Origin of the sequence: Janthinobacterium breve (genome assembly GCF_051380895.1) — a bacterium.
Classification (GTDB): Bacteria; Pseudomonadota; Gammaproteobacteria; order Burkholderiales; family Burkholderiaceae_D; genus Janthinobacterium.
The window spans coordinates 1-230,686 of sequence record NZ_JBNYXY010000003.1; the positions used below are offsets into that span (position 1 = coordinate 1).

A 230,686-nucleotide genomic window follows, 5' to 3' on the forward strand; every position below is an offset into this window, starting at 1 on the left:
CAGGCGTTCCCAATTAGGCGCCTCTTGGTGTTCTGTCAAAAAATGCATCGCGTCATCAAGCATGTATCGCAGGTTAACAGGCTCTTCTGACGTTTACAAGCCGGAAAATAAAAATGCCGTTCAGTCTTAACTGAACGGCATTAGGCCTGCGGGCCGCCCTTTTTATTGGCGCTCGCCATCTCCAGCCACGCACCGGCATGGTGCAAAAACACCTTGTATCGACCTTGCAAGCTTGTAAATTCGGGCATGAAAATTGCTCATAAGAAAACACAAACTTGGCTGACGAGAAGGTAGTGCACGCATGGTGGGCAGAATCTCGCGCATGATCGGAAAATTGACGGTGGGGCGCAAACTGGCGCTGATCTACTTGCTCGATCTTTCTGCCGTCATCTTCATTTCCGGCATCCTCATCAACGAAAAATACATCGCCATCGACTTTTCCCGCAAGGAGATGGCGGGCAATGCCTACATCGCCGCCATCCGCGATACGCTGCTGCCGCTGACGCGGACTACGCTGCAGCCCGGCGCGCAAGCGGCGGCCGTGGAGCAGGCCGAACACCGATTTGGTGCGGACATGCGCAGCGGTGAACTGAGTGCGCAATTTGCTGCCCTGCTGCGCCAGGGAGAAGCCGATGCCGGCATGCCGGGCGACAGCACTGCCCCCTCGCCCGCCTTCGTTGCCGGGCGCGAACTGCTCACGCGCGTGGGCAACCAGTCCAACCTGATCCTCGACCCTGACCTGGACAGCTACTACACCATGTCGCTGGTGATCTTGCGCTTTCCCGAGCTGCTGGAGGTGATCAACAGCACGCGCGACCTGGCCTTGCAGCTGGCGACGGCGGAAGGCATGCAGCGCCAACGCTTGCAAACCCAGTTCCTGATCCTGGAAGGCCGCATGGACGCCACCATGGGCGGCATCGGCAGCGACTACACGGAGGCGTTCGCGGCCAGCACGCCGCTGCTGCGCAAACACCTGGATGGCTCGCGCGCGGCCCTGCAGCAAGCCGTGGCGCAGTTTCGCGCCAGCACCCAGGCGCTGGCCGGCGCGCCTGCCCATGCGGCCGGCAGCGCGGCGCTGGCAAGGCATGATGCGGCGGCCGTCGCTGCCCTGCAGCGTGCCTGGCGCGCGGCGGAAGACGAATTGCACCGTTTGATCCAGCTGCGCGTGGACGGCTTTTTCACACGCATGTGGCTGCATCTGGGCACGGCCGTGCTGCTGCTGGTGATGATATTGGGCCTGGTGTTTTTCGTCGCGCGGCAGATCGCCCTGCCCATCCGCCGCCTGGCGCGCGTGGCGCAGGAAGTGCGCGAAACGGGCGACCATAGCCTGCGCGCCGTCTGGGACAGCGAGGACGAAACGGGGCGCCTGGTCAGCGCCTTCAATACCATGCTGCAGCAGCTCGACTTCCAGCGCATGGCGCAGCAGGAACTGGTGGCGCGCGCCAGCGCCGCCGACGCACAGCGCCAGCTGGTCGACGCCATTCCCATCCCGCTGATGGTCACCTCGATCCCGCATCACCAGGTGCTGCACGCGAACCAGGCCGCGCACGCGTGGCAGGGCGGCCTGGAACTGGACCCGTGGGTGAGCGGCATGAGTCCGCAAGCCCGTTCGCGCTTCTTCCAGCGCTTGAGCGACCTGGGCGCCGTCGATGAATTCGAGGTGAGCTGGAGCGGCGGTGGCACGCCCACCTGGGCCCTGATTTCCGCGCGTCTGATCGACTACCAGGGCCAGCGCGCCGTGCTGTCCACCTTCACGCCGATCAACAAGATGAAGCTGATGGAATCGCGCCTGGAACTATGGGCCAAGGTTTTCGAGGCATCGGCCGAAAGCCTGATCGTGATGGATGCCGGCATGCGCATCATCACCGTCAACCAGGCTTTCCGCCGCCATTCGCTGTACGACATGGTGGAGCTGATCGGCAAGCGCCCGGCCTTCCTTCTCGCGCCCGACAACAGCCCCGAGCAGCTCGACAGCCTGCGCCGGACCCTGGCGCGGCGCGGCTACTGGCAGGGCGAGATCTGGGTGCAGCGCAAGTCGCTCGAAGCCTATCCCGCCTGGCTGGTGATGAACGCCGTGCGCGACCTCGATGGCGTCACCACGCATTTCATCGCCAGCTCGCTAGATATCAGCGAACGCAAGGCCAGCGAACGGCAGATCGAGCACATGGCCCATCACGATGCGCTGACGGGCCTGGCGAACCGCCACGTATCGAAGCTGCGCCTGGCGGCCGCCATCGCGCAGGCGCGCCGCAGCGGCGAAAAGGTGGGCGTGCTGTTCGTCGACCTGGACCGCTTCAAGCACGTCAACGACGCGCTGGGCCACCATGTGGGTGACGCGCTGCTGCAATCGGTGTCGGCGCGCCTGCTGCAGCTGGTGCGCGAAGGCGATACCGTCAGCCGCCTGGGTGGCGATGAATTCGTCGTCATCCTCAACGGCATCGGCGATGCCGCATCCATCGGCGCCCTGCTCGACACGCGATTGATACCGGCCATGCGCCAGCCGCATCAGGTGGAAGGCAACGAGCTGTATGTCTCGTGCAGCGTGGGCGTGGCCATTTACCCGGACCACGGCGACGACATGGATACCCTGATGCGCCACGCCGACGCGGCCATGTACCAGGCCAAGAGCGGCGGGCGCGATCATGCGCGCATGTTCACGCCGCAGATGCAGGAGCAGCAGTTGCAGCAGCTGCACCTGGAAAGCGATCTGCGCCACGCCATCGAGCGGCAGGAACTGGTGCTGTATTACCAGCCGCGCATCGATGCGAAGAGCAGCCGCCTGAATGGCGTGGAAAGCCTGATCCGCTGGCAGCATCCACAGCACGGCCTAATCGCGCCCGACAACTTCATTCCCGCCGCCGAAGAGTCGGGCCTGATCGTCTCCATCGGCGCGTGGGTCATCCGCGAAGCATGCCGCCAGCAGCTGGCCTGGCGCGAGGCGGGCACGGGCGACATCGCCGTATCGATCAACCTGTCGGCCATCCAGCTGAAAAGCGGCGGCCTGGTGGCCACCTTGCGCGAGGTGCTGCGCGAGTTTCCCGTCACGCCGGGACAGATCGAATTCGAACTGACCGAATCGATCCTGATGGACAATGTGGACGACACCATCGCCACCCTGCGCGCCATCAAGACACTGGGGTTTGCACTGTCGATCGACGATTTCGGCACCGGCTATTCGAGCCTGAACTACCTGTGCCGCTTCCCGCTCGACAAGCTGAAAATCGACATGAGCTTCGTGCAGAATATCCACGGTTCGCCGCAAAACCTGGCGGTGACGAAAACCATCATCGGCCTTGGCCATACCCTGGGCTTGACGGTCACCGCCGAGGGCGTGGAAAGCGCGGCCGATGCCGACGTGCTGCGCCACGCCGGCTGCGATGAATTGCAGGGCTACTATTTTGCCCGGCCCATGCCGCAGGCGCAATTCATGGCATGGCTGGCGCAAAGCGCCGCGCCTTGCGCCGCCTGACACTTCCCGTGGAGCGCCTGCAACGCGCGCGCTGGATTTGAGAACGCGCGGTGCGCCGCCAGGGCGCATGAATGCAGCAGGGATACCGGAATTGGTATTGACATCGCAAAAGAAGTCATTTGTGGGGCAAAGTCATTCCAACCTACCATGTTTCTGAGCAAGTTCCAGCTCTGGCGGCGACTGCCGCAGCGTTCTCAACATAACTAAAATACAGGTGGAGACAAGATGAACCAATGGATGGCAACGGGCACCCGCACGCCCAGGCAAAACACACGATTGACCTTGAAGGCCACGGTGGCCGCCCTGGCCGGCGCCGGCCTACTGAGCAGTGCTTCCGTCTGGGCACAACAGGCGCCCGCCGTGGAGACACCGGCGGCAGAAGCGGTAGAGACGGCACCCGCGCAGGCCGCAACGCCAGCCGACAATGCCGGCATCGCCGTGGTGGCCGTCACGGGCGTACGCAGGGCAGCACAGAGCGCACAGACGATCAAGAAAAACAACGACCAGGTGGTCGACTCTATCGTCGCCGATGAAATCGGCAAATTCCCCGACAAGAACGTGGCCGAGATCCTCGGCCGCGTGACGGGCGTGCAGATCCGCCGCGAAGGCGGCGAAGCGGGTTCCGTCATCATCCGCGGCCTGCCCGGCGTGGTGACCTTGCTCAACGGCCGCGAAATGTTCACGTCCGTAGGCCGCAGCCTGTACCTGGCCGACATCCCGACGGCCATGCTGCAGCGCGTGGACGTGTACAAATCGCAGGGCGCCGACATGGTCGAAGGCGGCACCGCCGGCGTGGTCGACGTGCGCACCAACCGCCCGTTCGATTTCAAGGGCTTTACAGCATCGGGCAACGTGCGCGCCGAGCACCGCGACAAGTCCGGCTCGACGGACCCGAACGTCAGCGGCATGGTCTCGAACCGCTGGAAGACCCAATACGGCGAATTCGGCGCCCTGCTCGGCCTGTCCTACCAGCGCAGCAAATATTATGACGAGACGATCTGGAACGCCGAACCCGTCAAGCGCCCGGAAGCGGGCAACATCACAGGGCCCGATTCCGTCGGCATGATCCCGACCGTGGGCGACCGCAAGCGCTACGCGGCGAATGCCGCCTTCCAGTGGCGCCCGAACTCGCAGGTGGAAGTGTATGCAGAAGGCATGTCAACCCTGATCAAGCACGCCTTCGACAGCCAGTTTTTCGTCGGTTCGCTGCCCTGGGGGCAGAATCCGGACATCACCCTGATCCCCGGCACCAATCAGGCGGCCACGGTGGGCAAGATCAACGGCTCGTCGTCACCGTTCACGCTCGGATCGACCCAGGCGCGGCGCGACCGCTCGATCGGCTCCCAGGGCGCCATCGGCGCGCGCTGGGATATCACACCGCAGCTGCGCGCCACAACGGAACTGGCGCGCACGGTCAGCAACTTCGAGCGCGAATTCCCCATCCTCGACTTCCTCGCCCATCCGACCAGCATCATCGGCAGCACGAATGTCAACGGCGGCGCACAGATCAGCTACCCCGGCTACAACATGACCGATCCGAAGAACTACACCCTGCTCGGCTTCTACGATAACCACAGCCACGACGAAGGCAGCTCGACCGACTGGCGCGGCGACGTCACCTACGACATGGACAGCACGGGCTTTTTCCGCGAATTCTCGGGCGGCGTGCGCCTGGCCAAGCGCAAGGCCGAATCGATCCGCGAAAAAAATGGCCAGGGCGGGCTGACGTCGATCATGACTGCGGACGCGATTCCCGGCCTGGCGTGCACCTCACACGACAACACGGGCAACTTCGGCCTGCAAAGCTGGCTCACGCCGTGCCGCGACTTCATGCTCAACAACACGGGCGTGCTGCGCCAGCTGTTTACGGGCAGCAGCGAACGCAGCCCCGACGATCCGATGACCCACTACAAGGACGTGGAAAAAACCAATGCTGTCTACGGCAAGGCGCGCATCGGCTTTGACCTGGCGCAAGTACCGGTCGATGGCACCTTGGGCGTGCGCGTGGTGCAGACCAAGCAGGACTTGCAAGGCAATTCCTCGCAAAACGGCATCGTCACGCCAGTGCGCGTGACGACCTCGGACACGGACGTGCTGCCCAGCATGACTCTGAAAGCCATGCTGCGCCAGGACCTGATCGCCCGCATGACCGCCGGCAAGGCCGTGCAGCGCCCCAACTTCGCCGACTTCAACCCCGGCGTGAGCCTGGGCCAGAGCCTGGAGATGGTGCGCCCGGCAGGCAGCGGCGGCAATCCCGACCTCAAACCGGTGGAAGGCAAGAACTTCGACGTGGCGCTGGAATGGTATTTCGCGCAGACGGGCTCCGTCACGGCCACCGTGTTCCGCCACAACTTCAAGAATTACATCCTGTCTGGTTCGGCCAAGGAAACGTATGGCGGCATCGTGTACGACATCACGCGTCCGCGCAACACCTCGAAGGGCCATCTGCAAGGCCTGGAAATGGCCTACCAGCAGTTCTACGACAAGCTGCCCGGCTGGATGAGCGGCCTGGGCCTGCAGGCCAACGCCACCTACATGACGGGCGAGCTGGAAGAAGTCGATGGCGGCGTGCACCCGTTCACGGGCATGTCGAAGTGGTCGGCCAATATCGTCGGTCTGTACGAACAGGGACCGTGGTCGGCGCGCCTGGCCTACAGCTGGCGCGATAAATATGTCGACGACTACAACTACCGCGGCAAGGGCATCCACCTGACCGTGGCGCCGACGAAAACCCTGGACGCGTCGGTGTCGTACAAGCTCACCCCGCACACCACGGTGACCCTGGACGCCAACAACCTGCTCGACTCGACCTACCGCGACTACCACGACACGCCGGACTATGTGCGCGATGTGCGGCGCTATGACAAGGTCGTCGGTCTGTCCGTCCGCTGGAGCTACTAGTGGCCACCTGAGCAAACCGGCTGCGCGGCGCGCTTTGCGCCCGGCGATGCTCACGGCACTAAAGTGCCGCTGCGCTTCTCGGCCACAAATCACTGCCGCTCGCGCTGGTTTTGCCAGGCGTCGAAACGTCGTTGAAATTCATAATTTTTTCTTCCTTGCGAGGGTTTCAGCGCCAGCCGGCAACGGTTGGCGCTTTTTTTTGCATTGAGGAATCTATCGGATATTGGAATTGATCTGGCGCAAGGTACCGCCGCCGGAGCGCTTTTATGCTGGCAGCTTGACTAGCGAACCCGGCGGGGACAGCATGCGCGATGCACGGCACGTCGAACCACAGTTGTTTCAACCCGACATCCCGGTGCGGCTCGACATGCGCACTGCGGCGCTGGTCGAGCATGCGCTGGCCTTGCAGGAAATGGCCGGCACGGGCGCCGCCGCCCTGTTCCTGCATTGCCACGACGTGCCGCTGCCCACCGCCTTGCGCGTGCTGACGAAGGGACCGCGCCGCACACCGGCCGGGCCGCACCTGTTTACCCGCCTGCGTCCGCGTACGGCTGCCCAGGCGCAAGGCTTGCCGCTACCGGCGCGCTGACGAATCCTGTACCATCGCCGCAAGCTATTAATCTGAGGCACAGCGATGCAGGCAGCGACACCCCACGACTCCTATGCGGCACTGATGGCCCTGATCAAGGCGCGCCATGCGGAACTGAGCCCGCAATTCCAGGCCGGTGCCCGCTACCTGGCCGATCATCCGGACGAGGTGGCCGTGTCCTCGATGCGCAGCATTGCCGCGCGCGCGCAGGTGCAATCGGCCGCCCTGGTGCGCCTGGCGCAGCAACTGGGCTTTGCCGGCTGGCCGGAACTCAAAGCCATCTTCGTCGAACGCTTGCGCGCGGGGCCAAGCGGCTACGCGGCAAAAGCCGGTGCGCTGGCCGGCAAAGAAGGGAAAGAGCGCGACTTGGTCACCGAAGTATTCGCGGTGCAGCAGCACAACCTGGCCGCCACGGAAAGCGCCAACCACGCCGCCCTGGACGCGGCCGCCAATCTGCTGCAGGCGGCGCCCCGCGTGCACGTGGCGGGCTTTCGCGCCGCCCACCCCATCGCCTACACCTTGCACTACCTGTACCGGCTGCTGCGCCCCAGCGTGCAGCTGTTGAGCGGCCAGGGCGGCACCCTGGAAATGGACTTGCGCGCCCTGCAGGCGGGCGAAGCCGTCGTCGTCGTCAGCTTCGCGCCGTATTCCAGCGAGGCGCTGCTGGTGGCGCAGGCGGCGCGCCAGGCCGGCTGCCAGCTGGTCGCCATCAGCGACAGCGCCATGTCGCCGCTGGCCCTGCAGGCTGACGCCAGCATCGTCATCGCCGTCGACAGCCCCTCGTTCTTCCCCTCCATCGTGGCCGGCGTCGCCGCCGTGGAAAGTCTGGTGGAATTGCTGGTGGCGCGCGCGGGGCCGGACGCCGTGCAAGCCATCGGCGCAGCGGAAAAGCAATTGCGGGCGCTGGGCGCCTATGCAAAAACATCAAATGATGTAAATTAAAAACAAATACATCATTCGTTGCAATGCAGTGCGCAGCATCCTATAATCGGCCATCCCCCCTTGCCGATAAGAAAGCGATGCCATGAGCCATGTCTTCCACCGCAGCCTGACCGCCAGTTATCCCGTCGCCGCAGGCGGCGATGGCCCTTACCTGATCGATGCCAATGGCAAGCGCTACCTGGATGCCTGCGGCGGCGCGGCAGTCTCGTGCCTCGGCCATGCGGATGCGGCCGTGATCGCCGCCGTGCAGCAGCAGATTGCCACAATGGCTTACGCGCATAGCTCATTTTTCACTACCGAACCGATGGAACAGCTGGCCGATTTCCTCGTCGCCCGGGCACCAGACGGCATCGACAGCGTGTATTTCGTCTCGGGTGGCTCGGAAGCGGTGGAAAGCGCGCTCAAGCTGGCGCGCCAGTATTTCGTGGAGCGGGGCCAGCCGCAGCGCCGCCATGTCATCGCGCGCCGCCAGAGCTATCACGGCAACACCCTGGGCGCGCTGGCCACGGGCGGCAACGCCTGGCGCCGCCAGCAATTCGAGCCGTTGCTGGTCAAAGTGACCCATGTGTCTCCCTGTTACGCCTGGCGCGACCAGCCAGCCTATGAAACGGATGGCGACTACGTGGCGCGCCTGGGCCAGGAGCTGGAAGACAATATCGCCGAACTGGGCGCGGACAAGGTCATGGCCTTCATCGCCGAACCCGTCGTCGGCGCCACGGCCGGCGCCCTGCCCGCCGTCACCGGCTACTTCCAGCGCATGCGCGACATCTGCCAGCGCCACGGCATCCTGCTGATCCTCGACGAAGTCATGTGCGGCATGGGCCGCACGGGCAGCCTGTTCGCCTGCGAGCAGGAAGGCATCACAGCCGACCTGATCTGCATCGCCAAAGGCCTGGGCGCCGGCTACCAGCCCATCGGCGCAGTCATGGTCTCCAAGGACATCCGCGACACCCTACGCGCCGGCACGGGCTTCTTCCAGCATGGCCACACGTATATTGGCCACGCCACCGCCTGCGCCGCCGCCCTGGCCGTGCAACAGCAGATCGAGGAGCGCGATTTATTAAGCAATGTACGCGCCATGGGCGGCTTGCTGAAAGAGCGGCTGCATGCGCGTTTCGATGGCCATGCGCACTTGGGCGACATCCGCGGCCGCGGCCTGTTCCTGGGGCTGGAACTGGTGCAGGAGCGCGCCAGCAAGCAGCCGTTCGACCCGGCGCGCCGTCTGCACGCGCGCATCAAGACGCTCGCCATGCAAAACGGACTGATGTGCTACCCCATGGGCGGCACCATCGACGGCCTGCACGGCGACCACATCCTGCTGGCGCCGCCCTACATCATCGACGCCAGCCACGTCGATGAAATCGTCGACAAGCTGGGCATGGCTATCGACGCCAGCCTGCGCTAACCGCGCCCGCTGTTGCCCACCGTAGACATCAGGCTGGCGCCGCAACTGGTCTTGTGCCCGTCAAAGGCCACGGGCACGCCATCGATCAGTACCTGCGGATCGCCCTCGGCGATCACGCAGCGCACGTGGCCTTTTATCGGGCACATGCAAGGATCGCCCTTGCGCGCCACGGCCACGCCCAGCACCGTACTGTTCGGCGCAGCCCCCACCACCTTGCCGCCATGGCTGGTGGGGTCGTTCAAACGGATCACACCGCGCATGGTTTTCTCCCTGGATAGCTAAGGCGCTTCATTGCGAAAACCCCTGGTAATACTCGCGCGCATCGTGGCGCAAGCCCCACCAGGGCAGATACGCATGGTTGCCGCTGCGCGCTCGGAACCACGGTTTGTCGGGCTGGATCGGCCGCACGACGGCGGGCGGCGCCACCACCAGCGCCACGGGGGCAAGCAGGTCGCTGGTGCCGGCCACCAGCACCGGTTTACCGAAATGGTGCGCGTAGGCGATGCCCAGCGCCACGTTCGTCAGGGCCGTACCCGCGCCTGTCTCGCCCAGCACGGCGGTCAAATTGAAGCTTTGCTTGAGGAAATCGAATTCCGGCAATTGCAGGGTGAGCGTCTGCGCCAGCGCACCCAACCGTGCGGACGAATCCTTATGTGTATTGCCCGCGTCGTGGATGAGATAGCCGACCTCGCTATCACGCCTGTTCGCCTTCGCGGCGGCATCTTCGATGGCCGCCGTCCACGCCTGCACCAGGCGCGGTGGTTCGCCTTTTTTGACTTCAAAATCGGCAACCTGTTTGGTACTCGGATAGCCGAGCCACGCCAGCGGCGCGCGCTCCGTCTTGTAATCGGGACCGGCCAGCACCAGCAGCACCAGGTTCTCGTTGATCTGCCGGTCCAGAGGCCGGCTGGGCGCATCCCAGTTCATGGCCCAGACGGTTTCCTTGGGATGGGCTTGCAAATAGTCGAGCGCCGCAGCCAAGGAGGTAAAACCGGCGTTGGGGCCGCCCATGGTGACGCGGACGTCGGGTGGGGTGGAGCGGGTCCAGAGGGTGGGAGAGTGAACGTTGCCGATGCTAAAAGTTCTTGCAACTCTTTTGCGCACAAATGCTATCGTTTCTACCGGATCGAGCTTACCTTCTGGCAGGGCATATTCGATATGGATACCAGCCAACTCTCGCCAGCGTGATTTGTCCTCAGCTGAGTGAACATTGTAGAAATATTCTGGATCAGAGTAATACACATCATGGTACAAGTTCATTAACTCATTAATGTATTTTTCATGGTATCCATCGAAAGTTTCAGAGCCTTCATTGCCTATGGCAATGGGGGCGATACTTTGCAACTTAGAATATTTTTCAGGTTTTTCTTTTACCATGTCATCGTTCGAATTCGGTCGTACCAGGCCGAGGGTCCAAAGTAGCTGCCACTCAGTTGGATAGTCTCTACGGTGTAAAGGGTTTAACCATTGCAACCCGACAACCTGAGCTAGAAATGGTCGCTGCGCTAAAGATCCATTAATAGGAACGACAGGAATCACTATGTTTGTCGATGTACATAAACGGGCGCAAGCTGACAAAACTAAAACAATCAGAAATGCACCTAGTATAGATAACAATATAGATCTAGCCATGACATTATCTCCAACAAGATAAAATAGTTATTTAATATTTATGTATTTATATAAAATTTAATTTCCCTTCATAAAAATGCTCGTTCACCGGAATTAGGATGAGAATCAAGAGCAGGGTTCTCTCTCACGTCAACTATGGATACAGGAAGACTACCTTCTCCAGCAGTCTGCTGAGACCATTGAGTGATGGTCAAACCATGCAATTTCCCGTCATTAAAATATTCTTCGAACAATTTAGCGGATTCAGTATTATTTAGCGCTCTCAACAACCGCCAATCCGCCGCCACCCTCAACTTGCGCAGCTGGTCCGGCTTGATGCGGCACACGCCCACCGCCACGTCATACGCCAGCGCCCGCTCTGCGTGCATGGGGTTGGTCAGGATCGTGGAATGGTCGGTGGCGTAGGCGCCGGCCTGGCTGGCCATCATTTCCCCTATCCGCGTGCTGCGCCATTGCAGGAAGTCGGCGTCGGGCGTGGCGTTGGGCATTTCCTGCTGCACTTTTTGGCCTGCGGGACTTTTCCCTTCCCGTACGGCTTGCGCGCGTATCACCGCGCGCTGCTCGAATCGCAGGCGCGCCTCGTCATCGGCCGTGCCCTTGGCGATGTCCATGCGTTTGGCTTCGCTTTTCCCCGCCTGCCCCTGCAGGCCGCCGGGAGGAATCTCATGATCGGCAAGGTAATCGTCGCCGGGCGCGCGCTGCTTGCCGGCCTGGCGCGATTCGCCGAGCGGCTCGTAGCCTTCGTCGAATTCCTCGCTTGTCTGGCCAAAGCGCAAGGACTGCGGCTTGAAGGGCGGCAGCAAGTCGGGCGCACTCAGTTCGATTTTCCAATCTTTGTGGGGCGAGGCATTGCAAGGGCTTTGAGCCAGGCCCGTTGCCACGATAAACAAGGGCGAAAAACCGACCGTCAGGATGGTGGAAAAGGAGCCCTGGCTGGCCTCGACACCCTGCTTGATGGAATACAACGCATATTTCTGCGCCGGAAACCAGAAGTCCTTGCCGCCCGGCGTGGGCTTGCGCCAGTGATCGGTCCAGTAGTGATAGCTGCCCTGCTTGCCCACCTCAAACCCCTGGGCAAACACGCGCTGCACGCAGACGCCTGCGGCCCCGGTGGCAGCCAGTTCGCCGCCGTCCTTGCTGTCCTTGGCCAGCGAACCCGACAGGCCACGCCAGCCGATGCCCTCGATGGCGACGGACGACACCACCACGTCGTGCGGATTGCAATAGATGGTCACCCTGCCATACGATGATTTCTTGCCGCCCCGGGCGGCGCCGGCAATCCCGTACTGCTCGCGGTCCGCCGCAGCGGAAAAACCGTGCTGCGCATTGGCCATGCAGCGGTCGATTTCCTCGTCTGTCTGCGCCTCGCCCAGGCTGGCGCGCCGGCCGATGATGGCAAAGAAGTTTTTCAAGGTGGCGATGCGCGCCTGCACCGTCACCCTGCCCGTGCTGCCGTCCGCCGCACGCAGATTGCTGGCCACCCAGTTCTCGGCGCTATTGCGTTTCGCCAGGCTGTACGGTGAATTGCAGATGACATAGTTATCGGCCACGCAAGGAACGCCATCGGCCTTGGGCAGGCGGGCGCCGAGAAAGGCGGCCGCCATCGCTACCATCGTGCCCTGGCTGTGGCACACGATGGTGACGGGCACGTCGGCCTGCTGCTGGCGGATGGCTTCGACCAGCTTGGCCAAACGATAGGCAGCCAGCACGAAATACGGGCGCGGCGGGCAGCTGAACACTTGCCGTTCCGGGAAGGGATTCATGTGCTGGATGGTGTTCCACAAGAATAAACCCTCGCTCAGCCCGTCCTTCCACAAGTCCGCCAGCGCACTGCATCCATTGGCAAACGGCCCGCCGCCCCAGTAGTCTTCTTCATTCAGGTAGATGCCCTTGCCGTATTTCTGCAGTTCCTCGCCGGAAGCCTTGTAGCCCCAGCGAAAACGGATCACGGGAGAAAAAGTGCCGGCATCGTGGATCAAGGTGTCGGCCGACATCTCGGGATGGAGAAAGCCTTCGGCCGTGATCTCGGCGCCATAATTGACCGCCTTCAGTTCGCCGCCCTCCACGCCACGGTGCTGCAGGTGATGGCAGGAACGCTTGAGGCGCTCGTTGAGGCCGTTGCACAGGCCTTCTTCCGCCGCCGCGTACCACTCGCCATCGGAATTGACGCCGTGCACGAAGATAATGACGCCGGGCAGCGGCAGCTGCTGCAGCGTGTCCCAGTCGCTGCTCTGGAAATTGGCGCTACAGGAAAACTGACCGAGGATATCGATTTTGGGGTCGTCGCACAGCGGCGGGTGAGGATCGAACAGCATGGTGTGTTCTCCGATGTCGGGTTTCAGGAACGGCGGCGGAAGAAGAAGCCCTTCAGCCGCTGCAGATGATCGGTCGCCACCGTCGGCCCGCGCCCGTCCGCGCCGCTGACACCTGTCATGGGACTGCCGCCTTCGCGCTCGATGTGCACTTCCACGCCTTCGACGGGCAAGCCATCGGTGGGACGCAGCAAGCGCGGCACGCGGCCCAGCTCGCCTTCGCCGAAGGTGGGCAGTTCCGCCTTCATGCTGCCGGGGCCGTTCCAGTGGTGACCATCGGTCTTCACCGTCAGCGCGCCGGGACCGCCCAGTTCCACCGTGCCGCCCGACAGTTTCAGATAGGCGCCGCCCGCCGTCATGAAGGTGATTTCATCCTGCGCCATGCCGACCAGGCGGGTGCCCGCTGTCAGGCGGATGTCCTTGGCGGCATCCGCCTGCAGCAAGTCGTGCTGGCTTTGCAGCAAAAACTTGCCGAAGTGGGCCACCTGCACGATGCCATCCTTGTGCGCGAACAGGGAAATGCCCTTGCCCGCGTTGACGTTGCAGCGCTGGGCCGCGCTCAGTTGTAAGTGCTGCTGAGCCACCAGGTCGATATTCGTGCCCGCATTGCCGGCGATGGTCCTGGGCGTGCTCAGCGCCACGCCCTCGGGCGCCGTGATGCTGACGGCGGGCTGGTCGGCGGCAATGGCCGCCCCCAGCGCCTTGCTACCGGCCGCGTCCAGCGCCAGCGCCTGGTGCTGCGCGGCAAACTCGCCCAGGGAAGTAAACAAATCCAGGCACTCCTGCATCACGGCAACATGCTCGCTGCTATCGAGCTGCTTGCCGCTGGCGCCCAGCTGTTTCCAGGCCGAAATCAACAGCGAACGGGCCGTGCGCACGCTGCCACTGGCGTCGCTGCGCAATTCAAAGCCGTCACCGCGCTGCCGCCCTGCACCGTCGCTGCGCGGTTCGGTCAGATAGCCGAGGTTCAATTGCGTGGCCGCCTGATCGCTGGCAAGCTGCGCGCTGATCTGCAACGGCGTGTCGTCAAAGCACAGCTGGTTGCCCCGTCCGCCCCGCACTTCGCGGCTGCGCATGCCGGACAGATAGCGGTTGCCAGGCAAGCTGCCACGCCCGCTCAAGCCCGGCGGTGCGCCCACGGCGTTGTACAGCTGGCCGACGATGATGGGGCGATCCGGGTCGCCACCGAGGAAATCGATCAGCACTTCCGCGCCGATGCGCGGCAAGGTCACGGTGCCGCATTGTTTGCCGCTGCCCGGGCCATTGCCGCTCCAGCTGGACGCCACGCGCACCCAGGCCGAATCGCGCTCCGTATCGGAAGCACCGGAGCCGTTGGCATGCGCGTGGTCCGGCGCGCGCGTGGCGCCAAAACGCACCTTGACACGCCCCAGCGCATCGCAATGCACCTCTTCGCCGGCCGGCCCCACGACCAGCGAACTTTGCAGGCGGACGACGGGGAAATCGCTGCGCGGATCAAAAGCAGGCACGACGGCGATGCCGCGCCGCACGCAAGTAAAACGGTTGCGGTAGCGCAAGGCCGGCTGGCCATCTGTGTCTGTGCCTTGCACCAGACCAGCATCGCACTGCCAGCCGCTCTGTGCAAACAGGCGTCCGACCCGGGCATCGAGTCCTGTCGGCAAGTTATTGCTGGCCGATACGCTCAAGGCCGTGATGACGAAACTGCGCTCGGCCACCGGGTGGCTGTCGATGTCGGCATGGCCTTCCAGGCTGAACCATTGGCCCGCGCAAAAGTCGCGCACGCAGCCTTCTCCTTGGAAACACTTGCTGTCCATATCGTGACGCGCCATCGCCAGCTGGCCCAGTTGCCACAATTCGTCATTGCTGCCGGCGGCCAGCGGCGGCTCCACGATATAGTCGTCGAGACTGGCTGCCAGGCGATTGCCATGGCTGCCCTGATCCACGCCGCCGTGTGACTGCGTGGCCATGAACTGCGGGCTGTGCGGGTGAGCATCGTCCCAGCTGTAGCGTTCGGACTTTCCCGCTTGCAAGCGGCGCACGGCGCTCCAGGCCGTCACGGTATCCCTTTCCTCTGTGGCGTCATCGCGGTGATAGCGCACCGTGCCGGCCGCGTTTTGCGCCAGGCGGCCGGCGTCGTCGAACAGCAACAGAGTATGCACGGGCATGTCCGCGGCGTTCGCGCTGGCGGGCGCTCCCGCCTGGAAACACCAGGCGATGCCGCGGCGCTTGAGCAGGCGGCGGATAAAGGCGGCATCAGATTCATTGTGCTGCATCGTGAATTCGCGCGCGGGCAAGCTGCGCGCCGCCAGCGCCGCATCGATGGCACAATCCAGGCTGGCGGCGAGTACGCTATTGCCCTGCCGCCATTCGTCAAACAGGAGCTGGACGATCTGCAATTCATTTTTATTGCGAAACACGCGCGTGTTGACGCGCTTGTCCATCAAGGCCAGACCGTCGCGCAGCACCAGCTGATAGGTGGCCAGGCCGCCATCGCTTTGCCCCGCGCTCGCTTCGGCGACGATGCCGCAGATCCTGCGCAGCTGCCCGCGGTCGGTAACGATCTGCAATTCGGCGGGCACGGCGATGAACTGTTTCAGCGCCAGTTGCGCCTCGGTGGCCACGCACAGGATGCGGTACTCAATCCCGCTGCAGATGGCCTCGCTGCCGCTGATGCGCTGCGGCAGCAAGACATCCTCATTGATGCCTTCCGGATAAGCGAGGCGCAGCCGCAAGGCACGGTTGCCGGCGGTCAAGGCCTTGTCCACGGCCAGCCATTGCGCGAAGTCTTCCATGATTTTCTTCCTTCCAGCATTCATCGGGGCACAGCACTCACGGCGGTCTCAGGCGGAGCCATCGAATCGCATGTCGTAATGCATGTCGTCACGCTCACGGGCAGGCAACTTGCCGGCCAGGAAGGCATCCTCCGCCAGGCGGGCGCCCATGCCCAGGACGCAGGTGCGCACGTCTTCCCGGCGCAGCACCAGGCGTATTTCAAAACTCATGCCAGGCAAACCAAACAGGCCCAGCATCTGACGCAGGGCCAGCGCACCAGGCCGGCCGGGCAAGAAATCCTCGTAGGCGCGACGCGCCAGCGGCCCCAGTACCAGGCGCACGCGCAAGTCGGCGCGCCGGCAGCGCTCGCCCAGCATGGCGCCCTGCCCTAGCCGGGCATGCGCGGTGGCCAGCAAGGTACGCTCTCGCGGCGCGCGCCGGAACCAGGCGCCAACAAAACGCTGCAAGCGCACGGGCACGCCGAAATATCCGGCCAGCAGCGCCTGCATCACATCGGCCGCCACGGGCCGATGCCGCAGCAAGGCCGCATAATGGGCCAGCACATGCGCTGGCAAGCCATCCGTCAGCTTGGCCACCTCGGCAGGCCAGGCGCCCGCGAGGGCCAGTTGCAAGGGCAGGAAATCGCCGCCGTCGGCGTCCTGCTGGCACTCGATGCGGTAGCGGGCCCAGGCTTGATAAAACAAGGCCAGCGCGCGGTGCGAGAGCGTATCGAGCCAGGCACGGGGACCGCCATCGCCCGTCTGCCGCTCGTGGCCGGCGAGCGTTACCGTGTAATGCAGCGGCAAGCTGCCATGCACGCCTAAAAAACCCAGCACGGCCGCCTGCACATGCACCTGCATATCGCCATCTGCTTCCTGCTCCAGCCACAGCTGTTCGATTTCGCCCGGCGCAAACGACAGCGACGCGCTGCCATGCAGGCGCAGGCAATCCTCAAACACCTGCTCCTGCGAAATGCCCTGCTGCATCAGCCAGGCAGACAACAGGCGCACCGCCTGAAAGAAGCCTGTGCCGGACGGATCGGCCAGCAGGCGCGCGACTACACCAGCGTCTGGTTTCCATTGCGTGGCAGGCAGCACAGCAACTCCTTTCCAGTCTTCTGCGACAAGACGATCAGGCGGGTAAACGAGGCCAGGTGCACGTACAGCCCGAGAAAGCGTTCGATCACTTGGGCAAAGGCATGCAAGCCGCTGCCGACAAAGGCTTCCTCATCGACGGACAGCAGGACGTCGATGCCGAAGACCAGGCTGCCGCCCGCCTCATCGTGCAGCCAGGTACTGGCGGCGCGCTGGCGCAATCCGGTCACGCCCGCGATCTGGCGCGCGACGCTGGCCGAACCGGCCAAGTTGTACAACTCGAGTATTTGCTTGAAGAGCGGCAAGCCCTGTTCATTCAGCGACTGATGGTTCAAGGACAAGTGCGCGATCAACCGCCAGTGCGACGCCGCACCCGCAGGGAAGCGGCACGGCGCACTGGGTTTGCGCAGCAGGCGCACCGGCAAGGCGCTGGCCACGCCGTCATGGTGCAGGTCGCCCACGGCATTGCCAAACACCAGGCGGCTTGGCAAGTCGCGGTTGCTGCAGGTCAGCATGATGGACACCGTCTGCGTCGCGTCGTGCAGCGGCTGCATGGTGCCGTCGACAAAGGCGATGCGCATGTCGTAGCCGGGATTGCTCAGCGCCATGTCTTCGTCGCGCCGCGTCACCCAGTAGCGCCCCTGGCGCCCGCCAGCTTCGCCATGGCGCATCGAATAGAACGGGTGAAACGCATCGAGTGCGCCACCGCTCTGCGTTTCACTGAGGACATGCACGCTATCGACGTTGTAAATATCGTAGCAATGCGCCTGCCGCACCGATGGCAGCAGCACATGCTCGGCGCTCGCGTGCGTCAGGCGAATGGGATTGGCCGCCTGGCGAAACAGGTTGACGACGGGCGTGCATCCCGGCACCAGATGCCTTGCGGACAGGGGCCGCAAAATGCGCGCGATATCCGCATCGGCCTGCACGTCGGCCAGCAGCAGGTGTATGGTGCAGCGCCGGCAGGCCGGAGGCAGGCGCCGTTGCAGCGCGGCCAGGTCCAGGTCGACGAAATTGAATTTATCCGGAAAGGCAAACCATTCGCCCAGCAGGCGGTAAGCGGGATGCGAGGCGGCCATGGCCGGCATCAATGCATCCTCGGCGGCAAAGCCGACCGGATGCAAGGGCACTGCGTCCAAGGCATGCCATATGCCATCGACTTCCACATAGGCACTACGCGTACGCAGGAACAGGCTGTCGCGCAAGGTGGCGCAAAAGGAAGGCTCGCCGTCCAGGAACAGGCGCAGCGCCGGCAACGGGAGCCCGTCCAGCGTGGACGTGGCGCCCGTCGCTTCGAGCGTGATGCTGATCGCCGCCCCCAGATCCGGCGGCAGGCGCACTGCGGGCGGCGCCGCCAAGATGGACTGGAAGCGCACATCAGACAGGCGCAGCGGCGCCACGGCGACATCGTAGGCGGTGGTGAACTTGCAGGCAACGCCCTGATGTTCCGCAGCATACATGAGCGTGCCGCGCGCAATGGTGGCCAGCTCGTTCACCGTAGCAGCATCGTTATCGATGCGGGCAATGGCGCAGGCAGGAAACGGGCGCAAATAATGGGGAAAATTGACTTCCAGCAAAGTTTCGCTGAAAGTGCCGAAGCCATCGGCCAGCCGCTTGGCCGTGCGCGCATTGAACATGGCAAACGCCTGCAGCATGCGCGCCAGGTGCGGATCGTGGGTGGTCCCCAGGTCACCGCCCACGATGCCCAACGCGCCGGCGATGGCAGGATAGCGCCGGGCAAACGCCTGATTGTGCGCATGCAAGGTGCCCAGTTCGCGCTCGTAATATTGCAGCAACTCATCCATGCCCGCTCCCATCGCCTGATCGGCACATGCCGGTATAGCCCCATCTGCATTATTGAGGAAGCGGGAAGGAAGAAAATTGAGTTTGAACAAGATTGCATGCATCAGCAAGGAATGCCATTCCGGCGCTGGCATGGCAACTTTTGTTCACTCCTTGCCAATATTAATTGACTTATTCGAAACAATCGTTTTAAATCAGGAAGTTACTCAAAATCAATCATCTTGGACATTCAAACATCGCATTGACCCTTTCGATGCTGGACGTCCACGCTGATGTACTCTGAAGCCAAGGTATATGGAACTGCTCGACTCCCTGCGTCAGACCCCGTCGCAAGACGACACTATCAGCGGGCACTACGAAGTGCGCCGCTTGCTGGGCGAAGGCGGTTTCGGCCATGTATTCGAAGCCTGGGATGCCAAGCTGTGCCGCAGCGTGGCGCTGAAGCGGCTGAAACCGCAAGCCGACGTGCTGCATCCCGAAAAACTCATCAATGAAGCGCGCCTGGCCGCCTCGCTCAAGCATGCGGCCTTCGTGCGCATCTTCGCCATCGAGGGCCAAGGTACGGGCCAGTCCATCGTCATGGAACTGGTCGAAGGCCAGACCTTGGGCCAGTTCATGCACAGCGGCAAGGCTGACCTGCAGGCCGCGCTCGACATCGCCTACCAGATCGCCGACGCCATGGACGAGGCGCACGCCATGGACCTCGTCCACGGCGACCTGAAACCGTCGAACCTGATGCTGGAGGCAAGCGGCAAGGTGCGCATCCTCGACTTCGGCCTGGCGCGCCACATCGACCCGCAAGCGACGCAAACGACCACCCTGTGCGACTTGCAGGGCACCATCGCCTACATGGCGCCCGAGCGCCTGATGGGCCGCCTGCCCGACACGCGCGGCGACGTGTATGCCTTGGGTGCCATGCTGTACGAAATGCTGGCCGGCCAGCGCCACTTCGCCCACCTGAACGGCCTGGCCCTGGCCGCCGCCCACATGCAGGCGACGGAGCCATGGCCCGACCTGCCTGAAACGGTGCCGCCCACCATCAACGCCCTCGTGCGCGCAATGACGGCGCACGACCCGGCCGAACGGCCACGCACCATGCGCGACGTGCGCGAGGCGATAGGGACGCAGCGCGGCGAACCGCTCACCTTGGCCACGCCCCTTGCTGACGAGACGCCCGCGAAGGAAGAACCACCCGCCAGCGTCTCCATCCGCCTGCCCCTGCCTAGAAAACGCACATTAAAACTGGCCGCCGGGGCTATGCTGCTGGCACTTGCGGCATGGCAACTACCCAGGTCGCTATCCACGGAACCTCGGGATGCCGCATATTCAGAAATCCAGGCCATGCAGAATGGCATGGAAAAACTGCGTCTATTCGATCACCAGGCCAGTCAACAACAGGCGATTGACCTGTTCAACAAAGTGCTAGAACACAATCCACGCAATGCGGCGGCTGCGGCCGGACTATCGTTGGCTTACAGCCTACGTTATGTCGGTGATGGCCGGGATCCGACTTGGTTGCAACGCGCCGACGCTAGTGCACAGCAAGCCTTAGCTGTGGATGGCCAACTAGCCTTGGCGCATGTGGCCCAGGCATGGGTCTTGGAATTCCAAGGCAAACGCGTTACGGCATTACAGGCCGCGACGACGGCATTGAATCTGGATCCGCAAAACTTGCTGGGACTGTACGGCAAGATACGCAATTTAATTTATATGAAGCAGTTCGAACAAGCACTTCCACTGCTCGACAACGCTACTAGTATTTATCCTCGGGAAAGATTATTCAGTTTGCAGCGAGGCATCATGCAGTTCCAGCAGGGTAACTACAAAAAAGCTGAACAGTCGTTCCGATACAGCATTCAACTAGATCCGCAGGCGGCAAATTCGTATGCCTACCTAAATGCGGCCTTGCTCCGCCAGGATCGCGGCGATGAGGCGCTGCGTGTATTGCAGCAGGGTTTGCAAATCCAACCGCACTGGGAGCTTTACACCAACTTGGGCACTTCGCTGTTTGCCCGTGGGGACTATATCGGAGCCGCCAATGCGTTTGAAGATGCCGTTTCCAGCAGCAAAGGCAGCCCTGGAAATTATCTGCTCTGGGCTAACTTGGCAGATGCACAAAGGTGGATTCCAGCCCAAAAGGAAAAATCGCGGCGCTCCTATCAACGTGCAATTGATTTGCTAGCACCTCTATTAGAGGCAGCCCCGGACGAAATCACCTATAACTCGCGCATGGCGCTATACAGCGCGTATACCGGAGCACGTGAACAAGCACTGGCGATCATGCGAAAGGCGATCGCGTTGGCTCCTGATACAGCCGATGTGCAGTTTCGTGCCGCCATGACACACGAACTCCTTGGAAACCGTGAACAGGCCTTAGCTGCGCTACGTCTTGCCGACAAGCGAGGCTATCCACTCAATCTGATTGAATCAGAACCGGAACTATTAAACCTGCGACGAGATCCTCAGTACTTCAACTTCCTAACTGAAAGAGATAGTAAAAAATGACGCCTGTAAGCCCTTGGATGAAGTTATCCGTGCATTTTGATGCAGACCAGATCACCAATCAGCTCGACTACAGTTTCACATCCTGTGACGGCACAGCAGACCCACGCCACGGCCCTTACATGGGCGGCGTGCACTTCCAGAAAGGCCAGCATGTGTACCTGGATGTCACTTGCTGCGGCTCCAGCGAGAGCGGCTTCACCTCATTCCAAATTGTCGACTGCTGCATTATCACCGTACCGCAACTGACGCAGATCGGCCCGAAAGTACCAACCATTTATTCGCCACCATCGCCATTTTTGCAAGCTATAGGCGCTACTTATCATTTGCCGCTGGACTTCGAGATCCAGCAATTGTTGGGCGAACCCGATCAGACACCTCTGCACCGCATCCGCCAGGAGTGGAAACACAATTTGGACGTAGGCTATGCAGCAGGCCGTTGGGAATTGTCGTTCGTCATGACGGTACGCATCATGCGCGGCGAGGACGTCCAACCGGAACTACGCGTCTTCTCCTTCGATCCAGAAAGCTCGGTCGGCGGCTCTTCTGGCATGTAAGAACATTGGTGCGCAAATCCGGCGCGCACTTCCTCCTTCCATTGCCGCTGCGTGCTTCCTAAGACAGGCAATGGAAGGTACTCTACCGTCCCGGCACAATGCCCGCACCACAGTCCCTTTGTTGATCATGAGCAGCTGCACCATGGCAGATATTGCTCCAAGCCCTCACCCATTGCCCTATCGCTTGCGCCAACACCAGCACTCTAGATAGGAAGCAGTGTACTTCCGGTCAGCGCGGCTTTTTCACATCCGCACGCAATACGCCGCCCCGCCTGCCGAAAGCGGTAAAATGACGGCCTTGGACTCAAGCCTCGCCTAGCAGCGCGGCCTTGAACGCACCCAGCACCACCCACAGCCCGGCAGGCATGCGTTTTCCTGCCGCCGGACCAACGACAAAGAACACATGACCACCGTCCCAAAAGAAATCAACGCCGCCGCGGCAAAGAAAAATTCGGCTGAAAAGCTTACTCCCATGATGCAGCAATATTTAGGCATCAAGGAAAATCACCCGACGATGTTGGTCTTCTACCGCATGGGCGATTTCTACGAGCTGTTTTTCGAGGATGCGGAAAAAGCCTCGCGCCTGCTGGGCATTACCCTGACGGCGCGCGGCGTGGCCAGCGGCAACCCGATCAAGATGTGCGGCGTGCCGTTTCATTCGCTCGATGGCTATCTGGCCAAGCTGGTCAAGCTGGGCGAGTCGGTGGCCATTTGCGAACAGATCGGCGACCCGGCCACCAGCAAAGGTCCCGTCGAGCGCAAGGTCATGCGCGTGGTCACGCCCGGCACCCTGACGGATGCGGACTTGCTGCCAGAGAAGGCCGAGCGCCCGCTGCTGGCTATGTGCAGCATCACGCAGCGCAAGACGGTGACGACGGGCCTGGCCTGGCTGTCGCTGGCCAGCGGTGCCTTGAAACTGATGGAGTTTTCCGGTGACAGCAGCACCGTGGCGGCGCGCTTGCAGCAGGAGCTGGAGCGCATCGTGCCGGCTGAAATCTTGAGCGGCGACAATGGCAACTTGTTTGACGACTACGCGGGCACGCACATCAACCGCGTGCCGGACTGGCATTTCGATGTAGTGGGCGGACACAAGGCCCTGCTCGACCAATTGGGCGTAGCGACACTCACCGGTTTTGGCGCCGATGGCCTCGGCGCCGCGTTTGGCGCGGCCGGCGCGCTGCTGCGCTATGCGCAATCGACGCAGGGACGGGGCTTGCAGCACGTGCGCTCCCTGACGACGGAAACGGAAAGCGAATTCATCGGCCTGGACGCAGCCACGCGGCGCAACCTGGAATTGACGGAAACTATCCGCGGCCAGGAATCGCCAACCTTGTTTTCCCTGCTCGATCATTGCCGCACGGCCATGGGTTCGCGCATGCTGCGCCACTGGCTGCACCATGCGCGGCGCGACCAGAACGTGGCGCGCGCGCGCCATGAAGCCATCGCCGCGCTGGCGCAAAGCGAAGCGGCCGGTCCGCTCGCCTCCACTCTGGCGCAAGTGCCCGACATCGAACGCATCACCACGCGCATAGCCCTGCTGTCGGCGCGTCCGCGCGACCTGGCCGCACTGCGCGACGGCTTGCTGCAACTGCCGGCCCTGCGCAGCGACGTGGTCCGCTGTTATGGTCCTGGCCAGGGTGGCGAAAAAGGTTTGCTGGCCGCCATCCACGCGGCACTGGCGACACCGACCTCCTGCCTGGACTTGCTGGTACGCGCCGTAGCGCAGGAACCGGCTGCGATGGTGCGCGACGGCGGCGTGTTTGCCATCGGCTTCGACGCCGAACTCGACGAATTGCGCGCCCTGTCGGAAAACGCGGGCCAGTTCCTGCTCGACCTGGAAACGCGCGAACGCGCCCGCACGGGCATCGCCAACCTGCGCGTCGAATACAACAAGGTGCACGGCTTCTATATTGAAGTCACGCACGGCCAGACGGACAAGGTGCCGGACGACTACCGCCGCCGCCAAACCCTGAAAAACGCCGAACGCTATATCACGCCCGAACTCAAAGTGTTCGAAGACAAGGCCCTGTCGGCGCAGGGCAAGGCCCTGGTGCGCGAAAAAATGCTGTACGACCTGCTGCTGGCCGAACTGGCGCCGCACATTGGGACTTTGCAGACCATTTCGCAGGGCCTGGCCCAGCTCGACACCCTGAACGCGCTGACGGAACATGCGCAGCAGCACAACTGGGCCGCGCCGCGACTGGTCGACGAGCCGTGCATCAACATCATCGAAGGCCGCCACCCCGTGGTGGAAAAGCAAATCGAACGCTTCATCGCCAACGATTGCCGCCTCGTCAACGAACGCCGTTTGCTGCTGATTACCGGTCCGAACATGGGCGGTAAATCGACCTTCATGCGCCAGGTGGCCCTGATCACCCTGCTGGCTTACGTGGGCAGCTACGTGCCGGCCGCTTCCGCCACCATCGGCCCCATCGACCGCATCTTCACGCGCATCGGCGCCACCGACGACCTGGCGGGCGGACGCTCGACCTTCATGGTGGAAATGACGGAATCGGCCGCCATTTTGAACGGCGCCACCGAGCATTCGCTGGTGTTGATGGATGAAGTGGGCCGCGGCACCTCAACCTTCGACGGCCTGGCCCTGGCGTGGGCCATCGCGCGCCATCTGATCGATACCAGCCGTAGTTTCACCCTGTTTGCCACGCACTACTTTGAGCTGACGCAACTGCCGGACAGTCACCCGAGCGCCGCCAACGTACACTTGTCGGCCGTCGAACACAAGGACAGCATCGTCTTCCTGCACGCCGTGCAGGCCGGTCCCGCCTCGCAAAGCTACGGCTTGCAGGTGGCGCAACTGGCCGGCGTGCCGCAGCCGGTGATCAAGGCCGCGCGCAAGCACCTGGCGCGCCTGGAAGCGCAGGCGCTGGACGCCACGCCGCAGCGCGACCTGTTCGCCGCGCCGGCAGCCGATCCGTATGCGCAAGAGGAAGAAGAGGACGCAGCGCCGCTGGCCGCGCTGAACGCGGCGCAGCAAGCCCTGCTCGACGCCATCGCCGACCTCGATCCCGATGCGCTCACGCCGCGCGACGCGCTGGAACAGTTGTATCAGTTGAAACGGCTGGCCGCCGCATGACCATACGGCGCAGCATCGCCAGCCTGCGCCTGCTGGCTGCCGGCCTGCTGGTCGCCAGCCTGCCATGGCAAGTGGCGCTGGCCGCCCCGGGCGACCAGGCCGGCTTCGAGTTTGCCGTGCTGGGCCATTCCTTCAACGCAGGGCCGGACGATGGCCCCCTGAAAAAGGCCATCGCCGATACCAGCGCCTTCAATGCCTCCTTCGTGGTGGCCACCGGCATCAAGGCCGCCAGCGAGTCCTGCAGCGACAAGCTGTACAGCCAGCGCAAGGACGTGCTGGACGCCAGCGGGCCGCCGCTGATCGTCTCGCTGTCGGCCAGCGACTGGGCCAACTGCCGCAATTCGCGCGGCAGGGGCAACGCCATCGAGCGCCTGAACCGCCTGCGCGATGTGTATTTCGCCGACGACCAGAGCCTGGGCCAGCGCAAGCTGACCCTGTCGAGGCTGTCATCGACGGCGAAGTTCCGCAGCTATGCGGAAAATGCCCACTGGGAATACGGCGGCGTGCTGTTCGCCACCATCAACCTGCCCGCGAATAACAACCATTTCCTGCCAGAAGCGGGACGCAACAGCGAATTCGAAGACCGGCTGGTCGCCAACCGCTCCTGGCTGCAGCGCCTGTTCGCCATGGCGCAGCGCAAGCAGCTCGACGGCATCGTGCTGTTTTCCGATGGCGACGTGGGCGTGCTGGACGAAGACGACAATTCGCTGCTGCCCAGCTTCAGCTCGAAACAGGATGGTTTTGCCGGACCACGCAAGCAGATCCGCACCCTGGCGAAGAAATTCAGCGGCAAGGTCTTATTGGTCGATACGCAGCGCGATGGCGACGCGGACGGCAAGGAAGGCAAGAATAGAAAGGCCGCAGCAAGGTCAGGCGGGCCGAAAATCAGCTGGAAAGGCAACCTGGGCCATGTCAGCATCGACAACGACTGGTCCGCCATCGCCGTACGACCAGGCAAGACGCCATTCTTTGAGGTACGTCAACGGGCCACGCGGCCATCGGCGCAAGCGCGGGCCAAGGCGTCGACCGTGCGCAGATAAACGTGCGCCGCAATAGATAAAGGCCGACGCAAAGCCAGCCTTTATCTCTCCAACAACAGACGTCACGACCAACAAACGTCACGACGCCTGACAAAACCGTCGCGAGCAGCTGCGCGGCGTGGCCGAGAAGCGCAACCGTACTGAAGTACGGTGAGCATCGCCGGCCGCGCCCCGCTGCGCGCAGTAGGTTTGGTCAGGCGTCTCCAGATTAGTGGATAGGGTGGGTGCGGAAGTGATCGCCCTCGTCGCCTTCATCATCATCTTCATCGCCATGGTCATGGCCGTGTGCGCCATGCACGTGGCCATGGGCGATTTCTTCGTCGGTGGCTTCGCGTACGTCAGCGACGGTCAGCGAGAAGCGCAGCGCGATGCCGGCCAATGGGTGATTGCCGTCCAGCACGACTTTGTCGTCGGCGATATCGGTCACCGTGAAGATCATCGCTTCTTCGTCCGGCGAATCGCTTTCCGGCATGCCTTCGAACTGCATGCCCACTTCCAGCGGCTCAGGCAGGCGATTGCGCGGCTCGACCTTCACCAGAGCTGGATCGTATTCACCGAAAGCATCATCCGGTTCGATCTGGATCGTGTTGGAATAGCCCACTTCCTTGCCGTCGAGCTCTTCTTCGATCTTCGGCAGGGTGTTTTCATAATCACCGTGCAGGTAGACCATCGGCTGACGGCCGTCTTCGATCAGATTGTCTTGCGCGTCTGACAGTTTGTAGTTGACAGTCACGACCGTATTTTTGGCAATCTTCATTATGCTTCCTTTCATTGTATAAGCTGGCAAATTATACCTTCACGCCGCCAACGGCAGGCGCATTCCTGCATTTCCGGTTGTTATAATGGGCGCATGAAAAAATTAACTCTCCTCGGCGATATCACGCCGGCGCAATTCCTGCGCGACTACTGGCATAAAAAACCCTTGTTGATCCGTCAAGCCGTGCCTGGCTTCAAGGCACTGTTCGATATCAAGGCCCTGGCCGAACTGGCCACCCTTGACCACGTCGAATCGCGCCTGGTCAGCCATGCGGATGGCCACTGGAACATGCAGCAAGGCCCACTGACCAGCCTGCCTTCGCTGAAACAGAAGGAATGGACCCTGCTGGTGCAGGGCGCCAACCTGCAAAGCGCCAAGGCCGATGCCCTGCTGCGCCAGTTCCGCTTTCTGCCGGATGCGCGCCTGGACGACCTGATGGTCAGCTTCGCCACCGATGGCGGCGGCGTGGGCCCGCATTTCGATTCCTACGACGTGTTCCTGCTGCAAGGCCAGGGCAAGCGCCACTGGCGCATCGGCGCGCAGAAGGATCTGAGCCTGATCGACGGCTTGCCGCTGAAAATCCTCAGCAACTTCACGCCCAACGAAGAATTCACGTTGGAACCGGGCGACATGCTGTACCTGCCGCCCCACTACGCGCACGACGGCGTGGCCATCGGCGACTGCCAGACGTATTCGATCGGCTTCCGCTCACCCACGTTCCAGGAACTGGGCGAAGCCTTCCTGCAATTCATGGCCGACTCGATCGACTTGCCGGGCATCTACAACGATCCCGATTTGAAAGCGTCAGGCAAACCGGCGGAAATCCCCCGTGAAATGCTCAGCACCATCACGGAAGAAATCAACAAGGTGCGCTTCACGGAAGAAGACGTGACCATCTTCCTGGGCGAACACCTGTCGGAACCGAAGCACAATGTGTTTTTCACGCCGCTGTCCAAGCCGCTGACGGTGGGCCGCTTCGCGGATGCTGCACAGAAAAAGGGCGTTGTGTTGTCGCGCAAGACGCTGATGCTGTATCGTGGCAAGAATGTCTTCATCAATGGCGAATCGTTTGCCATTGGCAAGGCCGATAAAACGGCCCTGGAAACCCTGGCCAACGAACGCGCGCTCGATGGCGCCGCCGTGGCCCAGGCTTCCGATGACGTGATGGATGCGTTATATACTTGGTATCAGGATGGCTGGATCGAACTGACCTGAATGATCGTGGCGTAGCAAAGTGGTATTACAGTAGATGAAATAACAGCATCTGCGTTAGCGCAATGAAACATATTATTTTTATATCGTTTTGTCGCGCTTTCGCAAATCGCTTACACTTGCTTGCAATTTGCTTCGGCAAATATTGCGATATCACAAAATAGTTGCGAATTTGCCTCTTGCTCCTATTGCGACGCACCAAAAATCGCTATAATATTCGGTTAGGAAGTTTCCGTTGTCTGGCAGGCACCACCTGGTACGAAAAGCCTTCGAAGACGACCTAACGAGCGATAATTACCGGTAATTATTCATCGCAACAATATTGATTTATTTTTTGAAATAATTAAGGAAAACAAATGAAAAAATCCCTGCTGATCGCCTCCCTGATGGTTGTTGCTCTGGCTGCTTGCAGCAAAAAAGAAGAAGCTCCTGCACCAGCACCAGTAGTTGAAACCCCAGCAGCAGCACCAGTTGTTGAAGCTGCTCCAGCTGCTGCTGCTGACGCTGCTGCTTCGGCCGCTACCGACGCTGCTGCTGCTGCTTCGGCTGCCGCTTCGGCCGCTACCGACGCTGCTTCGGCTGCTTCGGCTGCTGCATCGGCTGCTAAGTAATTTAGCACCCTGCACTAGAGAAAGCCGGCCCTTGGGCCGGCTTTTTTGCGTCCGCAGTTTTATCCGCAGGATATAACTGTGGACGCAGGCAATAAAAAAGCTGACCCGGTTTCCCGGGCCAGCTTTTTTATTGCACGGCAAGTTTTGAAACCTGCCGCTGACTTGCTGCTTATTTCAACTGCTCGTTCAGCAGACCCAGAATTTTCTCGGCCACGGGCGATGTATCGGGCTGGCCTTCGTTGCTGAGGATGCTGACCAGGCTGCTCGATCCATTGCCGGCCTTGACCAGGACGCGGTAGCGCTGCGCTTCCTTGTCCTTGTCGGACGACGAACCCCAGCTGAACAGCTTCGAGAAGAAACCATCTTTCTTGACAGCATCTGGATCGACGTAACGCACGAAATACGTGCCTTGCGTGCGGTCGCGGTCTTCCACCGTAAAGCCGACGCGGTCCAGCGCCAGGCCGACACGGCGCCAGGCGCGGTCAAAGCCTTCATCGACTTCGATGCCGCGCGTCGGCGTGGCGGCGTCGCCCACCAGCTTGGCGTGCAGCGGCTGCACGATGGCGGCGTCGACAGCCGTCTTCGCTTGCGCATCGTCGCTGGCCGCGCCCAGGCGCGTCATCAACTTGGCCAGGAATTGCGCTTCCAGGCCCGGATCGTTGGGACGCGCGGTCCAGGTGGTGGTTTCCTTGTCGCGGCCCGTGACGACCTCTTCCACGCCACGGTGGCTGATGTAGATCTCGGTCGAACCGTCGGCCAGGCGCTCCACGCGGGTGCGGAACTTGTCTTTTTCACCCGTCGAGTACAGCGAATCGAAGGCCTTGCCGATGGTGTTGCGGATAAAGTCCTGCGGCAGCTTGGCGCGGTTTTCGTTCCACTCGGTTTCCATGATGCCAGCCGTCGGCTGGTCGATGGCGACGGTAAAGCCGGAATCTTCCCAGAACTGCTTGAGTTGCGGCCACAGCACCTCAGGCGACTGCTTGACGACCAGCCAGCGCTGGTTGCCCGCGCGCTCGACCTTCACGCCACCGGCCGTGACAGGCACGACACCCACCACGCCATCGGCGCCCATGACGACTGGCGTACCAGCCGTGGCATTGCGCTGTGCGTTGTAGCCGGAAGCCGTGGCCACGCCGTTTTTCGCATCCGGCAGGGAGTAGCGGTTGTCCTGCTGCAATTGCGTCAGGTCAGGCGGCACGTCCAGGGTGCCGGCTTTCTTGACCGACTTGTAGTCGACCTTGTCGCCGCCGACTACCGAACTGATCATGCCGCAGCCCGCGAGGCTGGCTGCGATGGCGCCGATGACGATGCCGCGGACGGCGATGGTGGCAGGCGCCGATTGGTTTTTCTTGCAATTAGTCATGTCGTAACTGGATAAGAAGCTAAGTAGCAGCTGGAGTCAGGGAAGTTCCGGACTGGTCAAGTCCGGGCTTGAAGTTCGGCCTTAAGACAGGATGCCGGCGTCACGCAAGGCATCGCGCACGGTAGCATGGCAATTTTCAGCCAATGGTACCAGTGGCAAGCGTATGCCAGCCGGCATCAGGCCCATTTCGGCCAGCGCCCATTTGACGGGCACCGGGTTGGGCTCGACAAACAATTTCTGGTGCAGAGGAAAAACTTTGTTATTGATGGCGATGGCCGTGGCACGTTCGCCCGCCATGGCCGCGACGCACAGTTCATGCATGGCGCGCGGCGCCACGTTGGCCGTCACGGAGATGTTGCCGTGGCCGCCGCAGAACATCAGCGCCATGGCGGTCGGATCGTCGCCCGAGTACACGGCAAAGTCGGCCGGCACGAGGCGCAGCAGGTCGATGCCGCGGCCGATATTGCCGGTCGCATCTTTCACGCCGACGATATTCGGGATGGCGGACAGGCGCACGATGGTCTCGTTGCTCATGTCGGCAACCGTGCGGCCCGGCACGTTGTACAGGATGACGGGAATGTCGACGGCTTCGGCAATGGCCTTGAAGTGCTGGTACATGCCTTCCTGCGTAGGACGGTTGTAGTACGGCACCACTTGCAAGACAGCATCGGCGCCCGCTTCTTTCGCGTAGCGCGTCAGTTTGATGGCTTCGGCCGTGGAGTTGCCACCGGCGCCGGCGATGATAGGAATGCGTCCCTTGGCATGTTCGACGGTCAACTGGATCAGTTCGCAGTGTTCTTCCACGCTGACTGTTGCCGATTCGCCCGTCGTGCCAACGATGACGATGCCGTCCGTACCCTCGGCGATATGCCAGTCGATCAGCTTGCGCAGACCTGGAAAGTCCAGACTGCCGTCTGCGTGCATCGGGGTGACGATTGCTACAATGCTGCCCTTGATCATAGTAAGTTTATAGCGCCGATAAATAAAACAACGATTGTAGCGGATAGCCCGCGCCTGTGGTGCATTCTGACATAGTATGGCCGCTCAAAACGTCGGCAGCAGGGCTGCCAACCGTGGAAAATCCGGCCGGACGGCACAAATTCGTTGCACCAGAGCAGCTTTTGGCTGCTCCACGCGCCCATCCTCGTACGCTACCACACGCAAGCCCTGCTGCACCGCCCAGCTCAGCATTTCGCCTTCCTTCAGCAGGAATTTCGGATTCGACGGCTTGCCGAACTGCTCATTGCCTTCCGCAAACGTTTCATACAGCAGCACGCCATCGGGCGCCAGGCTGGCCACCATGGCTTCCAGCAAAGGCCGGTGCAGATAATTGGTGACGACGATGCCGGCAAAGCGGCCGGGGGCGAAGGGCCACACGGCGCCTGGCGCTTCCAGGTCCACCAGCGAGGTGGTGATGCCCGTGCCGGCCGCCTTTTCCAGCATTTCCGGATCATGGTCGAGCGCGATGACGGGGTGACCCAGGCTCACCATGTGACGCGCATGGCGGCCGCTACCGCAGGCCAGGTCCAGCACTTCGCCGCCCGGGATCAGGGGCGCCCAGCGGCGTACCCAGCCCGAAATCGCTTCAGTTTCTATTGTTGGTTCAATTACTTGCATCGGTACTTCCATCAATTATTTGCGACCATTCAGTTGCGTGCATCAAGTCAATATCGCCGTCAGGGGCGTGACCAGGGTGACAAAAATGCCAATGACAAATTCGATCGCCGCCAGCAAGGCGCGGTTCAATATGCCCGTGTACATCAGCAGCACCAGGGCGCCGAACACATACAGGCTGTAGCGCTCGATGCTGGCGTAAGGACGCGCCAGCTGCATCGGCAGCAAGCCAGTCATGATGCGTCCGCCGTCGAGGGGCGGCACGGGAATCAGGTTAAAGACAAACATGGCCGCGTTGACGCTGACGCCGGCACCGGCCATCTTGCGGAAAAACATGCCCATTTCCGTCGGCGGCAAGATGCTGAGCACGACAAAGGCGATCATCCAGCCCAGGCCCATGACGAAATTGGCGCCAGGCCCTGCAAACGCCACCCAGGCCATCTGCTTCTTCGGATTGCGCAGGCGGCTGAAGTCGACGGGCACCGGCTTGGCATAGCCAAACGGCACCTGGATCGTGAAATACAGTATCAAGGGCAGCAATATCGTGCCAAAAGGATCGATATGCCGGATGGGATTGAGGCTCAGCCGGCCCTCGTTCGAGGCCGTGGGGTCGCCGAAATAGCGGGCGGCGTAGCCGTGCGCCGCCTCATGCAGGGAAATGGCAAACAGCACCGGCACCAGGTACACCGCAACGGTCTGGACTATCGTATTGAAATCGCTCATGACCGCGATTCTACCAGAGGCGTCCCAGGCACTTTCTTATGTTGCCATTAAAGATAGGTAAATCCCGCGCCCTGCGCCAACCTCTACAAGCCCAGCACGGCCGGGTCGCCGCGTCCCACGCGCACCACTTCCGGCTCCGCACCCGTCAGGTCGATCACGGTACTGGGGCCATGCGCGCAAACGCCGCCATCGATGATCAGGTCGACCAGTTTTTCCAGGCGTTCGCGGATGGTGTCGGCATCCGTCAGGCTGTCTTCATCGCCGGGCAGGGTCAGGGTGGCGCCCAGCAGCGGCTGGCCCAGCTCTTCCAGCAGGCTTTGCACGATGCGGTGCTGCGGCACGCGCAGGCCGATGGTCTTGCGCGAAGGATGGCTGAGGCGGCGCGGCACTTCCTTGGTCGCTTCGAGGATGAAGGTGTAAGCGCCCGGCGTGGCCGCCTTGAGCAGGCGGAACTGGCGGTTGTCGACGCGGGCATACACGCCCAGCTCGCTCAAGTCGCGGCACAGCAAGGTCAAGTGGTGCTTTTCATCCACGCCACGGATGCGACGCAGGCGCTCGACGGCGCCCTTGTCGTCGAGCTGGCACACCAGCGCGTAGCAGGAATCGGTGGGCAAGGCCACGACGCCACCGGACTGGATGATTTGCGCCGCCTGCTTGATCAGGCGCAATTGCGGGTTTTCAGGGTGAATATGAAAAAATTGACTCATGTTTAAGCGTTCTGGCGAACCAGCTTGTTAAGTTAGCATTATTGTACGCCGCGCAGCGCCGCAATACGTTGTTCGAGCGGCGGATGGGTGGCAAACAGCGCGCCCCAGCCGCCATTGCCGCCGCTGATGCCCAGCGCCTGCATCGATTGGGGCAGTTCGCCCGGCGGTACGCCGCCCAGGCGGGCCAGCGCATGCATCATCGGCGTGGGGCTGCCGAGGAGCTTGGCAGAACCCGCATCGGCGCGGAATTCGCGCTGGCGCGAAAACCAGGCCACGATGATGGAAGCGAGCAAGCCGAAGATCACTTCGCACACCATGACGGTGACGAAATAGCCGATGCCGCGTCCGCCGCCTTCGCGGTTGTTATTTTTCAACAGTACATTGTCGACAAAGAAACCCACCACGCGGGCCATGAAGACGACAAAAGTATTCACCACGCCCTGGATCAGGGTGAGCGTCACCATGTCGCCATTGGCGACGTGGGCGATCTCGTGGCCCAGCACGGCTTCGACTTCATCGCGATTCATGCTTTGCAGCAGCCCCGTCGAGACAGCCACCAACGCCGAATTTTTGAAGGCGCCCGTGGCAAACGCATTTGCATCGCCTTCATACACGGCCACTTCCGGCATGCCGATGCCGGCCCGCTCGGACAGGGCACGCACGGTATTGACCAGCCACAATTCGGTCGACGAAGTCGGGTTGTCGATCACGCGCGCGCCCGTGCTCCACTTGGCCATGGGTTTACTGATCAACAAGGAAAAGATCGAGCCCGTGAAGCCCACCACCAGCGAAAACACCAGCAGGCTGCCCAGGTTCAGGGTGCTGCCCCGCGCCGGATTGCCCACGCCCAGCAAGCTGAGAACGAGCGACAGCACCAGCATCACGGCCAGGTTGGTTGCAATGAAAAGGACGATACGTTTCATGGGCAATGGCTCCGAAAAACAATAATAACTAAAAGATAAGTATGCGGTCGCGACTTTTCAAGCCCACGCACATCCTGCACTTAATGCCTAAGAAAATCGTCGCGAGCGGCAGTGAATTGTGGCCGAGAAGCGCAACTGTGCTTGAGCACAGTGAGCATCGCCGGCCGCAAGTCGCGCCGCGCAGTAGATTTTCGACGGCATTAAAACCAGTCGTGCCAGATGGGCGTGACGTTGGCAGGCAGCGGCGGCAGCTTGGCAAAATCCACGCGCGATTCGCCCGGCGCATGGAAATCCGTGCCGCGCGAAGCAAGGAAGCCGTAGGCGTTGGCCAGTTGCGCGTATTCCGGATACTGGTCCGGACTGTGGCTGCCCGTGACGACTTCGATGGCCACGCCGCCGAGCTGCTTGAATTCATCGAACAGCACGCCTTGCGCCATGTCGCTGAAGCGGTAGCGGCCCGGATGGGCGATGACGGCCACGCCGCCCGCGCCGCGTATCCAGCCCACCGCCTCGGCCAGGGTGGCCCAGCGGTGCTCGACATAACCCGGCTTGCCTTCCGACAGATATTTCTTGAACACGTCGGGAATATTCGCGCATTTCCCCGTTTCCACGATGTAGCGGGCAAAGTGCGTGCGCGACATCAGGTCCGGGTTGCCGACAAATTTCAAGGCCCCTTCATAGGCATCGGGGATGCCGGCCAGGTCCAACTGCCGGGCAATTTCGCGGCCCCGCGCGTCGCGCCCCGAACGTGTCTGGTGCAAGCCCTGCACGAGGCCCGGGTTGTTTTCATCGACTTGCAAGCCCACGATGTGCACGGTCTGGCCGGCCCAGGTGATGGATATTTCCACGCCGGCCACGAAGCGCATGCCCAGGTCCAGCGCAGCCGTGCGCGCGGCGGCGACGCCGGACACTTCATCGTGGTCCGTCAGCGCCCACACATCGACGCCCGCGCGGCAAGCGTACGCGGCCACGGCAGCGGGCGCGAGCACGCCGTCGGAAATATTCGAATGACAATGCAGGTCGACTTTAAGCATGTGAAAACAATACCCTGCACGGGCTCAGCATGAAAGAAGTTTTCATTGTACGCTGCTTGCCCGATAAGGAAGTCGCGTTAGCGACACAGTTGTGCCAGCGCATTACTGCGCCAGGAAGGTTTCCACCAGGCGCGCCAGCTCCGCCGGCTGGTCATGGTGCAGCATGTGGCCCGCGTCCGCCATCATCTCGCAGCGCACATCCTTGATGCAGGCCAAACGCCGGTCGATTTCGATGCGCGCCTCGTCCTTTGGTCCCATCCATTGCCACATATTCGTCTCCATCGCCTCCACCCACAGCACGGGCGCCGTGATGCGGCGCCAGCACGCCATCACTTCTTCCACCTGGTACAGGATGGGATTGACGCGCTTGTGCCGCGGGTCGCCCATGATATCCCACTCGCCCGCCTCGTTCTGCGCCGACCAGTGTTCGGCCAAAAACGCCGCGCGCTCATCCGGCAGGCGCGGATTGGTCTTTTGCAGGCGTTCGGCCACGGCCTGTTGACTCGGATAGCTGCGCATGACGGGCGGCTCGCGCAATTCGTCCAGCCACTTGGCATAGCGGCCCGGCGCCTGCTCCGGCTTCGTCGCCATCATGCCGAAGCCTTCCAGGTTGATGAAGCGGCTGATGCGCTCGGGCCGCACGCCCGCGTACAGGCCGGCCACGTTGGCGCCCATGCTGTGACCGAGCAACTTGACGGGTGCGTCCGGCGAATAGTGCAGCAGCATGGCATCCAGGTCGGCCAGGTAGTCGGGGAACCAGTAAGTATCGGACTGCGTGTAGTCGCTGAGGCCAAAACCGCGCCAGTCGGGCGCGATCACATGCCAGTCGCCTTGCAACTCGTCGACGACGAACTGGAACGAGGCGGCCACGTCCATCCAGCCATGCACCATGAACAGGATGGGCGCGCCTTCGCGGCCCCAATGACGCACATGCGTGCGGGCGCCACGGATGTTGATGAATTCGGAACGGGAAAGTTTCATGGGTTTCATCTGATTGCCTGCCTTGAAAGTGGCGCGGATGGCGCCACATGCTGTGTCTGTAGGATAGTGCGGATATAAAAGTACGACCGTTCGATAATTATACCGGATTGGTGGTCGGCGCCAGGACTTGCCCTGCAACAGCGTAAAATAGCGTACATAGCAGGTAAGCCAAGCAACATTTCCGCGTCCGGCCCAGCCCGGCGCTTCCACCACCGCCATAGGCTAACGATGACACTCTACCAATTGGGCGCCGATGCGCCACAGATTGACGCTTCCGCTTTTGTTGCCGACACGGCCAACGTGATCGGCAAAGTGACCCTGGAAGCGAATACGTCCGTATGGTTCGGCGCAACCATCCGCGGCGACAATGAACGCATCACCGTGGGCGCCAACAGCAATGTGCAGGAAGGCGCCGTGCTGCACACGGACCCGGGCTACCCGCTCGACATCGGCCAGAACGTGACCATCGGCCACCAGGCGATGTTGCATGGATGCACGATTGGCGATGGCGCCCTGATCGGCATCCAGGCCGTGATCCTGAATGGCGCGAAGATCGGCAAGGGCTGTCTGGTCGGTGCAGGCGCGCTGGTCACGGAAGGCAAGGAATTTCCCGACAATATGTTGATCATCGGCTCACCGGCGAAAGCCGTGCGGGCCCTGACGGCAGACGATATCACCAGGCTACAAGGCAACGCCGTGAACTATGTGCAACGCGGCCAGCTATTTAATACGCAACTCAAGAAGATTGGATAAGAGAATGACGACTGAAACCACGGGCGCCGTCAGCGCAGCCCTTACCGGCCAGGATACCCTGCAAAAATTTATTTTCGACAACGCCGCCGTGCGCGGCCAGTTCATCGACGTCTCCGGCACCTGGCAGGAAGTGCTGTCGCGCCACGCCTACCCGACGGCCGTGAAAAAAGTGCTGGGTGAAATGGTCGCCGCCGCCGCCCTGCTGTCGGCCAACCTGAAATTCAACGGTTCCATCATCATGCAAATCCATGGTGACGGTCCCGTGCGCCTGATGGTGGTCGAGTGCGATTCGGACCTGCGCCTGCGCGCCACGGCCAAGCTGGACCCGGACGCCATCGTTCCCGAGGTTGCCACCGTGCCGCAATTGCTCAACGCCACGGGCAAGGGCCGCTTCATCATCACCCTGGACCCGGCCGACAAGGTGCCAGGCCAGCAACCGTACCAGGGCATCGTGCCGCTGGACGGTGACGACATGTCCACCGTAATCGAAAACTACATGTTGCGTTCGGAACAACTCGACACGCGCTTGTGGCTGGCCACGGACGACAGCGTCTCGCGCGGCCTGTTGCTGCAAAAGCTGCCGCACCATGGCGGCAAGGCCGAAGCGACGCCCGTGTCGGAAGAGGACGCACTGGACACGTGGCACCGCGCCGTGATGCTGGCGTCGACCCTGAAAGAGGAAGAAATCCTCGCCACCGACATCGAGACCCTGATGCAACGCTTGTTCTGGGAAGAAACGATCCGCGTCTTCGACCCGCTGCATCCGAGCTTCCATTGCAGCTGCACGCGCGAAAAAGTGGGCAATATGCTCAAGATGCTGGGCGAGGAAGAAGTCAACGGCACGCTCGACGAAGTGGGGCAAGTGGGCGTGAACTGCGATTTCTGCGGCCAGCACTATGAATTCGACAAGGTCGATTGCGCGCAGCTGTTCATCACGGATGCGCCGGCCGAAGTCTTGATTCCGCCTGCAGCGAGCATTAACTAAGCATTACAGTTTCGCCATAATCCCCGCGCCGCCCCTCAGGCGGCGCAATTGTTTCCACTGTCATCATCCCGTCATCAGTTCGTCATCAGCCCGTCACGCGCCGCCGTTACGCTGCGCAGCTTGTATTACTTCCCACTTTCCACAGGCTGATGATGAACTCCCACTTGACGCTGGCCCTGCGCCGCCATTCCTTTCATGTTTTGCTGGGCGCGTGCGCCGCGGGCCTCTCCCTGCCGGCGCTGGCGCAAACGGCCGTGGCCGCCGCCGTGGCATCCGCCGCCACCGACATGGCCGCCGCTGCTGCCCCGGCTGCCGACGACAATACCCCGATGACCACCGTGGAGATTTCCTCGCGCAAGACGCGTTCTTCGGTCGCCCTGAGCAAGAATGAAATCCAGAAAATCCTGCCCGGCACGAATCCCCTGAAAGCCCTGCAAACCCTGCCCGGCGTCAGCTTCCAGACGGCCGATCCATGGGGCAACAACGAGCAAAACCTGTCGCTGTTCGTGCATGGTTTTTCCGGTCAGCAACTCGGCTACACCATGGATGGCGTGCCGCTGGGCGACCAGCAGTACGGCAACTACAACGGCCTGTCGCCGCAGCGCGCCGTGATCAGCGAAAACGTGCGCAGCGTCGTGCTGTCCTCGGGCGCCGGGGACCTGGCGACAGCCTCGACCAGCAACCTGGGCGGCACCATCGAAACCTATTCCAGCGACCCGCTGGCCACGCAAGGCGCCAGCGTGCAGCAAACGGTGGGCAGCCACCGCACTTCGCGCACGTTTGCCCGCTACGACACGGGCGCCTTCGGCGACGGCAGCAGCGCCTATTTTTCCATCCTGCACCATGAAGCGCGCGCCTGGGATTTCGATGCGCGCCAGGGCGGCGACCAGTTCAACGCCAAGTACGTCAACCGCAGCGAAGCGGGCAAGCTGACCCTGTTCTTCAATTACTCGGACAAGATCGAGCCGAACGAAGACAGCACCGTGCATGTGGCCGGCGAGACGAACGCACCGTACACGCGCCCCTTCCTGTACCCGGACTTCAAGGCGACCCTGAATTATTTGTCGCCCACGGGCGCCACGCCTGCCGCAGACGGCAACAATTACCGCAATTACTACAGCGATGCGCAGCGCACCGATTACCTGGCCTACGCCAAGTTCGACGCCAACCTGGGCGAAGGCACGACCTGGTCCAACCAGGTGTATTACCACAAGGATGACGGCGCGGGCGTGGTGGCCGGCCCCATCGGCGTGGCCGGCTTGCCGGGCCTGTTCAGCGTGTACTACCCGAAACAGAACCTGAAACAGGTGTTTGGCAACTCGGGCTACGCCGTGCGCACCACGGAATACGACATCAAGCGGGGCGGCTTCATTTCCACGCTGCGCAAGGAAATCGGCGAGCATCAGCTGGAAGCGGGCCTGTGGCTGGAACAGAACCGCTCGTCCGCCTACCGCCGCTGGTATGCGCTGGACGTCAACAACCCCACCTCGCCGTATGACCGCCCCAGCAATCCTTTGATCACGCAATATGGCAGCGAGATCGACAACAAGGTAGTGCAGCTGCACTTGCAGGATGAATGGCGCATCCGTCCCGATATCGCCCTGCAGGCCGGCTTCAAGTCCAGCCTGCAGTTTGCCGATGGCCAATTCCCCGTGCAGCCGGCCAAGGGCGCCATTGCCGGCGGCTCGACGGCCTTGCCGGTCGGCACCATCAACACGAAAAAATGGTTCTTGCCGCAAGTGGGCGCGCGCTGGGACTTCACGCCGCAAGACCAGCTGTACTTCAATATCCAGAAAAACATGCGCCAGTTCGTCACCTACGGCGGCGGCGGCGCTTCGCCATGGAGCTTGTCGAGCCAGGCTGCGTTCGACCTGTTCAAGCGCGACGCCAAGCCGGAAACGGCCCTCACGTATGAAGTGGGCGTGCGCGGCAGTCACCCCTTGAATCTGGGCGCCATCACGGCCATCGATGGACAAGTCAATGTCTACCACGTCGATTTCAGCAACCGTTTGCTGCAGATCAGCCCGACGCCCGTGATTTCCTCCATCATCGGTGGCAACCCCGTGCTGGCCAACGTGGGCAGCGTGCGCACGGATGGCATCGACATCGCCGGCACTGTGCACTTCGGCAACAATTTTTCGTTCTACAATGCCCTGTCGTACAACCGCTCGCAGTATGCGGACAATTACAACAATGGCGCCGCGCTGGTGTTGACGGCCGGGAAGAACGTGCCCGGTTCGCCGGAATGGCTGAACAAGTTCGTGGCCTCGGCCACCTTTGGCGATATCGAAGTGCAACTGACGGGTGACTATGTGGGCAAGCGCTACGCGACGTACACCAACGATTTGTCCGTGCCCAGCTATTTCCTGATGGGCCTGGGCGTGTCGGGCAAGCTGCCGGCCATGGCCAGCTGGCTGAAAAACCCCCGCTGGCGCTTGAACGTCAGCAACCTGGCCAACCGCGAAGGTTCGCTGAACGTGGTGGTGGGCGCGGCCGACAAGACCTACAACACCTTCCCGATCGCCCCGCGCCAGGGCTTCCTGACCCTGACGGCGGATTTCTGATGCGCGAGCCTATCCTCCCGCAACGGCATTTTTCGCGCCGCAGCTTCGTCCAGGCGGCCGTGGGCGGCCTGGCCCTGGCCAGCGCGCCCGGCTTTGCCGCCGGCCTGCTGGCCCCGCCTCCCGCGCGTCCGCTGGTGTTCGCCCACCGCGGCGCCAGCGCCCTGCGCCCCGAGCACACCTTGGCGTCGTATGCCAAGGCCATCCTCGACGGCGCCGACTACGTGGAGCCCGACCTGGTCGCCACGCGCGACGGCATCCTCGTGGCGCGCCACGAAAGCAATCTGATCGACACCACCGACGTGGCGCGCCGGCCTGAATTTGCCAGCCGGCGCGGCAAGAAGATGGTCGACGGCGAATGGCACGAAGGCTGGTTCGTCGACGACTTCACCCTGGCGGAACTGAAAACCCTGCGCGCCATCGAACGGTTGCCGAAAGTACGCGCCGGCAACACCTTGTACGATGGACAATTCCAGATACCGACCTGGGAAGAAATCATCGATTTTGTTGCAGCGCAATCTGCCGCCAGCGGACGCATCATCGGCCTCGTGCCGGAGCTGAAAAGCTCCACGTATTTCCGCGATGCGGGCCTGGCGCTGGAAGACCGCTTCCTGTCGACCATGTTGGCGCACGAGTACACGCGCCGCGCGCCCATCGAGATCCAGTCCTTCGAAGTGGCGAATTTGAAGTACGTGCGCGAGAAGCTGGGACGGCGCGCCAACGTGCGCCTGATGCAACTGGTGGTGGGCGGCGATGTGCGCCCGATGGATGTGGCCAAGGCGGGCGGCAAGCTGACCTTCGGACAAATGACGACGCCGGCCGGCTTGCGCGACATCGCCGCCTACGCAGACGTGGTGGCGCCGCCCACGCGTGGCGTCATCCCGCTGGGCGCCGACCAGCGCCTGGCCAAGCCCACGACCATCGTCGACGATGCGCACCAGGCGGGCTTGCTGTTGCATACCTGGACCTTCCGCCCGGAAAACCGTTTCCTGGCAGCTGACTTCCGCGATGGCAATGGCGAAAATGCGCGCAACGAAGCCGGCTCCGTGGCGGAAATGCGGCGCTATATCGAAACGGGACTGGACGGCTTTTTCAGCGACGATCCGGGCCTGGGACGCATCGCCGCCGGATAAACATTTCGTAACAAATTCATTTTCAGGGCGTGGCCGGCGGCTACGCCCTTATTATTCGTTTCTTGAATTACTGAAATTGGAATTTGAAATTAGACATATATCGCCAACTCCATTATTGTGCAATGCAACAACAGACCATTCATGGAGGGCATATGTCCACTTTTACCAACACCTACAGCAATGACGACAACTATTTCAGCAACCTGGGCCGCGCCACGCGCGCCTTCCTGGGCGCCCTGCTCGCTTCCAAGCCGTACAGCGAACTGGCACAGAAGAATGTCATCGTCACGAACACCAGCGCCAGCAGCGCCGAAGAACAGCGCTATGTGCGCCCAAGCAAGCGCGACATCGCCCTGCTGAACTCGGAAGCGGCCCGTTATGAAAACCTGATGCCGAATCTGGCCTCAGAACTGCGCTTCCTGGCGTCGCGCGGCTAAAAAACGTTCATGGCGGCATTGCCTGCGCCTCGCCCTGGATGTTTTTTAAGCTATCCAGGCACTACTAATTAAAAAGGAAATTTTATGATGTTTCTCGAAACCGTACTGGTCGCTGTAGCCGTCGTGGTCACCGGCATCCATTTTTACCTGATCTCGACCGGCAAAGCCCGTTTCTGATCCAGCAGCAATCAGCATCCACCAGCCGCGCCATGCGGTAGTCGTGTGTAGCAGTACAAGGTAGCAACAAAGGCAATATATGATATGTCAGCCTGGCAATCGGTCCAGGCTGACAAGCGGGAAGTCGTCAGTACTCAGTGTGGCGCAGCAGCGTCCACCGGCGTTTCCAGCAGCGGCGGGGTCTGGCCCTTGCGCACGATCTGCACGAAAATCTCATTCTGTTTGACCATGCCCAGCTCATAGCGGGCACGCTCCTCGACGGCGCCCGTACCATCTTTCAGGTCGCGCACTTCGGATTCGAGCTTGGCGTTGCGCGCCTTCAATTCCACATTCTTCTTGTTGGCCAGCGCCACTTGGGCTTCCATGTCGGCAACACGCAGCCAGCCGCCTTTACCCAGCCAGAGGGGAAATTGGATCAACAGCAGCAGAGCTGCCAGGGCGAGCGTAATCAGGCGCATGGGGCATTCAGTTAACAAACCGGCCGGATATCTCCGGCCGGCCAGTGGGTTTTACATCAGCTTACTTCAGATTATAGAACGCATCGCGGCCAGGGTAGCTGGCGATGTCGCCCAGGTCTTCTTCGATACGCAGCAGCTGGTTGTACTTGGCCATGCGGTCCGAACGCGACATCGAGCCGGTCTTGATCTGCAGGGCGTTCGTGGCAACGGCGATATCGGCGATGGTCGAATCTTCCGTTTCGCCCGAGCGGTGCGAAATGACGGCCGTGTAACCGGCGCGCTTGGCCATTTCGATGGCGGCGAAGGTTTCCGTCAGGGTGCCGATCTGGTTGATCTTGATCAGGATCGAATTGGCGATGCCCTTCTGGATGCCTTCTTTCAGGATCTTGGTGTTGGTGACATACAGATCGTCGCCGACCAGTTGCACTTTCTTGCCCAGTTCCGCCGTCAGGATCGCCCAGCCGTCCCAGTCGCCTTCATGCATCGCGTCTTCGATCGAGATGATCGGGTACTTGTCGCACCAGGTCGCCAGCAGGTTGGTGAACTCGGTAGCCGTCAGGCTCAGGCCTTCGCCTTCCATTTCGTATTTGCCGTTCTTGTAGAACTCGGACGCGGCGCAATCGAGGCCGATGGCGATCTGCGTGCCTGGCTCGTAACCGGCTTCTTCGATGGCCTGGATGATCAGCTTGATGGCTTCTTCATGGTTGGCCAGCGATGGCGCGAAACCGCCTTCGTCGCCCACGTTGGTGTTCAGGCCCTTCTTGTGCAGGATCTTTTTCAGCGTGTGGAACACTTCCGCGCCGTAGCGGACGGCTTCCTTGAACGACGGGGCGCCCACGGGAATGATCATGAATTCCTGGATGTCCAGGTTGTTGTCGGCGTGTGCGCCGCCATTGATGACGTTCATCATCGGCACTGGCATCTGCATGGCGCCCGAACCGCCGAAATAGCGGTACAGCGGCAAGCCCGCTTCTTCAGCGGCAGCCTTGGCGACAGCCATGGAGACGGCCAGGATGGCGTTGGCGCCCAGGCGCGATTTGTTTTCCGTGCCGTCCAGGTCGATCAGGGTACGGTCCAGGAACGCCTGTTCATTGGCGTCCAGGCCCATGATGGCTTCGGAGATTTCGGTATTGATGTTTTCGCATGCTTGCAGCACGCCCTTGCCGAAGTAGCGCTTGGCGTCGCCATCGCGCAATTCCACGGCTTCGCGCGAACCGGTCGAGGCACCCGACGGCACGGCGGCACGGCCCATCACGCCCGATTCCAGCAACACATCGCATTCGACGGTCGGATTGCCGCGCGAGTCCAGGATCTCGCGACCGATAATATCAACAATAGCACTCATGTCATTCTCCAAAGTTAAGCGTAACAGGGGCTGCACACTGCGTTCTGATGCGCAATTGCACAAAGGGGGCAAAGAAACTCCCGGCGGTAACCATCTGGCCGGGAGCTGTCTTACGGGTAATACTGTCGCAATCGACCGCGTTATTGCGCAGCGGCGTTGGCTTCTTTGTGCGCCAGCGCTGCCTTGATGAACGAGGTAAACAAGGGATGGCCGGTGCGTGGCGTCGACTTGAACTCGGGATGGTATTGCACGCCCATATACCATGGGTGGGAATTTTCACCCGTGCGTGGCAATTCCATGATTTCGCACAAATCTTCGCTCGGCGTGCGGGCCGAGACGATCAGGCCAGCCGCTTCGACACGGGCCAGGTAGTGATTGTTGGCTTCGTAGCGATGGCGGTGACGCTCGGTCACCACGCTGCCGTAGATCTCGGCGGCGAGGGTGCCCGGATTGACGGCGCAGGTTTGCGCGCCCAGGCGCATGGTACCGCCCAGGTCCGAGTTTTCATCGCGCAACTCGACTTTACCATCGTGGTTTTGCCACTCATTGATCAGTGCAACGACAGGTTGATCCGTATCAAGGTCGAACTCGGTCGAATTCGCGTTCGGCATGCCTGCCTTGTTGCGCGCGTATTCGATCAGGGCCACTTGCATGCCCAGGCAGATGCCCAGGTAAGGGATCTTGTGCTCACGGGCGAACTGGGCCGCCATGATCTTGCCTTCCACGCCGCGCTTGCCGAAGCCGCCCGGCACCAGGATGGCATCGTACTTGGCCAGGTTCTCGCAGCCCGTCGTTTCGATTTCTTCCGAATCGATGTACTCGATGTTGACGCGGCTTTCCGTGTGGATGCCGGCGTGGCGCAGCGCTTCGATCAGCGACTTGTACGACTCGGTCAGCTCGACATACTTGCCAACCATGCCGACGGTCACTTCCGCCTTCGGGTGTTCCATCGTGTAGATCAGCTTGCTCCAGATCGACAGGTCGGCCGGCGCAGGATCGAGGTCCAGCGCTTCGCAGATGATGGCGTCGAGGCCCTGGTCGTGCAGCATTTGCGGCACTTTATAGATGGTGTCGACATCCCACACGGAAATGACGGCGTGCTCTTCGATGTTCGAGAACAGCGAGATTTTCGCGCGCTCGTCTTCCGGAATGGCGCGGTCGGCACGGCACAGCAACGCGTTCGGCATGATGCCGATTTCGCGCAGCTTTTGCACCGAGTGCTGCGTCGGCTTGGTTTTCAGTTCACCGGCCGAGGCGATGTAAGGCACCAGGGTCAGGTGGATGAACGCCGTGTTCTTGCGGCCGGCGCGCAGGCTCAGCTGGCGTGCCGCTTCCAGGAATGGCAACGATTCGATATCGCCGACGGTGCCGCCGATTTCGCACAGGGCCACGTCGTAACCTTCGGCGCCACGGCGGATGTAATCCTGGATTTCATTGGTGATATGCGGAATCACCTGCACGGTCTTGCCCAGATATTCGCCCCGGCGTTCCTTGCGGATCACCGATTCATAGATCTGGCCAGTGGTGAAGTTATTCACCTTTTTCATGCGGGTGGAGATGAAGCGCTCGTAGTGACCGAGGTCGAGGTCGGTTTCGGCCCCGTCATCGGTGACAAATACTTCACCGTGTTGCATAGGGCTCATCGTGCCAGGATCGACGTTGATATACGGGTCGAGCTTGAGCATGGTGACTTTAAGGCCGCGCGATTCGAGGATCGCGGCGAGGGAGGCGGCGGCAATCCCTTTTCCAAGGGAAGACACAACGCCACCAGTGACGAAGACAAATTTGGTCATTGCAGATGGTGCCGAACGGCACGTGCGGGAAATTGAAATTATACACTAAAGCCCGCCTGCGGCGCTCTCCACACGTGGAAATTTGCGCCAAATGTCGACGATCGCCCCCGCTCCTGCGGTCTACACACAACAAAATTACTCAATAGTAATAATTGCAATATTTTTAATTCCTTAATTTGTGTGGGCGAGCGAACAGACCCTGCCGCGTCCTGGCGGCAGACTGGAATTTTTCAACGGAGGTCCATCATGAGCTACGAAGAACGCGACGCCTACGGCATGTATGTCAACCGCGGCCACAAAGGTCCCGGCCCTGAACTGATGGGTGCCGATACCCTGATCGGCGACCATGTGCACAACGCCAAGGATGAACACCTGGGCGAAATCAAGGAAATCATGATCGACATGCGCAGCGGCAAGATTGCCTATGCCGTCATGTCGCACGGCGGTGTCTTCACCATCGGCGAAAAGCTGTTCGCCGTGCCCTGGGAAGCGCTGCTGCTCGACACCGTCAACAAACGCTTCACGCTCAACGTCGACAAGGAGCGCATCGAAAACGCCCCCGGCTTCGACACGGATAACTGGCCGGACATGGCGGACAGCGCCTGGGCGACGTCGATCCACAGCTATTATGGAACGACGCCGCGCGAGTATTAATTCGCCCCAAGCGCAGGGCTGGGGTTTGACTAGAACCGGTACTCCAGCCCCGCCACATACGTCCTGCCCCGTGCCGTGCTCAGCGGCGTATTCTCTTGCGACTGCGACGGCATCGAGTTCAGGCGGTTCAGCGCTTCCGAAAAATCCTTGTTCATGGCGTTCTGTACGGACAGGCGCAGGAACAGATTCTTGCTGACCTGGTAGCTGGCATACAGGTCGATCACGGCGGGGATCTTCGGATTGTCGGCTTTGAGCACTTCGCCCGTCGCCTCATCGGCTTCATTCTCCGGCGACAGGCGGCGGTTCGAACCCGTGTGCTTGAGGATGGCACCCACTTCCAGTTTATTGTCCAGCAAGCGCGTGCCCACGTCGAGGTTGTAGTACACGCTGGGCAGCTCGCTGATGTCGGCGGCGCCAAACCAGGCGCTGGCGATCGAGGTGGGCTGGCGCGTCGTCTCACGCGTGTACGACAGGCGCGCATAGGCCGGCCCCAGCTGATATTGCGCTTCCAGCTCCCATCCCCGCGAGTACACGGGCGTGGCCGAGTTGATGTAGATATACATATTGGTCACGTACTCATCCACATTCTGCCAATCCTTGGCGATCACTTCCGCGATATTGCACTTGCGGCCGCTGTCGCACACGAGGAAGGACTGGCTGGTGATATAGCCGTCGATCTTGCTCTTGAAATACAGGGCCTTGAAGTTCAGCGCGTCACTCGCGCTCAGCAAGCCATGCAGGCTGGAATTGAAGCCCAACTGGTAAGTCGTCGCCTTCTCCCCTTTCAGGAAGGGGTTCATGGAAGCGCCGCCATCGTTGGAGAAAAACACTTCCTGCGGATTCGGGCCGCGCATGGTGCGCTCGGCGCTGGCAAACGGCTGGAACCACGGCGCCACCTGGGCCGACAGCATCAGCGAAGGATTCACGCCGTGTTCTTTCAGCGCAATGCGGGACGCGCCTTGCGGGAAGCACTGCACGCGCAGATCGCAGGCAGGCTTGTAGCCCGTCAGCTCGAAGCTCGTATAGTTGAGGCCGGCATTGACTTGATAGATGCCACGGTTGTATTGCAGGCCGGCATACACGCTGTCGATCTTTTGCCGTCCTTCCGGCCCGAAAGTATTGTTTTCAATCGATTGCTGGTTCGCCTCGGGGTTGTCGGGATCGTCGACCAGGCTTTCCACGTGTTTGCTGTATCTGTTGCGCATCAGCTTGCCGCCCAATGTCACCAAAGCATCCCCGCCGGCCAGCCTGAAGCTGCTGGTGTTATTGATATCGAAGGCATCGGCGCGGTTGGCCGCATTCGTGTTGATGAAATTGGTCAGCGCCTCGGGCATGTATTTCTGGTTTCCACGGCTGCTGCTGGCGACCACATTGAGGTCGATCAATTCCGAAAACGGCGTGTAGTGATATTTTATGTAGTAATCGTCGCTCTGGATGTCGCGGCGCGTAAAGGTGCTGCGGTAATCGCGCGCCGACAATTCCAGCGCGTGAAAGTCGCTCAGCTTCAGGTCCAGCTTGAGCAGCTGCGACTTGGGCTTTTGCTTGTAATAGCGGTTATAGCCGAAACCGAATTCTTCGCTGTTGACGCCCTTGGCATTCTTGTAGTTGTTGCCGATCACGCTCGCGCTGGTGGCGGCCATGAAGCCCACGCTGCCGCCATCGAAGGCAGGGTTTTTCATGGCCACGGCCAGCATGGCGCTGCGCCCCACGCCATTATTTCCTGTCGACATCTTCGTGCGCGCCCCCGTTTTTTCACCGGCGAAGACCACGTCATCGACGCCGATGGTGCGGAAATTGGCGCTGCCGGCCAGCGCATTGACGCCGTCGCCGCCGATGACATTGCCGCGCGACACGTCCACGCCGATGATGAAATTCGGGTCTATCAGGGTGTCGAACTGGCTGCTGGGCACGCCGCCATGCGAGACCGACGATGGCGCGCTGCCATAATAATTCTGGCTCACGCCATCGACCATCATGTTGACGCGCCCCAGGCCCGACAAGCCGCGGATGTTGACGCTGACGGCGCCCTGTGCCGGATCGATCTGGGTAAACGTGCCCGGCATGCTGCGCACGATCTGGTCGACCGGCTGCAAGCGGGTGTCCGGCCCGCGCGCGCTGACGGCGCCCGGTTTTTCCAGCGCCTGGCGTTCCGCAGGGATCGCCTCGCCCGACACATTCAGCGGCGAAAGCTCGACCTTGCCGCCGGTATTTTCTTGCGCCCACGCCTGTTGCGCGAGCACGGCCATGCACACGCCCACGGCATGCGCCATTCTCTTGATAGTCATACACCCTCGATTTGTTATGGTTAGATTTTTAATGAATACAATCGGCATCCTCATGCCTTGTCCTGTCCTGGCTCCAGCTTGAACGACACGGGCAAGGTGACCGTCACCGTGCCCTGGTGCAAGACCGTGGCGGGTGGCGCCGGCAGCGGTTGTGCGCGCTGCAGCACTTGCAGCGCTTCGCGGTCGAGCAGCACCGTGCCCGATGACGTGATCAATTCGCTGGCCAGCAGCTTGCCGTCGCGGTCCACCTGGAAGCGCACCCAGGCGGCGCCGGCCCGCTTGCGCTGGCGCGCGTCCCCCGGATAGCGCTTGAAATGGGCCAGGTGGCTGAGCACCTGGCTTTGCCAGCTGGCCGGCGCCGCGCTGGCGGGCGGCGTGTCGCTGTTGAACGGCGCCGCCTGCGGACCGCGCACGGCGGCCGGTCCCGGCGTGGCGCTGCTGCTGGCCTGCGCAGGCAATGACGCATCCTTGGCGGCATCCTTGCCCGGATCCGTCACGGGACTGGCGGCCGCCTTCGCTTCCTTTTCCGCGGCGACGATCTCCGGCGTGGCGGCGCGCGCCAGCACCGGCAGCGCTGCCTGCCTGGTCGGACTCTTTGGCGGCCGGGCGGCGCTGGAGGCGGCCGACTGGCGCGCGCCCACGGCCACCGTCGGCCGCGTTTCCGCCGACATCGCTTGCGCGGCAAACACCAGCATCACGCTGGCGGGCGGCTGGACGGGCGCCAGGGCCGCAGGCTGCCAGACCGCCCACAGCAGCAGCGCCAGCGCTGTGGCCACCACCAGCGACGTGGCGATGCCCCAGCTCAAGACGGGACGCAGCGCCAGCGTGGTCGCCCCTTTCACCCGCCCTCCCGGCCGACCAGGCCCACTTTCAAATAGCCGGCCTGGCGCAAGGCATCCATCACGCCCAGCACGTCTTCATACGCGGCTTGCTTGTCGGCCTGGAAAAACAGCGTGCGCTGGCGGTCGCCGCCCGTCTCGGCGTCGAGCAAGCGGCCCAGCTGCTCGCGCGCCACGGGAGATTCCCCCAGGTACAGGCTGTGGTCCGCTTTCAGGGAAACGAACAGGGGCTTGTCGGGGCGCGGCTCGGGCTTGGCCGTGGCGGCCGGCAAGTCGATTTTCAAGTCGACGGTGGCCAGCGGCGAGACCACCATGAAAATGATCAGTAGCACCAGCATCACGTCGATGAAGGGCGTGACATTGATCTCGCAGAGCTCCGGCATGTCGGCCGTATCGTCGTCCGGTGACGGAAACAGGGAAGCCATGGCTCAAGCCTGCTTGCGCGTGTCGAGGTCGCGGCTCAGCATCAGCAGCACTTGCGCCGAGGCGGCGCGCAGCTGCGCCTTGTACTGGTTGATGCCAAGGCTGAGCACGTTATAAATGACGACGGCGGGAATCGCCGCCACCAGGCCCAGTGCCGTCGCCAGCAAGGCTTCCGCGATGCCCGGCGCCACGGTGGCCAGATTCGTGCTCTGGCTGACGGCGATGCCGATAAAACTGTTCATGATGCCCCACACGGTGCCGAACAGGCCGACGAAGGGCGCCACGGCGCCGATGCTGGCCAGCAGGCCGATGCCCTGCGTCATCGCGCGCACCTGCTGCGCGATCAATTGCTCCTGGCGAAAGCCGGCCCGTTCTTTCAACGCTGCCGCCGTCGCATTGACGTGCGACAAGCTCAGTTCCTGCTGCACATCATCGAGCAACTGTTGCGCCAACAAAGACGCTCCGCCCTTTACTGCCGCGTCCGGCAAGGACGTGGCCGACTTCAGCATGGCGACGGCCAGCGCCGCCGAGCGCCGGGCTTGCAGCAAGCTGGCCCCCTTCACCAGCAAGACCACCCAGGTAGCCAGCGCGGCGATCAACAAGCCGATGAGCACGCTTTTCACCACCTGGTCGGCGGCGAAAAACATGCCCAGCGGCGACATGTCGTGCGGCAGCGCGGACGCTTGCGCCGTGACATGAAAGAGGGAAAGAATGACACCGCAGGTGGCGGCCTTGATACACAACAAAGAGAGTCGCATGGAAGCTTCAACAGGTAACAGGCATGGCTGCGCCAACGGCGCGCACGCGCATGCAAAAAAATCGGACGGACTACCTGGCTGCTGCGAAGAAGCTTGCTGGGGGAGAGTGCCGGGCAGAACGCCCGGCGGAGATACAAGGAATTATTTGGCGCTGGCGGTGGCGGGCGCCACAACCGGCGTAAACCACACAAAGTCCGCCTGCGGCGCCAGCACCGTGGCGCCGCGCTGCGCCAGCACCAGCACCAGCGGCGACGGGCCGCCCGTCAAGTCCTGCACGTGCAGTGGCACGCCCAGGTCCTTGTGCGCATGGTAGGCGCCGGCGATCAGCATGGCCGGCGCGGGCGCGGCCAGCAGGCGCTCGGCCATGCGGCGGTCGCGCTGCTGCTGCACCGACAGCATGGCGGCCAGGCGCGGCGCGTCGATCTGGTTGTCGTGCATGACGCGGATGATGTCTTTCAATTTATCATGCACCTTGGCATCGTTGGCCAGGTTGGAATACTTGCCCTGCACGGCCGGCTTGTCGATAAACAGTTGCTTGATTTCGCTGCGATCCAGGTTGGCCGACCAGACGGGGTATGGCGCGCGCATCACGGTCATGACCAGGTCGCCATATTGCTCCCACTTCCAGCTTGGCTGCCAGGCCAGCAGCTCGGCCACGTGTTCGGGGCGCACGACGGGGTCCGTCTGCAGCCACGGCTTGACCTTGTCCACCTTGGCTTGCTGGTCCGGATTCAGCATTTCCAGCAGTACGCTGCCTTGCGGACGCTGGCCCTGCAATTGCTGCAGCAGCCATTGCTCGATCTGGTGATGGCTGAGCTGGTCATGCTGCTCGCCGATGATCACGCGCGGGGCGGCGGCCAGCTGGGCCAGCAATTGCTCGGCGCTCAGGCGCTGGCCGCTGCGCAGGTCGACGATCTCGCCCAACTGGCGCACGTCCTGCGCAGCGGAGATCGCGGCGGCGCCAGTGGCCGCGCCGCTCACGGGTGCGACACTGCTGCAGGCGCTCAGCGCCAGCACGCAGGCGGGCAGGACGGCGGTGAGGGACAGGGGGAATTTCATGGCATGGCCTTTCGGGTCAACGCTGTTGTAAAAACACTCAGGCGGGCATTTTAATGGAAATGATTCTCATTTACAACCAATGTAAGGCGAACCATGCAGATTTTTTTACAACTGGCAAAAAATCAATATGGTGCTTCGGTGAAATCCCCGGGCGCGGAGTAGAATAAAAAAAACGGAGGACTCGCGTGAATCAAACTGACCAGTTGGCGGTACTGAAAAAACCGCTGCCCGCATCCCTTGCTGCCGTACTTTCCCTGATCTTTGCCGACCGCTTTTCCATGACGCAAGCCATGCGCGAACACCATGGCCGCGACGAGTCGAGCTATCCCCCCATGTTACCGGACGCCGTCATCTTCACCCATTCCACCGAGGAAGTAGCGGCCGCCGTCAAGCTGTGCAGCGCACATGATGTGCCCGTCATCGCCTATGGCAGTGGCACCTCGCTCGAAGGCCACGTGCTGGCCCTGCATGGTGGCGTCACGATTGATCTGTCGCAAATGAACGCCATGGTCGCCGTGCATCATGAAGACTTGACGGCCACCGTGCAGGCGGGCGTGACGCGCAAGCAACTCAATGAAGAAATCCGCGACACGGGCCTGTTCTTCCCCATCGACCCTGGCGCCAACGCATCCCTCGGCGGCATGGCCGCCACGCGCGCCTCGGGCACGAATGCCGTGCGCTACGGCACCATGCGCGAAAACGTGCTGGCCCTGACGGTGGTAACGGCCGATGGGCGCATCATCAAGACGGGCACGCGGGCGAAAAAATCCTCGGCCGGCTACGACCTGACGCGCTTGTTTGTCGGCAGCGAGGGCACCTTGGGCATCATCACGGAAGTGACGGTCAAACTGTATCCGCTGCCCGAAGCGATCTCGGCCGCCGTGTGCTCGTTCCCCGGCACGGGCGAAGCCGTTAACGCCGTGATCCAGACCATCCAGATGGGTATTCCTGTAGCGCGGGTCGAATTTCTCGATGAAAACGGCGTCAAAGCCATCAACACCTACGACAAGATGGCTTTGCCAGAGAAACCGCTGCTGCTGTTTGAATTCCACGGCACGCCGGCCAGCGTGGCCGAGCAGGCGCAGCTGGTGCAAGCCATCACGGCGGAGCACGGCGCCAGCGATTTCGCGTGGGCCAGCCGCCCCGAAGACCGCTCGCGCCTGTGGGCCGCGCGCCACAACGCGTATTTCGCCCTGCTGCAGATGCGCCCCGGCAGCCGCGCCATTTCCACCGATTGCTGCGTGCCCATTTCGCGCCTGGCCGAATGCATCCTGGCCACCAAGGCCGATTGCGAGGCGCAGGGCCTGGTCTACGCCATCATCGGCCACGTGGGCGACGGCAATTTCCACGTGCAGATGCTGGTCGACCCCGATGATCCCGCCGACATCGCCCGCGCGGAAAAGGTCAACAGCGACATGGTCACGCGTGCCATCGGCATGGACGGCACCTGCACGGGCGAGCACGGCGTAGGCATGCACAAGATGGCTTTCCTGGTGGAAGAGCATGGCGAAGGCGCCATCGACACCATGCGCGCCCTCAAGCACGCGCTGGACCCGAAGAACATCATGAATCCGGGCAAGATTGTGCGCTGGTAATCAGGCCGTCAACTCCATGCGCATCGGCACGAAGGCGATGCCATCCATTTCCACCCTCGGCCCCGTGGCGACAAAACCCAGGCTGGCGTACAAGGGCAAGGCGTAGGCTGAAGAGTTGACGGTAAAGGCCGTCACGCCGCCCCTGGCCAGCGACGCCTCGCGGGCGGCCTGCCACAGGCGGCGCGCCATGCCGCGCCGGTGCAGGGCGCGCGGCACAAACATGTGGAACAGGTGCGTGTTGTCGCGCATGGCCACCACGCCGGCCAGTTCGCCGTCGAGATGCGCCAGCTGGTAGGCATAGCGCGATTGCGACAGATAGCCTTCGATGGCCGGCTGGCGGCAGTGCTCGATGAACTTTTCCGCCCCCGTGCCATCGGGGTGCAAGGTCAAGAAGGGCATCAGGTCGTCGATCAGGGCGACGATGGCGGGCGCGTCGGCGACCAGGGCGGGACGCAGGGTGATGGTGGGCAAGGATTGATTCATCCAGTAATTTTGCCATATCCCGCCACTGCGCGGCAATTCAGCGCTTCAATTCAGCAGATCAATTTACCCAAAACAATTTACGCAGCATGGCCATGCCTGTGGGCGCATGGTCCATGCCTCTCTGTACTGGTCCTGACAGGTAGCGCAGCAAGGGAGACACGAGGTGGCGCGCCGTGACGGGCTGGCAGCCGGCCAGCCTGACCGGCCCGGTTTTCGGCACCAGCACTTCGTTGCGCTGACGGTGAAACAGGCTCGCAACATTCAAGCCTTGCTTGTCCGCGCAAATGCTGCTGAAGAGCGATTCGAACAAGCTGGCATTGGCAGGCGCGGCCAGCAGCTGTTTGCCTTCCAGCACCGGCAGAATATGCCCGACCAGCGTTTTCCAGGCATCGAAGTCCCGTTCGCTCAAGGTTTCGGGGAAAACACTGCTGAGTTGGCCCGGATGGCCAATCCACTCGTCCTCGTCATCCGTTTCCGCCAGCACCAGTTGGCGCAGCTTTTCGCTGCTGTTAACACCCGCCAGCAGCAAACCATGGGCGCGCCGCAGCGCGGCTGGATCGCGCACACGCAATGCTGGCGTGCCGGGCCCGTTGTCGAATGCGGCACTCAGCTCGGCGGAGGCCTCCAGAAAATAATGATAGCCGAGCAGCCACTGCACATCGCTCTGGTCGACGCGAAAGCGCGCTTCCAGCTGGTAATGCTGCTGGTAATATTGCTCCGTTCGACTGTCCGCCCCGCTGTCTTCCCCATCCCGCGTGCCGATCACCGGTCGCTTGGGAATAGCAAACATATATTGCTCTTCCGGCGTCAGCGTACCGTCGCCATTCAAGTCGCTGCCCCAGGTGGCGGGCACCAGCAGCAAGCCGTCGTCCTTGCTACGCAACACGATTTTCTCCAGCACGCGCCGCGTCGTCCGCAATTCATCGCGCAAGGCGGCAAAGGCGACGCGCAAGCCTTCCTGATCCAGCTGCTGCAGCGATAATTGTCCTTGCTGCTCCGGCGGATAATGGTCGGCCAGGCGCAGCAATCGTTTGGCGGTGGCAATGTCGCGGCAGAGCACCCAGGCTTGCTGCGCCTGTGGCGTCGTGATTGGCTGCACCTGCAAGTTGCCGGCGCAGCTGCGCGCCATGCCTGCCGCGCTGGTGAAATCGGGCGCGGCGGCAAGCGCCACGTTGCAATAAAGGCAAATCATAACAAGGTAGCAGCAGCGGAAAAAGGCGTGCATGCACGGCTCCTGGAAGTGGATGAATGGGTGACTCCAGCTTAATCACTCGCTTGCAGTGAGCCTTAACAAAATGCAAGCTTGTATCTATTCAAACTCCACGAGCATCAAGGTTTCAACAGAAATCGCGGCTGCTGGTCCTCAAACGCCCCAGCAAATGCGACATGTCGACCAGGCGCTTGGCCACCAGGTTGCATACCTGCCCTTCGCGCTGCCACACGCCATACACGCCCAGCAGGGGCGCGCTCAGCACTTCGCGCCGCTGGCTTTCCACCAGGTCCGGCCAGACGATGACGTTGACCGTGCCCGTTTCGTCTTCCAGTGTCATGAAGATCACGCCCTTGGCCGTGCCCGGACGCTGGCGCACGGTGACGATGCCGCAAGCGCGCGCCAGTTGTCCGCTCGTGTAGGTCATCAAGGTGGACGCGGGCAGGAAACGCTGTTCCAGCAATGACTTGCGCAGCAGCGCCAGCGGGTGGCGGCCCAGGGTCAGGCCTTGCGCGCGGTAATCGCTGACGATGCTCTCGCCTTCCGTCGGGGCGGCCAGCACGGGCAAGTCCTCCTCTGGTGTGGTGGAGCGCAGCAAATCCTTGTCGGGCACGGCGCCAGCCGCCTGCCACAGCGCCTCGCGCCGGTGGCCTGCCAGCGCGTGCAGGGCGTTGCCGGCAGCGAGCACCTGCAAGTCATGACGGTCCAGGCCGCCACGCAGGGCCAGGTCGGCCACGTCGACAAAGGCGGCGATGGCGCGCGCATCCTCAATGCGCCGGGCGGCCTCGGCGCGCATGCCAAACAGGCTGTTCAAGCCCAGGCGCACGGCGGGTGAGGTGCCCTGCCCTTCTTCCAATGCCGCTTCCCAGCCGCTGACGGCCACATCGACGGGCAGCACTTGCACGCCATGCCGGCGACCATCCTGCACCAGTTGCGAGGGGCTGTAAAAGCCCATGGGCTGGCTGTTGAGCAAAGCGCACAGGAAGACGGCCGGTTCATGGCATTTCAGCCAGGAACTGGCGTAGGTCAGCAGGGCGAAACTGGCCGCGTGCGACTCGGGAAAACCGTATTCGCCAAAGCCCTCGATCTGGCTGAAGATGGCTTCCGCAAACTCCCGTTCATATGCATTTTTGACCATCGTTTCGACGATACGTTCCTTGTAATTGTTCATGCCACCCTTGCGCTTCCAAGCCGCCATGGCGCGCCGCAACTGGTCCGCCTCGCCGGGCGTGAAATCGGCCGCAATGATGGCCACCTGCATCACCTGTTCCTGGAAGATGGGGATGCCCAGCGTGCGTCCCAGCGCCTTTTGCAAGCCCTTCGGAAACACCACGGGTTCCTTCTGCTGGCGCCGCTGCAAATACGGATGCACCATGCCGCCCTGGATGGGACCGGGGCGCACCAGCGCCACCTCGATGACGAGGTCGTAGAATTCACGGGGGCGCAGCCGGGGCAACATGCTCATCTGCGCGCGCGACTCGATCTGGAACACGCCGATGGTGTCGGCCTGGCACATCATGTCGTAGGTGGCGGGGTCTTCGGCGGGAATATCCTGCAGGCGGAATTGTTCGCCGCGCCGCGCACTGAGCAACTCCAGGGCGCGGCGCAGGGCCGACAACATGCCCAGCGCCAGCACGTCGACCTTCATTAAGCCCAGTTCCTCCAGGTCGTTCTTGTCCCACTCGATGACGCTGCGCTCGGCCATGCTGGCGTTTTCAATCGGCACCAGGCGCGATAATTTTCCCTGAGCGATGACAAAGCCGCCCGGATGTTGCGACAAATGGCGGGGAAAGCCCAGCAGCTGCTGCGCCAGGCCGGCCCACTGCTGCGACAACTCCGCTTCCGGGTCGAGCCCGCATTCGGCCAGGCGCTCCAGCAGATCGTGCTTGCCGTCGAACCAGCGATGCGCCTTGGCCACCTTTTCCACGATGGCCAGGTCGATCCCCAGCGCCCGGCCGCTGTCGCGCAAGGCGCTTTTCGGCCGGTAGCTGATTACTACGGCAGCCAGCGCGGCCCGCTCGCGGCCATATTTGCCGTAGATATATTGAATGACCTCTTCGCGCCGCTGGTGCTCGAAATCGACGTCGATGTCGGGCGGCTCGTTGCGCTCGCGCGACATGAAGCGCCCGACCAGCGAATTGCCGCGCGCCGGGTCCACTTCCGTGATGTGCAGGCAATAGCAGACGGCCGAATTGGCGGCCGAGCCCCGGCCCTGGCACAGGATGTTTTGCGACCGCGCAAAGCGCACGATGTCATACACGGTCAAAAAGTACGCTTCATACGACAGCTCCGCGATCAGCTCCAGTTCCTGCTCGATCTGCTCCTGCACATTCGCTGGAATGCCCAACGGAAAGCGGATGCGCGCGCCCGCATACGTTTCCTCGCGCAGATACGTCGCCGGCGTGTGATGCTCCGGCACCAGTTCGTCGGGATAGTCATAGCACAGGCTGTCGAGGGAAAATTTGCACCGGCCCGCGATGCGCACGGTTTCCGCCAGCGCTTGCGGCGGATACACATTGGCCAGGCGCAAGCGCGCGCGCAGATGCTGCTCCGCATTTTGCGCCAGCGCATAGCCGCACTCGCCCACGGGCTTGCCCACGCGTATCGCGCACAGGGTATCGAGCAAGGGCTTGCGCGAACGCACATGCATGCACACATGGCCGACGGCCACCACGGGCAAGCCCAGCGCCTGCGCGGCGTCCTGCACGGCGCTGCGGTGCGCGTCATCCTGCGCCCGCTGCAGCAGGTTCAGGCCGATCCAGCTGCGCTCGCTACCAAAGGTGGACACCATCCACGCGCCCTGCGCGCGCAGCGTTTCGGGCCGGGCCGGATAGCTGGGCAGCAAGATCATCAGACAACCGGGCAAGCCCTGCAAATGGGCAAACCCGGACGAAGGCGCGGCGAAATCGTCTGGCGTCAGCAAATAACGCCCCTTGGCCGCCCGCGTGCGCGCCATGGTGATCAGTTCCGACAAGTTGCCATACCCTTCGGGGTCTTGCACCAGCGCCAGCAGGGACAGCGCCGCGCTGCCGTCGGCCTGCGTCAAATGAAAATGCGCGCCGATAATCAAAGGAAAACCGGCCCGCTTGGCCACCGCATGGGCGCGCACGACACCCGCCAGTGTACACTCGTCGGTAATGGCCAGCCCCTTGTAACCGAGCTGGACTGCGCGCGCCACCAGCTCTTCCGCATGCGAGGCCCCATGCAGGAAGCTGAAATTGCTCAGACAGTACAACTCAGCATACTCGGGTAAGACTGCACCCCACATGATCTACCTCAATACTGTATATAAACACAGTATATTATACTTATCTGGAATCGGGCTTATCGTTTATGCTGGTGTTTTACCTTATCCCTCGACCGCCATGATCGTCCATCTCTTGAAATGTTTCGGCGCCGCACCCGGTGGCGGCAATGCGGCGCTGGTCGTGGAAAACGAGCACGGCAGCGTCACGGCGCGCCAGGCCTTCGCCCGCGAACGCCAGGTCAGCGCCTGCGTCTTCATCGATCGGCAAGCGGACGGCGGCATCGTGCTCGACTATTTTTATCCGCACACGCGCAGCCCCCTGTGCCTGCACGCTACTTTGGCGGCCGCGCATGTGCTGCTGACAGCGCCTGACGCCCCGGCAACCTTGACGGTGAGCACGGCCATGCGCGGGCAAGCCTTGCAACTGCTGCGCAGCGCAGCCGGTCTGTTCATCGGCCTGGCGCCACAACCGGCGCCTGCCGTCATGGTGGAAAAATATGTGCCGTCGGAACTGATGGGCCAGCACATGCACCTGGCCTCGCCACCCGTCATCGCCTCGGTCGGCAGCCCGAAGCTGCTGCTGGAAGTGGCCGACTGCACCACCCTGCGCGCGCTGCAGCCGAACCTGGAACTGATCGCCGACTGGAGCGCCTTGCATCAGGTCAATGGCTGCTATGCGTATTGCCGCACGGGCGAGAGCGAATACGAGGGGCGCAACTTCAACCACCTCGACCCGGCACTGGAAGATAGCGCCACGGGCGTGGCGGCGGGCGCGCTGGCAGCGCATCTGCAACAGTCGCTGCGCCTGCAGCAGGGCCACGTGACGCAGCAGCCGTGTTTGATCGAGGTGCAATACAGCGCGCAGGCAATCTGGGTGGGCGGCATGGTGCAACGCAGCACCTGAACGGGGCATGCTGCACCAGTACGTGGCAAGCCAGGCAGCGGCCAAAAGATAATCAACCAGGAAACAACAGTTACAGCAAATTTGTAATAACAAAACAAAGTATCGCTGGTGAATGCTGAAATGATGGCACTAAAATCAAGTCACAATACCACTTGGAGATACTGCGTGCCGACCCTCACCACCTTGCGTAAAGCCATCCTCATCAGCCTGTACGGCAGCACCGCCCTGGCCGCGTTCAGTCCCGCCGCCATGGCCCAGACTACGGAAGCGGGCGCCACGGACGGTCCCGTGCAAACGGTCAGCGTGGTCGGCTCGCGCCGGGTCACCAGTTCCGCCACCGATACCATGGTGCCGGTCGATATCATTCCGATTTCCAGGGTGGCTGAGCAAGGTGGTCAGTTTGACCTGGCGCAATCGCTGCAATACATCTCGCCCTCATTCAATTCCACGCGCCAGACGGGCGCCGACGGGGCCGACCTCGTCGATTCGGCCGCCCTGCGCGGCCTCGGCTCCGATCAGACCCTGGTGCTGGTGAACGGCAAGCGGCGCCACACGACGGCCCTGGTCAACCTGTTCGGCGCGCGCAACCGCGGCAACACGGGCACGGACATGAATGCGATTCCTTTATTGGCGATCAAGAACGTGCAAGTGCTGCGCGACGGCGCCGCCGCCCAGTACGGCTCAGACGCCATTGCCGGCGTGATCGACATTGAACTGAAGAAGAGCCTGGGTTGCGAAGCGGTGGCCGGCTACAGCCAGTATTCGGCTGGCGACGGCAAGAACTACATGACCTCCGCCTATTGCGGCATCGCGCTGGGCGACAAGGGCGTCATCGCCATCACGGGCGAATACCTGGACCGGGGCCGCTCGAACCGGGCCGACGCGGACAGCATGCGCATCATCGGCGATACCAAGGCCAAGAACAAAACCCTGTACATCAATGGCGACTACGCCACCAGCGCCACGGGCAAGCTGTACTTCACGGCCGGCGCGCAGACGCGCGATGCATCGAGCGCCGCGTTTGGCCGGGGCGGCATCGGCAGCGACGACATTCCGTCGCGCAATTCCGCCGCCATGTATCCGAATGGTTTCGTACCGTTCATTAACGGCAAGATCGACGACCAGTACGCCACCATCGGCCACCGCAGCCAGATCGGCGAATGGCATGCTGACTTTTCGCAAACCTATGGCTATAACAAGATGCGCTACGACATCAGCCATACCTTGAACGCCTCGATTGCCAACCTCGACCTGATGAACGGCGGCAAGGGCGTCAGCGCCAGCAGCTACGACGCGGGCGGCTTCTCGTTCCAGCAGCTGACCAGCAACGCCGATTTCAGCCGCTTTTACGACACGGTGATGAGCGGCATGAACGTGGCCTTCGGCGCCGAATATCGCAGCGAGGAATACAAGATCATGGCCGGCGAACCGGGCTCCTACAGCGACGCCGATGGCGTGGGCGTGGGCGGCAATGCGGGCAGCCAGGGCTTTCCCGGCTTCCAGCCCGGCGACGCCACCAAGGCCAAACGCCACAGCATCGCCGCGTATGGCGACGTGGAACTGGACTGGACGGAACGCCTGAAAACCCAGGCGGCCCTGCGCTATGAAAAATTCAGCGATTTCGGCTCCACCGTGACGGGCAAGCTGGCTGCCAGCTATAAAGTGGCGCCCAACGTGCTGCTGCGCGGCTCGGCCAGCACGGGCTTCCGCGCGCCATCCTTGCAGCAAGTGTATTTCTCGTCCACCTTCACCGACTTCATCGGCGGCGTGCCCACCGACGTGGTGCTGGCGCCGAATGGCGGCGCCGTCGCCAACGCAGCCGGCATCCCGAAATTGAAGGAAGAAAAATCCACCAGCTTTACGTTTGGCACCACCTGGACGCCCACGCAAGCCATTTCCGTGACGGCCGACTTGTACAATATCAAGATCAAGGACCGCATCGTGCTGTCGGGCCGCTTCAATGCCGACAACTACCCGGACCTGGCCGCGCGCCTGGCCCTGTTGGGCGTGGGCGAGGCGCAATTCTTCGTCAACTCCATCGACACGCGCACGCGCGGGCTGGACCTGACGGCCTCGCACAAGGGTGAGCTGGCCGGCAACCGCCTGAATACCTTCCTGGCCTTGAATTTGAGCAAAACGGAAGTGACGAAAGTCAAGACGCCCGCCTCGCTGACGGGTTTCGAAGATGTCTTGCTGTCCGAGCGCGAACGCCTGTTCATCGAACAGGGCGGCCCGCGCGCGAAAGCCACGCTGGGCTTCGACTACATCACGGGCAAGCTGGAATCGGATCTGCGCATCATTTATTTTGGCCCGCAAACCCTGGGCACCTTCAGCGGCACGGCCGCAGGCGTACCCAACGCCCATTATGCGGCCAAGACCTCGGCCGACCTGAGCTTCACCTACAGCATCAATAAAAATACCAAGCTCACTTTTGGCGGCAACAATATCTTCAACGTCAAGCCCACCACGCAGAATCCGGATGAAACGGACAATGGTTTCAAGTACGACAGCGTGCAGTTCGGCCTGAACGGCGCCTCGTATTTCGGACGGCTGTGGGTGAAGTTCTAACCGCCCTGTCCGCCTGAAAAAACAGCGGCTGCGCCAGCATGGGCAGCCGCTGTTTTTTTAAGTCGGCATCACAATTCAATGCTCATCGCCTGCATAGATCCACATGGGTTCTGTTTTCCCCGCGCGCACGAAGCCCACGGATTGGTAGAACTCGATGGCCTTGCCGTCTGCTGTCAGCATTTGTTGGTGAAACCCCGCGTATTTTTCCAGCATTGTCGCCATCATCCTTCTGCCGACGCCTAGTCCTTGCGACATCGGGTCCACGAGCATATGCGGGAAGTAGACAACCAGATATCCATCGGAAATGGCATTGCCGATACCAATCAATTTTCCATCTGCGCGGGCCGTCACCAGGCTGTGGGAATTGCGCAGCGCGGCCATCAGTTCTTTGGGTTTTTCTGCGGACGACCAGTGATTGGCCTTGTAGATGGCTATCACTTCTTGCTCAGTGATCACATCATTCATGGAAATCTGCATCGGCATAACCTTTCTCTTATTGACAACGCTGACCTTCGCAATGGGAAGGACTGGTCGTTTCGACAACATCACCATCTATTGTATCGATCAAGGCCCCTGTTTCTCCAGTTTGCGCACGAATTCACTTTTCCGCCCATCCCACAGGCATTTCCGGCATCTGCCTGCCTCGAACACATGCTCACACCTTGGCAAGCCATAAATGACCGATGCGCATTCGGGACACAAACTGGCCATGCCCTCGGCGTCATCACGGTATCGGCTGCCACATTCGTCACAAGTTTTCACAGTTCACTTTCACAACTCATACATTCCCATGCTCCAGTAGCGACTGCCCTGCCTGTTGCGGGCAAGCCAACCCAATGCCTGCAGTTCCTTGCCGATCAAACGATTCATGATGCCATGCCCGACCAGTAGCACTGGCCCCTTGGCGGCAAGCGCAACAAGCCGCTCGGCGGCAGCCCTGGCGCGCTGTCGGGTAATCGTCAGCGAGTCCGCTCCGCGCGCATAACCGAACAACCAGAGCAGGCGAAAAATCACTGCCCAGGCTTCGGGCGGCAGCCAGGGTGCACTCCAGAGTGCAAAGGGCAGCTCGGCTTCAGTGAACATCTCCTCTTGCATGAACGGCAAGTCACCCAATGCCCTGGCCGATGAGCATGCCCTCGGCGCAGTGCTTGCCACGATGGTCGATGCGGAGAGCGCTGCCATGGCGCACTCTGCCGGTATGTCATTATCTTTGATCAGCGATTGATTGTAGCGATCAATCCACTGTCCCATGTGCATCGGCGCTATCCAGCGCCCCCTGGCGAGTCGGGGCTCGCCGTGACGCATCAGTGTTATTTGCATGTAGTCAACATTTATCAGTCTGTTTCATTGCCCCAACGGCTGCCGGTAGGCGTGGCCGCAGTGAACAACCTTTGCCCTGCGGCGGAAAGAACGGATAATAGCGGCTAACTCATAAGCACAGTATTGGATTACCTCATGGAAATTAAAGTCAACTTTCTCGATAAGCTGCGTCTTGAAGCCAAGTTCGACGATTTCACCGTCATCGCCGACCAGCCCATCCGCTACAAGGGCGATGGTTCGGCGCCTGGCCCGTTCGATTACTTTTTGGCATCATCGGCACTGTGTGCCGCGTACTTCGTGAAATTGTATTGCGATACGCGCAATATTTCCACCGAAAATATCCGCCTGTCGCAAAACAATATCGTCGATCCGGAAAACCGTTACCAGCAGATTTTCAAGATCCAGGTCGAGTTGCCGGCCGATATCTCGGCCAAGGACCGCCAGGGCATCCTGCGCTCGATCGACCGTTGCACAGTAAAAAAAGTGGTGCAGGCGGGGCCCGAGTTCGTCATTGAAGAGGTAGAGAACCTGGATGCCGATGCCCAGGCCTTGCTGACCTTGAATCCGGCCCCCGGTGCGAGCACCTATATTGCAGGCAAGGACTTGCCGCTGGAGCAAACCATCGCCAATATGTCCGGTCTGCTGGCGGGCCTGGGCATCAAGATTGAAATCGCCTCGTGGCGCAACATCATTCCCAACGTGTGGTCGCTGCACATCCGCGACGCGCACTCGCCCATGTGCTTCACCAACGGCAAGGGCGCGACCAAGGAAAGCGCGCTGGCGTCGGCCCTGGGCGAGTATATCGAACGGCTCAGCAACAACCATTTCTACGCCGGTTCGTTCTGGGGCGAGGACATCGCCAACGCGCCATTCGTGCATTACCCGAACGAGCGCTGGTTCAAGCCGGGCCGCAAGGATGCGCTGCCGAAAGAGATTCTCGATGCCTACTGCCTCGATATCTACAACCCCGATGGCGAACTGCGCGGCTCGCACCTGGTCGACACCAATTCCGGCAATGCCGAGCGCGGCATCTGCTCGCTGCCGTATGTGCGCCAGTCCGATGGCGAAGTCGTGTATTTCCCGTCCAACCTGATTGAAAACTTGTACGTCAGCAATGGCATGAGCGCCGGCAATACCTTGGTCGAAGCGCAGGTGCAATGCCTGTCGGAAATTTTCGAACGGGCCGTCAAACGCGAAATCCTCGAAGGCGAAATCGCCCTGCCCGACGTGCCGCAGGAAGTGCTGGTGAAGTATCCAGGCATCCTGGCCGGCATCCAGGGGCTGGAAGAACAGGGTTTCCCCGTGCTGGTGAAAGATGCGTCGCTGGGCGGCGTGTACCCGGTGATGTGCGTCACCCTGATGAATCCGCGCACGGGCGGCGTGTTTGCCTCGTTCGGCGCGCACCCGAGCCTGGAAGTGGCTCTCGAGCGCAGCCTGACGGAATTGCTGCAGGGGCGCAGTTTTGAAGGCTTAAACGACTTGCCGCAGCCCACGTTTGCCAGCGAAGCCGTCACCGAGCCGAATAACTTCGTCGAACACTTCATCGATTCCAGCGGCATCGTCTCGTGGCGCTTCTTCAGCGCCAGGGCCGATTACGATTTTGTCGAGTGGGATTTTTCAGGCCACGGCGACAACTCGAATGCCGAGGAAGCGGCCACCCTGTTCGGCATCCTCGCCGCCATGGGCAAGGAAGTCTACACGGCCGAGTACGACCAGCTGGGCGCCACCGCCTGCCGTATCCTCGTGCCAGGCTATTCGGAAGTGTATCCAGTCGAGGATTTGATCTGGGACAACACCAACAAGGCGCTGCTGTTCCGCGCCGACATCCTGAACTTGCACCGCCTGGACGATGCCAGCCTGGAAGACCTGCTGGAGCGCCTGGAAAACAGCGAGCTCGACGAATACGGCGACATCGCCACCCTGATCGGCATCGAGTTTGACGAAAATACCGTGTGGGGCCAGCTGACGACCCTGGAATTGAAGCTGCTGATTCAGCTCGTCCTGCAACAGTTCGAAGAGGCGAAAGAGCTGGTGGAAACCTTCCTGCAGTACAACGACAACACACTCGAGCGCAAACTGTTTTATCAAGCCTTGAACGTGGTGCTGGAAGTGGAACTCGATGACGAGCTGGAGCTGGACGATTACGTGCTCAATTTCCGCCGCATGTTTGGCGACGCCCGCATGGACGCGGTGCTGGGCTCGGTAGACGGCAGCGTGCGCTTCTTCGGCCTGACCCCGACCAGCCTGCAGTTGGAAGGCCTGGACAGGCACCAGCGCCTGATCGACAGCTTCAAGAAATTGCACGCGGCGCGCGCCAAGGCTGCGGCCCGCTAGGGCGACGGGCCAGGGCAGGCGTTGCAGTCATGCCACCGAGCCCTGGCGCAAGATGAAGGCGGCATCACCACATGGAATGAAATGCCATGGCCACACTGGAATTCTGGTTCGATTTCGGCAGCAACTACAGCTACCTGAGCGCCATGCGCATCGAAGCGCTGGCGCGTGAAAAGAAGGTGCATCTGATCTGGAAACCCTTCCTGCTGGGCGTCGTCTTCAAGGCACTGGGCTGGGAGACATCGCCCTTCATCTTGCAAAAACTCAAGGGCGACTACACGTGGCGCGATATGGCGCGCCAGTGTGAAAAGTATGCATTGCCGTGGCAGCAACCGGCCGCCTTCCCCCGCACGGCCCTGCTGCCCATGCGCGTGGCGCTGATCGGCGCGGACCAAGGCTGGATTGCGCCATTTACGCGCCGCATGATGGCGATGAATTTTGCCGCGGACCGCGACATCGACAACATTGAGGCCGTCAGCGAGGCCCTGGAGGGGCTGGGGCTCGATGCACGCGTCATCCTGGCGCTGGCTTTGACACCGGACAACAAGCTGCGGCTGCGCCGTCAGACTGAGCAGGCACAAGCGCTAAACCTGTTCGGCGCCCCCAGCTTCATCAGTGACGGTGAACTATTCTGGGGCAACGACCGGCTGGACGATGCGCTGGCGCATGCCGCCGCCAGCGCCTGACGACAATCAGCCACCCGCCAGCGCCGCAATCTCTTTCTGCATGTTCGCTATCGCCCGCTCGTTGTACTGGTCGGCGAAATACGCATCGCCAAACAACTGGCCCGCCTGCGCCTTGCTGCATAAATGCTGCAGGGCCAGGCCCCGCTGTTGGTTGAAGCGCACGGGGTCCACATGCGCGTATTCGCGGCCTATGGCTTGCGTATAGGCGTGGTAAACCTCTTCATCTTGCCCTAGGATGGCCAGGTCGGCGCTGAGCATGGCGTCCTTCAGCACATGGCTGATGCCCGGTCCCTGGAAATGGTCGGTGGCGCGTATCAATTGCGCCACATCAAGGTTGTCCCCCGCATCGAGGCCGCTGGCCAGCCACAGCTGGGCGCTCGCTTCTTCGCTGGAATACAGGGCGTCTTCGTCGTGGCTGTAGACGGCGTCGTGGAACCAGAAGGCTTTCCTGACCAGCGCGCTGTCGCGTTTGGGCGCATAGGTATTGTCGGCCCACACGCGGATTTCCGACAGGCCGTGCACCAGGTGGTCGAGGTTGTGATAATGGCGGTCCGCACCGCCATACGCCTGCGGCCCCGTCAGGTGCGCGAACCAGTGATCCTCCAGCGCGATGTCCGCTTGCGAGGCGGTGGCGTAATTCCACAGCGCTTCCCACTCCTTGCGCAGGCAGTCGAGTATCCACGCCTGGTAGGCCGGGCCGGGGACGAATTTCTTCATGGTCCAGTTCCAGCCGACAGGCCCTTCCAGCGCCTTGACGAAGCTGGAACTGACGGAGCCGAGGTCGCGCGGCGGCATGACGAAAATCGTCTTGGCGCCCTGCAGCACGTCCACATTCGTTTGCTGGATCAGGTTTTCATAGTCGAAATCGGCCGTCGTGCGGATGCCACGGATCAGGTAGTCGCAGCCATGCTTTTTCGCCGCGCGCGCCGTGTAGTCGCCCTTGACGATGACCACCTGCACATTGTCCCAGCCGCACTCGCGCGCGCTCTGCTCGATGATGCGCTTGCGGTCTTCGGCGGGAAATTGCGGCTTTTTGGCGGGGTTTTGCGACAGGAAGACGATCACCTCGTCAGCGAGCGACCGCGCTTCGCCGATCACCCACATATGGCCATTGGTGATGGGGTCGAGGGTTCCTGAAAATCCGATTCTCTGCATGTGCGCTCCGTGGTCTGGTTCTGCTTGTTTCGCAGACAATATAGGGCCACGGCGCGCACGTCAATGCACCCGCTTAAAGATCCACCTCATCCCGCCTCGATCCGGAGGGAAATCTGCTTCATTTTTTCGTCGGCTGGGGGAATTCCACGCGCACGCACAGGCCGCCCAGGCGCTCGGATTTATCCAGCACCAGGCGCGCGCCATGGCGTTCGGCGATGGCCTTGATGATGGCCAGCCCCAGGCCGCTGCCATTGGCATCCGTGCCGGGCACGCGGTAAAAGCGGCTGAAGACGCGCTCGCGCTCCTCGGGCGGGATGCCGGGGCCGCTGTCTTCCACCGATAAGGTCACGCCGACGGGGCTGGCGCGCAGGTCGATATCGACCGTGCCGCCCTGCGGCGTGTACTTGATGGCGTTGTCGACCAGGTTGCGCAGCATGATGTTGAGCGCATCGGCCTGGCCCGCCACCTTGGCCGGGTCCATGTGGTGCAGACCCAGGTCGATCTTGCGCGCCTGCGCAATACCGGCCATGTCGCCCAGCGCGCGCTTGACGACATCGTTCAAGTCCACCGCCTGCAGCTGGTCGCCGCTGGCGGCGCTCGCTTCCTGGCGCGCCAGCACCAGCAGCTGCTCGACCAGGCGCGTGGCCCGCTCGATGCCGGCGCTGACGCGGGAAATGGCCAGGCTGCGTTTTTCTTCCGATTCGGCCCGCTCCAGGCTGAGTACCTGCAATTTCAGGGCCGCCAGCGGCGTGCGCAATTCATGCGCGGCGTCGGCGACAAAATGCTGCTGCGCGTCGAACGCCGTCTTGACGCGGCCGAACAGCAAATTCAATTCATGTACGAGCGGGCGCACTTCGTCGGGCAAGCCCGCTTCCGAGACGGGCGACAGATCGTCCGCCTGGCGCGCCGCCACCTGCTTGCGCACGCGCGCAACGGGCGCCAGCGAACCGCTGACGACCCACCACACGACCAGCATCAATATCGGCGCCATCAGGGCAATGGGGCCGACTGTGCGCAGCGCCAGGCTGCCGGCCATGCGCTTGCGCACGGCCATGTCCTGGGCGATCTGCACGGTCTGGGAACTGGTTTGCACGGAAAAGATGCGGTAGGTAGTGCCGTTCGCTTTCACATTCGAAAAACCCAGCACGGCGCGCTGCGGCAATTCCGCGCGCGTGATCGAGCGGAAGACTTGCACGCCGTCCGGCGTCCACACCTGCACCACCATGTCGTTGTTGACGGGGTCGGCCGGCAAGGCTTGCGCGTGATTGGCCAGCGGCGCGCCGGAGCGCAGCGACAGGGCCATCTGCTGCATGTGATAGTCAAAGATCTGGTCGGCGTCGTACAGGGCGCTGCGGTAGGCGATCGACGCCTGCGCCAGGGCCGCCATGATGATGGCCGCCAGCAAAAACCACAGCAGGCGGCCGCGCAGCGAATGCGTCACCGTGACCTTCATCCTCATGCCTTGGGCACCATGTAGCCGAGGCCGCGCACGTTCTGGATCAAATCGCTGCCCAGCTTCTTGCGCAAGCCATGGATATACACTTCCACGGCATTGCTGTTGACTTCATCCTTCCAGCTATACAGTTTTTCTTCCAGCTGCGCGCGCGACAGCACGATGCCGGGACGCGCGATCAAGGCTTCCAGTACGGCCCATTCGCGCGCCGACAGGTTGACGGGATGGCCCTCGGCGATCACTTCGCGCGTCAGCGGGTTGATGGAGACGCCCTGGTGTTCGAAGATCGGTTCCGGCCGCCCGGAGGCGCGTCGCAGCAGGGCGCGGATGCGCGCCAGCAGTTCGTCGAGATCATACGGTTTCAAGACGTAATCGTCGGCGCCCGCGTCGAGGCCCGCGATGCGCTGTTCGACGGCGTCGCGCGCCGTGGCCACCAGCACCGGGGTATCGAGCTTGCGCAGGCGCATCGAGCGCAGCACGTCGAGACCATCCTTGCGCGGCAAGCCCAGGTCCAGCAGCACCAGGTCATAGGTTTGCGTCTGCAGGGCCGTGTCGGCCATGTCGCCATCCTTGACCCAGTCCACCGCGTAATGCTCGGCGCGCAGCAAATCGAGCACCACCTCGCCGATCATCGTGTCGTCTTCTACCAGCAATAAGCGCATGGCTGCTCCTTGTTCTATTCTTTAACCCCACAGCGGAAGGCTGGGGTCAGACCCGGCGGGTCTGACCCCCGTACTAAGTAATCAACCCAAACGCACGGGGATGAATATCTTATCGGGGCCGCGCTGTATCAGCAAGGCCACAGACTTGGCGGATTTCTCCACCACGTCGCGCACCTGCTCGACCGTGTTGACGGGACGGCCATTCACCGACAATAGCACGTCGCCCGGCTGCACCCCGGCATTCGCCGCCGCGCCGCCGGCGTCTTCCACCAGCAGGCCGGCGCTGATGCCCGCCTCGCGTTTTTCATCCGATTGTAAGGGACGCAGGGCCAGGCCCAGCTTTACCTTGCCGGCCGCGCTGTCGCTTTTCGCCACCTCGGCCACCTTGTCGGCAGCATTGCCCAGCGTCGCCGTCAGGCTGACGATCTTGCCGTCACGCCAGACATCCAGGCTGATCTTGTCGCCTGGCAAAGACGTGCCCACCAGTGCAGGCAAGTCGGCCGAAGCGATGATGCGCTGGCCATTCACCTTGCGCACCACGTCGCCCGACTTCAGGCCCGCCTTGTCGGCCGGGCTGCCCCGCTCCACGTTGGCCACCAGCGCGCCTTCCGGCGTGGCCAGCTTGAACGAGTCGGCAAAGCCCTGGTTGACTTCCTGCACCGTCACGCCCAGCTTTGCGTGGCTGGCCTTGCCCGTAGCGACGATCTGGTCCTTGATGCGGCCGGCCAGGTCGATCGGGATGGCAAACGACAAGCCCTGGAAGCCGCCCGTCTGGCTGTAAATCTGTGAATTGATGCCCACCACTTCGCCGCGCGTATTGAACAGGGGACCGCCCGAGTTGCCGGGGTTTACCGCCACGTCGGTCTGGATGAACGGCACATTGCTGTCGTCGGGCAGGGAACGGCCCTTGGCGCTGACCACGCCCGCCGTCACCGTGCTGTCGAAACCGTACGGCGAACCGATGGCCAGCACCCACTCGCCCACTTTCAGCTCGCTCGAATGGCCGAGCGGCACGACGGGCAGGTTGTTGGCGTCGATTTTCAGCACGGCGATATCGGTCTTCGGATCGGTGCCCAGCACCTTGGCGCGGAATTCGCGGCGGTCGTTCAGCTTGACGGTCACTTCGCGCGCATCGCGCACCACATGGGCATTCGTCATGATGACGCCGTCCGGGCTGACGATGAAGCCGGAACCGAGGCCATGCGTGGGCACGTCGCGGCCACCGCGCTGCCCGCCTTGCGGCCCCTGGAAGCGCCGGAAGAATTCGAAGAACGGATCGTTGCCGAAGTCATCGCTGCCGGCCTGGGCCGATGGGTCGTACGCCACCTTGGTGCTGCCCGTCACGCTGATATTGACGACAGCCGGGCTGTTGCGCGCAGCGATCTGGCTAAAGTCGGGCAAGGCCACCAACGGCGCGGCAGCGGCAGGCGCCACGGCGGCAGCCACGGGGGCGGCGGGCGCGCCGGCGGCGGCGGCATTCGCGCCGGCATTGTTCTGATGCATCACCATGGCGCCGCCGGCGCCCAGCACACCGATCGCGGCCAGCGCGGCTACGGTGCGTTTGATTTTCAGCGATGCGGTGTTCGTTTGCTGTTCCATGAATTGCTCCTCATTCAATGAGATTTTGATGTATGCAATAGTGGGCCACGAGTCTTAGGCGGTGCTTAACATTTTTCCATTTGGAAACAGGCATTGGCGCCTTTAAGCAGGGTTTAATCTTGCGTGCCGCGCACCGCGCGCATGGCGGGCGACGAACGGCCGGAACGGGCTCCGGACGTGACACTGGCCGGATCAACCGGCCAGTATTTTACTGCATGGGGAGGGGCTCCCCCCTCCCGCCCATGCCAGCGCGTGGCGCCGACATCAGCTCAAATCAGCTCAGGCTGCCTGGCGCTGTTCCAGCGCATTCACGTTAGCGGCGGTGGCGTGGATGTCGCTGCCGGTGCCGATCTCGATCTTGCGCGGTTTCAGCGCTTCCGGCACTTCACGCACCAGGTCGATGGTCAGCATGCCGTTTTCAAACGTGGCGCCCGTGACTTTCACATGGTTGGCCAACTGGAAACGCTGTTCGAAATCGCGGGCAGCGATGCCGCGGTGCAAGAACGTGCGCTCGACGCCATCTTTCTGCTTGCGGCCCGTGACATGCAGCGAGTCGCGTTCGGTGATGATGTCGATCTCTTCGCGCGAGAAACCGGCCAATGCCATCACGATGCGGTATTTGTCTTCCGACACCAGTTCGATGTTGTAAGGGGGATAGCTGGGCTGTGCATCGGCGCGCTGTTCGTTGAGCAGCTGTGCCAGGCGGTCAAAGCCAATGGCGGAACGATACAGGGGAGCAAGGTCAAAAGTACGCATGATAAATATCCTTTTCAAATGAAGCGATAAGAGGGGCGGACCTCACCGTGAGCATCCGCTTGCTACCCAATCTAAGGACGATCAAGCGGCCTTCAAGGCCTTGAAATTGGCGAAAAGCGCCCCAGACGGCGCTAAATTTGTAAGAAATTTTTACACGGCCAGGCCTAGGGGATTTTGCATGGCGTCCCCTATGCGGGGCCGGCTTTTGGTGTATGCTGGCGGCATGAACAATGACACCGACATCCAGCTCAGCGGCCCCTTCAAGGCCACCGACGGCTCCGGCCGTGCCCACGACATCAAGGCCATCCGCATCTTCGACGAAGGCTACGGCATCATCGACGTCTACGTCGATTTCGCCGCCCCGCTCGAAGCGGGCGCTTACAAGGACAAGACCCTGGTCGGCCACATCCTGGCCCGCTTGCGCAGCCTCGGCTATGTAGGCCCCGACTTCGGCCATGGCGACCTGGGCTTGCAAGACAAGAAACTGATCGTTCTGGAAGCGCCCGAAGAATTTTCCGCCTTTGCCGTGAGCAAGGGCTGGAAGGATCTATCCGCCGAATTTGACGAAGACTGAGAACACCTGACCAAATCTACTGCGCGTCGCGCTTTGCGGCCGGCGATGCTCACCGTGCTTTAGCACGGCTGCGCTTCTCGGCCACAAATCACTGCCGCTCGCTACGATTTTGTCAGGTGTTGTGAAGTATCAATAGTATCTGCGCCGCGTCAGCTTCTGCTGCCGCGGCGTTTTTCATGGGCAATAGTTTAGGAAAGATAGCGCGCGCTCCAGGCGGCGATGACGTTGGCGACATAAGCCGCATCATTGCGCCCCGTCAATAAGTGGTCGGCGTCGTCGAGCGAAACAAAACTTTTCGGGTGCTTGGCCGCCGTAAAGATATCCATCGCGTTCGACAGGCTCACCGTCGTGTCGTTCGGCGCGTGCATCACCAGCAGGGCGCGGCGCAGGCCGGCGATGTGCGCCTTCAGGCTGTGGCTGCCCGCATCGTCGACGAATTGCTGGCGGATGCGAAATGGCCGTCCTTCCAGCTGCACCAGCGCCTCGCCCTCGGCGGCGATCTGCTCCAGGTGCTCGCTGAACATGCGCGTCACATACGCGGGCGTGCTGGGTGCGGCCAGCGTTACCACGGCCGTTGCTTCCGGCACATGCGCGGCAACGGCCAGCACGGCGGCGCCGCCCAGGCTGTGGCCGATCAGCAATTGCGGTGCAGAGTGTCTGGCCCGCAGGAAATCGGCGGCGGCAAGCAAATCTTCGACATTCGACGAGAAATTGGTGGCGGCAAACTCGCCCTCGCTGGCGCCCAGGCCCGTGAAGTCGAAACGCAGCACGGCGATGCCATGCTCCGTCAATCCTTGCGCGATGCGCCGCGCGGCCAGCACGTCCTTGCCGCAGGTAAAACAGTGGGCGAACAGCGCGTAGGCGCGGATGGCGCCGTCGGGCGCATCGAGGCGCGCCGCCAGCACATGGCCATGCGCGCCGGGAAAATCTTGCCGGGTGGATTTCATAGTCTCAGATCAAAGCTGCCGCGCAGCGCGGCCGATGGCGCATTGTAGCGCCGCCCGGCCGTCAGCTGTTTTAAGCACGCTTCGGTATGTCGATGCCTTTCATGACGGCAGGGCGGGCCAGAAACGCGTCCAGCGCGCGCTGCACATTCGGGAAATGGTCGAAGCCGACCAGCTCGCCAGCGCCATAGAACCCCACCAGGCAGCGCACCCACGGGAAGATGGCGATGTCGGCAATCGTGTACTGCCCGCCCATGATCCAGTCGCGGCCCTGCAGGCGCTGCTCCAGCACGCCCAGCAAGCGCTTCGCTTCGCCGATATAGCGTTCCAGCGGACGCTTGTCTTCGTAATCCTTGCCGGCGAATTTGTGGAAGAAGCCCACCTGGCCAAACATGGGGCCGATACCGCCCATCTGGAACATCAGCCACTGGATGGTTTCATAGCGCAGGCCCGCATCCTGGGGGATGAACTTGCCCGTTTTCTCGGCCAGATACAGCAGGATAGCGCCCGATTCGAACAGCGCCAGCGGCTTGCCATCGGGACCGTGCGGGTCGAGGATGGCGGGAATCTTGTTGTTGGGATTGAGCGACAGGAATGCGGGCGACAGCTGGTCGTTCTGCTCGAAGCTGACCAGGTGCGGCTCGTACGCCAGGCCCAGCTCTTCCAGCAGGATGGAGACCTTGATGCCGTTCGGCGTGGGCAGCGAGTACAGTTGCAGGCGCTCGGGATGCCGGGCAGGCCATTTCTCGGTGATGGGAAAGTCGGAAAGTTGGGACATGGAAATCCTTATTGAAGTAATGACGCGGCGCAAGAAGGCAAGTATAGCCAAGCATGGCAATGTGCGTTGCGCGCCGCTTGAAACGCTCTGGCCGCCACTCAGCCAAACAAACCATGCAGGAACCAGCGCGGCGCAGCGTCTTCTCCGCTGCCGGCGATGCGTTCGCGGTAGACCCAGTAATGGGCGTGGTCGCGTCCTTCCGCAATAAAATAATCGCGCGCCTGCGACTGGCCCCACCAGCCCGCCTCGATGCGCTCGGCGACAGACACCATTTTTAGAGGCGAGCCATAGAAGGGCCGGTGCTCGCGCATCAGCAGGGCCACCGGTTGCGCCAGCAGCCAGCCGGGGCGGGGCATGCCGGGCAAACCGGGCGGCAAGTCGGGTAGCGCGCTTCTTGAAACGGGCTTGGCCGGCAGCGGCAGCCACTGGTTGGCCGCTTCGGGGCGGTAATCGGCGCGCGGCACTGCCTGCAAGACATTCTCGGCGCCCAGGCGCGCCACCAGCAATTCCATCAGGCGCTGGCGCTCCTGCGGCGTGCCGCCCGGCTCGGGAAACAGGCTCTCGCTGGGTGGCGCCATGGCTTGCACCTGCAGCGCTTCTAGGGTCAGGCCGATCACGGGTGCGTCCAGCACCAGCTGCGCCAGGCGCTCCTTCAGCAAACGCAATAAATGCTCGTCGCGCCAGACGGCCTCGCCCAGCGCCAGGTCGATGACGGTGGGCGGGCGCGCCACCCTGCCCCGCTCGTGCGCCAGCAGCAGTTGTATGCGCTCGACGGCGAATTGTCGCGCGCACAGCCAGCCCGTCATTTGCTGCAACAGGCGGCGCGCGCCGAACAGTAAGGCATCCGCATGCTCCACGCGGTCGAACAATTCCAGGCTGGCGCGGAACGTGGGCGGCGCTTCGAGCCACAGGTACAGTTCCGTGCTGTGGCCATGCGCATCGTCTAGCATGTCCAGCAAGGCCCCGCCGCAACGGCGCTGCAGGCCGGGCCGGGGCAACTGACGCAGTTGCCCCAGGGTACGGCAACCGATGCCCTCCAGCCAGTCCTGGTAAGGGCGCGCGGGCGGCAGCAAGGCGCACGGCAGGCGGTCGAGGCGGCGCACGAGACTGGCCATGCCCAGCACCCGGCCCCCGCGCGTACCGGCGCGCGCCAGCAGCCAGGCGCCGCGCGCCGTGGGCGCGCACGACAGCTGGGCCGTATAGCCCAACGCGCGCAAACTGGCCGCAATCTGCCGGCACAGGGCGCGCACGCCGCCAAACAGGCGCAGGCTGGCGCCCGCATCGACCAGCAAAGTTGCCTCCTCGCCCTGCGCCACCAGCGGCGAGTATTGCAGCAGCGCCAGCGCCACCGCTTGCAGGGCTTGCGCTTCCAGTTCCAGCGAGCGCTCGTGCAGGCGCGCCTGCGGCGCCAGCATCAGCGCGCCCGCGCGGCGCATGCCCAGCCGGATGCCGGCCGCCCGCGCCAGCGGCGACAGGGCCATCACTTGCTCCTGCTCCAGCACCACGCCCAGGTGGTCAGCCGACCAGCGCGGGCAAAACACTTCGAGCGGGAGCCGGGGCAGGCACAGGCCGATCCAGAGTCGCATGGCGCAGCAGTAAAGAAGGAGGTTGCAGGGGCAGGAACAGGGGCGCGTCGCGCTGCGGTCCCCGGCGCTTGATGAAGCCGATCTCGATGCCGCCGGCGGCCGGGCGCACGGACAGGCGCAGCGGCGCCGGTGACGCATCCTGCGCGCCGTGCAAGGGGCGCAGCATGCAGAACAGGGTATTGCCGCTTTGCGCAGCCAGGTGCAGGCGGCGCAGGCTGTCGCCGCGCACGTGTGACTGCCAGAACAGCAAGGCGCCGCAACTGCCGCTGCGCAAGATATTTTCCGCCGCCCACAAGGCATCCTTGCTGCCGGCGCTCTTTATCCACAGCAGCTGCGACGGCGCCAGACCCTGCGCGGCCAGGGCCAGCGCCTGCGGCGGATGGGGCGGCTGCAGCAGCACGATGGGCAAGCCCGGCAGCTGCGCCAGCGCGGGCGCCAGCAACCGCAATTCGCCGCTGCCCGGCTGCTGCACCAGCAGATCGATGAGGCTGCCGCTGGGCCAGCCGCCGCCGGGCAGTTGCGCGGACAAGGCGGCAAAGCCCGTGTCCAGGCAGCGTGCGGCACCCTGGCCCAGCTGCGATGCGCGCCACAGGGACGGGTGCAAGGCTTCCGGCGACGCCATCAATTCGGAATGTTGCATAATTGAATATGAAGATAAATACTGTATGCATATACAGTACTATCCAGCCTCCATTTTGGCAAGGCTTATCTGCGCAGCACCTCGCCGGGGGCCGTCCCGCCATGTCCGAAAAACCCCGTTTCTGACATCGATTGCTGTACCATAAGCACTCTCCTTACCGCTCGGCAATGCACCGGGTGGCTCCCTCCGTCCATAAGGAAACGCATTTGACCACCATCCAAATCATCAGCGCCATCGTCTTCGGCCTTGCGCTCATCCATACCTTCGCCGCCAAGTCGTTTGAAACATTATCGCGGCGCCATCCCCGCCATGCGGGCTTGCTGCATTTGCTGGGCGAAGTGGAAGTCGTATTCGGCTTCTGGGCCTTCATTTTGATCATCATCATGGCCTTTGTCTCGGGCGGCGATGCGGCCATCGAGTATGCCGAATCGCGCCAGTACACGGAACCGCTGTTCGTCTTTGTCGTCATGGTCGTGGCCGCCTCACGCCCCGTGCTCGACGCCGTGCAGCGCCTGCTCAAGGGCGTGGCGCACGTGATGCCGCTGCGCACGGAACTGGCCCTCGTCTGGCTGGGACTGGCGCTCGTGCCCCTGACGGGCTCGTTGATCACGGAACCGGCCGCCATGACCCTGGCCGCGCTGATGCTGGCGCCGCAGATCTTCCGCCCGGGCATTCCTGAATGGCTGAAATACGGCGCGCTGGGCGTGCTCTTCGTCAACGTCTCCATCGGCGGCACCCTGACCTCGTACGCGGCGCCGCCCGTGCTGATGGTGGCCACCACGTGGAACTGGGACAGCGCCTTCATGGCCAGCCATTTCGGCTGGAAAGCGGCCATCGCCGTGCTGGTCAACGCCACTGGCGTGAGCATATTGCTGCGCAAATACCTGCACAGCAACACCTCCGACATCAAGCCGAAAGCGGGCGAGGTGGAAGCGCCAAAAGTGCCGCTGGCCGTCAGCCTCGTGCACATGATCGTGCTGGCCGGCGTGGTCACCCTGGCGCATCATCCCGTGCTGTTCATCGGCCTGTTCCTGTTCTTCCTCGGCTTCGTGCAGGCATATGAGCGCTATCAAAGCCCGCTGATCCTGAAAGAGGGCTTGCTGGTCGGCTTCTTCCTCGGCGGCCTGGTGGTGCTGGGCGGCATGCAGCAATGGTGGCTGCAACCCATCGTCTCCAGCCTGAAGCCGCTGGCCCTGTTCTTCGGCGCCCTGGGCTTGACGGCGATCACCGACAATGCGGCCCTGACTTATCTGGGTTCGCTGATCGCAGGCATGACGGACGAAGCGAAATACATGCTGGTGGCCGGCGCCGTGGCCGGCGGCGGCCTGACCGTCATCGCCAACGCGCCGAATCCGGCCGGGGTGGCCCTGCTGCGCCGCGGCTTCAAGGATGAATCGATCGGCGCCGTCGGCCTGCTGGCCGGCGCCCTGCTGCCGACGACCGTGGCGGCCCTGGCCTTCCTGGCCCTGTAAGCAACTTCATGGGGCGGCTGCCGGCCGCCCCTGCTCTCCCTCAGTTCCCTCTTCAGTTGCCTTCCTCAGTTACCTCGTAGACGAGGAAGTGCAGGCGATCATAGAACAGGCTGTAGGCATAGTCGAACGTGCCCACGCTGCGAAAACCCTTGTGCAGATACACTTGCAGCGCTTCGCTCTTTTCCCACACCGTCAGGGTGATGCGCGCACAGCCCTTGCGGCCGGCCAGGTCGCGGATTTCATGGAACATCTGCCGGAACAGGCCCTGCCCCCGGTATTTCTCGTCGATAGCCAGGCTGCTGACAAAACAGTCGTCGGCGCGCGCATGCGCGAGCACGAATGCATCATACGCATCGTCGAGCGGCTTCATGTCATCGCGGTAATACGAGACGGCGCCGCAAGCCTGGAACTCGTCCATCGTCGCGGCCGTGAAGAAACCGATGAAGCGCTCTTCCTCGTCATGCAGGCCGTGGATGTGCGCCAGGTAGGGGTCGATATTCTGCCGCCGCTGCAATTCGACGAACTGCAAATTCAACTTGTTACCAAACGAGCAGTACTCGAGGTAACTGGTGGCAAACAGCAGCTTCGCCATGCGGTTCTTCGTCTCGTCGTCCAGCAGTCCGCCCGCCACCAGCTTGAGCGGCGCATGCGACAGCAGGCCCGCCGAAACCTCGTCACCTAGCGGAGCGGCATCGCCGACGGCCGGCATGCGGCTGCCGTGGCGGCCCACGGTGGGACGCCAGAAATTGCCGGCGGCAATATGCTGCGAACGGTGAGCCAGCAGGTAGCGGCAAAAGACGTCATTCACGCGGTCCAGCTGCGGGTCGTCCGACAGCACCGAGTAATAGTGAAAATGATCGATGTCCGCCCGCAACTGGGCCGCATACGCCATGCGCGGCACTTCCTCGATGTCGAACACATCGACGATATTGACCAGGCGCAAAGGATCGTCGAGTTGCCAGTCGATCTCGGCTAGCCTGGCCACGCAGCGGGCGTACGCGCGCCGCTCCTCGTCGCTCAAGGGGATATGCATGTCGGTAATGATATCGTCCAGCAGCCGCATGCCGCGGATGCCGCCCACCACCGCTTCCCGCGCGCCGTCATACAACACGCAATAGCGCTGGTAGAACTCGGCATGGCTGAGCACGGTCACGCCCAGGTTTTTCTTCCATTCGGCATAGAACTGGCCGAACAGTTGCGCCTCGAATTGCGGGCATGAACGGGGCATCGCTGTATCGATGCGCGCATAGGCGAGGTTCACATTGCGCTGGATCACACGCAGCGCGGCATCGTTCTTCTTGGCGATCAGCATGCCTGTTTCATCGAGAAACAAATTCATCCAGCTGACATGCTGGCGCTCTTCGCCCTCCCCTTCGCTGCGCTGAAAATAGTCGGGCACTTCCGGCTTCATCAGGAAAATCGTCGCCGGATTATGCGGGATCGTATCGACATCCATATACATGCCGCCGTATTCGCACATGATGAGGATGCGGAAATAATCGGACAAGGTGGCGAAGTAGCGCTGCGTATGCAGGGTATCGAGTATGTCGAAGCGGGCCGGCGCAAAGTCCAGCGCCAGTGCGCGCAGCGAGTTGATATGCAGGGTCGTGCCGCCGATGGCATAGCGGCCTATCGTGTAGCGCCCGGCGCCCCCCGTGGGGCTGAAACGCGCATCATTGCGCAATTGCTCCGCATCCCAGGCCCACAGGATGGAGACATACGGCGCGCCGCCGTTGCGCCGGACCTCTTCCAGCGCCGCGCCCCACTGCTGGATCGCCTCACAGGCGATGGCCGGCAACGGCCCGCCCATCCAGATGCGGTGCAAATAGCGCTCGTCATCGCCCAACGCCCGCGTGGGGATGCAGCTCAGCGAGGAACAGCTTGCCGCATTGAAGTGCGTAAAATTGGCGGCGACGAAGCTGCGCAGGGCGGCGATTCCCGCCTGGTGCTCGCCGGCCAGTTGTTCCAGGTCGCTGCTGGCCGGCCGGATATCGGCCAGGGTGATGTAATCGAGTTTCAGCCGGTGGATGCGAAACTCGTACTCCAGGTTGAAAATCTTTGCTTGATCGTGTTTTGAGGCCAGGTCATCTATTTTCATGGGCGCACCATTTTCCACAGGAGAGTGTCAATCAACGTCGCAGGAGGTAAAACAAGGTCGGAAACATGCGCAGCGTGGCGCCATCAGTGCCGGGCCAGCCTCACCTCGCCTTCCCGGCGCCCCGCCATGCCCCGCGTAAACAGCAGCAGGCAGGCGGCGATGACCACGATGACGGGGATATTGAGCAGCGCATACGTTTCCAGCGCATAGCCGAAGCGCTGGCACAGCACGTTGTACAACTGCAGCCAGGCAGACAAATAAATGCAGTACAGCAAGCTCATGGCGGCCGTCGTCAATGTCATCGATTCCTTGCTGGCCGTAATCGCGCTGCGGATCAGGGCGCCGTTGAACAGGCCGAAGCCGATGGAATAGACAAACATGCACGCGGCAAACACATCGACATGGTGGCGGCCCGCGCCGGCGCCCAGCATGCCGGCGGCCGCGATCAGCCCGCCCAGGCGCAGCAGATGCACGAGCGGGAAATCCTGCCGCAGGCGCTGGATGGCGATGCTGCTGAGCACAAAGCCGGACAAAATCACGCATTGCAGCGCGATATAGGTGGCGTAGGAGGCGCCCATCTCCTGCAGCACGAAGATGGGCGAAAAGCCGATCCAGGCCGTCAGGGGCACGGTGGCAAGCCCGGCCGTGAACATACCGAACATGAAGCGCCCGTTGCTGAAAATGGCGACATAGCTGCGCACGATGGCGCGGCCATCCAGGCGCGGCTGTGTCGGCGCCGCGCGCGGCATGGTCTTGAACAGGCCCAGCAAGGACAGCAGCGCCAGCAGGCCGGAAAGGAAAAACACGTAGCGCCAGTCCAGCCGGCTGATGATGGCGCTGCCGAGGATGGGGCCGGCCAGGGGCGCGAGGATGGTGGTGCTCGACAGAATGCTGCTCAGCTTGACGGCCGCCATGTCGTCGAACAGTTCATGGATCATGGCATAGCCGACGAAGATGAAGCAGCAGCCCATGCCCTGGATGAAGCGCAGGGCGAGAAATTGCTCGATCGAAGCGGCAAACGGCACCGCCAGCGTGGCAAGCAAGAACAAGGTATTGCCAGTCAGCACGAGCTTGCGCTTGCCGATGGTGTCGGCCAGCGGACCCAGGAAAATCTGCAGCGAGCTGCCGCCCAGCAGATACAGGCTCAGGGACAGCGGGACGAAATTTTTCTCTACCTGGAACTCGTCGACAATGCCCAGCATCGCCGGCATGATCATGTCGTTCGACAGATAGATATTCAGTTCAAAGACGAGGAAAAACACAAAAAACCACAACAACTGCCTGGACTTGATGGACATGGCGCGTTCCGTAACGTGGGTGGCTGCCGTCAGTGCATGTCGGCCGTCAGGGTATGGGACGGCCGACACGTTTCACACTGAAAACGTGTACCAATTGTATACCAGTTACTATTTTTAGCGCCTTTTTTTGTGATTTTTACATACCGGATTAATACCAATCAAAAAAATTGAGGGCATGAGGGCATGCGCTACCGGGGATGAAAAGGGCGCGACAGGCGCGCTGGTGCGGCCGTGCGGCGGCACGGCCGGCGATGCGGGGAAAGGAAGAACGATGCGTACCAGTGCCTGCAGCGCCGTTGCGGCGCGCGGCACGGCAGCCTATCGGCGGCGGTGGCCGGCGAAGAAATCGAGCAGCATCTTGCTGGCGTCGGGTTTTGCCTTGTCATTGAACGGCAGGCTGGCGTCGCCGCCGCTCCACGCGTGCTCGAGGTGCTCGACCTGCGCCACGCGCAGCAGCACCTCCTGGCCCACCTGATAATCGTGCAAGGCATACGCATGAGCCGGGTTGCGCCCGCCCGCCGCACCGCCTGGCAGGCGCTGCGCCGTCACCAGCGTGTCGGCGGGCAGGCGGTTGACGCGCACGCTCTGGCGCACCAGCTGCGTCTGGTTGATGGGCCGCACCACTTTGTCCGCCAGCCCTTGCAGCAGGATGGTGGGCAGGCGGGGAAACGCGGGCTGGCGCGCCAGCACTTCATCGATGGCCGCATCGGCACGGGCGGCAGCGCCATGCTGCATCACCTGCAGCGCGCCGATCAGATTATGGCCGGCGCCAAACACGGGCCCCGAATGCAGGCCCAGCGCGGCAAACAAATGAGGATGGTTCAGGGCCACGATATGCGCCATGCCGGCACCGGCGGAAATACCGCAGATATAGATGCGCGCCCGGTCGATCGCGTAGCGGGCCGCCACCTGCTCGATGGCGCCGACGATCAGGCGTACGTCGCCGCCGCCCTCCTGCGTCAGCTTGTCGTACCACTTCCAGCAGCGGCGCGCATGCGAACGCAACGATTGCTGCGGATACAGCACGGCATAGCCCTTGCGTTCGGCCAGGCGGTTCATGCGCGTGCCTTCGGCAAACTGCGTGGCGCTCTGCTCGCAGCCGTGCAGCATCACCAGCAGCGGCCGGCCCCGGCTGCGCATGGCGACGCTCGGCGCCTTCTCGGGCAGGTACAGGAAATACGGCAGGCGCCGGCCCGGCAACTGCCCCAGTTCCGGCAACGGCGCATAGTGGGCGGCCAGCCACTTGCCTGGCGGGGGCGCCGTTCGCTTGCGCACGCGCGGGGGCGACAAGGGCGTGGCGAAGGGCGCCAGCGAGGGCACAGCGTCGCTGGCAGACCTGGCGCGCGGCTTGGGACTCGCCTTCGTGGTCTTGACCACGGTCTTGACCCCGGCCTTGGCCACCGCCTTGCGGACCCTGGGTTTGGCTGGCACGGGCCCGAACAGCACCTTGGCCAGCCTGGTCGCCGTGCGCTGCTGCGCCTTACCGGCGCGCAATAGCCCGCTCAGCCATTTGGTGGCAGGCTTCACCATGGCAGGCGGCACGCGTGTCGTTGTGGAGCGTACCGCCAGTTCATCCCACTGCATCGTTGCATCGTCAGCATGTGCGGCCTCCTCCGTAGAACGCATAGAGTACCGCAATTGGCTGACAACACCGTGCGTTTGCACACGGATAAAAGTGCAGCAGACACCATTGAGGCAGATCAAACGCGACCTTGTGCGCATGCGTAATCTGGGGACTCGATCAGCACTTCACGAGGAGAGAACACCATGAGCTATCTGGACCGCGACATCCTGGGCATGTACCGTAACCACGACGGCCCGGGGCCGGCCCTGATGGGGGCCGACACCCTGCTCGGCGACGATGTCTACAATCACAGCGACGAGGAACTGGGCGACATCAAGGAAATCATGCTCGACATGCGCACCGGCCAGATCGCCTATGCCGTGCTGTCCTTCGGCGGCATCCTGAGCATGGGCGACAAGCTGTTTGCCGTCCCTTGGGAACGCCTGACCCTGGACCCCGTCAACAAGCGCTTCCTGCTCGACGTGGAAAAAAACCAGCTGAAAGACGCACCCGGCTTCGACAAGAACAACTGGCCCGACATGGGCAGCGATGCGTGGAACCAGCAGATGGAAGCGTTCTATGGCAGCGGCACGCGCTACGGCAGCGGCGCCATGGCGGCCAGCCGCATGCAGTCCGGCAGCGAGCTGCACGGTGGCGCCAGCCGTCAATCGGGCAGCGACAGCAGCATGTCCGGCACCTCCATGAGCGGCAGCCGCGCCGGCACGGGCAGCAGCCAGGGCGACGTGGGTTCGCGTTCCTCGCTCAGCGATAATGGACTCGATAAACGTAGGTCGGATTAGCTGTGCGTAATCCGACCTACATTGCTGACCATCGTTAGCGTCACGGCGCCTCTAGAAACCGTAGCGAGCAAGTACAATATCGCGTTGAGTAGCGCAACCGTACTATGTACGGGGGCGCCGAGCCGGGGGCGCCGAGCCGGTGAGCAAAGCCGACGCGATAGTGAGCCAAGCGAGGTTTATAGAGGCGGCATCACCGCTGCATGGATTCCCATACTTTCTGCAACCTTTTGGCAGAAACAGGCATCGGCGTGCGCAATTCCTGCGCAAACAGGGACACGCGCAGCTCTTCCAGCATCCAGCGGAACTCGACCAGTTTCGGGTCCGTGTTCTTGCCGGCCTGGCGGTCCTTGCTCTGGCGCAGATACGGCGCGGCGGCCGATTGCCATTCGGCCATCAACTTGGTGTCGCGCGCGGGGTCGGCGCGCAGTTTTTCCAGGCGCACATTGATCGCCTTCAAATAGCGGGGGAAGTGCGCCAGCTGCGTGTACTCGTTTTCCGTCAGGAAGCGTTTATGCACGAGTCCCTGCAGTTGCGACTGAATGTCGGATGCGGCCGCTGCAGGAATATTCTGCAAACGCTTCGGCAAACCGTGAAATTCCGTCAGCACTTGCGACAGCAGGCGGGCGATTTCATTGACCAGCAACACAAGGCGCGACTTGCCCTCCGCCTGGCGCTTGGCGAACGAGGCGGCGTCCAGCGGCAGCGGATCTTGCAAGCAAGCAATATCGAGCGCCTTGTTGATGATTTGCTCGCGCAGTTCTTCCTGAGACCCCAGGGCCATGAATTGCATGCCCATCTGCTGCAAACCAGGGATGCTTTTCTCGACGTACTTGATCTGCTCCTTCATTTGCAGCGCGAACAGGCGGCGCAAACCGACCTTGTGCGTGCGGGCAGCCACGGTCGGGTCGTCAAACACTTCGAGGTCGCAATGCGTGCCCTTGTCAACCAGGGCGGGGAAACCGATCAGTGTCAGCTTGCCCTGCACGATTTCCAGCAATTCCGGCAATTCGCCGAAGGTCCAGCCCGTCAAGCCCATGTGTTGCGAGACGGTGGCATTTGCCGATGCCGGTGCCACAGGGGCGGATGCGCCCTTGCCTGCTGCGACTGTGGCGCTCTGCGCCTGCAGCCGCGACGCCACTTGCGCGCCCGCCACCTTGGCACCCGGCGTGCCCGTGCCGGAGACGCCCGACACTTCGGCCAGCTTCTGGAAACTCTGGCGCGCCTGGCCGCCGAATTCCGCCTGCAGGGTGGCCAGGTTGCGGCCCATGTCCAGCTGGCGGCCATGTTCGTCGATCACCTTGAAATTCATGAAGTGATGGGCAGGCAGGGTTTCTGGCTTGAAGTCCGTCGTCAGCACATTGATCGTGATCTGCGTGCGGATGTCCAAGATGATGGCGTCGATCAGGTCACCGCGGCCAAACACGCCCGCCTCGTGCACGCGCTCGCAGAATTTCGCCGCGTAATCGGGCAGCGGCACGCAGTGGCGGCGCAGCTTTTGCGGCAGGGATTTCAGCAGCAGATGCACTTTTTCCTTCAGCATGCCCGGCACCAGCCATTCGCAGCGCTCGCGCGGCAACTGGTTCAGCGCATACAGCGGCACCGATAACGTCACGCCATCGCGCACGCTGCCCGGCTCGAAATGGTACGTGAGTCCCATTTCCAGGCCCGTCACGGACATGGTTTTCGGGAACAAATCCGTCGTCACGCCGGCCGCCTCGTGGCGCATCAGCTCTTCACGGTTCAGATACAGCAGCTTCGGGTTCTCGCGCGTGACGTCCTTATGCCATTTTTCGAAGCCGGCGCCATTGCACACATCCGCCGGCAGCAGCTTGTCGTAGAAGGCGGCGATCAATTCATCGTCGACCAGAACGTCCAGGCGGCGCGATTTGTGTTCGAGGTTTTCGATATCCTTGATCAGCTTGTGGTTGTGCGCAAAGAACGGCGCGCGCGTGTCGAAGTCGCCGCCGACGAGGGCGTCGCGGATGAAGATTTCGCGCGCTTCCGGCAGGTTGAAATTGCCATAGTTGATGCGGCGCTGGCTGTACACCACCAGGCCATACAAAGTCGCCCGTTCCGACGCCGTCACCTGCGCCGAACGTTTTTCCCAGCGCGGCTCGCCCCACGATTTCTTCAGCAGGTGCTCGCCCACTTTTTCCAGCCATTCGGGCTGGATCTGCGCCACGCAGCGCGCATACAATCGCGTGGTGTCGACCAGTTCGGCCGCCATGATCCACTTGCCCGGCTTTTTCAGCAGCGAGGAACCGGGCCAGATATGGAACTTGATGCCGCGCGCGCCCAGGTACCCGGCGCCCGGCTCGTCTTCGCCCTTGAAACCGATATTGCCCAGCAAGCCAGTCAGCAAGGCCATGTGCAGGTTGTCATAGGTGGCCGGTGCCTCATTCAATCGCCAGCCCTGTTCCTTGACGATGGTCAGCAACTGCGAATGCACGTCGCGCCATTCGCGCAAGCGCATCTGCGACAGGAAATTCGTACGGCAATTGTCCTGCAGTTGGCGGTTGGTTTTCTTGTGCTCGATGGCGGACTCGAACCAGCGCCAGATTTTCAGGTAGCTCAAGAATTCCGACTTTTCATCGGCAAACTTCTTGTGCGCCTCGTCAGCCGCCTGCTGGTGCTCCATCGGGCGGTCGCGCGGGTCTTGCACGGACAAGGCCGAGGCGACGATCAGCACTTCCGTCAGGCAGGCGTTGTCGAGCGCGGCCAGGATCATGCGGCCCACGCGCGGGTCGAGCGGCAGCTTGGCCAGCTTGTTGCCCAGCGGCGTGAGCTGGTTGACCTCGTCGACGGCGCCCAATTCCTGCAGCAGCTGGTAGCCATCGGCCACCGCGCGCGCCAGTGGCGGCTCGATGAAGGGGAAGGTTTCCACGTCCGCCAGGTGCAAGGATTTCATGCGCAGGATGACGGCGGCCAGCGAGGAGCGCAGGATTTCCGGCTCGGTAAACTTCGGCCGCAGCAGGTAATCCTGCTCTTCGTACAAACGGATGCAGACGCCATCGGCCACGCGGCCGCAACGGCCGGCGCGCTGGTTGGCGGCCGACTGGGCGATCGGCTCGACCTGCAGCTGCTCCACCTTGTTGCGGTAGCTGTAGCGCTTGACCCGCGCCAGGCCCGCGTCGACCACGTAGCGGATGCCGGGCACGGTCAGCGAGGTTTCCGCCACGTTGGTGGCCAGCACGATGCGGCGCGCATTGCTGGTCTTGAAGACGCGTTCCTGCTCCTCGGCCGACAGGCGTGCGAACAGGGGCAAAATCTCCACATGCGGCGGATGGTGCTTGCGCAGCGCTTCGGCGCAGTCGCGGATTTCGCGCTCGCCGGGCAAAAATACCAGCACATCGCCCGAGCCGATGCGGCACAGTTCTTCCACGCCATCGACGACGGCATCCATCAGGTCGCGCTTTTCGCGCGCGGCGGCGGTGCGCTGGCCCGGCTTGTCGACATTTGCACCCGAACCTGGCATGGCCACCTGTTCGCGCTCCACGGGACGGTAGCGCACTTCCACCTGGTACAGACGGCCCGACACTTCGATCACGGGCGCGGGCTTTTCCGGCGTGCCGAAATGGCGCGCAAAGCGTTCCGCATCGATGGTGGCCGAGGTGATGATGATTTTTAAATCGGGCCGGCGCGGCAGCAGCTGTTTCAGATAACCGAGCAGGAAATCGATGTTCAGGCTGCGTTCATGCGCCTCATCGATGATGATGGTGTCGTAATTTTTCAACAACGGGTCGGTCTGCGTCTCGGCCAGCAAGATACCGTCCGTCATCAGCTTGACGGACGCGCCACGGCTCAGAGTGTCGGTAAAGCGCACCTTGAAACCCACGGTTTCGCCCAGAGGCGTACCGAGTTCCTGCGCGATGCGCTTGGCCGTCGACGAGGCGGCGATACGCCGCGGCTGCGTGTGGCCGATCATGCCCTTCTGGCCCCGTCCCAGTTCCAGGCAAATCTTCGGCAATTGGGTCGTCTTGCCGGAACCCGTCTCGCCGCACACGATGATGACCTGGTTTTCCACCAGGGCCTTGGCGATCTCCTCGCGCCGGCCCGAGACGGGCAAGTCTTCCGGATAGGTAATCGGTGGCAGCGGATTGCGGAAGGCCTTTTCCGCCTCGCGCGCGGCACGGGCTGCGTCACGGCTCTCGCGACTCTCGCGCTCTTCGCGGCTAGCCTGGCCATTGCGCGGCGCCTGCCCCTCGCGCGGCGGGCGCGGCGCGCGCTGCTGCTGTTGCTGTTTCTGCTGTTCCGTGCGCGGCGCCTGCGGCCTTTGCTGGCTCACGGGCGGGCGCTGGCGGCCCTGCGCAGGCGTGGCGGCAGGCGTGAAAACATCCCCGCTGGCGGGCACATTTGCAACGGTGGAAGGAGGGGAAGACTTATTGCTGGCTGAAGACATTGTTTTTTTACAGGTATTTTAAGCGCGCACATCGCGCAGCGAATTATAATGCGCTTAATGGAAAACCCTACCCAATTCGTCCAATGGCTGCGCTCCGTCGCGCCCTACATCCACGCCTTTCGCGGCAAGACCTTCGTGGTCGCCTTCCCCGGTGAACTCGTCAGCGCCGGGGCGCTGCAGGTGCTGGCCCATGATTTGTCCCTGCTGCATGCGCTGGACATCAATGTCACCGTCGTCTACGGCTCGCGGCCGCAAGTGGCGGAACAACTGGCCTTGCGTAACGTCGAAGGCCGCTTTCACAACGGCGTGCGCATCACGGATATCGCCGCGCTGGAATGCGCAAAAGAAGCTGCCGGCGAGCTGCGCCTCGATATCGAGGCCGCGTTCAGCCAGGGCTTGCCGAACACGCCCATGTCGCATGCGGCCATCCGTATCATTTCCGGCAACTTCATCACGGCGCGCCCGCTGGGCGTGATCGATGGCGTGGACCTGGAACTGACGGGCATCACGCGCAAGGTCGACGCCGAAACCATCCACTCCATCCTCGGTTCGGACGGCCTGGTGCTGCTGTCGCCGCTGGGCTTCTCGCCGACCGGCGAAGCGTTCAACCTGACCATGGAAGACGTGGCGTGCAGCGCCGCCATCGCCCTGCACGCGGATAAGCTGATTTTCATCACGGAAACGCCGATGATGGAAGACGCCACGGGCGTGGAAATCCGCGAACTGTCGTCGCACCAGGCCGAAGCCGTGCTGATGGCCGGTTTCTTGCCGGACGCCACGGCGTTCTACCTGAAACATTGCGTCAAGGCATGCCACAACGGCGTCGAGCGCTCGCACATCGTGCCCTTCTCGATGGACGGTTCCGCCCTGCTGGAATTGTTTACCCATGATGGCGTGGGCACCATGATCAGCCATGAAAACCTGGAAAGCCTGCGCCAGGCCACCATCGAAGACGTGGGCGGGATTATTAAACTGATCGAACCGCTGGAAGCGGACGGCACTTTAGTGAAGCGGGGCCGCGAGCTGATCGAGCGCGAAATCGATTATTTCTCCGTCATCGAGCATGATGGCGTGATCTTCGGCTGCGCCGCCCTGTACCCCTTCCCCGCGCAAAAGATGGCGGAAATGGCATGTTTGACCGTCAACCCGGAAGTGCAAGCCCAGGGCGATGGCGAGCGCATCCTGAAACACATGGAAAACCGCGCCCGCGCCGCCGGCCTGAACAAACTGTTCGTGCTGACCACGCGCACCTCGCACTGGTTCAAGAAGCGGGGCTTCGTGCCCGCCACCGTCGACGATTTGCCGAAGGACCGCCAGCATATGTATAACTGGCAACGCAAATCACAGGTGTTAATTAAAACCTTGTAAAAAAAGCCCGGCATGCCGGGCTTTTTCTTTGCGTAAATACAATTACTTGATATTCAGCGGGGCGAACGATTTCACCAGGTCATCGAGCGCCTTCAATTGCGCCAGGAATGGCTCCAGCTGGTCCAGCGGCAGGGCGCTGGGGCCGTCGCAGCGGGCGTTGTCCGGGTCTGGATGGGCTTCCAGGAACAGGCCGGCGATGCCTACGGCCAGGCCGGCGCGGGCCAGGTCCGCCACTTGCTGGCGGCGGCCACCCGAGGCGGCGCCACCGGGATCGCGCTGCTGCAGCGCATGCGTGACATCGAAGATGATCGGCAAGTCGTCACACGTCTTCTTCATGACGCCAAAGCCCAGCATGTCGACCACCAGGTTATCGTAGCCGAGGCAGGTGCCACGGTCGCACAGGATCAATTGCTCGTTGCCTGCTTCCTTGAATTTCTCGACGATATTGGCCATCTGGCCAGGGCTCAAAAATTGCGGCTTCTTGATGTTGATGACTTTACCCGTTTTCGCCAGGGCCACGACCAGGTCCGTCTGGCGCGCCAGGAAGGCGGGCAGTTGCAGCACGTCGACCACTTCGGCCACCTGCTGCGCCTGCCATGGCTCATGCACGTCGGTAATCACGGACACGCCGAACGCCGCCTTGACATCCTGGAAGATACGCATGCCCTCTTCCAGGCCAGGGCCGCGGTAGGAATGGATCGAAGAACGGTTGGCCTTGTCGAAACTGGCCTTGAACACATAAGGAATGCCCAGCTTTTGCGTCACGCGCACATATTCTTCGCAGGCGCGCATGGCGAGATCGCGCGATTCGAGCACGTTGATGCCACCAAACAGCACGAAGCTGCCTTCATTGCTGACGTCGATGCCATGGACTTTCACTGAGGTCATAGGGATTCCATATTGGTTAATTGCTACTACTTGCTTGGACGAGGCGCAGCCAGCGGCTGGCGCGATAAAGCATCTTACTAGCTAGGGCGGCGCAGATCAAATTTGATCCAGCGCAAGGGCGTGGCAAACGGCAGGCAAGCTGGCCGCGACGGCCCCGCGAGGGCAGGCGCAAAGTGCCTTATAATCACGCTTTATCTCTACACTGATTCAGGAGCACAGATGGCCCGCACGATCCACTGCATCAAACTCAACAAGGAAGCCGAAGGACTGGATTTCCCACCGTACCCGGGCGAACTGGGCAAGAAGATTTACGAATCGGTGTCGAAAGAAGCGTGGGCCGCCTGGCTCAAGCACCAGACTATGCTGGTCAATGAAAACCGTTTGAACCTGGCCGACGCGCGCGCCCGCAAATACCTGGCCACGCAGATGGAAAAGCATTTCTTCGGCGATGGCGCCGATGCGGCCATGGGTTACGTTCCGCCAACGGAATAAGTTTATCGCTTGCCCGTGACCACGTCACGGGCAGTTTTACCTTCGTTTCACGCCCTCCCCCGCCGATTCACGGCACCGCCTCCCCGTTTCGTCGCACACCGCTCGCCGACCACGCCGCCGGCTGGCACAGTACGTCCATCGACAACTTCATTCCAGGACGGACACCATGTTGCAGCAAATCTTCAGCCACACTCCCCTCTACGTCTGGGCCATCCTGGGCTTTCTCGTGTACCGCGGCGTGCTGGCCAGCCGCGCACGCGAAGTGAGCTTGCGCAAGCTGTGCATCATTCCCCTGGTCATGCTGGCCCTGTCCCTGAGCGGCGTGCATGGCAGTTTCGGTTTCGACGGCATGGCGCCGTTCGCCTGGGCAGCCGGCGCCCTGGCCGGTGCGGCGCTGGCCTGGACGCTGGTCGATCCGCGCAAGATAGCCGCCATCCCCGAGCGGAGCAGCGTGCAGCGCCCTGGCAGCTGGGTGCCATTGATCTTGATGATGAGCATCTTCTGCATGAAATATGCGGTGGCCGTGACCCTGGCCATCACCCCGGCGACTGCCCATGCAACCGGCTTCATCGTGCCCGTCTGCCTCGCCTACGGTGGCTTCAGCGGCATCTTTTTGGGCGGCTTGCTGCGCACCGTGGCCGTGTATCGCCAGGCACACATGACAAGCGGCCCGCAAGGGGCCGCCGTGTAAGTCAAGTGCGGACGCCGGCAACTGCCGGCGAACGTCTTAGTATGCCAGGGTACGCACGCCTTCCGGCATGCCCAGCAGGCAAACATTGGCGCCGCGCACGGCGAACAGGCCGACGGCGATGACGCCGACGATCTGGTTGATCTGCTGTTCCAGCGCCACCGGATCGGCGATCTGCAAGCCCAGCACGTCGATGATTTCGCCACCGTTGTCGGTAATAAACGCTTCGCTGCTGCCAGCCTTCAGGCGCAAGCGGGGCGTGCCGCCCAGCGCGGCCAGCTGGCGCGATACGGCGGCGCGGGCCATCGGCACCACTTCCACCGGCAGCGGGAAGGCGCCCAAAGTGCCAACCAGCTTGGAGCCGTCCGCGATGCAGACGAACTGTTTCGCTACAGAAGCAACAATCTTTTCACGCGTCAATGCCGCGCCGCCGCCCTTGATCATGGCGCCGCTGGCCGTGATTTCATCGGCGCCGTCGATGTAGACGGCGATCGACTCGACGTCGTTCAAGTCGAAGACGGCAATGCCATGGCCTGCCAGGCGCGCGGCCGTCGCTTCGGACGATGCGACCGTGCCTTTGATGCGGTCCTTGATCTTGGCCAGTTCATCGATGAAAAAATTGGCGGTGGAACCGGTGCCGACACCGATGATTTCACCATCGACTACGTAATCAATGGCGGCACGGGCTACGGCTTGCTTTAATTCGTCTTGGGTCATGACATTCAGGCTAAAGTGGGGAATGGCGCTATTTTAACGGATTGCCAGCCCGGCCAGCCGGCCATGATGACCGCCGATTCGATTTGATACAACAGGCAAGTGGGGAAACTTTGCTCTAGGGCAATTTCCCATTCAATTACTCTCTATGCCCTTTAAAATATGCGAAAATGGAACGATAGCCCAATATGACGTTTCAGGAATAGCAAATGAATCACAGTAAACAGGTACTTGTTGTCGATGACAGCCGGGTTTCACGTTTGATGTCGCATCAGTTCATCCTCAGCAAACATCCCGACTGGCAAGTGATTGAGGCGGCGACAGGTGAAGAAGCCCTGGAAAAAGTCAAGACAGTGAGCCCTGTCCTGATATTACTGGATGTCAACATGCCCGGCATGGGCGGCGTGGCGGCAGCGGAACAATTGCGCGCGCTGTACCCGCAAACGCACATCATTCTCGTCACGGCGAATGTGCAAAACGCCATCCGTAACCGTGCCAGCGAACTAGGCGTGGGCTTCATGGAAAAACCCATCACGGAAACCCGCATCCATCAGCTGATCGAATCACTGGGATTGTGAGCATGATCAATCTCACCGAACTCGAAAACGATGCCCTGGTAGAGATATTCAACATCGGGGTGGGCCATGCCGCTGCCGCGATGAGCGAGATCGTCAATGAAGAAGTGACCATGTCGGTGCCGTCGATCACGTTCCTGAACCGTGCCGACGCGGCCGCCCTGCTGGGTAGCAAGAAGGATGGCGAACGCATCTGCGGCGTCAGCCAGCATTACGATGGCGCCTTCGCCACCGAAGCCATCCTGATGTTCCCGGAAGACAAGAGCCTGGAAATCGTGCGCCTGATGGTGGGCGACGCCATGCCGCTGCAGGAACTGACGGAGATGGAACAGGAGGCGATGAGCGAAATCGGCAACATCATCCTCAACTCCTGCGTGGGCACGCTGGCCAACCTGTTCGACAGCGAACTGCATGGCTCTCTGCCCCTGTACCACGTGGGCACCAGCGCGGAAATCCTGTCCTCGTTCGGCGGCCACGATGACGACGCCGTCGTGCTGATGCTGCATATCGACTTCGTGCTGTCCAAGCACCAGATCCATGGTTATGTGGCATTCGTGCTCGACCTGTCCGCCTTGCACGACCTGAAACAGCAGGTCAGCCACTATCTGGCCAAGGTCCTGGGACCGGCGTGACGATCATGCCGGAGGCCTTACACCGACTCGGCCTGCTCGAAAGCATACTCGGTGCCATCAACCTGGGCGCCATCGTGCTCGACGAGCAGCACCGCATCGTGCTGTGGAACCACTGGATGGCGCGCCACTCGGCGTGCCAGGCCGACGCCGTGCTGGGCCAGGACTTCTTTGCCGTCTATCCGGAACTGCAACACAAGCGCATCGATTCGGCCATCACCCAGGCCCTGCGCGACAATTTCCAGTCGCTGCTGTCGCAAACCTTGCACAAGGCGCCGTTTGCCCTGTACACGCATGGCGCCGCTGCTGGTGCGGCGGAAGGCCAGGAACGCATGCAGCAGGCGATCGCCGTCACGCCGATCAATCTGCCCGGTTCGCCGCGCCACTGCCTGATCCAGATCAATGATGTCACCATCGCCGTGGGGCGCGAAAAGCTGCTGCGCGAACAGACCATGGTCTTGCGCTCGCAAACCTTTTCCGACGGCTTGACGGGCATCGCCAACCGCCGCCACTTCGACGTGGCGATCGAGAAGGAAATGCGGCGCGCCATGCGCACGGGCAGCCCCCTGTCGCTGCTGATGATCGACATTGACCATTTCAAGGATTACAACGACCATTACGGCCACCAGCAGGGCGACGACTGCCTGATCCGCGTGGCAGCCGAACTGGCCGCCATGCTGCAGCGCCCCACCGACCTGCTGGCGCGCTATGGCGGCGAGGAATTTGCCGCCATCCTGCCCGACACGGACGCGGCACAGGCGCTGCGCATGGCCGAGGCGATCCGCCAGCGGGCGGCCGAACTGCGCATTCCGCATGCCAAGACGGGCAATGACGTCAAGCACATCACGGTCAGCATCGGCATCGCCACGCAGCACCCGCAGCAGCCGCTGGCCATCTCCGCCCTGATCGGCGCCGCCGACCGCGCCCTGTATCTGGCCAAGGGCGCCGGGCGCAACCGTGTGATGGTACAGCCGCTGTAGGAAAGCAACGCCCGGCACGCAATTCCTGTAGACATCCCTGCGGCGGATGCGTAGACTCGTTCATCATTGCAGCAAAAACAACAAGGATTTATCAGCGGCATCCTTCATGCGCATGCTCCATGCATGCGCGGATACGGCCAGGAGTGCTTGTGAATCTCGACCTGCCCCTCAAATCCCGCCTGCCGGGCACCGGCCTGGATACGACCATGGTCAATGGCATGCGCCTGCTGTTGTCCAGCGCCACCTTGCTGACCCTGTTCATCGATCCCGAAAGCGCCGGCAAACTGAGCAATATCACCTGGCTGATCTTTTCCGCCTACACCGTGCACAGCCTGCTGCTCTACGTGCTGGCACTGCTGGGCTTCAGCCTGCCCCAGGACATCTTGTTGTACTGGCTGGACGTGGCCTGGTATGCGCTGATCGTCTTTTCCAGCAGCAACCACAACAACCTGTTTTTCCTGTTTTTCTTCTTTGCCATCCTGACCTCGTCGTTCCAACGGGGCTTCGAGGAAGGCGCGCGCATCACCTTGGCCTCGGCCGGCCTGTTCGCCGCCACCGCCCTGTTCGGCGAAACGGATGCGGAACTGTCGCGCCTGCTACTGCGCACCACCTTCTTGCTGGCACTCGGCTACATGATCGCTTACTGGGGCGGCTCGGCCATCACGCAGCGCAGCCACCTGGCCCTGCTGCGCGATGTCAGCCAGCTGTCGAATCCCCGCTTCGGCGTCGACCAGACCATCTCCTCGGTACTGGAAAAAACCCGCAGCTATTTCCATGCCCGCAGTTGCCTGCTGGCGATGCAGGACAAGGGGGCGCCGCACTGGTCACTGCGCAGTGCCGTGCATACGGGCACGGAGCTGGCCACGACCAGCGCCGTCCTCAGCGATGAGGCGGCCAGCCCCTTGCTGGCCTTCCCGCCCGAAAAGATCGTGCTTTACAACCGTCCCCTGTCCAGCTGGCTGCCGTGGACCGGCGGCGTGCGTACGCTGGACGCGGACAGCGGACGCTGGCTGCGGCATGACGATACGGCAGGCGCCAGCCTGGCCGAGCTGCTCGAAGCGCACTCCTTCATCAGCGCGCCCTTGCCTTTGCGCAATGGAACGGGCCGCCTCTACATCGTTTCCACTGCCAGCCTGAGCAAGACCGACGCTCTTTTCCTCAGCCATATCGGCGCGCAGGCGTTTCCCGTCATTGAAAACATCGAGCTGCTCGACCGCCTGGCATCGCAGGCCGCCTCGCGCGAGCGAGAAAAGATCGCACGCGACCTGCACGACACGGCCATCCAGCCGTATATCGGCCTGCGCCACGCTCTGGCCGCCCTGCGCAACGAGGCCCTGCCCGGCAACCCACTGCTGCCGGAACTGGAAAAACTGATCCTCATGTCGGGCCAGGTGATCGCCGACCTGCGCAGCTATGCGCGCACCTTCAAGAACGGCCAGGTGCAAAGCGAGCCGGAACTGCTGGTGGCGCTACGGCGTCAGGCGGCGCAAATTCACGAATTCTATGGCATCGACATCACCCTGCATATCGAGGGCGACCTGCATATCAACGACCGCCTGGCGGCCGAAGTGTTCCAGATCGTCAACGAGGGCATGAGCAATATCCGCAAGCATACGTCGGCGCGCCACGGCGCCGTCAAGCTGACCTGCGTGCAAGGCGCTCTGCACATCAGCATCGACAATGAATGCGCGGCCGCGCACGTGCCCGATTTCCTGCCCGACTCCCTGGCCGAACGCGCCGCCGCGCTGGGCGGCAGTGCCAGAGTCACGCACAACACCTTGGGCAACACCTCCGTCCAGATCGAGATTCCGATATGAATGACCGCCAACCCCCATCCCATACCGCCATCCGCGTCATGCTGGTAGATGACCACAAGACCATGCTGTGGGGCCTGGAACGGCTGATCGGCGGCGAACATTCCGGCATGCAGGTGGTCGCCACGGCGTGCGACAGCGCCAGCACGCTGGCGCAGGCGGCCATCACCTGTCCCGACGTGATCGTGCTGGACCTGGACCTGGGCGGCGTCAGCTCGCTGGCCATCATTCCGCAGTTGCTACAAAACGGCAATACGCGCATCCTCGTGCTGACAGGCAGCCACGACCAGGCCGTCATGGAGCAAGCCATGCTCCATGGCGCGCGCGGCATCATCAGCAAGGATGCGCCACCGGAACTGGTGCTCAAAGCCATCGAAAAGGTCAGCCATGGCGAGCTGTGGCTGGAGCAAGCCATGCTGGGCCGCATGATGACGCAGCTGACCCAGCCCGGCGGTGGCTCGGCGCAAGCGATCGCCGTCGCCAGCCTGACCCTCAAGGAAAGAAAGATCATTGCCGCCCTGGTGCACGGCAGCGGCACGCCGGCCAAGTTGCTGGCCGACCAATTGTTCATCTCCGAACACACCTTGCGCAACCACCTGACCTCGATCTACCGCAAGCTGGGCGTCTACAACCGCCTGGAACTGTACGCCTACGCCACCAAGCACCGCCTGGGCGAACTGCCGCCCGCCGCCTGACCTCCCCCGCCTGAGCGTAGCCGCTCGCGCAATTTCCTGCCATTCCCGCGTCTCCCTGGCCCTGCCGCCAGCGGCTGGCCACGCCCTGCCCGTGGCGGCCTCGGGCAGGACAATTGTCACGAAAAAATCGAGCAAATCCTCCTACCATAAACGGGAGGTTCTTCTGATGTAGATCAATACCTCGACTTCTATAGTGACTGTACCAGTGTCCATTCCGCCACCAGTCGCAGTCCACCGAGACGGAGTACAGCATGCGTTTTGACAAGTACCTCCCCTCGCGCCTGGCCACGTATCTGCAAGGCAAGGAAAAAGCGGCGTTTTACCGCTATGCGCTGACGGCGGCGCTGGTGGTGGTGGTCTGCATCATCGGACTGCTGGCATTGGGGCAAAGTCCATGATGCCGCCGTTCACGGCAACCATGTTGTCCAACCTTTGTCGTTCCCTGCAGTTCTCTTTTACTCTAGGAGTCATCATGAACTTCATCAAAAATTTCATCCGCGAAGAAGATGGCGTGACCGCGATTGAATATGGCCTGATCGCCGCCCTGATCGCCGTCGTCATCATCGCCTCCGTCACCATCGTCGGCACGCAATTGAAAACCACGTTCACGAAGATCGGTACGGCCCTGACCACTGCCAATACCTAAGCACGGCACTCCGGCCAAGGCAGCCGCCTTGTCCGGAGTGCACCAGTCGGCACGCCGCCCTGACCGCCCACCCGCATTGCCATCCATCGACTGCGAGGTCCATCGTGAATTCTCTGCTGTCCTGCCTGTACGAGGAAACTGCCGTCACCGCGCTGGAATACGCGCTGCTGGCCGGACTGCTGGCCGTGGTCATCGTGGCTGCCGTGAGCCTGACCGGTGACAGCCTGGCCCTGCTATTTACTACCATCAAGGACCAGGTCGTCCTGGCGCTGTCATGACTATCCCATCGACCCTGCGCGCCTCGCTGCACAGCCACCGTGCGCTGCTGCTGCTGGTATTGGCCTACACGGCCGTGGTCCTGCTGCTGACCGGCAGCAGGCCGACACGCCACGATATCGCCCCCCTGCTGGCCAGCTTCGCCCTGGCCGTGCTGACCGGCCCCGTCTTCCTGCTGTGCGCCTGGACAGGCTACGTGATGTGCATGCTGCGCCCCGCGCGCCTGTGCCATTTTCTGTACCAGGAATTGCGCCGCCACCTGCGCCGCGAGCGCCTGCTGCATGCACTGCCTGCGCTGCTGCTGGTGCCCTTGTTCGCTCTCAGCTTTACCTCGTTCAAAGCCGCCATTCCCCGCCTGCATCCGTATGACTGGGATGCCCGCCTGTCGGCCATCGACATCGCCCTGCATGGCGGCACGGCCCCGTGGGCCTGGCTGCAGCCGCTGCTGGGCCATCCTCTGCTGACGGGCCTGCTGAACGTGGCTTACCATTTCTGGTTCCTGCTGTTTTACGCCCTGTTGTACTGGCTCATCCTCGATACCCGGCGGCCCCTGCTGCGCATGCAGTTCCTGCTCAGCTTTACCATCGCCTGGATCGTCCTGGGCAACGTGGTGGCCGTCCTGTTTTCCTCCGCCGGCCCCTGCTATTACGGCCACTTCCATGCCAGCGATCCGTATGCGCCGCTGATGGCCTACCTGCAAGAAAGCAACCACCGCGTTCCCGTCTGGGCCCTGAAGGTGCAGGACATGCTGTGGCAGGGCTACCAGAGCGGTGGCAGCGTTGGCGAACTGGGCATTTCTGCCATGCCCAGCATGCACGTGGCCACCTCCGTACTGATGGCCCTGGTCGCCTGGCCCATCCGCCGTACCGCCGGCATCGCCCTGGCCGCCTTTGCCGTGCTGATCATGCTCGGCTCGGTCCACCTGGGCTGGCATTACGCGCTGGACGGCTATGTGGGGGCCATCGGCGCCGTCGTCATTTGGCAAGCGGTGGGCCTGGCCCTGCGCAGGAACGCCGCGCCTACCAGCCAGCCGCTGGGCATCGCCCCCTGCATCAGCAGGGAAGGGCTGTCGCCATGAACGCCCGCCTTGCCATGCTGCTGTGCCTGGCCACCCTGGCTGCACTGCTGGCCGCCGCCCTGTGGCACGACCTGCGCAGCCGCCGCATCCCCAACCGCCTGGTGCTGTGCGGCACGCTGGCAGGACTGCTGCTGAACACTATCATGCCCGCTGGCAGCGGCCTGTTCGACCCTGCATTCGGCGGCCTGGGCCTGCTGCCGGCACTGGCCGGCGCCGGCGCCGGACTGGTCCTGCTGCTGCCCATGTATCTGCTGCGCGCGCTGGGCGCCGGCGACGTCAAGCTGATGGCCATGTGCGGCGCCTTCCTGGGGCCGCTCGGCGTGCTCGAGGCCGTACTGTTGACCTGCCTGGCCGGCGGCGTGCTGGCCTTGGCCGCCGCGCTGGCAGGACGGCGCTTGCGCAGGGTCCTGAAAAACACCTACGACATGCTGCTGGGCGCCCTGCTGCACAGCCTTGCCGGCGGCGTTGGCAGCATCGCCGAACCGCCAGCCGCCAGCGGCAGGCTGGCGTATGCCTTCGCCATCGCCAGCGGTACGGGATTGCAACTCTTCCTCCATTACACACAACTGTGGAGCTTGCGCTGAACGGCGCGCCACCCAACCAGGACTACCACCATGGAAAACATCGCCACTCTGTTCAGTTCGCGCCGCGCCAGCCAGGCTTGCAGCATCTTCATGGCCTGCCTGTGGAGCGTGTTTGCCTGGGCGCATGTGCTGGCCTACCAGCACAGCGGCGACTGGAGCTACCTGCTGTTCTGTGGTGCCGAAACCGTCTCGGCCCTGCTGTTCATCGTGCGCACGGCTCCCGTCAGCGTCTCGACCGATGCGGGCGACTGGCTGCTGGCCGTCGGCGCCACCTTCGCGCCGTTCTTTTTCTCTCCCTCAGAGATGACCATCTGGCCCGCTGCGCGCTACCTGCTGGCATTCGGCTGCGCCCTGCAGATCGCCGGCCTGCTGTCGCTGAACCGCAGCTTCGGCCTGGTGGTGGCGCAGCGCAGCATCAAGACGCACGGCATGTACCGCTTCGTGCGCCATCCCGTGTACGCCAGCTATGTAGTGTCGTCGAGCGCGTATCTGCTCAGCAATGTCTCGCCCGGCAACACGGCCGTGTATGCGGCCGCCATGCTGCTGCTGGTGCTGCGCCTGCTGCGCGAAGAGCGCTTCCTGTCCACCGACGTGCGCTACCGCGTGTACATGCGGCAAGTGAAATACCGGCTGCTGCCCTTCATCTTCTGACCTCACCATCCGGCGAAAGGAGCGATCATCATGCCCGATACTTACCCAGAAGCGCCTGCCGACGGCAGCATCATGCCGGCCATGCAGCGCGCACCGCGCAACGTGGCCGAAACAGGCCTGCCCTTCCTGTTCCTGGTGGAACTGCTGGTGAAGGTCATGTTCCTGCGCGGCCAGATCGGCTTGCCGGCCCTGTCCTCGCACGTGAAATTGGGCGCTGGCGTGCTCGAACCACTGCTGACCTTCATGCGCGCCGAAAAACTGTGCGAGGTGCAGCGCAACGGTTACAGCGGCACGGACGCCGACCAGCACTACCACCTGGTCGACCAGGGACGCCTGCGCGCCGCCGACTATCTGCGGCGCAACGCCTACAGCGGCCCCGCCCCCGTCACCCTGGCCCACTACAGCGCGCAGGTGCTGGCGCAAAGCGTGGCGCACATGCACGTTACGCGGGAAGCCATGATGCAGCAGTTTCACGACGTGGTGGCCTGCACGTCGGTGCTCGACCAGCTGGGCGCGGCCATGAATTCGGGCCGCGCACTGTTCCTGCACGGCCCCGCCGGCAGTGGCAAGACGTATCTGGCCGAGCGCCTGCACGGTTTACTCAGCGGCACCATCGCCCTGCCGCACGCGGTGATGGTCGATGGCGAGGTGCTGCCCTTCCTCGACCCCATGCTGCACACGCTGGCCGCCGACGTGGCGCCGCCAGCCGACCCGCGCTGGGTACGCGCATCCCGCCCCACCGTGCTGACGGGCGGCGAACTGACGCTCGACATGCTCGACCTGCAATTCGATCCCGGCGCCCGCCTGTACCAGGCGCCGCCGCACCTGAAGGCAAACAACGGCATCTTCATCATCGATGACTTGGGCCGCCAGCGCTGCTCACCCGTGGAACTGATGAACCGCTGGATAGTGCCGATGGCGCGCCGCGTAGATTATCTGTCGCTGCACACGGGCTACAAATTCCCCGTGCCCTTCGACGTCATTGTGGTCTTCTCCTCGAACCTGGCGCCGCAGCAGCTGGCCGACGACTCCTTTTTGCGCCGCATCGGCTACAAGATCCATATCGGCGAATTGAGCGGCTACCACTACGAAGCCGTGTTCCGCCACGTCTGCGAACAATTCGGCATGCCCTTCAACCATGCCGCCTACCACTACCTGCTGCAGCTGCATGGCCAGCACGCGCGCCCCCTGCTGGCCTGCTATCCGCGCGACATCCTGGCCCAGCTGTGCGACGTGGCCCGCTATGAAGGCCGCCCGCCACGGCTCGAAGCCGACGCGCTGCACTGGGCCTGGAACAATTATTTCGGCGCCGCCGACGGCTCCGCCGGCATACAGAACGGACCGGCTGAGGTCCTGCAAAAAGGAGTATCAAAATGAGAAACGCACGCGCTCTGACGATGATGGCCTTCGCGGTCATCCTGGCGTTCGTGGCGGTCATCGTGGCCGCGCGCTGGATCAATGCCCAGGCTTCGGGCAATACCAACAAGGTCGCTGTCGCCCTGGTCGACATCAGCCTGGGCGCCCGCATCGCGCCGGAAATGGTGCGTATGGTCGACTGGCCCAGCAGCGCGCTGCCGCCGGGCGCCATCAATGACCCGAAACTGCTCGATGCGCGCGTCACGCGCACCAGCATCCAGCACGGCGAACCGATCATGGAAAGCAAGCTGGCGCCCCCCGGCACCCAGGGCGGCCTGTCGGCCGTGGTGGGCGAAGGCAAGCGCGCCATGACGGTGCGCGTCAATGACGTGGTCGGCGTGGCGGGCTTCGCCCTGCCCGGCAATTACGTCGATATCCTCGTCAACACGCAGGACGACGCGGCCAAGACGGGCACCGGGCGCGACCCCAGCATCTCCAAAATCGTGCTTGAACGCATACTCGTGCTGGCCATCGCGCAGGAATCGAACCGCGACGACACCAAGCCCAAGGTGGTCAATGCCGTGACCCTGGAACTGACGCCCGACCAGACGGAAAAACTCGACCTGGCGCGCAGCGTGGGCACCCTGTCGCTGGTGCTGCGCAACCAGATCGAAGACAAGCCCGTCAACACGGATGGCGCCACCAAGACCAGCCTGCTGGACGCCAAGGTCGCCGCCCAGGTGGCCCCACCCGCCCCCCGGCCAGTCGTGCGCCGCCGCGTGGCGCAAGGGCCAGCCGGGCCGCAAGTCGATGTCATCAAGGGGCTGGAACGCAGCTCCCAACAATTCTGAACAACGCCACGCCGATCATCATCCGATCCGCACCACGAGGAGCATGCCATGAGCACCATGAGCAAACTGAGCACAGCAAACGGGAGCCGCATCCTGCGCATGGCCCTCGCCATCGCCGCCATCGGCGTCCTGACCCCGGCCGCCCATGGCGAAGCGGGCGCACCGGCCACGTCGCCAGGCCTGTCAACCACGCCGCCCGGCGCCACGGCGGCCCCTGCCGCAGCGGCAAGTGTCAGCACGCCGCCACCGAAGGTCGTGCGCCGCGCGCCGCGCATGAAGCCGTCAGCGCAGCAAGCCATGCCGGACCAGATGGGCGGACACGCCGAACTGTCGCGCAACATGGCCCTGGCCGAAGGCAAGTCCACCCTGATGCACCTGCCGTTTCCTGTCGCCCGCGTCTCGGTGGGCGACCCGCGCATCGCCGACGTGATCCTGCTCAACACCACCGATGTCTATTTGCTGGGAAAATCCGTGGGCACGACCAACCTGATCGTGTGGAACCGCAATAATGAAGCGAGCATCATCGACCTGTCCGTCAGCATCGACGCCAGCCTGCTGCAAGCGCGCCTGGCCGAACTGCTGCCGAATGAAAAAGACCTGCGCGTGACGGTGGCCGGCGACACCCTGATCCTGTCGGGCGTCGTCAGCGACACCGTCAAGGCCGACCAGGCGATGTCGCTGGCCAACGCCTATGCGCAGCGCGGTTCGCGCCCTGCGGCGGGCGCCGCCGCTGCCGGTGCGGCGCCCGCCGCGGCCGGCGCCGCACCCGACCCGTCAGGCGGACCATCGGCCTCGCCACGCGTGATCAACCTGATGGCGATCGCCGCGCCACAGCAGGTGATGCTGGAAGTGAAGGTGGCGGAAGTGTCGAAAACCCTGGTCGATCAACTGGGCGCCAACCTGGGCCTGAGCAAGACCATAGGCGGCTGGACCTATTCGCTGCTGTCGAACTTGCTCAGCAACAATCCCAGCAGCATCGGCGCCAGCAACAGCCGTAACGGCAACTTCCTGGGCCTCGATGCGCAGAAGCGCGATGGCTTGATCAAGGTGCTGGCTGAACCTAACATCATGGCCATCAGCGGCCAGGAAGCCAGCTTCCTGGCTGGCGGCAAGATCTTCATCCCCGTCAGCCAGACCAACAATGGTGGCACGCCCACCATCACGCTGGAAGAAAAAGAGTTTGGCGTGGCCGTGAAGTTCACCCCCACCGTGCTCGAAGGGGGACGCATCAACCTGAAAGTATCGCCGGAGGTATCCGACCTGAACAAGGAAGGCATCGGCATCACGGCTACCGGCATAACGACCACCGCCATCCTGCCCTCGTTTACCACGCGGCGCGCCACTACCACGGTGCAGCTGTTCGATGGCCAGAGCTTCGCCATCGGCGGCTTGATCAAGAACAATGTGACCAGCAACATCAAGGCCTTGCCGGGCCTGGGCGAAGTGCCCGTGCTGGGCGCCCTGTTCCGCAGCACGGACTTCCAGACGGACCGCACGGAACTGGTCTTCATCATCACGCCGCACCTGGTCAAGCCGCTACCGCCCGACTACAAACTGCCGACCGATCCGTACGTAGAGCCTACGCGCGGCGACATGTTTATCCAAGGCAAGATGGAAGGCACGGCGCCCGCACCAGCGCCGGCACCACTGCAGCAGCCAGCGCCGATGCCGCTACCTGCCTCCGCGCCGCCGCCTGCCGCCATGGCCGCGCCCGTACCGCCTGCCATGCCGGTGGCCATGCCAGTCGCCACGCCGACAGCGAGCAGCAACGACCTGCCGCAATACCGCGCCGTGCCGAAAGCCGATGCGGCCTCGCCGTCGCTCAGCGTCATCGACGATCTCAAATAGGAGCATCCCCATGAAAACCTTCGCAACCACCCTGCCCCGCAACCTGCTGTGCGCTGCGGTGATCGGCGCGCTGGCCGGCTGTGCCGCCACCACCACCCCGGTGCTCGACAGCCATTTCGGCGAGTCGGTGACCTTGCTCAAGCAGCAGCAAATCCTGTATCCGGACGCGGCCAACAACCGCAATCCCGTGCTGGGCCTCGATGGCAAGACCGCCGTCAGCGGCTACAAGCTGTACCAGAAATCCTATAGCGCGCCCGATCCGATTCCCGACGTGCTGACGATCGGCGTCAGCAAACGCTGAAGCGTGCCCCATCCACCCAGCCACTGCCGGAGCTTGCCGTGAAAATCTTCATTATCTCCAGTAACGAAAAACAACTGGCCGCAATGACGGCGCTGTTGCGCGAGCGCCACGCGGACGACGATATCGACAGCGCCGTCGGCAGCCTGGAACGGCTGGCCGGCACGGCTGAAATGGCCGCGCCGGACGCGCTGCTGCTGGCGCAGCCCGTCATCGACGATGCCGACCTTGTACGCATCGAACGCCTGGCCAGCCGCCAGCCCGCCATGGCCATCATCCTGCAGTGCCAGCACCAGGGCAGCGACTTCCTGCTGCAAGCCATGCGCGCGGGCGTGCGCGAAGTGCTGCCGCAAGCCGACAACGGCGCCGCCCTGAATACGGCGCTGCAACGCATCGAGGACAAGAGCACGCGCCACGTGCGGCACGACGGCAAGATCATCGCCTTCGTCTCGTGCAAGGGCGGCAGCGGCGCCACGTTCCTCGCCGCCAACCTGGCGTATGCGCTGGCGCAGGACAAGCAGCGCGTGGCGCTGTTCGACCTGAACCTGCAGTTTGGCGACGCGGCGCTGTTTGTCTCGGACCAGAAGCCGGCCGCCACGCTGTCGCACGTGGCGCAGCAGATCCACCGCCTCGACCCCTCCTTCCTCGCCGCCAGCATGGTGCAGGTGACGCCGAACTTCAGCATCCTGGCCGCCCCCGAAGATCCGGGACACGCGAACGACATCAAGCCCGAGCACATTGACCAGCTGCTGCACCTGGCGCGCCACGAATATGACTTCATCGTGCTAGACACGGGCCGCGGCCTCGATGCCGTCAGCGTGCGCGCGCTGGACCACGCCGACATGATCTGCCCCGTGGTGCAGGCAACCCTGCCCTACATCCGCGATGGCAAGCGGCTGCTGCAAGTGTTCCAGTCGCTGGAATACCCGGCCAGCAAGATTCACCTGATCCTGAACCGCCAAGCGGGCGCCGATGAAATCCGCGGGCGCGACCTGGAAGCAGCCTATGGCCACAACATTTTCCACGCCATGCCGAATCACTACGCGGTGGCGGCAGCCTCGGTCAACCAGGGTGTGCCCGTACTGAAGCTGGCGCCCGGCAGCCCGCTGGCCAAATCACTGCAGGAGTGTGCGCGCAAGCTGGGCGGCACGCGCGCGGCCAGCGCGCCTGGCCTGTTTTCACGCCTGTTCCAGCGTAACAGGCCCATCCATCTTCGAGGGGAAACAGCATGAGCATCGACATCAATGGCGCCGGCCCCAGCCTGCGCGAACGGCTCGGCAGCGCCCCGGCCGCGAACGGCAATACGGCCTTCGGCGCCGTGCGCGGCGGCAGCATCGACAATCCCGCCTACCAGGAACTGAAGCAGCACGTGCACCAGTCCCTGCTCGACCGCATCGACCTGGAAGGCATGCAGCGCCTGTCACAGGAACAGATACGCGACGACCTGAAGGTCCTGGTGGGGCGCCTGCTGGATGAAGACAGCGTCGTCATCAACGACCTGGAACGGCGCACCCTGGTGCGCGACATCCAGGACGAAGTGCTGGGCTTCGGCCCGCTCGAACCGCTGCTCAACGATCCCACCGTCTCGGACATCCTCGTCAACACGCACCGCCAGGTGTATGTCGAACGCCATGGCCAGCTCGAGCTGAGCGACATCCGCTTCAACGACGATGCGCACCTGATGAAGATCATCGACAAGATCGTCTCGCGCGTGGGACGGCGCATCGATGAATCGAGCCCCATGGTCGATGCGCGCCTGCCGGACGGCTCGCGCGTGAACGCCATCATCCCGCCGCTGGCCATCGATGGACCCGTGATGTCGATACGGCGCTTTTCGGCCCAGCCGCTGCGGCTTTCCGACCTGGTCGAGCATCACAGCCTGACGGCCGAAATGGCACAAATCCTGCAGGGCCTGGGCAAGGCCAAGATCAATATCCTGATCTCGGGCGGCACGGGCAGCGGCAAGACCACCATGCTCAACGCGATATCGGGCTTCATCAGCGGCACCGAACGCATCGTCACCATCGAGGATGCGGCGGAGCTGCAAATGCAGCAGCCGCACGTGATACGCCTGGAAACCCGGCCAGCGAACATCGAAGGCAAGGGCGAAGTGACGCAACGCGCACTGGTGCGCAATGCCCTGCGCATGCGGCCCGACCGCATCATCCTGGGCGAGGTGCGCGGCGCCGAGGCGCTCGACATGCTGCAGGCGATGAATACGGGCCATGAAGGGTCGATGGCCACCATCCACGCCAACACGCCGCGCGATGCCCTGACGCGGCTGGAAAACATGATCAGCATGGCCGCCTCCATGTTGCCGGGCAAGGCCATGCGCCAGCAGATCAGCGCCGCCATCGGCGTGGTGGTGCAGGTGGCGCGCCTGACGGACGGCAAGCGCAAGGTGGTGTCGATCCAGGAAATCACGGGCATGGAAGGCGAGATGATCACCATGCAGGAAATCTTCACGTTCCGCCAGACGGGTGTGGCCCAGGATGGCGCCGTCAGCGGCCACTTCCAGGCCAGCGGCGTGCGTCCCCGCTTCCTCGACCGTCTGCGCGCCTTCGGCGTGGTCGTGCCGGAAAGCCTGTTCGATCCCAACCGCCAATACCATTGAGGAGCCACGCCATGGACACCAGTTATTACGTCTTCGGGGCCCTGATCTTCATCGCCGTGCTGCTGCTCGTCATGGGCCTGTACCAGAGCTGGAACACTGTGCGCGGGCCGGAATCGGAACGGGTGGCGCGGCGCCTGCGCGTGATGTCGGCTGGCGCCCACGCGGGCGAGCAGAACACGTCGATGATCAAGCAGCGCCTGCTCAGTGAAACCCCGGCGCTGCAGAAGCTGTTGCTGGAAGTACCGCGCGTGCATGCGCTCGACCGCTTGCTGGAACAGTCAGGGCTGACGTGGAGCGTGGCGCAGTGGGCCATGCTGGTACTGCTGGCCTTCCTCGTCGGCCTGGTCGGCGCCAGCCTGATCGACCTGCCCTGGCTGCTGCGCCTGCTGGTAGCAGCCGCCTGCGCGCTGCTGCCCCTGTACTACATCGAACGCGCCAAGGCGCACCGCCTGCAACGCATCGGCCAGCAGTTGCCGGACGCACTGGAACTCATGAGCCGCGCCCTGCGCGCCGGCCATGCCTTTCCCACGGCCCTGAAAATGGTTGGCGAGGAAATGAACGCGCCGCTGGCCGACGAATTTCGCATCGCCTTCGACGAAGTCAACTTCGGCATCGCCATGCCGGACGCGCTGATGAACCTGACCACGCGCGTGCCCAGCACGGACGTGCGCTATTTCGTCATCGCCGTGCTGATCCAGCGCGAGACGGGCGGCAACCTGTCGGAATTGCTCGATAGCATCAGTCACATCATCCGCGAACGCTTCAAGCTGCTGGGTCAGGTATGCGTGCTGTCGGCCGAGGCACGCCTGTCGGCCTGGATCCTGGCGCTGCTGCCGTTCGGCGCGGCGGCCATGATCCAGCTGACCAACCCCACCTTCCTGGAACTGCTGTATCGCGATCCCGGCGGACAGAAGATGCTGGTCGGCGCCCTGCTGCTGATGCTGGTCGGCGTCATCATCATGCGCAAGGTGATCCATATCCGGGTGTGATTTTTTGAGGGGAACGACATCATGACTACCTTGCAAATGGCCTTTCTCGGCTTGCTGTTTGTCGCCGTTTTCGCCGGCGCCATGTTCGTGCTGCTGCTGGCCGTGCCCGACCCGCTGCGGCACCGCCTCGACAGCGTGGGCGCAGCAGCACCGGGCAGCGCCCGCCACTGGCTGGCGCACTTCGTCAAGCTGAGCGGACCACTGGCGCGCCTGTCCCTGCCCGAAGACGGCTGGGAGACATCGAAAATACGCTTGCGTTTCATGCATGCGGGACTGCGTCACCCATCGGCGCCGCTGCTGTATTTTGGCGCCAAGACGGCCCTCGCCGTGGGCCTGCCCGTGCTGGTGTTCCTGGGCCTGAGCGTGGCCGGCGTGCATTACAGCAGCACAGCCTTGCTGCTGTGGCTGCTACTGGCCGCCGCTTTCGGCTACTACCTGCCAAACGCCTGGCTGAACCGCCGCATCCGCCTGCGCCAGCGCGACATCTTTGAAAGTTTTCCCGATGCGCTGGACCTGATGACGGTCTGCGTGGAAGCGGGCCTGGCCATGGATGCGGCGCTGGCGCGGGTGGCATCCGAAATCACGCTGAAAAGCGCCGTGTTGGCCGAAGAACTGCACTTGCTGACACTGGAGCTGCGCGCCGGCAACTCGAAGGAACGGGCCTTGCGCAACTTGGCCCTGCGCACGGGCGTGGAAGATGTCGATGCCCTCGTCGCCATGCTGATCCAGGCCGAACGCTTCGGCACCAGCATCGCCGCCTCGCTGCGCGTGCAATCGGATCAGCTGCGCACCAAGCGGCGCCAGCTGGCAGAAGAGCAGGCGGCAAAAATTGCCCTGAAACTGCTGTTCCCGCTGATCTTCTTCATCTTCCCTTCCCTGCTGGTGGTCCTCATGGGACCAGCCTTCCTGCAGATCTACCGCGTGCTGCTGCCTGGCATGGCCGGCGGCAATTAAACATTCCCAAGCTGTTCCCGGCGGCCTGCGCTGCCGGAAACCATGCCTACAAGCCTTCCTCCCTGCACTGCACTGCACTGCACTGCACTGCGCCGCCGGCCCAAGCTGCCTTCTCAGCATTGCTCAGTAACTCCAGCATGCGGCAGGCAGGCATGAAAAAGGCCGGACTCGCCGTCCGGCCCTTGCCAACTATCCTGCTCCCCTTACATACTGATGCGCAAAATAGCCGAGGCGAGTTTTTCAAAGCAAGGCTTCAATTCGTCGGAATTGGCCGCGTGGCAATAGATGCCCACCGGCTGGCCAGCGCCAGCCGTCACGCAGCGCGACAAGGCATCCGGCGTATTGGCCATGCACTTGAGGATGTCTTCGCCCTTGTCGCTGGGTGCAGGGCCGTTGGCTGCCGTCAGCTCGCTGCCCAGACCCAGGCTAAACACATATATGCCTTCGGCGCGGGCCTTGGTGGCCATCGCTTCAAGCAGGTTGCGCGAGGCGCGATTGACATTGATCCAGGTGGCCGCATTGCTGCTGGTGTCGTTGGTGACGGCACGCGGCGTGGCCGTGATGACGGGGAACTCCTGCAAGGCCGGCAAATTCGTGGGATTGTGCGCGTTATACCATTGCGGCAAGGCGGCCGCATCGAGGTTCTTGACGATGTTCGAACCCTGGTTGCACTTGCCCGCCGCCGTCGTGCCCTGTTTGTTGATCAGCCACAGGCCAGCCGGCGTCCCGGTGCTGGTGCCGTCGCCCGTCACCAGCGAGCCTGGCGTGGTGCAGTCGGCCGGTGTCTTGAACTTGAAGACGGAGGAAATGGTATTGGGCGAACCGTCGGAAAAAAATACGATCACGCGCAGGCTGGAGCGGTTGGCCAGGGCGATGCTGTTGAGCTGGTCGCGCCCGTTCCACACCCCTTCGGCCGAATTCGTCAAGCCGTCAAACGAGTACTTGCCGATGGCCTTGCTCATGCCTGCCTGGTCAAAACCGCGCGCCACCGTGTTGATCGGAGTATCGACTTCGGCGCCGTAGGAAAAATGGATCAGGGCCATACGGTCCAGCGCGGGGTTGAACTTGCTGAGAAACAGCTGCGCACTGCTGATGACGGTGGCACCGACGGGCGCCATCGAGCCAGAGGTATCCATCACGAAGGCCAGGTCCAGGTCCTTGCGGATGGTCTGCGCCGCGGCGCTGACCGTCAGCAAATTAAAACCCAGCACGCGCATCAGGGTCACGGGCACGGCGGCCGTGGCCGCCGCATCGATCGTCACCTTGCCCGCGTCAAACGTCACCGTGGGATCGTTGAAGGTGGGCGTGGCCCCCAGGTAGCCCGTGGGGAAATTCACGGCAAAAAACTTTTGCGCCGCCGCCTGGGCGCTGGCCCGCTGCGCTGCCTCGCCCACGCCTTGCGTGACGGCGCGCGCGGCGGCGATGCTGGCCGAATCAACGGCCGCATTGAGCTTGGAGCGGATGATAAAACCCAGGCCGGAATCGATGGCCAGGCCCACCGCGCCGATCAGCACCACCATCGACAGGCCGATGACAATCAGAACCTGCCCCTTCTGTTTTCCAGTCCGCCTGCGTATGCTTTTCATGATGTTCTCCCCGCGCCTGCACGGGCGCCTGCGCAATGATGACAGCGTGTCTAAAAAATGGTCTTGGCATACAGATTGCCGCTCAGCTGGGGTGTTTGCGCACCAAAGCCCAGGCTCATGCCGGCAAACAGGATGTTGGCGCGATACAGTCCCTCGACGACATAAATGACTTCGCCGTTGGCCAACTGGTTGCTCATGGCATCGTTGATGGGCGAACCCGCGCTGGGGATGCTGGTGCACTTGCCCGTGCCGTCGCTGGCCCAACTGCCGCAGCTCCACACCTTGCTGGCCTGCTGCGGTCCGTTGGTCCAGCGGTAATGTTCGAGAATGACGTTCTGCTTGCCGGGGCCATTCCCCATGATCTTGCTGATGTACATGCTGCCATTGCTGGCCATGTCCAGCGGCGGCGTCGTCATCGCCAGCGCCGTCATGATGGTCTGCGGATCCTGCGACGAGCGCGACGCCAGGTTGGCGCCTTCGCGGCTCAGGTTGGTCAATATCATGTCCCCCTGCACGATGCGCGCCAAGTCGAAGACGGGGACGGCCATCATCAGCAGAAAGGGCAGCACCAGGGCGAACTCCACGGCGGCCACGCCTTGCTGGCGGCGCGCGCGCGTCAATGTCCGTTGTTGGGATGGCGTCATCAGAAGGCCTCGTTGCGCATGGTGGCCGCGACGCTGAAGGCATACTGGCCGGGCGCACTCGTGGAAGTTTTGGGATTGAGCAAGGCCATCAAGCGCCAAGCGGGGGTGATGACGGGCCAGGTACAGTTCACCTGCAAGACGACAATATCGCCGGCCGCGCCGAACATATTATTGTTGTACGCCGAAGGCGCTTGCGATACGCCATTGACCACCACCACGGGACTGACCATCGCATACAGGCCCAGCGAGCTGTCGTTGATCTTTTGCAGCACCGCTTCGTAGCGCTGCTTGTTGGCGCTGGCGGGATCGAGGTTGTTTTGCCCCGTGATGGAGTAGCGGGCCCCTTCGCGCACGGCGTACTGCATCGTCAGGTTGACCCAGAACATGACCCCCAGTTCCATGATCATGGCGATGAGGAAAAAGAGGATAGGGGCGATCAAGGCAAATTCCACCAACGCAGCGCCACGTGGGCGATTTTTCAGGCACAACTTTCCCCTACAGCTGTTTCTAGTCTGCATGATTTACTCGCTTGGACAGGTTGCTCTCGGTCTCGCGCCGAGGTTGCAATAAAACCAAATAAATTGTTCTTTGTATAATTTAATTTAGGTAATGCTGAGACGAAAGTCAAGGTCTGAATACATGCAAATTACATACAAATTCACGCGTACACAAAATAACGATAGGAAACGAAATTAGCGCGGAAGCAAGCGACGGTCGGCGGGATCGAGCAGGAAGCCCTGCAGGATCTCCTGCAGCTGCGGCAGCTTGGCCACGTGGGCGGGAATGCCCAGCTGGCGCGCACCGAAGTAGTGGGCGATGATGTCGCCCTGCTGCTCCATGTTGAAGTCGGACAGGATGCCGCCGGCCTGCGCGTCGTAGCGGTAGGCGCGCTGCCCGATATAGCCGCCGCACAGCGCCAGCAACATGCCATGCAGCAGCACGCAGTAGCCGAGCTGGTACTGCCACACGTGCACCATTTCGTGGATGAAGAACAGCTTGCCGCTGTTGCCTTCGCGGGAAAAATCGTCGCGGTACTGGGCCGGCATGAAATGCAGGCTGCCGCGCGGCGTCATGGCCGTGTTCTGGTCCTGCAAGCCTAACGGTAGAAAGGAGCCGCGCACCACGCGCACGCGCGCGTAGTCGACGGCGCCCTGAAAGACGCTGCGGGCCATGGCGGTTTCGCCGATGGTCAGGGGACGGCGCAGCACGCGCATGGCACTCCGTCAGAAAAAAGAAGCGGCAAGCACAAAAGCTTGCCGAGTACTACAACTGCAAGTACCTGACAGAAGCGTAGCGAGCGGCAGTGATTTGTGGCCAAAAAGCGCAACCGTACTCTAGTACGGTGAGCATCGCAGGCCGCAAAGTGCGGCGCGCAGTAGCTTATGTCAGGTACGACTAGGCGGAGCGAAGGCCGCTGGCAGCTTTCGCAATTTCCGTGATGCGGTCCCAGTTGCCGGCCGCGATCGCGTCTTTTGGCGTCAGCCACGAGCCGCCCACGCAGGCGACGTTCTTGCACGCCAGGAACTGCGACGCCGTCTCTTGCGAGATGCCGCCCGTCGGGCAGAACGTGATGTCCGGCAGCGGGCCGTAGATGGCGTTGAGCATGCCGATGCCGCCCGCTGGCACGGCCGGGAACAGTTTCAGCTGCTGGAAGCCGTTTTCGCGCGCCGCCATCACTTCACCGGGTGTCATCACGCCAGGCAGCAAGGGCAGGCCGCTGCTTTTCGCCGCCGCCACCAGGGCCGACGTCAGGCCAGGCGAGACGCCGAAGACAGCGCCTGCATCGCGCGCCTGGGCGAATTCCTCGGGACGCGTGAGCGTACCGACGCCGACGATGGCGCCCGGCACGGCCGACATGGCGCGGATCGCTTCCAGGCCATGCTTGGTGCGCAAGGTTACTTCCAGCACGCGGATGCCGCCCGCCACCAGCGCGCGCGCCAGCGGTACGGCGTGTTCAGGATCGTCGATCGCAATCACGGGGATCACGCTCGAGGTGCGCATAATTTCCAGTAGTGTCATGGTCATCTCTTATTTCCTAGCCAAAAAGTCTTCATCGGAACCCGGTACGGTATCACCGACATTGTCGGCGTCGTGCAAGGCGACGGTGGTGGGAATCGGCGACGGCAGGCCGAAGGTGGTGGCACCCTCTTCCGCCGCGCTGACGGTGGAACGGAACATGGAAAACAGCTCGCGGCCCATGCCGACGTGGTTCGGCGACAGGTCGGCCGTGACCAGCGAACGGGCGTGCCAGACGTCGGCCGGCACCAGCGCCTCGAGCACGCCGGTGAAGGCGTCGAGGCGGATGATGTCGCCGTCGCGCACCAGACCCAGCGGGCCGCCGGCGAGGATCTCAGGCGATACGTGGATGGCGGCCGGCACCTTGCCCGATGCGCCCGACATGCGGCCATCGGTGACCAGCGCCACGTGGCGGCCAGCATCCTGCAGGTTGGCCAGCGCCGGCGTCAGCGCATGCAGTTCCGGCATGCCGTTGGCGCGCGGGCCCTGGAAGCGAAGCACGGCGACGAAGTCGCGGTCCAGCGTGCCGGCCTTGTAGGCGTTCATGAACTCTTCCTGCGAATTGAACACCAATGCCGGCGCTTCCACCGTGCGGTGCTGCGGCTTGACGGCCGAGACCTTCATCACGGCGCGGCCCAGGTTACCCGCGACGAGAACCATGCCGCCGTCCGGCGCGAACGGGTTCGAGGCCGGGCGCAGCACGTTTTCGTCGGCGCTGGCGGCCGGTGCATCTTTCCAGAAGACCTTGCCGTCTTCACCGAGGAACGGCTCCATGCAGTGCGCGCGCAAGCCGCGGCCCAGGATGGTGTTGACGTCTTCGTGCAGCAAGCCCGCATCGAGCAGTTCGCGGATCAGATAACCGGTGCCGCCGGCCGCGTGGAAATGGTTCACGTCGGCGTCGCCGTTCGGATAGATGCGCGTGAGCATCGGCACGATGGCCGACAGTTCGTTGAAATCGTTCCAGTCGATGACGATGCCGGCTGCCTTGGCGATCGCCACCAGGTGCAGCGTGTGGTTGGTCGAACCGCCCGTGGCCAGCAAGCCCACGACGGCGTTAACGATACATTTCTCGTCGACGATATGACCGACTGGCAAGTAATTGGCGCTTTGCGCCGTGATGACAGCGGCGCGCTGGGCGGCGGCGGCCGTCAGCGCATCGCGCAGCGGCGTGTTCGGCGTGATGAAGGCGGCGCCCGGCAAGTGCAGGCCCATCACTTCCATCAGCATCTGGTTGCTGTTCGCGGTGCCATAGAAAGTACAGGTGCCGGCGCCGTGGTAGGCTTTCGACTCGCCTTCGAGCAAGTCTTCGCGCGTGGCCTTGCCTTGCGCATACAGCTGGCGCACCTTGGCTTTTTCCTGGTTCGACAGGCCCGACGTCATCGGACCGGCCGGCACGAAGACGGCCGGCAAATGGCCGAAGTGCAGCGCGCCGATCAGCAGGCCCGGCACGATCTTGTCGCACACGCCCAGGTACAGGGCCGCATCGAACATATTATGCGACAGCGCCACGGCCGTCGACATGGCGATGGTGTCGCGCGAAAACAGCGACAGTTCCATGCCCGGCTGGCCTTGCGTCACGCCATCGCACATGGCAGGCACGCCACCGGCGAACTGGGCCACGGCGCCCACTTCGCGCACGGCTTGCTTGATGATCTGCGGGAAGCCGTCGAAGGGCTGGTGCGCCGACAGCATGTCGTTGTACGAGGACACGATGGCCACGGAAGGCTTCTTGTATTCCTTCAGCGACAGCTTGTCGTTGGCGGGAAAGGCGGCAAAGCCGTGCGCCAGGTTGGTGCACGACAGGGCGCCGCGCTGCACGCCCTGGATGCGGGCCGCATCCAGATGCGCCAGATAGGCGCCGCGCGATGGCCGGCTGCGCGCGATGATGCGCGCTGTTACGGATTCGACTACTGGATGCAGCGCCATATGGATTTCCTTAAAAATGAGTATTTTGTGAAATTTTACTACAAAATGGTCGAGCAGAAGCACTCTTGCAGTGGCCAGTGGCAGAAATAATCCATTTTTTCACGACCTTTCAAGGCAAAACGACAGCGTTCGACGTCCACTCGTCTTGCTTGCCTATCTATTGCAGTAAGGATAAAACGCCTGAAAAAACGCTGAAAATGCTATGCGCCTGCACAAACTGTAGTGAAATTACGTTTTTCTGATGTATTATTCTCATACCAACGCCGGCACCCACGTTCGCCACGATGAACGCGCCGCGCTCCTTTCAACCGAGACAAGCACCCAAGCCGACCGCCATGCGCCAGCCAGCACCTACTCCTGCCATCACCGCCACCGCCAGTTTCCAGTCCCTGCAAGCGCATAGCGCCAGCCTGCGCGAAGTGCATCTGCGCCAGCTGTTCGCCGCCGACCCCGCGCGTTTTTCCAGCATGACAGTCGATGCGGCAGGACTGTTGCTCGATTACTCGAAGAACCGCGTCGACGCCAGCGCCATGGCCCTGCTGATGGACCTGGCCCGCGAGCGCGGCGTGGAAGCGCAGCGCGAAGCGATGTTTACGGGCGAGAAAATCAATCTTACCGAACATCGGGCCGTTCTGCATACTGCCTTGCGCGCGCCACGCGGCACCAAGCTGGTGGTCGATGGCCAGGATATCGATGCCGACGTGCAAGATGTGCTGCAACGCGTGAAGGCGTTTACGGACAAGGTGCGCAATGGCAGCTGGCTCGGCCACACGGGCAAGCCGATTTGCGACATCGTCAACATCGGCATCGGCGGCTCGGACCTGGGACCGAAAATGGCTTGCCTGGCCCTGCGCTCCTACGCCAACCCGGGCCTGGAAATGCACTTTGTTTCCAACGTCGACGGGCACGACATGGAAGCGACCCTGTCCAAGGTCGATCCGGAAACCACCCTGTTCATCGTGGCCTCGAAAACCTTCGTCACGGCCGAAACCATGCTCAACGCCAACACGGCGCGCGCCTGGTTCCTGCTCGAAGGCGAAGAAAAGGACCTGGCCCAACATTTTGTGGCCGTTTCGACCAACACGCAAGCCATCGTCGACTTCGGCATCGCGCCGGAAAACATGTTCCCGTTCTGGGACTGGGTCGGCGGACGCTATTCCGTCTGGTCCTCGATCGGCCTGGCCGTGGCGCTGTCCGTGGGCTTTGAATACTTCAGCGATTTCCTCGCCGGCGCGCATGCGATGGACCAGCACTTCCGCCAGGCGCCACTGGAACAGAACATGCCAGTGGTACTGGCCATGGTCGGCTTCTGGAACCGCCAGTTCCTCGATTGCGGCTCCGTTTCCATCGCGCCGTATCACCAGGACCTGAGCCGCTTTGCCGCCTATTTGCAACAGCTGGACATGGAAAGCAACGGCAAGCGCGTCACCAAGGATGGCGTGCCCGTCGACGTGCCGACCGGTCCCGTCATCTGGGGCGATTGCGGCACGAATGCGCAGCATGCGTATTTCCAGCTGCTGCACCAGGGCACCGACATCACTCCCATCGATTTCATCGCCGCCCTGCGCGCCACGCACGATTTGCCTGGCCACCACGACGCCCTGCTGGCCAACTGCTTTGCCCAGTCGGAAGCCTTCATGACGGGCAAGACGGGTGAGGAAGTGCGCCTTGACCTGCAGGCGCAAGGCTTGCCGGAAAGCGAGATCGAAGCGCTGGTGCCGCACAAGACTTTCCCCGGCAACCGCCCCAGCAACACCATCTTGATGGACCAGCTGACCCCGACCACCCTGGGCGCCCTGATCGCACTGTACGAACACAAGACCTTCGTGCAAGGCGTCTTGTGGAACGTCAACAGTTTCGACCAGTGGGGCGTGGAACTGGGCAAGGTGCTGGCCAAGAAAATCCAGGCCGAACTGACGGGCGAAGCCCGTCCCGACCACCACGACAGCTCGACCAATGGCTTGATTGCCCTGGCTAAAGCAGCAAAAGCCGCATATTAAAAGAGATAAATGAATATTTACGAAATCAAGGTAGTCAGCGACAAGCCCATGCAAGTGGGCGAATGCCCGCTGTGGCATGGCAAGGAAGCGGCCCTGTACTGGGTCGATATCGATGGCTGCGCCGTGCACCGCTTGCACCCTGCCAGCGGCAAGCATGAGCAGTGGAGCATGCCGACGGAGCCGTCGGCACTGGCCATCAACGCTGGCGGCGGCCTGATCGTGGCCTTGCGCAGCGGCTTTGCCCACCTCGACACGAGGACGGGCAGCCTGGCGGAAATCGCCCCGGCGCCGTTCGACACGGCCACCACGCGTTTCAACGATGGCAAGGTCGACCCTGCAGGCCGCTTCTGGGTCGGCACCATTTTCGAGCCGCGCAGCGCCGATGCGGCGGAAATGTTCGTGCTGGAAAAAGGACAGGTGCGCAAGGTCTGGTCCGGTGGCATGACGGTGTCGAACGGCCTGGGCTTCAGCCCCGACGGGCGCACCATGTACCACGCAGATACCACCACGCACCGCATCGACCGCTACCACTTCGACGCGGCCACGGGTGCCATTTCCGAGCCGCAACCATTCCAGCGCTTTTCCACCGATAAAAAATCGGCGGACTACGGCGGACGCCCGGATGGCGCGGCCGTCGACAGCGAAGGCAATTACTGGTCGGCCATGTTTGAAGGCGGCAAGATTTTACGCCTCGCCCCCGATGGCCATGTGCTGGGCGAAATTACCGTGCCCGTGCGCTGCCCCACCATGGTGACGTTTGGCGGTCCCGACCTGCGCACCCTGTACATCACCAGCGCCAGCCACAACCGATCAAACGCCGAGATCGCCAACTACCCGCTGACGGGCCACGTGCTGTCCGTACGCGTAGACGTGGCGGGCCAGCCGGAAACGCCTTACCAGGCATAAAGACGGCAAGGCATGAAAAAGCGCCGGACCCTCGCGGGTGCCGGCGCTTTTTCACCTGCGGCCGCGCAGATTAGCGGGCCAGCACCTTGCGTATCGTCTCGGCCAGTTCCGCCGCCACAAACTTGGCCACATAACCATCGGCGCCCACGCCCTTGACGTGGTCTTCGTTGGTCGAGCCCGTCAGCGACGAGTGGATCACCACGGGGATGTTGGAGAAGCGGCCATCGTTCTTGATGTTGCGCGTCAGGGTGAAGCCATCCATTTCCGGCATTTCCAGGTCGGTCAGCACCAGCGCAACCTTGTCTTTCGCCGTCTTGCCTTCGGTCGCCGCCTGAGCCGAGATCGCCTGCAGGCGTTCCCACGCTTCCTTGCCCGTCTTGGTCATGATGAAGGGCACGCCCATCGCTTCGAGGCCTTTTTCAATCAGCGAGCGGGCCAGCGAGGAATCGTCGGCCGCGAGGATCACGGCGCCGGCCGGCAGGCGCACTTGCGGGCCGATGCTGTTCTGATCCACATCGGGATCGCCCGACGGCAGCACGTTGCGCAGGATTTGCTCCACGTCCAGCACTTGCGCCAGGCGCGTCTTGTCCGTGTCGCCATCGAGGCGCGCGATACTCGTGACGAGGCCGCCACCGACGCTCGATTCGGCCGACAGGACCTGATTCCATTCCAGGCGCACGATTTCATCGACCTCTTCCACGGCGAACGCCTGGGTCGAGCGGGCAAATTCCGTCACCATCAAAATCTTCAAGCCATTGCTTTTGCAACCGACGGCCATCGGCAAGTCGATCACGGGCACGATCTGGCCACGGATATTGACCACGCCCAGCATGTGGGGATGCGACCCGGCCACCGCCGTGATGGCCGGCATTTCCATGATTTCACGGACTTTGAACACATTGATGCCGAAGAGTTCGCGGCTGGTCGAGTGATCACTGGTGCCCAGCTTGAACAGGAACAGTTCGAATTTGTTATTGCCTGTCAGGCTGGTGCGTTCATCGACATCTTGCTGCATTGAATTCATTGTGTCCCCTTGAGCCGTCTTGTAAAGTTAAGTCTGCCTACCCGTGATGCTGCGGGCAGTGCGGACTGCACGTCGCATGGACGTCGGATGGCGGGTTCGGGGCATGGCCGGCGCTAGCGGTGCAGTGTATATCGTACAATTTCTTACAACCAATAGTTGCTATCGATTCGAGCCTGAATTATACGGTTTTTTACTTTCTTCAAAGCTACTTTACGCTGCCAACGGCGATCCTGACAGCATTTCTTGATTTGCTTGTTGCTACAGCGCAAATGATGATGGAGAGAATCGAAAATTTCCCTGGCAACCATGGTTGCTTTGAAAAGCCCCGTGCAAAGCGTGACGGCGTAGCCGCGCCAGCGAACGGCATATAATGGTCCTGCCTGCGCCGCTGGCAAGCATAGCGGGCAAAACTGCGACGCCAGGGAATGGAATGTAGTAAAATTTCTTGCAATTGCCTGTTCTACGTAGTAAATTTACACCACCGAATATAGTAGCGACAGACTGGCACTTCCGGTCGGCCTCCTCCCCGCTCCGGCTCTTTTACTTTTGCGACGACACTCACTTATGGCACTTACCGATTTTGACCTGGTCCTGTTTGGCGGCAGCGGCGATTTAGCAATGCGCAAGTTGCTGCCTGCAATGTATGCGCGCGACGTCGCGAACGATTTGCCGCCGACGGCGCGCATCATCTGTGTAGGCCGCCAGGACAGCGGCCAGGATGCCTTCCTGAAGATGGTCGAGACCAACTCGCGCCCTCACATCAAGGCCAGCACCCTGAATGCCGCCACCTGGAGCAAATTCTGCGCCCGCATCGTGTATGTGTCGCTCAACGCCAGCGATGCGGCCACGTACGCGCCGCTGGTCGAAGCGCTGCGCGGCGATGCCGACCTGACGCGCGTGTACTACCTGGCGACGCCGCCGCATTTGTTCGCCCTCATCTGCGACAACCTGGAAGACAATGGCCTGGTGACGCCGAATTCGCGCGTGGTCCTGGAAAAACCGCTGGGCCGCGACCTGGCCAGCGCCAAGCAGATCAACGCAGAAGTGGGCAAGGTCTTCCAGGAATCGCAGATCTACCGTATCGACCATTACCTGGGCAAGGAAACCGTGCAGAACTTGCTGGCTCTGCGCTTCGGCAACATTCTGTTCGAACCGCTGTGGCGCCGCGAATGGATTTCCGACGTGCAGATCACCATCGCCGAGAAACTGGGCGTGGGCAACCGCATGGGTTACTACGACACCTCGGGCGCGCTGCGCGACATGTTGCAAAACCATCTGCTGCAACTGCTGTGCATCGTCGCCATGGAACCGCCGACCTCGATCGCGCCGGATGCCGTGCGCGATGAGAAACTGCAAGTGCTGCGCTCGCTGAAAAAATTCACGCCCACCACCCTGGCGCAAAACATCGTGCGCGGTCAGTACCGCGCCGGCCACGTCGACGGCGTCACCGTGCCGAGCTACCGCGACGAGCCGGACGCGCCCGAGCATTCGCGCACCGAGACCTTCGTCGCGCTGAAGGCGGAAATCGATACCTGGCGCTGGGCCGGCGTGCCGTTCTACCTGCGCACGGGCAAACGCATGGCTGACAGCCTGGCCGAGATCGTCGTGCGCTTCAAGCAGATTCCGCACTCGATCTTCAACCAGCCCACGTCCAGCTTCCAGCCGAACTGCCTGGTGATCCGTTTGCAGCCAGACGAAGGCTTGCGCATGAATTTGATGGCGAAAACCCCGGGCGACGGCATGCGCTTGAAACCGGCGGAACTGGAACTCGATTTCCGCGAATCGTTCAAGACGCCACGCATGGATGCCTACGAGCGCCTGCTGCTCGACGTCCTGCGCGGCCAGCTGACCCTGTTCATGCGCGGCGACGAACTGGAAGCGGCCTGGGAATGGGTCGAACCGATACTCGACAACTGGGAACAGAACGACAGCGCGCCGATTCCGTACACGGCCGGCACCTGGGGCCCTGCGGCCGCCAGTGCCCTGATCGGGCGCGATGGCTTGCAGTGGCGTGAAGAGGCCTTACCCGAGGATTAACAGGCAACGCAAGGGCCTGCCCATGCATGGGCAGGCCAATCGCCCATTTCCCCACTCCTGAAACTCTACCCATAAGACTACCCTGATGCTGCTTGACTCCATCCGCACCCAGCTCGATTCGCTCTCCAAGTCGGAGAAGAAGGTCGCGCTGGCCGTGCTTGACCAGCCTAACCAGACGGTCAGCCAGAACATCACGGCGCTGGCGAAAAGCGCGCAGGTGTCGGAACCGACCGTGGTGCGCTTTTGCCGCACCCTGGGCTATGACGGCTGGCATGAATTCAAGCTGAAGCTGGCGCAGGGCCTGGCCCTGGCCATGCCGGGCGCGAACGAGCAGCCGGCGCAGGACGACCTGGCGGCGGACCTGGTGAATAAAATCTGCAGCCGCTCGATCAATACCTTGCTCGACCTGCGCAACAACCTGAACCCGGAAGCGATCCAGCGCGCGCTCGACATCCTGTCGCGCGCCAGCAAGATCGAATTCTATGGCCAGGGCACGTCCGGCATCGTGGCGGCCGATGCACAGCACAAGTTCTTCCGCTCCGGCGTGCCGACGGTGGCCTACAGCGATCCAAACATCCACAGCATCGCCGCAGCCCTGCTGCGCAGCGGCGACTGCCTGGTGGCCATCTCGCAGCGCGGCAACAGCCCTGCCCTCGTGCGCTCCGTAAAACTGGCGCGCCGCGGCGGTGCCGACGTCGTCGTGCTGGCCCCCTCGGGCACGCCGCTGGCCGACCTGGCGACCGTGCTGATCCCGATCGACCTGGTCTTCAACACCGACCCCTACACCCCGATTTCAGCCCGCCTGGCCTACCTGGTGGTGATCGACGTGCTGGCCGTGGGCCTGGCCCTGCAACGGGGACCGGAGTTCCGCAAGAAAATGCAGAACGCGCAGAAGGCGCTGCAGGAATTCGACATGCAGTTCGATTCCTTCATCGGCTGATCCCCTGCCGGCTCCAGCCTTGCTGGAGCCGCTCCTTTCCGCGACGGACATCAAGGCATATCGGCAGGTTTTCCGGAATGAAGAATAGGATGAGTTTTAGCCCCCCCCACCTGCATTTGATACAACCACTCTCACCTCGTCATTGGGAAAAAAATGCATATAGATATCACCCGGCTCATCGTATTTTTCCACTTCCACCATTTTTTCTTTAACAATATGCTTTAGTCCATCCGGCATGTCCCACCGCACCAGAACCATCATTCCCGGGTACCACACTCGCGGGATAGAAGTACAACAAACATCGGCTCCCCCTGCTCCCCATCTGGCCATATTGGCTCCTCCCGCCCCATCCACCGATGCGGAGTAAATATACTCCCCCGTATGGTTCACGATACCCACCTGCGCTGTCGCGGTAGGACTTGGGCCAGCTTGCTCAGCCTGCCGGGCCTTAAACGCGCAACCGCTCAGCAGCAAGACGGTGCCAAGATAAATAATCCATTTCATCATTTTTCCTTTTATAAAAGTAAGCAGTTGAAGAAACAAGGCTAGGCAGCCGAGCGCGCCTGCCAGAAATCGTCGGGCAGCGTGTCGAGCTCGGACAGGTAATTCGCACCCTGGCGCGTGCGCCGCAACAGGCTGGCCATCGCAGGATGCAAGGTAAAATCATCGGCCAACATCAAGGCCAGGGTGCTGAAATGCTGACGCTGGCCCACTGCCTCGATATCGCTGGCATTTAACAGACCCACTTTTACAGCTATGCTGCATGGGGTATCTGATGCCGCGCTGCATGCAACTTGAGCAATTTTTGACTATTCACGCGCACCTGGCTTTAAGAAGACATCGACAGGAACCGGAGCCTTGGAAGATGAAGCATTAATCTTGACGGTTTATTTTTTAGGCGATGGCTTACCCGTGTGTTGAATCGGATGATCTTTTCCATATCCTGCATCATTCGATACAACAACTCTCACCTCGTCATTCTCAAAAAAGTGCATATAAATATCTCCAGGCCTATCATATCTTTCAATTTCCACTACTTTTTCTTTAACAATATGCGTATGCCCTTCAGGCATATCCCACCGCACCAAGACGTTCATTCCTGAATGCCATACTCTCGGGATAGATGTACAGCAGATATTTGCACCTCCCGCCCCCCATTTGTCCATATTTCCCCCGCCCGCCCCATCCACCGATGCGGAATAAATATATTTGCCCGTATGGTTCACAATACCCACCTGTGCTGTCGCGGTAGGACTTGGGCCGGCTTCCTCAACCTGCCTGGCCTTGAACGCACAGCCGCTCAGCAGCAAGGCAGCGCCAAGATAAATAATCCATTTCATGATTTTCCTTTCGGTTCCAGCCGCGCTGAAGTCACGCCCTATGCGAGCGCCTCGATCCGCGTTGCAGAGCGCCGCTGCGCCAGGTAAATCTCTTCATCGACTTTTGCTTGCGCAATATCCTGTACCAAGTTTTCACTCCACACGAATTCTTCGGGTGCTTCTTTCGCCTTGATGCCGGCCGTCGGCATGCGCTGCAACTCGTTTTCGTGCACGCTTTTCCGGAAGAAGCCGCTTTGCGGGTAATAGCCACGGCGCAGGATATAACCGCCACCCTCGCGCCGCGTATAGGTTTGCGTAGTGATCGCCTTACTGCGCATGTCGGCACTGTCGGCATCCGTCCGGATCGGGTAGGGCGTGCCATACTGTGCTTCCTTGAGCAGTGCATCCTCTTCCGGCGTCAACGCTTCGCCATTCTTTTGCTTCAGTTGCGCGGCTTCCGTCTTCCGGCTGAGCTCATACGCGCGTTTATAAAAGCCTTCTTCAGGCGGTTTATTGGCGAACGAGGCGATCTTGGCGCGCTTGTCGTATTCCGTCACTTCGCCCGCCATATAAAAGCCGGCCAAGGAATCATGTACATAGTCGTCAAAAAAACGCACCACTTCGGGCGGCAGCGGTTTGGGGTGATCGAATATGTCGAGCGCAAATTCTTCCCATTTGTCCAAGGGCGTGTGATTTTGGGCCCGATAATATTGCCAGTGGTTGATGCGCTTGCTATCCTGGGCGCTGAACGGTTTCTCCTCATCGCCATGGCGGAAGGCTTTGCGGGCGCGCAGCGCTTCCAGATCGCCTGCCAGCAAACGGTTGTAGGACCCCAGATCCTCCCGCTCCTGCGCGCTGGCCGCATTGAAACTGGCCGTGGCTTCCAGTGTCTTGACGCGCACGGCGCGCCAGCGGTAATACAGTTGCATATGCTTGCTCAGCAAAGCGCCTTGCTCACCCAGCTCGGCGGTGTATGCTTCCCAGGCGCTGGCAAGCTGCTGATTGATCTGAAAGTCATCCTGATCGCGAAGTTCCAGTTCGCTGAACGGTATCAGGGGCACACCCTTGAGGCGCGCCTCCTTGAACATGTGCGCCAACGGAATTTGCGACAGCAAGGCTGCTTGTCCGCCGCGTCCCTTTCCTTGCTCTCCCGGACCATAGCCGCCTCCCACGTCGGAGTGCACGCCAGGAAAGTATATTTCCTTGATATTCCCTTCCAAGCGCGTGACGGGGAAATTCATGCGCTGCTCATGCGTGGCAATGCAATGCAGGCCGGCCTTGACGCAGCGAGGCAGCGGCTTGAGCAATTCATTGGCCCATGCCCAATGACCATCGAACATCGCGCCAGGCGCGATCGTGGTTTTCGCCACCGACCCCGAACTACCCACGGTTGCCACCGTGTCGAAGACGCCAAGAAAATTGATGCTAGCAGGGATGCCGGCAAACTTCTGCACCTCACCTTCGCGTGGCGTGAGCAAATCGGCAAACAGCTGGCAAAACGCCACCGCCTCGGCGGCGCCACGCGAAAAACCGAACACGGACAGGGTCAGCAATGGAATATGTGGCTTCGGTTGTGCCACCATCGCCCCCCTTAGTTTTTCAATATGCTCAGCGAACCAGTCAGAGTGGGTCATGAAACGCTCTCGTCCGGTTAGGGGGTGAGGTGCTTTATCGTGGCCTACGGCATTATCATAGATGCGGGCAAGTCGGCCAGCTTCATCTGATTCGTACAATAACTTGCCGCTAATAGTCCGATGAACGGCGTTCACGACTTGCAGCAAGCCCCATATAATCCGGGCTTGCCCGCCTTTGGCAAATGCCTTGCCTTCATCCGATTCGGTTAGCTCTCCGATTTCTTTGAACGGAGTACCTACGCCTGGAATATAGTTTGAATAATATCCGCTCTGCTGCTTGTCATTTGGATATGTTAAAAAAAGGCGCGCCACATTACTGTGACTGGCATCTTCCGGCTTGAGTGGAATTTTCGCAATGGCAATGGGGACTTTCGTTTTTGCATCAATTACACCTGTACGCAAGCCGTTGCGATCCCGTTCCAAATTATTGTTCGTGCCGTCAAAAAATAGTCCCACATGTACAGCTATGCTGCACGGTGTGTCTGATGCCGCGCTGCATGCAACTTGAGCGATTTTTGACTGTTCACTCGTCCCTGGATTTAAGAATACATCGACAGGAACCGGAGCTTTGGGAGGCGGAACATTAATCATAATGAATTATTTTTTAAGTGATGGTTTACCCGTGTGTTGAATCGGGTGATCTTTTCCATATCCTGCATCATTCGACACGACAACTCTCACCTCATCATTCTCAAAAAAGTGCATATAAATATCGCCTGGCCTATCATATTTTTCAATTTCGACCATTTTTTCCTTAATGACATCAGTGTGCCCTTCAGGCATATTCCACCGCACCAAGACATTCATTCCTGGATGCCATACGCGGGGAATCGATGTACAGCAAATATTTGCCCCGCCCGCCCCCCATCTGGCCATATTCCCCCCTCCTGCCCCATCCACCGATGCGGAATAAATATACTTCCCCGTATGATTGACAATACCCACCTGCGCCGTCGCGGTAGGACTTGGGCCAGCTTCCTCAACCTGCCTGGCCTTGAGGGCGCAACCGCTCAGCAGCAAGACGGCGCCAAGATAAATAATCCATTTCATGATTTTCCTTTTATAAAAGTAAGCAGTTGAAGGAACAAGGCTAGGCAGCCGAGCGCGCCTGCCAGAAATCGTCGGGCAGCGTGTCGAGTTCGGACAGGTAATTCGCACCCTGGCGCGTGCGCCGCAACAGGCTGGCCATCGCAGGATGCAAGGTAAAATCGTCGGCCAGCATCAAGGCCAGGGCGCTGAAATGCTGACGCTGGCCCGCCGCCTCGATGCCGCTGGCGTTTTGCGCGCGCGCAGCGCTTCCAGATCGCCTGCCAGCAAGCGGTTGTAGGAACCCAGATCCTCCCGCTCCTGCGCGCTGGCCGCCTTGAAGCTGACCGTGGCTTCCAGGGTCTTGACGCGCACGGCGCGCCAGCGGTAATACAGTTGCATATGCTTGCTCAGCAAGTCGCCTTGCTTGGCAAGCTCTTGACTGACCTGAAAATCATCTCGGTCCGTTGCCTCCAGTTCGCTAAACGGTATCAAGGGCACGCCCTTGAGGCGCGCTTCCTTGAACATATGCGCCAGCGGGATTTGCGACAGCAAGGCCGCTTGTCCGCCGCGTCCCTTGCCCTGCTCGCCCGGACCATAGCCGCCTCCCACGTCCGAGTGCACGCCAGGAAAATACACTTCCTCGATTTTCCCTGTCAGGCGCGTGACGGGAAAATTCATGCGCTGTTCATGCGCGGCGATACAATGCAAGCCAGCCTTGACGCATCGAGGCAGTGGCTTGAGCAATTCATTAGCCCAGGCCCAATGGCCATCGAACATCGCGCCAGGCGCGATCGTGGTTTTCGCGACAGACGCCGAGCTGCCCACGGTTGCCACCGTGTCAAAGACGCCAAGAAAATCGATGCGGGCCGGAATGCCGGCAAACTCCTGCACCTCACCTTCGCGTGGCGTGAGCAAATCAGCAAACAGCTGGCAAAACGCCACCGCTTCGGCGGCGCCACGCGAAAAACCGAACACCGACAAGGTCAACGATGGAATATTCGGCTTCGAACGTGCCTCCATCGCCGCCCTTAGTTTTTCAATATGCTCAGCGAACCAATCCGAGTGGGTCATGAAGCGCTCTCTGCCAGTTGAGGGATGCGCTACCTTTTTGTGGCCTACGGCATTATCATAAGTACGGGAAAGTTCGCCAGCCTTATCTGTTTCATATAATGGCGTGTCACTCCCATATATTACTCGATGAATTGCATTTAAAACCTGCAACAATCCCCATATAATTCGCGACTGCCCTCCTTTGGCAAAAGCCTTCCCCTCGTCCGATTCAGTTAATTCGCCTATTTCCTTAAATGGCGTTCCCACACCAGGAATATAATATGAGAAATATCCATTTTTTGTTTTATCACCAGGATATGCCGAAAATAAACGCGCCACATTACTATGACTGGCTTCATTGGCGTCTATCACAACATTATTTATAGGGGTAGGCTTCTTCGTTCTCGGATCGAGCACGCCTGTCCTAACCCCATTCCTATCGCGCTCCAGGTTATTATTGGTTCCATCAAAGAAAATTCCAACCCTCACTGGAATATTGCATGGAGCGCTATCTTTATTATCACATTCCTCCTTCGCAATTTTGGATTGCTCTCGCGTCGATAGTTTTAGAAAAAAATCGACGGGAAACGGCGCAGAGGTGGGAGTTTCGCTAATCATAATATCAAGGGATATTGGCAGGTTTTCCGGAATGAAGAATAGGATGAATTTTGCTAGGCCCTCCAGCATTTGACACAACCACTCTCACCTCGTCATTCTCAAAAAAATGCATATAAATATCTCCTGGTCTATCATATTTTTCCACTTCCACCATTTTTTCTTTGACAATATGCGTATGTTCTTCTGGCATATCCCACCGCACCAGGACTTTCATTCCCGGATACCACACTCGAGGAATGGATGCGCAGCAAATATTGGCAAGTCCCGCCCCCCATCTGGCCATATTCCCCCCTCCTGCCCCATCAACCGATGCGGAGTAAATATACTTCCCCGTATGGTTCACAATACCCACCTGCGCCGTCGCGGTAGGACTTGGGCCGGCTTCCTCAACCTGCCTGGCCTTGAGGGCGCAACCGCTCAGCAGCAAGACACTAAACAGGGCACAACCAAGATAAATAATCCATTTCATAATTTCCCCTTTATAAAAGTAAGCAATTGAAGGAACAAGGCTAGGCAGCCAAGCGCGCCTGCCAGAAATCGTCGGGCAGCGTGTCGAGCTCGGACAGGTAATTCGCACCCTGGCGCGTCCGCCGCAACAGGCTGGCCATCGCAGGATGCAAGGTAAAATCGTCAGCCAGCATCAAGGCCAGGGCGCTGAAATGCTGACGCTGGCCCGCCGCCTCGATGCCGCTGGCGTTTGCCACAAGCAAATGACGCGCCACGCGCGCGTGACATTCGGCCGGGGTGCCGGAATGAAACAGGTCCGGCTGCACATCATGCAGATTGGCCAGGATGGCGTCGGCCTCGGCGATATCCACCAAGGCGGCAAAGGCGGCGTCGCTAAGGGGGAATTTGTCAAACTCCGCCGGGACTGGCCTGGGCTGCGCCTCGCCCTGCCAACTGATCAGGGAGCCATCGCGCCGCAGCGACCACCAGCGGTAGATGGGGCTCAGCAAATGCGCAGACTGCGTTGGAGTCAAGGCTGCCAGCAAGGCCGGCAATGTGCGGCTATCGGCCCAGCGCACGGGCCATTCGACGGTATCTGGCGTAATGGCAATCAAATAGGGGCGCAGATGCTGCTCCAGCAGGTCGATATCGAGCGTGCTGGCGATGATGCTGAGCATGGGCTTGCCTGCGCACAGCGAAAACAGGCGCTGCAGCCACTCGGCCTGCTCGCTGCTTGTCGATGGCGCCGCCATTAAATGCGGTGCGGCACTCTTGAAATTTTGCAGCGAGGTGTGTGCATACAGCGACTGGCGCCGCAAGCGGCTCGGGTAGCGGCGGGTGAAAAACTCCTCATCGCAGGCGCCGTCCAGCAGCGCCAGCAAATGCAAGGGCTGGCTGCCGTTCGCCGCCGCCTCCGCGCGCAAGGCCTGCAGTTGCTGTGCGATCAGCGCTGGAACTTCTGGGTCGGGAACATCGATGGCAAAGTACATCAGAATTCCTTTTCTAGGCTGCCGTGGGTGCGACAAACGGGCTGCCGCTACGCAGTGCCGCCAGCAGGCACGCCTTGCAAACGCTGGCAGGCAGCGCCGGCAATGGATAAGCTAACCGTGTCGGCCCGATAAAACTCTTCCTGCCCGCATGCACCGTGATCTTGCCCGGGCATTGGATGGTGATATTGCCGCCCTCAATGGTGATGTTGGCGCCACCCGCCGTCGACAGGCGGATGCTTTTGGCCGCCGCCCAGTCAATATGCGCGTTGGCACTGATGACGTTGACCTCTTCGCGCGCCTGTACGTTGAGCACGTCGGCCTGCGCCTGCACGTCGATGGCCTGTTTGGCGGCGATCATCTGCAGGCCAATGTTGTTCTCGCCCGCCTTGACCGAGCCGCCCAGCACGCCGATGGCCTGGCCCGCGTGCACGCGCAACTGGCCGCCACCGATGAACTGGGTATCCTGGCCGCTCATCATGGTGACGGTTTCGCCGCTGGCCAGTTGCATGTCTTGCCCCGCGACAACGCCCAGTCCGGCCCTGGCGGCAATCGCGATGATGGCGTCCTTGGTGTGCGGCAACTGGTCGTGCATGCCGGAAACGCTGGCCAGCATCGCCTTGAGCGGCGCGGCCTGGTCGTCGAGCGCGCTGACGTCCGGCTTCGCTGCGCCGACATGGCTGGCATAGGCCACCGTCTGGTGCGTCTTGGCGGCCTGGCTGAAGGTGTCGCCCAGCATCACCGCCTGTTTCAGCAGGGCGATGCCGGCGGCGTTGTCGCCGGCCGGATCGCGTTGCGCGGCATCGTGCCTGAGCACATAGCTGCTCACCAGCAAGCCCGCCTTGGCGCGCACCGCGCCATACGCATCGGTACGCAACTCGGCGCCGGCGCCGCGCAGGCTGCCGCGGTAATTGTCGGCGCCATGGATCAGATGCCCCAAGCTAAGTTCGCTGGCCGCATGGCTGCTTTTCAGTTGCACGCGGCCCTGGCTGTCGGTGTCGTCGAACAGCAGCTGGTTATAGCCTGCCGCGCTGCCCGCCTTGCCGAACTCCTTGCTGCGGATGCCCCATTGCGCTGCTCCATTGCGGTGTGCCGCGCTGGCCCCTGCGGCGCCATGCCACAACGGACTGTTGCCGCCGGCCAGATTGCCCTGGCCCGCGACGGCGTGGTCATGCGCCGGCTGGAACACGCCAGCGTCGTTTTGCTCACGCGCCATGCCGCCCGGCGTCGGTTTGCTACCGCCCTCACCCTGGCCGTTGTACAGGGCGCCGATGATGACGGGCCGGTCGATATCGTTTTCCAGGAATTGCACCAGCACTTCCTGGCCGATGCGCGGCAGGAACTGGCCGCCCATGCCACCGCCGGCCGCGCGCTGCGCCACCCGCACCCAGCAGGTCGCGCCCGTCTCTTGCTGCCAGTGAAAGCGGATGCGCACCCGCCCCAGCTTGTCGCAATAGACTTCATCGGCGCCGCTGGCCACATCGTTGCCATCGGCGCCCACGACGATGGCGCTCTGGCTGCCCAGGGCTGTCGGCGTGGCGTGCTGGCGCGCATCGTTGCCAACTTGCACCGGACGCCACGGGGTCGCTGCACTGATCATGTCGATGCAGTTGGCATAACCGCTGGCTTGCGCCTGGGCGATCGCGGCGGCGAAATCGGGAAACCCTGCACCCCACTCTTGCACGGTTTCTTCCAGCAATTCCGGTATCGGGCCGAACAGTTCCGCCAATCCCTCCAAGGCCGGCGCGGGCAGGTTGTTGACGCCGATGCTGGCCACGCGCAGCACGACATACTCGGGCGCGGCCCCATCGGCTGGCTGCAATGGTCCCTGCGTGAGGGTAAAGCGCGTGCCGGCGCGCAGGGTACGCACAGTCGAGCGCGCTTGCCACAGCTGGGCACGCGCCTCATGCGACTGCATCTGCAACTGGGCGTAGCGCTGTGCCTGGGCGGCGCTGGCGTACCAGTACTGACCCGGCGTATCGTAGCTTTCCAGCAGCGGAGCGTTCTTGCCGCCGAGAACCATATTCGTCGGCACGCTGGCCGCGACCGCCTTCTTGGCCTTGTAATCGTAGCTGAGCACGCTACTCAGCCCGACGTGCAGGCTGCGCCGCGCGCTCAAGGCTTGCACGCTGTCACCCGGCTCGCCGACACGCGCGCCATGGAAGCGCAAGCCGCCGCCCCGCGTGCTGCTGGCGTCCTCGGGCGTGGCGCAAACCTGGCTGCTGTCGGCAAAGACGATCAGGGTCTGACCGTCAAACCGCCAGGCCAGCCCCTCTTCCGTCAGCAAGCGGCGCACGAAATCGAAATCCGATTCGCGGTACTGGCAACAATAGCTGCGTTCGCCCGCGTCCTGCATGAACGACGCGACCTCGTCGCTCCAGCGCCACAGCGCGCGCGGCGCATACGCCTGCAATACCTCGTCAACGATGGCCGCCACACTCCGATCTTGCCAGACGCGGCTGTTACGCACTTGCGTCAGCAGCCACAGCCACGGCGTGATGCGCAGGCGGTAGCGCGCCAGTCCGCCATTGCTGCCCAGCATGGCGGCGGCGCTGATATAGCCGGAAAACTGCGTGCGCGTGCCGTCGGCCAGGCTGATCTGCAAGGCGGCGGGCTGGCCCAGCAGGGACGCCAGCGCAACATGGGCGCTGGTGGACAAGGCAATGATGTCGCGCGCGCCAACTTCCTGCAGCAGCTCGTCGGCGGCAAAGGCTTCGACCAGCAAGCCGCTGTCCTGATCATCGTCGCCGATGGACAATGCATACAGGCGTGTCGCGCCATTGAAGGCGGCTACCGCACTAACGATATCTTGTGTCAAAAGATGCTCTTCATCTGGAGTGTGGCATCGCACATTGCTTATCAGAACAATGTGCAAAATAAACAAGTCCAGGTAATTATGCGCGAGTTCTCAAAAAAGCAAGATTCAATTGAGCAAGTAGTGCGCGGGGAAGACAATAGTGGGTCCCACACGCATTGGATTCGGTACAATACTCCGGCAAGCCCATTCACTCTTTCCCGTGCAGCCATGAACCAACTCGAACAACTGAAGCAATTTACTACCGTGGTGGCCGACACCGGCGACTTCCAATCGATACAGGCCTACACGCCGCGCGACGCGACGACGAATCCTTCGCTGATCCTGAAGGCCGTGCAGAAGGAAGAATACAAGCCGCTGCTGGAAAAGGCCGTGCGCGACCATCCGAACGCCTCCACCGCCGAAATCATCGACCGCCTGCTGATCGCGTTTGGCGTGGAAATCCTGCAAACCATCCCCGGCCGCGTCTCCACCGAAGTCGATGCGCGCCTGTCGTTCGACACGCAAGGCACGGTGGCCAAGGGCCGCGACCTGATCGCCCTGTATTCGAACGCGGGCATTGCCCGCGAGCGCGTGCTGATCAAGATCGCCTCCACTTGGGAAGGCATCCGTGCCGCCGCCATCCTGGAAAAGGAAGGCATCCGCTGCAACATGACCCTGCTGTTCTCGCTGGCACAGGCCATCGCCTGCGCCGAAGCGGGCGCCCAGCTCATTTCGCCGTTCGTCGGCCGCATCTACGACTGGTACAAAAAATCGACGGGCATCGATTACATGGGCGCGGAAGACCCGGGCGTGCAGTCGGTCCGGCGCATCTACAATTACTACCGCAAGTTCGGCTACAAGACCGAGGTGATGGGCGCGAGCTTCCGCAATACGTCGCAAATCCTCGAACTGGCCGGCTGCGACCTGCTCACCATCAGCCCCGACCTGCTGCAAAAGCTGGCCGACAGCGATGCGCCGGTAGAGCGCAAGCTGAGCGCCGAAGCGGCGCCATCGACCAATATCGTGCACATGTCGCTCAACGAAGAAGCCTTCCGCTTCATGATGAATGAAGACGCGATGGCGACGGAAAAACTGGCCGAAGGCATCCGCGCCTTCTGCGTCGATTCCGGCAAGCTGAAACAGATGATCTCGGCACTGCGCTAATCACGACGTGCGTAAAAAAAGCGGCGTCCGTGCAGTGCACGGCGCCGCTTTTTTCATGCCTGCGTGATCAGGAACAACGGAATGTGGCCACGCCCTGGTAATTGGCGCCATTTGCCAGTTGCGCCTTGTAAGCGGCGATCAGCAGATAGCGGCCAGCACCGCCGTCGCCCAGCATCAGCTGCGCGCCAGTGCCATTCGACAAATAGCCGCCGGTGATGCTGCTCGACGCCGCCGAAGCCATGGTCGTCGAAGCCGTTACTTTACCCGTGCTGCCGCCTGCGCTGGCGTCGATGGTCAGCGCTATTTTGGCGCCGGAGGCATCGAAGGACATGCTGGCGGTGCCGCTGACGGTACCAAAGTAAGCGGTCGACGAGACGCTGCTGCCACCCGTATAGCTTGGCGCTGTGAACGTGCCTGCATCGCAGGTGAACGTGCCGGTCGCTGGCAATGCGGCGAGCACGTTATAGGCGACGTAATGCGCACTGGCATTGTTGCCGCTCAACGTAGTGGCGCCAGAGCTATTGCTGAATGAGCCCTTGAACCAGCGTCCCTGCACAAAGGTGGCGTCGCCGCCGATTTCACGCGTCACGGACGGGTTGCCCGTCAGGACGATGCTGCCGATAGTGCTTAAGGCACCGGAGGCATCCTGCACCAGCGTGCTGGCTTTGCCGTTGCTCTGCAAGCCGATCGACGTAAAGACGAAGCGGCTGTTGTCGCCATTGACGAAACGGGCGCTGACGGTGCCCGTGTTTTCTCCGGTGGCGGTCGGCGTGACGGGCACGACTGGCGGCGCAACAGGCGCTACGGGCGTCACGGGCGGATTCACGGCGACTACCGGGTCCGTTGGGGAGGACGAGCCGCCACCGCCGCAGGCAACGAGAGAGCCAGCGATGAGGGTCAGAACAAAAGCGTGATTCAGTTGCATACGATTCCAATAAAAAAAAACAGGACATAAGGAATCCTTGGCACATGCCAAAAATTCAACGTCCAATATTATGCAACATTTCTCAGGAGAATGGTTGCTTTAAAGAATTTTATTAATACCAACAGTGGGGTATGGCGAGCGCGACTGTGTCGTGGTGCCGCGCTGGCGGTAAAATAACTGGCTACAGGCCGCCAGCGACTACTCATGCAATCACCGATCACCATCCACCCGGGCGCTACTGGGACGGCGGCCTGGTCGACTACCATTTGCACCTGCCGTACCAGCGCGAACCGGACCTGGTGCTATACCCGCATTTTGCCGGCCATATCATGCCGGACTGGGTGGACAAGGCCATCCCCTGGCGCCGCGCGCCCAACGACGATAGCGCACTTGACAACATGATCCTCGTCTCGCCCTCGCCCGCCTTCGTGGCCAGCCTGCCGAACGGCAAACTGCCCAACCGGCGCGACTTCCCCCATTACGGGCAAGACCACGCGCTACGCATGCGCAACTGGTGCCGCGCCATCGCGGAAAGCAAGCGCATGGCGGCCTCCTTCGCCCGCTGGGCAGAGCAGCCGGACTTGCGCCAGGCGCTCGACCTGTAGCACGGGCGTGGCTGCAACAGTCACCCAAACAGGCCGTTTTTTCGCTTAGCTCTTGGTCACTTATCAGTGCATACTATGTCGCACAGGCAATTTAATTCCCCTCTGCGACAGGACTCCGACCATGCACGCCCTCTCCCACCTTCGTATCGGCACCCGCCTGGCTGCAGGCTTCGCGCTGGTGCTGCTGCTATCCGTGATCTCCACCTCGTACGCGCTGTACAGTGCCCGCGTGAATGCGGAAGCGACCCGGGAAATGATGGAAAAACCGCTGGCCAAGGAACGCCTGGTTTCGGACTGGTATGTGCTGATCTACTCGGCCATCGCGCGCACCTCGATGATCGCCAAGAGCACGGATGAAACCCTGTCCAGCGTGTTTGCCGAGACCATCGCCGACAGCACCAAGCAGGGCAGCGAACTGCTGAAGAAGATCGAAGCGTTGCTCGACAGCGACGAAGAAAAGACCATCTTCAAGGCCTCCATCGCCGAACGCGTCAAATACCAGGATGCCAAGACCCTGGTGATGAATGCACGCAAGGCCGGCAACGCGGCGCAGGCGGAAAGCACCTACCGCGACAGCTTCGCGCCGGCCGCCACCGCATACCAGAACAACGTCAAGGCCCTGCTGTCTCAGCAGCGCAAGGCCATCGACGCCACGGCGCAAGCCATCGAAGCGGCCAATGAACGCAGCTTCACCCTGCTGCTGACCTTGTGCGCGCTGGTGGTGGCGCTGGGCAGCGTCTGCGCCTGGCTGATCACGCGCTCGATCACGCAGCCATTGAAGGCCGCCGTAAAAGTGGCCGAAACGGTGGCTGATGGCGACTTGCGTACGCATTTCGGCACACCTGCCGGCGATGAAATCGGCGACTTGATGCGCGCCCTGCACGGCATGAACGAGGCACTGCGCAAGGTGGTGTCGGAAGTGCAGACGGGCACCAACGCCATCGCCACGGCATCGGGCGAAATCGCCGCCGGCAACCAGGATTTGTCGGCGCGCACGGAGCAGCAAGCCAGTTCGCTGGAAGAGACGGCTTCGTCGATGGAAGAATTGACCAGCACCGTGAAGCAGAATGCGGACAATGCGCGTCAGGCCAACCAGATGGCGGTCGCCACGTCAAGCGTGGCCGAACGGGGCGGCGGCATCGTCAGCCAGGTGGTCGACACCATGGGTGCCATCGACACGGCGTCGACGAAAATCGTCGACATCATCGGCGTCATCGACGGCATCGCCTTCCAGACGAATATCCTGGCATTGAACGCGGCCGTCGAAGCGGCGCGCGCCGGCGAACAGGGGCGCGGCTTTGCCGTCGTCGCCACGGAAGTACGCAGCCTGGCGCAGCGCTCGGCGGCGGCGGCGCGCGAAATCAAAACCCTGATCGGCGACTCGGTGGAACAGGTCAACAACGGCACGCGGCTGGTGCAACAGGCCGGCAGCACCATGGGCGAAGTGGTCGACAGCGTGCGCCGCGTGACCGACATCATGGCCGAGATCACTGCCGCCAGCGCCGAGCAAAGCATGGGCATCGACCAGGTCAACCAGGCCATCGCGCAAATGGACCAGGTGACGCAGCAAAATGCGGCCCTGGTGGAAGAAGCGGCGGCCGCCGCCGAGAGCATGCAGGACCAGGCGGCGCGCCTGGCGCAAGTGGCGGCCGGCTTCCAGCTCGAACACCTAGCCACCACGCCACCTGTGCGTACCGCGCGACCGGCGCCGACCCAGCTAACCAAGCTGGCCAAGCCGACAGCCAGGAGCGCACCGGCCAGACAGCCAGGCACTGCGGCCAGGAGCGCGATCCCTGCACGCAAGCTCCAGGCGCAGGTGGCTGGCGAGCAGGACTGGGAAGAATTTTGAGGCTGGCAACAGGGCCAGTCAAAAGGGTTTGACAGCGCCGTGGGGCGCGAGGATACTTGCTTCAGGTGGCATGGCGCGCCACCGTGCAGCAATACGTGTTGCGCCTGACATCGTTCTGCGGGAGCACGAACATGAAATGTATCAGCGCCATCAGAGAACAGCTGCGCCTGGGCTTGCTGTCCCCCTTGCTGCTGTGTGCAGCCCTTGCCGGTTGCGCCACGGCGCCCGCCCCCCCACCTCCGCCCGACCTGTTCAACGATGCCAGCTTTGCCGCGCCCACCGTGCCGGTCGACCCGCAACAGGCGTTTGCCATGAGCGACGCCATGCGGCACTACGTGCGTGTCGATATCGCGCGCGAGGCGCGCAGCAAGAATCCCCGCCGCGCCCTCGCCGATGCCCTGCGCAACCGGGAGGGGCTGAAGCTGGAATATGATGCCGACATGACGCGCACGGCGGCACAGGCGTTCGACGCGCGCAGCGGCAATTGCCTGTCCCTGGTGCTGATGACGGCCGCACTGGCCAAGGAGATGGGACTCGATGTGCACTACCAGGTGGTCCTGGGAGAAGAAAGCTGGAGCCGCAGCAGCGGCATGTATTTCGTTGCCGGACACGTCAATCTCGCACTGGAACGCCGCCCCCTCAGCAATGCGCTCGGCTACGACGCCGACGCCGTCCTGCTCATCGATTTCCTGCCAGGCGAAGACCTCGCCGGCCAGCGCACGCAGCAAATCGGCGAGACCACCATCCTGGCCATGTATCTCAATAATCGCGCCGCCGAAACCATGGCCAGCGGCGAGCTCGATCAAGCCTACTGGTATGCCCGCGCCGCCATCCTGCAAGACCCCACGTTTGCGGGCGCATTCAATACCCTGGGCATCATCCAGCTGCGTCACGGCGACATCGAGCCGGCGCGGCGCACGCTCGCTTACGCACTGGAACGCTCGCCATCGAACACCGTGCTGTTGTCCAATCTGGCGCAGGCACTCGACGGCCTGGGACGCGCGGACGAAGCGCAACTGCTGCGGCGCAAATTGCTGGCCCTGCAGCCAGAGGCGCCGTTCCACTTTTTCAACCTGGGCCAGCGCGCCATGGAAAATGCCGACTACCAGGAGGCGGCACGCCTGTTCAAGCGCGAGATCGCACGCGATCCCTACTATCATGAATTTCACTTCTGGCTGGCGCAGGCGTATGCCCGCCTGGGACAACTGGCGCAGGCGGACAGGCAGCTGGAACTGGCGATGGACAACAGCACCACGCGCAGCGAGCATGGGCTGTATGCGGCCAAGCTGCTAAGGCTGCGCGGCGCCACCGCGCACTAAGCGGCGTCAGTCTTCCAGGAACATCTGCTGCAGGTCATTCAGGAAGCACAATCCCAGTTCCGTCGGGCGGATGATCTGGTGGTCGCGGTACAGCAAGCCTTTCGCTTCGGCCGCATTCAGCGGCTGCTCGATGGCGTTGATGGCCAGGCCAGTGCGTTCGGCGAACAGGTTGGGCGAAAAGCCCTGCGTCAGGCGCAGGGTATTGAGCATGAATTCAAAACCCATTTCCTCGCGCGCCAGTTCGCGCTCCTCCTGCACGGGCTTACCGGCCAGTACCGCGTCCATATAGGCGCGCGGCTGCTTGTAGCGGGCCTGGCGCAGGACACGGTGCGGGAACGAGATTTTTGAATGCGCGCCCGCGCCGATACCCAGGTAGTCGCCGAACTCCCAGTAATTGCGGTTGTGGCGCGCCTGGCGGCCCGGCTGCGCATAAGCCGACACTTCGTAGCGACCATAGCCGGCCTGCGCCGCGCGCGCGGCCACCATGTCGGCGATGTCGGCGCTCTCGTCGTCGTCCGGCAGCACGGGCGGATACTTGGCGAACAAGGTGTTCGGCTCCAGGGTCAGGTGGTACAGCGACAGGTGCGGCGGCGCGAACGACAGCGCCGTTTCCAGGTCCTGCTGCGCCTCGGCCAGGGTTTGCGTGGGCAGCGCGTACATCAGGTCGAGATTGAAGTTATCGAAATTCGCATGCGCGATGTCCACCGCGCGGCGCGCTTCCTTGTCGTCATGGATGCGCCCCAGCGCCTGCAGGTGGCGGCCATTGAAGCTCTGGATGCCGATCGACAGGCGGTTGATGCCGCTGGCCCGGTAAGACTTGAATTTTTCCGTTTCAAAGGTGCCCGGATTGGCTTCCATGGTGATTTCGCAATCGCCATCGAGGGGCAGCAAAGTGCGCACGTCCGACATCAGCCGGTCCAGCCCCGCCGCCGACATCAGGCTGGGCGTGCCCCCGCCGATGAAGATGGTGTGGATCTTGCGGCCCCAGATCAGCGGCAGCGCCATCTCCAGATCCAGGCGCAGGGCGGCCAGATATTCCTCTTCCGGGAAGCTGCCGCGCACCTCGTGCGAATTGAAATCGCAATACGGGCATTTTTTCACGCACCACGGGAAATGGATGTACAGCGACAGCGGCGGCAGGGCCGTCAGGTTCAACGCACCCGGCTGCAGGTACTTAAGAGCCGCTCCTGCCGCGCCGGAAATACCTTCCTGCGGCGCGGGCGATACGCCAGGTCTGGCTGCCGGCTTGGTGGCACTGCCCACCAGTTTGATCGGGATCATCGCAGGGTCCGCAGCTTGTCGACCAGCGCGCGCAGGGCCTGGCCACGGTGCGATAGCGCGTTCTTTTCATCGGACGTCAGTTCGGCCGCGCACTTGCCCAGCGCAGGAAGGTAGAAATGCGGATCGTAGCCAAAACCGCCCTGGCCGCGCGGCGCGGCGATCATTTCGCCATTCCAGCGGCCATCGGCGATCACCGGTTGCGGGTCGTCCGCATGGCGCACGTACACCAGCACGCAGTAGTAATACGCGGACTTGTCGGCATGCGCTTCCAGGTCGGCGATCAGCCTGGCGCTGTTGGCCGCGTCCGATTTCGGTTCGCCCGCATAGCGAGCCGAATACACGCCCGGCGCGCCGCCGAGCGCATTGACGCACACGCCGGAATCGTCGGCCAGCGCCGGCAAGCCCGTCAGGCGAGACGCATGGCGCGCCTTTTGCAGGGCGTTTTCCACGAAAGTATGGAACGGTTCGTCGCTTTCCGGCACGGCGTACTCGCCCTGGGCGTGGACGGAAAAACCGATGGTCGAGAGCAGCTCGTTGAATTCCTTGAGCTTGCCGGCGTTGTTGGAGGCGAGGATGAGGCGTTGGGTCATGTCAGTAGTCCGGTTGAAGTGCCGACATTGTAAACCGTTTGCGCTCCCCTCACCTTGGCCCACTGCCGCGCTCAACGGCGGCAGGTGTGGGCTTTTTGCCCGGCGCAGAGGGCGTCAGGATGTAAATCTACGTAAAGATTACAGACCGAGCGCCTGCTTCTGCATGACGATCAGGTCGGCAATGCCACCCTGCGCCAGGTCCAGCAAACGGTTCATGCCGGCGCGGTCGAAGGCGGCGCCTTCGGCTGTGCCCTGCACTTCAATGAAGTGACCCGCTTCCGTCATCACCACGTTCATGTCCGTGTCGCAGCCCGAATCTTCCACATAGTCCAGGTCCAGCACCGGCATGCCCTGGTAGACACCCACCGAGATGGCGGCGACAAAGCTTTTCACGGGGATGGCGGCGATGGCGCCGCGCGCCTGCAGCTGGGAAAAGGCGTCATACGCGGCCACCATGGCGCCCGTGATCGAGGCCGTGCGCGTGCCGCCATCGGCCTGGATCACGTCGCAATCGAGGTGCAGGGTGCGTTCGCCGAAGGCTTGCAGATCAAAGGCGGCGCGCAGCGAGCGGCCGATCAGGCGTTGGATTTCCTGCGTGCGGCCGGACTGCTTGCCGCGCGCCGCTTCGCGGTCCATGCGCGTGTGCGTCGAGCGGGGCAGCATGCCGTATTCGGCCGTCAACCAGCCCTGGCCCTTGCCCTTCAGGAAACCCGGCACCTTGTCTTCGATGCTGGCGGTGCAAATGACCTTGGTGTCGCCGCATTCGATCAGCACCGAGCCTTCGGCATGCTTGGTGTACTGGCGGGTGATGCGGATGGCGCGCAGCGCGTCGACGGCGCGGCCGCTCGGGCGGGATTCAAATGTCATGGGGGTGTCCTGTGTGATTGGGGTTGCGGCCGAGATTTTACCACCGCGACGCCATGACACGGCGCAGGGAGGCTTGCACACAAGATCCCTACAATCCTGCCCCGCCAAACACAATTTTCTTTACAATGCCGTAAAACGCACACTATTCAGCAATTTTCAGGCCATCGCGCGCTTCGGTCCTGTTTTGCGGCGCGGGCGGTATTGCCTGCGCTGGCTGATTAAGTGTATAAGTGACTGTATACAAGATCAAATCGGGGAATCCTTTGAGCATTTCAAGCATGACAGGCTACGCGGTTGCCACCAGCGAAGGTGCTGCAGGCACACTGACAATTGAAATCAAGAGCGTCAATTCGCGCTTTCTCGACCTGCAATTCCGCATCAACGACGATCTGCGGGCGCTGGAGCCTGACTTGCGCGCCGCCGTCATGTCCGCCATCACACGCGGCAAAGTCGAGGTACGCCTGAGCTTTGGCCGCAAGGCCGCGACAGCCGGCACGCAAGCGCTGAACCTGCCCCTGCTGGCCGAACTGGCGCGCCTGCAAAACGAAGTGGGCCAGCATTTTGTCTCCGCCCCCGTCATGACGGTGGCCGAACTGCTGCGCTGGCCGGGCATTATCGAAGAAGCGCAAGTGGGGCAAGAGTCCTTGCAGGCCGACGTGGGCGCGCTGACCAAACGCACGGTGGCGGCCTTCGTCGACAGCCGCAAGCGCGAAGGCGCGGCACTCGAAGCCGTGCTGGTGTCGCGCATCGAAGCGATGGAAGCCATCGTCAAGCGCATCACGCCATTGATTCCGCAGGTAGTGGCGGCCTTCCAGCAAAAAGCCATCGAGCGCATGCAGGATGCGCTGGGCCTGGCCAGCCAGGGGTCGAATTCGGCCCTGTCGCGCCAGGACGCCATGGAGCGCATCCGCCAGGAAGTCATTTTGTACGGCATCCGCATCGACGTCTCGGAAGAACTCGCGCGCCTGTCGGCCCACCTGGGTGAAACGCGCCACATCCTCACCAAGGGCGGGCAAGTGGGCAAGCGCCTCGACTTCATGATGCAGGAACTGAATCGCGAAGCCAACACGCTGGGCGCCAAGGCTTCCGTCAAGGAACTGGCCGACGCCTCGATGGACTTGAAGCTGCTGATCGAGCAAATGCGCGAACAAGTACAGAACCTGGAATAAATCATGGCCGCGGCACACACATGGAGACTCGCCGGCACCGCCCTCGTGCTGATGGCGGCAGGCGCGCAAGCACAAACGGCGCAGCAGCCATCGCCGTACGCGATCGAAGGCTGTGCGTCGGGCTGCTTCGTGCTCAAGGAGCGCGGCGCAGCCATCTACACGGGTGCCGATGCCGCCTCCTACCGTATCTGCTCGCGCAGCAGCCTGGGCGCGGAAATATCCGTCGACAGCGCCGTCGTGCGTCTCAACAACCGCGACTGCACTGATGTGAATGGACGGGCCATCGTGCTGAATGCGGGCGAAATCGCACTGGGCCGACTGCCCCGCTGAGGCAGGCGCGGCAAGTTTGTTTTTTTATCATGTCCCAAGCAGGGACTGGCTCACTGCCTTGCCTCTTGGTAAAATACCGGATTGGGCGCCGCTTGCGCAGGCATCGGCGCCAACAACACGATTATTGAAAGAGCCGCATGAGCCACCCTACCGCCTTCTCCGGCAGCCTGTTCGTGGTCGCCGCGCCATCGGGCGCCGGCAAATCGACACTGGTTAATGCATTGCTGGCGCAAGAGCCCGGCATCAAATTGTCGATCTCGACCACCACGCGCGCGCCCCGTCCGGGCGAGCAGCACGGCCGCGAGTACTACTTCACGACAGCGGAAGACTTTGTCGCGCGCGCCGACCAGGGCGAATTCCTGGAATGGGCGGAAGTGCATGGCAATTACTATGGCACCTCGCGCATCATGGTGGAACAGCAAATGCTGGCTGGCACCGACATCTTGCTGGAAATCGACTGGCAGGGCGCGCGCCAGGTGCGCAAGCAATTCCCCCGCGCGGCCGGCATTTTCATCCTGCCGCCATCGATCGATGCGCTGGAAGAGCGCCTGAACAAGCGCGGCCAGGACGAACCGCATGTGATCACGCGCCGCCTGCTGGCGGCCGGCGGCGAAATCGCACACGCTCCCGAGTTCGAGTATGTTATTATCAATGAAGAGTTTACGGTCGCTTTGTCCGAACTGAGCGCGATCGTGAGAGCGGCCCGTTGCCGGTTTGCGCAACAAGCGGCCCGCAACGCATCGCTATTCGCCCAGCTGGGCCTGCACGCAGAATAATCGTCCCTGCACGCCAGTTCACACAGCGCCACGCACCACTATTAGGAGTTACTATGGCCCGTATCACCATCGAAGATTGCCTGAAACAGATCCCTAACCGCTTTCAGCTGACCCTGGCTGCAACCTACCGCGCACGTCAGTTGTTGCAAGGACACACCCCTAAGGTGGAAGCCAAGGACAAGCCTACCGTTGTCGCGCTGCGTGAAATCGCTGCCGGTAAAGTCGGCATCGAAATGCTGAAAAAGGTCCCGATGTAAGTGGGCACCCGCGTGCCGGAACAGTGCTGACCCCTGGTTCTACCGTATCCTTTATTCACACTGTAAAGCAACGCGACGTTTTATGAGTCTGACCCCAGCCGACACGACTTCTGCAGCACTGCCGCCCCTGGCCCCGCGCCAGGCGGCAAAACCACAAGGTGCTTCCACGCCCGGCGCTGGCACGTCCGGCAGCGGCACCTCCGCAGCACCTGCACCGGGCGTCGCCTCCGTCAGCCACCTGGCCGACAAGCTGGCCGAATACCTGTCCCCCGTCGACCTGAAAAAAGTCAAGGAAGCCTACCGCTTCTCCGACGAAATGCACCTGGGCCAGATGCGCCGCTCAGGCGAGCCGTATATCTCGCATCCGATCGCTGTGGCCGAAATCTGCGCCGACTGGAAACTTGACGCGCAAGCCATCATGGCCGCCCTGCTGCACGACGTGATGGAAGACCAGGACGTCAAGAAGGAAGAGTTGATCGAGCGCTTCGGCGCGCCCGTGGCGCACCTGGTCGACGGCCTGTCGAAGCTGGAAAAGATCGAATTCCAGAGCCAGATCGAAGCGCAGGCGGAAAACTTCCGCAAGATGCTGCTGGCCATGGCATCCGACGTGCGCGTGATCCTGATCAAGCTGGCCGACCGCCTGCACAATATGCGCACGCTGGACTTCATGACAGCGGCAAAAAAACGCCGCATCGCCAGCGAGACCATGGAAGTGTACGTGCCGATCGCGCACCGCCTCGGCCTGAACAACATTTACCACGAACTGCAGGACCTGTCATTCTCGCACCTGTACCCGATGCGCTACCGCACCCTGGCGAAAGCCGTCAAGGCGGCGCGCGGCAACCGGCGCGAAGTGGTCAACAAGATCATGGAAGCGGTGAAAAGCACCCTGTCCATGGCCGAACTCGAGGCCGACGTCACGGGCCGCGAAAAGACCCTGTACGACATCTATAAAAAGATGCGCAGCAAGCATTTGTCGTTCTCGCAAGTGCTGGACGTGTACGGCTTCCGCGTGGTGGTGGGCAGCTTTGCCGACTGTTACGTGACCCTGGGCACCCTGCACAGCCTGTACAAGCCCATGCCGGGCAAGTTCAAGGATTACATCGCGATCCGCAAGTTGAACGGCTACCAGTCGCTGCACACGACCGTCATCGGCCCGTACGGCACCCCCGTCGAATTCCAGATCCGCACCCAGGAAATGCACCGCACGGCCGAATCCGGCGTGGCGGCGCACTGGCTGTACAAGAGCGGCGAATCGAACCCGTCCGACTTGCAGCAGCGCACCCATGCGTGGCTGCAATCCTTGCTCGACATCCAGCAGCAGACGGGCGATTCGGCCGAATTCCTCGAACACGTCAAGGTCGACCTGTTCCCCGATTCCGTCTATGTATTTACGCCGAAGTCGAAGATCATCGCCCTGCCGCGCGGCGCCACGGCCATCGACTTCGCCTATTCGATCCATACGGGCATCGGCGACCAGACCGTGGCCGTCAAGATCAACAACGAAACGTCGCCTTTGCGCACCGAGCTGCACAATGGCGACATCGTCGAAATCATCACCGATTCCTCGTCGCGCCCCAGCCCCACCTGGCTGTCGTTCGTGCGCACCGGCAAGGCCCGTTCGGCCATCCGCCACCATTTGCGCACGATCAACTTGCCCGAATCGATCGCCCTGGGCCAGCAATTGCTGTCGCAGGCGCTGCAGACGCTGAACATCGACTCCGACCTGCCGGCGCCGCTGGTGGAACGCCTGCTCAACGAATCGAGCGCCAATTCCATGGATGAGCTGTACGCGGACATCGGCATCGGCAAGCGCATGGCAACCCTGGTGGCGCGCCACATTTTTGGCCTGATCGGCGGCGAAGCGGCCAGCATGCCAGTGGAACACAACAGCGGCAGCGAACTCGACCCCGTCACCATCTGCGGCAGCGAAGGCGTCTCCGTGCAGCTGGCGCCATGCTGTTTGCCGATTCCAGGCGACCAGATCATCGGCCAGCTGCGCCGCGACCAGGGTTTGCTGGTGCACACGAGCGACTGCTCGCAAGCCAAGCGCCAGCGCGCCAAGGAACCGGACCGCTGGATCGCCGTGCGCTGGGGAACCGAACTGAACCGCCGCTTCGACTGCCGCATCAAGGTGCTGATCAACAGCGAACGGGGCATCCTGGCCCGCGTGGCCGCCGAAATCGGCGAATCGGACGCCAACATCATCTATGTGGGCATGGACGAAGACAAGGACAACGTCCTCGACCAGCTGCGCTTCACCGTGCAAGTCAAGGATCGCGTCCACCTGGCCGCCCTGCTGCGCAATGTGCGCCGCGTGGCCGGGGTGAACCGCATCCTGCGCGAGCGTAACTAACCCCAAAACGAAGACTGGGGTCGGACCCTCAGGGTCCGACCCCGGCCCTCACGCTTTGCGGGTTTGCAATTCCCTCACGAATTCGGCACTGCCAACCGCCGCATTGCCAAGGCTGGCGACACGCAAAGCCTGGCGCGCAGCTTCCTCATCAACATTAAATAAAGCAGCATAGGCCTGCTGCCGCTCACCTTGGTTGTTACCCATGCTTAAATAAAGTGGGTGTGGATTTACCAAGGCATCATCCCGCCCCTCCGAATTGCAACGATAGCTGGACCACCGATAATGTCCCGGATAGCGCACCATGCCGGCACGCACGGGATTGAGTTCAATGTAACGCTGGCATACCAACAGATAGGTCACGTCCTGTACCACACAGGATTTGTAGCGCCCGTCCCACAGCGGTCCGCTGCGATGGCGACGCCAGTTAATGTAATGTGCGTACTCCTGTCCCACCGCCTTCATCATGCGCGAGACGGATAAAACACTATCTGCGGACAGCAACAAATGCACATGATTCGTCATCAAGACATAGGCATGCAGCAAGCAACCCCGGGCACTGGAGTGCCGCTGCAGTTGCTGCAAATACCAAAGAAAATCAGCCGGTTCAAAGAAGCAGATTTGCCTGTCCGCCCCACGCTGCACCACATGCAAGGGCATGCCAGGCATAAACAAACGCTGGACACGTGCCATGGTCGCACTCCCGTAAAGGAAAGTCCCAGCGTGACAGGCTTACCAAGACTAACCCTGCGTCACCGCAAACTACCCCTCCACCGGCGCCGGATACGTCACTTCCAGCAATTCCAGTTCCTGCTCGCCCAGCGGCGTGTTGAGGGTGATGAGGTCGCCTTCGCGCGCCTTGGTGATGGTGCGGGCCATCGGCGAGACCCAGCTGATCTTGCCGTTCAGGGGGTCGAATTCATCGATGCCGACGATGGTGATGGTGTGCGTTTCGCCGTCGCTGGTGCGGTAGGTCACCGTGGCGCCGAAAAACACCTGGTCGTTGCCATGGTGCACGCTGGGGTCGACGATGGCGGCCAGATCCATGCGCTTGGTGAGAAAGCGAATGCGGCGGTCGATTTCGCGCAGCCGCCGCTTGCCATAGATATAGTCGCCATTTTCCGAACGGTCGCCATTCGACGCCGCCCAATGCACGATACGCACCACTTCCGGACGGTCGACGTCGATCAGCTGCAGCAACTCTTCCTTGATGCGCTGGTAGCCGGCCGGCGTGATGTAGTTCTTGGCGCCGGCAGGAATGGCCAGCGCCAGCGCGGCCGCTTCTTCATCGTCGTCGTTGTCGGATTCTTTTACAAAGGCTTTATTCATCTGCCTATTGTAGCCCCGCCAGCGCGCCGCCGACACACCGGATGCGGGGGCAAACGGGCTTTTTTGACGTATCATCGGGGCAATCGCGGCAAACCTGCGCCGCACACGGAGACGGATGAAAAAATTCTACAGAGTCAGGCGCTGGCTGTTCGCGCCGCTGGTCTACCTGGCCGCCATCTTCCTGCTGATCGAGGAATGGCTGTGGGCGACGGGCGCGCGCATCATGCAGGTAGTGGCGCAATTTCCGCCCCTGCATGCGCTGGAAGCGTGGATCAAGCGGCTGCCGCCGTACTGGGCGCTGGCCGTCTTCGTGCTGCCGGCCGTGCTGCTGTTTCCCGTCAAGCTGCTGGCCCTGCTGGCGATCGCGCGCGGACATGCGTTTTCCGGTATCGGCGTAATCATCATCGCCAAGCTGGGCGGCGCGGCCGCCGTGGCCCGCCTGTACAGCCTGACGCGCCCTACCCTGCTCAGCTTGCCGTGGTTTGCGCGCTGGCACGGCCTGTTCATGGAAACCAAGGACCGCTGGATCGCCCGCCTGCGCGCCACGCGGCCGTGGCGCCGCGTCAGCCGCCTGTCGGCCGCGCTGGGCCGCGCCCGCAGCGCCTGGTGGCAGCGCTGGCGCAAGGGCACGCCAGGCCGTCATAACTCCCGCCCAGCCAGGGTGCTGCGCCGCTTCGCCGCCTTCTGGCGCGCCCGCCGCTGATGAAGAAAGGCAACTCCATGTACGACACTCCCCGGCTGGCTCCCGCCATGCGCGCGGCAGCGCCGGAAATCTACCTGTACGACGCGGCCAGCTTGCAATTGCTGGATGCCAACGATGCCGCCTGCGACAACTTGCAGTATGCACACAAGCAATTGCTGGCGATGACGCCTTTCACGCTGGCGCCGCAGCTCGACGCGCAGCAGCTGGCCGGCGTGCTGGCCGCCCTGGACGACAGCATAGGCGCACAAGCCCTGCTGCATGTGCAGCAGCGCCGCCGCGATGGCAGCCTGTATTCGCTCAGCCTGCACCTGTCGCGCGCCAGCCGCCAGGGCCGCGCCCTGATCCTGGCCGAGGGCGAAGACTTGCGCACGCCGCAGGCGACGGCGGCCGCCCTGGCGCAGGTGCAGTCGCGCTTCAACGCCATCGTCTCGAATACGCCGGGCTTGGTGTACCAGTTCTGCCTGCATGCGGATGGACGGGCGTCCTTTGCCTACCTGAGCGATGGCTGCCAGGCCTTGCTGGGCTTGGAGCCGGCAGAGCTGCACGCGCGCCCGGAACTGTTCTACCAGCTGATCCTGGCCGACGACCGCGCCTCGTATCTCGAATCGATGCAGGCCTCGAAGACGGCCTTGTGGAGCTGGAACTGGGAAGGCCGGATCTGGATCGATGCCTGGAAGGACGTCAAATGGATCAACCTGCGCTCGACGCCGCGCGCGCTGGCCGACGGCACGGTGCAGTGGGAAGGCATCATGACGAATATCACCGAAAGCCGGCTCGAACAGATCGAAGTGCGCCAGTCGCGCGCCCGCCTGGCCGAGCTGACGGCGCATATCGACAAGGTCAAGGAACACGAACGCACGCGTCTGGCGCGCGAACTGCACGATGACCTGGGCGGCAATTTGACGGCGATCAAGATGGCGCTGGCCATGCTGGCGCGCCGCCTGCCCCCGGACGACCTGCAGTTGCAGGAAAAGGCCGACTATGTCGATGCCCTGGTCGACCGCAGCATCGACGCCGTACACCGTATTTCGCTGGACTTGCGCCCTTCCATGCTGGACCTGGGCCTGGTTGCCGCACTGGACTGGCAGGTCAAGGAATTCGCGCGCCAGGCCGGCATCGAATGCCAGTTCATTTCGAACCGCCAGCATATCGAACTGGAGCTGGACCTGGCGACCAGCCTGTTCCGCATCGCCCAGGAGGCGCTGACGAATATCGCCAAACATGCGCAGGCAAGCAAGGTCAGCGTGCGCCTGGCCCGGCAGCGCCAGCATATCAGCCTGTCGATCGCCGACAATGGCGTCGGCATGCGCCTGTCCGACCGCGCCAAGCCGCAGTCGTTCGGCATCCGCGGCATGGCCGAACGCGCCAGCGCGCTGGGCGGTACCCTGAGCCTGATGGATGGGCCGGATGGCGGCACCATCCTGAGCATAAAAATCAGGCTGACCACGCCGCGAGAGGCGATAATAGCGGCTGCAGCCAGCGCACCAGCGCAAAGCGGAGCGCCATAAGGCCACAGGGTCGCCGCCGGGCGCAGGGATTCAGATAGGAAACAACGCAGTTATGAAAGAAAAAGCCACCATCCGGGTATTCATCGCCGACGATCACGCGATCGTGCGCGAGGGCTTGAAACAAATCCTCGCCGATACGAAGGACATCATCGTTGCCGGCGAGGCTGAAAATGGCCACGACGCCATCAAACTGTTCCGCGGCTCGAAATGCCAGGTGTTGCTGCTCGACATCTCCCTGCCCGACCGCAGCGGCATCGAGGTACTCAAGCAGATCAAGAAGGAAAAGCCGGAACTGGCCGTGCTGATGCTCTCCATGCACCGCGAGGACCAGTACGCCATCCGATCGCTCAAGGCGGGCGCGGCCGGCTACCTGACGAAACAGAGTGCGCCGCGCGAACTGGTCACGGCCATCCGTCAGGTGGCGCAAGGATTGAAATACATCAGCGCCTCGCTGGCGCAGGAACTGGCCAACACGGTGGGCGAAGACCACGAAACGGCCTTGCACGACACCTTGTCGGACCGCGAATACCAGACCCTGGTCATGATCGCCTCGGGCAAGGCAGTGGGCGCCATCGCCGAAGAGCTCAAATTGTCCGTGAAAACCGTCAGCGAATACCGCGCCCGCTTGCTGGTCAAGATGAAACTCAAGAACAGCGCTGAACTGACGCATTACGCCATCCGCAACCAGCTGGTGGATTGACTGCAAAGCGGCATGCCCGCTGGCATCGGGCGAATTGACAGGACTTCTCCTTGCTTCTCGCACAATAAGTTCTTTGCCAACGCGCATATCATGGGGATAATGAGAAATATCTGAAAAGGCTGTGCCCACATGTCCAGTAAATTGCCATCTTCACCAGCAAGCGCTCCCGCTGGCACCACGAATACCGCCGCAGGTGCGGCCATGAATCCGGCCGATATCGCCCGCGAAGCGTTTCGTCGCCTGGCCACGCGCCGCATCGCCCCGACGCCCAGCGCCTACCGCGACATCTACAATGAAATCGCCGGCATCAGCGAAGCGGCGGACAGCCCTGCCGCGCCGGCAGCCGTGCTGGCCGCCAGCGCTCCCACTGAGAGTGGCGCGGAAAACGTCCTGACGCAATTTGCCGCCAAGATGAGCGAATCGGCGGGCGAACTGGGCGACTTTGGCCGGCGCTTCCAGCGTGCGCTGAAAGCGCGCGACTGGGACAGCTATGCGCGCACCTTGGCGCAACTGGCGGAAAAACAGGTCAAGAAAGGCGGCGGCATCGAATTGCCGCCCCTGCCGGACGGCGAACAGACGCGCACCCTGCGTGAATTGCTCAGCCGCACCCTGGGCTTTGCCGTCGCCACCTTGCTGACGGGCACGCCCGCGCTGGTGGAAGAAGCCGAATCGCTGGGCGCGGCCATCAAGCTGGCGCACACGGAAGAGGCGCTGAACGAAGCGGCGCTGCGCCTGAAGCAGCTGTGCTACCAGATCGAACTCAAAAGCGGCGATACGGCCGAGCAGCAGGAACTGCTGCTGCGCCTGTTCAAATTGCTGCTGGACAACGTCAGCCAATTGCTCGACGACGACAGTTGGCTGCGCGGCCAGGTCGATGCCGTGCAAAACCTGATCGCCGGCCCGCTCGACCAGCGCGCGCTGGAAGACGCCACGCGCAGCCTGAAGGAAGTCATCTACAAGCAGAGCCAGCTCAAGCACAGCCTGTCCGACGTCAAGCTGACGGTCAAGAACATGATGATGACCTTCATCGACCGCCTGGGACAAGTGGCGGCCAGCACGGGCGACTTCCATGAAAAGATCGGCGGCTATTCGGAAAAGATCAGCCAGGCGGAAAATATCAGCGAATTGAACAGCGTTCTTGACGAAGTCTTGCGCGAAACGCGCATGGTGCAGAACGAAGCCCTGCGCGCACGCGACAAGATGGTGCTGGCGCGCCAGGAAGTGCAGGATGCGGAACAGCGCATCCACACCCTGGAAGCCAAGCTCCAGCATATGAGCGAACTGGTGCGGGAAGACCAGCTGACAGGCAGCCTGAACCGGCGTGGCCTGGACGATGTGTTCGAGCGCGAGACAGCCCGCTCCGACCGCCGCGGTACGCCGCTGTGCATCGCCATGCTGGACCTGGACGATTTCAAGCGCCTGAACGACACGTATGGCCATCTGGCCGGCGATGCCGCGCTGAAACACCTGGTGAAAATCGTCAAGGAAACGCTGCGCTCGATGGACGTCATCGCCCGCTTCGGCGGCGAGGAATTCCTCATCCTGCTGCCGGAAACCACGGTCGAAGCGGCCGCGTCGACCATGACGCGATTGCAGCGCGAGCTGACCCGCCATTTCTTCTTGCACGACAACGAAAAAGTGCTGATCACCTTTTCCGCCGGCGTGGCCCTGCGCCTACCCAACGAAGACCAGGCCGAACTGGTCAAGCGCGCCGACCGCGCCATGTACCAGGCCAAGCAGACGGGCAAGAACCGCGTGGTGGTGGCGGACTGAGTCCGGCCCGCTTCACGCCATGCCGTCCCGCCACCCGGCCGGACGGCATTTTTCATTCTAAAACAACAACATTTTCTCCCCCTCCAGCGCTTCGCCAGCATGCGCGTAATGTAAAAATAAAACTATTTTTACCCTAAAGTTTCCCAAAATCATGTCGTCTAGCGCGCGGCCAGTCACAAACTGAAGGGCTGAAAATTAAAATTTAAAGCTCCTTTCGCCATAAATTTTCCCGCAGAGCAACCGTTACCCTAAATAACAGCGGCTTGATTGTCCCGGAACAGCGAGGCAGGCCAAAGTGACTAGCACATAGCGCAATGTAGTACCTGTCTGGAGAAACATCATGGCTGCAGTAATTAATACCAACATCTCGTCCCTGAATTCGCAACGCAACTTGTCGACCTCGCAGTCGGCCTTGAGCACCTCGCTGCAACGCCTGTCCTCCGGCTTGCGCATCAACAGCGCCAAGGATGATGCTGCTGGTCTGGCGATTTCCGACCGCATGACGTCGCAAATCCGCGGTATGACCCAAGCGACCCGCAATGCCAACGACGGCGTTTCGCTGGCGCAAACGGCCGAGGGCGCACTGTCCACTTCGGGCGACATCCTGCAACGTATCCGCGAACTGGCCGTGCAATCGTCGAACTCGACCAACACCGCCAGCGACCGCCAAGCCTTGCAAACAGAGGTCGGCCAACTCGGTTCGGAACTGAACCGCGTCGCCCAAACCACCCAGTTCAATGGTCAGAATTTGCTCGACGGCACCATGGGCACGGCCAACTTCCAGGTCGGCGCAAACGCCAACCAGTTGATTTCGGCCAGCGGCGCCAACTTCCTGACCAACACCTATGGCGATAACCGCGTAGAAAACGATGCTGTGGCAGTTATCGCTACCTCCAACGTGACTGCTGGTTCGGTCAAAGTGGACGGTTCGCTGGGCAGCGCAACAATTACCACGGCAACCACCGACACGGCAAAATCGATCGCCGCCAACGTCAACAAGGCAACGGCGACCACCGGCGTCACGGCAACGGCAAAAACCGATATGTCGCTCAAGTTGGGCGCTTCGGAGTCGTATTCGTTCACGATCGCTTCGGACAATACGGCAGCAAACGCCACGACCGTCTCCTTCTCCATGGGCGCCGGCACCACGGCTAGCGATTATGCATCGGGCATCAATGCGATCAATGCCCAGACCTCCAAAACGGGTGTTACGGCACAATATGACGCCACGAATAGCGGCATCAAATTGACCAATGCCTCTGGCAATGATATCAGCCTCACCAATAGCAAAGCTGCTGGCAACACAGTCTTCGCCACGGCGACCTATAAAGTCGACACGCCAACAGTGAAAGATGCGCTGACGACCTCGTTCACGGGCTTGACTGCAACCGGCACCAGTGCGGTAGCAAACGGCCGCATTACGTTCGACTCGGAAAAAAGCTACCAAGTCACGGACACCACGTCGGGCCTGTTGCCTGCAGGTACAGGTGGTACCAAGGGCGCATCCGTGTTGAAAGACGTGGCATCGCTGGATGTGACAACTTTCGACGGCGCGCAACTGGCCCTGAAAATCGCCGACGCCGCGCTGGCTTCGGTGAACAGCCAACGCGCCCAGTACGGTGCTTTGCAATCGCGCTTCAGCTCGGCGATCTCCAACTTGCAATCGACCACGGAAAACCTGTCCGCATCGCGCAGCCGCATCGTCGATACCGACTTTGCTGCGGAAACGGCCAACCTGACCCGCGGCCAGATCCTGCAACAAGCTGGTACGGCCATGCTGGCGCAAGCGAACTCGCTGCCAAACGGCGTCCTGAGTCTGCTGCGCGGCTAATCTCCGATTAGTCAGGCAACAGCGTAGGACTCTGATTCCCCTGCCGGATTTTTTCGGCAGGGGAATTTTCACTAGGAGAGCACCATGACTATCGACACGATAGCGGCCGCCTCCGCGGCCAGGATAGACAAGAGTTATGTGTCTGCGGACACGTCGGCAGCACGCCCTGCAGCGCCACGCACGGCCACGGAAAACGGCACGGTTGCGCCACAGCAAGCCGACAAGGAACCGAGCCGGGAACAGTTGAACAAGGCGGTATCGGCGCTGAACCAATCGTCGCAAATAAAGACGCAAGGCATTGAATTTTCCATCGACGAGGACAGCCAGCGCACGGTGGTCAAGGTCATCGACCAGGAAACCAAGGAAGTACTGCGCCAGATTCCCACCAAGGAAGCCTTGGAACTGGCCAAGACTTTCGACTCGGCCAAAGGCTCCTTGATCAGTCAAAGCGCATGACGATGGCGTTGCCCACGGAAGTGCAGCATCACAGCAACATGCATTGGCGTGACCACGGGGCCCGATAGCCTGACTATCCGGCCCCGTCTTTCATTGAAATTCAAGCAATATCCTCCCTTCCCTCTCCCGATTTTTCACTCCCGCTGAAAACAGCGCGGTAAATCCCCCTCTCAAGTCCTGATTGATTCTGCCGATAACAGCTTATATTAGTGTTTTCCTAGGAGCATGCCGTGGCCATTACCCCTACAATCTCATCCGTTGGCATCGGCGCCGGCGCCAGCGGCCTGGACGTGGGCGCCATCATCGACAAGCTGATGACGGCGGAATCGGCGCCGCTGGATACCTTTGACAAAAAAACGGCTTCCTACCAGGCCAAGCTCAGCGCCTTGGGCACGCTGAGCGGCGCCGTCAGCACCTTCCAGGGCTCGCTGTCGGCGCTGACCAACTCAAACAACTTTCGGGCCGTCAGCGCCATGCCGTCCGATCCGCTGGTGCTATCGGCCAGCGCCGGCGCCAAAGCCGTCGCGGGTAACTACAACATCAACATTTCCCAGCTGGCCCAGGCGCAGACGCTGACGTCGGGCGGCATGGCCAGCAAGCTGTCGACCATCGGCAGTGGCGCCAAGACCACGGTGTCGTTCCAGCTGGGCTCACTCGCTGGCGGCACCTTTGGTGTAACGGGCACGGCACTGGGCGGCAGCACCCTGCTCACCGGTGTGAGCAACGGCTCGCTGAGCATCAACGGCACGGCCATTCCAACGGATGCCAGCACCAAGAGCGCGCGCGCGCTGGCCGACGCCATCAACGCCAAGAGCAGCACCACGGGCGTGACCGCCACGGCCCAGCCAACGGCCAGCAACGCCAGCATGTTCAGCGGTTTCGGCAATATTGCCACCGGTGCAGACGGCACCTATACGCTGTCGGTTGGCGGCATCGAGATCGTCACGCAGGGTAACGGCGTCGCCGCAGGCAGCGGCATCACGGCCGCGTCGCTCGATACAACGCTGGCTGGCCCGAATGCCGTCTCGAACGCGCTGGCGGCGGCGAATATCACCGTCACCGGCACGGCAGCCGGCGGCAACTTACAGTTTACGCGCGCCGATGGCTCCAACCTCAACATCGAAGAAGTGGTCACAGGCAGCGTCATGGGTGGTATCGGACACGCCGCCAATGCCACCAACGATGGCTCGAATGTCACGCTTGCCAGCTCGCTCACCTTGGCCTCGGGCAATGCCAGCCCCATCACCGTCGCCGGCAGCAATCCGGCTGCAGCCGGCCTGGCGGCTGGCACGGGCGGCGCTTACATGAATACGGGCTTCACCCAGGATGGAACGCAGGCCACAGGTTCGGTGGTGATCGACGCCACCAACAACAGCTTGCAAGGCATACGCGACGCCATCAATAACGCGGGCCTGGGCGTCACCGCCAGCATCGTATCGGACGGCACGGACAAACCGTATCACCTGGTGCTCAGTTCGTCCAAGACAGGCGCCAATTCGGCCATGAAAATTTCGCTCAGCGGCAGCGATGGCCAACCAGCCGACACCGCCCTGAGCAATCTGCTGTCCTACGACGCTTCCGGCACGCAAAACCTGAAGCAGAACAGCGCGGCGCAAAACACCAATTTCAGCGTCAACGGCATTGCCATCACCAGCAGCTCGAATAGCGTCGATTCGGCGATCGAAGGCGTCACGCTGAGCATTACAAAGGTAGGCAATTCCAGTTTGTCGGTGAGCAAAGATACAACAACGGTCAAGACCAGCATCACCGCCTTCGTCAAGGCCTACAACGATCTGAACACGTCGATCGGCAAGATGACGGCCTTCAATCCCGACACAAAGAAGGGTGGCATTTTAATGGGCGACTCGACCGTTCAATCGATCCAGAGCCAGTTACGCCGACAACTGGGCGCGCCGATTACCGGTTTGAGCAGTGGCATGAACACCTTGAGCCAGGTGGGTATTTCCTTCCAGAAAGATGGCAGCCTGACACTGGATTCAAGCAAACTCGACAAAGCGATCAGCGCCAACTTCGGCGATATCGCCGGCCTGTTTTCGGCCATCGGCAAGGCCACCGACAGCAACGTCGCCTTCACCAGCTCGACGGCCGCCACCAAGCCAGGCACCTATGACCTGAGCATCACCACCATGGCCAGCCAGGGTTCGCTCACGTCCGATGGCGTGCTGCCCGCCAGTACCACGATTGCCAGCGACACCACCTGGAATATCACCCTCAACGATACGGACCCGTCGGCGGCCAAGAATACGGCCCAGGTGACGATACCGGCAGGCACCTATACGCCGGCGCAGATGGCATCGCTGATGCAATCGTCGATCAACGGCGTGAAGGCTTTTTCAGACAATGGCGCGACAGTCTCCGCGTCGATCGATGGCACCGGCAAACTGGTCCTGGTATCGAGCCGCTATGGCTCCGTATCGAACCTGGCACTGAGCAACGGCACGGGAACCGGCACGGAAGTCCTGTTTGGCGCGGCCAAGCCCGTCAAGGGCGCCGACGTGGCTGGCACCCTGGGCGGACAACCTGTGGTCGGCTCCGGCCAGACACTGACGGGCGCGCCCGGCTCGCAGGCTGAAGGCTTGAAAATTGAAGTTACCGGCGGCACCATCGGCTCGCGCGGCACGGTCAGTTTCTCGCAAGGCTATGCCTACCAGTTGAACAACCTGGCCACTTCCTTCCTGGGTACGGGAGGCGTGATCACCGGGCGCACGAGCGGCATCAATGAAACCCTGAAGTCGGTGGCGGCGCAGCGCGACAAGTTCAGCGCGAAGTTGACCGACATCGAAGCGCGCTACCGCGCCCAGTACTCGCGTCTGGACGTATCCCTGAACAAATTACAGGGCACGCAAACCTATTTGACCCAGCAGCTGGCCGCCATTGCCGCCAACCGCTAAGCGCCATCATCAGGAGAATATATGTTTGGAACCCAACAACGCGGCGTCAACGCCTACGCCAAAGTCGGCCTGGAAACGGGCATAGGCTCGGCCTCGCCGCACAAGCTGATCGTGATGCTGTACGACGGCGCCCTGGTGGCCGTGCTCAGCGCGCAAGTGCACATGAAATCGGGCAATATCCCGGAAAAAGGCAAGTCCATCTCGAAAGCCATCCAGATCATCGACAATGGCTTGCGTGCCAGCCTGGACAAGGAAGCAGGCGGCCAGATTGCCGAAGGCCTGGATGCCCTGTACGAGTACATGGGCGCGCGCCTGCTGACGGCTAACCTGAACAACGATATTACCCTGCTGGAAGAAGTGCAGCGCCTGTTGACCGACCTGCGTGAAACCTGGAACGCCATCGGTTCCACGCCCGCCGCCATCCCCGGCGCCGATTTGAAACGTAGACCCAGCCTTGCGAGCGCCTGACCCATGATGACCCATCAAGAAGTCCTGACCACCTATGAAACCATGCAGTCCCTGACGGGCCGGATGGTGACTGCCGCCAGCAACGCCGACTGGGACGCGCTCGAAGCCCTGGAACAGCAAGTGAGCGCGCATGTGGAAGCGCTGAAGGCGAATGAAGAAAAAGTCGTGCTGGAAAGCGCCGGCCGCCAGCGCAAGGTCGCCCTGATCAAGCAGATCCTGGAAGACGACCGCAAGATCCGCGACCTGACCATGCCGTGGATGGCGCAATTGTCCAAGCTGATCAACAGCACCGGCACCGAACGGCGCCTGGCCAACGCCTACGGCGTCTAAACGCACAAGGAGGCGCCATGTTGCCGAAGATGGATACTATCGGCATGACGCCCTTGACCCCCATCAAGGGCGCGCGCCCGGCCGATGCCGTCGCCGACCCGCGTCAGGCCGAGTTCCAGCGCTCGCTGCAGGGATTGATCGGCAAATCCATGCAGGGCCAGGTACTGGCCCGTATGGGCGATGGCAGCTACCTGGTGCGCGTTGCCGGTACGCCGGCCCGCATGCAGCTGCCTGCCGGCGCCCAGCCGGGCACGGACATTCCGCTGACCTTGATCGGCATCAATCCCCGCCCCTCTTTTCAAATCGGTACTAACCGCGATCAGGCCGCCAGTCCGCTGCTGACCTACGCCGACGCCGATGCAGAACCCGACGCCGCCGAAGCGCGCCCACCCCAGGCCGGTGCGGCCCAGGCGGGCACGCGCGCCAACAGCACGGCCGCCACCCTGCTCAGCCGCGCACCCCTGACGCCGGCCAATTTGCTGCCCGCCCTGGCAAGCGACACGCCGGCGCCGGAACTGAGCACCACCGCGCGCGCCATCAGCACCGTGCTCAGCCAGGCGGAAAGCGTGCCCGGCGCGCCCCTGGCGCTGGTCGGCAAGACGCCGCTGATGGCCTCGCCGGGAGCCGATCCGGCGCAAGTGGCGCAAAAACTGCGCGACACGGTCGGCAGCAGCGGCTTGTTCTATGAATCGCATGTGGCCGAATGGGCCGAAGGCAAGCGGCCGCTGGCCTCGCTGCTGCTGGAACCGCAAATGCAAAAGGCCCAGCCGGGCGAGACGCCCAGGACGGGCACCGACCTGGCCTCGGCGCAACTGATCAATTTACAGCTGCATACGCACGAACAGGCGCGCGTGCAGTGGCAGGGCGAAGCCTGGCCCGGCCAAAAGATGCAGTGGGATATCAGCCAGGATGCGCCGGAAGGCCAGCAGCACGCTGGCACGGAGGCCGACGCGGAAGCGACGGCCTGGCGCAGCAATGTGCGCTTCCAGTTCCCCCTGCTGGGCGACTTGGCCGCGCACGTGGTCTTGCAGGGCGGCCGGGTGGCCATCCAGATGCAGGCGGGCAGCGAAGACAGCGCCGATACCTTGCGCCAGCACGCGGCGCGGCTGGAAGCGTCGCTAGCCGCCGCCGGCTGGCCCCTGTCGTCGTTGACGATCGCCGGCAAGCCGGAGGCGGCCGAAGCGCCAGGAGCAGACGGCGATGCTTGACGACACCAAGCGCAAGGTGCCGCAAACGGCTGTCGCCCTGGCTTACCAAAGCGGCACGCCGGCGCCCAAGGTGGTGGCCAAGGGCAGCGGCCTGATCGCGGACCAGATCATCAGCACGGCGCGCGAACACGGCGTCTTCGTGCATGAATCGAAGGAATTGGTGGCGCTGCTGATGGATGTCGACCTGGACCGCCAGATTCCGCCCGGCCTGTATCGGGCGATTGCGGAACTGCTGGCCTGGTTATATCATATTGAATCTGCGAATGGCGGCCCGATCCCGCCGCCGCCCGACACCAGCATCAACCTCACCGATACATAGACAGGCATCAATGCAAGCACATATTATGGATTCCGGCCTCGAAAACTGGCATGACTTTGAAGTGGAATCGCGGCGGGAAATCATCGCCTTGCTGCGCAGCATCAGCGAAAAGAACCAGCTGATCCGCATGCTGATCCACGGAGAATCCGATGTGTGCGTCACCTCCATCCTGGAAGTCGATGCCGAACGCAATACCGTCATCCTCGACCGTTCCGTGAACGCCGACCAGAACCGGCGCATGGTGGCCGCCACCGGTATCTCGTTTGAAACCTCGCTCGACAAGATCCGCATCCTGTTTGCCAGTTCTCTGGTGGAAGAATGCCAGTACGGCGGCACGCCCGCCCTGAAAATTGCCATTCCAGAAACATTGATCCGCTTGCAGCGGCGCGAGTATTACCGCATGACCACGCCCGTGAGCAATCCCGTGCGCGTCTCGATTCCCCTGCCGCCCTCGCTAGGCGGCGCCGAGACCCTGTTTCCGCTGGCCGACATCAGCTGCGGCGGCATTGCCATCCTGGACAATAAACTGATATTGGGCGAAACCATCGGCAGGGACTATCCCGGCTGTCGCATCGACTTGCCCGACGTCGGCATCGTCACCGCCACCTTGCAGATTCGCAATTCGCTGGACATGACCTTGCTGAACAACAAGTTGAACCGCCGCCTGGGCTGCCAATTCGTCGACCTGCCGCGCAGCATGCTGGCGCACGTGCAGCGCTATATCACGCGTCTGGAGCGCGAGAGGAATGCGCGCATGGCTGGGTTGAGCTAATCATAGTTAACCCAAAACGAAGACTGGGGTCGGACCTTAAGGTCCGACCCCAGCCCTTGCTCTTGGGGTTGTCATCACCTACACCTGCATGTTCATGATTTCATGATATGCAGAAACCAACTTATTTCTCACCTGCACCGTCGCCTGGAATTCGATGCTGGACTTTTGCATCGACACCATCACGTCCGACAGGCTGACCTTGTCATCGCCCATGGTGAAGCGCTTGCCCAGGTCCGAGGATGCCGTTTGCGAGCTGCTCACAGAGTCGAGCGCGCTCTTGAAGGCATCGGCAAAATTCACCTTCGCCGCCGGCGCCTCGGTCTGGATCGCCGGTATTTTCGCCTCCGGCCGCGTGGCCGCCGACTTCAGTTGCGCGATCATCGCCTCGATCCTGCTGCTATCGATACCGCCTGTTTTCACTTTGCCTCCCGATTCTCGTCTATTCCTGCCTGTTGCTTCCGGAGAACAAAACTCCAGTCAGCAAGGCAACGACGGGTACAATAACTTCCGTCACATGTTGCCAAGGTTCCACAATACCAGTGCCAACACCAGCCGCTCGGCCGAGCAGGCGGCAAAAGCGCCTTCTGTTTGGACGATTGAAGCGCGTGACAGTGGCGGATAATTCTGCATATCGCCCCCTCCTCCGGAGGAAGCGGCCCCCACGCATCACCCAATACCCGTCAATAACACGCGCCCCGGAAGGCAATCATGGCTGTAGCCGAAGAAATCGATGTGAACCGCATACCGCCGGAACCGGCGCCTGCCCGCTCGCCCGTTGAGTCCGTGCAAGCCTTCGCCAAGACGCCGATGGGCAAGAATTTCCTGCGCGGCCTGGGCGTGGCGGCACTGATTGCCATCGGCGTGGCCCTGTACATGTGGAACCAGCCGCCCGAGTACAAGGTGCTGTTTTCCAACTATACGGACCGCGATGGCGGCGCCATCACCGCGTCGCTGGACCAGCTGGGCATCAAGCACAAGTTTTCCGAAGGGGGCGGCGCCATTCTCGTGCCGTCCGAGCAAGTCCACGATGCGCGTTTGAAACTGGCCGCGCAAGGCTTGCCGAAAGGCGGCAACGTGGGCTTCGAGCTGATGGAAAACCAGAAGCTGGGCGTCTCGCAATTTCTGGAACAGGTCAATTTCCAGCGCGCGCTCGAAGGCGAACTGGCCAAATCGATCGAATCGGTGTCCGCCGTCGACACGGCGCGCGTCCACCTGGCCCTGCCAAAACCGTCCGTCTTCGTGCGCGAACAGCAAAAACCGACGGCCTCCGTGCTGCTGAACCTGCATCCAGGCCGCGGCCTCGACCAATTACAGGTAAGCGCCATCGTGCACCTGGTGGCGTCCAGCGTGCCGGAATTGCTGCCAATCAATGTCACCGTGGTCGACCAGGCCGGCACCTTGCTGTCGAACCAGGAAAAGGACAAGGACCGCGCCAACGGCATCAAGAGCCTGGACCCGAACCAATTAAAGTACGTGCAGCAGTTGCAGCAAAGCGTGATCAAGCAAGTCGAATCGATCCTGCTGCCCATCGTCGGCGAAGGCAATGTGCGCGCCGAAGCGACGGCCGACGTGGATTTCTCGCAAAGCGAGCAGGCGGCAGAAACCTACAAGCCGAACTCGCCACCGGAAGCGTCCACCATCCGCAGCCAGCAAACGAGCGAATCGACGGGCGCCGGCAATGTCAACCCGTCCGGCGTGCCGGGCGCCCTGTCGAACCAGCCGCCTGGCGTGGCCACGGCACCATTGACGGCCGAGGCACCGGGCGCGGCACCGGGCGCACCGACGGCACCGACCCAGAAAGAATCGACGACAAATTACGAAGTTGACAAGACCGTGCGCTACGAGCAGAAATCCATGGGCGGCTTGCGCCGCCTGTCGGTGGCCGTCGTCGTCAACTACCGCCGCAGCTTCGACAAGGATGGCAAGGTCACGGTCAAGCCGATTTCCCCTGCTGAAATGGTCCAGATCAATAACCTGGTCAAGGAAGCGATGGGCTACAACAAGGAGCGCGGCGACAGCTTCAGCGTGGCCAACTCGCCTTTCGACGGCATCGACCGCGCGCCGGAAAGCAAGCTGGAGTGGTGGCGCGACCCGGCAAACTTGCCGCTGGCCAAGGAACTGGCGAAATTTCTCATCACGGCCCTGATTCTGCTGTATATCTTCATCAAGATCGTGCGCCCGATGCTGCGCCCCGTGATGCGCAAGATCGACGATTTCGGCGCGCCGCCGCCCGTCATCGAGCCGGAACTCGCCAAGGACGGCGCAGAACACGAAGTCCTGCTCAGCGAAGCCGAGCTGGAAGAACTGGAAGAAGATACGGCCCGCGGTTATCGCGAAAACCTGGCGATGGCCAGGAAACTGGCTCAGGAAGACCCGCGCGTGGTGGCCAACGTAATCAAAGCATGGATAGGCAATAATGACTGAGACAACGGGACTGCAAAAAGCATCCATCCTGATGCTGGCACTGGGCGAGAGCGAAGCGGCCGAGGTCATGAAATTCCTCGGCCCGCGCGAAGTGCTGAAACTGGGCGCCGCCATGGCCACCATGAAGGGCATTGCGCACGAACAGGTGGTCGAAGTGCTCGACGACTTCCGCGCGCAGACGGAACTCAACTCCACCGTCGGCCTCGATTCGGACGAATACATCCGCCAAGTCCTCACCAAGGCGCTGGGCGACGACAAGGCATCCGTGCTGCTGTCGCGCATCCTGGGCGGCAAGGATGCATCCGGCATCGAATCGCTGAAGTGGATGGATTCGCAATCCGTGTCCGAGCTGATCCGCAACGAACACCCGCAGATCATCGCCACCATCCTGGTCCACCTGGAACGCGACCAGGCGTGCGAAATCCTCGGCCATTTCACGGACCGCCTGCGCAACGACGTGGTGCTGCGCATCGCCACCCTGGACGGCGTGCAGCCGGCCGCCTTGCGCGAACTCAACGATGTGCTGACGAAACTGCTGTCCGGTAACGAAAACATCAAGAAATCGTCGCTGGGCGGCGTGCGCGCGGCGGCCGAGATTCTCAACTTCATGAGCGGCGAGCAAGAAGGCTCCGTCATGGACAATATCAAGAACTACGACAACGACATGGCGCAAAAGATCATGGACGAAATGTTCGTGTTCGACAACGTCATCGACATCGACGACCGCGGCATTCAATTGCTGCTGCGCGAAGTGCAGTCGGAAATGCTGATCATCGCCCTGAAAGGCGCCTCGCAAGAGCTGCGCGACAAGATCTTCAAGAACATGTCGCAGCGTGCCGGCGAGATGATGCGCGAAGACCTGGAGTCGAAAGGCCCCGTGCGCCTGTCGGAAGTGGAATCGCAACAGAAACAGATCCTGCAAATCGTGCGCCGCCTGGCGGACGAAGGGCAGATAGTACTGGGTGGAAAAGGCGAGGATTCGTTTGTCTAATTTAATACCCAAAGAGCAACAAACCGCTTACCAGCGCTGGGAAATGACCTCGTTTGGCGACGAGCGTCCCAGCGTGGTGGCGGCGCGCAAGCTGCTCGAACCGGAGCCGGAACCGGAATTCGACCCATTTGCCGAGCTGCACGAGGAAGAGCTGGCCCCACCGCTCGAGTATCCGACGCAGGAAGAACTTGACGCCATCCGCGAGGAAGCGCGCGCCACGGCCTTCGATGAGGGCCGCGCCGCCGGCTATGCGGAAGGCCACGCGGCCGGGCATGCCGATGGCCATGCAAAATCGTATGCCGAAGGCAAGGCCGCCTCCAGCGTGGAACTGGCGCATCTGCAAAGCATCGCCGTCGACTTCGGCACGGCCGTGCACCAAGCCGATGAACTGATCGCCAACGAAGTCATGGAACTGGCCTTGCAACTGGCCAAGGGCATGCTGAAAACGGCCTTGCCCGTGCGCCCCGAGCTGATGCTGCCGATGGTAAGGGCAGCCATCGAATACTTGCCCGTGCTACAACAACCGGCCTTGCTGATGCTCAATCCCGAAGACGCGCAAGTGGTACGCGACGGCATCGGCGATGAGCTCGACAAAGGTGGCTGGCGTGTCATCGAAGACCCGAGCGTGGAACGCGGCGGTTGCAAGATCGACACGGCCAGCAACCAGATCGACGCGCAAACCTCCACCCGCTGGCAGCGCCTGACGCATGCGCTGGGCAAGGACCTGGACTGGCTGGCGCCGTGAGCGAATCCCTCAAAGGCCCGGCTGCCCATGCGGCGCGCTGGCGCGCCTACCTGAGCGACTGTTCGGCCGTGGTCGGCTTTGTCGAACCGATGCAAATTTCGGGGCGGGTCACGCGCGTGGCCGGCCTGGTGATGGAAGCGGTGGGACTGCGCCTGGCTGTGGGCGCCGCCTGCACCGTGCCGCTGCCCAATGGCGGGCGGGTCGAGGCGGAAGTGGTGGGCTTTGAAGGCGAGCGCCTGTTTTTGATGCCGCAAAGCGACGTCGAGGGCATCGTGCCCGGCACGCGCGTGTTTTCCGTCGAACCAGCCATTCCCCGCCCCGGCAGCGTGGCGCACCCGCGCCGCCGTCCCAGCGACCGCGCGCGCCACCTGCCCGTGGGCCCGCAACTGCTGGGCCGCGTGCTCGATGGCGCAGGACGGCCGCTTGATCAGCTTGGCCCCCTGCTCACGACGGACAGCGCCCCCATCAATGTACGCCCCGCCAATCCGCTGGGCCGCGCGCCCATCGTGACCACGCTGGACGTGGGCGTGCGCTCGATTAATGCCATGCTGACCGTGGGCCGGGGCCAGCGCATGGGCCTGTTCGCCGGTTCCGGCGTGGGCAAGAGCGTGCTGCTGGGCATGATGGCCCGTTACACGGAGGCGGACGTGATCGTCGTCGGCCTGATCGGCGAACGGGGTCGCGAAGTGAAGGAATTCATCGAGCAAATCCTCGGTCCCGAAGGCCTGGCCCGCTCCGTCGTCGTGGCGGCGCCGGCCGACACGCCGCCCCTGATGCGCCTGCAGGGCGCCGCGTATGCGACGGCCATTGCCGAGTATTTCCGCGACCAGGGGCAAAACGTGCTGTTGATCATGGATTCGCTGACCCGCTACGCCATGGCGCAGCGCGAAATCGCCCTGGCCATCGGCGAACCGCCCGCCACCAAGGGTTATCCGCCGTCCGTCTTCGCCAAGCTGCCCGTGCTGGTGGAACGGGCCGGCAATGGCGAGGAAGGCGGCGGCTCGATCACCGCCTTCTACACCGTGCTGACCGAGGGCGACGACCAGCAGGACCCGATCGCCGACTCGGCGCGCGCGATTCTCGACGGCCATATCGTTCTGAACCGCCGCCTGGCCGAGGCGGGACACTACCCCGCCATCGACATCGAACAATCGATTTCACGCGCTGCCCACTCGATCACCACGCCTGAACACCAGCAGCAGGCGCGCAAGCTCAAGCAACTGTATTCGCGCTATGAACGCAGCCGCGACCTGATCAGCGTGGGCGCCTACAGCGCCGGCACCGATCCCGTGCTGGACCAGGCCATCGCCCTGCATGAAAAGATCGAGGCGTTTTTGCAACAGCAAATTACGGAACGGGTCAGCATGGACGAGAGCTTGGGGCAACTTACCGCTCTATTCGACTGATTAGGGCTTGCATGGCGGGAATATAATCCAGCATGGCTTCTCCTTCCCAACTTGCAACCCTGATCGACCTTGCCCAGCGCGAAACGGATGATTGCGCCAAGCGTCTGGGCGCGGCCCTGAAAGCGCTCGACGATTGCCGCCAGAAGCTCGACATGCTATCGGGCTACCGCGATGACTATGCCCAGCGTTTTGAGGCGAGCATGAGCAATGGCATTACGCCCATGGCCTACCGCAATTTCCAGGCTTTCATGGTCAAGCTCGACAGCGCCATCCTGGGCCAGCAGCAGGTGGTCGAGCATGCACAGGCACGCAGCGACAATGAAAAGATGCGCTGGCAGCTGGCCGAACGCAAGCGCATGTCGTACACCACCCTGAACAACCGGGCACAGGAACAGGCGCTGAAGCTGGAAAACAAGCGCGACCAGAAAGCAATGGATGAGCACGCGGCGCGACAAGCCTATTACAAACGCTAAGCAACACTGAGGCAGCATCATGCAAACCCTGCAAAACCCGATTTCCCAGATTGTCTCGCCGAACGCCACGCCGGGCGCCGCCAACCGTAGCCAGCCGCCCACCAGCGGCACGGCGGGCGACTTCCAGCGCACCCTGAACCGCCAGATCGAGCAACGCCAGGCCAGCCGCAATATGGAGCAAGCGCAAGTGCAAGCACCGGCGGCACCCCGCCCCGCCAGCCCTGCCGCCACGCCGGCACCCGCCCAGGCGCCGGCCAAGGAAACGCAGCAGGCGCAAGCGGGCACCGAACAGGCCGCCAACGGCGAACAGCCATCCGCGCCGGCCAGCGAGGCGGCCGCGCCCGCCACCGGCGATGGTTCCAGCACCGCGGCCGAGGCAAGCGCACCCGCCATCACCACCGCGACAGCACCGCCGCCAGCCGATCCGGCCGCCGAGATGCTGGCCCTGGTGGGCAGCATCCAATTGGCCATCCAGCCGCCAGCGGCAGCAGCCAAGGCCGTGCCGGAACTGCCCGCGCGCGCCAGCGTCAAGGCCGACGGCAAGAACCTGGCCACAGGTCCATTGCTGGCAGCCGTCCAGGGCAGCGGCAAGGCTACCGCCACTGTCATCGCGCAAGCCGACAGCGGCGACTTTGCCGACAGCCTGGGCCAGGCTCAAGGCAAGACAACAGCCACGCCAGGCACCAGCGTGCCGACCGGCAAGGCCGAGCCTGGAAAACTGGCCATCGACGCCCAGTTGGCAGCGACCGCCAGGGCTGGCACCGCCGTGGCCGAGCCGATCATCAAGGAAACGCCAGCCGACCTGAGCCGCCTGGCGGCCCAGTTGCCGCCGGGCGCGCTGCAGCAGGCTGCCGCCGCCGTGGCCGTGCCGGCAGACAAGCTGACGGGCCGGGTCGGCACGCCGGCCTGGGACCAGCAACTGGGGCAGAAAGTCGTGTGGATGGCGGCCGGTGGCGACCAGAGCGCCACCCTGACCCTGAATCCGCCCGACCTGGGCCCCGTGCAAGTGGTCTTGACGGTCACCAATGACCAGGCCGATGCCGCCTTCATGTCGGCCCAGCCCGAAGTGCGCCAGGCGCTGGAAGCGGCCATGCCGCGCCTGCGCGAGATGATGAGCGAAGCGGGCATCGCCTTCGGCAGCGCCACCGTCTCGGCCGGCACGCCGGAACAGCAAAATAATGGCGAACGGGCCGCCTCGGGCGAACGCCGCGGCAATGGGCAGGGCGGCGGCGTATCGGGGGGCGAGATCGCCATCGCGCCAGCGGCAGGCGGACGCAGCCGGCCCAGCCTGAGTGCCGTGGATACCTTTGCCTGAGGCCAATTCGTCGTCCGCGGGCCACAGGCGCGCCCCACAGCGTAACTTTTCGTATAAAAACAGAGAGTTGAGGGCGCTTCCGCCCTCTTTTCACTGCATCCTTCTGCGCAGAATTTGCCGATAATGACATAATGGCGTCGTGATCCACTTCCATGCACTCGAGTACCATTGAAAGCAAATCCAAAAATGAAAGCAGATCCGAAAGCAGATGCAGGCCTGGCCCCCGCCGGCGCCTCGAAAAAGAAGCTTCTGATCATAGTGCTGGCCTCGGTGCTGGTGGCCGGCGGCATCGGTGGCGGTGCAGCTTGGTACTTCCTGCATGGCAAGGCCGATAAAGAAGAATCGGTACCCAGCAAGAAGAAACATGCCGCTTCCAAGGCAGGTCCGCCCGTCTTCGTGCCCATCGATGCCTTCACCGTCAACTTGCAGCCGGAAAATGGCGAGCAATACCTGCAAATCGCGTTTACCTTGCAGGCCAGCAGCCCGGAAGAAATGGACTTGATCAAGGTCAACATGCCGAAAGTGCGCAGCCGCTTGCTGCTGCTGCTGTCCGGCAAGAAGGCATCCGAACTCAATACCGTGGAAGGCAAGCAGCAACTGGCGGCCGAAATCATCAATCAGGTGAACCAGCCGTTCGAGGACAAAGGGCCGGAGCAGGACGTGACGGACGTATTATTTACCGCATTCATCATTCAATAAGCAGCCATGGCCGATAATTTCCTCTCCCAGGAAGAAGTCGATGCCCTTCTGAAGGGCGTCAACGGAGACCAGGACGACGCGCAGGCGCCGGAAGATGTCACGGGAGTTCGTACCTACAACCTGGCAACCCAGGAGCGCATCGTGCGCGGCCGGATGCCAACGTTGGAAATTATCAACGAGCGTTTCGCCCGTCTGCTGCGCGTGGGCCTGTTCAACTTCCTGCGCCGCAGCGCCGAAGTGTCGGTGGGTTCCGTGCGCGTGTCGAAGTACAGCGAATTCATCCGCAACCTGGTGGTGCCGACCAATTTGAACCTGGTGCACATGAAGCCGCTGCGCGGCACGGCCCTGATGGTCTTCGATCCGGGCCTGGTCTTCCTGCTGGTCGACAATCTGTTTGGCGGCGACGGACGTTTTCATACGCGTGTCGAAGGACGCGACTTTACGCAGACGGAACAGCGTATCATTTTGCGCATCCTCGACATCGTCTTTGAAGCCTACACCAAGTCATGGGAGCCGGTCTTTCCCGTCGAATTCGAATATATCCGCTCGGAAATGAACACGCAGTTCGCCAACATCGCCACGCCGAACGAGGTGGTGGTAGCCTCCACGTTTACGGTGGAACTTGGCTCCGTTTCCGGACAAATCCACTTCTGCATGCCGTATTCGATGATAGAACCGATCCGCGATTCGCTGACCTCCAGCCTGCAGGGCGAAGCGCTGGAAGTGGACAAGCGCTGGATCCGCCTGATGACGCAGCAGATCCAGATCGCCGAAGTCGAACTGGTGGCCTCGCTGGGCACGGCGCGCGTCTCGTTCGACGAAATCCTGAACATGAAGGTGGGCGACATTATCCCGCTGAACATTCCCGAACTGATCGCCGCCACCGTCGATGGCGTGCCCGTCATGGATTGCACGTACGGCGTGTTGAACGGACAATATGCGCTGAAGGTCGAAAAGTTGCTGGCTAATGCCGACAACATGAACAATCATTAAGTAATACACTCGGGCCGCGCTGCGGTCCGCATCTGTACAACAGGAGAAACACATGTCTGACAACCAAGACGACCAAAGCGCGGAAGACGATTGGGGCGCGGCTATTGCCGAGCAGGCCAAGGCGGAAGCCGACGCGCTGCAAAACCAGGCTGCCAATACGGCCAGCGCGGCCAGCGCCGCCGTGTTCAAGGACTTTTCCAAGCAGGCATCGAAGTCGGAAACGCACAACGATATCGATTTCATCCTCGATATTCCCGTGCAGCTGACGGTCGAGCTGGGCCGTACCAAGATCGCCATCAAGAATCTGCTGCAACTGGCGCAAGGTTCCGTGGTCGAGCTCGACGGTCTGGCGGGCGAACCGATGGACGTGCTGGTGAACGGCTGCCTGATTGCCCAGGGCGAAGTGGTGGTGGTGAATGACAAGTTTGGTATCCGCCTGACCGACATCATCACGCCTTCCGAACGCATCCGAAAATTGAATAAATGAAGCCTGGCCTGTTGATTTCCACCCTGCTGCCGCTGGCAGCAGCTTGCTGCATCGCCCAAGCTGCACCAACGCCAGCACCGGCGCCGGCTGCCGCAGCGGTGACGGCAGAAGCGCCGGCGGCCAGCGTCGCCAGCGCGCCTGCCGAAGTGGCAACTGAAAAACCCGCTGCCGCCCTGCCCGCCATGCCGGCGGGCGCGCCCATGACGATGGCGCCGACCAGTTCGGCCGGCAGCTTGCTGCAAACCATCTTCGCGCTGGTGTTCGTGCTGGCCCTGTTGATCGGCCTGGCCTGGTGCATGAAGCGCTATGGCCCCAAGGTCATGGGCGGCAACAACAAGATGCGCGTCGTCAGCTCGCTCAACCTGGGCGGACGCGAACGCATCGTCCTCGTCGAAGTGGCTGACCAATGGATTGTCGTCGGCGCCTCGCCCGGCCGCATCAATGCGCTGGCCACCATGCCGCGCCAGGAAGGCGAATTGCCGCAACTGGCCACGGCGCAAAACGGCCCCGCGGCCGCCAATTTTTCCGAGTGGCTGAAACAGACCATCGAAAAACGCAATGGGAAATAAGCAGCAGATGGCATGGTCCAACGTGAAGACTCCCCTGACCTGGCTGCTGGCGGCCGTCGCGCTGGCCTTGCCGCTGTGGGCCATGGCCCAGCCGGGCATCCCGGCCTTCAACAGCACGCCGGCGCCAGGCGGCGGACAGAATTACTCGCTGCCGGTGCAGACGCTCATCCTGATGACGTCGCTCACCTTCCTGCCAGCGGCCCTCTTGATGATGACCTGCTTTACGCGCATCATCATCGTGCTATCGCTGCTGCGTCAGGCCATCGGCACGCAATCGGCGCCGCCCAACCAGGTGCTGGTGGGACTGGCCCTGTTCTTGACCCTGTTCGTCATGGGCCCCGTGTTCGACAAGATTTATACGGATGCCTATCTGCCTTACCAGGAAAACAAGATCAGCATGCAGCAAGCGATGGACAAGGGCGTCGATCCCCTGAAAACCTTCATGCTCAAGCAGACGCGCCAGGCCGACCTGGCCCTGTTTGCCAAGATGTCGCGCTCGCCGGCCCTGCAAGGCCCGGAAGACGTGCCGCTGCGCATCCTTGTGCCCGCCTTCGTCACCAGTGAATTGAAGACGGCGTTCCAGATCGGCTTTGCCATCTTCATCCCGTTTTTGATCATCGACATGGTGGTCGCCAGCGTGCTGATGTCGATGGGGATGATGATGATGTCGCCGGCCACGATCTCGCTGCCGTTCAAGCTGATGCTGTTCGTGCTGGTCGATGGCTGGCAGCTGCTGCTGGGCTCCCTGTCACAGAGTTTTTACTAGGGGAAATACAATGACACCCGAAAGCGTCATGACCCTGGGCCGCCATGCGATGGAAATCACCCTGATGGTGGCCGCGCCCATGCTGCTCGTCGCCCTCATCATCGGCTTGATCGTCAGCATCTTCCAGGCAGCCACGCAGATCAACGAGGCGACCCTGTCCTTCATCCCCAAGCTGGTCGGCATCTTTGTCGCCCTCGTCGTGGCGGGTCCGTGGATGCTGTCCGTCATGCTCGACTACATGCGCCAGGTATTTACCGGCATCCCGAACCTGGTGGGCTAGGCATGGGGCCACGGCATACGCCATGCTGACCCTGTCGAGCATCGAACTGAATACCTGGATCGCAGCACTGCTGTGGCCGCTTAGCCGCATCCTCGGCCTGATCGCGGCCGCGCCCCTGTTCGGCAACGCGGCCGTGCCGGCCACCGTCAAGGTGACCCTGGGCGCGCTGCTGGCCATGATCATCGCCCCCACCGTGCCGGCCTTGCCTGCCGTCAACCCGATGTCCTTGCCCGGTTTGCTGATCCTGACGCAAGAGATGCTGGTGGGCCTGGCCATGGGCTTTTCCATCCGCATCGTGTTTTCCGCCATCGAAATGGCCGGCGAGCTCAGCAGTCTCACCATGGGCCTGGGCTTCGCCTCCTTCTTCGACCCGCAAACCAAGGGCAGGTCTTCCGCCATCAGCCAGTTCCTCGTCATGCTGGCCACCTTGATGTTTTTGACAGTCAATGGCCACCTGGTCTTGCTGGCGGCGCTGGCGGAAAGTTTTGTCAGCCTGCCGATTTCATCGAGTCCCATCAGCGGCGGCGGTTTCCAGCAATTGGCGGCCTGGGGCGGGGAAATCTTCCGTTCCGGCCTGCAGATTTCGCTGCCCATCATCGCCGCCTTGCTGCTGACCAACGTGGCGCTGGGCATTTTGACGCGCGCCGCGCCGCAGCTGAACATTTTCGGTATCGGCTTCCCCGTCACCCTGGGCGTGGGCTTGCTGGTGATCGGCATGGTCCTGCCCTACCTGGCCACGCCCTTCCAGAACATGTTCCTGCGCGGCATAGAAACGGCGCGCTTGCTGCCGCGCGGCTTTGCCACGCGCGACCGCCCGCCCCCGCCAGCGCCGCCAAACCCCTTGCGCCCGGCAACGCCGGCACCGCTGCAGCCCGCGCGCTAACGTTTCCTTTGCCATTCAACAGCCATCGAAGGCGTGGCGCAGCAACAACGCGGACAGCACGAACATGGTCACGCCAATCAAGCCATCGAGCACTTGCCAGGCCCGGGGCCGCGCAAACCACGGCGCCAGCCAGCGCGCACCAAATCCCAGCGCTGCAAACCACAGCAGGCTGGCCACGCTGGCGCCTGCGATGAAGCTGCCGCGCAACGCGCCCGGCTGCTGGGCGCCAATACTTCCAACCAACAATACCGTATCCAGATATACATGCGGGTTGAGCAAGGTAAATGCCGCCGCCTGGGCCAGGATGGCGCCCAGGCCGAGTCCGGACTCGCCTTCGGCGGCGCGCAGTTGCTGCGGGCGACGGGCGCGCCGCAGGGCTTGCCAGCCATATACGGCGAGGAACACGGCACCACCCAGCGCCAGCGCACTGGCCAGCAAGGGGCGCTGCCCCAGCGCCCGGGACATGCCCAGGACGCCGGCGGCAATCAGCGCAGCATCGGCCAGGGCGCAAAACAGCACGATGGCGCCCACATGTTCGCGGCGCAAGCCTTGCCGCAAGACAAAGGCATTTTGCGAACCGATGGCAACGATGAGCCCCAGGCCCAGGGTCAAGCCCTGGAGAAAGACGGAAAAAACGAGTGGTGTGGCGGCGGTCGAGAGTGTCATGCGGCAATCTTGCCAGCCGCATGAAATGAAGGCAAACTACCTTTTCTACAATAAGATAAGGAAAACTTCATTCATGCTCGATTATGCCGCCCTCGCTGCACTGGCTGCCGTCATCCGCGAAGGAAGTTTCGAGCGTGCGGCGCGCACCTTGCACGTGACGCCATCGGCCATTTCGCAACGCATCCGCCTGCTGGAAGAGCATGTCGGTTGCGCGCTGGTGATACGCGACCAGCCCTGCCGCGCCACGGAAACGGGACGGCGTTTGTGCCAGCACGTGGACCAGGTGCAGTTGCTCGAACAGGATTTACAGGGAACCTTGCCGGCGCTGGCAGCGCAAGGCCAGTCGCGCGCCAGCGTGCCCATCGCCGTGAATGCCGACAGCCTGGCCACCTGGCTGGCGCCCGCCATCGCCGCCTTCGCAGCCGGGCACCCGGTGCTGCTGCAAGTGGCCGTCGACGACCAGGACCATACCGCCGAATGGCTGCGCAGCGGTGCCGTGCTGGCGGCCGTCAGCGCCACGGCTCGGCCCGCATCGGGCTGCAACAGCCGTCCGCTGGGCGCCATGCGCTACCTGGCGGCCGCCAGTCCCGCCTTCATGCAGCGGTATTTTCCCCAGGGCGTGGGGGCCACCAGCCTGGCGCTGGCACCCAGCCTCGTATTCAATACCAAGGACGAGCTGCAATCGCGCTGGGTGCGGCGCCTGTGCCACCGGCACGTGGAGTTGCCACGCCATGCCCTGCCCTCGTCGCATGCTTTCGTCACGGCCGGCCTGGCCGGCATGGGCTGGGGCTTGCATCCGCAAGCGCTGATCCAGCCCTGCCTCGACAATGGCAGCCTGGTCGAACTGCTGCCCGATACGCCCCTGGATGTACCCCTGTACTGGCATACGGCGCGCGCCGCGTCGGGCCTGCTCGACGGCTTAAGCGGGACCATCCTGGCCGCCGCCCGCACGGGCCTGCTGCCGCCCTGACAGGTAGCGTCAGGGCTGGTCGCTGCTGAATGCGAAGCGCCAGCGCCGCATGTCGACGTTCAGGCGCAACTGATGATGCTTGACCAGGTAGCGTACGCCGACGAGCGCGGCAGCCAGGCCCGACAGGGCGGCTATGCCCAGCGCCCAGCGCGGACCGAAGGTATCGGCCACCCAGCCCACGATGGGAGCGCCCAGCGGCGTGCCGCCCGCCGAGATCGCCAAGAGTATCGCCATCACGCGGCCCCGCATGGCGGGCGCCGTCGACAGTTGCACACTGCTGTTGACGCTGGTGGTAAAGGTTTGCGCGGCGATGCCGATCACCACCAGCATCATGCCGAACAGCCAGTAATTGGGCATCACGGCGGCCAGCGCGCACGCCAGGCCGAACAGCGCGGCCGCCCCCAGCAGCAAGGCCAGGGTGGGCTGGCCGCGCCCCGCCGCCAGCAGGGCACCTGCCACGGAGCCGCAGGCCATCACGGAACTGAGCACGCCATACTGGCCGGCACCCGCATGGAAAGCCGTGACCGACATGGTCGACAGGAAGATGGGGAAATTCAAGCCAAATGTGCCGATCAGGAACAGCATCAGCAGGATGGCCATCAGGTCGGGCCGCTGGCGCACGTAGCGGTAACCCTCGCCCAGGCTGGCGCGCGTGGCTTTCAGGCGCGGCGCGCGGCGCAGCAATGCCACGCGCAGCAGCAACAGCGAACCGATCACTGCCGCAAAAGAGACGGCGTTGATGATGAAGACCCAGCCGCTGCCGACGCTACTGATAAGCAAGCCGGCCACCGCCGGACCCAGCATGCGCGCCGCATTGAATGAAGTGGAATTAAGCGCCACGGCATTCGTCAAATCTTCCTCTCCGACGATTTCGGAAACAAACGTCTGGCGCACGGGCGAATCGAAGGCCGTCACGCAGCCCAGCAGGAAAGCAAACACATACACGTGCCACAGTTGTACCAGGCCGCTGATGCACAGCAAACCCAGGCCCAGCGCCAGCAAGCCCATGGCCGCCTGCGTGCACAGCAGCAATTTCCTGCGGTCGAGCAAGTCGGCAGCCATGCCCGTCAGGGGCAGCAACAGCAGTTGCGGGCCGAATTGCAAGGCCATGACGATGCCGACGGCACTGGCATTGTGCTGCGTCAATTCGCTCAGCACCAGCCAATCCTGCGCCGTGCGCTGCATCCAGGTGCCGATATTCGACACCAGGGCGCCACCGGCCCAGATACGGTAATTGGGAATGCGTAGCGAACGGAATGTGTTGTTCATCTGGGCGTACGGGCTCCTTGCCGGCGTCGTGGTGGATGGTTCAGCGGATCACTGCGCCAAGCGTTTAAGTAATGCCACCGCATGATTCAGTTCGGTGACTTCGTCCGGCGTGAGCCGGGTTTCAATGGTGCGCGCCAGCCAATCTTCGCGTGCGGCGCGGCTGGCCGCGATCCAGGCACGGCAACTGTCCGTCAGGGTCAATATCGTTTGCCGTCCGTCAGCCGGATCGGGCGAGCCCGTCACCAGCTGCGCCTCGGTCAGCGCCAGCACCGTGGCAGCCATCGACTGGGGCCGCATGCCTTCGGCGCGCGCCAGGCTGCTGGCGGTGGCCGGGCCGTCGCGCTCAAGGCGGCTCAGCACGGACGCCTGCGACATGCTGACATCGCCCAGATGCGCTTCCTCACGCAGGCGGCGGCGCAATTTGCCGATGAGAATGCGCAAGTCGCCGGCCAGTTGCATTGCGTGTTCGTGCTGTTCTTGTGCGGTAGGCATGGTAGGCAGGTAGTGGATCAACAGGCACCACTATAACAGATGCGCAGGCAGACTGCACAGGTAGACTGTATATATTATCAAGGCAACCATCTTGCGGACGCAAAAAAGCCGGGGCGGGAGATGCACTCCCTGCCCCGGCTTGCCGGTCATCCTGCCTGTGCTGGACGCTTAGCTGATGTAATTGAACAGCGACAAGCCCGAGATCGAGGTGAACGTTTTCTGCGCCGCCTGCAGCGTGACTTGCTGCTGGCTGAAAGTGGAAATGGCTTTCACCATGTCCAGGTCCTGCAGGTCAGACAGGGTGGTGGCGTACTGGATGTCGAGGTCGTCGCCAGCACTGTCGAGATAGTCGAGTTCCTTCATGCGGGAGCCGACTTCCGCGCGCACGGACAGCACATTGTCGTAGGCCGTATCGAGAATATTATGCGCGGCGTTCAAGCCGTTCGTCAGGCGTGCCTGGCCCGCATCGCCGCTGCCCGGCTGGCGCAGCACGCCGATCAGGTTTTTCACGGTGGTAAACAGCGATTCCTTGGCACTCGGCTCCAGCGTAAAGCTGTCCAGGTCGGCCGGCTTGCCCGTGATATTCACCTGCTGGCCATCGAAGGTGATGGCGTCGCCCGCCTTGTAGGCGATGGGCACGGCGGGATTCGGCACCGTCTGGCCCAAGGTGGCGTCGGTGACGGTGTACGTGGTGACGGCGGCGGTACCCGTGCCCGTGACCTTGAAATCGATCGAATACTTGTGCCCCGTCAAGGCCGACGGGTCCGTCACCGTGCCGCCCGAGACGACGCCCGAGCCGCCGCGCGTGAAGTTGGCGGTGGCGGCCGCAGTGGTGAACTTGCCATTGCCGGTCAGGTTATTCTCGAACACGGCGGCGCCGGAATCGCTGGTGGCCAGGTAGCGCGCCGAACCCACCTGCAACTCGCGCTGGCCCTGGTCGCCTACATAGGTGGCGCCCGTCGGCGTCTGGCTGAATGGCTGGGTGGTGGATTTATAGCCGGAAAACAGGTAGCCGCCGGCACCGTCGGCCGTGTTGGCGATGCCCATCAGATCGGTCAGCCGGCCTTCCAGTTCTTTGGCCAGGGTATCGCGGTCGACATCTGTCATGGATGGATTGCCGGCCTTGACGACCAGGTCTTTCACGTCGGCGATCAGCGAGGTGGTACTGGCCAGTGCCAGCTCTTCCTGCGACAGGAAATTCTTGGCGTTCGAGCGGTTCGTCACGAACTGGGTATTGATCGATTGCGACTGCGTCACTTCCAGCGCGCGCGCGGAAGCGATCGGATCGTCGGCAGGCGTCAGGTTGCGACGGTTCGACGACAGCTGCATCTGCGTACGGTTCAAGGCGCCCTGCAGATTGTTCAGCTGCGAGCTGCCCTGGTCATAAATCATTCGTGTGCTGATGCGCATGATGCTGCCCTTCCAGAAAGCCGCCGCGCGCTGCGCTGCGGCGAAAATTGATTAACGTCCCAGGCCGATGACCACGTCGAACAGGGTGCTGGCGATCTGCATGACCTTGCCGCACGCCTGGTAGGACTGCTGGTAACGCAGCAGGTTGGCCGCCTCTTCGTCGAGGTTGACGCCGGAAACGGCCTGCTGCTGGGTACTGGTCTGCTGCAGCAAGGCTTGGCTGGCCAGGCCGCTGACCTGTACTTCGCGTGTCTTGTTGCCCACGAAGCTGACGGTTTGCGCATACGAACCCTGGAACGTGGCATTGCCGCCATCGAGGATGTTCTTCGTCTGCAAGCCCGCCAGCAGTGCGGCGTTGCGGTTGTCGCCCACGCCGCCCGAGTTCGGCGCAATGGTAAATTTATCGCCCTGCGCCGGCGTGCCCGTCATGCTGACGTTGATGCCGCCAAAGCTGAGGCTATCGCCTTCCGTATACGGAATGTTCGCCGTGCCGGCCGGATAAGTCGTGGTGGCGCCATTCAAGCCCTTGACCGTCACCGCCTGGCCGGCCGGAAAACCCGTCAGCGAGGTGGTCGCCTTGTCATATGTCAAGGTCAGGGGACCCGTCAGGGCATTGCCCGGGGTCAGGTAGGCCTTGTCGACGGAGCCTGCACTGAGCTTGCCCGTGCCCGTATTGGCCACCGGCGCCGAGGTGGCGATGGGGGCGGCGGCGGCGATCTTGTTGCGGTCGGTGATCAGCACGGCCAGGCCGGCCGCGCCATTCGCCGTCGGCCTGATGACGTAATTATCGCCTTGGGCGGCCGTGCCCGAAATCGAGAAATCGACGCCGTCGATGGTTTGCGGCGCCGTTTGCGGATACGGATTGATGATGGTGTGTGCGCCGTCCGATTCGCGCGTCACCACATAGTTGCTGCCGTCGTATTTCAGGCTGTAATCGCTGGCCGTCAGCTTGGTGGGGTCACTGACCTTGGCCGACAGCACGGTGGTGCTGCTGGCGTTGTTGCCGCGGTCGGCGCCGATCACGGGGTCGGGTATCTTGAAGAAGTCGCCGCCCATGGCGCCATTCAAGTCCTGCCCCAGCTTGTGCTGGTCGTTGAAGGTGCTGGCCAGCGCGATGGCCACCTTGCCCAGGGAGTTCTGGACATTGTCCAGGGTGCCGCTGCGGAAATCCAGCAAGCCGCCCAGCGAGCCGCCAGTCAGGGAGCTGTCCGGCAGCACGGTGACGGTACTGCCCGTGACATAACCGACCTCGATGCGGTTCGGGTCCGTCCGCGAAGGCGTGGCCGCCAGCTCGAAGCTGCGGTCCGCCACCACCAGCGGCTGGCCCGCGCCGATGGAAATGGTCACGGTATTGTTGGCAGCCGGTTGCACCGTCGCCTTGACATATTTGTTCAATTCCGTGATCAGCTGGTCGCGCTGGTCCAGCAAGTCATTGGGCTGGTTGCTGGCATCGACCGATAACTGGGAAATCGATTTATTCAGGTCGGCGAGCTGCTTGGCATAGGTATTGATCACCGTCACATTCGACGTGATCTGCGAATTGACGCCATCGCCAATCTCTGTCAGGCGCGCGCTCAAGCCCTGGAAACGGGAAGCGAGCGAGCCGGCGCTCGACAGCAACGCCTGGCGCGAGGCGACCGAAGACGGATTGGCGCTGAAGTCCTGCACGCCCTTGAAGAAATCCTGCATCGCGGGCGACAAGCCCGCCGTCGGATCGGCCAGCAAGTTGTCGATCTGGCTGATCTGCGTGTAATAACTGTCGAGCGCGCTGGTGGCGCTTTGCGCGGAATTGACCTGGGTGGCCATGAAGCTGTCGTACTGGCGCTTGATCTGCGACACTTCCGTGCCCGTGCCGACGAAGCCATAGCCGGCAAAGTTCGACTGCGAAGTCTGCTGCAGCACCGTCTGGCGATTGTACCCGGGTACATTCGCATTGGTGATGTTATGCCCGGTCGTCGACAGGCCCACCTGCGCTGCAAGCAAACCGCTCTTACCGATGCTGAGTAGATTCGAAGTCATGGTGTCTTATTGGTTACCGTCAAATGTATTTACGGCAGCCGCGGCGAAAACTTGAAGTGCGCGGCCTGCACAAGGGTATGGAGGCGGATTAACCGACCAGCGAATTCTTGATGATTTTTGTCAATTTGGCAGCGTAATTCGGGTCCGTCGCGTAGCCAGCCTTTTGCAAGCCCTGAGCGAACGTGCTGGCGTCGCCTGCGCTGGCCAGCACTTTCTCGTAGCGTTTGTTGTTGGTAATCAACTGCGCATAATCCTTGAAGCTGTCCGCATAGCTGTCGTAGGCGCGGAACTTCTCCACCTTGCGCTGCGCCTTGCCATTCACATATTCCGTGGTGACGGCTTCGGTGACCTTGCCCTTCCAATCGGCCGAGGCCTTGATGCCGAACAGGTTGTGGCTGCTGCTACCGTCACGGCTGATGATTTCGCGCTTGCCCCAGCCCGTTTCCAGCGCCGCCTGGCCCAGCATGAACTTGGCCGGGATGCCGGTGGCGCGGCTGGCTTCTTCCGCATGCACGCCCAGCTTTTCCTGGAAGGCACGCACATGCGGCGCCTGCGTGGCATTGGCCTTGTCGCTCAGGGTCTTGCCGGTACCGGTGGCACTGGCCGCGCCGTCGGTCAGCGCGCCCTGCTGCTGGCGGAAGGCGGCAAGCGCCTGCGTCATGCTCGACGAGCGGGGCGACGACGCTTCGGCGCCATCGGCAGCCAGCGCCTGGTTCGAGGACGACAGTTGGCGTATCAGCATGTCCGCCAGGCCCGTGCCACGCTTGGCCAGGTTCTGGCTCGTCTGCTGGTCCAGCATCGAGGTGTACATCTTGCTCTGCTGGCTATCCATGATGCCGTCCTGCGGCGTGGCGTCGCGCATGCTTTTCATCATCATGTTAATGAACATGGCTTCAAATTGCGTGGCCGCCTCTTTCAGGGCGGCAGGATCCTTCGCCTTGGCGGACTGGCGCAAGCCATCCATGCCCTTGACGTCATAGGCGGCGGTATTGCTGAGGTCGGTTTGGCTGATCATGGCGTGCCCATCAAATGATTTCGAGTTCGGCGCGCAGCGAACCGGCCGCCTTCATCGCCTGCAGAATGGCCAGCAAGTCTTGCGGCGAGGCGCCGATGGCATTCAAGGCTTTCACCACGTCGGACAGCGAAGCGCCACCCTTGACCAGCATGACCTTACCCGGCTCTTTCTTGATATCGATCTGTGCCGTCTGCGTGACCACCGTGCGCCCGCCCGACAAGGGCGCCGGCTGGCTTACCTGCGGCTCGACATTGATGGTGACGGACAGGTTGCCGTGCGAAATGGCGCAAGTTTCCAGGGTCACGGACTGGTTCATCACCACGGAACCAGTACGCGCATTCATGATGACCTTGGCCGCCAGGCGGGCCGGATTGACTTCGATGCTTTCCAGCTGACCGAGGAAGGTCACGCGCTGGTCGCTGCCGCCCGGCGACTGCACCTGGATCACGCGCCCGTCCAGCGCGGCGGCCGTGCCGGCGCCGTAGCGGCTGTTGATGGCGTCGACCACCCGGCTGGCGGTGGAAAAATCGGTGGCATTCAACTCCAGGCGTATCGTATTGTTGGCACCCAGCACCGAGGCGACGCTGCGCTCGACGGTGGCGCCACCCGAGATGCGTCCCACGCTCAAGTGATTGATGACGACGGAGCTGCCGGCCGCCTGCGCGCCCACGCCGCCCACCAGCACGTTGCCCTGCGCCATGCCATACACCTGGCCATCGGCGCCCTTCAATGGCGTCATCAATAACGTGCCGCCGCGCAAGCTTTTCGCATTGCCCATCGACGACACCGTCACGTCCAGCATCTGGCCCGGCTGGGCAAATGCGGGCAAGGACGTCGTCACCATCACGGCGGCCACGTTCTTCAATTGCAAGCTGGTGCCTTGCGGCAAGTTAATGCCTTGCTGCTGCAGCATCGCCGCCACGCTCTGGATGGTAAATGGCGTTTGCGTGGTCTGGTCGCCGCTGCCGTCGAGGCCGACGACGAGACCATAGCCCATCAGCTGATTCTGGCGCACGCCGGCGATGCTGGCCAGGTCTTTCAGGCGTTCGGCCTGGGCGACGGGCGCCAGCATGGCGCAAGCCAGGCCGCAGGCGAGCAACAGGCGGGGGAAAGTCAAGGTCGCCATGATCAGAACGGCAGCAGGCTGAGGAAGAAGCGCGACGCCATCGACGCCATTTCGGCGCGGTCGATCTGGCTGTTGGTGCGGTACTCGACGCGCGCATCGGCCACCTGGGTCGAGGGCACGACGTTGCCGATGCCGATGGTGTCAGGGTTAACCATGCCCGAGAAGCGGATGAATTCCGTGCCCTTGTTCATGGCGATCTGTTTTTCGCCGGCGACGATGAGATTTCCGTTTGGCAATTCCTCGATCACCGTCACGCCTATCGTGCCGCTGAAAGTATTGCTGGCGGACTGGTTGTCGCCATCGGCAAACTTGGTGGCGCCATTCGCCGCCACGGTGCCGCCGAAGCGGCCTTGGGCGATGCCGGGCGTGCTGAAGCCCACGCTGCCGGACTTGTTGCCGGAACTGGCGCCCGCCTTGACGGCATTCGTGCGCTCGGTGATGGCGATCGTCATGGTGTCGCCCACGTGGCGCGCGCGGCGGTCTTCAAAGGCGGGACGGTAGGTCGACGGCTGGTAGATGGAGCCGTTGCTGACGACCACCGGTTCCGGCATCGGCGCGCGCGTGGTGGTCGGATATTGCACGATCGAGGTGGGCGTGATGGCGCAGCCGGACAGCAGGACTGCGGACAACAGGGCGATGATGGGGTATTGCATGACGAACCTCCGCTGCCATCCGGCGGCGGATGGCATGACGACTATGAAAATTAAAGTTGCGACAATTTCTGCAGCATTTGATCGGATGTGGTGATGGCCTTGCTGTTGATCTCGTAGGCGCGCTGCGTCTGGATCATGTTGACCATTTCCTCGGCCACGTTGACGTTCGAGGTCTCGATATAGCCCTGCATGAGCACGCCGGCGCCATTCGTTCCCGGGGTATTCGTCTGTGCCACGCCGGAGGCGCCCGTTTCCATGTACAGGTTTTCGCCCTTCGATTCCAGGCCGGCCGGATTGACGAAGGTGGTCAGCTGCAGGGAGCCGATCTGCGATGGCGCCACGGTATTGGGCAAGGTAACGGAGACGGTGCCGTCGCGCGCCACGGTCAGGCTCAGCGCATTGGTCGGCACGGTGATGGCGGGCTGGATGACGAAGCCTTCGGAGGTCACCATCTGGCCGTTTGCATCTGTCTGGAAGGAGCCGTCGCGCGTGTAGGCGGTGGCGCCATCGGGCAGCAGTACCTGGAAAAAACCGGTGCCGTTGACCATCACGTCGCGCGAATTGCCCGACGCCTGGGGATTGCCTTGGGTATGGATGCGTTCGGTAGCCACGGTGCGCACGCCCGTGCCGATCTGCAAGCCCGACGGCAGCTGGGTTTGCTGCGAGGATTGCGCACCCGGCTGGCGCACATTTTGATACAGCAAGTCTTCAAACACGGCGCGCGACTTCTTGAAGCCGGTGGTGCTGACGTTGGCCAGGTTATTGGCGATCACGTCCATCTGCGTCTGCTGCGCTTCCAGGCCGGTCTTGGCTATCCAAAGGGAACGAATCATGTTTTTTCTCCAATAACAGCGCTTGCCAGCCCTGTAGACTATTTCTATGTGACCATTATGCAACCGGCTCTATCAATTCAAAGCGAGGATCTGGGTGGCTTTCGCCGCGTTATTCTCGGCATTCTTCAACAAGCTCATTTGTGTTTCGAACTGGCGCGCCAGGGCGATCATGCTGACCATGGAGTCGACGGGGCTGACATTGCTGCCTTCGAGCGCGCCTGTGGTCAGTTTGACGGCCTGGTCGGCTTGCGCCACCGAGCCATCCTTCAGGCGGAACAGGCCGTCGTCGCCGCGCACCAGCTGCTGCTCGGGCGGGTTGACCAGCTTGATGCGTCCCAGCACCGTGGATGGCCCCGGCGGCACATCAGTGGAAATCGTGCCCACCGTGCCATCGCTGGCGATGGCCACCGTCACGCCCGGCGGAATGGCCAGCGGACCCGTGTCGCCCTGCACCATCAGGCCCGATTGCGTCTGCAACATGCCGTTTTCATTGAGCTTGAAGGCGCCGTTGCGCGTATAGGCTTCGGAACCGTCAGCCGACTGCACCGCGATCCAGCCGCCGTTTTCCACGGCCACGTCGAGCGCGCGGCCCGTGTGCTGCATCGGACCTTGCGTGAAATCGGAACCGACCGTCGAATCGACGACAAAGGCGCGCGTCGGCATCATGCCATCGGCCACCACGGGCACGGCGCGAAACGAGTCGAGCTGGGCACGGAAACCCGTGCTGGTGGCGTTCGCCAGGTTATTCGCCGTGGTCGCCTGCCTGTCCAGGATGTGCTTGGCGCCCGAGCCGGCGGTGTAGATGAGACGGTCCATGTGTTTCTCCGTGCAAAACAAAAGCTGGGGTCAGACCCGGCGGGTCTGACCCCGGTACTATTAGCGCAGGTTGACCAGGGTCTGCAAGACCGAATCCTGCGTCTTGATGGTCTGCGCATTCGCCTGGTAGGCGCGCTGCGCGGTGATCATGTTGACCAGTTCGGCCGTCAGGTCGACGTTCGATACTTCCACGGCCGAGGCGCGCAAGTCGCCCAGACCGCCCGAGCTTGGCGAACCAGTCATGGGACTGCCCGAGACCGAGCTTTCCGCCCAGGCATTGTTGCCCAGCGGTTCGAGGCCATTCGGATTGGAAAACTTGGTCAATACCACCTGGCCCAAGTCGCGCGTCTGGCCATTGTTGTACTGGCCCTGGATCACGCCATCGGAACCCACGACGAAACGGCTCAGCTGACCGGCCGCATAGCCATCGGCCACGGTGCGCTTTTCGCTGGTGGATGAACTGAGCTGGGTGGAATTGGTGAAGTCGACCTTGATCGCCAGGTTCGCGTTCGCGCCCGTGGCGGGGAAGACGGGCAGGTTGACCGTCACCGGCAAGGTTTGCGGCGGCGTCAGCGCCAGCATGGCTGCCTTGTCCAGGCTGCCGACGCTGTTGAACACCAGCGAAGCCGACCTTATGGCGGGCACTTCCGTCACCGAGGCGATATTCTTGTCGATCTGGTCTGGCGTCAGGCTGGAATTGACGCCATTGGGCACGGCGCTGCCATACGTGGCGCTGATGGCGGCCAGCTGGGCGGGGCTGGCGCCGGCCGCGGCGGCGGCGGCGCTCACGGCGGCGCCGGCCGCATTGCCATAGGCGACGGCGGCGGTCGTGATATTCGCGGGCACCAGCGGCACGGCCGTGACGGCGGCCTGGTAGGCGGCGCGCGCGGCCACCGAGGCGGCATCGGTCTGCGCCGCCGCCGCCACTTTCGCGCTGGTAATTTCCTTGCCATCAGTGGCCGAGTAGACATCCCAGGTATTGGTGCCCGTCTTGACGTAGAAATTGGACATGGTGTGCGAATTGCCCAGCGAATCGAAGACCGGCACGGGGAATTGCTTGGTCCATGACTTTTGCTCGCCCACGGTGAACGGCACCACGGTCGGCATGGCCGAGTTGGAATCGAGGTTGACCTGGGTATCGACCTTGGTAGTCGCCTTCGGCGCCATGTCGGACGGGTCGATCTGCAGGGGCACGGTGGCGCCGGCCAGGATCTTGCCGTTCGCATCGGCCGGATAGCCCGTCAGCTGGGCTTTCTGGGCATTGATGATGAAGCCGCTCTTGTCAACCTGGAACTGGCCGTTGCGCGAATACTGGATGGCGCCGTTCACGCTGGTGCGGAAGAAACCGCCGCCATTGATGGCGATGTCGAGCGGATTCGACGAACTCTCCAGGTTACCCTGGTTGAACAGCTGCGCGACTTGCGACACGGCCACGCCGATGCCGGGCTGGTTGCCGCCCACGCCATACAGCGAATTGGCGTAGATGTCGGCGAACTGCGCCTGCGACTGCTTGAAACCCACGGTGGCCGAGTTGGCGATGTTGTTGCCGATGACGTCCAGCGATTTGGCGGCGCCATTCAAGCCGCTCAGGCCTTGTTGGAAAGACATTGTGTTCTCCTGGTAGAAATTAGGGGTAGAGGGTCTACGCTACAAATGAGCGGCTTACAAAATCTGTTTCACATCGGCCATGGTGATGCTGCCCACGCCCGGCACATTCAATTTCACGCCAGCTGTGCCCGTCGACACGCTGGCGACCGAACCGAACATCAGCGCCGCCGCATCCGTGAGCTTGGCCCCGCCGCGCGTGGCTTCCACCGAGAAAGTGTAGGCGCCGTCGGCCAGCACGATCGGCTTGCCATCCTTGTCGAGGTCGGCGGTGGAGCCGTTCCAGCCCAGCGGCAAGGTACCCGCATCCTGCGGGCCCAGATCGATGGAATGGACTTGCTTGCCCGTGCTGTCGTAGATGATGACCTTGACGCTGTCGGCCGGCGTCGCCAGCTCCACGCCCAGCAGGGCCGCGCTCTTGCTCAGGGTAATGTTCTTGCCTGCCGTCAGCACGCCGTGACCGATGATATTGGCAGCCTGCATGGATTCGGCTTGCTGGTAACTGGTCTTCAGCGTTTCCAGGGTGGTATTGAGCTTGTTGACGCCCGTCACCGTGGACAGCTGGGCCAGCTGGCTGGTCAGCTGTGCATTGTCCAGCGGGTTCATCGGGTCCTGGTTTTGCAGCTGGGTCACCAGCAGGGTCAGGAATTTGTTCGTTTCCTCCTCGACACTGCCAGCGGCGGCAGTCGTCTTCTTCGGATTCATCGTCGCCATCAGGTCGGTGACGGGGCTGGTGCTGGTATCGATGGTTGCCATAATAGTCAGTCAGCCTTATTGGCCGAGCGTAAGGGTTTTCAGGAGCAGCGACTTGGCCGCGTTCATGGTTTCCACGTTGGTCTGGTAGGAGCGCGAAGCCGACAGCATGTTGACCATCTCGTCGACCGTATTCACGTTGGGCATGGTGACGTAGCCCTTCTCGTCGGCCAGCGGGTTCTTCGGGTCGTAGACCAGCTTCATCGGCGACGGGTCTTCGATCACCTTCTGCACCTTGACGGCAGTGGCGCCGTTGGCCATGGGCACGGCTTCGAACACCACCTGCTTGGCGCGGTAGGCTAAACCCGTGGCGCTGGTGGCGCTGTCGGCATTGGCCAGGTTGCTGGCCACCGTGTTCAGGCGCTGCGCCTGGGCGCTCATGGCCGAACCGGAGACATTAAAGATATTAAATAGCGACATGATTACTGTCCTCCCTGGATGGCCGTCAGCATGCCCTTGATCTGCGAGTTGAGGAAGGTCACGGCCGCCTCGTAGCGGATGGCGTTGTCGGCAAAGGCGTTGCGTTCGAGATCCATGTCCACCGTATTGCCATCGACGGCGCCCTGGGCCGGGGCACGGTACAGCAGCGGCGTGCCATCGGCCAGGGTCTCGACCTTGCCGCCCGTGCTGCCACCGGTGGCGGCGACGCCCTTGCCCGGCATATGCTGGGGCGCCGTGCCCTTCAGAGCCGGCTGCACGCCATCCTTGCGCGCCATCGCCCCCTTCAGCGCACTGGCGAAATCGACATCGCGCGCCTTGTAGTTGGGCGTATCGGCATTGGCGATATTCGAGGCGAGCAATTCCTGGCGCGTCGAGCGCAGGCTCAGCGCCGTCTCGTTGAAGCGCATGTAATCGTCGAGTTTCCCTATCATGTCAGGCTCCGGAAAGATCTGCCACTGGCGCCTGAGATGGCGGAAGGATGGCGGTATAGTGATGACAGGAAACATAGTACGGCGGCCAACGGCAAGGCCATCGCCGGATCAGACTGCACTTTTACCCCTTAATCGGCGCTTCGATCAGGGCGGCGCGCACTATCATGGCAGTATTCCAGAGGCCTATCACCATGAAAACACCGCTCGCACTCCTTCTCGCTCTTGCCGCCCTGCCACTGCTGGCGCAGGCGCAAAACGCCGGCCGGCAGACGCCGGAAGCGCTGCGCAACAGCGTGGAACAATTCCTGCAGGTGCAAAGCAACGGTTTGCCGGGCAAGGTGACGATCAGCGTCGGCGCCGTCGATCCGCGCCTGAACCTGGCGGCTTGCCCCGCACCGCAAGCATTCATGGCGCCGGGCGCCCGCGCCTGGGGCAAGACCACCGTGGGCGTGCGTTGCACGGCGCCAAGCAACTGGACCATCTATTTGCAGGCCAACGTGGCTGTCGTGGGCGACTACGTGGCCAGCGCCGTACCGCTGGCGCAAGGGCAAGCCATCGATGCCAGCCAGCTGGTGACGATGCAGGGCGACCTGGCCGCATTGCCGGCAGGCATCGCCACCGACATGGCCCAGGTCGTGGGCGCCAGCACGAATATTTCCTTGCCACCGGGCACGCCGATGCGCCTCGACACCCTGCGCCGCAAGCCGGTGGTGATGCAGGGCCAGCTGGTGCGCGTCGTTTCCAGTGGCAACGGTTTCCAGGTAGCATCAGAAGGACGCGCCATCGGCAGCGCCGGCGATGGCCAAACGGTACAGGTACGCACGCAGAGCGGCCAGCAGATCAGCGGCGTGGCGCGCGCGGGCGGCATGGTGGAGGTCGCATTTTAAACACGGATGGACAGCGATATTGTGGTCTGGCGCACTAAAGTTTCGGGAGAAGGTGCCGATAATGACACATATCCCGGAGTTTCTTGACTTCGACCAGACGAGGATCACGCTGTGAAAATTACCGACAACACCATTAAAAGCAATCCCGGCCTGCCGGTGGCGCCCGCGAATACCTCCGGCGCCCGGAATGCCGAGAAAGCCCAGGCAACACCGACGACGTCGGACAATGTACGCCTGTCGCCGCAAGGACAGGCATTAGCGGCCAGTGCAACTGCCGGCAGCGGCGCCGTGTTCGACACGAAAAAAGTCGAACGCATCAAGCTGGCGATCGCCGACGGCCAGTTTCAGGTCAACTCTGAAAAAGTAGCGGACGGTCTCCTCGACACAGTCAAGGACTTGCTGCACTCACGAAATAGATAGGTTCCCTCATGCAATCAGTGACTCCGTTTTCCAGCCTGCGCGACGAGCAACAGCTCATGACCACATTGCTGGCATTGATGAAAGAAGAACAGCGGCATCTGGTTGCCGCTGACATCGATGCAATCACGGAGCTCACGGCGCGCAAGACGGCACTCGTCGGACAATTGAGCCAGCTGGCGGCGCAACGCCACCAGGCGCTGGCGGCAGCCGGTTTCACGGCCGCCGAGGCGGGCATGGAAGACTGGCTGGTCGGCGCCAGTGTAGCCGAAGCGGCGCCCCTGTGGAAAGCCCTGCTTGAGACCACGCGTGAAGCCAAGGAACAAAACCGGTTGAACAGCCTGCTGGTCAACAAGCACATGCTGCACACGCAAGGCGCCCTGAACGCCATGCGCCCCACGGCCCAAAGCGGCAATTTCTACGGCCCCAGCGGCCAACCAATGACCAACACGGCCAGCCGGCGCGTCGTCATCGGCTAAGTCCCTCATTTAACAGCGATCCCCCGGCAAGGCGCAGCGGCCTTGCCAGCTCAACCGTGCGCGGGTCGCCCCGTATGCTGGCGAAATTTCGCAGCGATGGCCTGCCCCTTCGCCGCGGCGGCAGCCTGCTGCGCCGGCGTCAGTTCATCCTGCAGCCAGTGCCAGTATTCATCCTGATACGGATTGGTGATGCCGGGCGCGAGGATATCGTCGTAGACAAGGCGCAAGGCCAGCAGGTAGCCATACGCTTGCGGCGCATCTTTCTGCACCACCTCGCCATCGCGCAGGTAGGCCATCATCAGGGTCGAGACACTGCTCAGTTCAGCTTCATCCGCCTGCGCCGTCAGCTGGGCGATGGCTTGCCGCTTCCATGCCTGCACCAGGGGATCGTCGGGACGGTTGCGCAGCGCGCTGCGGTCGCCGAACGGCCCTTCCGACAGGAACAGGGTGGCGGCGCCCGGCATGCCTGCCTTCGCGGCGGTGGCCAGATAGCCGAGGCGGTCGTCGCGCTGGCGCTGCGTCAGGTCCGCACACAGCTGTTGCAGGGCGGCTTTTTCTGCCACCGTCATCTCGCGGCCCAGCTCGAATTCCAGCCCCGGCAAGCGGCTTTCACGTTGGAAAACGATGCAGTCGTCGATCAGGTTGTAGGCCGCATACGCATCTTCCGGCCTGCCGCTGGCCCCCAGACGTTCGAGCCGCTGCGCCAGGGACACGACAACGGGCGGCTGGGCCGCAGGAACGGAGGCGTCGACAGAAAAATACGCTTCCAGGCTGCGTCCCGCTGGTGCACTGGCGGCAGCGATAGCCACAGATTGCGCCGCGCCGCCGTCGGGTGCGGGCCAGTACGCCAGCACCAGCGCTGCCGCGATGGCAGCGGCGATGGCGATGCCGGTAAGTTTGATATTCATCATGAAGTGGCGCGCGTGGACTGGAAACGCACGTTACCACAGGCGCGCGGCACAGTCCCGCACGCACGCTGGCCGACTAGCAGGCTAGCCGCCAGCCTTTTTAGGCTGGTGACCCAGCTTGGCCAGCGCGGCCAGGATGATGTCCACGTGATCGCCCTGCACTTCGATCACGCCATCCTTGACCGTGCCGCCCGAGCCGCACTGCGTGCGCAGTTGCTTGCCCAGCAAAGCCAGGGCGATGGCGTCCAGGGGCAAGCCCTTGACCAAGGTGACGCTCTTGCCGCCGCGCCCCTTGGTCTGGCGCGACACGCGCACCACGCCGTCGCCCGCAGGCGCCGCCTTGGCTTGCGCCTTGCACGCGCATTGCGCCAGCGGCTGGCGGCATGCGGGACACATGCGGCCCGTTTCGGTGGAATACACAAGACCGCCCAGGGAACTGCTTTTCATGATCGAGAGATAAAAAGGGAGAAGGCCGCGATTGTACCAAGCGCCGGGGTTCAGTTGGCAGGTGCAGGTGCCGGCGCCACAGGCGCCGTCGGCACTTCCGTCACCGTTTCCGGGATGCCGGACAAAATCGTCACAGCGACCCTGCGGTTGCGCGCGCGCCCTTCCGGCGTGGCGTTCGGCGCCACGGGGATGTTGTCGGCATGGCCCACGGCCGTCAGACGCGACGCTTGCACGCCGCTGGCGATGAACAGGCGCACCACGGCGCTGGCGCGCGCGGCAGACAATTCCCAGTTCGAGGCAAAGGTCGAATTGCTGATCGGCTGGACATCCGTATGCCCTTCCACCTGCACATCGTGCGTGTCATCCTTGAGCAGCACGGCCACGGCGCGCAAGGCCTGGTCCGACTCCGTCGTCAGCCCTGCCGCGCCCGGGTCGAACAGCACACTGGCGTTGATTTCCACGCTCACACCGCGGCTCGTCTGCGTGACCCGCACTTTTCCTTCCTTGACCAGCGGCGCCAGGGTGGACGTCAGGTCCTGCGCCAGGCGCGTCATGTGTTCGCGCTCGCGGCGGATGGCTTCCGTGCGGCGTTTCAGGGCAGGATTGGGCAGCGGGATGGCCTGCGGCGCTTCCATGATGATGGGTGGCGCGCCCTTTTCCAGGCTGAAGGCCTGGCCGATGGCGCTCTGGAAGACGCGGTACTTGCCCTCGTTGACTTGCGAAATCGCATACATGACGACGAAAAAGGCGAACAGCAAAGTGATGAAGTCGGCATACGAGATCAGCCAGCGGTCCTGGTTGTCCGGTTCCTCGTCATACTTCCTGCGCGCGCGCCGCATCATGCTCAGTGCTCGTGCAGCAAGCTGGCCACGCGCTCTTCGATGATGCGCGTGTGGTCGCCCGTGGCGATGTCGTACAGCACGGCGGCCGTGATTTCATACTGCAGCACGCGGCGCGAGACGATGGCCTTGAGTTTGTTCGCCACCGGCAGGAACAACAGATTGGCCAGGCCCACGCCGTAAATCGTCGAGACAAAGGCCACGGCGATGCCGCTACCTAATTTACTCGGGTCGGTGAGGTTTTCCATGACGTGGATCAGGCCCAGCACGGCGCCCAAAATACCGATGGTGGGCGAATAGCCGGCCGCCGATTCCCACACCTTGACGGCCTGGCGCTCGGCCATTTCATAGGCGGAGATTTCCACGTCGAGCAGCTGGCGCAGCTTGTCGGGAGCGATGCCGTCGACGATCATGCGCAAGCCCTTGGCGTTGAAGCGGTCGGCCGTGTTTTCCATCAGGCGCTCCAGCGCCAGCGGGCCGTCGCGGCGCGCCGTCAAACTCCATTGTCCGATGTCGCGCGCCAGTGCGGCGCGCGTGTCGGCCGGCGGCAGGAAGACCCAGCGCAGCATTTCCAGGCCGCGCACGAAGGTGCGCAGCCGCGTTTGCAGCAGCACGGCGCCGAAGGTGCCGACGATGACGATGGCAAAGGCGGCCGGCTGCAGCAGGGAGGCCATCTTGCCGCCTTCCAGTGCCTGGCCGACCAGAAGGCCCGCCAGCGCCAGCGCCAGCCCGATTACGCTGGACCAGTCCACGCCTGCTCCCTCAAGGTTGCGCGCAGGCGCGCGACGGCCTGGGTATGCAGCTGCGAGACGCGCGATTCGGAGACGCCCATCACCGCGCCGATCTCCTTCAGGTTCAGCTCTTCTTCGTAATACAGGCCCATGAGTATTTTCTCGCGTGGCGGCAGCGCGTCGATGGCATCGATCACGGATTGCCGGAAATCGGTATCGAGCAGGGATCGCAAGGGGTCGCTGTCCTCGTCCACGCAATGGCGGTCGAGGAAGCTGTCATTGCCGTCCGGGTCATGAAAGTCTTCGTAGTACAGCAACTGGTGGCCGCCGCCGTCGCCCAGCATTTCCTGGTAGTCGGGCAGCGACATTTTCAGCAATTTCGCCACTTCCGACTCCGTCGGCGGGTGGCCCAGGCGCTGCTGCAGAGTGCTCATCGCCTCTTCGATCTTGCGCATGTTCTGGCGCATGCTGCGCGGCAGCCAGTCGCTGGTGCGCAATTCGTCGAGCATGGCGCCGCGGATGCGCAGCACGGCGTACGTCTCGAACTGCGCGCCATGCGTCTCTTCATAGCGGGTAATGGCGTCGAGCAGGCCGATCATGCCGGCCTGGATCAGGTCATCGACCTCGACCGAAGGCGGCAATTTCGCCTTCATATGGTGCGCCAGACGCTTCACCAGCGGAATGTGCTCCGTCAGCAAATAGTCCTTGTTCGATTTCCCTTTGACCGTGTACATAGGCTGCTTATTGTTTTAACTGCTATCGTGTGCTGATGATGGAATCAGGCGCTGAATTGGTGCAAGCTCCCCGTCTGGTACAAGGTGCCACCGAGCACCGGCGCCGCCGAACGGACCAGCCGCTCGGCCAGTCCGCGAAACGCCACCGAGGCTCCCGCCAGCGGAAAGGCATCGACCACGCTGCGGCCCAGACGCGCCGCGCGGTGCAGATACTCATCGGCAGGCACCGACCCCATCGAAGTCAGTTTCACGGCCAGGTAGCGGCTCGCCGCTTGCGCCATATTATCGTATACCACTTTTGCCTCGGATTCGGAAGCGCCGGTGACCAGAATGCCAAACGGACGGCGTCCCAGTTCCTGGCTCAGGCGCTTGATCAGGCAGTACGCGGCCTTGATCGAGGTGGCGCTGGTCGACACTTGCACCACGATGTCGGACGAGGCCATGAGCGGCACGGGGAAGCAATCGCCCGCGTCGGCCACGACGCCGTCGACCAGCACGATGCCGCTCTGGCGCGCCAGCACTTCGAAAGTCTTGCCCAGGCGGCGCAGTTCTTCCTCGCCCGCATAGTCCATGCTGTCCATCAGGTGGTTGCGCGCGCCCAGGCTGGCCACGCCAAAGCCTTGCGGCACCTGGTGGACGACCTGGTTCAAGGCGCACTGCTGGCGCGCCACGTCGCGCAGGCTGGCGCCGTGCGCCAGTCCCAGGCGGGCAGCCACGCCATCGCCGCCGCCACTGGCGTCGAGCAGCAGCACGTCATTGCCGCCGTAGGCCAGCGAGGCGCCCAGGTTGACCAGCATGGCGCCCTTGTCATCTTGCGGTGTGGCCGATAGAAATGTCATCACGCGCGGCTGCGGGCCGGCCAGCATGCGGCGCAAGCCCTCGGCCTGGTCGAAATCGAAATTAGCCAAGGTGCACCCCGCGCGCTTCATTGTTGCGGGCGGCCGCCTGCGCCATCAGCAGCGGCAGTTCGTCATCGGAAAACTGCGTCGCCGCCGCATCGCGCTTGAGCTTGAAGGCGCGGTCGATCAGGTAGCCGCGGTCGGCCAGGTACAGGTCTTCCGGCACGCGCTGGCCGTTCGACACATAAAACAGGTTCAGCTTCTGGCGGATCACCACGTCGAGCACATTGCCGATCGAGGCCGCTTCATCGAGCTTGGTCATGATGCAGCCGGCCAGGCCGCTGCCCTGGTAGGCGCGCACCACTTCATTGAGGGTTTCCTGCGTCGCCGTGGAATTCAGGCACAGCAGGCGTTTCACATCGGCGCCGGCGCCCGACAGCATGGCCACCTGCTCCGTCACCATCTGGTCGCGCTGGCTCACGCCCACCGTATCGATCAGCACCGTATGCTTGTTTTTCAATTCCTTCAGGGCGATGCGCAAGTCCGCTTCATCCTTCACCGAGTGCACCATCACGCCGAGGATCTTGCCGTAGATGCGCAGCTGTTCATGCGCGCCGATACGGTAGGCATCGGTGGTGATCAGGGCCAGCTTTTCCGGGCCATGGCGCATCACGCAGCGGGCCGCCAGCTTGGCCGTGCTGGTGGTCTTGCCGACACCGGTAGGGCCCACCAGGGCAAACACGCCGCCCTGCTCCAGCATGGCGTCTTCATTGGCCACCGTATTCAGGTTACGGCTGAGGACGGTCTTGATCCAGCGCATGCTTTGCGCGCCATCGAGGCCGGCGGGCAGCTTGTCGATCAGGTAGCGCGCCAGGCTGGCCGAAAAACCGGCGGCCAGCATTTCGCGCAGCACCACGGCTTTTTGCGGCTCGCGCTGCTGCGTCGAGCCCCACGAGATTTCCGCCAGCTGGGTTTCCATCATGCCACGCATGGCGCGGATTTCATTCATCATGCCGCTCATCTCGGCGGCGGCGTTCTCTTTGACGTGCGCCAGCGCGCTGGCCATCATCTGCTGCATGCGGGCCATGTCCACTGGCTCGGAAGAAGCCTGGCGCGGCGCGGCCGGGCGTGGCGCAGCCGGGCGCTGGGCCGGGGGTGCCTGACGCTGCGGCGTGGCGAACTGGGTCTGCAACTGGGGTCGGGGCTGGGCCATTTCGGACGCGGCCGGCGGCGAGGCCAGCGAAGCGGCATCGTCATTGGCCAGCGCGAGGATTTCCACCACGCCATCGGCCTGGCGGTTCGACAGGATCACGGCATCAGGGCCCAGCGCTTCGCGCACCTTGCGCAGCGCATCGCGCGACGAGGCGCCCGTAAATTTCTTCACATTCATGACCGGCCTCCCAAGGCGGGGGTGGCGCAATATTGGCTGAACTGTGTGACCATCGTCGACTCCTGTTGCTTGGGTGCTGTCTTCCTCATGGACACAGATCACCCGGACAGTTTCCATTATTAGCGATGCCTGGAGGAAACGATCGAAGGAACAGGACGGGAAAGTACCCGTTATTCAGTTTGCCGAGAGGAAATTTGCTGATTTAACCCCAAAGCGGAGGGCTGGGGTCAGACCCGGCGGGTCTGACCCCGGTATTAACGATGCCAGCTACTGCGCGCCCACTAGTGCCGTGACGCGTATGGTCTTGGTTTCCGGCACTTCCGCATGCGACAGCACTTTCAACTGCGGCAAGGCGCGGCGCAGGAAGCGCGACAGCAAGGCGCGCAGCGGCGCCGGCACCAGCAGCACCGGCGTCAGGCCCAGGGCTTCCTGTTGCTGGGCAGCCAGGCCCGCCTGGTGCGCGATGGTATCGGCCAGGCCCGGCTCGATGCCGGCGCCATCGCTGCCATTGCCCATGGCTTGCATCAGCAGGCGCTCCAGGCGGCTGTCCAGTGTCATCACGGACAGTTCGGCCGCGCCGGGGAACAATTGCTGCACGATGGCGCGGCCCAGCGATACGCGCACCAGCGCCGTCAGGTCGTTCGGGTCTTGCGTATTGACCGTATGCTCGGCCAGGGTCTCGATGATGGTGCGCATGTCGCGGATATGCACGCCCTCGGCCAGCAGGTTCTGCAGCACCTTCTGCAGGGTCGACAGCGACAGCATCTTCGGCACCAGGTCTTCCACCAAGCGCGGTGCATCCTTGCCCAGGTGATCGAGCAGCGACTGCACTTCCGCGCGGCCCAGCAGCTCGGAAGCGTGCGAAGTGATCAGATGGTTCAGGTGCGTGGCCACCACGGTGCCCGCATCGACGACCGTGTAGCCCATCGATTGCGCCTGGTCGCGCAAGCTGGCGTCGATCCAGGTGGCGGGCAAGCCGAACGCGGGGTCGCTGGTGGCCAGGCCCGGCAAGGTGCCGCTGGCCATGCCCGGATTAATCGCCAGGAACTGGCCGTTGAACGCTTCGCCCACACCCACTTCCACGCCCTTGAGGGTGATGCGGTAGGCGGACGGCTTCAACTCCAGGTTGTCGCGGATATGCACGGGCGGCGCCAGAAAGCCCACTTCCTGGGCAAATTTCTTGCGGATGCCTTTAATGCGCTTGAGCAATTCTCCGCCCTGCGTCTTGTCGACCAGGGGAATCAGGCGGTAACCCACTTCCAGGCCCAGGGTGTCGACGGGCATGATGTCTTGCCAGCTGGCTTCTTCCTGCTCGGGCGCCACGGTGGCTTGCGGCACTTCGGCCGGCTTTTCGGCCGCCGCTTTTTCCTGCGTGCGTTTCTTGCTGATCAAATAGGCGGAGCCGGCCAGCAGCGAGGCCAGCAGGAGGAAGACCATGTTCGGCATGCCGGGAATCAAGCCCATGCCGCCGATGATGCCGGCGGTGATGTACAGCACTTGCGGCTTGGCGAACAGCTGGCCCACCAGCTGCGTGCCGATATCCTGGTCGCTGGCCACGCGCGAGACGACGATACCGGCCGCCGTGGAAATGATCAGCGAAGGAATCTGCGCCACCAGGCCGTCACCGATGGCCAGCAAGGTGTAGTTCTTCAGCGCGTCGGCAAAGCCCATGTCGTGCTGCAGCAAACCCACCAGCAAGCCGCCGACGATGTTAATCACGGTGACCATGATGCCGGCGATGGCATCGCCGCGCACGTATTTGCTGGCACCGTCCATGGCGCCATAGAATTCCGCTTCCTGCGCCACTTCCGTGCGGCGGCGGCGCGCTTCGTCTTCGCCGATCAGGCCAGCGTTCAGGTCGGCATCGATGGCCATCTGCTTACCGGGCATGGCGTCCAGCGCGAAGCGGGCGCCCACCTCGGCGATACGGCCCGCACCCTTGGTCACCACGGTAAAGTTGATGATGGTCAAAATGATGAACACCACGATACCAACCGTGTAGTTGCCGCCAATCAGGAAGTGACCGAACGCCTCGATCACTTTACCGGCCGCGTCGGCGCCCGTATGGCCTTCCGTCAGCACCACGCGCGTGGACGCCACGTTCAGCGACAGGCGCAGCATGGTCGACACCAGCAGGATGGTCGGGAACGCCATGAAGTCGAGCGGCTTGACCGTGTACAGCGCCGTCAGCAGCACGATGATGGACAGCGCGATATTGAAACTGAAGAAAATATCGAGGATGAAGGCTGGCAGCGGCAGCACCATCATCGCCAGCAGCATGATGATGATGATCGGCGCGGCGATGCCCTTGCTGGCGTTGCTGCTCATTCCGCTGAGCCAGGCTGGCAATCTCAGGCCGTTCATGGTGTACTTCCTTTATTCTTGTCTGCTGCGTCTGCTGCGGCTTTGGTCTGCGATGCGGGGTCGAGCGGATCGAGCTCCGGCGGCACGTCGAGTTTTTTCGGCTTCTCGGGCCGCTGGCCGTGGCCACTGCCGTAGCTGCGCAGCTGGAATACATACGCCAGCACTTCGGCCACGGCGCCATATAGCGCCGCGGGAATCTCGTCGCCGATGTCCGTGTGCTTGTACAGCGCACGCGCCAGGGCCGGTGCTTCCAGGATGGCGACCTTGTGTTCGCCCGCCAGTTCGCGGATCTTCGCCGCCACCTCGTCGATGCCCTTGGCCACCACCTGCGGCGCGCCGCGCGAATTCTCGCCATACTTCAAGGCCACCGCGTAGTGGGTAGGATTGGTCACCACCACGTCGGCCGTCGGCACGTCGGCCATCATGCGGCGGCGCGACATTTCATGCTGCATCTGGCGTATCTTCGCCTTGATCTGCGGATTGCCGTCCGACTCCTTCGACTCTTGCTTGACTTCCTGCAAGGACATTTTCATCTTGTTGGCGTAGTGCCACATCTGGTAGGGACCGTCAATGGCGGCGATCAGGCCCAGCGCGCCCACGATCATCAAAAAGGCCGTGATCAGCAGGCTGATCAGATGAGCCGAACCGGCGCGCAAGGATTCGACCGACAGGCCCAGCACGGCGTCTTTCTGGTGCTGCATCACCATCCAGGCGACGACGCCGACGACGATGGTCTTGGCGACGGCCTTGAGCAATTCCACCAGCGCATTCTTCGAAAACATATTGCCCAGGCCGCGAATCGGGTTGAGCTTGCCAAAATTGGGGGTAAACGCCTTGGAACTGAACAGCCAGCCGCCCACCAGCACGGGCGAGGCGAGGGCGACAAGCATGATGGCCGCAGCGTACGGCAGGCAAGTCAGCAAGACCGAGCCCACGTCGTAGCCGATGCGCAACATCATCGCGTCGGGATTGAGGATCTGTTCCCGGTCCAGGCTCAGGCCGGACACCATGACGGCCGTCAGCCGCCGCACGATGGCGTCGCCGGCAAACCACAGGCAGCAGCCGGACGCCATCAGCACCGTAAACGTTGCCACTTCACGCGATCGCGGAACGTCGCCCTCCTCACGCGCCTGCTCGAGGCGCTTCGGTGACGCGGCTTCGGTCTTTTCTGCGTCGCTGTCTTCCGACATCAATCAACTCCGGTGAAGTCCTGCAGCCTGGTTAGGCGCAATATGGACTGGGCATACCACATTATCGGTTCAATGACCGCAACGCCATCAAGGGAAAAGGAGGGCTAATCCCCTGCTTTTCCCTTGCCTGTATAAAACAAGGCGCCGCAGGCGCCCATTTCAGAGGGGACCGAAAAATGGTCAGGACAAGGCGCGGCCCCGAAGACAGTACGAATAGTACGGCGAGGGGCTGCAACGCAGTCATGGCCATTTTCTCGGGGCCCCTAACGATTTTTTCTTGCCTCGGCTTGCTTTACCGTCTGCTCTATCGCGCCAAACAGCGACTTGCCATCGTCACCCAGCATTTCCAGTCGAACAACATCGGCAAACAGCAGGAACGGCGTACTGGCGACGCCATCGGCGATCATCTCCTGGTTACGTCGCTCAACGATACTGGAAAACCCCTTCTTGACTTCCTTGTTGGCGACGCCGCCCGCGCTAACCACGCTGCCGGCGCGCGCGTTGCGCGTCTGGCACAAGTGGGCGAGCAATTGCGGATAATTGAAGGCCATGTCGGCGCCCGCGTGGGGCTGGCCCGTCAATTTGCCGTTCAGGCTGCAACGCAGGGCGTAATGCACCTTGCCGCCGCGCCAGGCATCGCCCAGCTCATCGGGCGTGATGGCCACGGGCGAGCAGGCCATGGCCGGCTTCGATTGCAGGTAGCCGTAGCCACTGGCCTGCTCGTCAGGCGCCAGGTTGCGCAGGCTAATGTCGTTGACCAGCATCAAGAGCTTGATGTTCAGGTGCGCCTGGTCCGGCGTCGAGCCCATGGCCACGTCGTCCGTGATGGCGGCGATGCCCGCTTCGTAATCGATGCCCCACTGCTCGTGCGCCAGGGTGATGTCGTCGTGCGCGCCGAGGAAATCGTCGCTGGCTCCCTGGTACAGGCGCGGCGCCTCGCGCAAGTTGGCGGGCACTTCGCTGCCCGCCGCCTTGCAGGCCCGCTCGATCTGCTGCAGGTACGAGGCGCCAGCCACGCGCAGGCTGCTGCGCGGCAAGGGTGCCATGCAGTTCGCCGTATCGAACTCGAAGGCGCGATGACCGCGGCCACTATTGATGGTCTGGTACAGCAAGTCCAGCTGGGGCGCGATGAAACTCCAGTCGTCGAGCGCCTTTTGCAGGGTCGAGGCGATGCCATCGGCCAGATGGGCGGTTTTCAGGTCGCGCGAGACGACAGCCAGCTGGCCATCGCGCGTGCCATCCTTCAGGGTAGCTAATTTCATGTGCGGGAAACTTCGTCAAATGCAGGCAATGGGGGACTAAAGACGCCAAAAAGCCGGGAAATCCCCGGCTTTGACGGTCAGGAGGGATTTACGCCAGCAGCGCGATCTGCTCGGGAGTCAGATAGCACCACTCGCCTTCGGCAATGCCCAGCGACTCCAGCGTCAGGCTGCCGATGGCGGAACGGTGCAGCGCGCTGCAATGGTTTCCGGCGGCGGCCAGCATGCGCTTGACCTGGTGGTATTTGCCTTGCTCGAGCACGATTTCCAGCTGGAATTCTCCGCGCTGGACGCAGACCAGGGCGGCCAGTGGGGCCGGTTCGTCGTGCAATTGCACGCCAGCCAATAGCTGCGCCACCAGTTCATCGGTCACGGGCTCTTGCGTGGTAGCCTGGTAAATCTTTGGAACGTGACGCTTCGGCGACGATTGTGCATGGATAAAGGGGCCATCGTCGGACATCAGCAGCATGCCGGTCGTATCGTGGTCGAGCCGCCCGACGGGCTGGACTTCGCGCCAGGTGAACTGTTCCGGCAGCAGGGTCAGCACGCCAGGGTGATGGCTGGGCTTGCGCGAGCATTCGAAGTTGGCGGGCTTGTTCAGCGCCAGGTACAGGTGCGCGCGGACCACCCACTCTTCTTCGAAAACGTGCAGCACCAAGCCTTCGGTCTCGACGGTGGTGCGGTAATTGGTCTGGGTGACGCCATCGATGACGACATCGCCATCCTCGATAAGGGAGCGACAATATTTACGGGTGCCAAAACCCTGCGATTGCAGGATGCGGTCTAGGGATAATTTACTCATGGGCATGACTTTACCAGAAGCGGCTGACAGCGTGAAGCGCGCGCCAGCCTTGCCCAGGCATAGATATGCCGAAGTACAAGGTGAGATTTCGATATAAATGGCCAATTCCTTTGAGGTATATCAAGCGCTCGGAATATCGCATTGATAGACTGAAACTTCGTTAGGAATCCGCCTAATGTACTTTAGGAATTGTGGCAGTCGCCACCCCTCATAAGGACATCGTATGAAGCATACCGATACCATCGCCTTACAAGGCAGCATCGCCGACATGCGCAAGCGCATCGCCGCGGAACAGGCAGCCATGCACAAGGTCAGACTCGGCGTGGCGCGCTGGCGCAACGCCCCTGCGCCGCAGGATGCGGACACACCGCCAGCGCCAGCCCGCCAGACGCGCTGGCATGCCGAGGCGCAATGCCATTTCATGTGCTGGCTGGAACAGGGCGGCTTTGCGCACGCGGATGCGGAGGCGGCAGCCGACAAGGTGAGCGCACCCGCCATGGCGGACACGCCGCGCGACACGAGCACCAGCACCGCAACAGAGCAGGCGTCGGCCCGGCAAGCAGCCACCCCGCCTCTGCCCGCACACTGTAACGGCTGCGCCGCCTGAGCGCGCCGCCATCGGACCAGCCATGCCCTGCCCCCGCATGCCTAGCTTGCCAGCTCGCCCAGACACGCAACCACAGCAAGCGTCGCCAGCACACCCACCGCTAGCGACGCACAAAAGGGAACGGCGGCATTGCGCCGCCGTTCCCAAGCCCCAACGGGACTTCAGTGAGGAATGTAAATTCACTCAAAACCACATCTGCGATGCGGCGAGTAGTTCCAAGACCTGCCAATCAAGTTAGTACTGACAACATAGTTGATATATCGCCCCTCCTTGAAAAGAACTACGCTTTCACTATAGCCCAAGCAGCCCCTTTTTCAAGCCAAAATGCCACCTTATTGAAAATCATTCTCGACTGGCTTGCCTGCCTGCCAAGAGTGATGTCCTCAACGCAATGCCGGTTGTGACTGCTGCACGGTCGCCTTCATGGCACCGGCGCCCATGGCGGCGCCAAATTTCTTCAGCACCCGCTCCGGCAAGCCTTCATGCTGCGTATAGTCGACGATGTCTTCCGCCTTGACGACATCGCGCGCCACGCTGTCGACCGTGCCGAAATCATCGGCCAGGCCCATTTCCACGGCTTTCGCGCCCGTCCAGTACAAGCCGGAGAACGTGTCTGCCGTTTCCTTCAGGCGCTTGCCCCGTCCCGTGCGCACCACGTCGATGAATTGCTGGTGGATTTCATTGAGCATGCCTTGTGCATACGCCTTGTGTTTTTCCGTTAACGGGCTGAACGGGTCCATGAAACCCTTGTTCTCGCCCGCCGTCAGCAGCCGGCGCTCGACGCCCACCTTTTCCATCACGCCCGTAAAGCCGAAGCCATCCATCAACACGCCGATGGAGCCCACCACGCTGGCCTTGTTGACGTAGATGCGGTCGGCAGCGGCGGCGATGTAATAGCCGCCCGAGGCGCACATTTCATCGACCACCACATACAAGGGCTTGTCCGGATAGCCCTTGCGCAGGCGCTGCATCTCGTCGACGATCATGCCGGCCTGCACGGGACTGCCGCCCGGACTATTAATATGCAGCACCACGGCCACGGAACCGGCGTCGGAAAATGCCTTGTCCAGCGCGGGGATGACGACGGCGGCCGAGCCGCTGCCTTCGGACTCGATGGCGCCGCTGATGTCGATCAGGGCCGTGTGGCGCCCCAGGGTTTCGCTGTCATCGGCCGTGTTGTAGTCATAAAACACCCACAGGGCAAACAGCACGATCAGCAGGCCGAACACCTTGAAAAAGATACTCCAGCGGCGGTGCGCGCGCTGCTCTTGCAAAGTGGCAAATACCAGCTTTTCCAGCACGTCGCGCTCCCAATGGCCGGCCGGGGCGCCGCTGCTGGCGGCTGGCGCAGGGCCCGTCACCGTGTCATTCGTGTTATCGCTCATGGTTCACTTTGTTTAAATTACAATAAGGACTAAACCCGGCTTCAGGCTGGCAGCGGCTGAACATACTCATCGGGTTGCCAGTACAGCTGGCCGTCGCGCTCGGTCACGGGTATCGGACGCAAACGGCCGCCCTTGCAGGGACCGCCCGCGCAGTAGCCGCTCTCTGGCACATAGATGGCGCCATGCGTCGAACACATCAGGTACAAGCCGCTGGACTCGAAAAACTCGCCCTCGGCCCAGTCCAGTTCGATCGGCACGTGGGCGCAGCGGTTCAGGTAGCCATACGCCTTGCCGCCGTGGCGCACGACAAAGCCCGTGGTCGCTTCGCCACCGGCCGAGACGGGAAAGCGCACACCCTTGCCGCCATCGGCCACGGCATCGGCGGCACAAATGAATACATCGACAACATCGCTCATCATGCGTGCTCGCTCAACCATTGGTGCAGATCGGCCACCGTGGCGGCCGAATACAGGGGATTGCAAGCCTGCAATTGCGCCACAGGATGCGCCCCATACTCTACGGCAATACCGGCCGCGCCTGCATTGCTTGCCATCAATAAATCATGACTGGTATCGCCGATCATCACGGTGCGGCGCATATCCTGCCCCAGTTCGCGCGTCAGCTCCTGCAGCATGGCCGGATGGGGCTTGGAAAACGTTTCATCGGCGCAGCGCGTCGCGTCGAACAGCGACAGCAGCTTGACGGCATTCAAGGAACGGTTCAGGCCGACACGGCTCTTGCCCGTGGCGACGGCCAGAAAGTACGCTTGCTGCGACAATTCCTGCAGCATTTCTTGCACGCCGGGAAACAGGGCCAGCTCATGGTCGCGCGACAGATAGTGATAACGGTAGCGCTCGGCCATGCGTGCATGGTATTTCGGCTCGACATCGGGCATCACCAGCTGCATGGCTTCCTGCAAGCCCAGGCCGATCACATGCGAAGCCAGCAACTCGGTGGGAATTGGCAAGCCCAGGTCTTTGGCCGACGCCTGGATGCACTTGACGATGGTCGAGGTGCTGTCTATCAGGGTTCCGTCCCAATCGAAGACGATCAGATCAAATTGCTTTCTTGCCATGTTTCCCGACGGTAAAGCCGCCGGCTCCTTGAGAATGAATGATGGCGACTGACTACCTTGTGAGTAGTGTCGCGCGCACGCGCTTGATATTATCGTGCAGCAACGGCCAATGGTTTGCCCAAGCTTACCAAGAAACGCTCGCATTCGGCAGCCAGCGGCGCGTTCAGGGTCATGCTCTTGCCCGTCTCCGGATGCGTAAACGTGATCTGGTGCGCGTGCAGGAACATGCGCTTCAGGGCGCCGCGCGTGCTGTCGGCTTTCAACAGGGCACGGTTGAGGGCAAAGTCGCCATATTTATCGTCGCCCGCGATGGGAAAACCGGAGGAAGACAGGTGCACGCGGATCTGGTGCGTGCGTCCCGTCTTCAATTCCGCTTCCAGCAAGGCGAAGTTGTGATATTTATGCAACAGTGAAAACACCGTGTGCGACGCCAGGCCATCGGCCTGCACGGCCACCCGGCGCTCGCCTTCGGCCGTCGTATATTTATGCAGCGGCAGCTTGATATGCTGGCGCGCATTCTTCCAGTCACCGGCCACCAGCACCAGATAGCGCTTGTCGGTGACGCCGTCGCGCATCTGTTCGTGCAAATTCGTCAAGGCCGTGCGCTTCTTGGCCAGCAACAACAAGCCGGACGTGTCGCGGTCCAGGCGGTGCACCAGTTCCAGGAACTTGGCGTCGGGGCGCGAAGCGCGCAATTGCTCGATCACGCCGAACGAGACGCCCGAGCCGCCATGCACGGCCACGCCGGCCGGCTTGTCGATGACGAGCAGTTGCGCATCTTCGAAGATGATCTTGAATTCGGCGGCCGGCGCGCCCGTGGGGGCCTTTTCGGCCACGCGCACGGGTGGAATGCGCACCACGTCACCGGCGACGAGACGGTACAACTGATCGATACGGCCTTTATTAACCCGCACTTCTCCCGATCGCAAGATCCGGTAGATGTGGCTTTTAGGCACTCCCTTGCACACTCTTAATAAGTAGTTGTCGATGCGCTGGCCTGCTTCTTCCTCGGCGATCGTTACGAATTGGGCTTGCGGCTGAACCGGGGGTGTTGAAGGGGGAACAACATCTTTTTGACTCTTCATTTACTATGTCTTCCCAGAAATCTCTCTAAGTCCTTCATTTTGAATATATAATTGTTTTTGCTGCGGCCCTGGCTGCTGCGAGTGTAAGAATAAAAGCACATTTTACACAGGGGCGTCTCCACCGGCCTCGCCAAATTGCAAATTCGGTGGAAAAAAATGTATATGCACCGTCCCTGCGCGAATCAAGGTTGCACCGTAGTTGTAATCGGATAACGCGTGGAGATGCTGAAGTGAGTGTGGGATTATAAGGATAAGTACCCGTTAGCGCGACTTATCGAGTCGGGCTCGCGGGTTGATGAAGTTGATAACGCTTGCCGTTTTCGCCAAACCCCGTATGCGGCCACAATACTGAGGGTTGTCGATGAATAGGCTGAGGCCAAGCCTCGCCATCGCGATCCCTGTAATGAGCCGGCTGACGATTTGGCTCTGAATTTGCTGACCACTTGCATTCTCTGCCCCCGATGTAGTTCATTCTCGTTCGGGCTGTTTCAGATGAGTTGCAAGTGTCCTGTGCACTCGGCATGACGATTGACCTCACCGCGCCTGTTGCGGCCGTAACGTATACCTCGTACGCGTTGTTGCTCCGCACGCCTAGGCATTCCCCCCCGCCAACACTCCCTTTCTCGCATATATCCCTGTACTTTCGCCGCTTCCCCGGAAGCGGCTTTGAGATGGCCTACGGGTCGCGGAGTTATAAAAATGAAACGCATGTTGTTTAATGCCACGCAGCAAGAAGAACTGCGCGTAGCGATTGTCGACGGACAAAAACTGATCGACATCGATATCGAGACAGCCGGGCGCGAACAGCGCAAATCCAATATCTACAAGGGCGTCATCACGCGCATCGAGCCTTCGCTCGAAGCGTGCTTCGTCAGCTATGGCGAAGACCGCCACGGCTTCCTGCCTTTCAAGGAAGTTGCTCGCACGTATTTCCGCGAAGGCGTGGACGTGCGCAATGCTTCCGTCAAGGAAGCGCTGCGCGAAGGCCAGGAAATCATGGTCCAGGTCGAAAAAGAAGAGCGCGGCAACAAGGGCGCTGCCCTGACCTCGTTCGTCTCGCTGGCCGGCCGTTACCTGGTATTGATGCCGAACAACCCGCGTGGCGGTGGCGTATCGCGCCGCGTGGAAGGTGAAGAGCGCCAGGAATTGCGCGAAACCATGGATAAACTGGACTTGCCTGCTGGCATGTCCGTCATTGCCCGCACCGCCGGCATCGGCCGCAACGTCGATGAACTGCAGTGGGACTTGAATTACCTGATGCAACTGTGGCGCGCCATCGAAGGCGCCGGCAAGTCGGCCAATGGCGCTTTCCTGATCTACCAGGAATCGTCGCTCGTCATCCGCGCCATCCGCGACTACTTTCAGCCCGACATCGGCGAGATCCTGATCGACACCGACGAGATCTACGACCAGGCGCACCAGTTCATGAGCCACGTGATGCCCGACATGGTGCACCGCGTAAAACGCTACAGCGACGACGTGCCGCTGTTCTCGCGCTTCCAGATCGAACACCAGATTGAAACGGCGTACAGCCGCACCGTGCCGCTGCCATCGGGCGGCGCCATCGTCATCGACCATACCGAAGCGCTGGTCTCCGTCGACGTCAACTCGGCCCGCGCCACGCGCGGCTCGGACATCGAAACGACCGCCTTCAACACCAACTGCGAAGCGGCCGAAGAAGTGGCCCGCCAGCTGCGCTTGCGCGACTTGGGTGGCTTGATCGTCATCGACTTCATCGACATGGAAGTGGCAAAAAATCAGCGCGAAGTGGAACAGCGCCTGAAAGATGCGCTGCACCATGACCGTGCCCGTGTACAAATGGGCAAGATTTCCCGCTTCGGCCTGATGGAACTGTCGCGCCAGCGCCTGCGCCCTTCGCTGTCCGAAGGTTCGCACGTGACGTGCCCGCGCTGCTCCGGCACGGGACACATCCGCGATACCGAATCGTCCGCCCTGCAGGTGCTGCGCATCATCCAGGAAGAGGCGATGAAGGAAAACTCGGCCACGATCCACGTGCAAGTGCCCGTGGACGTGGGCGCCTTCCTGCTGAACGAAAAGCGCGGCGAAGTACTCAAGATCGAAAACCGCCACCGCATCGCCGTGATCCTGATCCCGAACAAGCATCTGGAAACGCCGCACTACAAGCTGGAACGCATCAAGCACGACGATCCGCGTCTGGAAGACAGCCAGGCCAGCTACAACCTGGCGGAAAGCGCTGAAACCGACATGGCTTACAGCAAGCGCCAGAAGGAAGAAGCCAAGCCGCGCCAGGAAGCCGTCGTCAAGACGATCACCCCTGACCAGCCGGCACCGCTGGTCGAGCGCAAGCCCGTCGAAGCCAAGGCTGCACCGGTGGCCGCACCTGCCGCACCGCAAGGCCTGATCGCCAAGATCATCAGCTTCTTCACTGGCGCCCCGGCCCCCGTGGCACCGGCACCCGCCCCTGTCGCGCCAGTCAAACCGGCCGGCGCCGACCGTGGCGACCGCAACAGCCGTGGCCCGCGTGGCCGTGGCCGCAACGGCAAGCCTGGCCGCGAAGAACGCGAACCGGGCCAGGCCCGTCCAGCCCAGGACGACGCTGCCAAGGAAGCGGAAGCACTGGAAAAGGCGGCCCGTCCGCCACGCCCACCACGTCCGCCACGCGAACCGCGCGAAGCCGGCGATGCAACGGCGGCACCACGCGAGCGCGGTGAACGTCCTGAACGCGCCGAGCGTCCTGAACGCGCGGAACGTCCAGAGCGCGCCGAACGTCAAGAGCGCGCCGAACGTCCGCCACGCCAGCCACGCGAAGGCCGTGAACCACGCGTCGACAAGGCCATTGTTGCTGAAGTGAAAGCGGATGAACTGGCCCTGGTTGGTGCCAGCGCCAGCGCAGTGAATGTCGTCGTGCCGTCAAACGGCACTGAATCCGACACCGCTCCAACGAGCTTGCTGAAAGCGCCGGCGAATGCAGGCCCTGAAGGCGAAGAGATGGAAAACTACGTGGAAGGCGAAGAACCGCGCCGCCGCCGTCGTCGTGGTGGCCGCAACCGCAACCGCCGTGACCGCGAAACGGGCGAGCTGATCGAATCGGCAAATGGCGAGAACGAAGGCCAGGACGCGCCAGTGATCAGCTTTACGGTCGCTCCGGCGCCGGAAGCTGGCGTTGACGCAGCCCCGGTCGCCGTCGTGGCTGCCGCCGCTGTCGTCGCCGTCGCTGCGCCAGTGGAAGCTGCCGTCGTGGAAGTGGTCGAAGTGGTGGAAGTGGCCAAGGTCGTGGACATCGCCAAGGTCGAAGAAGCTGCTCCTGCCGCTGAAGCTGCACCAGTTGCTGAAGTGTTCGTGCCGGCAGCTCCTGTCGAAGCGGCTGCAGCACAAGCTGAACCAGCCGCTGCCGAACCGGCACCAGTTGCCGAGTACAGCTTTGCCGAGCCAGCGGAAGCGACGCCAGCGGAAGCGACGCCAGCGCCAGCGGAAATCATCGTCGAAGCCGTGCCAGTGGTAGAAGCTGCGCCGCTGGTGGAAGCCATCGCCGTGATCGAGGAAGCGCCAGTAGCTGAAGCAGCACCTGCCGTGGTGGAAGCCGCACCGGTGGTGCCTGCTCCTGCACCAGCGCCAGCACCGGTAGTGGCGCCTGCTCCTGTCGCCGCCCCGGCTCCAGCCTCCGCACCGGCTCCAGCGCCGGTGCCTGCGCCACTGGACTTGAGCGCAGTGCTCGGTTCGGCCGGCCTGACCCTGGCTGCCACCGATCCGGAAAAACTGCGCCTGGCGCAGGAAGCGGCGGCCAAGGCCGTCGCCCCGGCACGCAAGCCGCGCGAACGCAAGCCATTGCCGCCGCAATCGGATGAGCCGTTGATCCAGGTCAACACGCAACGTCCATAAGCGCGCCGGGTTCGCCCAGCCGCCGATGATGAAAGGGGAAGCTCAGGCTTCCCTTTTTTATGTCCACTCTCTTTGCCAGCCAGCCGCCATGCACGAGAACGCCAACCTTCCCCGTCCCGCCCCCGTCAGCCTGCGCAGCGCCTTCTGGTACTGGCTCAAGCTGGGCTGCGTCAGCTTTGGCGGCCCGGCCGGGCAAATCGCCATGATGCATGCGGAACTGGTGGAAAAGCGGCGCTGGATTTCCGAACAACGCTTCTTGCACGCCCTCAATTACTGCATGCTGCTGCCGGGGCCTGAAGCGACCCAGCTGGCCATCTACATCGGCTGGCTGATGCACCGCACGCGCGGCGCCCTGGTGGCGGGCCTGCTATTCCTGCTGCCCTCGCTGCTGGTGCTGATCGTCCTGTCCTGGCTCTACATGGCGTATGGCCACGTGGCCGCCATCGCCGGCATCCTGTACGGCATCAAGCCGGCCGTCGTCGCCATTGTGCTGGCTGCCGCCTGGCGCCTGGGCCGGCGCACCTTGCGCAGTCCCGGCCTGATCGCCATCGCGACAGGCGCATTTGTCGCCATCGCCGTGCTACAGCTGCCATTTCCGCTGATCGTGCTCGCCGCCGCCCTGCTGGGCATGGCGGGTGGCCGCTGGCTGCCGGCCCACTTTCATGCGGGCGCCACGGGGCATGGCGGCGCCGCCCGCTATGGCTCCGCCCTGATCGATGACGACACGCCCACGCCGCTGCATGCGCAGCTCAAATGGCCGCGCCTGCTTGGCACAGCCGCCGTGGGCCTGGCGCTGGCTTTCATCACCTGGCTGGGCCTGGCGCTACTGGGTGGGCGCGAGCAGCCGCTGGCGCAGATGGGCGTATTTTTCAGCAAGGCGGCCCTGCTCACGTTCGGCGGCGCCTATGCCGTGCTGCCCTATCTGGTGCAGGGTGCCGTCGACCACTACCACTGGATCAGCAGCGCGCAGATGATGGATGGCCTGGCGCTGGGCGAAACCACGCCCGGTCCCCTGATCATGATCGTCGCCTTCATCGGTTTTGTCGGTGGCTGGAGCCATGCCTTGGCGGGTGAACACCTGTGGCTGGCGGGCGTGTGCGGCGCGCTCGTCGCCAGCTGGTTCACCTTCCTGCCCTCGTTCATCTTCATCCTGGCCGGCGCGCCGCTGGTGGAAGCGTCGCGCGGCAACCTGCGCCTGAGCGCGCCCCTGACGGCCATCTCGGCGGCCGTGGTGGGCGTCATCGCCAGCCTGGCCCTGTTCTTTGGCCGCCATGTCTTCTGGCAAGCAAACCCGCTGCCGCACTGGGACTGGCTGGCCATCGCCATCGCGCTGGCAGCCGGCGTGGCGCTGATCAGGTTTCAAATGGGAACCATCAAATTGCTGCTCGCCTGTGCCATCTTCGGCCTCGTGCTATCGTATCTGCCTTGAACGACCTAACGTAACTAGTAATTGGTAAGTGGCATCACTTTTATGGCTGACAAGATTATCTACTTCGCCGAGGCCCGCAATGGGGCACCTGCGATCCCCGCGCGGCTGGAAAGTCCCAGCGGCAACGTGGCCGACAGCCTGGGCCGGCCCCTGCATGACTTGCGCATCTCGATTACCGACCGCTGCAATTTCCGTTGCGTGTACTGCATGCCCAAGGACGTGTTCGACAAGAACCATGTGTATCTGCCGCACACGGATTTGCTGTCGTTCGAGGAAATCACGCGTATCGCGCGCCTGTTCGTCGCGCACGGCGTGGAAAAGATCCGCCTGACGGGCGGCGAACCGCTGCTGCGCAAGAATATCGAAAAGCTCATCGCCATGCTGGCCGAACTGCGCACGCCAGCGGGCCAGCCGCTGGACCTGACCCTGACGACCAACGGTTCCTTGCTGGCAAGAAAAGCGCAAGCGCTGAAGGATGCGGGCCTGAACCGCGTCACAGTGTCGCTCGACTCGCTCGACGACGCCACCTTCAAGCGCATGAACGATGTCGATTTCGCCGTGACCGACGTGCTGCACGGCATCGATGCAGCGCACGCGGTGGGCCTGGGCCCCATCAAGATCAATATGGTCGTCAAGGCCGGCATGAACGAGCAGGAAATCGTGCCCATGGCGCGCCACTTCAAGGGCACGCCCTACATCTTGCGCTTCATCGAATACATGGACGTGGGCGCCTCGAACGGCTGGAACTTGCAGGAAGTCATCCCGTCCGCTGAAGTTGTGCGGCGCATAGCCTTGCACATGCCCGTGCTCCCCATCAACCCCAACTACACGGGCGAGACGGCGGCGCGCTGGCGCTATGCCGATGGCAGCGGCGAAATCGGCCTCATTTCCAGCGTCACGCAAGCGTTCTGCGCCGACTGCAGCCGCGCCCGTCTATCGACCGAGGGCAAGCTCTACACCTGTTTGTTCGCCAGCAGCGGCCACGACTTGCGCAGCCTGCTGCGCGGCGGCCACAGCGACGCGGAAATTTCCTCGGCCGTGGCGCAGTTGTGGCGCGGCCGCGGCGACCGCTATTCGCAATTGCGCACCAGCCAGACGGATTTGTCGGGCGGTGCGCTTGAGCGGGGTAAAAAGAAAGTGGAAATGTCGTATATCGGCGGCTGAATCGGGCGCGGCGCAGGCCCGCCGCTGCTACCATGGCGTATGCATCCACATCTTCGCCTCTCATGATCAACAGACACGACATTACCGGCCTGATCCTGGCCGGAGGCCTCGGCACGCGCATGGGCCAGCGCGACAAGGGCATGCTGCCCCTGCATGGCCAGCCCCTGGCGCGCCACGTGCTGCAGCGCCTGGCACCGCAAGTGGGCCAGCTGGCCATCAGTGTCCACGCAGAGGCCGGCGACTACGCGCGCTTCGGCCTGCCCGTGTGGCCGGACGTGCTGCCGGGCCAGCTGGGTCCGCTTGCCGGCTTGCACAGCGGCATGCAGCACGCCAACACTCCATACCTGCTGAGCGTGCCGTGCGACTCGCCCCTGCTGCCGCCCGACCTGGCTGTGCGCCTGGCGGCCGGCTTGACGCACGAGAATGCCGACTTGGCCATCGCCGTCACCGAAGAGACCGACCCGGCGACGGGAGCGACGGTGCGCCGCCCGCATCCCGTCTTTTGCCTGGTGAAAACATCGGCCCTGCCCCAACTGGACGCGTATCTGCGCGGCGGAGAACGCCGCATGCGCACATGGCACGGCCCTTTGAAGCTGGCCGAGGTGCTGTTCGAGGATGGCGCAGCGTTCGGCAACATCAATACGCCGGACCAGCTGGCCGCCCTGCAGGCGCAGGGCCTGTCCGTGCCGATGGCGCAAGCGATCCTGGCCGACAGCGTCATCCCCGTGGCCGAGAGCGAAACCTTGCCGCTGCCGCAAGCGTTCGAGCGCATCCTGGCCGCCGACATCATCTCGCCCATCAGCGTGCCTGCGCACGACAATTCCGCCATGGATGGTTATGCGCTACACGGGGCTGACCTTGGCTCCGACCTGGACGGCAATGCTCCGCTGACGCTGGCCGTGGTCGACACCATCCTGGCCGGTCGTCCCGGCACGGTCAGCGTGCAACGCGGGCAATGCGCGCGCATCATGACGGGCGCCGTCATGCCGGACGGCTGCGACAGCGTGGTGCCGCAGGAACTGGTGCAACAGGCCAGCGAACAGCACATCACCATCGCGCCGGACTGCATCCGCCCCGGCGACAACCGCCGTTTCAAAGGCGAAGACTTGATGCAGGGCCAGCCAGCCCTGCTGCAGGGCAAGATACTCGGACCGGCCGAACTGGGCTTGCTGGCCTCGCTGGGCATCGCCACGGTGCCCGTGCGGCGCCGGCTGCGCGTAGCCTTCTTTTCCACCGGCGACGAATTGCGCTCGATCGGCGAGCAACTCGACGCGGGCTGCATCTACGACAGCAACCGCTACACCCTGCTGGGCATGCTGACGCGCCTGGGCTGCGAGGTGCTCGACATGGGCATCGTCAAGGACCAGCCGCAAGCGCTGGAAGCGGCCCTGCGCGGCGCCTGCGCCAAGGCCGACGTCATCATCACCTCGGGCGGCGTCTCCAGCGGCGCGGCCGATTTTACGCGCGAAATCCTCGCGCGCCTGGGTGACGTCGCCTTCTGGCAGATCAACATGCGCCCGGGCCGCCCCATGGCCTTTGGACCGATTTCCAGCGAGGGCGACACGGCCTTGCTGCTGGGCCTGCCCGGCAACCCCGTGGCCGTGATGGCGGCGTTTTATTTCCTCGCGCGCCCCACCCTGCTGCGCCTGATGGGCGCCGATGCGGACTCGGCCAGCCTGCCCCTGCTGCAAGTGGCGGCGCAGGCACCGATCCGCAAGAAGCGGGGTCGCACGGAATACCAGCGCGGCATCGTCGAACGGGGCGCGGACGGCCACCAGCATGTGCGCGTGACGGGCGCGCAAGGCTCCGGCATCCTGCGCTCGATGACGCAAGCCAATTGCATGATCGTGCTGCATGAAGGACAAGGCCACGTGGCAGCCGGCGATCTGGTCGATATCGTGCTGTTCCATGGATTAATATGAAGCTGATACTGGCACTGGCCCTGCTACAGGGCATGGCGGCGTACGCCGGCGAAGTCCACAGCAACGGCTACACGGTGCGCTTTGACGAGCGCATCGAGGATGCACAGGGTGACTTGCACGGCGAAACCGTGGGCAGCATCCGCCTCGTGCGCACCAGCGACCAGGCGCTCGTGTGGCAGGAAAACACGCCCTTGCGGCCCGGCTGCGGCGACGTTGCGGCCGTCACCGCCATCAACGATCGCTTCGTGGCCCTGTGCGGCCACCTGGGCGGGCGCCATTACACGCAGAAGGTCATCTTGATGCAAGGCAACTCACCAGCCATGGTGAGCGTGGACCAGTACGACTCGCCCAGTCCCGTGCGCGTGGAGCGCAAGGGATCGCTGGCCATCGACGTCCTGCGGCGCGACGTGTTCCCCGGCGAGCTGACGGGCTCCCATTACTTTCCCACTGTCTACCGCTTGCACCGCGATGACGCCACGTTCGGCTTCGTCCCAAGCTTTGATGGCGATGCCGCCGCGCGCTACTGGCAGCACTACCGCGCCACGCGTCAGGCGGCGCCGGCGGCGGTCGTGCTGCCGGAACTGCTGGCCTCCCTGCTGGCGGCCCAGGCCGGCAAGCAATCCATCTGTGCAGAGCTCGACACGCTCGCCGCAGATTTGCAGCAGGGGCAACAGTACGATACGCAAGGCGCGCGCACCTTGATGCGCAAGTGGCTGCACAAGCTGCCCACCATCGGCTATCCCGCCTTCGATACGCAAGCTTGCCCGGGCCGCATCTAGATCGTTTCACCGCCGCCTGTGGGCGGCGCATCCGTCAAAACCCCGCTGCCCTCACAACCGGCCCGCCCTGCGCGGGCCGTTTGCATTGCCCCTTCGCAATCAATTCCCCCTGCACTGCTGCCGTTCGACTATCGAGATAAAAATATTAATTATTTCTTTGTGCAACATATTAATAAATACAACAATAATTGTAATTATTTTATCTGTTTTGTAGTGCCGCAGTTTCTTCGGTGATAACATCCTAATTCACACAAAAATATAATTTTTATATTGTTTTCACGAGGAAACTATCAATGAAACACAGCTCATGGATCGCCGGCGCCTGCATGCTGGGAGCAGCTTGTCTGCTTGGCATGTTATCCCTGGCGCCGCTGCCCGCTTATGCCAAAGGGGTCCCACGGGCCGACGTGCTGGAACACTGCAACTGGAACCGTCCCGGTGCCGACCCGTTCATGGGCGATGTGGTGGCCGCCGTGGACCGGTACCCGGACATCGCGCCGCAGGTGCGCGAAGAATTGAAGGCGCGCATGCGCGCGCGCCAGTACGATGAAATCGTCGTGATCAGCCGCGACGCGATCCGCGGCAAGGGCAGCTACGATGCGCGCATCAGCGACATGCATTTCGGGCCGGGTCGCGTGTGCCGCAATGTCTCGCGCTCGGGCTGGAGCGAGCAGATGCAGGAAAGGGGACTCGTGTACTGCGTGCAGGGCGCCTGCATCCTGGTGCCCACCGTGTGCCGCAATGTCAGCCGCATCACGCAGGCGGTGGCGGCCGGACCGCGCGGCGCTGGCGCGGCGCCGGGTGGAGCCGCGCCGGGCGGCGCACCACCTGTGGCTGCCGCACCTGTGGCGGCACCATCCGTGCCCATCATCGACAACCCAGGTGCCGCGCATGGCGGTTCGTTCACGGGCCAGGCGCCGCCGGCCGTGGTAGCGGGCCTGCCCCTGCTGGCCTTCGATGTCGTGCATACCAGCAGCAACACGGCGTTGCCATCGAGCATAGGCGATGGGCGCAACGGCGGCGGACCGCCACCGCGCGGCAGCAGCTTCATCGAGTCGTATTCGCCCACCGTTATCCTGCCCCTGATGCCGCCCACCGGCGCGAGCGTCCTGCCGGCCGTGCCGGAACCGCACACCTGGGCCATGCTGCTGGCGGGACTGGCGCTGCTGGCCCATGCCTCGTTGCGCCACCGGCCAGCGGCGGCGGCCTGAACGCCGACGGCGCTATTCGCCGTCCGCCTCGGCGGACGAGCCCGCGTCCGCCACACCCAGCAGCAAGGCGGCGGCCTCGCCCGGCAAGGCTTCCACGGATTTCAATTTGCGTGCCATCTGCCGGCTGCGCACTTCCGCGCTTTCGATATTCTTCGCCGCCTTTTCCAGGGTCAGCCGGGTTTGCGACAGCACGTCGCCAAACTTGCCGAACTCCGTCTTGACGGCGCCCAGCACCTGCCATACTTCCGACGAGCGCTTTTCCAGCGCCAAGGTGCGGAAACCCATCTGCAAACTGTTGAGCAAGGCAGTCAGGGTGGATGGCCCGGCGATGCTGACGCGGTGCACGCGCTGCAATTCGTCGGCCAGTCCCGGGCGGCGCAGCACTTCCGCATACAAGCCCTCCGTGGGCAGGAACAGGATGGCGAAGTCCGTCGTCTGCGGCGGCGCCAGGTATTTCTCGGCGATGGTTTTCGCCTCGCCCCGCACAGCACGCTCCAGCTCGCGGCCGGCCAGGGCCACGCCGTCCGCATCGGCCCGCTCGGCCGCTTCGACCAGGCGTTCGTACTGTTCCTTGGGAAACTTCGCATCGATAGGCATCCACACGGGCGGCCCGCCGTCGGAGAGGCCCGGCAGTTTCAGGGCGAATTCCACGCGCGCGCCGCTGCCCGGTACCGTTTCCACGTTCTTGGCGTACTGGTCGACAGTGAGTACCTGCTCCAGCAACATTTCCAGCTGCACCTCGCCCCAGGTGCCCCGTGTCTTGACGTTGGTGAGCACCCGCTTCAGGTCGCCCACGCCCAGCGCCAACTGCTGCATTTCACCCAAGCCCTGGTGGACTTTTTCCAGCCGCTCCGACACTTGCTGGAACGAGGCACTCAAACGCGTTTCCAGCGTGGCATGCAGTTTTTCATCGACCGTCTTGCGCATCTCTTCCAGGCGCGCGCCATTGTCAGCCTGCAAGTCGCGGATCTTGTTTTCCAGCGTGGCGCGCACTTCCAGCATGCGCTGCGCATTCGATTCTGTCAGCTGGGCCAGGGTTTGATTCGTGCTCTCGGCAAAGCGCGCCAGGCTTTGCGCCTGCTCTTCGCGCCCGACTTTCCCCTGCGCCTGCATTTGCGTGCGCAGGCTGTCGAGTTGTTGCAGGGTTGCCGCCTGGAATTGCGCCAGGCCGGCGGACAAGTCCTGCCGCGTCGCCTGCGCCGACGCCTGCAACTGCAGCCGCACTTCGCGTTCGACGCGGTCGATGCGTTCCAGGCTTTGCTGCTGGTGCTGCTGCACCAGCGCCAGCGTGGTGGTGCCATCGCCGGCCACGCCACGCGGACGCAGCAGCAGCAAGATTAATAGGACGATGGCGACGGCAGCGGCGCCCAGCAGGCTGTAAAACTCGATTGGGCTCATGGGATCAGTCAGGTTTGTTGCGCATCCAGTCGGCTGTCTGATAGAACGATTCCATCAGGCGCACGCGCAGGGACTCTTCGATACCCGTGTCTTCCATGGCCCAGGCCATGGCGCGCAGCCACTGGTCGCGCTCGCTGGTGCCGATGGCGTAGGGCAAATGGCGGGCGCGCAGGCGCGGGTGGCCGAATTTCTCGATATATAAATCCGGCCCACCCATCCACCCCGTCAGGAAGAAATACAGCTTGTCGCGCGAACCGTCTGTGGATGGGGGATGCATGACGCGGATGCCGGAAAATTCCGTTTCCAGTTCCATCAAGTCATAAAAACGGTCGACCATTTCGCGCAGCACGGGGGCGCCGCCGATGGTCTCGTACAGGGTGGGGGCAGTGTTCTCAGTCATGGCCGCCATGATAACGCAAGCGTCGGCGGCCCACGCAGGGCCAGCTGCCGATGCCACAATAAATGGCAATATACTTGACCACTCAAGCTTATATCAACTACCATGCAATTTCTCAAACACGGACAAGACGAGCATGCCAAGCGCTATCGACACTCCTTTGCTACGCAATAGCAACTTCCGCTGGCTGCTGGGGGGCGGCATGGTCTCCATGCTGGGCGACCAGTTCAGCATGCTGGCCCTGCCCTGGCTGGTGCTGAGCCTGACGGGCGATAGCCTCAGCCTGGGCATCGCCGTGGCCCTGATGGGCGCCCCGCGCGCCGTGCTCATCTTGCTGGGCGGCACCGTCGCCGACCGCTATTCACCCCGACGCGTGATACTGCTGAGCAAATATGCGAACGCCGCCATTTTGCTGTTGCTGGCGGCACTGCTGTTGCTGGACCAGGCCAGCCTGGCGCTGGCGTATGCGGCCGCGCTGGCGCTGGGTATCACTTCCGCCTTCGCCATCCCGGCCGGCACGGCCATTCTGCCGCAGGCCGTGCCGCTGCAATCGTTGCAAAAAGCCAATGGCTTGCAAATGGGCGCGCGCCAGTTGTCCTTGCTGGCCGGCCCCCTGATGGCTGCGCTGGTGCTCGGCTCTCACGATGGCGCGCAGCAAACCCCCATGGCAGCGCTGGCCGCCGCCTTTGCCATCGATGCGCTGACGTTCCTGTTCTCCGCCTGGACCTTGCGGCAAGTCAGCCTGCGGCCACTGGCAGCCGCCGCCACGGCGCAAGGCATGTGGCGCGACACGGCGGCGGGCCTGGCCTTGGTGTGGCGCGACATTCCCTTGCGCAGTTGATATGCCTACTGGGCGGTGGTGGCCTTCTTCGTCATGGGACCGCTGCAGGTGGCCTTGCCCGTGCTGGCCAGCGAACGCCTGCACGGTGCCGCAGCGCTGGGACTGCTGATGGGCGCGCACGGCGCCGGCACCCTGGCCGGCATGCTGGCCTCCAGCCTGGGCGGCGCCTGGCTGCGCCGGCGTTTCGGCGCCACCCTGCTGCTCGTCGACGCGGTGGTGGGCTGCCTGCTGATGGTGCTGGGGCAAATCAGCACAGCCTGGCAAGGCGCAGCCTTGCTGGCCGTCACAGGCATGCTGGGTGGCTACTTGCAGGTCGCCATCTTTACGTGGATACAGCGGCGCGTGGCACCCGCCATGCTGGGCCGGGCCATGGCCCTGTTCATGGGCATCTTCCTGGGCTTGGCCCCCCTGTCGGCGGCGGCAACGGGCGCGCTGCTACGCCACCTGAGCGTGGGTGAGCTGTTCTGCAGCGGCGGCGCCCTGCTGCTGGCGGCAGCCGTGGCGGCGGCACTCTTCACCACCATCCCGCGCATCGCCGGAGCAGAAACGATTTGAACGAACAATAGCATAAATACAACATGGACAAGACACGACAAACAACATTGAAGGCACACTACCGGCAACAGCCACCGCCGCTGGGCATCATCGCCCTGCGGCACCTGCCCAGCGGACGGACCTTGCTCGAATGCAGCCGTAACGCGCCCGGCATGCTGAACCGGCACCGCTTCGAACTGAACCTGGGCAAACACCGCAATGCTCTGCTGCAGGCGGACTGGCGGCGCGACGGCGCGGCGGCCTTTTCCTGCGAGATCATCGACACCGTCAGGCTGCCCGACGATCCCGCCTTCGATGCGGATGCCGAGCTGGCCGCCCTGCTGGCCCTGCACCGCGCACAGTGGCTGGAACAGGGGCAGCCACTGTATTGAGCAGGTTTGCTTTACACTTGCGCACTCAAGCACTGCGCAGTCAACATAAAGAAAACCATGAACGATCACACTCCCCCGTCGCCGGACAGCGATGGCGCGCTGGACTTTTTCCTGCGCCTGGCGCGCGCCCAGGCACTCATCGTGCGCCGCTTCGACAGCGCCCTGGGCAATGTGCATGGTCTGAGCTTCAGCGACTATCAATTGCTGTATCAGCTGCAGCGCGCACCCGGTGCGCGCCTGCGCCGCATCGACTTGGCCGAACGCCTGGCGTTGACGGCCTCGGGCGTCACGCGCTCCTTGATGCCGCTGGAAAAAATCGGCTTGGTGGTGCGCCAGGCCGATGTGCGCGACGCGCGCGTGGGCTATGCCGTGCTGACTGCCGCCGGCCAGGAATTGCTGGGACATGCCAGCGCCACCGCGCATGCGGTGGGCCGCGAATTGCTGCAGGACGCCCCGGCAGAGCAGCTGGCAGCGCTATCGGCCATCCTGGGCAGGCTGGCCGGCTGACACCGCCAACCCCCGCCGCCGCTTACACGAGCGCCAGCTTGCGCAAGCGCCGTGTCGACTGCCAGTGTTCCACGCCCACTTCGGCGCGCACCGCCGCGCAGGCGGCCAGCAGCCTGGCGATGCCCGTCTCGTCGAGTCCCGCGTTGAGGGTCAGCCGCACGAGGGCGCGGTTCTTCGCCGTTGCCGGGGCGCAGAACATGGCGCCGTAAATGCCATGCCGCTCCAGCGCCTGGCGCAGGGCCAGGGTGGCCGGTTCGCCACCCGCTTCCAGCGCCACGATCTGTTCCGTGCCGTCGCTGACGTTGTAGCCGAGCGCGCTCAAACCCTCGCGCACCTGCACCGTGTGGCGCCGCAAAATGGCGCGGCGCGCGTCGGCGGCCATGATGAAATCGAGCGCCGCGTCCAGCCATGCCAGCTCGTGCGCCAGCAGGCAGGAGCTGAAGATGGCAGGACGCGATTCAGACAAGAAATATCCCTTGAAGCGGCTGGAACAACTGATGAAACCGGCGCGTCCCGCGAAGGCCTTGGCCAGCGACGCCGTGCGGAAATGCACGCGGTGGCCCAGGCCCCAGGCTTCCACCAGGCCCGCGCCTTGCGGACCATGCGTGCCCAGCGAGTGGGACTCGTCGACCACCACCACGCAGTCGCTGCGCTCGGCAATGTCCAGCAGTTCCAGCAGCGGCGCCAGGCTGCCGTTGGTACTGTACAGGGCATCGACGACGATCACGCCGCGGCCATGTTTTTCCACTTGCCGCCGCAGGTGCGCCATGTCATTGTGCAAGAAGGCGACGGCCTGGGCCTGCGCCGACAGCACGCCTTCCCACAGCGAGGCATGGGCCTGCATGTCCAGGTAGACGGGGATGCCGGGGCCGGCGATACACTGCAGCAAGCCGACATTGGCCGCCATGCCGGACTGCGCCAGAATGCCGTCCTCGCAGCCCATGAAGCGGGCCAGCCGGCTTTCCAGCCGATGCTGTTCGCTGCCTTCCTGCAAGTACACGGCCGACATCAGCATGCCGCCCGCGTTCGCCTGCAGGGAAGCCACCTGGGCCGCCACCAGCGCCGGCTCGGCGGCGATGGAAAGATAGTCATTACCCGCCAGAAAAATGGCATGGGCGGGTGTCGGTTGCCAGGCGTGGGGATGCTGGCCACCCAGCAGTTTTTCAATGCGCGTGACGTGATGCGCATCCATGCGCCGCACGATGTAGTCGGGCAGGCAATGTTCGGCGCGGGCGAAGGATGGGGCGTGCAGGCTGGTAGCGATAGTCATGGTTTTTCTCCTGGGGAAAGGTTTGCTGCGGATTAAAGCCTTGACCGTGTTGCCAACTCATCCATTGACGTATATCAATGTCCGGCGAGATAACCGTACAAGCAAGAAAAATTACGCGATGATAATGTTCTGAAGAGAATCAAGGCAGAGTCATGACGCAGCAATGGCAAGGAGGATGGACACACTGGCGCAGGCGCCTGCTCCATTCGCTGCTACATGAACGCGTGCCGCATGAAAACCTGGCCAGCCGCGTCGCCATGCTGGCCGCCGTGGGCACGGTGGCCATGCCGCTGTACTACCTGCTGTGGCAATTTTTTTTCCCACAAGCCTATGAAAACCTGACCCTGCGCCTGACGGGCGTGGGCATCTGCGTGGCCGGCTTGTTTGCGCGCCGCTTCTCGGTCCGCTGGCTGTCGCGCTACCTGCTGTTCGCGCTCAGCTACATCCTGCCCTTCTTCTTTACCTTCATGTTTCTGATGAATCACGCCTCGTCCATCTGGAGCCAGTCGCTGCTGATCGGCCTGGTGGTGCTGTTTCATTTCGACACGGGACTGGCCTGCCGCGCCTACCTGATCGGCACGGGTGCCGCCTGCTTGGCCGTCATCCTGCAAGGGGAAGGCGCCTACCTGCTGCAGCCTGAAGTGCTGCAGCAATTGCCCGTGCACTGGTTCACCATCGCCGCGCTGTCCGTGGTGAAAGTGGGCAGCAAAGTACTGGAACGGGAACGGCTGGCGGGCATGGCGGCCGGGCTCGGTTCCGTGGCGCACGAACTGCGCACGCCGCTGACCAGCGTGGAAGCGAATGTGCGGGGCATGCGCCGGCTGCTGCCGCAGCTGGCTGGCCAGGCGGACGACATACCGCCGCTGCAGGATGCCCTGTCGCGTATCCAGTTCGAAGTGCGCCACATGCAACACATGATCGACTTGTTCCTGATGAGCGCCAGTGCCGTGAACCGCAACCTGCAGCCCAGCCAGTCGCTCTCGATGCTGGCGATGGTGAACGCCGTGCTCAAACGCTACCCGTTTACCGGCAAGCTGCAGCGGGCCAGCGTCACGGTGGACGTGCGCACCGACTTCCAGTTCGCCGGCCAGGACGAACTGTGCGTGGTGATCCTGCTGAACCTGCTGAGAAATGCGCTGAAAGCCATCCAGCGGGCCGGCAAGGGCCGCGTGCGCATCATCATCGACGGCGCCCGCCCTGTGCCCAGGCTGCTGTTCATCGACACGGGCTGCGGCATCGCGCCGGCCCGCCTGCCGTTGATCTTCGAGCGTTTTTATTCCTATCCCGTGCATAACGGCAGCGGCATCGGCCTGGCACTGTGCCGGCAGATCGTCACCGCCTGGCAAGCGCGCATCCGCTGCGTATCGCGCGAGCATGCCTATGCGATCTTCATCCTGGAATTTCCCCAACCCCTGCCTGCCCGCTTCCAACCCTCTTCTCCCGCAAGGTGACGCATGCAACTGCCCGTCTACACCCATCCGACCCTGACCGTATTGATCGACGACAGCGATTCCTTCCTGAAAAGCCTGGCGTTCCAGCTCGATCCCGGCCTGGCGCGCAAGACTTTCCACGACACCAGCAGCGCGCTGCACTGGTTGCGCCACAGCACGCAACTGGGCGAAACGCCACTGCACGTCAATTTCGACACGCAAAACCTGCCGCCCGACCAGTGCAACGTGGCGCTCGATCTCGAACGCATCTGGCGCATCAGCGGCCAGGCGCAGCGCTTTGCCGTACCGTCCGTGCTGGTGGTCGATTATTCGATGCCGCAAATGAATGGCCTGGAATTCTGCCAGGCCGTGCGCGACTTGCCGTGCAAGAAGATTTTATTTACAGGGGCGGCCGATGAAAAAGTGGCCGTGACAGCCTTCAACCGGGGCTTGATCGACCGCTACATCAAGAAGAGCGACGACGATGCGCTCGATATCCTGGAACAGGAAATCCATGCCCTGCAACGCGAATTCTTCCTGCAGCAGTCGGACACCGTGCGCGACTTGCTATTGCTGCACGACTACAGTTTCCTGCAAGACGAAGCCCTGGCTACCGTCGTGCACGAGCTGTGCCGGCGCCATGGCTTCGTCGAGTTTTACATCTTTCCCAATCCCAGCGGCATCCTGTTCTTCACGCGCGATGGCCACGCCAAGCTGATGATCATCGAGACGGAACGCAGCCTGCACACGCAGTACGAAATGGCGCGCGACAGCGACGCACCGGAATCCTTGCTGCTGGCCCTGCTGGAAATGCGCGTGATCCCGTATTTTTCGGACGCCGACAGCGATGGCATGTATGCGGCGCACATCGGCGAAAACTGGTTCCGCTACTGCGCCGCGCCCACCATCTGCCTGGGCCGCGTGACATATTTCTGGGCCCTGTTCGACGTGCCGGCGCACCAGCTGGGGCAGCCAGTCATGTCCTACGCGCAATTTCTGCGCGCGGGCGCGGGCGACAGCGTCAACGCGTAGTTGGCAACTTAGCCTTCCCGCAGCGTTTGCAGCGGCGGATGTTTCAAGACATTGCGCAAGCCCAGCCAGCCGCCGGCGATCGCGCACAGGGCGCCGGCCAGCAGGCCGAAGGCCCACACGCCCGGCGCGAAGCTCCAGGCGAACTTGAACTGGTAGGTGGCCAGGGCCCAGCCCATGGCAGCCGCGCCCGTCGCCGCCAGCAAGCCGGCCAGCGCGCCGACGAGCGAAAATTCGATCAGCTGCGCCTGCGCCAGCTGGCGCCGCGTGGCGCCCAGCGCGCGCAGCAGGCCCGCTTCGCGCGTGCGCTCGTCCTGCGAGCCCATCAAGGCCGCATACAGCACCAGCAAGCCCGACGCCAGGGTAAAGGCGAAGAGGAATTCGACGGCCGTGACCACCTGGTCCAGCACGCCCTGAATTTGCTTGAGCACGCCACCCACGTCCACCACCGTCAGGTTCGGATAGTCGCGCAGCAAGGCATTGCCCAGGTCCGCCTGCGCGGGCGGCAGGTGGAAGGCCGTGATCCACGTCTGCGGCGTGTCCGCCATGGCGGCCGGGTTGATGATGACAAAGAAATTGACGCGCATCGAACCCCATTCCAGCTTGCGCAGGCTGGTAATGGCCGCTTCCACGGGCTGGCCGGCGATGTCGAAGCGCAGCTTGTCGCCCAGTTTCAGTTTCAATGTCTTGGCGATGCCCTCTTCCACCGATGCTTCTGCCGGCGCACCGGGCGCATTGCTGAACCATTTGCCGGCGACCAGCTTGTTTTCCTCCTGCATGCTGGCCATCGTCGACAGGTTGAATTCGCGGTCGGCCAGGCCTTTGGCGCGGTCGTCCTCGTAGGTGGTTTCCGTGATGGCGTTGCCATTCACGGCCACCAGGCGCCCGCGTATCATCGGATACAAAGGCGCATTGGCCACGCCGGCCTGCGCCAGGCGCGCGGCGATCGGGTCTTTTTGCTCGGGCAGGATATTGATCATGAAGCGGTTCGGCGCGTCCGGCGGCGTGGCATTGCGCCAGGCCACCATCAAGTCGCCGCGCACCATCGTCAGCAGCAGCAAGGCCATCAGGCCCAAGGCCAGCGACACCACCTGGATCACGGTGGCGCCCGGACGCCGCTGCAATGACGTGACGGCGAAGCGCCAGCCCTGATGGTTGAAAACGCCGCGCAAGGATTTCAGCGACTTGATGCCCAGCCAGCCGGCCAGGCCGAACAGCGCGAAGCCGCCCAGGAAGCCGGCCGCCGTCAGCAGCGCCAGTTTCACATCGCCCGCCTGCCACAAGAGCAGCACGACGAAGGCGGCGATGCCCAGGCCATACGTGGCCAGGGCCAGCGCCTGCGGCGGCTCCTGTTCGCGGCGGATCACCCGATTATGGGGAACATTGCGCAACTGCAAAATCGGCGGCAGGGCAAAGCCCAGTAGTAATAACATGCCGGTGGCCACGCCCTGCAGGGCGGGCAGCATGGAAACGGGCGGCAAATCGCTCTGCACCAGCTTGCCCAACAGCTCCAGCAGCACCAGGTGGCCGCCGAAGCCCACCATCACGCCGACCACGCTGCCGGCCAGGCCCACCAATAAAAACTCGATCACGTACATGGCCGTGACCTGGTTTTGCGTCAAGCCCAGGCAGCGCAGCATGGCGCAGGCATCCAGGTGGCGCAGCATGAAGCGGCGCGCCGCCATGGCCACGGCGACAGCGGCCAGCATGGCCGACAGCAAGCCGACCAGCGAAAGAAAACGGTCGGCGCGGTCCAAGGTCGATTGCATCTGCGGGCTGCCCGATTCCAGCGATTCGATGCGCACGCCCTTGATGGCCTGCGTCTTGATCTGGCTTTCCAGCCAGGCTTGATATTGCGCAAGCTCGGCCGCCTTGGCCGGCGACGCCGACAGCAGCAAGCGGTAAGACACGCGCGAGCCGTTCTGCACCAGCGCCGTGGCCGCCAGGTCGGACAGGGGCAGCATCACGCGCGGGGCGAAGTTCAAAAAGGAGGCGCCCCGGTCCGGTTCGCTGGCGATCAGTTGCGTGACCGTAAAGGCCTTGTCGCCCAGTGTCACGGTGTCGCCCAGCTTGGCGTTCAGGCTGGACAGAATTGCCGCATCGACCCACAGGGTGCCCGGCGCGGGCACCTGGCTGGTCGGCTGACCGACGGCATCCTGCGCCTCGCTGGTGCTGGTCGTGATTTTCAGCTTGCCGCGCTGCGGGTAGCCGGGCGAGACGGCCTTGATGGACGCCAGTTGCGAGCTCGATTGCTCGCCCGCTCCCGCCTGCGCCATGCTGGGGAAGGTCACCGTGTCGGCCAAAGTAAAACCGCGCTTCTGCGCTTCGGCGCGCCAGGCCGCATTGACGGGCTGGTCGGCGCTGATGACCAGGTCGGCCCCCAGCAACTGGTGCGCATCGCGGTTCAGGCCCGCACGCAGGCGGTCGACGAAGAAGCCCACGGCCGACAGGGCCGCCACGGCCACGATCAGCGCGACGAGCAAGAAACGCAGTTGCCCGGCGCGCCAGTCGCGGCCGGTCATTTTCAGGGAGAGGCGGAGCATGGGCGGCGGGTCTTTATAAACGTGGTTAGTGATGCGTTACTGCGCTATGCCGTGGGCGGCGGCGTGCTGCGCGAAATACGCATCGACGGTGGCGAGGAAGGCGTCTTTTTGCGCCTGCGGCAGGAAGGCGGCGATGAAACCGTTGCGCGCCAGGCGCTGCGCGTGGGACAGGCCCAGCGGCAAGGCATCGAAAATGGCGTCGAAATTGTCGTTCATGTAGCCGCCGAAGTAGGCGGGATCGTCCGAGTTCACCGTCACCAGCAGGCCGGCGTCGAGCAGTTGCACCAGGTTATGGTCATGCATCTGGTCAAACACGCGCAGCTTGGTGTTCGACAACGGGCAGACGGTCAGCGCGATTTGTTCGCGCGCCAGGCGGGCCGTCAGTTCCGCGTCTTCCAGGCAGCGCACGCCATGGTCGATGCGTTCGACGTGCAAGTCGTCGAGCGCCGTGCGGATGTAGGCCGGCGGACCTTCCTCGCCCGCGTGGGCCACCAGGTGCAGGCCCAGCTCGCGGCAACGGGCAAACACGCGCGAGAATTTCTCGGGCGGGTTGCCCACTTCCGAGGAATCGAGGCCGATGCCGATGAATTTGTCGCGGTGCGGCAAGGCGTCTGCCAGAGTGTCGAAGGCTTCTTCCTCGCTCAGGTGGCGCAGGAAACACAGGATCAGGGCCGCGCTGACGGGGCTGTCCTGGCAAGCGCGGTGAATACCATTCACAACATCAGCCATCGCCACGCCGCGCGCCGTGTGCGTTTGCGGGTCGAAGAAGATTTCCGTGTGCAGCACGTTATCGGCTTCGGCGCGGCGCAGATAGGCTTGCGTCATGTCATAGAAATCCTGCTCTTTCAAGAGCACGCTTGCGCCAGCGTAATAAATGTCGAGAAAAGACTGCAAATCCGTAAAAGCATAGGCGCTGCGCAAGTGTTCCACCGATTCATAGCCGAGCGGCACGCCATTGCGCGCTGCCAGTGCGAAAATCAGTTCTGGCTCCAGCGAGCCTTCGATATGGATATGCAGTTCGGCCTTCGGCATGCCGCGGACGATCGCGCGCAATTGGGGGTTCATCATGGGTGTTCCTTATAGGGTGACGATAAAAGTGCTGGCACGCGCACGCGCGGCGCGCAGGGCCATCAGACATGCAGGCATCTTAGCGCAAGATGGCCGGCCTCACCGGCGCCCGGCCGCCATGGCACTGGCAGCGGCGGCCGCATGGCCGGTACCGGCACGCGCTGGCGAATTGTCGTATGATGGTTTAAAAGGTACAAAAAAGTTCATTGAAATCGATGAAAAATTTGATGATTTATCCAATTAAATCAACAATTTACAAACAAGTATTAAGGATATGCTGACATATCTTTTGACTTCCTGATCCTTTAGAGCAATAATTAATTTCATGGGGTAAAGGTAGGTGCAATAAGCGCTATCAACAGTGAAAAAAAGCCGGCTGGCCACGTCAGCGCACGGCATCAAGCGCCAGTTTTTTGGTCCGGGCAATCCGGACTCGCAAAGACAGCCGGGCTTGAAACAACAATAAAAATCGGTACGGGGTACAGGAAAAGTTCAGACGGCAAGCCCAGGCGAGTGCCAGGCGGGCGGCCATGGTGACTGGCAGTACAGGTTTACATTAAAGGACATTGACATGACCATTTTTGATAACTATGCAGCACGCTACGAGCGCACCCGCGAAGAGGAAATGTCGCTCACCGAATACCTGGCCCTGTGCAAGAAGGACAAGCTGACCTATGCCAGCGCGCCCGAACGCATGCTGGCCGCCATCGGCGAACCGCAACTGGTCGATACGCGCAACGATACGCGCTTGTCGCGCATCTTCGCCAACAAGATCATCAAGATCTATCCCGCCTTCCGCGAGTTCTACGGCACCGAGGAAGTGATCGAGCAAGTCGTCTCGTATTTCCGCCACGCAGCGCAAGGCCTGGAAGAACGCAAGCAGATCCTGTATCTGCTGGGGCCGGTCGGCGGCGGCAAGTCGTCGATTGCGGAAAAACTCAAGGCGCTGATGGAGCACGTGCCCTTCTATTGCCTGAAAGGCTCGCCCGTCAACGAATCGCCGCTGGGCTTGTTCAACGAGGAAGAGGACGGCACCATCCTGGAAGAGGATTACGGCATCCCGCGCCGCTACCTGCGCAGCATCCCCAGCCCGTGGGCCGTCAAGCGCCTGCATGAATACAATGGCGACATCAACCAGTTCCGCGTCGTCAAGCGCTACCCGTCCGTGCTGAAACAGATCGCCATCTCGAAGACGGAGCCGGGCGATGAAAACAACCAGGATATTTCCTCGCTGGTGGGCAAGGTCGACATCCGCAAGCTGGAAGACTATGCGCAGGACGACCCGGACGCCTACAGCTATTCGGGCGGCCTGTGCCTGGCCAACCAGGGCTTGATGGAATTCGTGGAAATGTTCAAGGCCCCCATCAAGGTCCTGCACCCCTTGCTGACGGCCACGCAGGAAGGCAATTACAAGGGCACGGAAGGTTTTGGCGCGATTCCGTTCGACGGCATCATCCTGGCCCACTCGAACGAGTCGGAATGGAAGACCTTTAAAAACAACCGCAACAACGAGGCCTTCCTTGACCGCATCTATATCGTCAAGGTGCCGTACTGCCTGCGCGTGACCGATGAAATCAAGATTTACGACAAGCTGGTGGCCAATTCCTCGCTGGTCAAGGCCCCGTGCGCGCCCGGCACCCTGCGCATGATGGCGCAGTTCGCCATCCTGTCGCGCCTGAAAGACCCGGAAAACTCCAGCATTTTCTCGAAGATGCTCGTCTACGATGGCGAAAACCTCAAGGATACGGACCCGAAAGCCAAGTCCATGCACGAATACGTCGATTACGCGGGCGTGGACGAGGGCATGAACGGTCTGTCGACGCGTTTTGCCTTCAAGATCCTGTCAAAAGTGTTCAACTTTGACAATTCCGAAGTGGCCGCCAATCCCGTGCACTTATTATATGTACTGGAACAGCAGGTCGAGCGCGAGCAGTTCGCGCCGGAACTCGAACAGCGCTACTTCTCCTATATTAAAGAGCACCTGGCGCAGCGCTATGTGGAATTCATCGGCAAGGAGATCCAGACGGCTTACCTGGAAAGCTATTCGGAATACGGCCAGAACATTTTCGACCGCTATGTGACGTTTGCCGATTTCTGGATACAGGACCAGGAATACCGCGATCCGGACACGGGCGAAAGTTTCGACCGCGAATCGCTGAACAATGAACTGGAAAAGATCGAGAAGCCGGCGGGCATTTCCAATCCGAAGGACTTCCGCAATGAAATCGTGAACTTCGGGCTGCGCGCGCGGGCCTCGAATGGCGGCAAGAATCCTGCCTGGACCAGTTATGAAAAGTTCCGCACCGTGATCGAAAAGAAAATGTTTTCGAATACGGAGGAATTGCTGCCCGTGATTTCCTTCAATGCCAAGGCCAGCGCCGACGATGCCAACAAGCACGCCGACTTCGTGGCCCGCATGGTGGAAAAAGGCTATACGGCCAAGCAGGTACGCCTGTTATGCGAATGGTACTTGCGCGTACGCAAGTCATCCTAGCGCGGACAGCGGAGGCGCGCTCCCGCCCGGCGACTGGCGGGGCGCGCAAGACGAGAGGCAAGGAGGCACCCTTTGACATACCTCATCGACAGGCGCTTGCAAAGCAAGAATAAATCCGCCGTCAACCGCGAGCGTTTCCTGCGGCGTTACAAGGGCCAGATCAAGGATGCCGTGGGACGCGCCATCAAGGGGCGCTCGATCACGGACGTCGAGAATGGCGAGAAGGTCAGCATCCCCGTCAAGGACGTGGGCGAACCGTCGTTCGGCCACGCGCATGGCGGCGTGTGGGAAGTGGTCAATCCCGGCAACAAGGAATACCTGAAAGGCGACCAGATCGCCCGCCCGAAAGGCGGCGGTGGCGGCGGGCGGGGCAAGGCGGGCAACAGCGACGAGACGACGGAAGACGACTTCATCTTCGAATTGTCGCGCGAAGAATTCATGAATTATTTCTTCGAGGATTTGGAATTGCCGCACATGGTGAAAACCCAGTTGACGGCCACCACGGAATTCAAGAACCAGCGCGCCGGCTACAATATGTCGGGCACGCCATCGAACATCCATGTGCTGCGCTCCCTGCGCGGCGCGCTGGGGCGGCGCATCGCCGTGGGCGGCGGCGCCCGCAAGCAGCTGGCAAGGGCCGAGGAAGACCTGGCCGCCCTGCTGCACGAAGGCGCACCCGACAGCGACCCGCTGGTGGTGGAGCTGCGCCGCCTGATTCACCACCTGCATACGCGCTTGCTGGCGATCCCCTTCATCGACCCGTTCGACTTGCGCTACAGCAACCGCATCAAGGTGCCCAAGCCCATGACGCAAGCCGTCATGTTCTGCATCATGGACGTCTCCGGTTCCATGGACGAATCGCGCAAGGACACGGCCAAGCGCTTCTTCATCCTCTTATATCTGTTCCTCAAGCGCGCCTACGACAAGATCGAGGTCGTCTTCATCCGCCACCATACGGCGGCGGCGGAAGTGGACGAGCATGAATTCTTCAATTCGCGCGAATCGGGCGGCACCGTGGTGTCTTCCGCCCTGCACTTGCTCAATACCATCATCGACGAGCGCTATGGCGCCGGGCAATGGAACAGCTATGTGGCACAGGCGTCCGACGGCGACAACTGGGACAACGATTCCGTGCTGTGCCGCCAGTTGCTGATCACCACCATCATGCCCAAGGTGCAGTACTACACTTATGTCGAGATCACCGATGGCCCGCAGCAAAACCTGTGGGAGCAATATGCGGGCGTGCTCGACCATCATGCCCATTTCGCCATGCAAAAGATCGTCACGCCGGCCGATATCTACCCGGTCTTCCGCGAACTGTTCAAAAAACAGGTGAAATGATGAGTGCAGCCTTTGACCGCGCCAGCAACACCCCGGGCGAACCGTTCGTGCGCCTGCGCCACCCGAACGCCCTGCCCGAGCAATCGGAATGGACGTTCGAGCTGATCGAGCAAATCCACGAGGAAATCCGCCGCGTGGCGAAACAGTTCGGCCTCGATACCTATCCGAACCAGCTGGAAATCATCACGGCCGAGCAGATGATGGATGCCTACACCTCGGTCGGCATGCCCGTCTCTTACAACCACTGGTCGTTCGGCAAGCATTTTCTTTCCACCGAGAAAAGCTACAAGCGAGGCCAGATGGGCCTGGCCTACGAGATCGTCATCAACTCGAACCCGTGCATCGCCTATTTAATGGAGGAAAACAGCCTGACCATGCAGTCGCTGGTGATCGCGCATGCGGCCTATGGCCACAACTCCTTCTTCAAGGGCAACTATCTGTTCCGCGCCTGGACGGATGCCGATGCCATCATCGACTATATGGTGTTTGCCAAGAATTACATCGCCGAATGCGAGCAGCGCCATGGCGTCGATGCGGTGGAATTGCTGCTCGACTCTTGCCACGCCATCCAGAACTATGGCGTGGACCGCTACAAGCGCCCGGCGAAACTGTCGATGGCGAAGGAATATGCTCGCCAGAAAGAGCGCGAAGCGTATGTGCAGTCGCAGATCAACCAGCTGTGGCGCACCCTGCCCCGGCGTGAAGATGACGAGGACGAGGACGACCAGCGCAAGGCCGCCCCCCGCTTTCCGCCCGAACCCGAGGAAAACCTGCTGTACTTTATAGAGAAGTACGCGCCGCTGCTGGAACCGTGGCAGCGCGAGATGGTGCGCATCGTGCGCAAGATTTCCCAGTATTTCTATCCGCAGCGGCAAACCCAGGTGATGAACGAGGGTTGGGCCACCTTCTGGCATTACACGATATTGAACCAGTTATATGACGAAGGCGTGGTGGGCGACGGCTTCATGATGGAATTTCTGAAAAGCCATACCAACGTGGTCTATCAGCCGCCCATCGACAGCCCCTACTACAGTGGCATCAACCCGTATGCGCTGGGTTTTGCCATGATGAGCGACATCCGCCGCATCTGCGAGCATCCGACCGACGAAGACCGCGCCTGGTTCCCCGACATCGCCGGCAGCGACTGGCGCAAGAGCCTGGACTTTGCCATGCGCAATTTCAAGGATGAAAGCTTTATCGCTCAGTATTTGTCACCGCAGCTGATCCGCGAATTCCATTTCTTTGCCGTGCTCGACGACGACAAGAATGAAAAACTGGCCATTTCCGCCATCCACGACGATGCCGGCTACCGCTACGTGCGCCAGCAGCTGGCCGAACAGTACAACCTGGGCAACCGCGAGCCGAATATCCAGGTCTGGTCCGTCAATACGCGCGACGACCGCGCATTGACCCTGCGCCACACGCAATTCCTGCGCCGTCCGCTGAACCAGCAGGCCGCCGAAGTGCTCAAGCACGTGGCGCGGCTGTGGGGCTTCGATGTGCACCTTGATACGGTCGATCCGCAGGGCGTAGTCCTGGGCACCCTGAATTGCCGGCGCGAGAAGCGCA

General features: G+C 62.3%; 208 protein-coding genes (1 of these 208 cut by a window edge). 107 read left to right on the top strand and 101 right to left on the bottom strand.

Annotated features, from left to right (window positions below; genetic code table 11):
- Positions 1-322 precede the first annotated feature (322 nt).
- The 5 genes from ACQ4W0_RS05410 (at position 323) to ACQ4W0_RS05430 (ending at position 9,306) form a co-directional block, all read left to right on the top strand.
- On the top strand, positions 323-3,469 hold the full coding sequence (locus ACQ4W0_RS05410) for an EAL domain-containing protein (protein ID WP_436575838.1): 3,147 nt from the start codon (positions 323-325) through the stop codon (positions 3,467-3,469).
- Between the two features lie 225 nt (positions 3,470-3,694).
- A complete protein-coding gene (locus ACQ4W0_RS05415; protein ID WP_436575839.1) occupies positions 3,695-6,370 on the top strand; it encodes a TonB-dependent receptor in 2,676 nt (891 codons plus the stop codon).
- Positions 6,371-6,647: 277 nt separating this feature from the next.
- Positions 6,648-6,959, top strand: coding sequence for a hypothetical protein (locus tag ACQ4W0_RS05420; protein ID WP_436575840.1), 312 nt, complete (start codon positions 6,648-6,650; stop codon positions 6,957-6,959).
- Positions 6,960-7,004: 45 nt separating this feature from the next.
- Complete coding sequence (locus ACQ4W0_RS05425) at positions 7,005-7,901, top strand: MurR/RpiR family transcriptional regulator (protein WP_436575841.1); 897 nt, start codon at positions 7,005-7,007, stop codon at positions 7,899-7,901.
- An 82-nt stretch (positions 7,902-7,983) separates the two neighbouring features.
- Positions 7,984-9,306, top strand: coding sequence for an aspartate aminotransferase family protein (locus ACQ4W0_RS05430; RefSeq protein WP_436575842.1), 1,323 nt, complete (start codon positions 7,984-7,986; stop codon positions 9,304-9,306).
- Here the strand turns inward: ACQ4W0_RS05430 and ACQ4W0_RS05435 are convergent.
- The 6 genes from ACQ4W0_RS05435 to tssF all read right to left on the bottom strand — a co-directional run bounded on the left by ACQ4W0_RS05435 (position 9,303) and on the right by tssF (position 18,900).
- Complete coding sequence (locus tag ACQ4W0_RS05435; protein WP_436575843.1) at positions 9,303-9,566, bottom strand: PAAR domain-containing protein; 264 nt, start codon at positions 9,564-9,566, stop codon at positions 9,303-9,305. The two genes, ACQ4W0_RS05430 and ACQ4W0_RS05435, sit on opposite strands and share 4 nt — an antisense overlap.
- A gap of 28 nt (positions 9,567-9,594) precedes the next feature.
- The gene (locus ACQ4W0_RS05440) at positions 9,595-10,317 is read right to left on the bottom strand and encodes a hypothetical protein (RefSeq protein WP_436575844.1); all 723 of its coding nucleotides are present in this window, start codon (positions 10,315-10,317) and stop codon (positions 9,595-9,597) included.
- Between the two features lie 689 nt (positions 10,318-11,006).
- Positions 11,007-13,253, bottom strand: a complete 2,247-nt coding sequence (locus ACQ4W0_RS05445) for a T6SS effector phospholipase Tle3 domain-containing protein (protein ID WP_436575845.1) — start codon at positions 13,251-13,253, stop codon at positions 11,007-11,009.
- Positions 13,254-13,276: 23 nt separating this feature from the next.
- Entirely contained in the window at positions 13,277-16,021 is a 2,745-nt protein-coding gene (locus ACQ4W0_RS05450) for a type VI secretion system Vgr family protein (RefSeq protein ID WP_436575846.1), read from the bottom strand.
- Positions 16,022-16,069: 48 nt separating this feature from the next.
- Positions 16,070-17,098 carry a type VI secretion system baseplate subunit TssG gene (tssG, locus tag ACQ4W0_RS05455; RefSeq protein WP_436575847.1) on the bottom strand — a complete coding sequence of 343 codons (1,029 nt, stop codon included), beginning with the start codon at positions 17,096-17,098 and terminating at the stop codon, positions 16,070-16,072.
- Entirely contained in the window at positions 17,059-18,900 is a 1,842-nt protein-coding gene (gene tssF, locus ACQ4W0_RS05460; RefSeq protein ID WP_436575848.1) for a type VI secretion system baseplate subunit TssF, read from the bottom strand. Before tssF ends, tssG begins: the two co-directional genes overlap by 40 nt.
- Positions 18,901-19,192: 292 nt before the next feature.
- On the opposite strand from tssF, the gene ACQ4W0_RS05465 reads away from it, so the two are divergent.
- From ACQ4W0_RS05465 to ACQ4W0_RS05480, 4 genes are all read left to right on the top strand, one after another.
- Positions 19,193-21,403: a protein kinase domain-containing protein gene (locus ACQ4W0_RS05465; RefSeq protein WP_436575849.1), complete on the top strand. Its 2,211-nt coding sequence runs from the start codon at positions 19,193-19,195 to the stop codon at positions 21,401-21,403.
- Between the two features lie 29 nt (positions 21,404-21,432).
- Entirely contained in the window at positions 21,433-21,957 is a 525-nt protein-coding gene (locus ACQ4W0_RS05470; RefSeq protein ID WP_436575850.1) for a hypothetical protein, read from the top strand.
- Positions 21,958-22,360: 403 nt separating this feature from the next.
- Positions 22,361-25,051, top strand: a complete 2,691-nt coding sequence (mutS, locus tag ACQ4W0_RS05475) for a DNA mismatch repair protein MutS (protein ID WP_436575851.1) — start codon at positions 22,361-22,363, stop codon at positions 25,049-25,051.
- Positions 25,048-26,091: a hypothetical protein gene (locus ACQ4W0_RS05480; protein WP_436575852.1), complete on the top strand. Its 1,044-nt coding sequence runs from the start codon at positions 25,048-25,050 to the stop codon at positions 26,089-26,091. Before mutS ends, ACQ4W0_RS05480 begins: the two co-directional genes overlap by 4 nt.
- Before the next feature lie 208 nt (positions 26,092-26,299).
- Here the strand turns inward: ACQ4W0_RS05480 and ACQ4W0_RS05485 are convergent, their stop codons facing one another.
- Positions 26,300-26,848 carry an FKBP-type peptidyl-prolyl cis-trans isomerase gene (locus ACQ4W0_RS05485; RefSeq protein ID WP_436575853.1) on the bottom strand — a complete coding sequence of 183 codons (549 nt, stop codon included), beginning with the start codon at positions 26,846-26,848 and terminating at the stop codon, positions 26,300-26,302.
- A 93-nt stretch (positions 26,849-26,941) separates the two neighbouring features.
- On the opposite strand from ACQ4W0_RS05485, the gene ACQ4W0_RS05490 reads away from it, so the two are divergent.
- Together ACQ4W0_RS05490 and ACQ4W0_RS05495 are read left to right on the top strand one after the other, a co-directional pair.
- Entirely contained in the window at positions 26,942-28,063 is a 1,122-nt protein-coding gene (locus tag ACQ4W0_RS05490; protein WP_436575854.1) for a JmjC domain-containing protein, read from the top strand.
- A 353-nt stretch (positions 28,064-28,416) separates the two neighbouring features.
- On the top strand, positions 28,417-28,671 hold the full coding sequence (locus ACQ4W0_RS05495; protein WP_096237298.1) for a hypothetical protein: 255 nt from the start codon (positions 28,417-28,419) through the stop codon (positions 28,669-28,671).
- A 169-nt stretch (positions 28,672-28,840) separates the two neighbouring features.
- On the opposite strand, the gene bamC is transcribed toward ACQ4W0_RS05495, so the two are convergent.
- The 8 genes from bamC to ACQ4W0_RS05535 form a co-directional block, all read right to left on the bottom strand.
- The gene (gene bamC, locus ACQ4W0_RS05500; RefSeq protein ID WP_436575855.1) at positions 28,841-30,034 is read right to left on the bottom strand and encodes an NlpB/DapX family lipoprotein; all 1,194 of its coding nucleotides are present in this window, start codon (positions 30,032-30,034) and stop codon (positions 28,841-28,843) included.
- 81 nt (positions 30,035-30,115) lie between these two features.
- Positions 30,116-30,994, bottom strand: coding sequence for a 4-hydroxy-tetrahydrodipicolinate synthase (dapA, locus tag ACQ4W0_RS05505; RefSeq protein ID WP_099666950.1), 879 nt, complete (start codon positions 30,992-30,994; stop codon positions 30,116-30,118).
- Between the two features lie 84 nt (positions 30,995-31,078).
- Positions 31,079-31,651, bottom strand: a complete 573-nt coding sequence (locus ACQ4W0_RS05510; protein WP_436575856.1) for a class I SAM-dependent methyltransferase — start codon at positions 31,649-31,651, stop codon at positions 31,079-31,081.
- A gap of 42 nt (positions 31,652-31,693) precedes the next feature.
- Complete coding sequence (locus tag ACQ4W0_RS05515) at positions 31,694-32,371, bottom strand: site-2 protease family protein (RefSeq protein WP_436575857.1); 678 nt, start codon at positions 32,369-32,371, stop codon at positions 31,694-31,696.
- An 83-nt stretch (positions 32,372-32,454) separates the two neighbouring features.
- Positions 32,455-33,078, bottom strand: a complete 624-nt coding sequence (locus ACQ4W0_RS05520) for an L-threonylcarbamoyladenylate synthase (protein ID WP_436553023.1) — start codon at positions 33,076-33,078, stop codon at positions 32,455-32,457.
- Positions 33,079-33,116: 38 nt separating this feature from the next.
- Positions 33,117-34,001 carry a protease HtpX gene (gene htpX, locus ACQ4W0_RS05525; RefSeq protein ID WP_035821167.1) on the bottom strand — a complete coding sequence of 295 codons (885 nt, stop codon included), beginning with the start codon at positions 33,999-34,001 and terminating at the stop codon, positions 33,117-33,119.
- A gap of 200 nt (positions 34,002-34,201) precedes the next feature.
- The gene (locus ACQ4W0_RS05530; RefSeq protein ID WP_436575858.1) at positions 34,202-35,035 is read right to left on the bottom strand and encodes a 3',5'-nucleoside bisphosphate phosphatase; all 834 of its coding nucleotides are present in this window, start codon (positions 35,033-35,035) and stop codon (positions 34,202-34,204) included.
- 102 nt (positions 35,036-35,137) lie between these two features.
- Complete coding sequence (locus ACQ4W0_RS05535; RefSeq protein ID WP_436575859.1) at positions 35,138-36,016, bottom strand: alpha/beta fold hydrolase; 879 nt, start codon at positions 36,014-36,016, stop codon at positions 35,138-35,140.
- A gap of 228 nt (positions 36,017-36,244) precedes the next feature.
- Here ACQ4W0_RS05535 and ACQ4W0_RS05540 point away from each other — a divergent pair, with 228 nt between their 5' ends.
- The 5 genes from ACQ4W0_RS05540 to ACQ4W0_RS05560 all read left to right on the top strand — a co-directional run bounded on the left by ACQ4W0_RS05540 (position 36,245) and on the right by ACQ4W0_RS05560 (position 41,885).
- On the top strand, positions 36,245-36,769 hold the full coding sequence (locus ACQ4W0_RS05540) for a gamma carbonic anhydrase family protein (protein WP_102123252.1): 525 nt from the start codon (positions 36,245-36,247) through the stop codon (positions 36,767-36,769).
- Between the two features lie 4 nt (positions 36,770-36,773).
- Positions 36,774-37,754 (top strand): Hsp33 family molecular chaperone HslO, encoded by a 981-nt coding sequence (gene hslO / locus ACQ4W0_RS05545; protein WP_436575860.1) that lies wholly within the window; start codon positions 36,774-36,776, stop codon positions 37,752-37,754.
- 149 nt (positions 37,755-37,903) lie between these two features.
- Complete coding sequence (locus tag ACQ4W0_RS05550) at positions 37,904-40,318, top strand: TonB-dependent receptor (protein ID WP_436575861.1); 2,415 nt, start codon at positions 37,904-37,906, stop codon at positions 40,316-40,318.
- Positions 40,318-41,448, top strand: a complete 1,131-nt coding sequence (locus ACQ4W0_RS05555; protein ID WP_436575862.1) for a glycerophosphodiester phosphodiesterase — start codon at positions 40,318-40,320, stop codon at positions 41,446-41,448. The genes ACQ4W0_RS05550 and ACQ4W0_RS05555 overlap by 1 nt, the downstream gene beginning before the upstream one ends.
- A gap of 152 nt (positions 41,449-41,600) precedes the next feature.
- Entirely contained in the window at positions 41,601-41,885 is a 285-nt protein-coding gene (locus ACQ4W0_RS05560; RefSeq protein WP_436575863.1) for a hypothetical protein, read from the top strand.
- 311 nt (positions 41,886-42,196) lie between these two features.
- On the opposite strand, the gene ftsB is transcribed toward ACQ4W0_RS05560, so the two are convergent.
- The 3 genes from ftsB to pyrG all read right to left on the bottom strand — a co-directional run bounded on the left by ftsB (position 42,197) and on the right by pyrG (position 45,658).
- Positions 42,197-42,520: a cell division protein FtsB gene (gene ftsB, locus ACQ4W0_RS05565; RefSeq protein WP_071075941.1), complete on the bottom strand. Its 324-nt coding sequence runs from the start codon at positions 42,518-42,520 to the stop codon at positions 42,197-42,199.
- Positions 42,521-42,581: 61 nt separating this feature from the next.
- Positions 42,582-43,865 carry a phosphopyruvate hydratase gene (gene eno, locus ACQ4W0_RS05570; protein WP_102123247.1) on the bottom strand — a complete coding sequence of 428 codons (1,284 nt, stop codon included), beginning with the start codon at positions 43,863-43,865 and terminating at the stop codon, positions 42,582-42,584.
- 140 nt (positions 43,866-44,005) lie between these two features.
- Positions 44,006-45,658, bottom strand: coding sequence for a CTP synthase (gene pyrG / locus ACQ4W0_RS05575; RefSeq protein ID WP_436575864.1), 1,653 nt, complete (start codon positions 45,656-45,658; stop codon positions 44,006-44,008).
- A 246-nt stretch (positions 45,659-45,904) separates the two neighbouring features.
- Between pyrG and ACQ4W0_RS05580 the strand changes: the two genes are divergently transcribed.
- The gene (locus tag ACQ4W0_RS05580) at positions 45,905-46,312 is read left to right on the top strand and encodes a PRC-barrel domain-containing protein (protein ID WP_436575865.1); all 408 of its coding nucleotides are present in this window, start codon (positions 45,905-45,907) and stop codon (positions 46,310-46,312) included.
- A 29-nt stretch (positions 46,313-46,341) separates the two neighbouring features.
- Here the strand turns inward: ACQ4W0_RS05580 and ACQ4W0_RS05585 are convergent, their stop codons facing one another.
- From ACQ4W0_RS05585 to ACQ4W0_RS05605, 5 genes are all read right to left on the bottom strand, one after another.
- On the bottom strand, positions 46,342-48,597 hold the full coding sequence (locus ACQ4W0_RS05585; protein ID WP_436575866.1) for a TonB-dependent receptor domain-containing protein: 2,256 nt from the start codon (positions 48,595-48,597) through the stop codon (positions 46,342-46,344).
- Between the two features lie 50 nt (positions 48,598-48,647).
- A complete protein-coding gene (locus ACQ4W0_RS05590; RefSeq protein ID WP_436575867.1) occupies positions 48,648-49,439 on the bottom strand; it encodes an energy transducer TonB family protein in 792 nt (263 codons plus the stop codon).
- Positions 49,436-49,861: a TonB system transport protein ExbD gene (gene exbD, locus ACQ4W0_RS05595; RefSeq protein WP_436575868.1), complete on the bottom strand. Its 426-nt coding sequence runs from the start codon at positions 49,859-49,861 to the stop codon at positions 49,436-49,438. The genes ACQ4W0_RS05590 and exbD overlap by 4 nt, the downstream gene beginning before the upstream one ends.
- Before the next feature lie 3 nt (positions 49,862-49,864).
- Positions 49,865-50,617, bottom strand: a complete 753-nt coding sequence (gene exbB / locus ACQ4W0_RS05600) for a tonB-system energizer ExbB (RefSeq protein WP_436575869.1) — start codon at positions 50,615-50,617, stop codon at positions 49,865-49,867.
- A gap of 141 nt (positions 50,618-50,758) precedes the next feature.
- A complete protein-coding gene (locus ACQ4W0_RS05605) occupies positions 50,759-51,676 on the bottom strand; it encodes a ChaN family lipoprotein (protein ID WP_436575870.1) in 918 nt (305 codons plus the stop codon).
- Positions 51,677-51,861: 185 nt separating this feature from the next.
- Here ACQ4W0_RS05605 and ACQ4W0_RS05610 point away from each other — a divergent pair, with 185 nt between their 5' ends.
- Complete coding sequence (locus tag ACQ4W0_RS05610; protein WP_436575871.1) at positions 51,862-53,271, top strand: FAD-binding oxidoreductase; 1,410 nt, start codon at positions 51,862-51,864, stop codon at positions 53,269-53,271.
- Here ACQ4W0_RS05610 and ACQ4W0_RS05615 read toward each other — a convergent pair whose 3' ends face one another.
- The 3 genes from ACQ4W0_RS05615 to ACQ4W0_RS05625 all read right to left on the bottom strand — a co-directional run bounded on the left by ACQ4W0_RS05615 (position 53,272) and on the right by ACQ4W0_RS05625 (position 58,232).
- Complete coding sequence (locus ACQ4W0_RS05615) at positions 53,272-53,754, bottom strand: GNAT family N-acetyltransferase (RefSeq protein ID WP_436575872.1); 483 nt, start codon at positions 53,752-53,754, stop codon at positions 53,272-53,274.
- Between the two features lie 58 nt (positions 53,755-53,812).
- Positions 53,813-54,979, bottom strand: a complete 1,167-nt coding sequence (locus ACQ4W0_RS05620; protein ID WP_436575873.1) for a hypothetical protein — start codon at positions 54,977-54,979, stop codon at positions 53,813-53,815.
- A gap of 112 nt (positions 54,980-55,091) precedes the next feature.
- Positions 55,092-58,232 (bottom strand): error-prone DNA polymerase, encoded by a 3,141-nt coding sequence (locus tag ACQ4W0_RS05625; RefSeq protein ID WP_436575874.1) that lies wholly within the window; start codon positions 58,230-58,232, stop codon positions 55,092-55,094.
- Between the two features lie 97 nt (positions 58,233-58,329).
- Here ACQ4W0_RS05625 and ACQ4W0_RS05630 point away from each other — a divergent pair, with 97 nt between their 5' ends.
- Positions 58,330-59,115 (top strand): PhzF family phenazine biosynthesis protein, encoded by a 786-nt coding sequence (locus ACQ4W0_RS05630; protein WP_436575875.1) that lies wholly within the window; start codon positions 58,330-58,332, stop codon positions 59,113-59,115.
- Between the two features lie 165 nt (positions 59,116-59,280).
- Positions 59,281-61,683, top strand: a complete 2,403-nt coding sequence (locus ACQ4W0_RS05635) for a TonB-dependent receptor plug domain-containing protein (RefSeq protein ID WP_436575876.1) — start codon at positions 59,281-59,283, stop codon at positions 61,681-61,683.
- 75 nt (positions 61,684-61,758) lie between these two features.
- Here the strand turns inward: ACQ4W0_RS05635 and ACQ4W0_RS05640 are convergent, their stop codons facing one another.
- Positions 61,759-62,148: a GNAT family N-acetyltransferase gene (locus ACQ4W0_RS05640; RefSeq protein WP_436575877.1), complete on the bottom strand. Its 390-nt coding sequence runs from the start codon at positions 62,146-62,148 to the stop codon at positions 61,759-61,761.
- Between the two features lie 306 nt (positions 62,149-62,454).
- The gene (locus tag ACQ4W0_RS05645; protein WP_436575878.1) at positions 62,455-63,003 is read right to left on the bottom strand and encodes a histidine phosphatase family protein; all 549 of its coding nucleotides are present in this window, start codon (positions 63,001-63,003) and stop codon (positions 62,455-62,457) included.
- Between the two features lie 135 nt (positions 63,004-63,138).
- Between ACQ4W0_RS05645 and ACQ4W0_RS05650 the strand changes: the two genes are divergently transcribed.
- Both ACQ4W0_RS05650 and ACQ4W0_RS05655 read left to right on the top strand, forming a co-directional pair.
- A complete protein-coding gene (locus ACQ4W0_RS05650) occupies positions 63,139-65,337 on the top strand; it encodes an OsmC domain/YcaO domain-containing protein (protein WP_436575879.1) in 2,199 nt (732 codons plus the stop codon).
- Between the two features lie 86 nt (positions 65,338-65,423).
- Positions 65,424-66,020 carry a 2-hydroxychromene-2-carboxylate isomerase gene (locus ACQ4W0_RS05655; protein ID WP_436575880.1) on the top strand — a complete coding sequence of 199 codons (597 nt, stop codon included), beginning with the start codon at positions 65,424-65,426 and terminating at the stop codon, positions 66,018-66,020.
- Between the two features lie 6 nt (positions 66,021-66,026).
- Here ACQ4W0_RS05655 and coaD read toward each other — a convergent pair whose 3' ends face one another.
- The 5 genes from coaD to ACQ4W0_RS05680 form a co-directional block, all read right to left on the bottom strand.
- Entirely contained in the window at positions 66,027-67,175 is a 1,149-nt protein-coding gene (gene coaD / locus ACQ4W0_RS05660) for a pantetheine-phosphate adenylyltransferase (RefSeq protein WP_436575881.1), read from the bottom strand.
- Positions 67,176-67,293: 118 nt separating this feature from the next.
- On the bottom strand, positions 67,294-68,628 hold the full coding sequence (locus ACQ4W0_RS05665; protein WP_436576267.1) for an ATP-binding protein: 1,335 nt from the start codon (positions 68,626-68,628) through the stop codon (positions 67,294-67,296).
- A gap of 2 nt (positions 68,629-68,630) precedes the next feature.
- Positions 68,631-69,290: a response regulator gene (locus tag ACQ4W0_RS05670; protein ID WP_010400558.1), complete on the bottom strand. Its 660-nt coding sequence runs from the start codon at positions 69,288-69,290 to the stop codon at positions 68,631-68,633.
- An 81-nt stretch (positions 69,291-69,371) separates the two neighbouring features.
- Entirely contained in the window at positions 69,372-70,889 is a 1,518-nt protein-coding gene (locus tag ACQ4W0_RS05675; RefSeq protein ID WP_436575882.1) for a Do family serine endopeptidase, read from the bottom strand.
- 279 nt (positions 70,890-71,168) lie between these two features.
- Positions 71,169-71,645, bottom strand: coding sequence for an Hsp20 family protein (locus ACQ4W0_RS05680; protein WP_426071706.1), 477 nt, complete (start codon positions 71,643-71,645; stop codon positions 71,169-71,171).
- 223 nt (positions 71,646-71,868) lie between these two features.
- Here ACQ4W0_RS05680 and ACQ4W0_RS05685 point away from each other — a divergent pair, with 223 nt between their 5' ends.
- A complete protein-coding gene (locus tag ACQ4W0_RS05685; RefSeq protein ID WP_034783462.1) occupies positions 71,869-72,219 on the top strand; it encodes a hypothetical protein in 351 nt (116 codons plus the stop codon).
- Between the two features lie 188 nt (positions 72,220-72,407).
- Here ACQ4W0_RS05685 and ACQ4W0_RS05690 read toward each other — a convergent pair whose 3' ends face one another.
- The 4 genes from ACQ4W0_RS05690 to imuA form a co-directional block, all read right to left on the bottom strand.
- On the bottom strand, positions 72,408-73,166 hold the full coding sequence (locus tag ACQ4W0_RS05690; RefSeq protein ID WP_436575883.1) for an alpha/beta hydrolase family protein: 759 nt from the start codon (positions 73,164-73,166) through the stop codon (positions 72,408-72,410).
- A gap of 70 nt (positions 73,167-73,236) precedes the next feature.
- On the bottom strand, positions 73,237-73,941 hold the full coding sequence (locus ACQ4W0_RS05695; RefSeq protein ID WP_436575884.1) for a glutathione S-transferase N-terminal domain-containing protein: 705 nt from the start codon (positions 73,939-73,941) through the stop codon (positions 73,237-73,239).
- A gap of 98 nt (positions 73,942-74,039) precedes the next feature.
- Positions 74,040-75,527: a Y-family DNA polymerase gene (locus ACQ4W0_RS05700; protein ID WP_436575885.1), complete on the bottom strand. Its 1,488-nt coding sequence runs from the start codon at positions 75,525-75,527 to the stop codon at positions 74,040-74,042.
- A complete protein-coding gene (gene imuA / locus ACQ4W0_RS05705; RefSeq protein WP_436575886.1) occupies positions 75,457-76,167 on the bottom strand; it encodes a translesion DNA synthesis-associated protein ImuA in 711 nt (236 codons plus the stop codon). The genes ACQ4W0_RS05700 and imuA overlap by 71 nt, the downstream gene beginning before the upstream one ends.
- A 206-nt stretch (positions 76,168-76,373) precedes the next feature.
- Between imuA and ACQ4W0_RS05710 the strand changes: the two genes are divergently transcribed.
- Complete coding sequence (locus ACQ4W0_RS05710; RefSeq protein WP_436575887.1) at positions 76,374-77,639, top strand: putative Na+/H+ antiporter; 1,266 nt, start codon at positions 76,374-76,376, stop codon at positions 77,637-77,639.
- Positions 77,640-77,691: 52 nt separating this feature from the next.
- Here the strand turns inward: ACQ4W0_RS05710 and ACQ4W0_RS05715 are convergent, their stop codons facing one another.
- From ACQ4W0_RS05715 to ACQ4W0_RS05725, 3 genes are all read right to left on the bottom strand, one after another.
- Positions 77,692-79,737, bottom strand: a complete 2,046-nt coding sequence (locus ACQ4W0_RS05715; protein WP_436575888.1) for a GNAT family N-acetyltransferase — start codon at positions 79,735-79,737, stop codon at positions 77,692-77,694.
- An 83-nt stretch (positions 79,738-79,820) separates the two neighbouring features.
- On the bottom strand, positions 79,821-81,035 hold the full coding sequence (locus ACQ4W0_RS05720) for an MFS transporter (RefSeq protein WP_436575889.1): 1,215 nt from the start codon (positions 81,033-81,035) through the stop codon (positions 79,821-79,823).
- A gap of 318 nt (positions 81,036-81,353) precedes the next feature.
- Entirely contained in the window at positions 81,354-82,619 is a 1,266-nt protein-coding gene (locus ACQ4W0_RS05725; protein WP_436575890.1) for an extracellular catalytic domain type 1 short-chain-length polyhydroxyalkanoate depolymerase, read from the bottom strand.
- A gap of 183 nt (positions 82,620-82,802) precedes the next feature.
- Between ACQ4W0_RS05725 and ACQ4W0_RS05730 the strand changes: the two genes are divergently transcribed.
- Positions 82,803-83,399: a PRC-barrel domain-containing protein gene (locus ACQ4W0_RS05730; protein WP_436575891.1), complete on the top strand. Its 597-nt coding sequence runs from the start codon at positions 82,803-82,805 to the stop codon at positions 83,397-83,399.
- A gap of 190 nt (positions 83,400-83,589) precedes the next feature.
- Here ACQ4W0_RS05730 and hrpA read toward each other — a convergent pair whose 3' ends face one another.
- Positions 83,590-87,798 carry an ATP-dependent RNA helicase HrpA gene (hrpA, locus tag ACQ4W0_RS05735; protein ID WP_436575892.1) on the bottom strand — a complete coding sequence of 1,403 codons (4,209 nt, stop codon included), beginning with the start codon at positions 87,796-87,798 and terminating at the stop codon, positions 83,590-83,592.
- A 57-nt stretch (positions 87,799-87,855) separates the two neighbouring features.
- Here hrpA and argA point away from each other — a divergent pair, with 57 nt between their 5' ends.
- Positions 87,856-89,166, top strand: coding sequence for an amino-acid N-acetyltransferase (gene argA, locus ACQ4W0_RS05740; RefSeq protein WP_046685875.1), 1,311 nt, complete (start codon positions 87,856-87,858; stop codon positions 89,164-89,166).
- Between the two features lie 42 nt (positions 89,167-89,208).
- Here argA and kdsA read toward each other — a convergent pair whose 3' ends face one another.
- Positions 89,209-90,054, bottom strand: coding sequence for a 3-deoxy-8-phosphooctulonate synthase (gene kdsA, locus ACQ4W0_RS05745; RefSeq protein ID WP_436575893.1), 846 nt, complete (start codon positions 90,052-90,054; stop codon positions 89,209-89,211).
- Between the two features lie 219 nt (positions 90,055-90,273).
- On the opposite strand from kdsA, the gene ACQ4W0_RS05750 reads away from it, so the two are divergent.
- Complete coding sequence (locus ACQ4W0_RS05750; RefSeq protein WP_034750797.1) at positions 90,274-90,546, top strand: oxidative damage protection protein; 273 nt, start codon at positions 90,274-90,276, stop codon at positions 90,544-90,546.
- Between the two features lie 121 nt (positions 90,547-90,667).
- Entirely contained in the window at positions 90,668-91,237 is a 570-nt protein-coding gene (locus ACQ4W0_RS05755; protein ID WP_436576268.1) for a DUF6622 family protein, read from the top strand.
- A gap of 36 nt (positions 91,238-91,273) precedes the next feature.
- Here ACQ4W0_RS05755 and rpiA read toward each other — a convergent pair whose 3' ends face one another.
- Positions 91,274-91,951 (bottom strand): ribose-5-phosphate isomerase RpiA, encoded by a 678-nt coding sequence (gene rpiA, locus ACQ4W0_RS05760; protein WP_436575894.1) that lies wholly within the window; start codon positions 91,949-91,951, stop codon positions 91,274-91,276.
- A gap of 206 nt (positions 91,952-92,157) precedes the next feature.
- Here rpiA and ACQ4W0_RS05765 point away from each other — a divergent pair, with 206 nt between their 5' ends.
- The 19 genes from ACQ4W0_RS05765 (at position 92,158) to ACQ4W0_RS05855 (ending at position 108,786) form a co-directional block, all read left to right on the top strand.
- Positions 92,158-92,526, top strand: coding sequence for a response regulator (locus ACQ4W0_RS05765; protein ID WP_436575895.1), 369 nt, complete (start codon positions 92,158-92,160; stop codon positions 92,524-92,526).
- 2 nt (positions 92,527-92,528) lie between these two features.
- Positions 92,529-93,155, top strand: coding sequence for a chemotaxis protein CheC (locus ACQ4W0_RS05770; protein ID WP_436575896.1), 627 nt, complete (start codon positions 92,529-92,531; stop codon positions 93,153-93,155).
- A gap of 5 nt (positions 93,156-93,160) precedes the next feature.
- Positions 93,161-94,132, top strand: a complete 972-nt coding sequence (locus ACQ4W0_RS05775; RefSeq protein ID WP_436575897.1) for a GGDEF domain-containing protein — start codon at positions 93,161-93,163, stop codon at positions 94,130-94,132.
- 149 nt (positions 94,133-94,281) lie between these two features.
- Positions 94,282-95,949, top strand: a complete 1,668-nt coding sequence (locus ACQ4W0_RS05780; protein ID WP_436575898.1) for a sensor histidine kinase — start codon at positions 94,282-94,284, stop codon at positions 95,947-95,949.
- The gene (locus ACQ4W0_RS05785) at positions 95,946-96,641 is read left to right on the top strand and encodes a response regulator (RefSeq protein WP_436575899.1); all 696 of its coding nucleotides are present in this window, start codon (positions 95,946-95,948) and stop codon (positions 96,639-96,641) included. Before ACQ4W0_RS05780 ends, ACQ4W0_RS05785 begins: the two co-directional genes overlap by 4 nt.
- Positions 96,642-96,892: 251 nt before the next feature.
- Positions 96,893-97,039, top strand: coding sequence for a hypothetical protein (locus ACQ4W0_RS05790; protein ID WP_167468693.1), 147 nt, complete (start codon positions 96,893-96,895; stop codon positions 97,037-97,039).
- A 74-nt stretch (positions 97,040-97,113) separates the two neighbouring features.
- Positions 97,114-97,287, top strand: coding sequence for a Flp family type IVb pilin (locus tag ACQ4W0_RS05795; RefSeq protein ID WP_436575900.1), 174 nt, complete (start codon positions 97,114-97,116; stop codon positions 97,285-97,287).
- 104 nt (positions 97,288-97,391) lie between these two features.
- On the top strand, positions 97,392-97,565 hold the full coding sequence (locus ACQ4W0_RS05800) for a Flp family type IVb pilin (protein WP_436575901.1): 174 nt from the start codon (positions 97,392-97,394) through the stop codon (positions 97,563-97,565).
- On the top strand, positions 97,562-98,641 hold the full coding sequence (locus ACQ4W0_RS05805; protein WP_436575902.1) for a phosphatase PAP2 family protein: 1,080 nt from the start codon (positions 97,562-97,564) through the stop codon (positions 98,639-98,641). Before ACQ4W0_RS05800 ends, ACQ4W0_RS05805 begins: the two co-directional genes overlap by 4 nt.
- Positions 98,638-99,225 carry a prepilin peptidase gene (locus ACQ4W0_RS05810; protein ID WP_436575903.1) on the top strand — a complete coding sequence of 196 codons (588 nt, stop codon included), beginning with the start codon at positions 98,638-98,640 and terminating at the stop codon, positions 99,223-99,225. The genes ACQ4W0_RS05805 and ACQ4W0_RS05810 overlap by 4 nt, the downstream gene beginning before the upstream one ends.
- A 30-nt stretch (positions 99,226-99,255) precedes the next feature.
- Entirely contained in the window at positions 99,256-99,876 is a 621-nt protein-coding gene (locus ACQ4W0_RS05815; RefSeq protein ID WP_436575904.1) for an isoprenylcysteine carboxylmethyltransferase family protein, read from the top strand.
- 30 nt (positions 99,877-99,906) lie between these two features.
- Positions 99,907-101,253 (top strand): ATP-binding protein, encoded by a 1,347-nt coding sequence (locus tag ACQ4W0_RS05820; RefSeq protein WP_436575905.1) that lies wholly within the window; start codon positions 99,907-99,909, stop codon positions 101,251-101,253.
- A complete protein-coding gene (gene cpaB, locus ACQ4W0_RS05825) occupies positions 101,250-102,083 on the top strand; it encodes a Flp pilus assembly protein CpaB (RefSeq protein ID WP_436575906.1) in 834 nt (277 codons plus the stop codon). The genes ACQ4W0_RS05820 and cpaB overlap by 4 nt, the downstream gene beginning before the upstream one ends.
- A 48-nt stretch (positions 102,084-102,131) precedes the next feature.
- Positions 102,132-103,931, top strand: coding sequence for a type II and III secretion system protein family protein (locus ACQ4W0_RS05830; RefSeq protein ID WP_436575907.1), 1,800 nt, complete (start codon positions 102,132-102,134; stop codon positions 103,929-103,931).
- A gap of 10 nt (positions 103,932-103,941) precedes the next feature.
- Positions 103,942-104,232 (top strand): pilus assembly protein, encoded by a 291-nt coding sequence (locus ACQ4W0_RS05835; RefSeq protein WP_436575908.1) that lies wholly within the window; start codon positions 103,942-103,944, stop codon positions 104,230-104,232.
- Positions 104,233-104,270: 38 nt separating this feature from the next.
- A complete protein-coding gene (locus tag ACQ4W0_RS05840) occupies positions 104,271-105,461 on the top strand; it encodes a CpaE/TadZ family protein (RefSeq protein WP_436575909.1) in 1,191 nt (396 codons plus the stop codon).
- Positions 105,458-106,843 carry a TadA family conjugal transfer-associated ATPase gene (locus ACQ4W0_RS05845; RefSeq protein WP_436575910.1) on the top strand — a complete coding sequence of 462 codons (1,386 nt, stop codon included), beginning with the start codon at positions 105,458-105,460 and terminating at the stop codon, positions 106,841-106,843. The genes ACQ4W0_RS05840 and ACQ4W0_RS05845 overlap by 4 nt, the downstream gene beginning before the upstream one ends.
- Positions 106,844-106,854: 11 nt before the next feature.
- Positions 106,855-107,832: a type II secretion system F family protein gene (locus ACQ4W0_RS05850; RefSeq protein WP_436575911.1), complete on the top strand. Its 978-nt coding sequence runs from the start codon at positions 106,855-106,857 to the stop codon at positions 107,830-107,832.
- Between the two features lie 21 nt (positions 107,833-107,853).
- The gene (locus tag ACQ4W0_RS05855; protein ID WP_436575912.1) at positions 107,854-108,786 is read left to right on the top strand and encodes a type II secretion system F family protein; all 933 of its coding nucleotides are present in this window, start codon (positions 107,854-107,856) and stop codon (positions 108,784-108,786) included.
- A 203-nt stretch (positions 108,787-108,989) separates the two neighbouring features.
- On the opposite strand, the gene ACQ4W0_RS05860 is transcribed toward ACQ4W0_RS05855, so the two are convergent.
- The 6 genes from ACQ4W0_RS05860 to edd form a co-directional block, all read right to left on the bottom strand.
- Positions 108,990-110,372 carry a TadE/TadG family type IV pilus assembly protein gene (locus ACQ4W0_RS05860; RefSeq protein WP_436575913.1) on the bottom strand — a complete coding sequence of 461 codons (1,383 nt, stop codon included), beginning with the start codon at positions 110,370-110,372 and terminating at the stop codon, positions 108,990-108,992.
- A 50-nt stretch (positions 110,373-110,422) separates the two neighbouring features.
- On the bottom strand, positions 110,423-111,016 hold the full coding sequence (locus ACQ4W0_RS05865; protein WP_436575914.1) for a TadE/TadG family type IV pilus assembly protein: 594 nt from the start codon (positions 111,014-111,016) through the stop codon (positions 110,423-110,425).
- The gene (locus tag ACQ4W0_RS05870) at positions 111,016-111,534 is read right to left on the bottom strand and encodes a TadE family protein (RefSeq protein ID WP_436575915.1); all 519 of its coding nucleotides are present in this window, start codon (positions 111,532-111,534) and stop codon (positions 111,016-111,018) included. Before ACQ4W0_RS05870 ends, ACQ4W0_RS05865 begins: the two co-directional genes overlap by 1 nt.
- A 174-nt stretch (positions 111,535-111,708) precedes the next feature.
- On the bottom strand, positions 111,709-112,230 hold the full coding sequence (locus ACQ4W0_RS05875) for a Rhs element Vgr protein (RefSeq protein ID WP_436575916.1): 522 nt from the start codon (positions 112,228-112,230) through the stop codon (positions 111,709-111,711).
- Positions 112,231-112,411: 181 nt separating this feature from the next.
- Positions 112,412-113,041: a bifunctional 4-hydroxy-2-oxoglutarate aldolase/2-dehydro-3-deoxy-phosphogluconate aldolase gene (gene eda / locus ACQ4W0_RS05880; RefSeq protein WP_070260457.1), complete on the bottom strand. Its 630-nt coding sequence runs from the start codon at positions 113,039-113,041 to the stop codon at positions 112,412-112,414.
- 3 nt (positions 113,042-113,044) lie between these two features.
- A complete protein-coding gene (gene edd / locus ACQ4W0_RS05885) occupies positions 113,045-114,958 on the bottom strand; it encodes a phosphogluconate dehydratase (protein WP_436575917.1) in 1,914 nt (637 codons plus the stop codon).
- Between the two features lie 335 nt (positions 114,959-115,293).
- On the opposite strand from edd, the gene pgi reads away from it, so the two are divergent.
- Together pgi and ACQ4W0_RS05895 are read left to right on the top strand one after the other, a co-directional pair.
- Positions 115,294-116,958 carry a glucose-6-phosphate isomerase gene (pgi, locus tag ACQ4W0_RS05890; protein ID WP_436575918.1) on the top strand — a complete coding sequence of 555 codons (1,665 nt, stop codon included), beginning with the start codon at positions 115,294-115,296 and terminating at the stop codon, positions 116,956-116,958.
- 9 nt (positions 116,959-116,967) lie between these two features.
- Complete coding sequence (locus ACQ4W0_RS05895; protein WP_436575919.1) at positions 116,968-117,864, top strand: SMP-30/gluconolactonase/LRE family protein; 897 nt, start codon at positions 116,968-116,970, stop codon at positions 117,862-117,864.
- A gap of 70 nt (positions 117,865-117,934) precedes the next feature.
- Here the strand turns inward: ACQ4W0_RS05895 and ACQ4W0_RS05900 are convergent, their stop codons facing one another.
- A complete protein-coding gene (locus ACQ4W0_RS05900) occupies positions 117,935-118,888 on the bottom strand; it encodes a chemotaxis protein (RefSeq protein WP_133989823.1) in 954 nt (317 codons plus the stop codon).
- A 564-nt stretch (positions 118,889-119,452) separates the two neighbouring features.
- On the opposite strand from ACQ4W0_RS05900, the gene zwf reads away from it, so the two are divergent.
- Together zwf and ACQ4W0_RS05910 are read left to right on the top strand one after the other, a co-directional pair.
- A complete protein-coding gene (gene zwf / locus ACQ4W0_RS05905) occupies positions 119,453-120,925 on the top strand; it encodes a glucose-6-phosphate dehydrogenase (protein ID WP_101482368.1) in 1,473 nt (490 codons plus the stop codon).
- 85 nt (positions 120,926-121,010) lie between these two features.
- On the top strand, positions 121,011-121,865 hold the full coding sequence (locus ACQ4W0_RS05910; protein WP_436575920.1) for an SIS domain-containing protein: 855 nt from the start codon (positions 121,011-121,013) through the stop codon (positions 121,863-121,865).
- 96 nt (positions 121,866-121,961) lie between these two features.
- On the opposite strand, the gene ACQ4W0_RS05915 is transcribed toward ACQ4W0_RS05910, so the two are convergent.
- The 10 genes from ACQ4W0_RS05915 to ACQ4W0_RS05960 form a co-directional block, all read right to left on the bottom strand.
- The gene (locus tag ACQ4W0_RS05915) at positions 121,962-122,369 is read right to left on the bottom strand and encodes a DUF3304 domain-containing protein (RefSeq protein ID WP_436575921.1); all 408 of its coding nucleotides are present in this window, start codon (positions 122,367-122,369) and stop codon (positions 121,962-121,964) included.
- Positions 122,370-122,410: 41 nt separating this feature from the next.
- Complete coding sequence (locus ACQ4W0_RS05920) at positions 122,411-122,611, bottom strand: hypothetical protein (RefSeq protein WP_436575922.1); 201 nt, start codon at positions 122,609-122,611, stop codon at positions 122,411-122,413.
- Positions 122,612-122,752: 141 nt separating this feature from the next.
- Positions 122,753-123,205 carry a DUF3304 domain-containing protein gene (locus ACQ4W0_RS05925; protein ID WP_436575923.1) on the bottom strand — a complete coding sequence of 151 codons (453 nt, stop codon included), beginning with the start codon at positions 123,203-123,205 and terminating at the stop codon, positions 122,753-122,755.
- 38 nt (positions 123,206-123,243) lie between these two features.
- Entirely contained in the window at positions 123,244-125,409 is a 2,166-nt protein-coding gene (locus ACQ4W0_RS05930; protein WP_436575924.1) for a phospholipase effector Tle1 domain-containing protein, read from the bottom strand.
- Between the two features lie 6 nt (positions 125,410-125,415).
- Complete coding sequence (locus tag ACQ4W0_RS05935; protein WP_436575925.1) at positions 125,416-125,868, bottom strand: DUF3304 domain-containing protein; 453 nt, start codon at positions 125,866-125,868, stop codon at positions 125,416-125,418.
- A gap of 40 nt (positions 125,869-125,908) precedes the next feature.
- Positions 125,909-126,040: a hypothetical protein gene (locus tag ACQ4W0_RS05940; protein ID WP_436575926.1), complete on the bottom strand. Its 132-nt coding sequence runs from the start codon at positions 126,038-126,040 to the stop codon at positions 125,909-125,911.
- Positions 126,040-127,584, bottom strand: coding sequence for a phospholipase effector Tle1 domain-containing protein (locus ACQ4W0_RS05945; protein ID WP_436575927.1), 1,545 nt, complete (start codon positions 127,582-127,584; stop codon positions 126,040-126,042). Before ACQ4W0_RS05945 ends, ACQ4W0_RS05940 begins: the two co-directional genes overlap by 1 nt.
- Positions 127,520-127,984 (bottom strand): DUF3304 domain-containing protein, encoded by a 465-nt coding sequence (locus tag ACQ4W0_RS05950; protein ID WP_436575928.1) that lies wholly within the window; start codon positions 127,982-127,984, stop codon positions 127,520-127,522. The genes ACQ4W0_RS05945 and ACQ4W0_RS05950 overlap by 65 nt, the downstream gene beginning before the upstream one ends.
- 40 nt (positions 127,985-128,024) lie before the next feature.
- Positions 128,025-128,951 carry a DUF4123 domain-containing protein gene (locus ACQ4W0_RS05955; protein WP_436575929.1) on the bottom strand — a complete coding sequence of 309 codons (927 nt, stop codon included), beginning with the start codon at positions 128,949-128,951 and terminating at the stop codon, positions 128,025-128,027.
- A gap of 13 nt (positions 128,952-128,964) precedes the next feature.
- Positions 128,965-131,766 (bottom strand): type VI secretion system Vgr family protein, encoded by a 2,802-nt coding sequence (locus ACQ4W0_RS05960; RefSeq protein ID WP_436575930.1) that lies wholly within the window; start codon positions 131,764-131,766, stop codon positions 128,965-128,967.
- Between the two features lie 207 nt (positions 131,767-131,973).
- On the opposite strand from ACQ4W0_RS05960, the gene tal reads away from it, so the two are divergent.
- Positions 131,974-132,909, top strand: a complete 936-nt coding sequence (gene tal, locus ACQ4W0_RS05965) for a transaldolase (RefSeq protein WP_436575931.1) — start codon at positions 131,974-131,976, stop codon at positions 132,907-132,909.
- 67 nt (positions 132,910-132,976) lie between these two features.
- Here the strand turns inward: tal and ACQ4W0_RS05970 are convergent, their stop codons facing one another.
- Entirely contained in the window at positions 132,977-133,834 is an 858-nt protein-coding gene (locus tag ACQ4W0_RS05970; RefSeq protein ID WP_436575932.1) for a hypothetical protein, read from the bottom strand.
- 131 nt (positions 133,835-133,965) lie between these two features.
- Between ACQ4W0_RS05970 and ACQ4W0_RS05975 the strand changes: the two genes are divergently transcribed.
- The 3 genes from ACQ4W0_RS05975 to ACQ4W0_RS05985 all read left to right on the top strand — a co-directional run bounded on the left by ACQ4W0_RS05975 (position 133,966) and on the right by ACQ4W0_RS05985 (position 137,607).
- Positions 133,966-134,439, top strand: a complete 474-nt coding sequence (locus ACQ4W0_RS05975) for a hypothetical protein (protein ID WP_436575933.1) — start codon at positions 133,966-133,968, stop codon at positions 134,437-134,439.
- A gap of 121 nt (positions 134,440-134,560) precedes the next feature.
- Complete coding sequence (locus ACQ4W0_RS05980) at positions 134,561-136,288, top strand: methyl-accepting chemotaxis protein (RefSeq protein WP_436575934.1); 1,728 nt, start codon at positions 134,561-134,563, stop codon at positions 136,286-136,288.
- Between the two features lie 131 nt (positions 136,289-136,419).
- On the top strand, positions 136,420-137,607 hold the full coding sequence (locus tag ACQ4W0_RS05985; protein WP_436575935.1) for a tetratricopeptide repeat protein: 1,188 nt from the start codon (positions 136,420-136,422) through the stop codon (positions 137,605-137,607).
- A gap of 6 nt (positions 137,608-137,613) precedes the next feature.
- Here ACQ4W0_RS05985 and hemW read toward each other — a convergent pair whose 3' ends face one another.
- The 3 genes from hemW to rph form a co-directional block, all read right to left on the bottom strand.
- A complete protein-coding gene (gene hemW / locus ACQ4W0_RS05990) occupies positions 137,614-138,888 on the bottom strand; it encodes a radical SAM family heme chaperone HemW (protein WP_436575936.1) in 1,275 nt (424 codons plus the stop codon).
- On the bottom strand, positions 138,885-139,478 hold the full coding sequence (rdgB, locus tag ACQ4W0_RS05995; RefSeq protein WP_436575937.1) for an RdgB/HAM1 family non-canonical purine NTP pyrophosphatase: 594 nt from the start codon (positions 139,476-139,478) through the stop codon (positions 138,885-138,887). Before rdgB ends, hemW begins: the two co-directional genes overlap by 4 nt.
- 138 nt (positions 139,479-139,616) lie before the next feature.
- Entirely contained in the window at positions 139,617-140,345 is a 729-nt protein-coding gene (gene rph, locus ACQ4W0_RS06000; protein WP_152284699.1) for a ribonuclease PH, read from the bottom strand.
- A 278-nt stretch (positions 140,346-140,623) separates the two neighbouring features.
- Between rph and ACQ4W0_RS06005 the strand changes: the two genes are divergently transcribed.
- From ACQ4W0_RS06005 to ACQ4W0_RS06025, 5 genes are all read left to right on the top strand, one after another.
- Positions 140,624-141,514, top strand: a complete 891-nt coding sequence (locus tag ACQ4W0_RS06005) for a YicC/YloC family endoribonuclease (RefSeq protein ID WP_034787070.1) — start codon at positions 140,624-140,626, stop codon at positions 141,512-141,514.
- 3 nt (positions 141,515-141,517) lie between these two features.
- Entirely contained in the window at positions 141,518-141,844 is a 327-nt protein-coding gene (locus ACQ4W0_RS06010; protein ID WP_436575938.1) for a hypothetical protein, read from the top strand.
- Positions 141,845-141,981: 137 nt separating this feature from the next.
- On the top strand, positions 141,982-142,620 hold the full coding sequence (gene gmk, locus ACQ4W0_RS06015; protein ID WP_077407781.1) for a guanylate kinase: 639 nt from the start codon (positions 141,982-141,984) through the stop codon (positions 142,618-142,620).
- Positions 142,621-142,673: 53 nt separating this feature from the next.
- Positions 142,674-142,877 carry a DNA-directed RNA polymerase subunit omega gene (gene rpoZ, locus ACQ4W0_RS06020; RefSeq protein ID WP_010400723.1) on the top strand — a complete coding sequence of 68 codons (204 nt, stop codon included), beginning with the start codon at positions 142,674-142,676 and terminating at the stop codon, positions 142,875-142,877.
- A gap of 82 nt (positions 142,878-142,959) precedes the next feature.
- The gene (locus ACQ4W0_RS06025) at positions 142,960-145,233 is read left to right on the top strand and encodes a RelA/SpoT family protein (RefSeq protein ID WP_436575939.1); all 2,274 of its coding nucleotides are present in this window, start codon (positions 142,960-142,962) and stop codon (positions 145,231-145,233) included.
- Between the two features lie 48 nt (positions 145,234-145,281).
- On the opposite strand, the gene ACQ4W0_RS06030 is transcribed toward ACQ4W0_RS06025, so the two are convergent.
- Both ACQ4W0_RS06030 and greB read right to left on the bottom strand, forming a co-directional pair.
- On the bottom strand, positions 145,282-145,923 hold the full coding sequence (locus tag ACQ4W0_RS06030; RefSeq protein ID WP_436575940.1) for a transposase: 642 nt from the start codon (positions 145,921-145,923) through the stop codon (positions 145,282-145,284).
- Between the two features lie 69 nt (positions 145,924-145,992).
- Entirely contained in the window at positions 145,993-146,559 is a 567-nt protein-coding gene (greB, locus tag ACQ4W0_RS06035; RefSeq protein ID WP_436575941.1) for a transcription elongation factor GreB, read from the bottom strand.
- A gap of 115 nt (positions 146,560-146,674) precedes the next feature.
- Here greB and ACQ4W0_RS06040 point away from each other — a divergent pair, with 115 nt between their 5' ends.
- From ACQ4W0_RS06040 to ACQ4W0_RS06095, 12 genes are all read left to right on the top strand, one after another.
- Positions 146,675-147,262 carry a hypothetical protein gene (locus ACQ4W0_RS06040; RefSeq protein WP_436575942.1) on the top strand — a complete coding sequence of 196 codons (588 nt, stop codon included), beginning with the start codon at positions 146,675-146,677 and terminating at the stop codon, positions 147,260-147,262.
- Positions 147,263-147,279: 17 nt separating this feature from the next.
- A complete protein-coding gene (locus tag ACQ4W0_RS06045) occupies positions 147,280-148,770 on the top strand; it encodes a sensor histidine kinase (protein WP_436575943.1) in 1,491 nt (496 codons plus the stop codon).
- 52 nt (positions 148,771-148,822) lie between these two features.
- Positions 148,823-149,470, top strand: coding sequence for a response regulator (locus ACQ4W0_RS06050; RefSeq protein WP_034753998.1), 648 nt, complete (start codon positions 148,823-148,825; stop codon positions 149,468-149,470).
- Between the two features lie 201 nt (positions 149,471-149,671).
- Positions 149,672-151,243, top strand: a complete 1,572-nt coding sequence (locus tag ACQ4W0_RS06055) for a GGDEF domain-containing protein (RefSeq protein WP_436575944.1) — start codon at positions 149,672-149,674, stop codon at positions 151,241-151,243.
- A gap of 340 nt (positions 151,244-151,583) precedes the next feature.
- Entirely contained in the window at positions 151,584-153,074 is a 1,491-nt protein-coding gene (locus ACQ4W0_RS06060) for a flagellin N-terminal helical domain-containing protein (protein ID WP_436575945.1), read from the top strand.
- Positions 153,075-153,158: 84 nt separating this feature from the next.
- Complete coding sequence (locus ACQ4W0_RS06065) at positions 153,159-153,530, top strand: flagellar protein FlaG (RefSeq protein ID WP_436575946.1); 372 nt, start codon at positions 153,159-153,161, stop codon at positions 153,528-153,530.
- Between the two features lie 230 nt (positions 153,531-153,760).
- Positions 153,761-156,442 carry a flagellar filament capping protein FliD gene (fliD, locus tag ACQ4W0_RS06070; RefSeq protein WP_436575947.1) on the top strand — a complete coding sequence of 894 codons (2,682 nt, stop codon included), beginning with the start codon at positions 153,761-153,763 and terminating at the stop codon, positions 156,440-156,442.
- Positions 156,443-156,463: 21 nt separating this feature from the next.
- A complete protein-coding gene (fliS, locus tag ACQ4W0_RS06075) occupies positions 156,464-156,910 on the top strand; it encodes a flagellar export chaperone FliS (protein WP_102120031.1) in 447 nt (148 codons plus the stop codon).
- A 3-nt stretch (positions 156,911-156,913) separates the two neighbouring features.
- Positions 156,914-157,240 (top strand): flagellar protein FliT, encoded by a 327-nt coding sequence (locus tag ACQ4W0_RS06080; protein WP_436575948.1) that lies wholly within the window; start codon positions 156,914-156,916, stop codon positions 157,238-157,240.
- Positions 157,241-157,257: 17 nt separating this feature from the next.
- Entirely contained in the window at positions 157,258-158,448 is a 1,191-nt protein-coding gene (gene fliK, locus ACQ4W0_RS06085; protein ID WP_436575949.1) for a flagellar hook-length control protein FliK, read from the top strand.
- Positions 158,441-158,767, top strand: coding sequence for an EscU/YscU/HrcU family type III secretion system export apparatus switch protein (locus tag ACQ4W0_RS06090; RefSeq protein WP_096238642.1), 327 nt, complete (start codon positions 158,441-158,443; stop codon positions 158,765-158,767). Before fliK ends, ACQ4W0_RS06090 begins: the two co-directional genes overlap by 8 nt.
- Before the next feature lie 25 nt (positions 158,768-158,792).
- A complete protein-coding gene (locus ACQ4W0_RS06095) occupies positions 158,793-159,539 on the top strand; it encodes a flagellar brake protein (protein ID WP_436575950.1) in 747 nt (248 codons plus the stop codon).
- A gap of 78 nt (positions 159,540-159,617) precedes the next feature.
- Here ACQ4W0_RS06095 and fliE read toward each other — a convergent pair whose 3' ends face one another.
- Positions 159,618-159,920: a flagellar hook-basal body complex protein FliE gene (gene fliE / locus ACQ4W0_RS06100; protein WP_436576269.1), complete on the bottom strand. Its 303-nt coding sequence runs from the start codon at positions 159,918-159,920 to the stop codon at positions 159,618-159,620.
- On the opposite strand from fliE, the gene ACQ4W0_RS06105 reads away from it, so the two are divergent.
- From ACQ4W0_RS06105 to fliR, 14 genes are all read left to right on the top strand, one after another.
- Positions 159,817-160,161 carry a hypothetical protein gene (locus ACQ4W0_RS06105; RefSeq protein WP_436576284.1) on the top strand — a complete coding sequence of 115 codons (345 nt, stop codon included), beginning with the start codon at positions 159,817-159,819 and terminating at the stop codon, positions 160,159-160,161. The two genes, fliE and ACQ4W0_RS06105, sit on opposite strands and share 104 nt — an antisense overlap.
- Positions 160,162-160,247: 86 nt before the next feature.
- A complete protein-coding gene (gene fliF, locus ACQ4W0_RS06110; RefSeq protein ID WP_436575951.1) occupies positions 160,248-161,963 on the top strand; it encodes a flagellar basal-body MS-ring/collar protein FliF in 1,716 nt (571 codons plus the stop codon).
- The gene (gene fliG, locus ACQ4W0_RS06115) at positions 161,956-162,954 is read left to right on the top strand and encodes a flagellar motor switch protein FliG (RefSeq protein ID WP_034787109.1); all 999 of its coding nucleotides are present in this window, start codon (positions 161,956-161,958) and stop codon (positions 162,952-162,954) included. Before fliF ends, fliG begins: the two co-directional genes overlap by 8 nt.
- 43 nt (positions 162,955-162,997) lie before the next feature.
- Positions 162,998-163,699 (top strand): flagellar assembly protein FliH, encoded by a 702-nt coding sequence (locus tag ACQ4W0_RS06120; RefSeq protein WP_436576270.1) that lies wholly within the window; start codon positions 162,998-163,000, stop codon positions 163,697-163,699.
- Positions 163,700-163,788: 89 nt separating this feature from the next.
- Complete coding sequence (fliI, locus tag ACQ4W0_RS06125) at positions 163,789-165,105, top strand: flagellar protein export ATPase FliI (protein WP_436576271.1); 1,317 nt, start codon at positions 163,789-163,791, stop codon at positions 165,103-165,105.
- A gap of 32 nt (positions 165,106-165,137) precedes the next feature.
- A complete protein-coding gene (gene fliJ, locus ACQ4W0_RS06130; RefSeq protein ID WP_436575952.1) occupies positions 165,138-165,578 on the top strand; it encodes a flagellar export protein FliJ in 441 nt (146 codons plus the stop codon).
- 19 nt (positions 165,579-165,597) lie between these two features.
- On the top strand, positions 165,598-166,893 hold the full coding sequence (locus ACQ4W0_RS06135) for a flagellar hook-length control protein FliK (RefSeq protein WP_436575953.1): 1,296 nt from the start codon (positions 165,598-165,600) through the stop codon (positions 166,891-166,893).
- Positions 166,894-167,079: 186 nt separating this feature from the next.
- Complete coding sequence (gene fliL / locus ACQ4W0_RS06140; protein WP_436575954.1) at positions 167,080-167,592, top strand: flagellar basal body-associated protein FliL; 513 nt, start codon at positions 167,080-167,082, stop codon at positions 167,590-167,592.
- A 6-nt stretch (positions 167,593-167,598) separates the two neighbouring features.
- The gene (gene fliM, locus ACQ4W0_RS06145; protein WP_034754035.1) at positions 167,599-168,585 is read left to right on the top strand and encodes a flagellar motor switch protein FliM; all 987 of its coding nucleotides are present in this window, start codon (positions 167,599-167,601) and stop codon (positions 168,583-168,585) included.
- A gap of 52 nt (positions 168,586-168,637) precedes the next feature.
- Complete coding sequence (gene fliN / locus ACQ4W0_RS06150; protein ID WP_102120019.1) at positions 168,638-169,072, top strand: flagellar motor switch protein FliN; 435 nt, start codon at positions 168,638-168,640, stop codon at positions 169,070-169,072.
- On the top strand, positions 169,069-169,641 hold the full coding sequence (gene fliO / locus ACQ4W0_RS06155; RefSeq protein ID WP_436575955.1) for a flagellar biosynthetic protein FliO: 573 nt from the start codon (positions 169,069-169,071) through the stop codon (positions 169,639-169,641). Before fliN ends, fliO begins: the two co-directional genes overlap by 4 nt.
- Positions 169,642-169,648: 7 nt before the next feature.
- On the top strand, positions 169,649-170,407 hold the full coding sequence (gene fliP, locus ACQ4W0_RS06160; protein ID WP_436575956.1) for a flagellar type III secretion system pore protein FliP: 759 nt from the start codon (positions 169,649-169,651) through the stop codon (positions 170,405-170,407).
- Positions 170,408-170,417: 10 nt separating this feature from the next.
- Complete coding sequence (fliQ, locus tag ACQ4W0_RS06165; RefSeq protein ID WP_035821365.1) at positions 170,418-170,687, top strand: flagellar biosynthesis protein FliQ; 270 nt, start codon at positions 170,418-170,420, stop codon at positions 170,685-170,687.
- 22 nt (positions 170,688-170,709) lie between these two features.
- Positions 170,710-171,570 carry a flagellar biosynthetic protein FliR gene (fliR, locus tag ACQ4W0_RS06170; protein WP_436575957.1) on the top strand — a complete coding sequence of 287 codons (861 nt, stop codon included), beginning with the start codon at positions 170,710-170,712 and terminating at the stop codon, positions 171,568-171,570.
- Positions 171,571-171,585: 15 nt separating this feature from the next.
- Here fliR and ACQ4W0_RS06175 read toward each other — a convergent pair whose 3' ends face one another.
- The gene (locus tag ACQ4W0_RS06175; protein WP_436575958.1) at positions 171,586-172,236 is read right to left on the bottom strand and encodes a LysE/ArgO family amino acid transporter; all 651 of its coding nucleotides are present in this window, start codon (positions 172,234-172,236) and stop codon (positions 171,586-171,588) included.
- A gap of 73 nt (positions 172,237-172,309) precedes the next feature.
- On the opposite strand from ACQ4W0_RS06175, the gene ACQ4W0_RS06180 reads away from it, so the two are divergent.
- Entirely contained in the window at positions 172,310-173,206 is an 897-nt protein-coding gene (locus ACQ4W0_RS06180) for a LysR family transcriptional regulator ArgP (protein WP_436575959.1), read from the top strand.
- Between the two features lie 9 nt (positions 173,207-173,215).
- On the opposite strand, the gene ACQ4W0_RS06185 is transcribed toward ACQ4W0_RS06180, so the two are convergent.
- From ACQ4W0_RS06185 to flgB, 13 genes are all read right to left on the bottom strand, one after another.
- Positions 173,216-174,475 (bottom strand): MFS transporter, encoded by a 1,260-nt coding sequence (locus tag ACQ4W0_RS06185; RefSeq protein WP_436575960.1) that lies wholly within the window; start codon positions 174,473-174,475, stop codon positions 173,216-173,218.
- 48 nt (positions 174,476-174,523) lie between these two features.
- Positions 174,524-174,967 (bottom strand): MarR family winged helix-turn-helix transcriptional regulator, encoded by a 444-nt coding sequence (locus ACQ4W0_RS06190; RefSeq protein ID WP_436575961.1) that lies wholly within the window; start codon positions 174,965-174,967, stop codon positions 174,524-174,526.
- Between the two features lie 168 nt (positions 174,968-175,135).
- Positions 175,136-176,377: a flagellar hook-associated protein FlgL gene (gene flgL, locus ACQ4W0_RS06195; RefSeq protein WP_436575962.1), complete on the bottom strand. Its 1,242-nt coding sequence runs from the start codon at positions 176,375-176,377 to the stop codon at positions 175,136-175,138.
- 51 nt (positions 176,378-176,428) lie between these two features.
- Positions 176,429-178,396: a flagellar hook-associated protein FlgK gene (gene flgK, locus ACQ4W0_RS06200; RefSeq protein ID WP_436575963.1), complete on the bottom strand. Its 1,968-nt coding sequence runs from the start codon at positions 178,394-178,396 to the stop codon at positions 176,429-176,431.
- 88 nt (positions 178,397-178,484) lie between these two features.
- Complete coding sequence (gene flgJ, locus ACQ4W0_RS06205) at positions 178,485-179,411, bottom strand: flagellar assembly peptidoglycan hydrolase FlgJ (protein WP_436575964.1); 927 nt, start codon at positions 179,409-179,411, stop codon at positions 178,485-178,487.
- 10 nt (positions 179,412-179,421) lie between these two features.
- Positions 179,422-180,537, bottom strand: coding sequence for a flagellar basal body P-ring protein FlgI (locus ACQ4W0_RS06210; protein ID WP_436575965.1), 1,116 nt, complete (start codon positions 180,535-180,537; stop codon positions 179,422-179,424).
- A 2-nt stretch (positions 180,538-180,539) separates the two neighbouring features.
- Positions 180,540-181,190: a flagellar basal body L-ring protein FlgH gene (locus tag ACQ4W0_RS06215; RefSeq protein WP_436575966.1), complete on the bottom strand. Its 651-nt coding sequence runs from the start codon at positions 181,188-181,190 to the stop codon at positions 180,540-180,542.
- Between the two features lie 50 nt (positions 181,191-181,240).
- Complete coding sequence (flgG, locus tag ACQ4W0_RS06220) at positions 181,241-182,023, bottom strand: flagellar basal-body rod protein FlgG (protein ID WP_289945377.1); 783 nt, start codon at positions 182,021-182,023, stop codon at positions 181,241-181,243.
- A 72-nt stretch (positions 182,024-182,095) separates the two neighbouring features.
- Positions 182,096-182,839, bottom strand: coding sequence for a flagellar basal body rod protein FlgF (locus tag ACQ4W0_RS06225; RefSeq protein WP_436575967.1), 744 nt, complete (start codon positions 182,837-182,839; stop codon positions 182,096-182,098).
- A 60-nt stretch (positions 182,840-182,899) separates the two neighbouring features.
- Positions 182,900-184,447: a flagellar hook protein FlgE gene (locus ACQ4W0_RS06230; RefSeq protein ID WP_436575968.1), complete on the bottom strand. Its 1,548-nt coding sequence runs from the start codon at positions 184,445-184,447 to the stop codon at positions 182,900-182,902.
- Positions 184,448-184,501: 54 nt separating this feature from the next.
- Complete coding sequence (locus ACQ4W0_RS06235) at positions 184,502-185,200, bottom strand: flagellar hook assembly protein FlgD (RefSeq protein ID WP_436575969.1); 699 nt, start codon at positions 185,198-185,200, stop codon at positions 184,502-184,504.
- A 15-nt stretch (positions 185,201-185,215) separates the two neighbouring features.
- Positions 185,216-185,617, bottom strand: coding sequence for a flagellar basal body rod protein FlgC (gene flgC / locus ACQ4W0_RS06240; protein WP_436575970.1), 402 nt, complete (start codon positions 185,615-185,617; stop codon positions 185,216-185,218).
- Between the two features lie 2 nt (positions 185,618-185,619).
- A complete protein-coding gene (gene flgB, locus ACQ4W0_RS06245; protein ID WP_426071621.1) occupies positions 185,620-186,069 on the bottom strand; it encodes a flagellar basal body rod protein FlgB in 450 nt (149 codons plus the stop codon).
- Positions 186,070-186,260: 191 nt separating this feature from the next.
- Here flgB and flgA point away from each other — a divergent pair, with 191 nt between their 5' ends.
- The 3 genes from flgA (at position 186,261) to ACQ4W0_RS06260 (ending at position 187,852) form a co-directional block, all read left to right on the top strand.
- Positions 186,261-186,956 (top strand): flagellar basal body P-ring formation chaperone FlgA, encoded by a 696-nt coding sequence (flgA, locus tag ACQ4W0_RS06250; protein ID WP_282406775.1) that lies wholly within the window; start codon positions 186,261-186,263, stop codon positions 186,954-186,956.
- Between the two features lie 111 nt (positions 186,957-187,067).
- The gene (gene flgM / locus ACQ4W0_RS06255; RefSeq protein WP_034754089.1) at positions 187,068-187,376 is read left to right on the top strand and encodes a flagellar biosynthesis anti-sigma factor FlgM; all 309 of its coding nucleotides are present in this window, start codon (positions 187,068-187,070) and stop codon (positions 187,374-187,376) included.
- Between the two features lie 8 nt (positions 187,377-187,384).
- A complete protein-coding gene (locus tag ACQ4W0_RS06260; protein ID WP_436575971.1) occupies positions 187,385-187,852 on the top strand; it encodes a flagella synthesis protein FlgN in 468 nt (155 codons plus the stop codon).
- Between the two features lie 50 nt (positions 187,853-187,902).
- On the opposite strand, the gene ACQ4W0_RS06265 is transcribed toward ACQ4W0_RS06260, so the two are convergent.
- The 11 genes from ACQ4W0_RS06265 to ACQ4W0_RS06315 all read right to left on the bottom strand — a co-directional run bounded on the left by ACQ4W0_RS06265 (position 187,903) and on the right by ACQ4W0_RS06315 (position 199,355).
- Positions 187,903-188,763: a hypothetical protein gene (locus ACQ4W0_RS06265; protein WP_436575972.1), complete on the bottom strand. Its 861-nt coding sequence runs from the start codon at positions 188,761-188,763 to the stop codon at positions 187,903-187,905.
- A gap of 81 nt (positions 188,764-188,844) precedes the next feature.
- Positions 188,845-189,207, bottom strand: a complete 363-nt coding sequence (locus ACQ4W0_RS06270) for a translation initiation factor Sui1 (RefSeq protein WP_436575973.1) — start codon at positions 189,205-189,207, stop codon at positions 188,845-188,847.
- A 50-nt stretch (positions 189,208-189,257) separates the two neighbouring features.
- The gene (gene motD / locus ACQ4W0_RS06275; protein WP_436576272.1) at positions 189,258-190,046 is read right to left on the bottom strand and encodes a flagellar motor protein MotD; all 789 of its coding nucleotides are present in this window, start codon (positions 190,044-190,046) and stop codon (positions 189,258-189,260) included.
- Positions 190,047-190,051: 5 nt separating this feature from the next.
- Positions 190,052-190,798 carry a flagellar motor protein gene (locus tag ACQ4W0_RS06280; protein WP_133989775.1) on the bottom strand — a complete coding sequence of 249 codons (747 nt, stop codon included), beginning with the start codon at positions 190,796-190,798 and terminating at the stop codon, positions 190,052-190,054.
- Positions 190,780-191,511 (bottom strand): RNA polymerase sigma factor FliA, encoded by a 732-nt coding sequence (locus ACQ4W0_RS06285; protein WP_436575974.1) that lies wholly within the window; start codon positions 191,509-191,511, stop codon positions 190,780-190,782. The genes ACQ4W0_RS06280 and ACQ4W0_RS06285 overlap by 19 nt, the downstream gene beginning before the upstream one ends.
- A 44-nt stretch (positions 191,512-191,555) precedes the next feature.
- Positions 191,556-192,419: a MinD/ParA family ATP-binding protein gene (locus tag ACQ4W0_RS06290; protein WP_436575975.1), complete on the bottom strand. Its 864-nt coding sequence runs from the start codon at positions 192,417-192,419 to the stop codon at positions 191,556-191,558.
- Entirely contained in the window at positions 192,412-193,740 is a 1,329-nt protein-coding gene (flhF, locus tag ACQ4W0_RS06295) for a flagellar biosynthesis GTPase FlhF (protein WP_436575976.1), read from the bottom strand. Before flhF ends, ACQ4W0_RS06290 begins: the two co-directional genes overlap by 8 nt.
- A 267-nt stretch (positions 193,741-194,007) precedes the next feature.
- On the bottom strand, positions 194,008-196,104 hold the full coding sequence (gene flhA / locus ACQ4W0_RS06300; RefSeq protein ID WP_436575977.1) for a flagellar biosynthesis protein FlhA: 2,097 nt from the start codon (positions 196,102-196,104) through the stop codon (positions 194,008-194,010).
- Positions 196,101-197,294: a flagellar biosynthesis protein FlhB gene (gene flhB, locus ACQ4W0_RS06305; RefSeq protein WP_436575978.1), complete on the bottom strand. Its 1,194-nt coding sequence runs from the start codon at positions 197,292-197,294 to the stop codon at positions 196,101-196,103. The genes flhA and flhB overlap by 4 nt, the downstream gene beginning before the upstream one ends.
- A 263-nt stretch (positions 197,295-197,557) precedes the next feature.
- A complete protein-coding gene (locus ACQ4W0_RS06310; RefSeq protein ID WP_436575979.1) occupies positions 197,558-198,556 on the bottom strand; it encodes a fumarylacetoacetate hydrolase family protein in 999 nt (332 codons plus the stop codon).
- An 88-nt stretch (positions 198,557-198,644) separates the two neighbouring features.
- The gene (locus tag ACQ4W0_RS06315; RefSeq protein ID WP_436575980.1) at positions 198,645-199,355 is read right to left on the bottom strand and encodes a pseudouridine synthase; all 711 of its coding nucleotides are present in this window, start codon (positions 199,353-199,355) and stop codon (positions 198,645-198,647) included.
- Positions 199,356-199,578: 223 nt separating this feature from the next.
- Between ACQ4W0_RS06315 and ACQ4W0_RS06320 the strand changes: the two genes are divergently transcribed.
- Positions 199,579-199,962, top strand: coding sequence for a hypothetical protein (locus tag ACQ4W0_RS06320; RefSeq protein ID WP_436575981.1), 384 nt, complete (start codon positions 199,579-199,581; stop codon positions 199,960-199,962).
- A gap of 383 nt (positions 199,963-200,345) precedes the next feature.
- On the opposite strand, the gene ACQ4W0_RS06325 is transcribed toward ACQ4W0_RS06320, so the two are convergent.
- The 4 genes from ACQ4W0_RS06325 to ACQ4W0_RS06340 all read right to left on the bottom strand — a co-directional run bounded on the left by ACQ4W0_RS06325 (position 200,346) and on the right by ACQ4W0_RS06340 (position 203,507).
- Positions 200,346-201,347, bottom strand: a complete 1,002-nt coding sequence (locus ACQ4W0_RS06325) for a S49 family peptidase (protein WP_436575982.1) — start codon at positions 201,345-201,347, stop codon at positions 200,346-200,348.
- A 41-nt stretch (positions 201,348-201,388) separates the two neighbouring features.
- Positions 201,389-201,766: a Rieske (2Fe-2S) protein gene (locus ACQ4W0_RS06330; protein ID WP_219135986.1), complete on the bottom strand. Its 378-nt coding sequence runs from the start codon at positions 201,764-201,766 to the stop codon at positions 201,389-201,391.
- A complete protein-coding gene (locus tag ACQ4W0_RS06335; protein ID WP_436575983.1) occupies positions 201,763-202,422 on the bottom strand; it encodes an HAD-IIIA family hydrolase in 660 nt (219 codons plus the stop codon). Before ACQ4W0_RS06335 ends, ACQ4W0_RS06330 begins: the two co-directional genes overlap by 4 nt.
- Positions 202,423-202,511: 89 nt before the next feature.
- A complete protein-coding gene (locus tag ACQ4W0_RS06340) occupies positions 202,512-203,507 on the bottom strand; it encodes an RluA family pseudouridine synthase (RefSeq protein ID WP_436575984.1) in 996 nt (331 codons plus the stop codon).
- A gap of 699 nt (positions 203,508-204,206) precedes the next feature.
- On the opposite strand from ACQ4W0_RS06340, the gene ACQ4W0_RS06345 reads away from it, so the two are divergent.
- The 6 genes from ACQ4W0_RS06345 to ACQ4W0_RS06370 all read left to right on the top strand — a co-directional run bounded on the left by ACQ4W0_RS06345 (position 204,207) and on the right by ACQ4W0_RS06370 (position 213,873).
- Positions 204,207-207,368, top strand: a complete 3,162-nt coding sequence (locus ACQ4W0_RS06345; RefSeq protein ID WP_436575985.1) for an Rne/Rng family ribonuclease — start codon at positions 204,207-204,209, stop codon at positions 207,366-207,368.
- Positions 207,369-207,456: 88 nt separating this feature from the next.
- Entirely contained in the window at positions 207,457-208,797 is a 1,341-nt protein-coding gene (gene chrA / locus ACQ4W0_RS06350; RefSeq protein ID WP_436575986.1) for a chromate efflux transporter, read from the top strand.
- Positions 208,798-208,839: 42 nt separating this feature from the next.
- Positions 208,840-209,961, top strand: coding sequence for a GTP 3',8-cyclase MoaA (gene moaA / locus ACQ4W0_RS06355; RefSeq protein ID WP_436575987.1), 1,122 nt, complete (start codon positions 208,840-208,842; stop codon positions 209,959-209,961).
- A gap of 62 nt (positions 209,962-210,023) precedes the next feature.
- On the top strand, positions 210,024-211,883 hold the full coding sequence (gene moeA / locus ACQ4W0_RS06360; RefSeq protein WP_436575988.1) for a molybdopterin molybdotransferase MoeA: 1,860 nt from the start codon (positions 210,024-210,026) through the stop codon (positions 211,881-211,883).
- Complete coding sequence (locus ACQ4W0_RS06365) at positions 211,880-212,662, top strand: hypothetical protein (RefSeq protein WP_436575989.1); 783 nt, start codon at positions 211,880-211,882, stop codon at positions 212,660-212,662. The genes moeA and ACQ4W0_RS06365 overlap by 4 nt, the downstream gene beginning before the upstream one ends.
- A gap of 293 nt (positions 212,663-212,955) precedes the next feature.
- Positions 212,956-213,873, top strand: coding sequence for an MHFG family PEP-CTERM protein (locus tag ACQ4W0_RS06370; protein ID WP_436575990.1), 918 nt, complete (start codon positions 212,956-212,958; stop codon positions 213,871-213,873).
- Positions 213,874-213,885: 12 nt separating this feature from the next.
- On the opposite strand, the gene ACQ4W0_RS06375 is transcribed toward ACQ4W0_RS06370, so the two are convergent.
- Both ACQ4W0_RS06375 and ACQ4W0_RS06380 read right to left on the bottom strand, forming a co-directional pair.
- Positions 213,886-215,271, bottom strand: a complete 1,386-nt coding sequence (locus tag ACQ4W0_RS06375; protein ID WP_436575991.1) for a DNA recombination protein RmuC — start codon at positions 215,269-215,271, stop codon at positions 213,886-213,888.
- Between the two features lie 4 nt (positions 215,272-215,275).
- The gene (locus ACQ4W0_RS06380) at positions 215,276-215,671 is read right to left on the bottom strand and encodes a group II truncated hemoglobin (protein ID WP_436575992.1); all 396 of its coding nucleotides are present in this window, start codon (positions 215,669-215,671) and stop codon (positions 215,276-215,278) included.
- 133 nt (positions 215,672-215,804) lie between these two features.
- Between ACQ4W0_RS06380 and ACQ4W0_RS06385 the strand changes: the two genes are divergently transcribed.
- The 4 genes from ACQ4W0_RS06385 to ACQ4W0_RS06400 are packed head-to-tail and all read left to right on the top strand — an operon-like array spanning position 215,805 to position 217,942.
- Positions 215,805-216,509 (top strand): MFS transporter, encoded by a 705-nt coding sequence (locus ACQ4W0_RS06385; RefSeq protein WP_436575993.1) that lies wholly within the window; start codon positions 215,805-215,807, stop codon positions 216,507-216,509.
- A gap of 18 nt (positions 216,510-216,527) precedes the next feature.
- A complete protein-coding gene (locus tag ACQ4W0_RS06390; RefSeq protein ID WP_436575994.1) occupies positions 216,528-217,064 on the top strand; it encodes an MFS transporter in 537 nt (178 codons plus the stop codon).
- Between the two features lie 23 nt (positions 217,065-217,087).
- Entirely contained in the window at positions 217,088-217,435 is a 348-nt protein-coding gene (locus tag ACQ4W0_RS06395; protein ID WP_436575995.1) for a GIY-YIG nuclease family protein, read from the top strand.
- A gap of 57 nt (positions 217,436-217,492) precedes the next feature.
- Positions 217,493-217,942, top strand: a complete 450-nt coding sequence (locus tag ACQ4W0_RS06400) for a MarR family winged helix-turn-helix transcriptional regulator (RefSeq protein WP_436575996.1) — start codon at positions 217,493-217,495, stop codon at positions 217,940-217,942.
- A gap of 22 nt (positions 217,943-217,964) precedes the next feature.
- Here the strand turns inward: ACQ4W0_RS06400 and cqsA are convergent, their stop codons facing one another.
- On the bottom strand, positions 217,965-219,212 hold the full coding sequence (gene cqsA / locus ACQ4W0_RS06405; protein ID WP_436575997.1) for an alpha-hydroxyketone-type quorum-sensing autoinducer synthase: 1,248 nt from the start codon (positions 219,210-219,212) through the stop codon (positions 217,965-217,967).
- Positions 219,213-219,364: 152 nt separating this feature from the next.
- Here cqsA and ACQ4W0_RS06410 point away from each other — a divergent pair, with 152 nt between their 5' ends.
- Complete coding sequence (locus tag ACQ4W0_RS06410) at positions 219,365-220,663, top strand: sensor histidine kinase (protein WP_436575998.1); 1,299 nt, start codon at positions 219,365-219,367, stop codon at positions 220,661-220,663.
- A gap of 3 nt (positions 220,664-220,666) precedes the next feature.
- The gene (locus ACQ4W0_RS06415; protein WP_436575999.1) at positions 220,667-221,674 is read left to right on the top strand and encodes a response regulator; all 1,008 of its coding nucleotides are present in this window, start codon (positions 220,667-220,669) and stop codon (positions 221,672-221,674) included.
- Positions 221,675-221,682: 8 nt separating this feature from the next.
- Here the strand turns inward: ACQ4W0_RS06415 and ACQ4W0_RS06420 are convergent, their stop codons facing one another.
- Together ACQ4W0_RS06420 and ACQ4W0_RS06425 are read right to left on the bottom strand one after the other, a co-directional pair.
- A complete protein-coding gene (locus ACQ4W0_RS06420) occupies positions 221,683-224,214 on the bottom strand; it encodes an ABC transporter permease (RefSeq protein WP_436576000.1) in 2,532 nt (843 codons plus the stop codon).
- Positions 224,215-224,250: 36 nt separating this feature from the next.
- Positions 224,251-225,282 carry an adenosine deaminase gene (locus ACQ4W0_RS06425; RefSeq protein ID WP_436576001.1) on the bottom strand — a complete coding sequence of 344 codons (1,032 nt, stop codon included), beginning with the start codon at positions 225,280-225,282 and terminating at the stop codon, positions 224,251-224,253.
- On the opposite strand from ACQ4W0_RS06425, the gene ACQ4W0_RS06430 reads away from it, so the two are divergent.
- The 4 genes from ACQ4W0_RS06430 to ACQ4W0_RS06445 all read left to right on the top strand — a co-directional run.
- Positions 225,281-225,526, top strand: a complete 246-nt coding sequence (locus ACQ4W0_RS06430) for a hypothetical protein (protein WP_436576002.1) — start codon at positions 225,281-225,283, stop codon at positions 225,524-225,526. The genes ACQ4W0_RS06425 and ACQ4W0_RS06430 overlap by 2 nt on opposite strands.
- A gap of 327 nt (positions 225,527-225,853) precedes the next feature.
- Positions 225,854-227,776 carry a PrkA family serine protein kinase gene (locus ACQ4W0_RS06435; RefSeq protein WP_436576003.1) on the top strand — a complete coding sequence of 641 codons (1,923 nt, stop codon included), beginning with the start codon at positions 225,854-225,856 and terminating at the stop codon, positions 227,774-227,776.
- A 72-nt stretch (positions 227,777-227,848) separates the two neighbouring features.
- Positions 227,849-229,117, top strand: coding sequence for a YeaH/YhbH family protein (locus ACQ4W0_RS06440; RefSeq protein WP_436576004.1), 1,269 nt, complete (start codon positions 227,849-227,851; stop codon positions 229,115-229,117).
- Positions 229,117-230,686, top strand: the 5' portion of a protein-coding gene (locus ACQ4W0_RS06445; RefSeq protein ID WP_436576273.1) for a SpoVR family protein. Its footprint extends 32 nt past the window's final position; the window shows 1,570 of its 1,602 coding nt (coding positions 1-1,570); the start codon lies at positions 229,117-229,119; its stop codon lies off the right edge, out of view. The genes ACQ4W0_RS06440 and ACQ4W0_RS06445 overlap by 1 nt, the downstream gene beginning before the upstream one ends.

Bases quoted from the DNA above. Each gene is read 5' to 3' on its own strand.
- ACQ4W0_RS05895 (WP_436575919.1), top strand. From the start codon at position 116,968: ATGAATATTTACGAAATCAAGGTAGTCAGCGACAAGCCCATGCAAGTG.
- ACQ4W0_RS05530 (WP_436575858.1), bottom strand. From the start codon at position 35,035: ATGCTTAAAGTCGACCTGCATTGTCATTCGAATATTTCCGACGGCGTG.
- ACQ4W0_RS05790 (WP_167468693.1), top strand. From the start codon at position 96,893: ATGCGTTTTGACAAGTACCTCCCCTCGCGCCTGGCCACGTATCTGCAA.
- rph (WP_152284699.1), bottom strand. From the start codon at position 140,345: ATGACATTTGAATCCCGCCCGAGCGGCCGCGCCGTCGACGCGCTGCGC.
- flgK (WP_436575963.1), bottom strand. From the start codon at position 178,396: ATGACTTCGAATCTACTCAGCATCGGTAAGAGCGGTTTGCTTGCAGCG.
- ACQ4W0_RS06025 (WP_436575939.1), top strand. From the start codon at position 142,960: ATGAGTCTGACCCCAGCCGACACGACTTCTGCAGCACTGCCGCCCCTG.
- ACQ4W0_RS06285 (WP_436575974.1), bottom strand. From the start codon at position 191,511: ATGTACACGGTCAAAGGGAAATCGAACAAGGACTATTTGCTGACGGAG.
- ACQ4W0_RS06425 (WP_436576001.1), bottom strand. From the start codon at position 225,282: ATGATGAACCCCCAATTGCGCGCGATCGTCCGCGGCATGCCGAAGGCC.
- ACQ4W0_RS05535 (WP_436575859.1), bottom strand. From the start codon at position 36,016: ATGAAACTTTCCCGTTCCGAATTCATCAACATCCGTGGCGCCCGCACG.
- ACQ4W0_RS06190 (WP_436575961.1), bottom strand. From the start codon at position 174,967: ATGCCTACCGCACAAGAACAGCACGAACACGCAATGCAACTGGCCGGC.
- ACQ4W0_RS05950 (WP_436575928.1), bottom strand. From the start codon at position 127,984: ATGAAATGGATTATTTATCTTGGTTGTGCCCTGTTTAGTGTCTTGCTG.
- ACQ4W0_RS06410 (WP_436575998.1), top strand. From the start codon at position 219,365: ATGACGCAGCAATGGCAAGGAGGATGGACACACTGGCGCAGGCGCCTG.
- ACQ4W0_RS05910 (WP_436575920.1), top strand. From the start codon at position 121,011: ATGCTGCTTGACTCCATCCGCACCCAGCTCGATTCGCTCTCCAAGTCG.
- pgi (WP_436575918.1), top strand. From the start codon at position 115,294: ATGCGCCAGCCAGCACCTACTCCTGCCATCACCGCCACCGCCAGTTTC.
- rpoZ (WP_010400723.1), top strand. From the start codon at position 142,674: ATGGCCCGTATCACCATCGAAGATTGCCTGAAACAGATCCCTAACCGC.
- ACQ4W0_RS06270 (WP_436575973.1), bottom strand. From the start codon at position 189,207: ATGAAAAGCAGTTCCCTGGGCGGTCTTGTGTATTCCACCGAAACGGGC.
- ACQ4W0_RS05870 (WP_436575915.1), bottom strand. From the start codon at position 111,534: ATGCAGACTAGAAACAGCTGTAGGGGAAAGTTGTGCCTGAAAAATCGC.
- ACQ4W0_RS05415 (WP_436575839.1), top strand. From the start codon at position 3,695: ATGAACCAATGGATGGCAACGGGCACCCGCACGCCCAGGCAAAACACA.
- ACQ4W0_RS05830 (WP_436575907.1), top strand. From the start codon at position 102,132: ATGAGCACCATGAGCAAACTGAGCACAGCAAACGGGAGCCGCATCCTG.
- fliJ (WP_436575952.1), top strand. From the start codon at position 165,138: ATGGCTTCTCCTTCCCAACTTGCAACCCTGATCGACCTTGCCCAGCGC.
- ACQ4W0_RS05650 (WP_436575879.1), top strand. From the start codon at position 63,139: ATGGAAATTAAAGTCAACTTTCTCGATAAGCTGCGTCTTGAAGCCAAG.
- ACQ4W0_RS05430 (WP_436575842.1), top strand. From the start codon at position 7,984: ATGAGCCATGTCTTCCACCGCAGCCTGACCGCCAGTTATCCCGTCGCC.
- ACQ4W0_RS06435 (WP_436576003.1), top strand. From the start codon at position 225,854: ATGACCATTTTTGATAACTATGCAGCACGCTACGAGCGCACCCGCGAA.
- ACQ4W0_RS06430 (WP_436576002.1), top strand. From the start codon at position 225,281: ATGGGTGTTCCTTATAGGGTGACGATAAAAGTGCTGGCACGCGCACGC.
- ACQ4W0_RS06365 (WP_436575989.1), top strand. From the start codon at position 211,880: ATGAAGCTGATACTGGCACTGGCCCTGCTACAGGGCATGGCGGCGTAC.
- ACQ4W0_RS05490 (WP_436575854.1), top strand. From the start codon at position 26,942: ATGAAAAAATTAACTCTCCTCGGCGATATCACGCCGGCGCAATTCCTG.
- hemW (WP_436575936.1), bottom strand. From the start codon at position 138,888: ATGATCCCGATCAAACTGGTGGGCAGTGCCACCAAGCCGGCAGCCAGA.
- ACQ4W0_RS05680 (WP_426071706.1), bottom strand. From the start codon at position 71,645: ATGCGTACTTTTGACCTTGCTCCCCTGTATCGTTCCGCCATTGGCTTT.
- ACQ4W0_RS05425 (WP_436575841.1), top strand. From the start codon at position 7,005: ATGCAGGCAGCGACACCCCACGACTCCTATGCGGCACTGATGGCCCTG.
- ACQ4W0_RS05815 (WP_436575904.1), top strand. From the start codon at position 99,256: ATGGAAAACATCGCCACTCTGTTCAGTTCGCGCCGCGCCAGCCAGGCT.
- fliR (WP_436575957.1), top strand. From the start codon at position 170,710: ATGCTGACCCTGTCGAGCATCGAACTGAATACCTGGATCGCAGCACTG.
- ACQ4W0_RS05945 (WP_436575927.1), bottom strand. From the start codon at position 127,584: ATGCTGGAGGGCCTAGCAAAATTCATCCTATTCTTCATTCCGGAAAAC.
- ACQ4W0_RS05510 (WP_436575856.1), bottom strand. From the start codon at position 31,651: ATGCAAGTAATTGAACCAACAATAGAAACTGAAGCGATTTCGGGCTGG.
- cqsA (WP_436575997.1), bottom strand. From the start codon at position 219,212: ATGACTATCGCTACCAGCCTGCACGCCCCATCCTTCGCCCGCGCCGAA.
- ACQ4W0_RS05720 (WP_436575889.1), bottom strand. From the start codon at position 81,035: ATGTCCATCAAGTCCAGGCAGTTGTTGTGGTTTTTTGTGTTTTTCCTC.
- ACQ4W0_RS06095 (WP_436575950.1), top strand. From the start codon at position 158,793: ATGGATTCCGGCCTCGAAAACTGGCATGACTTTGAAGTGGAATCGCGG.
- ACQ4W0_RS05670 (WP_010400558.1), bottom strand. From the start codon at position 69,290: ATGCGCTTATTGCTGGTAGAAGACGACACGATGATCGGCGAGGTGGTG.
- flgJ (WP_436575964.1), bottom strand. From the start codon at position 179,411: ATGATCAGCCAAACCGACCTCAGCAATACCGCCGCCTATGACGTCAAG.
- ACQ4W0_RS05865 (WP_436575914.1), bottom strand. From the start codon at position 111,016: ATGACGCCATCCCAACAACGGACATTGACGCGCGCGCGCCGCCAGCAA.
- moeA (WP_436575988.1), top strand. From the start codon at position 210,024: ATGATCAACAGACACGACATTACCGGCCTGATCCTGGCCGGAGGCCTC.
- rpiA (WP_436575894.1), bottom strand. From the start codon at position 91,951: ATGACCCAAGACGAATTAAAGCAAGCCGTAGCCCGTGCCGCCATTGAT.
- ACQ4W0_RS05785 (WP_436575899.1), top strand. From the start codon at position 95,946: ATGAATGACCGCCAACCCCCATCCCATACCGCCATCCGCGTCATGCTG.
- ACQ4W0_RS05900 (WP_133989823.1), bottom strand. From the start codon at position 118,888: ATGAATTCAATGCAGCAAGATGTCGATGAACGCACCAGCCTGACAGGC.
- ACQ4W0_RS06120 (WP_436576270.1), top strand. From the start codon at position 162,998: ATGACCTCGTTTGGCGACGAGCGTCCCAGCGTGGTGGCGGCGCGCAAG.
- kdsA (WP_436575893.1), bottom strand. From the start codon at position 90,054: ATGACCTCAGTGAAAGTCCATGGCATCGACGTCAGCAATGAAGGCAGC.
- bamC (WP_436575855.1), bottom strand. From the start codon at position 30,034: ATGACTAATTGCAAGAAAAACCAATCGGCGCCTGCCACCATCGCCGTC.
- ACQ4W0_RS05645 (WP_436575878.1), bottom strand. From the start codon at position 63,003: ATGCAAATAACACTGATGCGTCACGGCGAGCCCCGACTCGCCAGGGGG.
- ACQ4W0_RS05955 (WP_436575929.1), bottom strand. From the start codon at position 128,951: ATGTACTTTGCCATCGATGTTCCCGACCCAGAAGTTCCAGCGCTGATC.
- exbD (WP_436575868.1), bottom strand. From the start codon at position 49,861: ATGGCTTCCCTGTTTCCGTCACCGGACGACGATACGGCCGACATGCCG.
- edd (WP_436575917.1), bottom strand. From the start codon at position 114,958: ATGGCGCTGCATCCAGTAGTCGAATCCGTAACAGCGCGCATCATCGCG.
- ACQ4W0_RS06060 (WP_436575945.1), top strand. From the start codon at position 151,584: ATGGCTGCAGTAATTAATACCAACATCTCGTCCCTGAATTCGCAACGC.
- ACQ4W0_RS06080 (WP_436575948.1), top strand. From the start codon at position 156,914: ATGATGACCCATCAAGAAGTCCTGACCACCTATGAAACCATGCAGTCC.
- ACQ4W0_RS05520 (WP_436553023.1), bottom strand. From the start codon at position 33,078: ATGAGTCAATTTTTTCATATTCACCCTGAAAACCCGCAATTGCGCCTG.
- fliK (WP_436575949.1), top strand. From the start codon at position 157,258: ATGTTGCCGAAGATGGATACTATCGGCATGACGCCCTTGACCCCCATC.
- ACQ4W0_RS06320 (WP_436575981.1), top strand. From the start codon at position 199,579: ATGAAGCATACCGATACCATCGCCTTACAAGGCAGCATCGCCGACATG.
- fliO (WP_436575955.1), top strand. From the start codon at position 169,069: ATGAAGCCTGGCCTGTTGATTTCCACCCTGCTGCCGCTGGCAGCAGCT.
- ACQ4W0_RS05410 (WP_436575838.1), top strand. From the start codon at position 323: ATGATCGGAAAATTGACGGTGGGGCGCAAACTGGCGCTGATCTACTTG.
- ACQ4W0_RS05685 (WP_034783462.1), top strand. From the start codon at position 71,869: ATGAACAATGACACCGACATCCAGCTCAGCGGCCCCTTCAAGGCCACC.
- ACQ4W0_RS05805 (WP_436575902.1), top strand. From the start codon at position 97,562: ATGACTATCCCATCGACCCTGCGCGCCTCGCTGCACAGCCACCGTGCG.
- ACQ4W0_RS05750 (WP_034750797.1), top strand. From the start codon at position 90,274: ATGGCCCGCACGATCCACTGCATCAAACTCAACAAGGAAGCCGAAGGA.
- mutS (WP_436575851.1), top strand. From the start codon at position 22,361: ATGACCACCGTCCCAAAAGAAATCAACGCCGCCGCGGCAAAGAAAAAT.
- argA (WP_046685875.1), top strand. From the start codon at position 87,856: ATGGAAAACCCTACCCAATTCGTCCAATGGCTGCGCTCCGTCGCGCCC.
- ACQ4W0_RS05985 (WP_436575935.1), top strand. From the start codon at position 136,420: ATGAAATGTATCAGCGCCATCAGAGAACAGCTGCGCCTGGGCTTGCTG.
- eda (WP_070260457.1), bottom strand. From the start codon at position 113,041: ATGACCATGACACTACTGGAAATTATGCGCACCTCGAGCGTGATCCCC.
- fliQ (WP_035821365.1), top strand. From the start codon at position 170,418: ATGACACCCGAAAGCGTCATGACCCTGGGCCGCCATGCGATGGAAATC.
- ACQ4W0_RS06370 (WP_436575990.1), top strand. From the start codon at position 212,956: ATGAAACACAGCTCATGGATCGCCGGCGCCTGCATGCTGGGAGCAGCT.
- fliL (WP_436575954.1), top strand. From the start codon at position 167,080: ATGAAAGCAGATCCGAAAGCAGATGCAGGCCTGGCCCCCGCCGGCGCC.
- ACQ4W0_RS05730 (WP_436575891.1), top strand. From the start codon at position 82,803: ATGAGCTATCTGGACCGCGACATCCTGGGCATGTACCGTAACCACGAC.
- ACQ4W0_RS06380 (WP_436575992.1), bottom strand. From the start codon at position 215,671: ATGACTGAGAACACTGCCCCCACCCTGTACGAGACCATCGGCGGCGCC.
- ACQ4W0_RS06395 (WP_436575995.1), top strand. From the start codon at position 217,088: ATGGACAAGACACGACAAACAACATTGAAGGCACACTACCGGCAACAG.
- ACQ4W0_RS05855 (WP_436575912.1), top strand. From the start codon at position 107,854: ATGACTACCTTGCAAATGGCCTTTCTCGGCTTGCTGTTTGTCGCCGTT.
- ACQ4W0_RS05585 (WP_436575866.1), bottom strand. From the start codon at position 48,597: ATGACTATCAAGAGAATGGCGCATGCCGTGGGCGTGTGCATGGCCGTG.
- ACQ4W0_RS06040 (WP_436575942.1), top strand. From the start codon at position 146,675: ATGAAAAAATTCTACAGAGTCAGGCGCTGGCTGTTCGCGCCGCTGGTC.
- ACQ4W0_RS06185 (WP_436575960.1), bottom strand. From the start codon at position 174,475: ATGAACAACACATTCCGTTCGCTACGCATTCCCAATTACCGTATCTGG.
- ACQ4W0_RS05860 (WP_436575913.1), bottom strand. From the start codon at position 110,372: ATGAAAAGCATACGCAGGCGGACTGGAAAACAGAAGGGGCAGGTTCTG.
- ACQ4W0_RS06065 (WP_436575946.1), top strand. From the start codon at position 153,159: ATGACTATCGACACGATAGCGGCCGCCTCCGCGGCCAGGATAGACAAG.
- ACQ4W0_RS06210 (WP_436575965.1), bottom strand. From the start codon at position 180,537: ATGGCGACCTTGACTTTCCCCCGCCTGTTGCTCGCCTGCGGCCTGGCT.
- ACQ4W0_RS06135 (WP_436575953.1), top strand. From the start codon at position 165,598: ATGCAAACCCTGCAAAACCCGATTTCCCAGATTGTCTCGCCGAACGCC.
- ACQ4W0_RS06175 (WP_436575958.1), bottom strand. From the start codon at position 172,236: ATGACACTCTCGACCGCCGCCACACCACTCGTTTTTTCCGTCTTTCTC.
- ACQ4W0_RS05615 (WP_436575872.1), bottom strand. From the start codon at position 53,754: ATGAATCAATCCTTGCCCACCATCACCCTGCGTCCCGCCCTGGTCGCC.
- rdgB (WP_436575937.1), bottom strand. From the start codon at position 139,478: ATGACCCAACGCCTCATCCTCGCCTCCAACAACGCCGGCAAGCTCAAG.
- gmk (WP_077407781.1), top strand. From the start codon at position 141,982: ATGAGCCACCCTACCGCCTTCTCCGGCAGCCTGTTCGTGGTCGCCGCG.
- fliG (WP_034787109.1), top strand. From the start codon at position 161,956: ATGACTGAGACAACGGGACTGCAAAAAGCATCCATCCTGATGCTGGCA.
- flgL (WP_436575962.1), bottom strand. From the start codon at position 176,377: ATGCGCATCAGCACACGAATGATTTATGACCAGGGCAGCTCGCAGCTG.
- pyrG (WP_436575864.1), bottom strand. From the start codon at position 45,658: ATGACCAAATTTGTCTTCGTCACTGGTGGCGTTGTGTCTTCCCTTGGA.
- ACQ4W0_RS05665 (WP_436576267.1), bottom strand. From the start codon at position 68,628: ATGAAGGTCACGGTGACGCATTCGCTGCGCGGCCGCCTGCTGTGGTTT.
- hrpA (WP_436575892.1), bottom strand. From the start codon at position 87,798: ATGTCTTCAGCCAGCAATAAGTCTTCCCCTCCTTCCACCGTTGCAAAT.
- ACQ4W0_RS05450 (WP_436575846.1), bottom strand. From the start codon at position 16,021: ATGGAAGACTTCGCGCAATGGCTGGCCGTGGACAAGGCCTTGACCGCC.
- fliS (WP_102120031.1), top strand. From the start codon at position 156,464: ATGTTTGGAACCCAACAACGCGGCGTCAACGCCTACGCCAAAGTCGGC.
- fliM (WP_034754035.1), top strand. From the start codon at position 167,599: ATGGCCGATAATTTCCTCTCCCAGGAAGAAGTCGATGCCCTTCTGAAG.
- ACQ4W0_RS05725 (WP_436575890.1), bottom strand. From the start codon at position 82,619: ATGCAGTGGGATGAACTGGCGGTACGCTCCACAACGACACGCGTGCCG.
- ACQ4W0_RS06005 (WP_034787070.1), top strand. From the start codon at position 140,624: ATGACAGGCTACGCGGTTGCCACCAGCGAAGGTGCTGCAGGCACACTG.
- ACQ4W0_RS05765 (WP_436575895.1), top strand. From the start codon at position 92,158: ATGAATCACAGTAAACAGGTACTTGTTGTCGATGACAGCCGGGTTTCA.
- ACQ4W0_RS05690 (WP_436575883.1), bottom strand. From the start codon at position 73,166: ATGAAATCCACCCGGCAAGATTTTCCCGGCGCGCATGGCCATGTGCTG.
- moaA (WP_436575987.1), top strand. From the start codon at position 208,840: ATGGCTGACAAGATTATCTACTTCGCCGAGGCCCGCAATGGGGCACCT.
- imuA (WP_436575886.1), bottom strand. From the start codon at position 76,167: ATGCAACATTCCGAATTGATGGCGTCGCCGGAAGCCTTGCACCCGTCC.
- ACQ4W0_RS06090 (WP_096238642.1), top strand. From the start codon at position 158,441: ATGCTTGACGACACCAAGCGCAAGGTGCCGCAAACGGCTGTCGCCCTG.
- ACQ4W0_RS05580 (WP_436575865.1), top strand. From the start codon at position 45,905: ATGAGCTACGAAGAACGCGACGCCTACGGCATGTATGTCAACCGCGGC.
- cpaB (WP_436575906.1), top strand. From the start codon at position 101,250: ATGAGAAACGCACGCGCTCTGACGATGATGGCCTTCGCGGTCATCCTG.
- ACQ4W0_RS05975 (WP_436575933.1), top strand. From the start codon at position 133,966: ATGGCGAGCGCGACTGTGTCGTGGTGCCGCGCTGGCGGTAAAATAACT.
- ACQ4W0_RS05980 (WP_436575934.1), top strand. From the start codon at position 134,561: ATGCACGCCCTCTCCCACCTTCGTATCGGCACCCGCCTGGCTGCAGGC.
- zwf (WP_101482368.1), top strand. From the start codon at position 119,453: ATGGCACTTACCGATTTTGACCTGGTCCTGTTTGGCGGCAGCGGCGAT.
- ACQ4W0_RS05925 (WP_436575923.1), bottom strand. From the start codon at position 123,205: ATGAAATGGATTATTTATCTTGGCGCTGCCTTGCTGCTGAGCGGCTGT.
- ACQ4W0_RS05915 (WP_436575921.1), bottom strand. From the start codon at position 122,369: ATGAAATGGATTATTTATCTTGGCACCGTCTTGCTGCTGAGCGGTTGC.
- ACQ4W0_RS05715 (WP_436575888.1), bottom strand. From the start codon at position 79,737: ATGAAAATAGATGACCTGGCCTCAAAACACGATCAAGCAAAGATTTTC.
- ACQ4W0_RS05845 (WP_436575910.1), top strand. From the start codon at position 105,458: ATGAGCATCGACATCAATGGCGCCGGCCCCAGCCTGCGCGAACGGCTC.
- flhF (WP_436575976.1), bottom strand. From the start codon at position 193,740: ATGAATGTGAAGAAATTTACGGGCGCCTCGTCGCGCGATGCGCTGCGC.
- flgC (WP_436575970.1), bottom strand. From the start codon at position 185,617: ATGTCGCTATTTAATATCTTTAATGTCTCCGGTTCGGCCATGAGCGCC.
- ACQ4W0_RS05935 (WP_436575925.1), bottom strand. From the start codon at position 125,868: ATGAAATGGATTATTTATCTTGGCGCCGTCTTGCTGCTGAGCGGTTGC.
- flgB (WP_426071621.1), bottom strand. From the start codon at position 186,069: ATGATAGGGAAACTCGACGATTACATGCGCTTCAACGAGACGGCGCTG.
- ACQ4W0_RS05495 (WP_096237298.1), top strand. From the start codon at position 28,417: ATGAAAAAATCCCTGCTGATCGCCTCCCTGATGGTTGTTGCTCTGGCT.
- ACQ4W0_RS05640 (WP_436575877.1), bottom strand. From the start codon at position 62,148: ATGAATGATGTGATCACTGAGCAAGAAGTGATAGCCATCTACAAGGCC.
- ACQ4W0_RS06415 (WP_436575999.1), top strand. From the start codon at position 220,667: ATGCAACTGCCCGTCTACACCCATCCGACCCTGACCGTATTGATCGAC.
- ACQ4W0_RS05625 (WP_436575874.1), bottom strand. From the start codon at position 58,232: ATGTGGGGTGCAGTCTTACCCGAGTATGCTGAGTTGTACTGTCTGAGC.
- ACQ4W0_RS05550 (WP_436575861.1), top strand. From the start codon at position 37,904: ATGATGAACTCCCACTTGACGCTGGCCCTGCGCCGCCATTCCTTTCAT.
- ACQ4W0_RS05700 (WP_436575885.1), bottom strand. From the start codon at position 75,527: ATGCGACTCTGGATCGGCCTGTGCCTGCCCCGGCTCCCGCTCGAAGTG.
- fliI (WP_436576271.1), top strand. From the start codon at position 163,789: ATGCAAATTTCGGGGCGGGTCACGCGCGTGGCCGGCCTGGTGATGGAA.
- ACQ4W0_RS06400 (WP_436575996.1), top strand. From the start codon at position 217,493: ATGAACGATCACACTCCCCCGTCGCCGGACAGCGATGGCGCGCTGGAC.
- ACQ4W0_RS05770 (WP_436575896.1), top strand. From the start codon at position 92,529: ATGATCAATCTCACCGAACTCGAAAACGATGCCCTGGTAGAGATATTC.
- fliP (WP_436575956.1), top strand. From the start codon at position 169,649: ATGGCATGGTCCAACGTGAAGACTCCCCTGACCTGGCTGCTGGCGGCC.
- ACQ4W0_RS05775 (WP_436575897.1), top strand. From the start codon at position 93,161: ATGCCGGAGGCCTTACACCGACTCGGCCTGCTCGAAAGCATACTCGGT.
- ACQ4W0_RS06225 (WP_436575967.1), bottom strand. From the start codon at position 182,839: ATGGACCGTCTCATCTACACCGCCGGCTCGGGCGCCAAGCACATCCTG.
- ACQ4W0_RS05485 (WP_436575853.1), bottom strand. From the start codon at position 26,848: ATGAAGATTGCCAAAAATACGGTCGTGACTGTCAACTACAAACTGTCA.
- ACQ4W0_RS06325 (WP_436575982.1), bottom strand. From the start codon at position 201,347: ATGAGCGATAACACGAATGACACGGTGACGGGCCCTGCGCCAGCCGCC.
- ACQ4W0_RS05970 (WP_436575932.1), bottom strand. From the start codon at position 133,834: ATGCAACTGAATCACGCTTTTGTTCTGACCCTCATCGCTGGCTCTCTC.
- ACQ4W0_RS06420 (WP_436576000.1), bottom strand. From the start codon at position 224,214: ATGCTCCGCCTCTCCCTGAAAATGACCGGCCGCGACTGGCGCGCCGGG.
- ACQ4W0_RS05620 (WP_436575873.1), bottom strand. From the start codon at position 54,979: ATGCACGCCTTTTTCCGCTGCTGCTACCTTGTTATGATTTGCCTTTAT.
- ACQ4W0_RS05465 (WP_436575849.1), top strand. From the start codon at position 19,193: ATGGAACTGCTCGACTCCCTGCGTCAGACCCCGTCGCAAGACGACACT.
- fliF (WP_436575951.1), top strand. From the start codon at position 160,248: ATGGCTGTAGCCGAAGAAATCGATGTGAACCGCATACCGCCGGAACCG.
- flgA (WP_282406775.1), top strand. From the start codon at position 186,261: ATGAAAACACCGCTCGCACTCCTTCTCGCTCTTGCCGCCCTGCCACTG.
- ACQ4W0_RS06055 (WP_436575944.1), top strand. From the start codon at position 149,672: ATGAATCCGGCCGATATCGCCCGCGAAGCGTTTCGTCGCCTGGCCACG.
- fliN (WP_102120019.1), top strand. From the start codon at position 168,638: ATGTCTGACAACCAAGACGACCAAAGCGCGGAAGACGATTGGGGCGCG.
- ACQ4W0_RS05480 (WP_436575852.1), top strand. From the start codon at position 25,048: ATGACCATACGGCGCAGCATCGCCAGCCTGCGCCTGCTGGCTGCCGGC.
- ACQ4W0_RS06265 (WP_436575972.1), bottom strand. From the start codon at position 188,763: ATGATGAATATCAAACTTACCGGCATCGCCATCGCCGCTGCCATCGCG.
- ACQ4W0_RS05820 (WP_436575905.1), top strand. From the start codon at position 99,907: ATGCCCGATACTTACCCAGAAGCGCCTGCCGACGGCAGCATCATGCCG.
- ACQ4W0_RS05850 (WP_436575911.1), top strand. From the start codon at position 106,855: ATGGACACCAGTTATTACGTCTTCGGGGCCCTGATCTTCATCGCCGTG.
- ACQ4W0_RS05810 (WP_436575903.1), top strand. From the start codon at position 98,638: ATGAACGCCCGCCTTGCCATGCTGCTGTGCCTGGCCACCCTGGCTGCA.
- ACQ4W0_RS06030 (WP_436575940.1), bottom strand. From the start codon at position 145,923: ATGGCACGTGTCCAGCGTTTGTTTATGCCTGGCATGCCCTTGCATGTG.
- ACQ4W0_RS06230 (WP_436575968.1), bottom strand. From the start codon at position 184,447: ATGTCTTTCCAACAAGGCCTGAGCGGCTTGAATGGCGCCGCCAAATCG.
- coaD (WP_436575881.1), bottom strand. From the start codon at position 67,175: ATGCAGAGAATCGGATTTTCAGGAACCCTCGACCCCATCACCAATGGC.
- ACQ4W0_RS06335 (WP_436575983.1), bottom strand. From the start codon at position 202,422: ATGGCAAGAAAGCAATTTGATCTGATCGTCTTCGATTGGGACGGAACC.
- ACQ4W0_RS05655 (WP_436575880.1), top strand. From the start codon at position 65,424: ATGGCCACACTGGAATTCTGGTTCGATTTCGGCAGCAACTACAGCTAC.
- tssF (WP_436575848.1), bottom strand. From the start codon at position 18,900: ATGGATGAGTTGCTGCAATATTACGAGCGCGAACTGGGCACCTTGCAT.
- ACQ4W0_RS05875 (WP_436575916.1), bottom strand. From the start codon at position 112,230: ATGCGCGTGCTGCGCCGTCCCCTGACCATCGGCGAAACCGCCATGGCC.
- ACQ4W0_RS05605 (WP_436575870.1), bottom strand. From the start codon at position 51,676: ATGAAATTCCCCCTGTCCCTCACCGCCGTCCTGCCCGCCTGCGTGCTG.
- ACQ4W0_RS06045 (WP_436575943.1), top strand. From the start codon at position 147,280: ATGTACGACACTCCCCGGCTGGCTCCCGCCATGCGCGCGGCAGCGCCG.
- ACQ4W0_RS05930 (WP_436575924.1), bottom strand. From the start codon at position 125,409: ATGATTAATGTTCCGCCTCCCAAAGCTCCGGTTCCTGTCGATGTATTC.
- greB (WP_436575941.1), bottom strand. From the start codon at position 146,559: ATGAATAAAGCCTTTGTAAAAGAATCCGACAACGACGACGATGAAGAA.
- ACQ4W0_RS06010 (WP_436575938.1), top strand. From the start codon at position 141,518: ATGGCCGCGGCACACACATGGAGACTCGCCGGCACCGCCCTCGTGCTG.
- ACQ4W0_RS05695 (WP_436575884.1), bottom strand. From the start codon at position 73,941: ATGTCCCAACTTTCCGACTTTCCCATCACCGAGAAATGGCCTGCCCGG.
- ACQ4W0_RS05515 (WP_436575857.1), bottom strand. From the start codon at position 32,371: ATGAGCGATTTCAATACGATAGTCCAGACCGTTGCGGTGTACCTGGTG.
- ftsB (WP_071075941.1), bottom strand. From the start codon at position 42,520: ATGCGCCTGATTACGCTCGCCCTGGCAGCTCTGCTGCTGTTGATCCAA.
- ACQ4W0_RS05445 (WP_436575845.1), bottom strand. From the start codon at position 13,253: ATGCTGTTCGATCCTCACCCGCCGCTGTGCGACGACCCCAAAATCGAT.
- tal (WP_436575931.1), top strand. From the start codon at position 131,974: ATGAACCAACTCGAACAACTGAAGCAATTTACTACCGTGGTGGCCGAC.
- ACQ4W0_RS06215 (WP_436575966.1), bottom strand. From the start codon at position 181,190: ATGCAATACCCCATCATCGCCCTGTTGTCCGCAGTCCTGCTGTCCGGC.
- ACQ4W0_RS05630 (WP_436575875.1), top strand. From the start codon at position 58,330: ATGATCGTCCATCTCTTGAAATGTTTCGGCGCCGCACCCGGTGGCGGC.
- ACQ4W0_RS05940 (WP_436575926.1), bottom strand. From the start codon at position 126,040: ATGCTGGCCGACGATTTTACCTTGCATCCTGCGATGGCCAGCCTGTTG.
- ACQ4W0_RS05795 (WP_436575900.1), top strand. From the start codon at position 97,114: ATGAACTTCATCAAAAATTTCATCCGCGAAGAAGATGGCGTGACCGCG.
- chrA (WP_436575986.1), top strand. From the start codon at position 207,457: ATGCACGAGAACGCCAACCTTCCCCGTCCCGCCCCCGTCAGCCTGCGC.
- ACQ4W0_RS06330 (WP_219135986.1), bottom strand. From the start codon at position 201,766: ATGATGAGCGATGTTGTCGATGTATTCATTTGTGCCGCCGATGCCGTG.
- ACQ4W0_RS05440 (WP_436575844.1), bottom strand. From the start codon at position 10,317: ATGGGCGGCCCCAACGCCGGTTTTACCTCCTTGGCTGCGGCGCTCGAC.
- ACQ4W0_RS06340 (WP_436575984.1), bottom strand. From the start codon at position 203,507: ATGAAGAGTCAAAAAGATGTTGTTCCCCCTTCAACACCCCCGGTTCAG.
- ACQ4W0_RS06235 (WP_436575969.1), bottom strand. From the start codon at position 185,200: ATGGCAACCATCGATACCAGCACCAGCCCCGTCACCGACCTGATGGCG.
- ACQ4W0_RS05675 (WP_436575882.1), bottom strand. From the start codon at position 70,889: ATGGAACAGCAAACGAACACCGCATCGCTGAAAATCAAACGCACCGTA.
- ACQ4W0_RS06345 (WP_436575985.1), top strand. From the start codon at position 204,207: ATGAAACGCATGTTGTTTAATGCCACGCAGCAAGAAGAACTGCGCGTA.
- ACQ4W0_RS05540 (WP_102123252.1), top strand. From the start codon at position 36,245: ATGACACTCTACCAATTGGGCGCCGATGCGCCACAGATTGACGCTTCC.
- ACQ4W0_RS05435 (WP_436575843.1), bottom strand. From the start codon at position 9,566: ATGCGCGGTGTGATCCGTTTGAACGACCCCACCAGCCATGGCGGCAAG.
- exbB (WP_436575869.1), bottom strand. From the start codon at position 50,617: ATGCGACTCTCTTTGTTGTGTATCAAGGCCGCCACCTGCGGTGTCATT.
- flgG (WP_289945377.1), bottom strand. From the start codon at position 182,023: ATGATTCGTTCCCTTTGGATAGCCAAGACCGGCCTGGAAGCGCAGCAG.
- ACQ4W0_RS06180 (WP_436575959.1), top strand. From the start codon at position 172,310: ATGCTCGATTATGCCGCCCTCGCTGCACTGGCTGCCGTCATCCGCGAA.
- ACQ4W0_RS06385 (WP_436575993.1), top strand. From the start codon at position 215,805: ATGCCAAGCGCTATCGACACTCCTTTGCTACGCAATAGCAACTTCCGC.
- ACQ4W0_RS06375 (WP_436575991.1), bottom strand. From the start codon at position 215,271: ATGAGCCCAATCGAGTTTTACAGCCTGCTGGGCGCCGCTGCCGTCGCC.
- eno (WP_102123247.1), bottom strand. From the start codon at position 43,865: ATGAGTGCTATTGTTGATATTATCGGTCGCGAGATCCTGGACTCGCGC.
- ACQ4W0_RS06050 (WP_034753998.1), top strand. From the start codon at position 148,823: ATGAAAGAAAAAGCCACCATCCGGGTATTCATCGCCGACGATCACGCG.
- ACQ4W0_RS06315 (WP_436575980.1), bottom strand. From the start codon at position 199,355: ATGAGTAAATTATCCCTAGACCGCATCCTGCAATCGCAGGGTTTTGGC.
- htpX (WP_035821167.1), bottom strand. From the start codon at position 34,001: ATGAAACGTATCGTCCTTTTCATTGCAACCAACCTGGCCGTGATGCTG.
- hslO (WP_436575860.1), top strand. From the start codon at position 36,774: ATGACGACTGAAACCACGGGCGCCGTCAGCGCAGCCCTTACCGGCCAG.
- ACQ4W0_RS06310 (WP_436575979.1), bottom strand. From the start codon at position 198,556: ATGAAATTAGCTACCCTGAAGGATGGCACGCGCGATGGCCAGCTGGCT.
- flhA (WP_436575977.1), bottom strand. From the start codon at position 196,104: ATGAACGGCCTGAGATTGCCAGCCTGGCTCAGCGGAATGAGCAGCAAC.
- dapA (WP_099666950.1), bottom strand. From the start codon at position 30,994: ATGATCAAGGGCAGCATTGTAGCAATCGTCACCCCGATGCACGCAGAC.
- ACQ4W0_RS06260 (WP_436575971.1), top strand. From the start codon at position 187,385: ATGCAATCAGTGACTCCGTTTTCCAGCCTGCGCGACGAGCAACAGCTC.
- motD (WP_436576272.1), bottom strand. From the start codon at position 190,046: ATGCGGCGCGCGCGCAGGAAGTATGACGAGGAACCGGACAACCAGGAC.
- ACQ4W0_RS05560 (WP_436575863.1), top strand. From the start codon at position 41,601: ATGTCCACTTTTACCAACACCTACAGCAATGACGACAACTATTTCAGC.
- fliE (WP_436576269.1), bottom strand. From the start codon at position 159,920: ATGATCGCGCAACTGAAGTCGGCGGCCACGCGGCCGGAGGCGAAAATA.
- ACQ4W0_RS05835 (WP_436575908.1), top strand. From the start codon at position 103,942: ATGAAAACCTTCGCAACCACCCTGCCCCGCAACCTGCTGTGCGCTGCG.
- flhB (WP_436575978.1), bottom strand. From the start codon at position 197,294: ATGTCGGAAGACAGCGACGCAGAAAAGACCGAAGCCGCGTCACCGAAG.
- ACQ4W0_RS05555 (WP_436575862.1), top strand. From the start codon at position 40,318: ATGCGCGAGCCTATCCTCCCGCAACGGCATTTTTCGCGCCGCAGCTTC.